Here is a 230,686-nt window from a genome sequence, read left to right as displayed (position 1 = left end):
GAGTACGCCAAGGGAGCCCTTTACGGCAAACAGGGCAAGACCCTGTTCCTGAACTTCATTACCCAGGTGTCGCCTGCCTGCGACTGCTACGGCCACGCCGACGCCCCCATCGTTAACGACATCGGCATCTGCGCCTCGGCCGACCCGGTGGCGCTGGACCAGGCCTGCGCCGACCTGGTCAACAACGCCCGCGGCAACCAGGACACCGCGCTCGCCAGCGGCCACGAGCCCGGCGGCGACAAATTCCGCGGCGTCCACCCCGAAATCGACTGGGAAGTGCAGTTGGAGCACGCCGAGAAAATCGGCATCGGCACCAGGGCATACGAACTGGTGAGAATCTAGGGACACGAAGAAGCCCCGGCAGATGACTCTGCCGGGGCTTTTTGTTTCGCGTACTCGATTGCGGCGGGTTCCTACTTGAGGAAGCCGAATTTCTTCATACGGTAGCGGAACGCATCGATGCCGAGGTTCAGCTTCTTGGCCGCCTTGGACTGGTTCCAGTCGGTAATTTCCAGGGACTGCTTGATCAGCTCGCGCTCCACCTCCTCAATATCGATCCCCTCGGGAGGGAGCTTGAAGGTGGTGAGCGGTACGGTAACCTGCGAGGCCTTGGCGACGATCTCCAGCGGCAGGTTCTCCAGGAGCAGGTTCTCGTCGTTGCCCAGGATGATGGCGCGTTCGATGACGTTCTTCAGCTCGCGGATGTTGCCGGGCCAGTTGTACTCGACCAGAAGCTTCTCAGCCATGCTGGAGATCCCTTTGGTCGGCTTGCCGAACTCCTTGGAAAAGAGTTCGATGAAGTGGTTGGCCAGCACCAGGATGTCCTCTTTACGCTCACGCAGGGCGGGTAGGAAGATAGGGATCACCTGGAGCCGGTAGTACAGGTCGTTCCTGAAGGTCTTCTCCTCGATTGCCTTTAACAGGTCCTTGTTGGTCGCGGAGATGATCCTCACGTCGACGGGGGTCACCTTCGCGCTGCCGATGCGACGGAGGGTGCGGTCCTCGAGGAAACGCAGCAGCTTGGCCTGCATGCCGATCTCCATATCCCCGATCTCGTCCAGGAACACGGTGCCTCCGTCGGCCAGTTCGAAGAGTCCCTTCTTGGAGGTCTTGGCATCGGTGAAGGCGCCCTTCTCGTGACCGAAGAGTTCGCTCTCCAGGAGGGTCGAGGGGACGGCGGCGCAGTTTATGGCGACGAAAGGCTTGTCGGCGCGGGCCGATTCGTAGTGGATGTATTTTGCCACCAGCTCCTTGCCGGTACCCGACTCTCCCTGCACCAGTACGGTAGTGGCATCACTCTTGGCCACCTTGGCCATCATCTCCAGCACGTTTTTCATGTGCTTGGAACTGCCCAAGATCTTGGGCGGCCCCTGCTTCTTATGCTCGCTGCGAAGCTGCACCACCTCGCGGCGTAGCTCGGAGGTCTCCAGGGCCTTCCTGACCACCAACGCCATCTCGTCCAGGTTGAAGGGCTTGTTGATGTAGTCGTAGGCCCCGTGGCGCATGGTGTTCACTGCGGTCTCCAGGCCTCCCTGGGCGGTCACCATGATCACCAGGATCTCTTCGTCGATCTCCTTCAGCCGCTGCAGCACCTCCAGGCCGTTTATGCCGGGGAGATGGTAGTCCAGCAGCACCAACTCCGGCTGCTCGTCCCGGGCGATCCTGAGCGCGTCCTCGCCAGTCCCTGCGGTGCAGACCTCGTAGCCTTGCTTCTTGAGGTTCTGCTCCAGTGACCAGCGGATCAGGTGCTCGTCGTCGACGACCATTATTTTCGCTCTGCGCATGGCGGCTCCTTAGGATGTGGTGTTGGGCCCGCTGGCGCGGGGTGGTCGGGGTCTGCCGTACTGCATGGTGCAGCGATGGTTTAACCGATGATGCTGCTACTCAACTGTTCCTTCTCCATCTCTTCCTGGGTCGGGCAGTAGGCCGGTAGTTCAACCGAGAAGGTGGTGCCGACGCCATCCTGGCTGACGCAGGAAAGACGTCCGCCGTGCTGCTCGATGAGACGATGGCTGATGGCCAGGCCAAGGCCGGTACCCTGGGCCTTGGTGGTGAAGAACGGGGTGAAGATCTTTTCCAGGATCTGCGGCGGGATGCCCGGTCCGGTGTCGTTCACCTGCACCCGCACCATGTCCATGCCATCCACGTTGGCCAGCGAGCTGGACACGGTGAGGACCCCGCCCGACTGCATCGCCTGCACCGCGTTCAGGAATAGGTTCAGGAACACCTGCTGGATCTGCTTGGGATCGACGTAGACCGGGGGCAGATCCTCGGCGAGCTCCAGCTTCTTCTCGATATTCTTGCCGCCGCGATGCTGCGACGCGAAGATCAGGATCTTCTTCAGGGCACTGTTGATGTCGGTGCAGGTCGGCTCCGCAACGGTCGGCTTGCCGAAGAAGAGCAGGTCGTTGACCGTCTTGTCCAGCCGGGAAATCTGCTCCAGCACCTCGCCGATGATCAGGGTGCGGCCATCCTCGGGGGCGAAGTCATCCTTCAATACCGTTATGGCGGCGGCGATCCCGGTGAGCGGGTTCTTGATCTCGTGAGCAATGCCTGCCGCCATCTCCCCGACCGAGGCCAGCCGATCGGCGCGCTCCATCTGCTGGAAGTGGTAGGTCTCCAGCTCCTTCTTGGCCCGGTCCAACCGGTCCACCATGGAGTCGAAGGAGACAATCAGACGCCCGATCTCGTCCTTGCCTTCCGGGGTCATGCGCACGGAGAGGTCGCCCGCCTCGACGCGGGCCATGTTCTTGGCCAGCTGGTGCAGCGGTTTCTTGACGAACTTCAGCATCACCAGCGAGATGGCCAGCGACAGGAACCCGATGATGGCGACGGTGGACATGACGAAGAGCTTAGTCAGCTCGACGATGCGCCGCCTGGTCTCCACCAACGAGTAGTCCACGTTCAACAGGCCGATGATGCGGCTCTTGGCACCGTGGCACAGGTTGCACTGGCGGTTGTTGTAAATGGGCTTCACCATGCCGAGCACTTCGCCTTGCCCCTCCAGGGTGAACACCCCCTCGCGCTTGTTATCCAGGAAAAGTTTGAAGTCGTGCTGGTCAACGATGCGCCCAATCTCGGAGGCCTGGGAGGACTTCAGGATGACGCCGTGGGGATGGAAGATGCGCACGCCCACCAGGTTCTCGCTTTGCCCCACCATCTCTAGGATCACTTTCACGTCCTCGGTGTTGCCGTGGCGCATGGAGTTGTACAGGGAGCGTTCGATGGTGTCGAGCAGAAGCTCGCTGGATTCACGGGCGGAGTTGACAAGCTGCATCTGCTCGCGCCGCAGCGTCAGGAAGGCGAAGGTCCCGATGCCGAACACGAGCAGGCAGATGGAAAGCACGATAACCCGCGATGTGAGACTCTTGAAAATCAGGGTGCCTCCGGTTTCGGGTGCTGCTCCCCCTCCGCGAGGGGGCCATCTGCAGCCTGGGGATGGTGATTTCCTCTGTTGAACCGAGACCTTCTGGCCCCGGATGTATCTTCCGAACTGTCCGAGGAGCCCGACGTGGTCGAGCTACTCAAGCTACCGGGGGGCACCCTGAGTGCCTGCCGGCAGCGGGTTCGGGCTGCTGTTCGTCTTTAGCCCCTGTATCGCCCCACCGGTCCTGGAATCTGGCGGTAGATGGTTATAAACGAATTCCCACTCGCTGTACTTTTTCTTCTTTTCAAAATCGGCAGGAGGAAGGTCGAAAGGGAAGTTCCCCTGCTTGACCGGAGCCAACTCGCTTTTGGACTTGACGCCGATAATTTTCCCTTTGTCCCTGATTTCGTCCCATTCCTTGCCGGTAATCGGATCGACCAGGCAATAAGGTCTCAGGTAGCGCAGTTTTCCCGGCGTATTTGGATCCTGAAGCAACGACTTGAGTTCAGGAGGACCCGCCCCCTGCCCTTCGGCGACAGCGGCTGGGGCAGTGCCGGTCACAGTCTGGCTCGACACCAGCTTGCCGTCCACGACCTTGACCTTGTACCACTTGCGCAGGGCGTCCCGGATCTGGGTGCCGCGGGAGAGCAGTTCATCCTCCCGCTCGCGCTTCATGGCGGTACTCCAGACCACGGCGGCGCGGCTGGCCATGATGCCGACGATGATGGCCATGACCAGCGCGCCTATGTAGGTGAAGCCTCCGTTTGACCGGAGCACCCTTGGCATTATTTCTTCCTCGAAACGATCTCCCTGGCCTCTTCGATGAGGGTTTCGGCATTGAGCCCGAAATACTTGAGCAGCTCGTCGGATTTGCCGGAGGTGCCGAAGCGGTCGTAGACCCCCACCCTTTTCATCAGGGTCGGGCAGGTCTCGGCCAGGAACTCGGCAACCGCGCCGCCTAGGCCGCCCACGACGGAATGCTCCTCGGCGGTGACGATGGCGCCGGTCTCCTCGGCTGCCTGGAGCACCACCTCCTTGTCCAGCGGCTTGATGGTGCCGATGTGCAGCACGCGCGCAGAGATCCCTTCAGCCTTCAGCTTCTCGGCGGCGGTGACCGCTGCCGCGGTCATGAGCCCCGTGGTAATGAAGGTGAGGTCGGTACCCGGTACCACGACCACGCCCTTGCCGATCTCGAACTTGTGCCCGGCCGGGAACACGCTGGGCACTTTGTTGCGGCCCAGGCGAACGTATACCGGTCCCTTGTAAGCGGCGGCGGCGCGGATGGCCCCCTTGGTCTCCTCGCCGTCGGCGGGGACGATGACGGTCATGTTGGGGATGGCGCGCATGATGGCGACGTCCTCGACCGACTGATGCGAGCCACCGTCCTCACCAACGGTGACCCCGCCGTGGGTGGCTACGATCTTCACGTTGGCTTTGGGGTAGGCGACCGATTGGCGGATCTGCTCCCAGCCGCGACCGGCAGCGAAGATGGCGAAGGTGGAGAGGAACGGAACCTTCCCTACCGCGGCAAGCCCTGCTGCGGTGCCCACCATGTTGGCCTCGGCAATACCCATGTTGAAGAAGCGGTTCGGGAATTTCTTGGCGAACACGCCGGTCTTGGTGGACCCGGAGAGGTCCGCGTCAAGCACCACTATCTTATCGTTCTCGCCCCCCAGCTCGGCCAGCGCCTCGCCGTAAGCGTCCCTCGTTGCGATCATAGTCATATCCTTTCGTTAAGGCGCCCGGTGACAGGTCGGTTCCCGGTTTGTACCAGTCCCAGCCCCCAGTCCCTGGCCCCTGATTATTAGTCGCAGCACCCCAGGCACCTGAGCGCCTCGGGAAGCTCGTCGTCGTTGGGGGTGACGCCATGGTAGGAGGCCTTGTTCTCGAACAGGTGCACCCCTTTGCCCTTGACGGTCTTGGCGACGATGGCGGTCGGAGCCCCCTTGTGCGCCTCGGCCTGGTCCAGGGCGTCCACGATCTGGCGCATGTCATGCCCGTCGATCTCGATCACGTTCCAGCCAAAGGCCTTGAACTTGTCGGAGATGGAGGAGACGTTCATGACCTTGGAGACGTCGCCGTCGATCTGCAGGCCGTTGGAGTCGATCAGGGCGCACAGGTTGTCGCTCTTGTAGTGAGCGGCGGCCATGGCGGCCTCCCAGATCTGCCCTTCCTGCAGCTCGCCGTCGCCGAGCACCGCGTAGACCCGGTTCTCCTTGCCGTCCAGCTTGAGGCCGAGCGCCATGCCGTTGGCCATGGAAAGCCCCTGCCCGAGGCTGCCGGTGCAGACGTCCACGCCCGGGGTCCCCTTGCTGTCCGGGTGCCCCTGCAGGTGGCTACCCAGGCGACGCAGCATCATCAGGTCCTCCGCCGGGAAGTAGCCGCACTCGGCCAGGGTCACGTAGAGCGCCGGCGCCGCGTGGCCCTTACTGAGCACGAAGCGGTCCCTGCCGTCCCAGGCGGGGTCGGCGGGGTTGTGGCGCATCTTGTGGAAGTACAGCGCGCACACCATGTCGATGGCGGAGAGCGAGCCGCCGGTGTGGCCCGACTGCGACTTGTGCAGCGTCTTCACGATGGCGACGCGCAGGCGCCTCGCCTTTTCTTCCAGATCTGCAATCTTTTCTTTCACGAAGGTTCCTTTCAGGCTGGCTTTATTTGTCCTCGCCCGTGATCAGGTAATCGAGGATCACCTCATCCAGGCTACGATGGGTTGGAGATGCCGGGGGCACGGCAGGGGCAGGCGGTGCCGGAGGAGGCTGCTGCGGAGGACGCACCGGAGCTGATGCCACCGGGGCTTCCTGCGGAGCGGGGGATGCGGCGGCTGGTGCGGCAGCGGTGTTTTCCTTTTCAGGAGCGGGACGTTGCTCCTCGGCCGCGACTGCCGGGGCGCCATCGGGAAAGATGCGAGCATCGAACTCCCCGTTTTTAAGGCGGCGCATCATGTCCTTGTGCTGCTCTTTCATGATCGACTCGACCACCAGTTCCAGCTGCTGCACCTTGATGATGTCGGCATAGCTGGTCTTGGCGGACGCGAGGATGACCCCCCCGCGATAAAGCAGGGTGATAATGTGGGGATTGGCGACTCCGCTGTCCTCGGTCTGGACGTGGAAGAGTTCCCCTTTGTACCTGATGTTGTGGTTGAAACCTAGAACCATGCTACCCTCTACGCCAAATGGCGGACCCGTGGCAAGTTAGCACAGCGGGAGCGGCGTTGCAAGCGATATTGCGGACCCGTCCGGCTCCCGTTCACGCAAAAAAAGCGTTTATTTTGCCAGCAGTTCCTTGATGCGGGCCACCGCCTCCATGGCGTCCTTGGCGTACAGGTCGGCACCGATCTCGTCGGCGTACTGCTGGGTGACTACCGCCCCCCCCACCATGGTAAAGCTCTTCACCCCTTCAGACTTCAAGAGGGTCACCACCTTGTCCATCTGGGCCATGGTGGTGGTCATGAGCGCCGAGAGTCCCACCGCGTCCACCTGGTGGCTGCGTGCCGCTTCCAGGATCTTCGCGGCCGGCACGTTCTTGCCCAGGTCGATCACCTCGAAGCCGTTGTTTTCCAGGAGCGTCACCAGGATGTTCTTGCCGATGTCGTGGATGTCCCCCTCGACAGTCGCCATCAGGATCTTGCCGATGCTCTGCAGCCCGCCGCTGGAAAGTTCCTGCTTCAACCGGGCGAAGGCGGCCTTCATGGTGTCGGCGGAAACCATCACCTGTGGCAGGAAGAAGGAGCCGTTACCGAAGCGGCGGCCGACCTCGTCCAGGCCGACCAGGAGCGCCTCGGAGCTGATCTGCATCGGCGTAAGCCCCTCGGCAAGCGCCTCCTCCACCAGCGGCACCACGGCCTCGAGCTCGCCGGTGATGACTGCCTTGGCCAGGCGCCCGCGGATCCCTTCCGGCTCGGAGGCCTCGGCAACGGGCGCCGCTGCACCGGCGGCAGCAGCGGGCTGCACGGTGGCGCCCACGGACTGGCCCCGGTAGGCGTCGATGTAACCCGCAGCGTTGACGTCCTTGCCCAGGAGCACCATGGCGCTTCTCCAGGCGGACATCATCGGCGCCTCTTTCACGTTGACGATGGCGGAGGTGAGACCAGCCGCCATGACCATCGAGAAGAAGGTGGACGAGATCAGCGGGCGGCAGGGAAGGCCGAAAGAGATGTTGGATACGCCCAGGGTACTGTTGAGCCCCAGCTCGCTCACCCGGCGCACCGCCTCCAGGGCGACCAGCGCGCCCTTAGGCTCGGCGCTCACGGTGAGGGTGAGGCAGTCGACCACGAGGTCACTGCGCTTGATGCCGACGGACTGGGCGCGCTCGGCGATTTTCTGCGCCACGGCCACCCTCCCCTCGGCCTCGGCCGGGATGCCGGCGTCGTCCAGGGTGAGGCAAACCAGCGCCGCGCCATACTTCTTCGCCAGCGGCAGCACCGCTGCGAGGCTCTTCTCCTCGCCGTTCACCGAGTTGATCAGCACCTTGCCGTCGGCGGACTTGAGTCCCGCCTCCAGCGCCTCGGGGGAGGAGGAGTCGAGCACCAGCGGGGTCTGGACAGCGCCGGTGATACAGAAGACGGCGCGCTCCATGGCGGCCGGCTCATCGATACCGGGGGTACCCACGTTGACGTCGAGCAGCGTCGCGCCCAGTTCGGTCTGCTCCAGCGCCTCGCGGCGAATGTAGCTCACCTTCCCCTCGCGCAGTTCCTGGGAGTAAAGCTTCTTGCCGGTCGGGTTGATGCGCTCGCCGATCAGGGCCACCGGGTGCTTCTTGCCCATGGCGGCGAAGGAGCCGCGGCTGGAGACCCAGGTGGTGCCGTCGTCTTCCTTAGGTGTGAACGGAACCTGATTCCCGGCCAGCGCGTCCTTGATGGCAGCGATGTGGGCCGGGGTGGTGCCGCAGCAGCCGCCGATGACACGTACGCCTAGCCCGATCATACGGTCATGGTAGGCGGTCATCTCGTCGGGGGTGCCGGGGAAAACGGTAACGCCGTCCTTGAGGATGGGGAGCCCCGCGTTGGCCTGGGAGATGAGCGGCAGGGAGGTCACCTTCCTCATGGCGCACAGGATGTCGTAGATGCCGTCAACGCCCAGGCCGCAGTTGGAGCCGATGATCGAGGCGCCGGCAGCTTCCAGCGTGATGGCGGCCGCCTCCGGCGGCGAGCCCAGTACACTTCTCCCCTTCTCCTCGAAGGTAAGCATGGCGATCACCGGGATGTCGGCGGAGAGTTCGCGGATGGCGATGAGCGCCGCGCGGATCTCCTTGATGTCGAGGAAGGTCTCGAGGGAGATTGCGTCGCAGCCGGCGTCGATGAGTGCCTTGGCCTGCTCGGTGAAGAGCGCATGGGCCTCGTCGAAGCTCATGTCGCCCACCGGCTCCACGAAGCGACCGGTCGGTCCGATGGAGCCCGCCACGTAGGCGCTCTCGCCGGCCACCTCGCGGGCGATGCGCACCGCCTCCGCGTTGATCCGGGCCACCTGGTCGCCAAGACCGTAGTGGTCGAGCTTGGCCTTGGTGCCGCCGAAGGTGTTGGTAACGATGATGTCTGCGCCGGCATCGACGTAGGCTTTGTGTACCCCCGCCACCACCTCCGGCGCGGTCAGGTTCATTTCCTCGGGCGACTGTCCCGCCTTCAGCCCGCGTTCCTGCAGCATGGTCCCCATGGCGCCATCCAAAACCAGCACCCGCTCTCTAACCGCCTGCATAAACGGCATCTTCATCAGTCACCCCTAAATTTAGAGTCAAAAAAGCATCAACCACAGAGAACACGGAGGATCGCGGAGGAGCCCCAGAAAAGGATCACCCCTCCACGGTCCACATCCCCTCTCCCTCAGGGAGAGGGCTAGGGCGAGGGAGTTCCGCAGCCGGCAGAGCCCTCACCCGCCCTTCGGGCACCCTCTCCCAGGGGGAGAGGGTATTGGCGCAAGCTCTTCCTGATACTCTGTGGACCTCGGTGTCCTCTGTGTTCCGCTTTCGGTTTACTGTTTTTCCGGCGCCGCAGGCGCCTCCTTCTTCTCCAGCGTAAAATCCGCCGGGATGGGGGCGGAGAGGTCCAGGTGCCCCTTGAGCTCCTTGACCGGCACACCGTCCACCAGGAAGCGCACGGCTTTCACCTGCGGGAAGTTGGCCACCACGGTGTCGACCACGGAGTAGACCGCGGTCATCTCGGCGGAACTCCCCTCGGGCAGGCTATCCACTAGCTCCTTGGAGAAATTCACCTGCGCTACGTCCCCATCCAGGCGCGCCCCGATCACCTTCGCGTTGTGCGGCAGGGTCGGTGCCAGGTCCCCCAGCGGCCCCACCACCAGCTCGTCCACCACGCTGGCGATCATGTCGTCGGTGGTATCCTCGACCGCGATCTCGCGCCCTTCGCGCGCCAGCGACGATCCGTCCTGGTTGGAGAAGAACAGGGTCACCACGCGGGTGTCAACCTGCTCTGCCGGGGCGGCCGGCGGCGTCACCTTGGTCGCGGTCTGGTACTTTCTGAACACCAGCAGGCTGACCACCACGGCAAACACCAGGAAGGCGATCAGCAGGACGCCTTTGGCCCTGTTAGTACGTCTCTTCACCTTCCCCTCCTTCCTGCTCCTGCTCCAGGCTCACCTGGTACACGTCTCCGAGCTCGCCGCCGAGGAAACGATTACCGACCCTGATGAAACCGGCCGGGATGTCGGTGACGTAGTAGTGGTGATTGCCCCGCTCGTTCTCCGGCCGCAACAGGCCCTGCTCGGTGAGGATCTGCGCCACGGTGCGCGCGGTTTCCGCCGCGGAATCCACCAGGGTCACCTCCGGTCCCATAACCTGGGCGATAACGTCCTTGAGGATGGGGTAATGGGTGCAACCGAGCACCAGGGTGTCCACTCCCTGCGCCTTCAGGTCTTCCAGGTAGATGTGCGCAGTCATCCTGGTCACCTCGTTTTCCACCCACCCCTCCTCGGCCAGCGGGACGAACAACGGGCAGGCGCGATTTACCACCTCGATGTCGGGGTTGATCCTCTTGATCGCCTTGGTGTACGCGGAGGAAGCCACGGTGGCGGCGGTACCAATGACACCGACCTTGCCGGTCCTGGTGGCGGCGGCTGCGGCGCGGGCGCCGGGCTCGATAACCCCGACGATCGGGATGTCGAACTCCTGCTGCAGCGCGGAGAGCGCCACCGCCGAAGCGGTATTGCAGGCCACGACCAGGAGCTTGATGTCACGGTTCAGGAGGTAGCGCGCGATCTGGCGCGAGTAGCGAACGACGGTTTCAGGCGACTTGGTGCCGTAAGGAACGCGGGCGGTATCCCCGAGGTAGATGGTGTCCTCCTGGGGGAGCGTCTGCACAATTTCTTTAAGGACGGTCAACCCGCCCACGCCGGAATCGAATATCCCGATTGCTTTCCAGGCCAAAATCTTTTCTCCAATTACTTTTCCAGCTTGGCGATGATCTTTCTCGTCCCCTCTCCCTGTGGGAGAGGGTGCCCGCAGGGCGGGTGAGGGAGGGGACTCGCGCCAATCCTCTCACCCAGTCCCTCCACTCAGCCCAAAAAGCGAAGCTAAAGTGGAGCCTGCCCACCGAAGCCCGCAGGGCAAGGTGAGAAACGGGCCTGCCCACCGAAGCGCAAAGCGCGAAGGTGGGCGAAGTACTGCATGTTATTAAATTATTAGAGGGAATGTCAAGGTTTACGACACGAAGAGCATCACCAGGGGAGGTGCCAGGAACACGGCGGGGAGCAGGTTGCCCACCGGGACCCGCTTGACCCCGAGCATGTCGAGCCCGATAGCGAGGATCAAAAGCCCCCCCACCGCGTTCATTTCCTGCACCACCACCGGGGTCAGAATCTGCTGGGCCAGGGTGGCCGAGAGGGTGATGGCACCCTGGTAGAGGAAGAGGGGCAGCGCCGAGAAGAGCACGCCCGCGCCGAGGGTCGAGGCGAGCGCCACCGAGGCGATGCCGTCCAGCGCCGCCTTGGCGTAGAGGATGTCCGGGCGGGAGCCGAGCCCGTCCTGGAGCGCCCCCATGATGGCCATGGCCCCCACGCAGTAGAGCAGGCTCGCGGTCACGAACCCTTCGGATATCCGGCCGCTCCCCTTGAAGCGGTCGCCGATCCAGTTGCCGAACGCCTCCAGGCGCGCCTCGATGCCGAGCAGCTCGCCGATGATCCCCCCACCGATGAGCGAACCGATAATAATCATCGGTTGCTGACTCTTGAAGGCGAGCTGGATGCCGATAAGTAGTACGGCAAGCCCGAGCCCGGCCATGACGGTGCCCCGCACCTTGCTGGAGATGAGGTGACCCGCCTTCAAGCCGAGGGCACTGCCGATAACGATTGCCGCCGCGTTTACCGCCGTTCCTTGCATGATCATCTGGCAAAGATAGGAAGTTCTGGACGCCAAGGCAAGCAAAACCTTATCCCCGTGGTAGTCTATTCTGGTTTGGCGAAAGTATACAAAAATATAACATGATTCCATGATTGACATTCGAAAGGGAATCTGCTTTTATATGCCTCCCTTTGAATACACAATTAAACCCTCAGAAATTAAAGGGAAATTGGTTTTACCAATGTGGCGATGGCTGTTTTAAAACGGCAATAAAATTTCCATCATTTGTTTTAGTCTCGGTAAAAAAATACCCCCACTAAAGGAGAGGAAATGGAAGCACGGAAATTCAGGAAGGTGATGGCAGCTAACCGCGGGGAGATCGCAATCAGGATCTTCCGCGCCTGCACCGAACTCGGCATCAGCACGGTTGCCATCTATTCGGAAGAGGACAAGCTCTCGCTGCACCGCTACAAGGCTGATGAAGCGTACCAGGTCGGCAAGGGGAAAGCCCCCATCGACGCCTACCTCGGCATCGACGAGATCATCGCTCTGGCCAAGAAGCGCGAAGTCGACGCCATCCATCCCGGTTACGGCTTCCTGGCCGAGAACGCCGAGTTCGCCGAGAAGTGCGAGCAAAACGGCATCGCCTTCATTGGACCGACGGCAGAGATGCAACGCGCTCTGGGCGACAAGGTGGCCGCGAGGAAGGTGGCCAAGGCCGCCGGCGTCGCCACCGTTCCCGGCACCGAGGAACCCATCGTTCACGAGGAAGAAGCCCTCATCTTCGCCAAGAACTACGGCTATCCGATCATCATCAAGGCGGCGGCCGGCGGTGGCGGGCGCGGCATGCGTGTCGCCACCAACCAGAAAGAGCTCCTGGAGGGGCTGCAGTCCGCCTCCTCCGAGGCCAAGGCTTCCTTCGGCGATCCCTCTGTGTTCCTGGAGCGCTACCTGAAAAACCCCAAGCACATCGAGGTGCAGGTGTTAGGCGACGGCTACGGCAGCCTGGTGCACTTCTACGAGCGTGACTGCTCGATCCAGCGCCGCCACCAGAAGGTGGTCGAGTTCGCCCCATCACTGGCTCTTCCCGGTGACACCCGCCTCGCCCTGTGCACCGACGCCCTGAAGATCGCCAAGCAGGTGGGGTACCGTAACGCCGGCACCGTCGAGTTCCTTCTCGACGAGGAAGGACGCTACTACTTCATCGAAATGAATCCCCGTATCCAGGTCGAGCACACGGTCACCGAGATGATCACCGGCCGCAACCTGGTGCAGGCGCAGATCCTGATCGCGGAAGGCAAGCGCCTTTCCGACCCGGAGATCAACATCCCCAACCAGGGGTCCATCGAGATGCGCGGCTTCGCCATCCAGTGCCGCATCACTACGGAAGACCCGACCAACAACTTCGCGCCCGACTTCGGGACGCTCACCACCTACCGCAGCTCCGCCGGTTGCGGCGTCCGCCTCGACGCGGGCAACGCCTTCACCGGCGCACAGATCACGCCGCACTACGACTCGCTGCTGGTCAAAGTCAGCGCCTGGGGGCTCACCTTCACCGAGGCCGCCCACATCATGGACCGAAGCCTCCAGGAATTCCGTGTGCGCGGCGTGAAGACCAACATCGGTTTCCTGGAGAACGTGATCACCCACCCGGTGTTCCTGGCCGGCGAGTGCAACACCTCCTTCATCGACCAGCACCCGGAGCTTTTGGTGATCCCGGAGAAGAAGGACCGCGCCAACAAGGTGCTCAACTTCCTGGGCGACGTCATCGTCAACGGCTCGGCCGGCGTGGCCAAGCCGCTGCGCTCCGTAGAGCTCATCGAGGCGGCCGTGCCCGAGTACGACCCCTTCGGCCAGAAACCCAAGGGGACCAAGGACATCCTGCGCGAGAAGGGTGCCGAGGGGCTCGCCAAGTGGGTACTGGAGCAGAAGAAACTGCTGCTCACCGACACCACCATGCGCGACGCGCACCAGTCGCTTTTGGCCACCCGCGTCAGGACCTATGACCTGTTGAAGGTCGCCGACGCCACCTCGCACCTGGCCAGCGACCTCTTCTCCCTGGAGTGTTGGGGGGGCGCCACCTTCGACGTCTCCATGCGCTTTTTGAAGGAGGATCCCTGGCAGAGGCTGCACGCGCTCACCGAGGCGATCCCCAACGTCCTGTTCCAGATGCTCCTGCGCGGCTCCAACGCGGTTGGCTACACCAACTATCCTGACAACGTGGTGCAGCGCTTCGTGGCGCAGGCGGCCGAATCCGGCGTCGACGTCTTCCGCGTCTTCGACTCGCTCAACTGGACCCGTGGCATGCAGGTGGCGATGGAGGCGGTGCAGAAGTCGGGCAAGATCTGCGAGGCCGCCATCTGCTACACCGGTGACATCTCCGATCCCACCCGCACCAAGTACCCGCTCTCCTACTACGTCTCGATGGCAAAAGAACTGGAGAAGATGGGCGCGCACATCCTCGCCATCAAGGACATGGCGGGCCTGTTGAAGCCCTACGCCGGCTACCAGCTGGTCAAGGCGCTCAAGGAGGAAATCGGTATCCCGGTGCACCTGCACACCCACGACACCTCCGGCAACGGCGGTTCGCTGCTGCTCATGGCGGCGCAGGCGGGCGTGGATATCGTCGACGCGGCGCTGTCCTCCATCTCCGGCCTCACGTCGCAGCCTAACCTGAACGCGCTGGTGGCGACCCTGAAGGGGACCGAGTTCGACCCGCAGGTGAACGAGCGCGGCCTGCAGCAGCTCGCCAACTACTGGGAGACGGTACGCGACTACTACGCCCCCTTCGAGTCCGGGCTGAAAAGCGGCACCGCCGAGGTGTACCACCACGAGATTCCGGGCGGCCAGTACTCCAACTACAAGCCGCAGGTCGCAGGTCTGGGCCTCATCGAGCGTTGGGAAGAGTGCAAGGAGATGTACCACAAGGTGAACCTCCTCTTCGGCGACGTGGTCAAGGTCACCCCCTCCTCCAAGGTGGTGGGCGACATGGCCATGTTCCTGGTGAAGAACAACCTCGAACCCGAAGACGTCTTCGCCCCCGGCGCCGACCTTGCGTTCCCCGAATCCGTGGTCGGTTTCTTCAAGGGGATGATCGGCCAGCCCTACCAGGGTTTCCCCAAGGAACTGCAGAAGATCATCCTCAAGGGGCAGGAGCCCATTACCTGCCGCCCGGGCGAGCTGCTGGAGCCGGCCGACTTCGAGAAGGAGCGCGTCACGGCCGAGGCCAAGGTGGGACACCCCGTCAACGACGAGGAACTCATGTCCTACATGATGTATCCGAGCGTCTACGTGGAGTACGCCAAGCACCGCCAGGAGTTCTCCGACGTCTCGGTGATCCCGACCCCGATCTTCTTCTACGGCCTTGAGCCGGGCCAGGAAACCTCCATCGAGCTGCAGCCGGGCAAGACCCTGATCGTGAAGCTCAACGCCATCGGCAAGACCCAGCCCGACGGCACCAAGAAGATCTACTTCGAGCTCAACGGCAACGCGAGGAGCGTCACCGTGCGCGACCAGTCAGTGCAAAGCGACGAGGCCGGCCACGAGAAGGCAGACAAGGGCAACCCCAAGCACGTCGGTGCGCCCATGCCGGGCAAGGTCATCAAGCTTAACGTCAAGGTCGGTGACGCCGTCAAGGCGGGAGACATCCTCGCCGTGACCGAGGCCATGAAGATGGAGACCAACATCAAGGCCAAGGAAGACGGCATCGTCGCCGAGGTGAAGTGCAAGGAAGGGGGCAAAGTCGAAAAAGAGGAGCTCCTTTTCGTAATGGCATAGTCAAATTTGTTACTGTCACAAGGGGGGCTTTGCCCCCCTTTTTTTGTGTTCCAAACCCGGCCGCCAAATCGTTGGCGGCGCCAGTAATCTCGCCGCTTTTCGCTGCCTAAAATTGGTGCAATCTGCTGGAGACCTCCCCATTACGCCATTTTCATGCTGCTACCCCCGGGTTCTCCACATAGTTCTCCACAGCTAACGTGGATAGAAGAACTACTGCTAGCCGCAATCTACACCGTAAACGCCGCTAAGACCTTGATAGTTGTCCACTTTGGCGCCAGCGGGGTCGAAATCGACAGTAAATTGACGCCGCGGCCCTAAGCGTCCATTCTACAATCGCCCGTCCCAGCCGATCCTGACGTGGAGAAGTGCTTCAATACCAACCACATACAAGACACCTCTCTCATAAAAATTAACTAAATCTATCAGAGAAGTTGGCTTTTCCAGAAAAAGCCGCTAAAGTATTGGTAAAAACAAATACTAAAAGAGGATATTCACGTTGTGATTCAGCCAGGAGCGTTTATAAGAATTGGATGACAGAGGCTGCGTCTTCAAGCAGCGGTGCCGACCATAGACCGTGACCAAAACGGATCGGGAAGCAGCAGCCACCGGAGCCATTGTGGTTTTCACCAGCATTAAAACGAAGATGACCTTGGCCGTATTCCTCCTGGTCGCGGTCCTGATGGCGTTTTCCGCCGTCGGGTCTTTTTTGTTTTTTGAGAAGACCTTCAAAGAGAGCATCTCGCAGCAGCAAGCCGTCTTGCTGGACTCGCTGGCGACCCAGATCGACGACCGAATCTTCGACTTCACTAACATGCTGCACAACCTCTCCGGCCGCCTCAGCGCCGACGCAGTAGCCCACCCCGACAACGCCCAGCGCCTGCTCGATGCCGAGCAGAAACAACATGCCTTTTTCGACAACTCGCTGTTCCTCTTCTCCTCCTCCGGTAAACTCGTTGCCGCCACCCCCCGGGACCTGAACTTCATCGGCATGGACTTCTCTTTCCGCGACTACTACAAGGAGACCGTGAAACGCGGCACCACTTACATCTCCCCGCCGTTCGCCTCGATGCAGAAGCATAGCCACCCCATCATCATGTTCACCGTCCCCATCTTCAATGACAAGCGCGAGCTTGCCGGCATTCTCGGCGGCAGCATCGACCTGCGCCAGCAACACTTCCTGCGTTCACTGGCCGACCTGAAACTGGGCAAAAAGGGGTTTTTGTCCCTCTACGACAACCGGCGCAACGTCCTCATGCACCCGGACAAACGCAGAGTGCTGCGCCAGGACCTGCCGGGGGCCAACGAAATGCTGGAGCGCGCCCTGCAGGGCTTCCAGGGGACCTCCGAGACCATGACTCAAACCGGTATCCCGGTGCTGCGCTCGGTGAAGAGGCTGCGCTCGACCGGTTGGGTCCTGGCGGTTAGCTACCCGATCGACGAGGCCTATGCCCCGGTGTACGCGGCCAGGAACTATTTCATCGCCGGATCGCTGCTGGCCGCACTCCTCTCGCTATGCCTGGTCTGGCCCTTCATGCAGTACCTCACCAGGCCACTGGTCTCCTTCACCAGGCACCTGGAGCGGCTCCCGGCCATGGGCGACCTCGCCCACAAACTCGCCCCGGTAACCTCCGACGACGAGATCGGCCAGATGGCCCGCACCTTCAACACCATGCTTCTGGAACTGGAACGCTCCGCGGATTTCTACCTGACCCTGTTCGAGAACTTCCCGGCAATGATCTGGCGGGCGGGGACCGACGGCAAGGTCAACTACTTCAACAGGACCTGGCTCGACTTCACTGGAAGACCGCTGGAGGAGGAACTGGGCGACGGCTGGGCCAACGGCATACACTGCGACGACCAGGAATATTGCCTGAGAACGTACCGCGATGCCTTCGCGCAGCGGGCACCGTTCCAGATGCAGTACCGGCTCGGCCACGCCGCGGGCAGCTACCGCTGGATCATCGACATGGGGAGACCTTTCAACGGTCTGGATGGCAACTTCGCCGGGTACATAGGCACCTGTTACGACGTCACCGACCGGCTGCAGGCCGAAGAAGAGAGACGGGCCCTGGAGCACCAGCTGACCCAGTCCCAGAAGATGGAGGCGATCGGCACCCTTACCGGCGGTATCGCTCACGATTTCAACAACATCCTCACCGCGATCATCGGCTACAGCACGATGATGCAGGTGCAGCTGGAGCAGGATCATCCCCTGCAAGGGAAGGTGAGCGAGATCCTGCGGGCCTCCGAGCGGGCCGCGAACCTGACCCGGAGCCTGTTGGCCTACAGCAGGAAACAGGTGACCAACCCCGTCCCGGTCGGGCTGAACACGATCCTGGTAAACCTGGAGGTCATGCTGCGACGCCTGATACCGGAGCACATCGAGGTCAGGATGCAGGTGGGGGGAGAAGAACTTTCGGTACTGGCGGATTCGGGACAGATAGAGCAGGTGATCATGAACTTGGCCGTCAACGCCCGGGACGCCATGGTCAAGGGGGGCATACTGAGCATCTCGACCGATCGCATCATCCTGGACCAGGAGTTCGTATCGGCGCACGGCTACGGCGTCCCCGGGAGCTATGCGCTGATCACGGTGGCCGATACCGGTGTCGGCATGGACGAGAAAACCAGGGACAGGATCTTCGAACCGTTTTTCACCACCAAGGAGCCGGGCAAGGGGACCGGCCTTGGCTTGGCCATGGTGTACGGCATCGTGAAGCAGCATTCGGGCTTCATCAACTGCTACAGCGAACTGGGACACGGCACCGTGTTCAGGCTGTACCTACCCCTGATCGACGTCCCCACCCCCAGCCAGAGCATCGAGGTCGACGACACCGTGCACGGCGGTGAGGAGACCCTGCTCCTGGTCGAGGACGACGCGGTGATACGGGACATGGTGCGGGAGCTTTTGCAGGATTTCGGGTACCGGGTTATCACGGCGGTGGACGGGGTCGATGCCGTGGAGAAGTTCCAGGCGGCTGCGGGGAGCGTGGCGCTGATCATCATGGACGTGATCATGCCGCGCATGAACGGCAGGGATGCCTACCAGGCGATTGCCGCGATATCCCCAGGGGCGAAGGTGATCTTTATGAGCGGCTACACGGCCGACATCATCACCGACACCCTTACCATGGGCGACCCCCGCCATTTCGTTTCTAAGCCCATCAAGATCAACGAACTACTGGCGAGGGTGCGGGAGCTGCTGGACGAGTGAAGGGTGGAAAATCCAACGATCCCTGCAAGCAAATCGCCCTGTCCCCCCTTCGCAAAGGGGGGAACTTTAGGGCACGCGTATCGCTAGGGCAGCAATCATCACCACACGACACATTGAATGGGGTTTAAATCTTTTTGACCGCCGCCAGCAGCTCGGTCAGGTTGAGCCCCTGCTGCACCGGCTCGGCGAAGGGGCCGGCTCCGGCACGGTACAGGTCGAAACGGGGGGTGCGCCCGGCCTGGTCAGAAACCAGACGGGAGGCCACGATGCCCGCCTGCGCGAGCTGCGGTTGGGCACAGCAGTTGGGGCAGCCGGAGATCGCCCAGTTAAGCTTGAGCGCCTCTTCCCCGAGTTCCGCCACCACGGCCGCCGCCACGTCGCGGGTCGCGGCCAGCCCCATGATGCACTCGTGGTTGCCTGGGCAGACCCGGAACACGACACGCTCCGCCGCACTTTGATGCGCGAAACCCGCCAGTGCCAGCGCCTCGAGTGCCTCTGCCCGCTCGCTCCCCTGGACCAGGTGCATAACCACGGTCTGGTTTCCGGTCACCATGAGGATCCCGCCGCAGAACTTCCCTGAGACATCCGCCAGCGCAGCCAGCCCGTCGGCACTCAGCTCACCGGCGAAGACGTGCGCCTCCAGCCGGTCCTCTGTCGCTGCGGGTACCGGCACCAGGCTCCCGGTCAGGGTCGGCGCCGGCAGCGGCAGCTCTTCCAGCTCCTCCCCCAGCACCCTGCGCCGGAAATCCTCCTGCCCAATCTGACCCACGAGAAACTTCAGACGCTTGGGCGGCGGCGTGTTGGTCTCATACTCCACGAGCACCCGCTCGATCAGCGGTATCAGGGCCTCCTCGGCTACCCCTTGCACCAGCAAAAATCCCGGCTGGGGTTCGCGCCCGAGACCGCCGCCGGCGTAGACGTCGTAGCGCGCCCTGCCGTCGTCGCTAGGTGCCGGAACGAAGGCCAGGTCCTGGATCAGGTGCCTCTTGCTCGTCGTGTCCGCCTCGACGCCGATCTTGAACTTCTTGGGGAGCTTCTCGAAACGGGGATTGCCAGTAAAATGCCGATGAATCTTACGCACCAGCGCCTCCAGCGCCGGCGCTCCCGCCGCCGACAGGCTGCCGCAGATGACGCCGCGCACAGCGCCGCCGCAGGCACCGCGATTGTACAGTCCCACCTGGGCCAGTTGTGCCGCTACCACCGGCAGGTCCGCCTCGGTGAGCCAGTGCAGCTCGATGCTCCCCCTGGTGGTCAGGTGCACCACCCCGCGCGCGTACCGCTTGGCGAGTTGCGCCACCTTGAGCGCCTGGTCGGCCGAGATGATGCCGGCGGGAAGCTTGACGCGCTGCATGAAAAATTCCTTCTGGCGCTGGGGGTAGATCCCCTCGAGGCGCAGGTTCTTGTCCGTCATGATAATGCTCTCCTGGTACGTCTGGTCTGCCGGGAGCCGGCGTGGCCTCCGATACTACCTTTTTTGACCGGCTCCGTCATCTGGAAAAGCTGGTTGCGGAAAAACCCTTCAGAAGCATCCCGGCTGCGCCGATGAGGTAGAGGTGCCTCCGGCCAGGTCGGCTGAGCCGGTGCGGGCGCCTCAACGAAGCCGCGCGGAACAAGCATCATGAACGAATTTCCCGACCAACCAGAAATACTTGTCGTCGACGACAGCACCGCTGTCCGCCAATACGTGGGTTCTCTGCTCGCGACGGCGGGGTACCGCGTCCGCGAGGCCGTCGATGGGGCCGGCGCTCTCGCCGCCCTGCAAACGGCGCAGCCGGACGTGGTGCTCCTCGACGTGGAAATGCCCGGTCTTTCCGGCCTGGACCTCCTGCGTACCCCGACCCTGCACGACCGCATCTACTCGGTCATCCTATTCACCACCCAATCAACCCATGATCAGGTCGCGGCGGGGCTCGATCTCGGCGCGGACGACTACGTCATCAAGCCCTTTCAGTCGGTCGACCTCCTGGCCAGGATCCGCGCCGCCGTGCGCAGCACCCGCCAGAAGTCGGCCCTGGCCCGCGCCCGCCAGGAAATGGAGCAGACCCTCGCCAAGCTGCAAAAGACCCAGAGAAAACTGGTCGAGCAGGAAAAGGTGGGCGCCGTGGCGCGTCTTGCCGCCGGCGCCGCACATTACATCAACAACCCGCTCGGCTTCGTGATGAGCAACCTCACCACGCTGGAGCGGTACTCCCTCGCCCTGCAACAACACGCAACTGCCCTCACCGAGCTGCTGCGCGCCGCCGACCCCGGAAGCGAGGAGCGCATTGCCGAGCTGGAAAAGAAGCACCGCTTGCGCCAGATCAACCTGGACCTCCCCGCACTGTTGCAGGAGACCCGGGAGGGTGGCGGGCGCATCGCGCTGATCGTGCAACAGATGGCACAGCTCGAGCTGGGGCTGGCCAACCAGGGCGTGCAGCGGCTGGAACTGGTCACGGTGATGAAGCCGCTGGTGGACATGATCACGGTGCTCGCCCCGCCGGAGACCGAGGTGCACTGGTCCCAACCCGACCACGACATCACGGTGGAAGGATCGCTGACCCTGCTCAACACGGCATTGATCGCACTCCTTAAAAATGCCTGCGAAGCTCTGGGGACCACCCCCGGTTGCATCAACGTCTCCATCTCTTCCCAGCAGGAGCTTGCCGAGATAACCATATCCGACAGCGGTCCCGGCATACCGCAGGACCAGATCCCCTCGCTCTTCGACCCCTTCTTCACCACCAAGTCCCCCGACAGCCACGTCGGCCTTGGCCTCACCATCGCCCAACGTTTCATTGCCGGACACGGCGGCCGCATCCTCATTTCCAGCGACGCCTCCGGCACCTGCGTCCGGGTCGAGCTCCCCCTGGCGCCGTCCGAGACGCCCACCAGATTAACACAGACTAATCCAGGAAATTCGACCACTTAGAGGATATTTCGCTCAAGCGGGGGGCATTTTCTCCGATAGGTGAAGCAACGCCGCCTGGTGCCAAGCACACTGCAGGACAACGGTCCCTACCCGCGTTGATCACCCAACTTTTAGACCGGCATTGACATGAGGATCAAGACCAAGATATCCGGCCCGGTATTCCTGCTGGTGGCCCTCCTGATGGGGGTGCTCGCCTTGGCGGGATACCAGTACCTCGCCCATGCTCTGAAGCTGAGTGTGGCCCGGCAGCATGCGGCCATGCTCCGCATGGCCAGCAGGTACATCGACGACGAGCTGCTGCACTCCAGGCAGATGCTGAAGTTGCTCGCCAAGGGGGTCGACCCCGACCAGATACGCGACCGTCACGCGATGCAGCGTACGCTACAGCAGATGCAGATCGCCCGCACCTACTTCAACGGAGGGCTGGAGATCTTCGATGACCAGCGGCGCAGCGTCGCCACGAGCTTCGCCGCGCAGGGCAGCCCCACCGGCCATGGCAACGGCTACGTGGCGATGGCGCTGGCAACCGGCAAATCCTCGGTCTCTCCCCCCTACCTCGCCGAGACCGCCCCGCATCGTCCCACCATCAGCCTGTTGATGCCGATCCTGCGGCCCGACGGTAGCGTTGCCGGCCTTTTGGCCGGGCACCACGACCTCACCCAGGACAACGAGACCGACCGGGCGTTGCACACCGTGGGGCAGCGCGGCCGCCTGCTCGTCATGGAGCGCAACCGCACCATCATCTGGCATCCCGACCCTTCCCGCGTCATGGCACACCTCGCCCCCGGCGAAGACCCCGGCATCGATGACGCCCTGCAACGCAACCGGCTGTCCGAGGGAGAGGTCCGCGATGTCAAGGGGGAGACCTGGGTCACCACCGCTACCCCCCTGACCAACGCTAACTGGATCGTGGCGATCCAACACCCGGAGTCGGAGTCGTTCCAGCCACTTACCGACGCCCGCCTCTTCTTCGTCGGGGCCCTTGTTGCCCTCCTGCTGTTCACCCAGATCACCCTCCGGCGCCTGATCCGGCACGTCACGCAGCCGTTGGCCCTCCTGGTGGACCACATCCGCTTCCTTCCGGAGAAGAACGGCGCAGAGCGCTGGCTCACCCTCAACACGGGGGACGAACTGGAGCACCTGGCCTCGACGGTGAACACCATGGTGGAGGAGATGGACAAGCGCCAGGAAGCCCTGACGGAGAACCAGGAGCTGTACCGCATCATCGCCGAGTTCACCTCCGAAATCGCCATCGTCTGCAACCCGGACGGGTCGCTGCGCTACATCTCCTCCAACTGCCGGGGGGTCACCGGCTACACCGATCGCGAGTTTCTCGATGCCCCGGAGCTGCTATCCAACATCATCTCCCCCGAAGACCGGGACCTGTGGCAGCAACGAAACGTCTGCGCCAGGGAAGGGAAACCGGCCGCACCGGTTGACCTGCGCCTCATCACGCGCCAGGGTGAAACGCGCTGGTTCAAGTACACCTGCCGGGACGTGAACGGGGCAGACGGTGAGTACCTCGGGTTGCGCGGCAGCTTCAGAGACATCACTCAGGACCGGGTGCTGGAAGGGATGCTGGAAACGGAGCGCCGCTTCGCGGAAAACCTGCTGGAGAACACCTCGACACCGCTGTTCGTCATCGACGCGGACCACCGGATCATCGTCTGGAACCGCGCCATTGCGGAGATGACCGGCATGCCCGCCAGCGAGATGCTCGGTACCCAGCGTCAGTGGCAGCCGTTTTACCCGGAAAAGCGCCCCACCCTGTGCGACGTCGTCCTCTCCGGCGACGTCGAACGGATTGGGGAGTTCTACCCCACCTACAGCAGCGACGTGGTCATGAAGGGGATCATCAGGGCGGAAGGGTGGTACCGGAACCTCAACGGTCGGGACCGCTACCTCTGCTTCGACGCCGCGCCGGTAACCAGGGACGGCAAGGTCGTGGCTGTAGTCGAGACGCTGTACGACATCACCGACCGCGCGCGCGCCGAGGACTCGCTACGCCTGTTCTCGCAGGGGGTCGAGCAAAGCGCCAGTTCCATCGTCATCACGGACGCCGACGGCGTGATCCAGTACGTGAACCGGAAATTCTGCGAGGTGAGTGGCTACAGCAAGGAAGAGGCCCTGGGCAGGAAGCCGAGCATACTGAAGTCGGGCCGGCTGCCGGAGCAGAGCTATCGGGAACTGTGGGAGACCATCACCGCCGGCAGGGAGTGGCACGGCGAATTCTACAACAAGCGCAAGGACGGCACCTTCTTCTGGGAAAGCGCCCTCATCTCCCCCATCTGCGATCAGTACGACAAGGTGACCCACTACCTGAGCGTCAAGGAGGAGATCACCGCCCGCAAAGACGCCGAGCGCCAGCTGATCAAGAACCAGGCGGAACTGGTGCTCAAGCACGAGCAGCTCTCCGAGCTGTTCCGCCAGGTCGAGAAGGGGAAACGCGAGTGGGAGCAGACCATGGATTGCGTGGACGACTTGGTGGCCATGGTCGATGACCAGGGCAAGGTCAGGCGCTGCAACCGCGCCTTCAAGCTCCTGACCGGCACCTCCTACTCCAGACTGGTATCGGTCAACTGGCGCGAGCTTTTGAGCGGGGCGGGCATGGACCTGGAGCCGCTGGAGGCCGGCCACAACGAGCTCTACCACGAGACGAGCGGACGCTGGCTCACCCTGACGACCTACCCGTATGGCGACCAGGGATGGCAGGTGATCATGCTGCACGACCTGACCGAGATCAAGCAGGTCTCGGAGGAACTGGTCGCCGCCTACCAGGAGCTCAAGGCAACCCACTCGCAGCTGTTGCAGCAGGAGAAGATGGCCTCCATCGGCCAGCTTGCCGCCGGCGTGGCCCACGAGATCAACAACCCGATGGGGTTCATATCCAGCAACCTGGGTACCATGGTGAAGTACCTGGACCGGCTCGAAGGATTCCTGGAGGTCCAGTCGAACAGCCTCGCCGAGGTTGCGCCGGAACCGGTGCGCCAGGAGGTCGAACAGGCCCGCAAGAAGTTCAAGGTGGACTACATCCTCGGCGATGCCAAGAGTCTTCTGGCCGAATCCCAGGACGGTGCGGAGCGGGTGCGGACCATCGTGCAGAATCTGAAGAGCTTCTCCCGCATCGACGACGCCCAGGCAACCTACGTCGACTTGAACGAATGCCTGGAAAGCACGGTCACCATCGCCTGGAACGAGCTCAAGTACAAGACGACCCTGGTGCGCGACTACGGCGAACTGCCGCAGGTGAAATGCCTGCCACAGCAGTTGAACCAGGTATTCCTGAACCTCTTGGTGAACGCGGCCCACGCCATCGAGAAGCAGGGGGAGATCACCATCCGGACCCGGCGGACAGGGGACGAGGTGCAGATCGCCTTCTCCGACACGGGCAGCGGCATCCCCGACGAGATCAAGAGCCGCATCTTCGAGCCCTTCTTCACCACCAAGGAAGTGGGCCAGGGAACTGGGCTCGGGCTTTCTATCAGCTACGACATCATCAAGAAACATAACGGGAGCATCGAGGTGGAGAGCAGCGTCGGCACCGGCACTACCTTCACCATCCGGCTCCCGATCACAGGGGTGACCTCAGATGAATGACCAGACTCGGATACTGTGCGTCGACGACGAACGCAACGTGCTACGCGCCCTGGAGCGGATCTTCCTGGACGAAGAGTACGAAATCCTCACCGCGGCCTCAGGCGAGGAGGGGCTGCTGCTGCTCGAGGAATCCCCCCAAGTCCAGGTGGTCATCTCCGACTTCCGCATGCCCGGGATGAACGGCGTGGAGTTTCTCAAGGATGTGTGCACGCGGCACCCCGAGACCATCAGGATCGTCCTCTCCGGCTACGCCGATACCGCCGCGGTGGTGGCGGCCATCAACGAGGGGAAGATCTACAAGTTCATCCCCAAGCCCTGGAACGACGACGAGCTGAGGATGACGGTGGCGAAGGCGCTGGAACACTTCGAGATGCAGCGCCGCAACGAGCAGTTGGCCGAGGAGTTGCGACGCAAGAACGAGGAACTGCGCGAGCTGAACGCCGACCTGCGGCTACGGGCGAGGGCGTGCAGCTGCGGCTTCATGCAGGAGTACGGCTCGCTCTTGCACGCTGCAGTCGCCCTGGACTACCTCCCCCTGGGGGTGCTGACCCTGGACGGCGACGGCACCGTGCTGCAGATGAACCGGGAGGCAGCACACCTGCTCCAGGTGGGGTGCCACGAGCTGGTCGGGAAACGGCTCGCCGAGGCCCTGCCGCCGCAGTTGGCGCAACTAGCCGCAGAGTTCGGCCGGCTGCCCCCCGGGGGCGGGACCCTGCAGGCCGGGGGGGCGCAGCTCAAACTGGAGGCGGTCCCGCTCAACCAGGAAGAGGGAGAACTCCTCATCACCATTGTGCCGGGGCCCTGAAGGACCGCCGACCCCACGAGATTGCCATAAAGGACGAAGGACATGGACAAACTGTCGCAAAGCGAACCCCACAAAGTGCTCCTGGTCGACGACGAGGAGAATATCACCCGCTCTATTGCGCGGCTCCTCCTGGAACAGGAGCTGGAACTGGAGGTGCTGCGTGCGGTATCGGGGGCTGAAGGACTGGAGCAGCTTACCGCCCACCCGGACGTGGCCCTCATCCTGTCGGACCAGCGCATGCCCGGCATGACTGGCGCCCAGTTCCTGGAACAGGCGAAGACCCTGGCGCCCGATGCGGTGCGCATGGTGCTCACCGGCTACGCCGACATGGCGGCCACCGTGGACGCCATCAACAAGGGGGGGGCGTCGCGCTACCTCTTGAAGCCCTGGGACGACGAGGTACTGGTGCGCACTATCCGCGAGGGGGTCGAGCAGTACCACCTGGTCCAGGAGAACAGACGCCTCACCGCGCTGGTGGAGCAGCAGAACAGGGAACTCTCCGCCTGGAACGACAACCTGAAGAGCCGGGTTCTGGACCAGACGGCGACCATCAGGCGCCAGAATGAGGAGCTCAAGGAGCGCAACCGCCGCGTGACCCACTCCTTCCGCGAGACCATCCTCGCCTTCTCGCGCCTCATCGAACTCCACTCCAGCCGGCTGCAGGAGCACACCAGGAACGTCACCGAGCTCTGCGTCAGGATCGCCCGCGATCTCAAACTCCCCGACCACGAGATCGAGACCGTGCGTACGGCCGCGCTTCTGCACGACGTCGGGGTGATCGGCATCAGCCAGGACATCCTGCAAAAGCGGATGTCCGCCATGAACCGGGAGGAGCTGGGCATCTTCCTGCAGCACGCGGTGCGCGGCCAGGCCACTCTGGACGCGGTCGAGGAACTGCGCGAAGCCGGGGTCCTGATCCGGCACCACCACGAGCGCTACGACGGCAGCGGCTTCCCCGATGCGCTGGCGGGGGACGAGATCCCGCTCGGCGCACGGATCATCGCCATGGCCGACTTCGTGGACCGCGAGCTGACCGAGCAGGGCGGGGACGACCCGCTCGCCGCGCTCTTGGCGCGCATGGAGAAGGAGCTGGGGCGCGGGCTCGACCCCGAGATCTTCCCGGTCGTTGAGCGGCACGTGCGAGACCTGTACCTCCCCACCTACTCGCGCCGCGCCGAGGTTGCCGAGAAGGAACTGCGCCCCAAGCAGCTCCTGGAGGGGATGACGGTGACCCGGGATCTGCACACCGCGTCGGGGGCCCTGGTCCTGGAGCGCGGCACGGTGCTCGATGCCGGGCACATCATGGCGGTCGGTCGGGCCTACCAGGTGGACCCACCCGCGGGAGGGATCTTCGTCAGCTGGGCCCCCTCCGGGGGGAGCGGGGGGAGCGAGGGGAGTGCGGCCCGGTTTACGGCCAGCGTCCCGGTAGCCGAACAGGAAGTTGCACCCGACCGGCTTGCGGAGGGGATGAAGCTCACCCGCAACCTCTACAGCGGCACGGGGCTGTTGCTCCTGACCGAAGGAACGGTGCTGAACAGCGGCACTATCGACGCGGTTCTGCGCTACTACCGGATCGACCCGCCCTCCTGCGGGGTATGGGTGGTCGAAGAGCGGCGCAAATGATGGAGTACAGCACAAGGGGCGCATGGTGCCGAAGCTGGTCTGCTGAGGCCCTGCTCCCCCGGGCGAGCAGATAAAAAATACGGGGCCGCGGCGACAACGCCGGGCCCGCTGCGAGGTGAATCATGTCTACGCCGGGAGAAGGCGAACACAGCATATTGATCGTAGATGACGAGCCGCACGTGATCTCGGCCCTGATGCGGGGGCTGGACGAGGAGCCCTACCTGATCCAGGGGGCCCCGGGTGCGAAAGAGGCGCTCGAGCTGATGACGCGGCGCCGTTTCAAGGTGGTGATCTCGGACGAGAAGATGCCGGGGATGGACGGTGCGGAGTTCCTGGGGATCGTGAAGGAGCTGTACCCGGAGACGGTGCGCATCATGCTGACCGGCCATGCCAGCATCGAGGCCACCATGCGGGCGGTGAACAGCGGCGAGATCTACCGTTTCTTCACCAAGCCATGGAACGACACGGAACTGAAGTTGGCGCTGAAGAGCGCGCTGGAGAAATACTACCTGGAAGAGGAAAACCGGCGACTGTTGAAGACGGTGAAACACCAGTCGCAGGAGCTCAAGTACCTGGAGAAGAACTACCCCGGTATCTCGCAATTGCGCCGGGAGGTCGACGGCGCCATCAGGATCGACGAGATTTCCCAGGAGGAGATCGACGGTATCATCGCCCAGTGCAACCAGCAGCGTTAGACCACGCGGAGTCGGCCGGTGCCCGCCACCGGCTCCGTCCCTTCCGCCCCCCCTGCACCGTCACCGTTACACCGCGCCCGCGCCCTGCTGTTCTCCACCTTCGGGATGCCCCACGGGCAGCATGATCTTGAACGTTGTGCCCAGGCCGGGGGTGCTTTCCACGGTGATCTCGCCGTTGTGTTTCCGGATGATGTCGTAACTGATCGACAGCCCCAGTCCGGTCCCCTTCCCCACCTCCTTGGTGGTGAAGAACGGCTCGAAGATCCGGTTGATGACCTCCGGTGCGATCCCCTGGCCGGTATCGCTCACGGAGACGAAGACGTTCCCAGCTTCGCTCCAGGTGCGCACCACGATCTCCCCGGCATGTTCGATGGCCTGGGAGGCGTTGACCAGCAGGTTGAGAAATACCTGGTTCAACTGCTGCGGGTAGCAGCTGACGAGGGGGAGCACCCCGAACTCCCGTCTCAGGGTGGCGACGTACTTGATCTCGTTCCAGGCGATGCTGATGGTGGTCTCGAGGCATTCGTTCAGGTCGACCAGCGAGTATTGGAGCTGGTCCACACGGGAAAAGTTCTTCAGGTTCTGAACGATATGCTGCACACGCACGCCCCCATCCAGGGATTCGGCGATCAGTTGCTTGCCGTCGGCGAGGATGTGGTCGATCTTCAGCTGCCTGCGTGTCTGCGCCAGGGACTCTGAGGCCGCTTCACCCCCTCCCTCCCTGAGCGCCTCTTCCTGCGCCGCAATGAACTCCTGCAGGCGCCGCAGGTACTTTTCGAGGGTGGAGAGATTGCTGGTGATAAAGCCCATCGGGTTGTTGATTTCGTGGGCGACGCCGGCAGCGAGCTGCCCGATGGAGGCCATCTTCTCCTGCTGGGTCAGGTAATTGTCCTTCTCCCGGTTCTTCGCAACCTCTTCCTGCACCCGCGACTCGAGGGTCAGGTTCAGGTTTTCGAGTTCGGCTGCGCGTTGCTGCAGCGCCTCCTTGGCCGCGGTCAGTTCCCGCACCCGCTCCGAGATGGCCCGGGACATCGTGTTGAACGCAGCCCCCAGCCGTCCCACGTCATCATGCCCCTCCCGCACCGGCGCCGGCGTCAGGTTCCCTTGAGCGACCTCCAGGCTTGCCCTGGTCAGCGAGGCCAGGTGCCTGGTAAGCCAGTATCCCAGCAAGGTCAGAATTACCGTGGAGAGGATCACTTCCAGCGTGGCGATGGTGCCCCCCTGCAGCAGCAACAGGTGCCGCGCGGCGACGATCTGCGAAAGGTCCAGGCCGAACTGGAGGGTGCCCAGAGGCTGCCCCGTCTGTACGATGGGGACGCGCACGTCGTAGCGCGGGTCCCTGCCACCCTGGAACAGCTGGAAGCTCGTGCTGGGCTGGGGAAGCGCCTGGTTGCTCCCCCAGCCGCTGGAGGCGACCCTGGTCCCGGCGCTGTCCAGGATGGCGATGTATTTCACCCCGCCGGCCCGTCGGCTCTCGTCGATGACCGCCTGGACGGTGGCGAAATCCTGCTGCGCGAGCGGCGCAGTGAGGGCGGCGATCAGAACCGGCGAGATCTGCTCCGCCTGCCACCGGGCCTGCCTGGTCATGGCGCCGTGCAGCAGCCGCAAGCTGTTGAACACCATCACGCACAGCATCAGCGCCTCGATGCCGATCGCGAGCATCAAAAGACGCCCCCGCACCGTGGACCAGGGAGCGAGCACCCTCATTTTTCTGCTTTTTTCAGCAGCCTTTTGACCTCGGCCGCATATCGGTCCATACCTTCCAGCTCCCCGTTGTGGAGCCTTCGATATCCACCGAGCTTGTTGCTTTCGAAATACCGTTTCCCCTCCGCCGTCTCCGCGAAGCTCCACAACGCTGCATTGATGGCCTTTTCACGGGTCGCCCAGCGCTGGTTCAGCAGGTATACCCTGCCGGCAAGAGGGGCGCTTTCGGCGAGGATGCGCAACTGGCCTTGCAGTTCCGGCCGCAGTTTCTGGAAATTGGCCAGGGAGGTGAATCCGGCGGCCGCCTCACCTGCCACGAGAAGTTGCGCCACACTGTCTGAGGCGCTGACGTATTTGACGGGGATGTCGACGTGGTTTTGGGCCAGCCAGTGCTCCCCCCACAGGGTTACCAGCGAGGCCGCGCTCAGGCCGAGCACCTTCTGCCCCTTCAGGTCGGCCGCCCTGATGACGCGGCTGTTTCGGGGTACTATGGCGACCGCCTTGAAATCGGCTTGGTAGGTGAGTTGCGGCAGGTATTTGGCGTCGTTCTGGAGCAGCCGCGCCTGGTGCCCGGTGGTAACGGCGAGGTCGTACTTCTGTGCCAGGGCGCGCCTGGCAAACTCGTCGAAGTCCGGCGCCGTGACGACCTCTACCGGCATGTTCAGGCTCCTGCTCAGGTAGAGTCTCAGCGGCTGGTACATTTCGAGAATGACCCGGGCGCTGGTATGGGGAGCGATTCCGATCACGAACGCTCCCTGGGCGGATGCGGACCAGGGCGAAAACAGCAAAAGAAAGGCAAAAGCAAAGAAACGGACCGCGTTCTTCATCATTCCTCCTTGCGCACTTTCCCCGGGAACTTCGAGCGTGGGGATAGCGAAACGGGTATGTACCGTTTCGGTGCCGGGAGGAAAAACTTGAAGAATAACGTCGTGGAAGAGACTGGGGGCAACAGGGGCGGAGAGATGGGGACGAGGAGATGCATAGGCCGGAGCAAGCGGCAAGGGCGAGGCTAGATCACCCGATCGCGCCCGCCGCTCTTGGCCTGGTAGAGGTTCAGGTCGGCGCGCTTCAACACCTGGAGCAGGTCGTCGTCGCTGTGCTGCACGTTGGCCACGCCGGCGCTGGCGGTAAGCTGCAGGGTGTGGCCGTCGACCAGGAAGGGCTCCTCGCGGATCAGCGACCAGATCTTGTGCGCCACGTCGAGCGCCTGCTCGCGGCCGGAACCGGGCAGTACCACCAGGAACTCCTCTCCTCCAAAGCGCCCGACGGAGTCGTAGCTGCGTAACGAGGCGGTCACCCTTTCGGCGAACTGCTGCAGCAGGTGATCGCCGGCGAGATGGCCATAGCGGTCGTTGACCTGCTTGAACCGGTCGATGTCGATCATGATGAAACCGACCTCCGCGTCCGCAAATCCCTTCTCCCTGCGACGCTGGGCGCGGGCGAACTCCCTGCGTCCGATCAGCTCAATCTGCATCTTGTTGAAGGTCCCGGTAAGCCCGTCGATCAGCGTCTGCTTCCTGAGAATCTCCTGGGCCTCCTTCAGCTCGTTGGTGCCGCGCCTGATCAGCACGAAGGAGATGGCGAAGACCCCCATCAGGATGCCGCACAACGCCCCCAAGGACAGGAGTGCCGCTTTCGTCGTCTGCTGGTGGTACTTGGTGACGTCGATATAGACCTCGAAGCTCCCGATGACCTTGCCGCGGGCCCGGATGGGGATGTAGGTCTCCACTACGTCCACGTTGAACTTCAGTTCGTCGGCAAGGTCCTTCACCTCTTCCTTGCGCTCGAGTTTGGAATCGAATGCGCCGGCCAGGGCGCGGGCAAGCCGCTTGTTGCCTCGGTCCACCTCGCCGATGAGCTTGGCCTCGGTGCTGTACACGATGCGGTAATCGGACGAGTAAATCTTGATCTTAACGATGTCAAAGGGGGCGAGGAACGTCCGGAGATCCCGGTCGAGGATGAAGAAGTTTTGCGGAGACACTTCGACAACGACGCTGCCGTCGCTCTTGACCATGGTGAAGCGTGCCCTTTCGTCATCGGAAAGGGCGGTGCTGACCTTAACCGCGTCGTCTTCCGCGCTGTCAACCAGGTTCTTTTGCAGCACCTGGTAAAAGGCGTAGCCGGCGAGCGAGGTGATCACGATGATGGAGACCAGGGCGACTGAGACGAACAAGCGCAGAAGGGAGTCGGGATCCTGCTTGGCATCGGCATGAAAAATGGTGCGGAAATACTTCACGGTCAGTCCTTGTCCGGGAGCCCCGGGGCGTATGGTCAGGCCCAGCGCCAGAGCGACAGGATCAGCACGATCAAAAATACTATGGTCAAGTTCATGTACGCCATGAAGAAGAACACCCGCTCGTGCAACGGGGCCTTGCGCTGGGTCACGTCGGCCAGGCTCCCCACCTCGGGCATGAGCAGAACCTTCTCGGATCCGTGCGGTGCCAGCTTGAGTGCCTCGCTCAGGTCCTCACCGGCATGGTGCCGCCCCATGTGCACCCCCTGTTTCCAGAGGCGGCTGGCGCTCGCGTCGTAAAGCTTACCTTCGTAGGCGAAGTAGGCGGGACGCCCCTCGTTGCCGTCGAAGGAAGCGAGCTCGTCCAGCGTCAGCTCTTTGCCTGCAGGAAGCGCAACCGGCTCGCGCCGCTTCCCCTTCAGCTTGGGTCCGATAACCAGCACCACGTAGGCGGCGGAGAAAACCATCACCAGGTAGAGGGATATCTTGACCAGCAACAGCACCCCGAAACGGGTGTGCAGCAGCATATCGAGGGAAGTCACCCGGAAGTGGGTCAGGATGGCGCCGGTGATCCCCATGACGCCCATTGATAGCACACCCACCTTGACCTCGCCGCGGGGGAGTCCCCCCGCTGCATAGGCGGGCTTGAGGACCAGGTGCACGTAAAGAATGGTGCCGAACCACAAAATGGCGATCAGCATGTGCAGGTAGCCCGCCAGGAAGCGCACCACCTTGCCGGCCGCGGAGACCTGCGGGGCCTCGCTTTTCACGGCGCGCGCGGCGGCGAACTGCTTTCCGGCCGCGGTCAGTTCCCCGCCCCCCGCCGGATCGACATGGCAGGCGTCGCAGCTCTTGCCGGTCTGCTGCGCGTAGATCTCCGTGGCACTGGCGGGAAGTACCGGAGCGGCAAGAGAAGCGAAAACCAGGAAAAGTAGCGAGAAGAGCAGACGTTTCATGCCGACTGTATAGCCTTATTCTCCAGTAAAGTCAACAAATTGGGGGTGCTTGCCACTCCGGCAGCGACATCCCCGGAAACGCGTTGTTGCGGGCGCCTGCCCAAGCATGCGGCATCATTCATCAAATCTATCTCTCTACTCACGGTAGGCATTGAAAACACCTGTAGCTCCCGATACAATGAGACCTTTGGCCGCAGCTATCATAAACTCAGAGAAGGGGAACACCATGTCACAGTGCCAGCACCAGACCATCCACCAAAAGGACTACAAGGTTCCCGATTACCTGGTCGATACAGTGGAGCTTTGCTTCGACCTTTCCCCGGAAGATACCCGGGTGCTATCCCGTCTCGCCATCCACAGCAACCACGACCGCAGCAGCGGAGTAAGACCGCTGGTCCTGGACGGAGAAGAACTGACCCTGGTGTCGCTCAAGCTGGACGGGGTCGTCCTGGAACAAGGGGCCTATCGGGTCGAGGAGCACTGCCTGGTGCTCCCCGAGCCTCCCGAGCGCTTCGTCCTCGAGGTGGAAACCAGGATCAATCCCAAGGAGAACAGCGCCCTCTCCGGCCTCTACGCCTCGGGCCCCATGCTCTGCACCCAATGCGAAGCCGAGGGGTTCCGGCGCATCACCTACTTCACCGACCGTCCCGACGTCATGGCGGTCTACACGGTTACCCTGCGCGCGGACAAGGCGACCTGCCCGGTGCTCTTGGCCAACGGCAACCTGGTCGAGAAGGGCGATCTCCCCGACGGGCGTCACTTCGCCGTCTGGCACGACCCCTTCAAGAAGCCCAGCTACCTCTTCGCCGTCGTTGCCGGAGACCTGGTCCACATCGCCGACCGCTTCACCACCATGAGCGGCCGACAGGTGCAACTGGAGATCTACGTCGAGGAGCGCAACAAGGACAAGTGCGAGCACGCCCTCAGGTCCCTGATGCACGCCATGCGCTGGGACGAAGAGCAGTTCGGCCGCGAGTACGACCTGGACACCTACATGGTTGTGGCCGTGGACGACTTCAACATGGGGGCGATGGAAAACAAGGGGCTGAACGTCTTCAACTCGCGCTACGTGCTGGCGAGCCCGGCAAGCGCCACCGACGACGACTACGAGGCGATCGAGGAGGTGATCGGCCACGAATACTTCCACAACTGGACCGGCAACAGGATCACCTGCCGCGACTGGTTCCAGCTTTCCCTGAAGGAAGGGCTCACCATCTTCCGCGACCAGGAGTTCTCCGCCGACATGCAGTCGCGTCCGGTGAAGAGGATCGCGGATGTGAAGAGCCTGCGTAGCGCCCAGTTCGCCGAGGATGCCAGCCCGCTGGCCCACCCGGTGCGCCCCGAGTCGTACGTGGAGATCAACAACTTCTACAGCATGACCGTGTACCACAAGGGGGGCGAGGTGATCCGGATGCTGCAGACCCTCCTGGGGCGCGAGGCATTCCGGGCCGGGATGGATCTCTACTTCGAGCGCCACGACGGGCAGGCGGTGCGGGTGGACGAGTTCGTGCAGGCGATGGCGGATGCCGGCAAGCGCGACCTGTCCCAGTTCATGCTCTGGTACGACCAGGCCGGCACCCCCGTCTTGACCGTTAGCGACGACTACCATCCCGAAAACGGTAGCTACACCCTGACCGTCACCCAGAGCTGCCCGGCCACGCCGGGCCAGCCGGAGAAGAAGCCCTTCCATATCCCGTTCGCCATGGGGCTTTTGGACGGGGACGGCAACGAGTTACCGCTCCAGCTTATGGGGGAGACGGCGGCCGGCGGGACTTCCCGGGTCCTCGAGCTTAGGAAGGAGACGGAAAGTTTCACCTTCGTGGGGCTCAAGGGACGTCCGGTGCCGTCGCTTTTGCGCAACTTCTGCGCGCCGGTCAAGCTCCAGTACCCATACCGTGACGAGGACCTGAACCTCCTGATGACGCGCGACAGCGATCCGTTCGTGCGCTGGGAAGCGGGACAGGTCCAGGCGGTGAAGCTGATCATAGGGCTCATCGCCGACATCCAGGCCGGCCGGGAGGCGCAGGTACCAGAGAGCTTCATCGGCTCCTTTAGAAGGCTTCTTGCCGATGAGCGCCAGGACCGGGCCTTCCTGGCCGAGACGCTCACCCTCCCCGCCGAGAGCTACCTCGCCGAGCAGATGTCGGTCATCGACCCCGATGCTATCCACCAGGCGCGCGAGCTGGTGCGGGCCACGGTAGGCCGGAGGCTGGCTGCGGAGCTCTTTGCCGCGCGGGCAGCCTGTGCCCCCAAGGCTCCCTACCGTCCCGACGACGGGCTTGACGGCTGCCGCCGTCTCAAAAACCTCTGCCTTGCCTACCTGATGGCGGCGGGGACGCAGGAAGCGATCGACGCCTGCATGGCCCAGTACAAAAGCGCGGACAACATGACCGACAGCTTGGGCGCGCTCGCCCCGCTGGCCAGCTGCGCCTGCTCGGAACGCGAAGAAGCACTTGCGTCCTTTTACGAGTGCTGGCGTGGCGACCGCGGCGTCATCGACAAGTGGTTCACCCACCAGGCGCTGTCGCGTCTACCCGACACCATGGATCGGGTGCTGGCACTTTTGGCGCACCCGGACTTCGATATGCGCAACCCGAACCGGGTCCGCTCGCTGGTGGGTGCCTTCAGCCAGGGGAACCAGGTCCGCTTCCACGATGCCGGCGGCAGGGGGTACCGTTTCCTCGCCGATCAGATCCTGCTTTTGAACGGGATCAACCCGCAGATAGCCGCGCGCATGCTCACACCCTTCAGCCGCTGGCGGCGCTACGACGCGCACCGCCAAGAGCTCATGAAGAAACAGCTGGAGCGCATCCTGGCCGAGCCGGGCCTGGCACGGGACGTTTACGAACTGGCGGCCAAGAGCCTGTAGTGATTGATCCAGCGACGGGTGGAAGAGAATTTCGGCAACATGAGTAGGTTGCCAGTAGAAACCGTGACAGAGAGTTCCCCCCTTTTGCGAAAGGGGGGACAGGATCTTTACTGCCACCCTAATAGCACGAGACCCCGCGTCCTCCCCTTCGCAAAAGGGAGGACGCGGGGTCTCGTGCTGAGCTTCGTGAACAGCAGGTATGTGGATCAGCGTCGCCGGGGCCAGCCCGGCTTTTTCGAGCGCTGCTTTATCGATGTCATAGGCCGGCGAGCCTGATGATGCGGTCCCACTCTTCCTTGCGCACCGGCTGGATCGACAGACGGCTGCGATTCAGCAGGGCCATCTCGCCCAGTTCCGGGATGGTCTTCAATTCGGAGAGGGTCACCGGCCGCGGCAGCTCGCGCACGAAACGCACGTCGACCATGTACCAGGTCGGCTTGTCGGGTGTGCTCTTGGGGTCGAAGTACTTGCTGGTGGGATCGAAGGCGGTGAAGTCGGGGTAGCCGGCTCGCACCACCTCGGCGATGCCAACCACGCCCGGTTCGGCGACATTGCTGTGGTAGAAGAGCACCTGGTCGCCAACCTGGACCTGGTCGCGCAGGAAGTTGCGCGCCTGGAAGTTGCGCACGCCGTCCCAATGCTCGGTGGCGTCGGGACGGCTCTTGAGATCGTCGAGTGAGAAGCTGGATGGTTCACTCTTGAAGAGCCAGTAGTTGGGCATGTCATTTCCTTTCGTCGTGTGTTCGAGAGCACTCCTCCCCCCGGAGGGGGAGGTGTTCACCAATATCTATTCCCGGTGTCCGTGTTTCTTCCGTTTCAGCACCTTCAAAAGCTCATCCGCCGTCAGCGTGTTCAACACGTCCTCCCGTTCCAGCCAACCGCGCTGGGCCACGGAGATCCCCCAATGAAGGGTTTCGAACTGGCTCTTGACGTGGGAGTCGGTGTTGATGGCAATCTTGACGCCCAGCTCCTTGGCCCGGCGCACGTAGCGGTCTTCCAGGTCCAGCCGCAGCGGGTACGAGTTTATCTCAAGCGCCGTGCCCGTTTCCCTGGCCACCTGGAGCACCTCTTCCATGTCCAGCTGATACCCTTCCCGCTCGCCAATGATGCGCCCGGTGGGATGGGCGATGATGTGCACGTACGGATTTCTCATGGCCGCCACGATGCGTGCGGTCATCACCTCTTTGGAGTTGTTAAAACCGGAGTGGATCGACGCCACCACCACGTCGAGCTCCTTGAGGACCTCGTCGGGGAAATCCAGCGTGCCGTCCCCGTGGATGTCCATCTCGGTGCCATGCAGCACCCGGAACCCCTTCAGCTCACGGTTCAACTCGCGGACCTCTGCCTGCTGCTCTTTGAGGCGCTCAACGGTCAGGCCACGCGCCACCCCGAGTCCCTGGGAATGATCGGTGATCGCGATGTACAAAAGCCCCCGCAGGCGCGCCACCTCCGCCAGCTCGGCGATGCCGTGGGCGCCGTCGCTCCAGCGGGAATGGACGTGCAGGTCACCCAGGATCTCCTCCCCGGTCACCAGCTGCGGTAGTTTCCCCGCCTGCGCCGCCTCGATCTCCCCGCGGTCTTCGCGCAGGACCGGCGGCACGAAGGGAAGGTCGAGCAGCCGGTACACGTCCTCCTCGTTGCCGCCTCCCAAACGCACGTTGTCCTCTTCACGGAAGATGCCGTACTCGTTGATCTTCAGCCCCCGCTTCTGCGCCATCTCCCGAAGCTGGACGTTGTGAGCCTGGCTGCCGGTCAAATAGGCGAGCGCGGCGCCGTAAGAAGCAGGCTCCACCACGCGCAGGTCCACCTGCACCCCTTCCCGAATGGTGACACTGGCCCTGGTCGGGCCGCGCATAATGACGTCATGCACCTGGGGCAGGTTCAGGAACGCCTCCATGACACTGGCCGGGTCGGGGGAGGTAGCCACAATGTCGATGTCCTTGATGCTATCGCGGCGGCGCCTGATGCTTCCCGCCACCTCGACGCGCTCCAGGGACGCCTTCTGCTTGAGGGCCGCCACCAGTTCTTCCGCCGCCGGCAGCATACGCCCCAGCGGCTGCCGCTCCCGCCCCCGCTTGACGGCCTGGATCCCTTTCAGGATGTTCTCCTCGGTCTTCTCCTTGATCCCCTTGATGCCGACCAGGCGGTGTTCCCGAGCAGCTTGTTCCAGCTCTTCGAGGCTCGTGATCTGCAGCGCCTCGTAGATCGCCTTCGCCGTCTTCGGCCCGAGGTCAGGCACGGCCAGCATGGTGAAGACGCCGGCGGGCACCTCCTTTTTCAGCTGCTCGTAGTAGGCCGTGGTGCCGGTCTGCAGGTACTCCTCGATGCGCGCGGCCAGGTCCGTTCCCACACCTGGGATCTCCAGGAGTTCCTTGTGAGACATCTGGGCCAGGTCCCGGTTCACCCCTTCCAGATTGAGCGCCGCCCGGCGGTAGGCCCTGATCTTGAAGACGTTGTCCTGCCGGATCTCCATGATGTCGGCGATCTCATCGAACATCCTGGCTATCTCTCGGTTCTTCATGGCATCCCCCGGCACTCCGCGAGTTCCATGTTCTACGTTATGCTCTGCCTTCTACCTCAAAACCTTTCGTAGAGGCGCCGCTCTCACTTTCCGGCTTTGTCGCCCCAGAGTTCCTTCAGCCTGTGGTCCCGTCCGCAGCTCAAGCGGTAGTAAGAATACCGCAGCGGGTTCTTCTTGTAATAGTGCTGGTGATACTCTTCCGCCGGATAGAATTCGGTGGCGGCAACGATCTCGGTCTGGATAGGCGACTTCAGCTGTTTGTTCTTCTCGAGAGCCTGCTTGGACTGCAGGGCCAGCCGGCGCTGCTCTTCGTTATGATAGAAAATCGCGCTCCGGTATTGGTGTCCGACGTCGCAGAACTGGCGGTCCTTCACAGTGGGGTCGATGTTGTGCCAATAACGGTTGAGCAGCTTGTCGTAACCGATCTTGGTGGGGTCGTAGAGTATCTGCACCGATTCCGCGTGGCCGGTGCCGCCCGCGGAAACCTCCTCGTAGGTCGGGTTCTTGGTGTGGCCGCCGGTATAGCCCGACGTCACCGACACCACCCCCGGCAGCTCATCGAAGGGATGTTCCATGCACCAGAAGCAGCCCCCGGCAAAGGTTGCCTTCTGCAACTGCGCGGCCGGCGAGGAACCTGCCACCGCGAGGATGAGCAGCAAGGCGGCCGTTACTATTGCCCGTGTTTTCATTGTGCCTCCCTACCCCCCTGTTATTTACGCAAAGCTGCGGAGCCAAGAGAAGCTCAAGACCTTTCCAGTTTTGTGAGTTGCTGTTCTTTGCGCCTTTGCGGCTTTGCGTTAAATATCGGGTTTGTTACCTTCGTCGTCCCCCCCTACTTCGTCGCCACGAACTGCAGTGCCGCGGAATTCATGCAGTAGCGCAGCCCGGTCGGTTTGGGGCCGTCGTTGAACACATGGCCCAGGTGACCGCCGCAACGCCGGCAAAGGACCTCGGTCCGTGTACTGAAGAAGCTGCGATCCGTTTCGGTCTTGACGTTATCCTTGGCTATCGGTTGGGTGAAGCTCGGCCACCCGGTTCCGGACTCGAACTTGTCTTCGGACTTGAACAGGTCCAGTCCGCAACCGGCACAACGGTAGATGCCGTGGTCATGGGTTGTGGCGTATTTACCCGTGAAAGCCCGCTCGGTCCCTTTTTCCCGAAGGATGTGATACTGTTCCGGCGTGAGTATCTTCTTCCATTCCGCGTTTGTCTTCACTACCTCGTCAGACATGATGTAGTTCCCCTTTTCAGCTGAATAGACCTTGATACGGGAAGCGGCGTCAGCTTCGATACCTACTGCCGTCGCTAGAAAGAACAAAATGGCCAGAATAAACCTTCCATACTTCATGGCTCGATCTCCTGTAGGTACTGAAACATTTCCTCATACACAGCCCCTAGGATAGCATAGGCAGCAGAATATTGCATGACGGGCAGCTAGTTAAGAAACCGGCAGACCTGCCGAAAAGTATCTTCACCTTTTTGGCTTGAAGCTGGGGGGGTTATCCTGAATAATAGGTGACGTTGCCTGCATTGCTTTGGAGGAAAAATGAAGAGTCTTCTGGTAGTTCTGGTGATTTTTGTAACTGCAACGGCCGCCTGGGCCGAGATCTACACCTGGAAAGACACCACCGGGACCAGGTTCTACACCAACAGCCTGCACGAGATCCCGGCGCGCTACCTGAAAAAGGCGCGGGTCCTCGACGTGGCCACCGGCAAACTGGGAGGGTTGGCGACCGCACAGCCCGCAGCACCTGCCGCGGCACCTCGAAGCGCGGGCACCGCCTCAGCCGCTCAGCCGCTCGTGGTGCAGGCCCCGCCGGGACAGCCTGGAGCAGCGCCGGAGTTGCCGCAGCGGGCACAAGCGGCAGCACCTCCAGCCGCGAGCGCGCCTGCTGCAGCCGCAGTATCCCCGGCCACGCCGGTGGTAGAACGCGCGGCCGCCGCCCCAAATTCCACACGCCCTGCGGGGCGGCTCTCGCGCAGGGAGCTCAGAGCGCTGGGCAGGCGCACCCACACGGCCGAGGAATAGCTCGCCGAAAAACGGAGGCGGTTATGAAAGCAGCATTGCTCTTGCTGGCATCCCTTCTTCTGCTGACTGTGGCCGGTACGACCTGCGCCGAAGAGCTCATCTGCCGGGGCAACATCATCAGTACCCAAGGAGAAGGGATCGTGGCGCACAAGCACCGCTTCGAGGTCTCCGGCGTGACCGGAGGAGATATCCAGGCGGTGCTGGAGCAGTGCCGGAAGATCGCGCTGGAGCGACAAGCCCGCGCCGCCCGCAAGAATCCCGGCGGCAACTTCACCCCGTTCTCAGACGTCGAACTGCAGTGCAGCAAAGGCGAGGAAAAGATCGAGATACGCCGCAGAGTCCAGGCCAGGTAGCGTACACACATAGCCAACGTAAAGATGACAAGAGAAGTCCCCATGGGCTTCTCTTTTTTTTAATTGTTGATAGTATTTATTTTTAATTTGAATTTCCAGCAACGTTGTACCGATAAGAGTACGGGACGCGTCACCGGTCGCTCCGCCATACCCCAACGATTCCGATCGCTTACCTTCTTAGAGCAGGCTGCACCAGGTTAAATCCAAAGCGGCACCATAGGAGAACAGGATGAACATTCATGAGTATCAGGCCAAGGAGATACTGAATTCGTTCGGCATCCCCGTCCCCCGTGGTCGTGTTGCGCTTACTGCCGACCAGGTTGAGCGGGCAGCCAAGGAGATGGGAGGCCGCTGCGTGGTCAAGGCGCAGATCTATGCCGGCGGACGCGGCAAGGCGGGCGGCGTCAAGCTCGTGCACCATCCGGAACAGGCCCAGGAGTATGCCAAGGAACTGTTCGGCAAAACCCTGGTGACGCCTCAAACCGGCCCGGAAGGGCTCCGGGTGCGACGCATCCTGGTGGAGGAGGCGGTCGAGATCGCCCGCGAGTTCTACCTCTCCATCACCCTGGACAGAAGCGCTTCCCGCTACGTCCTGATCGCCTCCGCCGAAGGTGGCATGGAGATCGAAGAAGTCGCATCGAAGACGCCGGAGAAGATTCACACTCTGACCATCGACCCGTTCCTCGGGCTCAGATCGTACCAGGCGCGGCAAATCGCCCTGCAACTCGGGCTGTCCGGGAGCGTCTGCGAGGACTGCGTTAACCTTATCCTGAACCTGTACAAGGTCTGCCTTGAGAAGGATTGCGCGCTGGTTGAGATCAATCCCCTCGTGGTAACAAGGGCTGGCTGGCTCATGGCCATGGACGCCAAGATCACCTTCGACGACAACGCCATCTTCAGGCACCGCGAGTACCCTGACATGATGGACTACTCCCAGCTCGACCCGCTGGAGATCAATGCCGGCAAATACGACTTGGCTTACATCAAACTTTCCGGCTCGATCGGCTGCTTGGTCAACGGCGCTGGCCTCGCCATGGCGACCCTCGACGTGCTCAAGGAGTACGGCGGCGAACCGGCCAACTTCCTCGACGTCGGGGGCGGCGCCACCCGCGAGAAAGTGGCCGAAGCATTCAAGATCATCCTGCAGGACGCGGATGTGAAAGGGATCTTCGTCAACATCTTCGGCGGCATCATGCGCTGCGACGTCATCGCGCACGGCATCATCGAGGCGGCCAGCGAGGTGAACTGCATCCTCCCCATCGTGGTGCGCATGGATGGCAGCCAGGTCGAGGAGGGCAAGCGCCTCCTCACCGAGAGCGGCCTGAACGTCCAGTGCAGCGACAACCTCGGAGACGCAGCTTCCAAGATTGTTGGAATGCTGGGGTAAACGTCGAGATCATTTTCGGGAGATAAGCCTATGTCCATACTGATAAACAACTCGTCGAGAATAGTGGTCCAAGGGATCACCGGCCGCAGCGGCCTGTTTCACACCCAGCAGTGCCGGGAGTACGGCAGTAACATCGTCGCCGGCGTCACCCCAGGCAAAGGCGGCATCCACATCGAGGGAATTCCCGTCTTCAATACCGTCGCCGAGGCGGTGAAATACACCAACGCCAACGTCTCCATGATCTTCGTGCCGCCGCCGGGAGCGGCCGACGCCATTCTCGAGTCAGCTGCGGCCGGCCTCGAGCTGGCCGTCTGCATCACCGAGGGTATTCCGGTGCGCGACATGGTCCCGGTAAAGGCGGTACTCAAGCAGAGCAAGATGCGGCTGGTGGGCCCCAACTGCCCCGGCGTGATCACACCGGGCGAGTGCAAGATCGGCATCATGCCGGGCCACATCCACAAACCTGGCAAGATCGGCGTCGTTTCGCGCTCCGGCACACTCACCTACGAGGCGGTCAAACAACTCACCGACGTGGGGCTCGGTCAGTCGACCTGCGTCGGTATCGGGGGGGACCCGATCATCGGCATGAACTTCATCGACGTGCTGAAGCTTTTCAACGAGGACCCGGGCACGGAAGGGGTGTTCATGATCGGCGAAATCGGCGGCTCAGCCGAGGAGGACGCCGCGCACTGGATCGAGGAGCACATGAAAAAGCCGGTGGCTGCGTTCATCGCCGGGGTCACCGCACCTCCGGGCAAGAGGATGGGGCATGCCGGCGCTATCATCACCGGGGGCAAGGGCAAGGCGGAAGACAAGATCCGCACCCTCACCGAGTGCGGCGTGACCGTTGCTTCCAGTCCCACCAAGATGGGGGAAGCCATGCAGACAGCAATCGCCGCAAAGGGAAACGGCAAAAAGAAGTGACCACGACGGTCTGACTTGAAACGTAAAAAGGGGCACCTCCCTCACCGGGGGGTGCCCCTTTCCTTTTCCTGTAATAGCACCACGCACTTCCGCATCCCCTCTCCCCCCGGGAGAGGGTCAGGGTGAGGGCGATTCCCCCTCTGGCGGCTTCACGGCCAATGGCGAGACCTTGCCGGCCGGGATCCTTCCCTCGCAGGGCACCTTGGTCTGGCACAGGCCACAGCCGGTGCTGGTGACGCCATACTCGGCCCCGACAGCCTCGGGGACCGCTCCATAAACGTAGCCGCGGCAGATCGCCTTGTCGTGTCCCTCTTTTGAGAGTGCACCGACGGGGCAGCGCCCGATGCATGCGCCGCAGCTCCCCTCCCGGTACCACAGGCAGTTGGACCGGTGATCGCGCCATGGTCGCGCACTGGGTTCGATGGCAAGATCGGTGACAACGCTCCCCAGGCGATGGGCGATACCGCGCGGCGTGATCAGAGCATCGTTGAGGCTGAACGTCCCCAGCCCGGCGGCATAGGCGGCATGGCGCTCGGACCAGGAGGAGGCGATCCCCACCGGAGAGTCCGGGTACTCCCGCCAGGCTGGGTGCAACTGCGGTGCGAAGGCCTGGTAACCGGCATCTACCAGGAACTGCACCACCTGGCGGCGCAACGCGCTATTGAACGCCTCCCCGTGCTGCCTGGTCAGCGCCCAGGCGCGGGAGGGATAGATGGTTTCGGTGCGGTTACTGCGGCGGGTCTCCTCGGAGATGGGAAGGGCCCAGCAGATCACCGTGGCGGGCTGCCAAGGTGGAGTTTCGTGCTGCGCGAGCTCGGTCGGCGTAAGATGAAAAGGACCAATCACCGTCTGGTACTGGGTGAACAAAGGATCATCGGCAGCCGCGAAGCCAATCAACGGCTCAGTGAAGTACGGTCCCCCCTCTCCTGGGAACCGGTTACCGGGCTCCTCCCGCACGAGCCGCTCAATCATCTGGCAAAGGGCTTCTCTCATCCGTGGCACCTCCTGGCAGACTTACAGAAACCGCGAGACACCATATCACGATCTACAAAGGCAGCCATCATTTTCTTTCTGACGGAAGGAGTATAAAGGTCGCTGCCGTCATAACAGCACCCAGTATTAAATTATTTTTTATTAACTTAGCTTTTTTTGTTTACAGCGTGTCTCAAGTACAGACAGCATCTCCCGATAAGTGACCTGCACCAATGACACATTTCGCCAGCGGCAGCACGACCCGGCAGTATCGGCAAGGAGAAGGAAATGAAGGAAATCTTGAACGTTTACCTCAACCTCACCATCAAAGTCAGGCTCAGCCTGCTGTGCGTCTGCTACAGCCTCTGCCTGATCGCCACCGCAGTTGCCGCCCAAGCCGATTCATCCTTGATCAAGTACGGCTCGCTCGCCCTCTTCATCGGTCTTGGCGGAGTCTTCGGCGCGATCAACATCTGGTCCATCAGGACCCCGTTGGCGCGCACCATGCGCTACCTCGAGATCATGGCGCAGGGGGACCTGAGTGAAGAAATCGTCGTGAACCGCCGCAACGAGATCAGCCAGATGCTCAGAGCCCTGCAGAAACTGCAGGCGTCCATGCGTGGGATGATCCAGGGGATCCAGCAGACCGCCGACGAACTCGCCAATGCCTCCAGCCAGCTCAGTAACACCTCCCTCAGGATGGCCCAGGGTACCGAGCATGCTTCACAGCAGTCGTCTTCAGTCTCCAACGCCGTGGGCGAGATGGCGGGGGTCAGCAGTGACATCGCGCTCAGTTGCCAGAAGATGGCCGACCGGGCCGGGAGTACCAGCACGGCAACCAGCAGGGGGGAAGAGACCATCACCCGCATGACGTCGGTGATGGGTGAGATCGAGCAGATGGTTGCGGGGACGGTCGACGCGGTCAAGGCCCTCGGCGCCAACTCGGACAAGATAGGTGACATCGTTGTCGCCATTGAGGACATCGCGGATCAGACCAATCTGCTGGCGCTCAACGCCGCCATCGAGGCGGCACGGGCCGGCGAACAGGGGCGCGGCTTCGCGGTCGTCGCCGATGAAGTGAGGCGACTGGCGGAGCGGACCACCTCGTCCACCCGCGAGGTGCAGTCGATCATCAGCTCGCTGCAGGGGGACGTGAAGAACGTCATTTCCCAGATGGAACGCAGCGCCACCAGTGTCAGGAGCGGCACCGATGACGTGCAGCACTCAAGCCATGCCATCGGGACCATCAAGGAGCAGATCACTCCGCTTTTGGAGTACGTGTCCCAAGTCGCCATCGCGGCGGAAGAGCAGTCCGCCACTACCTCCAGCATCTCCGAAAGCATGCGGCAGATTATCGACGTGGTGCAGGAAACGGCGGGGGGAGCGCAGGAGTCGGCCCTCGCCGCAGAGGGTCTCGCCAACTCGGCGCGGGCGCTGCAGGACATGGTGAGTCGTTTCAAGGTGGCGGCGTAAAAACCAAAAGTCGTTTAACAGAAATAAAGGGGATAAAAGGGATAAATGCCTGTCCGATTGGCTATCCCTTTATCCCCTTATCTGTTTGAATCAAACGTGGAATTTGCGGGCGAGGTCGTTGTCGATGACGTAGACGCAGATCTCCTTGGCGCACTGCTTTGTGTACTTGAACTTCTCTGAGCTCAGGTTGTTGATCAGGAAGGTGACGTCGTCCCTGATGCGCTTGTCGTAGGTCTTGAAGGCCTCGGTATCGAAGTCCTTGATGGCGCGGCGGAAGTTGGCGTTCTCGAGGAACGGTTCCAGCACCTTCTCCTTCAGGTTGAACACGTAGCGGTCGTGCAGCGACTGGTACAGCGCCGTGTCCTGCGCCCGCTTCCCTTCAACCATGATTTCCTGCGTCAAGGTCCGGCCGGTGTACTCGCGCTGGGTCTCCTGCCGGAAGGCGAGACGCGCATCGTCCTCCACCTTGGCCCCCAAGAGACGCCGCTCGATCCCCGCCAGGAACTCCTCGGTTATTTCCAGCTTCTCTCCCGTGAACCGGCACACCTCGACCGCACCCGGCTCGAAGTTGACCGCGAACATGTAGTGCAGGATGTCACGCTCGATCTGCGCCTCGTTGTAGTAGTAGAGCGCCTCCTTCACCTCCTGGAGCACCAGGTAATCATAGTTGTGCACCAGCGACTCCATGAATCCGTCCGGGATCGACTCCTTCAACTCCTTGTGCCAGCGCGTGAAGAACGTGGACAGGTTGTTCATAGTGATCATCTTGTCCTTCCTGGCGTAGGCGGAGTAGAAGTCCGAGAAGATCTTGATGGACTCGCGCCCAGAGAAGCCGTGGTCCCCTTCGTGCTCGCTTTCGGCGATGATTTTCTTTCTCCGTTTCGCGTTGAGCCGCTTCCGGTCCTCTTCTGAGAGCCACTCCGGGATGTGCCCTGTGTAGATCTCCATCTTGAGAATCTGCAGGTTCTCGTCGCAGTAGAGCCGGTACTTCTCGGGATCGCCGATCCACTCCAAGAGCGCGTCCGACTTCACGTTCATCCTGGTCGAGATGATGACCCGGGCGAAGTTGTGCAGCACCCGCGGCAGGAAGCTGGATTCGATGTGTTTGCCGAAGATGTTGCGGTAGATCTCCACCTCGGTGTTGAGATCCATGACGTAGGGGATGTTGATGAACTCGATGCGGTCCGAGAAGGACTGCACCCCTTCGATGCTCCGCTCGTCCTCAGGGTTCATCAGGGCAATGAACAGGCTGCGCACGTTCTCTTCGATGTCCTCGACTTTGTGAATCCCTTCGCTGATGATGTTGTGCAACTCCAGGAGCCGCTCAGCGTTGTGGGACTTCACGTCCATCAGGGCATAGATGCCGTTATTGGTCTTGGCAAAGTTGGAGAAGAGGTACTTTACCTCGTTGCTGTCGCCCAACAGCAGGTCGATCTTCCGCTGCAGCATGTCGTTGGTGAGGATGTTCATCTTCATCGACTTGTCGCCCGGGTTGAAGACTGTGATCCCCTCGCCCAGCCTGCGGTTGAAACGATAGGGGCGCACCTTGATCATCCGGAAAATGTCGGCAGGGTCGTCGAGTCGCGCCGCGAGCGCCTGGAAGATGGACGTGCAAATGGTGCAGGGGGAGTCCCGGAAGACCCAGTCGTACTCCTTCTCGGTAAAGAGCTTCCACTTGAAGGAATCGTTCTGGAACACGTCGTCGAAGAAGGCGCGCCGCTGGGCCTTGTCGATCATGAGCAGCGGACTGTCATGGGACGGACAGGGGACCTCGACCACGTCGCCACCGCGCAACAGGGCCCGGGTGTCGAGGTGGTCGTGGGTTTCCAGTTCGTACTCGTCGAGGAGGTGGGAAAGCTTCTCCACAAAAGCGCTGACCTGGTGCTCCTTGAAGCTCCCCAGGACGCGGCGGTCCAGGTGCCAGACCACCTCGTAGGTCTTCCCCTCGTCGGTGCTGGCGTATTCCTCGAATTTCATCAGCACGTTGTTCAGGAAGGTACTCTTGCCGGAGCCGGGGGGGCCCTCGAAGATGTAGATCTTGTTCTGGCGGGCCCCGCTCTTCATGTCGGCGACGTGGCTCATGAAGCGGTTGGCAAACAGGCGGTCGGCGAAGAACGGACGGTCCGAGTTCTGCACGAAGAGCTTGGTGGTATCGTACGGGACGAAATTGATCGACTCCGGATCCTCGAGGTACTCGTCGGCTCCGGCGTTGACGTAGCTACTCACCATGTCGTGGAAGAGCTGGAAGATGTTGCGCATCATCCGTTCCGGCTTCTCCGTGACGAGCTGCATGAACTCCTCGAACGACATGTGCGTGGCGTTCTTGTGCTCAACGATGGTGCGGCTCAACTGCTTTATGACTGTCTCTAGATCTGGCATAGCTTATCCGCCTGTCACAGTATCTGCCGGCTGAGGACCTTTTCTTTCATGGTGTAGACCACGCGCTGCCACGTGATCTCCGGCTCTTCCACGCCTTCGCGCCCGGAGCTGCCGCGCTGCTGCTCGATCACCGCCTCGCTGGTCTCCAGTTGCACCGGCGCCCCCCAGAGGTATTCGATGCCCACCAGGGTGTTGGCGATGTACTCCGAAACCAGCTGTTTCCCCTCGAAGTGGTGTACCAGGTAGAGCATCCCCTCTTCGCCCCGCTCCGGCGCGATCTCGATGTGTGGCGGATGGTACAAAGAGGCGAGCACCATGTCGCGGTAGTCGTTGGCGTCCCGGCTCTTGACGTAGTACTGCCAGACCATGCGCTGCGGGTCGAGGCGCTTTCCGGTGACGAAGAGGTCGTAGCGATTGGTGAAGTCCTGGTCAATGAAGTCCTTGATGAACAGGTAATCGCAGTAGTTGCTCCTGATTTTGAACAGGTACTCGTCGCCTTTGCCGGCAGCTGCGTCGAAATGCTTTCTCTGCTCCCGGTCCGAGAGGCGGTTGAATTCGTAGCCCGTCTTGCCTTTGTCGCCGTTCTCCTTGAGCTGGTACATGAGCCGCATGCCCAATGCATAGGGGTTCATGCCGACGCGCGGCATGGAGGTAACGCCGGCATGGACGCGGGCGAAATCGACCTCGTGGCCCTTGATGCGGTCGTCCACCAGGAAGAGCTTCTCGTGCCAGTAGCTGGCCCACCCCTCGTTCATGATCTTGGTGCGAATCTGGGGCTGGAAGAAGATGGAAGTCTTGCGCACCACCTCGAGCACCGAGCGCATCCACTGGTTTTCGTCGCGTGCCAGGAATTCCGAATTCTCGACCAGGAACTTCATCAGGTCGCGCCGCTCCACCCGTTTCACGTTCTGGCTTTTGGTGAAATGCGCTTCCATCTCCGGGTACTTCGCGGTCACCTCGGCGAAGAAGATCCGCTCACCTTCTTCCCTGTTCTGGGCGATGGCCCCGTTGTAGCGTGCCACTTCCTTAAGGTATTCCCCGACCGGAAGCTTCTTCTCGACCTGCAGGAAGACGTCGAAGTAGTAGTCCAGCCGGCTTGATGTGGCAGTCTCCGGCGCCATAAACAGGGGGGAGAGCTCATCGTGGTAGGCGACCAGATTGTCGATGGAGCGGGCGAACTCGAGGATGTAGTCCACCCAGCGCCCCTTCTCCGCGCGGAGCTTGGCGATGACGCGCTTGTCCGAGAGCGCCTGCCCGGTGAAGTCGTATTCCCAGGTGTGGCGGAAGTAGAGGTTGTTCTGGAAGAAATCGATGTGGCCCAGCACGTGGTAGAAGATCATCACGTTGAGCCAGTCGGGGTTGTTGTCGTTGTAGAACGAGATGGGCGGCCGGGTGTTGATGACCGTCTCGTAGGGGTTGTGCGGATAGAGCTCGTACTCCCCTTTGCCGCGCAGCACCTCGACGTCATGCACCCAGTAATCGTACAGGGTCGGGATCATGACCTTCGGCGACAGTTCGATCAGGTCGCGGTTGGTGACGATATATTCCAGGCTCTCGTCGGTGAAGGTGAGTCCGGCGGCGCGCGCCCGCTCCTTGCATCCTTCCATGATCGCCTTGGTATGTTGGTTGATCAGTTCCATAACGGCCTCTTACGAAATCAGCCTCTTGATCCCCTCGATTACCCGGGCCTCCTCGGCATCCTCGTGCATGATGTCCATGCGCAGCAGGTCAGGCTTGTCCCGCAACAGCCCCGAGTTCTCCAGGTAACGCGCCACCTCGGTCCACTGGGTCCCCGCGTGTTCCGCGATGGTGACCCCCATGCGGCTCACGTAGCTGAGAATCTTCACCAGTTCCGGAATGGACTTGTCACCGCCGGTATCCCAGTCATCGCCGTCGGTGCCGTGGAAGACGTAAATGTTGTAGTCCGCCGCGAGGTTCTCCTTCTCGACGATCTCGTTCACCAGCTTGTAGGCGCTGGCCACCTCGGTCCCGCCGGCAACCCGGGAGTTGTAGTAGGTGTCGAAATCCGGCACTTCCTTCGCCTCGGTGTCGTGCAGGATGAAGCGAGATTCCACCTGCCCGGCGTACTGGTACAGGAGCCAGCTGTAGATCATGACGTGCTGGGTCGCCACCAGTTCGGTCACCTTGCCCGCCATGGAACCGGAGTAGTCGCGCAGGAAGAACACCATCGCCTGCGGCTCGTAATCCTTCTCCTGCGAGAAAATGCGGTAGACCTTGTCCCGCGGCGAGATCAGGAACCGGGTCGGGTCCATGTCGGCCGGATCGGGAAGATTGCCCAGCGAGATGTTGGTTTCCACGATCTTCCGGAGCGTCGCCTTCTTGTCCAGCACCTGGCCGGAGCCGCGGTTCCTGTCGGTGAGGTCGTAGATGTAGCGGGTGAAGGAGCGCTTCTTCCCTTTTTCCTTGAGGTTCGGAAGCTGGAACTGCTCGGTGAGGACCCGCCCGAGTTCGTAGGCGGAAGCGCCCATTTCGTGGGCTTCGCCCTCGCCCTGTCCCGGCCCCTGCCCCGGTTCCTCGCCGGTCTCACGCACCTTCTGCTCGCCGATGACCTCGCCTTCCTCGCCCTTGCCGCTACCGCCGGTCGAGCCTCCCTCACCCGGAGGACGGATGGTCGGATCATGAATGAGCTTCTCCTCTTCCGTGGAGGGAACCACCACGATCTTCCCCTTGCCCCCTTTGCCCGGCTTGATCAGTCTCCCCACCCGGATCTTACGGGGGAAACCGTCCTTCTCGCGCTGCCGGTCCCGCTCCAGGAGCTCGTCCAGCGCCTTCATGTGCAGCTGGTACGGGTTCGGGACCCGCTCCTGGTCCTGCAACACCGCAAGATCATGCCAGGCGTACAGGCTGCGGGAGAAGTCCGGGAAGGGGCCGCGGCGGTCGGCGGTGGAAATCTGCCACCTGCCGGCCAATTCCTCGCGGAAGCGCGCCTCGCGCTCGGGGGCCAACCCCTTGGCTTTTAGTTCTTCGAGATATCTTTCCGGGTTTGTCATGGCATCGTCGGCCTTATTAAGGCGGGCGAATGATTCGCCCCTACGTTGGCTTTATCCCCTCGCCCTTTGGGAGAGGGGCGGGGGTGAGGGCTTCGTATCCAGCAACATCTCGCTGTGGCAACGCCCTCACCCGGCCTTCGGCCACCCTCTCCCGGCGGGAGAGGGTAATCGAAAAAGTGGCGGCCTTGCCTCTGTCAGCTCTCATCCTCCTGCGTGCAGAAGTACTCGATGGTCTTCTGGGCGCAGGTGCGGCAGTAGCCGAGTTTCCCCAACATGGTCACGATCATCCGGTCGTAGAGCTTCTGGTTTTCCTCGTTGGTACGGTTGGCGAGGGCGCCGATCAGGCTCCCGGCACCGGCGATGTCGGATTTCAGCCGAACGTCGGTGACCGCTTTGACCAACTCCAGGTTATCCATGAAGTCGTAGCTCGGGTCGACAGAGATCTTCTGGCCATAGATCTTCCGGATCGAGGTCCGGAAGGAGGCGCGCTGCTCCTCGGTCTTCAGGCCGATGCGCTCCTCTACGCTCTTCACATAGCGCTCGTCGATCTTGAGCGCCTTCAGCTCGCCAGTCTGCGGATCTTTGTACTTCCACATCCGGTCGGGGCCGAGGTTCTCGGCGTCGATGCCGATGATCATGTTCACGTAGTTCTGCACGTCCTTCTTGATGGCGAAAGGCTCGTCCATGTAGGCGTTGAACATCTCGGTCATGATCCGCTCGCGGTAAAGCTTCTTGCCGGTCTTCAGGTCCTCGAGGTATTTGGCGCGCTCGTTGGGCTCCACCACGTAGTCAAGCACGACCCGCTCCAGGCTGCGGAAGACGTCGTAGGCCACCATGCAGCGCCCCTCGTTGGTCTCGGAGCTTTCCTTGAGGATCTGGATGCTGCGGCCGAGGCTCCTGTGCCCGAGGCCGCGCTGCCCGAAGCGCTTTGTGATGTCCGGCTCCTGCCCGAGAGTATCGATGACTTCGGCCAGCGCCTTGATGCTCTTCTCGCCCGCCACCTCGCCTGCGGCAAGCTTCATGGTCTCGATCGGAGTCAGCTTTTCGGACCTCGGCAGCCTGGTGAGCACCACGCCTACCGAGGCAGCGTAGTTCAGGTTCGGATCCTGGTGCAGCACTTCCTTGGTCAGGGTGGTCTTCGATTCGCCGCCGATGGCGTAGGCGGTCAGCCCCTCCTGCATCCGGTAGTTGGTGTTGTGCGAGACGTAGCAGATCCTGCAGCGGTCGACGATCGGCGCCTCCTCCTTTTCGGCCAGGAAGCGGTTGAACTCGGAGTTGTTGCTGGTGGCGATGATCATGGAGTCGATCGGCCACTTGTACCCGTCGATCTCGATGGCGCGGTTTTGGATCACGCCCAGGTACACCTGCACCAGGTCCTTCTTGTTCTTAAAGATCTCGTCGGAGAAGTGGATGCCGCCGCCGGCCACGCGGGCCAGCGCGCCGCGGCGCAGGTCGAAGCGGTACGGGTTGTTGGTATCCGACAGGTGCAACAGCCGCTGGATCGACTCCTCGCCGAGGAGGTCCACTGCCGACGAGGTGATCTTGTCCTTGGCGGGGTATTTGCCGGTGAGTGTCCCGAGGCTCTCGCTCATTGGCACAGGCAGAATAGCGATGCTCTCCAGGACCTTTTCAACGTCGTTGTCATGATACTGCCGGATTTCGTTGAGGATATAACCGGTGCTCGCACCTAGCGGGCGGTAGTTGCGGTACAGGGTCTCGATCTCCGCATCGGAGAACCCCTGCTCCCCGATGAAGCGGCGGCTTTCCTCCGGATCGTCGAAAAGGTTCATGGCGAGGATCATCGGGTCCTCGTAGGTCTCCGAGTCGATCTCGCGGATCCGCCCGTAGTTGCCCAACTGCTCCATATTGAGGAACCGGAAGCTGTACTTGCGGTTGCGCCCCTGCAGGAAATTGCGGTACTTGCCGCAGAGGAACTCCACGAAGAAGGTCTTGCCGTTGCCCGGTTCACCGACCAAGACGAAGGCCATCTCCTTACTGGAGCCACCCTCGGCCGCGTCCTTCACGAAGGAGACGAAGCTGTTGATCTCATCGTACATGCCGATGGTGTGCTTGCGTCCGGTCCGGAAGATGTTGAAGTCATAGGTCGTTTTGCCGTTGACGACGACCTTCTCGAAACCCGGCTCCAGGATCATCCGAATGATCCCCTGGAAGGCGTTCTCAAAAACCCTCTCTCCCGCCTTGACGGCGGCCAGGTGCTGACGGAGCGTTTCGTTCTTGGCAGTCATGGTTTCCCTCCGCGTGTTATTAAGCTGCGGTGTTCGTTTTAATTGATTTTGACATCCAAAAAAATTATACCCCCCCTCCCTTTACTTTTGCAAAGTCTTTACGGGAAAGGGCCCGCGGGCGGTGCCGGCATGGTGATGCCCTGCCGGGCAGCCGTTAAGCTCGTTACTGTGGCGAATACATTAGAAAATTAGCAAATGAATTGTACCCACAGCTTTTATTTCTGCAACCAAGGGAAACAGGATTGCGGTGGCAATCGACGCAATCGATGACGATGCCCGCTCTGACATTTGCTTTAAATTTGCCTGTCGTCTGGTACCATTTGCTGGTCCCGCTCAAGGCAGTTTTCATTGGGAGAAGGAAAAGGAGGCCTACATGAAGAAGAGATTTTTGTGGCTGGTACTGGCGGCGGTGCTAGTGGCGCTGGCGGGATGCGGCGGCAATGACCGTCCCCTCGTTCAAACCACGATTCCCAGCGATCCGGCAGTGGATGGTGATATTGTCGATGTGGCAGGGGTGCGAACCATATCCCTGGTGACCAGGGATGCGCTACCGGGCGTGCTGGCGGGGGTGGATCCGGTAAATGACGACGTCTATCGCGCTTTCCTGAGCTTCCCGTTGGATAGGATTCCTGTGAACCATGTCATCAGTTCCGCAACCCTCAGTATCGTCATCCGCAGCGTCACCGTCTCCCCGCCAACGGCGACCATACCGCTTCGCATCGAACTGGTGTCGTTCACCCCCCCACTGATTGGAACGGACTTTGACCAAAGCATCCTGCTCCCGCTGAAAACCACGTTCGTATTGCCGCCAATCTCATCGGCTGACGTCAACCGTGAGGTGAACATCGACGTGACTTCGCTGATGGCCGAGGCGCAGTTCCAGAGACTGCCGGACTTCCAGGTGAGGATTATGCAGGACAACGATTTGCTCACCACGGTTCCCGGTCTTGTCGAGATCGACGAGGCAACCGTGGCCAACGAACCGCTACTGACCGTGGTTCACTTCTAGAAGTACCTGCTCACGTCGAGGTCGTAGAGGTAGGGATCCAAAATAGCGGTAATGGTCTGGGGGGAGCCGGGTGAGCCAAGGGGAATCACCTCTCCCCCCTCCGTTTCGCGCCCCTCACGGTCGGCGATGATGCGCACCAGGGGATTGTCCCACTGGGCCGGGTCCTCGCTGTTTCCCACCACCACCGCGATGTCCTTGTCATCCAGAAGCAGCAACGAACCCACCGGATGGATGCCTACGCAACTGACGAAAACCTTCAGGAGCGCCTGGTCATAAGACTTGCCGCTTTGCGACAGCATGACTCTGAGCGCCTTGTGGGGCGGATAGGCGGTGCGGCCGCTGACCCGCGACGAGGTCAGCCCGTCATAGCTGTCAGCGATGCTGATGATCCGCCCCAAAAGTCCCAGTTTCCGGTAACCCAGGCGCGGGTAGCCCGAGAAGTCCGCCATCAGGTGATGCTCGAAAATACCGGTGATGATACGCGCAGTAAGGTCGTCCAACCCCTTCAGCTTCATCACCCTGCGCACCCCGTACAGCGGGTGCTTTTCCATCAACTCCCGCTCCTCGGCCGACAGTTCTCCCACCTTGTCCAAGATCTCCGCCGGCACGTCGCAGTTCCCTATGTCGTGGAAGAGAGCAGCGAGCCCCAGCTCGCAGAGGTGGAACTTGTTCATCCCGAGCCGCTTCCCCACCACTAATGATAGGATGCATACATTCGCGGCGTGATGCTGCGAGGAGCTGTCATGGGAGCGCATGGTGCTGAGCCCCAGCAGGTCTGCCTCGTGGCTGTAGAGCAGATCTACGATCTGCTGCACCACGCGCTTGGATTCGCGCAGGCGCAGCCTGCGCCCCGAAGCCACCTCGGCTGCCACCTCGTCCATGGTGGTGAGGAGCTTGCGGTACAGTGGCCGCACCTTGTCTCCCGCCGACCTGAGCCGCCTAAACTGCGGTGTTATGTTGAGCACCTCGTCCTCGCGCAGCAGGTCGAGCTCCAGGTTGGCGATGCACCGCTGCTGCACCGCTTCCACTAACCTTTGGAAACGATCCGCCTCGTCCTCCTGCGGCTCCTGAAGCAGGTACACGAAACGCTGCAGATCGGTGCCAGTGATGCCCGGCCCGAAGGAGATGCTCCCCAGGTGATGGCGCCGCATCAGTTCGATGATGTAGCGCGGCCCCTCGAAACTGGCGATGTCCGGCCTGAGCCGGAACTCTCCCAGGTAGAGGTGCCCTGCCTTAAGGATCAGCGTGGCATCCTCATGTTGCCCGGTGATCGCCCGCAACACCTCAAGGAGGTTGCCCACCCGGTGCGCGATGGCCGCATGGCCGGCACCGTAATTGACGGAACTCTTGAGCAGGACGAAGAAATGCGAGACCAGGGTCTTGCCCAGCCTTGCCAGCTCTTCTCCCGCAGGTTCCCGATCCACCTCAAGTACCATGCCCGACCTCACCTCGTCCCACCACGGTTTCTTTCCCTGCCGGTATGAGAGGCAATGGCCTGATCCAGCATGGACCGGACCTCGCCTCCCTTTTTCTGTCCGCGCGCCTCTTCTAAAAGCTCCAGGGCAGCCTTGTTGCGTATCCGTCCCAGTGCCAGGACCGCCAACTGTACCGATTCCTTCTCATTTCCCTTCTGGAACCAGTAGCGCTTCAGGAGCTGCTCGCGCAGCATGGGAAGCACACTCTCCCGGCCCAACTCTCCCAGCGCCAGGAAAATCTCCTTCTTCTCTTCCGGCGGGCGCTCCTGGAAATCGTCGGCGCCGGCCAACGCCATAATGGGCTTCAGCGCAAAGGGAAGCCGCTCCCGGGTCAAGACCTGCAGGGCCTTGATACGCAGGGGGCTCGACTCGTCGCGCAGGTACTTGAGGAGGTAGGTCTTCGCTTTGGCGTCGCTGGTACGCTCCAAAAAGCCCAGCACTTCGCGCCGGATGCGCGGCTCCCGGTGCGTGATCAGCCCCAGGATCATTTTCAGCGCTGCCGGGGTCCCGATCAGGGAAAGGATCAGCACCACGTTGCGCACCAGGTACCAGCGCGGGTCGGAGAGAAAAGGCTCGAATACGGCCGGCTTCTCCTGCCCCAGTTCCACCAGTACCTCCACGATCAATTTGCGCACCTTGAGTTTTTCCACCCGCCCCAGGAGTTCGCAGATCGCCCGCAGGGAAGGTATACCCAGGATCAACAGCAGTTCCTTCAACTGGACGTAGTCGATACTCGCCTCGGCGCTGTCCAGCGCCACCCTGAGCACCTCGACGGTGGCATCGGAAAGCACCGCGGCCAGCGCCGCCGCCAACAGCTGCCGCTGCTCCGGCTCAGTTGTCGGCAGTTTTTGCAGGCGGTCCAGAAACCGCGCCAATTTGAGGGCGTGAGAGATGTCGCCAGCGAGCACGAGGTTGACGGTGAGATTGCCGAGGATGGCGGTGAAGTCAGCGAAAAGCTCCAGTTCCTGAACCTCGCTGACGATACCGGCCAGGATGCCGATCACGTCGTCGAGACCGTTGCAGCGCCCCTCGACGTCGACAGCCTTGCGCAACCAGGCCTCTTCTTCGGCCGTGAGCATGAGGAGGTGCTTGGGGATCATCCGCGGTGCCGGGGGAGGCTGGTGCACCAGCGCCTCCCGGATACGGTCAAGCGCTTCCTGCTGCTGGTCGGCATCCCCAGCCTCTCGCAACAGGTAAGGATCGCTGAAGTCGTCCTCGGTAAGGTAGCCGATATGCTGGAGGTTGCGCTCCCAAAGCTGCGTCACCACGTCGTCGTCGCTGCTGGGTCGCTCGAAGCCGACCACCCCGAGGAAAGCCACTATTTCCGCAGGCTCCACTCCCTGGTCGAAGAACATGGTCCTGATGCCGTCGGCATGGAGTCGGCTCGCCATGCTCTCCTTGGGGTCCTTGTTTTCATAAACCTGCGCTCCTTGGTAACGTAGCGTGAACGGCTCCACGTCCAGGGTGAGCTCACCGTAACGGGCCAGGTGAAGGGTCATCCTGGTGCCGAGGTCCGCAATGAATCCGATCAGCACGGGGTTGTTGGGCAGGTAGATCCTGAGCGCCTTCGACGTCTTGATCATAGCCAGAATGATCTGCGTCACCGAAGCAAGCTCTTCCTTACCGACCTCTTGCTGCTCAACACCCTGTTGCATCACGTTCCCTCGCCTGCGCAAGTAGTTCCGATTATCCCGACGCCCTAGCCCTTTCCTCTTGCTTCATGAGCCCTCAGCATCTTCCATACCGGCGTAAGCATACGCTTTCGTTTATATTAAGTAAAGAGAGCGCCAATTGGGAGAACCGGCGCTGCACCGCTTAATAAAAACAGCAGCATAAAAAAAGGGAGCCGGCTCGGCCGACTCCCTTTTGGTTGCTGCTTTGGACTACCGGGCTTACATCATGCCGCCCATGCCGCCCATGCCGCCCATACCGCCCATGCCACCCGGCATTGCCGGCATGCCGCCATCTTCTTTCGGCTTGTCAGCGATCATCGCCTCGGTGGTCATCATGAGACCAGCCACGGAAGCCGCGTTCTGCAGTGCGCTCCTGGAAACCTTGGTCGGGTCGATGATGCCGGCCTGGATCATGTCGACGTAGACGTCTTCGGCCGCGTTGTAGCCAAAGGCCTCCTGGCCGCCTTTCACCTTGTCGACCACGATGGAACCGTCGACACCTGCGTTCTGGGCGATCTGACGGATCGGCTCCTCGAGGGCGCGCTTGATCACGTTGACGCCGAACTGCTGCTCCGGTGCGAGCTGGAGGTTGTCCAGCACCTTGAGAGCGCGCAGGTAAGCCACGCCGCCGCCAGGGACGATGCCCTCGTCGACCGCAGCGCGGGTTGCGTGCAGTGCGTCCTCGACGCGTGCCTTCTTCTCTTTCATTTCGATCTCGGTGGCTGCACCGACCTTGATCACGGCGACGCCGCCGACCAGTTTCGCCAGGCGCTCCTGGAGCTTCTCGCGGTCGTAGTCGGAGGTGGTCTCCTCGATCTGGGCGCGGATCATCTTAACGCGGCCCTGGATGTCGGCTTCGCTGCCGTAGCCGTCGATGATGGTGGTGTTGTCCTTGTCGACGGTGATCTTCTTGGCGTTACCGAGCATGTCGATGGTGGTGTTCTCGAGTTTGAAGCCGACTTCCTCGGAGATCACCTTGCCGCCGGTCAGGATGGCGATGTCTTCCAGCATTGCCTTGCGGCGGTCGCCGAAGCCCGGGGCCTTGACGGCGCAGACGTTGAGCACGCCGCGCAGCTTGTTGACCACCAGGGTGGCCAGGGCCTCGCCCTCGATGTCCTCGGCGATGATCAGGAGCGGACGGCCGGACTTGGCGGTCTGCTCGAGAACCGGGAGGAGGTCCTTCATGTTGGAGATCTTCTTGTCGTGGATCAGGATGGCGACGTTGTCCATGGCCGCTTCCATGCGCTCCGGATCGGTCACGAAGTACGGGGAGAGGTAGCCGCGATCGAACTGCATACCCTCGACGGTCTCAAGGGTGGTTTCCATCGCCTTGGCTTCCTCGACGGTGATGACCCCTTCCTTGCCGACCTTCTCCATGGCCTGGGCGATGATGTCGCCGATAGTCTTGTCGTTGTTGGCGGAGATGGTGCCGACCTGCGCGATTTCCTTGTGGTCCTTGATCGGCTTGGAGATGTTCTTCAGCTCGGCGACCAGCGCCTCGACGGCCTGATCCAGACCGCGCTTGATCTCCATCGGGTTGTGGCCGGCGGCGACCAGCTTGGCGCCCTGGCGGTAGATGGCCTGCGCGAGAACGGTTGCGGTGGTGGTACCGTCACCGGCGACGTCGGAGGTTTTGGAAGCTACTTCCTTGACCAGCTGCGCGCCCATGTTCTCGAATTTGTCGTCCAGCTCGATCTCTTTGGCGACGGTAACGCCGTCCTTGGTGATGAGCGGCGCGCCGTAGGATTTCTCGATGACGACGTTGCGCCCTTTGGGGCCCAGGGTCACTTTCACTGCGTCTGCAAGGGTGTTGACACCTTTAAGGATGCAGTTGCGTGCGTCCTGGTCGAATTTGATGATCTTTGCTGCCATATCAAATATCCTCCTTGAAATTGATTGAATTCGGGGTTACTTCTCGAGAACGCCGAGGATGTCATCCTCGCGCATGATCAGGTAGTCCTCACCTTCGAGCTTCACTTCGCTACCTGCGTATTTGCCGAACAGCACCTTGTCGCCCACCTTCAGATCGATCGGGTATACCTTGCCGTCCTCGCCCCTCTTCCCGTTGCCAACTGCTACTACTTCGCCCTGCTGCGGCTTTTCCTTGGCGGTTTCCGGGATGTACAGTCCGCCGGCGGTCATGGTAGCTTCCTCAACCCTCTTCACGATGATACGGTCCTGCAGCGGTCTAAGATTCATGCTTTCCTCTCCTTTCCTTGAGATGCATCGATCTCTTGATTATTGAAAAAAATATTAGCACTCAAAACTGCTGAGTGCTAAATGCCTGCTAAATATAAACAGCATGCCCCCAAAAATCAAGGGCGGTCTGCAAAATAATTTCCTGACTGCTATCCCCCTGTTACCACTTCCTTTTTGCCAGCTCCTCCGCGTGAAACTTCTGGTACAGGATCTCCCATTCGCGGCTGCCGGGAACCTTGGCCTGGCTGTAGGAGGCGAGCTTGGCGCGCACGGCCTGGTCCACCTGCTCCATGATGGAGAAGAACCCCTCGATGGAGTCCTTGATGGAGTCAAGGGCACGGCGCTCATCCGGGAAATCGGCGAGGTCGTCGTTGTAGAGCTTGTCGTAGATCTTGTGGGCTATATGGGAAATGCGGTCTTCCGAGATGTGCATGGTCTCTCCTTAGATGACGTACCGGTCTGGTGGCCCGGCGAGGCGGTCAGTCACAGAACAATCTTTCTTTCTTTTGCCAGTTTGTCCTTGATCATCTTGAGCATCTTGTGCCGGTCGATCCCCTGACCTCCGACGGCCTTGAGCGTCTGCTCCAGCAGCGCCTCGGCGTCGCGCTCCAAGTCTTCCTCCTGCTTGACATCCTTGGCGATGGCGGCCTTGATTCCCGTCAGCACGGCGCCGCGTCCCTGTTTCTGCTGCACCAGCTGAGCACGCTCCAGGTCCCCCAGCACCTTTTCCGCCAGGCGCGCGATCTGTTCATCCTTAAGACGCATCTTACCTCCCGTTTATTAAAGGGTTTCAGTTCGGCGCATTGTACGTCAACCGGTCAAAATTGCAACAGTTTTAGGGACTGAATGAGCGACATTGTCATTAAAGAAAACAAGGTTGATTTCTCATAAGCACAGATCTACAATACAGCCACTACACGCTCTCTCTGCCGTGCCCGTGAGGTTATTAACGCCCCTGCGGAATAATTTATTGTACGGGAGCCTGTTTCGATCGTGGTGTGCTGCCCCATTGCGCGGGAATTGCCTAAAGCGATCTACAGGAGCCCACCTGAATGGGAACTCGCTGTGAGGCCCCCACAACCAAACGACAGGGCGGAGAGAGCTGCATTAAGAAATTAGGGGATCCGGCGACGGTCCCCTTTTTTTCGTCTTGCGCTGCTGTGGCTATGGATATATAGCAATAATGGCTCGCCACTCCCTGCTCCACGGCTCCGGAGGCACGCATGACTCCCCACTTCCTCCCCACCCTGGTCAACCCTCCCTTCGGAGACCCCGGCGTCTACGTCGACTTCCAGTTTGCCCGGAGGGCGATCCTCTTCGACCTGGGGGAGATCCACCGCCTCGGTCCGCGCAAGATCCTGCGCCTGAGCGACGTTTGCATCTCCCACACCCACATCGACCACTTCATCGGCTTTGACCTCATGTTGCGCATCATGCTGGGGCGCGACATGGCACTGCGCCTGTTCGGCCCTCCCGGCATCCTGAGCCAGGTCGAGCACCGCCTCGCCTCCTACAGCTGGAACCTGATCCAGAGCTACCCCACCGAGTTCGTCATCACCGTCACGGAACTACACCCGGATGGCAGCGGGGTGCGTGCCCGCTTCAGCTCACGCCGGGTTTTCGCCCGGGAGGACGAGGAGCGGCTGACATTCACGGACGGCGTGGTCCTGGAGGAGGAGAACCTGCGGCTACGGGCAACCTTCCTGGAGCACAGCATCCCCTGCCTCGCCTACGCATTCGAGGAAAAGCTGCACGTGAACTTCATGAAGAATCACCTCGCGGAATTGGGACTCCCGGTGGGACCGTGGCTGTCAGAAGTGAAGCGCGCCGTACTGCGCGGCGCGCCGGACGACCTGGTGGTTACGGTGGCGCTGCCTGGCCAGGCCGAAGGACGACGACTCACTCTCGCCGAGTTGAAAGAGAAGGTGCTGCAGGTGGTGCCGGGTGAGAAAATCGCTTACGTCACCGACACCGCATTTACCCCCGACAACCGCAGCCGCATCGTGGAGCTTGCCCGCGGCGCCGACTACTTATTTATCGAGGCAGTGTTCCTGGACGTGGATGCCGATCGTGCCAGGGAGCGCGCCCACCTGACCGCGCGTCAGGCCGGCCAACTGGCGCGTGAGGCCGGTGCCGCGCGCGTGATTCCGTTTCACTTTTCCCCGAGGCACCTGGGCGCCGAGGAAGAGCTACGCCGCGAGGTAGCCGAGGCGTTCGCCGGGGCATGAGGCCCGCGTGGAAGGCTCCCCTCGCCCTCCGGGAGAGGGGCAGGGGTGAGGGCAGAATCGCCGGCACTAGACGTAAAAAGGGAGACCCGTAGCCCGGGTCCCCCTTTCTCATTCAGTTTATGCAGCTGCGCCTAGTCGATCCTGAGCGCCACGAACAGCGAGGCCTCGCCCCTTCTGAGCAGCATCTTCAAGTAACCGCCCTTCTTCACTCCCGCGATCGCCTTGCTGTACTCCTTGACGCTGGCGATGCGCACCCCGTTGATCTCCCGGATCAGGTCGCCACCGACGATGCCCGCCTTCTCGGCAAGACTGTCGGCCTGCACGTCAGTGACCACGACACCTTTCTCTCCCTGCAGCCTCATGTGCTGGGCGCGCTCGGGGGTCAGGTCGGTAACTTTCAGCCCGAGGCGGTCTCCGGTGACAGCGGCGACCTCGTCCTCTGCGCCTTCCTTCAGTTTCTCGACAGTCACCTGGAGCGGCACCTGCTTACCGTCGCGCAGCACCACGAGCTTCACCTTCTTCCCTACCGGGGTCGCCGCTACGCGGCGCGGCAACTCGGCCATGTCCTTGATGGTGTGCCCGTCGTACTCGAGGATGATGTCGCCACCCTTGACGCCTGCCTTTTCAGCCGGGCTGTCCTTCATCACCTCGGCCACCAGCGCGCCCTGCTCGGTCTCCATCCCGAACGATTTGGCCAGATCCTGGGTCACCATCTGCACAGAAACGCCCAGCCAGCCCCGGGTGACCTTGCCGCTTTCTTTGAGCTGCGGCAGGATCTCCTTGGCCATATTGATCGGGATGGCAAACCCGATCCCCTGACCACCTGCCACGATGGCGGTGTTGATGCCGATCACCTCGCCATCGGTGTTGAAGAGCGGACCGCCGGAGTTACCCGGGTTAATGGAGGCATCAGTCTGGATGAAGTCATCATACGGACCACTGCCGATCACCCGCCCCTCGGCACTGATGATGCCGGCGGTGACGGTCTGGCTCAGGCCGAAGGGGTTACCGATGGCCATGACCCAGTCACCGACCTCCATCTTGTCACTGTCGCCGAGGGGTGCCACTGGCAAGTGGTCCTTCGCCTCGATCTTGACCAGGGCGAGGTCGAGTTTATCGTCGCGCCCCTTGATCTCCCCCTTGAACTCGCGGCCGTCGGAGAGCTTAACCTTGATGTCGTCTGCGTCCTTGATGACGTGGTTGTTGGTAATGATGTAGCCGTCATCGCTGATGATGAAGCCCGACCCCATGCTCTGCTGCTTGCGGGGTTGCTGGTGCGGCGCCTCGAAGAACTTCTCGAAGTACTCCTGGAAGGGGTCGCCGCCCGGGTGCTGCCTCTTCTTCATGGCTATGGTTTTGGATGTGCTGATGTTGACTACCGCGGGCTTGAGCTTTTTGGCGAGCTTCGCGAAGTCGGGGGTGAGCGTCGCGGCGCCCGCGACGGTGGAGAATACGGAGGAGAGAAATAAGCTAAACACCAGAAATCTTGCGACGATCGCTGCCTGCATGGCTACCTCCTGGGATTTGAGTAACGGTAAAACTAATACTGCCCCGGTGCTTTGTCAAGCCTGGCTGCCGTAAACAAAAAAACGGACCTCACCCCGGCTGTTACAGCCGGGAGAGGCCCGTTCGCCAGACAAGGGGATGTGCAGACTACTCTTCTTCTTTGAGGATGTAGCCCACGCCCCTGACGGTGTGGATCAGTTTCTTGTCAGCTTCGCGATCGATCTTCTTACGGAGGTAGTTCACGTAGACGTCGATGATGTTGGTGAAGCTGTCGAAGGTGTAATCCCAGACGTGCTCAGCGATCATGGTCCTGGTGAGCACCTGGTGCGGGTTGCGCATGAAGTACTCGAGCAGACCGTACTCCTTGGCGGTAAGATCGATCTCCTTGTCCTTGCGCCATACCTTGTGAGTAACCGGGTCGAGACGGAGGTCGGCAAAGCGGATCTCGGCGCCGCGGTCGAGCTCGCTCCTTCTCATCAGCGCACGGACGCGGGCCAGCAGCTCGGCGAAGGCGAACGGCTTGGTCAGGTAATCGTCCGAACCGGAGTCCAGGCCAGCCACGATATCTTCTACGGAGTCCTTCGCGGTCAGCATCAGGATCGGGGTGACATTCTTACGCTCCCTGAGTTCCTTGAGCACGGAAAGGCCGTCTTTTTTCGGAAGCATCCAGTCGAGCACGATCAGATCGAACGGCTTCTCCAGCGCAAGCTTCAGTCCCTCTTCACCGTCTGCGGCCGTATGGACTTCATACTGCTCCTCCTCGAGCCCGCGCTTAATGAAGCTGGCAACCTTTTTCTCATCTTCAACCACCAAGATTCTCATGTTGATTCCCTCTCTTTTAAATTAAGTCGACCTCTAATCGTGCCTGATATCACCATGAAGCCTGCTCAGAATCTCGGCGGCAGACTCCTCAACCGATTTGTTGGTTACGTCGATAACCAGCCAGGCGGGGTGGGCTCGGTAAAAGCGCCGACAGTAGGCGAGTTCCTCTTCGACCTGCCTGTAGTCGGCGTAGCTGCCGCGCGGGCTCTGCCGGAGGTTTCTGAGCCGCGCGCTGCGGATATCGACAAGTCGCTGCGTGTCGATAATGAGGCCTACCACCCGCTCCGGTTCCACCTCCTCCAACTCTGGGGGAGGATCGATTCCCTGGATGATGGGCACGTTCGCCACCTTGTACCCCTTGTGCGCGAGGTACATGGAGAGCGGAGTCTTCGACGAGCGGGACACACCGATCAGTACGATGTCCGCCTTGTGCAGGTTGCGCGGCTCCTGGCCGTCGTCCTGCTTTACCGTAAAATCAACCGCCTCCATGCGGCGGTAATACTCGGAGTTCATCTCGTACTGGAGGCCGGGGAGTTTCTGCGGCCTCATTTCCAGGAACTCGGCCAGCTTGAACAGCAGCGGGGTAATCAGGTCCACCGCGTCCAACTGCCTCGCCTCGCACTCGTTCCTGACGAACTGCGCCAGCTCCGTGTTCACCAGCGTGTAAAAGATGATGCCGGGGAAGCGATCGACCTCGTCTAAGGCCCTGATGATGTCTTCGCGGTTCCTGATCTGGCCGACCCGGCGCAGGCGAACATCCACGTCCTTGAACTGGGTCAGCGCGGCCCGTGCCACCCGCTCGACGGTCTCGCCCGTCGCATCAGAAAGTAAGTAAACGTGGTACATCCGTTGTCACCCGAAAACTGCCGCCCTACCAAGGCCTTATCGTCATTCCCATCAAACTCATTAGATATATACCATGTTTTTTCATTTTAGGCAAAACTAAAATTTAATGGGAAAAGCTTCTGTAAATTCTTATCGGCAGAGGCGGGAAAAATTTTAATTATAATTACGCCCCACTTTTTTTGGATGTCAAGGTTTTCATTGCCATTCCCTTTATTTCTCTGGTAGTTTAATCCGGCAATTCGCACCCCCCAAAGGAGACACAAACTCATTATGATTACAGACTGGGCGGAAATCGCCTGTGACGTCCCGGCCGAGATGGTCGACACATTAGCAGACTTCTTAGTGGAACTGACCGGCAACGGCGTCGGCGTTGACAACCTGCACCTGGACACCTTTTCCCTGGATACCCTCGAAGACACCAGCATCAAGACGGTGAAGGGGTACCTTCCCCTGGACGATTCCCTCGAGGATATGCGCATCAAGGTCGAGCAGTTCCTGGCCCAGCACGGCCCGGACTTCCCCGGCTTCGTCTATACCCCGCCCGTGGTCACCATCATCAAGAACGAAGACTGGGCCAACAACTGGAAGGTTCACTTCAAGCCGGTCCGTATCGGCAAGCGACTGGTCATCAAGCCGACCTGGGAAGAGTACCAGCCGGTCGAGGGGGACCTGGTGATCCAGATCGACCCCGGCATGGCCTTCGGCACCGGCGCCCACCCCACCACCAAGATGTGCCTGGAATCCCTGGAGCGGATTGCTGTTGCCACTGACGGCAGGAAGCTTCCCAACCCTGTCCTCGACGTCGGCACCGGCTCCGGCGTGCTCAGCATCGCCGCTGCGCTTCTCGGCGCGACCGAGATTACCGCGGTCGACATCGACCCCGAGGCGGTCCGGGTGACGCAGGAGAACCTGGAACTGAACGGCGTCGACAGCGTGGTCAAAGCCTCCACCACCGACCTGTCCCAGCTTCCCGGCGGCTATGCCGTCGTCGTGGCCAACATCCTCGCAGAAGAACTGGTGCGCCTCTCCGACCAGCTCACCTCGCGCGTAGCACCCGGCGGCTGGCTGATCCTCTCCGGCATCCTCACCGAGAAGGAGGAGTTTGTTCGCGCCGGGTTCCCCGCACTGGAGTTGGTGGAAAACCCGCGTGAGCTGGAGTGGTCCTGCCTCACCCTGAGGAAACCGCTCTAACCATGCGCAGCTTCTTCCTGGGCGACAACCCCGTCAGCGACGGGGAAGCCACCGTCACCGGCGAACTGTACCGGCACATGGCGCGCGTGCTGCGACTGAAACAGGGGACGGAGGTGGAGCTTGTCGACAATGACGGCAGGCGCCACAGCGGCGTCATCGAGGAAGTCGGGGCCAAGAGCCTCACCGTCCGCATCGCCGTTACCTCCGCCGCTCCCGCCCCCGAAACGGGTCTGCGCATTACCCTGTACCAGGGGCTCCCCAAGGGGGACAAGCTCGACCTGATCCTGCAAAAGTGCACGGAGCTTGGTATTGCGGAAGTGGTTACCTTTGACGGGGCGCGCTCAGTGGTCAAGCTGCGCGGCGAGAAGACGGCTGTCAAGCAGGCCCGTTTCGAGAAGATCGTGCAGGAGGCTGCACGCCAGTGCGGGCGCAACTCCGCACCGCAGGTGGCCATCGGAGGTAGTTTAAAGGAGGTGCTCCGCGACGCGCCGCAGACGGTGAAGCTGCTTTTGTGGGAAGGGGAAGAGAAGACAACCTTGCGGCAGTGCATGGAACGTTACAAGGCTCCGGAAAGCGTGGCCGTGGTGGTCGGGCCGGAGGGTGGGTTGAGCCCGGAAGAGGTGGCAGCCGCCTTAGCCTGCGGCTTTACGCCGGTGACACTGGGGAAGCGGATTCTGCGCACAGAGACAGCGGGATTGGCCCTGGTCTCGATACTGCAGTTCCATTGGGGAGACCTGGGGTGACGGCGAAAGCCGCACCCCTTTTTCCTACCTGAGCGCGATCACCAGTGCCACTATCGAGACCAGCAGCGACACTCCCGCCACCCCCATAAGCAGCTTCTCCCGCGTCAGTACTACCTTGAGTGTCTTGATGGTGAGCTGCAGGTGCCCCGAGGTCTCCAGAAGCGCCCGCTCCAGTTTGCGGTTCTCCTCTTCCAACTGGTGCAGCCTGGCCTCCATACTGCTGGGGGACCCCGCTCCCATGAGTTTTCCCTTGGCGCGGTTGGCCATGTCCATCACCATCGGGATGTTCTCCACCAACCTGCCCCAGGGGATCCTGGTTGCCGCGATCTTGGCTACGCTCCAGATGCTCATGGTGCCTCCTTTATAAATTCCCTAGCTGAAAAACCTAAAGCCCCCCCGCCCCCCCTTTCGCAAAGGGGAGAGCCTCAGGCCCAGGCCATCGAATTAATTCGAAACAAGCTCGACAAACCTGCGCGCGAAGAGTGGCCCTTTCGCCTCATCCTCGTGCTTGAAGAAGACGAAGGCTTCGCTCCACCCCCTGCCGCGCACCAGCTCCGCCCACTTCCTCAGTTCCTCCACCTGGTAATCGGGTCGCCTCAACCTGAGGTACCCCCAGGTGGCGGTCGCCACGGCCGGAATCTCCAGCTCTCCCTCGATGTCGGCAATGCAGAGCGCGGCATCATTGCGATGCAAGAGCGCGAACACCTCGTCATCAAGCCAGGAGCGATGGCGAAACTGCAGCGCTACGCGGCGCCCAGGCGGGATCAACGCCAACAAGTCATGCAGCAGGGGGAGATCCTTCTTGAGGCTGGGGGGAAGCTGGAACAGCACGGCGCCCAGGCGCCGCCCAAGGACCCCGGCCACATCGAAGAGGTAGGAGACTTGGTCGCTGACGTCACGCAGCCGGTTGATGTGGGTGATACGCTGCGGCGCCTTGAGCACGAACCTGAAGGTCTCCGGGACTTGGTCACGCCACCCCGCCAGCATGGAATCGCTGGGCATGCGGTGGAAGGTGTTATTGATTTCCACGCTGTTAAACTGCCCGCCGTAGTAGCGCAGCATATCCCGGGACGGCAGGCCGGCGGGGTAGAAGCTCCCTTTCCACTCGGTGTAGGAATAACCGCTGGTGCCTATGTACAGGATCATGGCGTGCCTCCGATCCGTCTCGACCACAGCATCATGTTATACAACAGGGGGCGTCCTGCACAAGGCATTCTAATGGAAATGCCGCCGGCTCGAAGCTCATAGGACGAAAAAAGGCGGGCTCCTCATAAGGAACCCGCCTATCGTACCGCTATGTGCCTCTATCAGGAGATCAGCGAAGCCAACTCGTCGCCGAACGCCTCGCGCTGCCAGCGCTTCAAGAGCGCGTCCTGCGAGGAACCCGGCTCGGCGAGCGCCTCCAGGAGCGTGTTGTTGGCGACCAGCCCCACGCCAAGACCGAGCTGGGCCGACTTTGCCTCGCGCCAGACCTTGAGCCGTTTCACCTTCTCGTCCTGGAGCCGGTCCAGCACCGGACGGCGGTTTTGCTGCGCCTGCGGCAGCTTGTCCTGCGGCAGGGCCAGACCGTTGGCGATCGCCTGCAGCAGCCCGCGTCCGAGCCGCTCAATCAGCTTCGACGACATGGTGTGGATGCCCACCAGCTCGAAGTTGCTCCTCGGCTGTTTCTCGGCGAGCTCACGCAACAGGTCGTTACTGAGGATCCGGAAGGGGGGGACATCGGCGATACGGGCCTTCTCGTCGCGGAACTTCAACAGTTCCTCGAGGACAGCCAACTCGCGCGGCTTCATCTTGTTGGCTCCCTTGAAGCGCAGACACATCAGCTCGCCTTCACGCGACGGCGATCTCACCCCCGCCACCAGCTCGGACTCCTCCTCAACCCAGGCCAGACGCCCTTTGGCCACCAGCTCCGCCTCAAGCTGACGGTACAGGTCGATCAGCAGGGAAGTGTCCTTCATTGCGTATTCCAGCATCTCCTGAGAGAAGGGACGCTTGCTCCAATCTGCCTTCTGGTAGCGCTTGTCCAGTTCCACGCCGAAACGCTTCTTCAAAAGAGCGGCGAGGCCGAACTCGCTCTCGCCCAAAAACTGACTGGCGATCATGGTGTCGAAAAGGTTGACCACCTCGATGCCGAAGTCGCGGTACAGCGAACGCATGTCGTAGTCCGCGCCGTGAAAGATCTTCTTGATGGCCGGATTGGCGAAGATCGGCGCCAAGGCACGGACGTCGATCGGGGCCAGCGGATCGATCAGGCGGGTCTCCGACAGGGAGGAAACCTGGATCAGGCAGACTTTCTCGGTGTAGTGGTGCAGCGAGTCGGCCTCCAGGTCGAAGGCAAGCACCGACTCCTTCGAGAGCCGCTCTACGAGTTCATCCAGGGTCTTTTGGTCAGTGACGAGGTGTGCCGCTGCGGGATTTGTTGCTTTGTTCTTGTTCTGCAAATGGTTCCGTCCGTTTCTGCATCTATATATGCTTGCGAGATTTTTGGCCTTTGGCGACCGGCTCTGGTCACGGCGACTGTGCCAGCCGGAAAGATTACAACTTTTTCACTTCCTGTACAAGTCCAGGATGCGCTATTCCGGGAAAAATTGTCGTTTACCGTCCTGGGCCGATCTCGATCAGCGCCTGGATCGTGCGCTCCATCTCCTCTTTGGTGCCGATAGTGATGCGCAGGCCGTGACTCAGCTTGGGGTCGGTGAAGTGGCGCACCAGGATCTTGCGGTCGTACAGCCCCTGGTAGATCCGGGTGCCGTCACGGTCCGGCGGGCTGGCAAAGACGTAGTTGCCACTGGAAGGGATGACATGGTAGCCGATCTTCTGCAGCTCGTCGGTGAACCAGGCGCGGGTTTCCTTGATCTTGGCGACGCAGTCGAGGAAATAGGCCTGGTCATGGAGTGCGGCGGTGGCGGCTGCCTGCGCCAGGCGATCCAGGTTGTAGTGGTCGCGGATCTTGTTCAGGGCAGCGATCACTTCCGGGCGCGCGATGGCGAGGCCGAGCCTCATACCAGCCAGGGAGTAGCTTTTGGAGAAGGTGCGGGTGACCACGACGTTGTCGAGGGAACGCACCAGTTCCAGCGAATTCTCTTCCGCGAAGTCCACGTAGGCTTCGTCCACCACCAGCATGCCGGTAATGCGGCCGGCCAGGTCAGCGATGTAGTTCTGGCTGTAGGTGAACCCCAGCGGGGCGTTCGGGTTGGTGAGAAAGAAGAGCTTGCCGTCGTAGCGCTCCGGAATCCCCTCCGGCTCGAAGGCCTCGGTGAGGCCGAAGGTGCGCACCTTGGCCCCCTGCACTTCGGCCAGCGTGCCGTAGTAGGAGTACGAGGGATGGATATAGGCGATCTCCTCGCCCTCGCCGGCAAAGGCGCGGATCAGATTGTTGAGCACCTCGTCCGAGCCGTTGGCCATGATGATCCAGGAGGGGTCGAAGCCATATAGCTTGCCGGCCTCCTCGCGCGCCAGGCGGCTGGCGGCGTCGGGATAGCGGCGCAGTCCCTCGCCGACTTCCTTGGCGATGGCGTCGATCACCTGCGGGGAAGGCGGGTACGGATTCTCGTTGGTGTTCAGCTTGATGTAAGAGGCTACGTCGAGAGGCTGGAAGCCCGGGACGTAGCCAGCCATCTGTGCGATGTTTTGCCGTAAGGCAATCATGGCAACTCCTTTGCTGGCAGATTGGATCTGTGACTATAACCGCAATTCAATGAGAAAGTCAAAGCCCGAGGCTCTAATACCGCTCCAGTTCCCTGTAGAGAGTAGTACGGCGGACCGGAGTGAAGCCGGCACCCTTAATGAGGTCGATCATCTGCTGCTGCGACATGCGGAAGCGGCACCCCGCCGCGGCCACCACGTTTTCTTCCAGCATCGTGCCGCCGACATCGTTGGCGCCGAAGAAGAGTGCGACCTGGGCCATCTTCGCCCCTTGGGTCACCCAACTCGCCTGGATGTTGGGGATGTTCCTGAGTACGATGCGGGACAGGGCCAGGACCTTGAGGTATTCCACTCCGCTGGCGGTCTCGCCGCCAAGTTCGGTGTTGCCGGGCTGGTAGGTCCAGGGGATGAAGGCGGTGAAACTGCCTCCCTGCGCCTGCAGCTCGCGCACACGGAACAGGTGCTCGACCACATCCTCGACACGCTCCTTGCTGCCGAACATCATGGTCGCGGTGGTGGGCATGCCGAGCTTCGCCGCCTCGCGCATGACCTCCGCCCATCCTTGCCAGCCGATCTTCTTCGGGGAGATCTCGGCGCGCACACTATCCACCAGGATCTCCGCCCCGCCGCCCGGGACCGAATCTAGCCCCGCCTCCTTGAGTCGTTTCAAGGTCTCCGGAATGGAGAGGCCCGAGAGCTTGGCGGTATGGGTGATCTCGGCCGGAGACAGGGAATGGTTCTGGACGCCGGGGAAGCGTCGCTTGATCTCGCGGAACAAGGTCTCGAAGTAGGTGATATCGAGCGAGGGGTGCAGCCCTCCCTGCATCAGGAGCTGCGTCCCTCCCTGGTCCACCAGCTCCTGGATCTTGGCCATGATGGTCTCGGAGTCCAGGAGGTAGGCGTCCTCGGCCCCGGGGTTGCGGTAGAACGCGCAGAACTTGCACTGGGACTCGCAGACGTTGGTGTAGTTGACGTTGCGATCCACCACGAAGCTGACGCAGTTGTCGGGGTGCATGCTGCGGCGAATGGAGTCGGCGATGCGCCCTATGGCGAGGAGGTCCCCCTCGTTGAGGCACCAGAGGGCCTCTTCGAAGGTTATGTCTGCGCCGGCGGCGACTTTATCGGTGATGGTGTTGAGCATGGTGGTCGAACCTGCAGCTTTCTTTGGCTAAAGAGCAACGGGGTGTGGACCCGGTAAACGGGCAGAATTTAATATGCGCGGAGCTCGCGGTAGAGGGTGTCACGCTCGACCGGGATGCGACCTGCTTTGCGGATCATGGCGACGATGCCGTCACGGCTCATGGCCTGCGGCGTGTCGGCGCCGGCCTCGTGACCGATACGCTCCTCCACGACGGTACCGTCGAGGTCGTTGACACCGAAACAGAGCGAGACCTGGGCGATCTTCTCGCCCAACATTACCCAGTACGCCTTCACGTTGGCGAAGTTGTCCAGGTAGATGCGGCCGACGGCCAGGGTGCGCAGGTCGTCGACGCCGCTTGTTCCGCTGCCGCCGATCTTCAACTGGGAATGCTCGGGCTGGAAGGCGAGCGGGATGAAGACCTGGAAGCCGCCGGTCCTGTCCTGCAACTCGCGTAACTGGCGCATGTGGTCGACCCGGTCCTCGACGCTCTCCAGGTGGCCGTAGAGCATGGTGGCGTTGGACTTCAACCCGGCGCCGTGCACCTGCTCCATGATGGCGAGCCACTGCGCGCCGCTGATCTTCTCGGGGCAGAGCTGGTTGCGGATCTCCGGCGCGAAGATTTCGGCACCTCCGCCCGGTAGCGAGCCAAGCCCTGCTTCCTTGAGCTTCTCCAGGGTCTCCGGGATGGAGAGCTTGGCGAGATCGGCCAGGTAGGCGATCTCAACAGCGGTAAAGGCCTTAACGTGCAGCTCCGGAGAAACCAACTTGATGGTGCCCAGCAATTCCAGGTAGAACTCGAAGGGGAGATCGGGGTGCAGGCCGCCGACCACGTGGATCTCCGTGGCGCCCTGCTGCAGCGCCTCCTCGGCGCGGGCACGCACCTCGTCCAGCGACATCAGGTAAGCGCCGTCCTCGCCGGCCCTGCGGAAAAAGGCGCAGAAGCGGCAGCGGTTGACGCAGATGTTGGTGTGGTTGATATGGCGGTTGACGTTGAAGAAGACCTTGCGGCCGTTGCGCCGCTCGTTCACCGCTTGGGCCAGTTCGCCCAACTCGAGGAGGTTCGGGTGCCGAAACAGCAGGAGCGCCTCGGCTTCGTCGATGCGGGCACCGCTGTGAACTTTCTCCGCTATTGTTGCAAAAGTCATTACTGCTTCTTTCCTTTCTTGTCGGACGTCTGACCAGTCGGACTGGTCGGACCGGTCGGAATGGTCTGACTGTCGATGGACCGGCGGGTTTTACTCGCCGCCCCAGCGGCGGAACAGGGAGTGCTCCACCTGCACACTGTCCAGCACCTTACCGACCACGAAGTCCACCAGGTCCTCCATGCTCTGCGGCTGGTGGTAGAAACCGGGCATGGCCGGCACCATCCGCACTCCCAGCCGGGACAGCTTCAGCATGTGCTCCAGGTGGATGGCGTTGAGCGGTGTCTCGCGCGGCACCAGCACCAAGGTGCGCGCCTCCTTGAGCATCACGTCCGCGGCCCGCTCCAGGAGGTTGCCGGCATTGCCGCAACTGATGCGGGACAGGGTCCCCATGGAACAGGGCACCACCAGCATGGCATCGGGTGCCGACGACCCGCTGGCGATGGGAGCGAAAAGATCGTCACAGGCGTAATAACGAAGGTCACCGCTACCTACCTTCTGTTGCAACTGCTCCTGCACCACCTGCGCCGCGCCACCCCACTCCAGGCCGCACTCTTCACGAAGCACCGCAAAACCGGCATCGCTGATCAGCACGCTGACCCGCGCTCCCGAGCGCAGCAGTTCCTCAATCACCCGCAGACCGTAGATGCTGCCGGAGGCCCCGGTTATGGCGACGACGAAATGGCGCTGCTTCACATCGCCCCCGCTGTCAGGGTATCCAGCAGCGTGGCGAAGAAGAGGGTCACGCTGATGTAACCGTTCATGTTGAAGAAGGCGGCATCAAGGGCATCGAGATTGCCGCCACGCAGCAAGTGGTGCTCGTAAAGCAGCATTGCGCAGGTGGCAACCAAGCCGGCCAGGAAGAAGGTGCCAAGCCCCAGGTAAAGATAGAGGGCCAGCAGGAACAGGCAGGAAACGAGGTGAAAGATACGCGAGGTCCAGAGTGAACCATTCAGGCCAAGCCTGGCGGGTATCGAGTGCAGCCCGCTCTGCCGATCAAACTCCATGTCCTGCAGGGCGTAGAGGATGTCGAAGCCGGCCACCCAGAACAACACTGCAAAGGCCAGCAGGAAAGCGGGAAGGTCGGCGGTGCCACGGATGGCGATCCACGCCCCCAGCGGAGCCCCGGCGAGACAAATCCCGAGCACCACGTGCGCCAGCGCGGTAAAGCGCTTACAGTAGGAATAAAGGAGGATGAAGCCGAGCGCCACCGGGGACAGGTAGAGGCACAACGGGTTCAGCATCTGCGCGGCAAAGAGCATGAGCAGCACGGACAGCACGATGAAAACGATCACCGAACCGCGCCCGAGCAGCCCAGCCGGGATCGCGCGCCCCGCGGTGCGCGGATTACGTCCGTCGATGTCGGCGTCGATGACGCGGTTCAGCCCCATGGCCGCTGTACGCGCCCCCACCATGGCGAGCACGATCCACCCGGCCTGCGCCAGCGTGGGGAGCCCCTTGGCTGCCAACAACGCGCCGGTGAAGGCGAAGGGAAGCGCAAAAATCGTGTGGCTGAACTTTATCATCTCCAGGAATACCTTGATCCTGGCGTACATTGACATTTCGACTCCAGCGTGACTGCTCATGAGTTCCTTTCTATCCTTGCTCAGAGAAAGCCGTACTCCCGCCATCTCCGCTTAACCTGGGCACTAACCGATGTATCCGGTTGTAAAAATTGCTTCCGCTCCCCACCTTCTTCCGGGAGTTTCCCTGTGGCATCGACCCCGAGGCAGCCATCCGGCGTCACAACCAAGTCGGCGGGGAAACGGACCGCGTTCAGCGCCTGCCACCCCCCCTGCGCCAGAGTCAGTTCTTCCCCGGTGCTATCCACGACCACCAGCAGCTTGCCCCGTTTCAGCCATCCGCCGCTACGCAAGCACTCCAACACCCGCCGCCCCTGCCCCGGCGTCTGCTTCGCGATGGAAATGATAGCGCACCCGTGAAAGATCCCCTCCAGCGGCATGACCAGGTCGACGATCTCCGGGCATTGCCGGCGCAGCAGTGGCAGCAGCAGCCGCTCGGCCGCCTTGGCCATGTAGCAGTCTTCCATGGGCGGAGGTCCAACCACGGTCGCCTGGCAGATGGGATCTTTCCTGCGGGTGAAGCAGGTGACCCGCAAAAGCGGCACCTCTTCACCCGCTTCGTAGCTCCCGGTGTGGTTACCGAAAGCCCCCTCGCTGCGCGTGGCACCAGGCTCGATCACCCCTTCGATAACCAGTTCCGCATCGGCCGGAACCAGCAGCTCCGATTCAAGCGCGGATGCCATGGCGATCGGCGCACCGTGCAGGTAACCGGCGAAGGCAACCTCGTCCACCGACTCCGGCAAGGGGAGCATGGCTGCCAGCGTCAACGTAGGTGCAGCGCCGACGGCGATCGCCACCGGCATCGGCAGGTCTGCCGCCAGGTATTTCTCGTGATGCTTGAAACCGCCGCTGCCGGGCTTCCAGCGAATCCCTACACAGCCGTCGTCGAAGATCCGGACCCGGTACATGCCGCAGTTGCCGAGACCGGTCTCCGGATCACGGGTGAACACCAAGGGGAGCGTGATGAAGCGCCCGCCGTCACCCGGCCAGCTCTTCAGGAAAGGGTATCGTCCCAGGTCCGGAAGCCGCTCGATCACCTCCTGGCAGGCTGCCTGGCGCACCAAGGTCGGCGGCGGCGCACTCGCAGGCGCAGCGAGCAGCTGTTCCATCTTGCCCGTCAGCAGGGAAAGGTGTTCAACCTGTAGCGCAAGCGCCATGCGGGAAGGGGAGCCGAAGAGGTTGGTTGCCACAGGGTAGGAACTTCCCTTGACGTGTTGGAAGAGAAGGGCCTTGCCACCACCGGGGAGCTTGCTGTGCCGGTCGGTGATGCAGGCGATTTCCAGTTCGGAATCAACCTCGGCATCCACCCGATGCAGCTCACCTGCGGCGTCCAGCACGGCGAGAAAGTCTCGTAAGTCCCTGATGGCCATGCACACTCCGCAAATAACCTGAAGTGAAAGTTTTTAACACTTCCACCAGGCGATGACAACGTTTTTCTTCCCCTCCTGACTTCCCCTGACCAGGACGTTAGCCCCCTCACTGTACGTCACGACCACTCATGAAAGAGGAGCCGTATTGATCGTGGCGGCCGCCAGTTCAGGTTAAGCACAGCAAAGGTTAAAAGTGTGCAAACCCTGAACAGCAAATTCTTGAAAATCCCCTGCGAAATTCCTGCAGTAGAGATGAATTTGTGCCGATAAGTGAACTACATACGGTTAATTTTCACATTAACTTTTTCTGGCACCTTCCATGAAACAGAGGTTGTAACCAAGAAAAAAAGGGGGCTTCCATGAACAGCACGACACCAATAAAGAACAACAAGGGAAATGGCTCCCGCCCCCCCCTGATAGCTACGGCGGCACTTGGCTTGGCACTCCTCCTACTCGCGGCGTGCGGTGGGGGTGGCGGCGGGACCAACCCGACCGGCATCAACGCCAGCAATGCCCCCGTGGCCAGCAATTCCTACACGGTGACCAGCGACCAATACGGTTTGGAAAAGGCAACCTACCTATCCTCGAGCGTTTCCAATCTCGGTATCGTCTTCCGGGCTGCCATCGCCACGAGCCTCAACGATCCTGACTACAAGACCATTGCGAGGATCGACCTCGCGCCGGGAGCCTCCATCTCGACCCAGGCCACCTATTCCCTCGGCAATGCCAGCGGCACCCCCTTCCCGGGCAGCCTGTACTTCCTGAACGGGCACCCGTCGTCCTTGTTGCGCATCGTCGGTGGAACCATCAGCTTCACGCGCTACGGCGGCAGTTCCGGCGACCGCATCAGCGGTTCCTACAGCGCCATCGTTGAAGACGACAATGACCCCGCCAAACCTACGTACACCGTCTCAGCCGGCTTCGATTTCGTGGTCGGTAGTTACGGCGCCGTTCTCCCCGCACCGGGATCGCTGGCCCTGGCGGCACAACCCGTCTACCAGACACAGTGTGCCTCCTGCCACTCCCTGGGCAGCTTCGACACCACTGCCGCCGGAGCTCCTGACCTCGCCCTGAAGGGGGGTGAGGTTCCGGCGAAGTACTCAGCGGGGCAACCGGGCCACCAGGGCATCACTGTCAGCGCCGCCGAAATCTCTGCGCTCCAGGTGCTCTGCAACACCCACTGAACCGCATTACCCTGGACAGCCGGCGCTGAACGATCGCCGGCTGTCCGCACCCTCTCCCCCGCTCGCCCTCTCTTCATTAGCAGCCCCGCCCTTCTTCTGTCCGCCGCCGTTCCCGCCTTAAGCCTTGCCAGGAGCCCCTCCGCGTTTATGGTCCCGTCAAGGTAAGGATGCTTTGGGTCGTTGCACGCGGCCGCGTTCTCATTGGAAAAAAAACTTTATATTTTTCACGCAATTTGGTATTGTTGCGCCGTTTTGTAGGACATAAGCTGGCAGCAGTGTAAGCGCTGCTGTCAAGATCTCGGAATCATTAACTAACAGCCCCAAACAGGAGCCCTATGATGCACTGACCCTGAACCGTCCATACCTACTCCGATAACGGCAAACCCGGAGCAATCCGGCGACGCAAAGCCACGGGTCCCTCCAACAAGGGGACAGCCGGGTTACCGAAGAGCATCTGGAGTCAGGGCCGGGGGAGGACCAATGCGTCCTCGCTGCGGCAAGATAATGCCCGTCTCCTTGTACATGCAGACGGGCATTTTTGTATCCATACATCTAAACCGCCTAAGTAGGCGTATCAGCTGGTCTTATAGTGTCAACACAACAGTTTTAGTCTTGTAACCAACCGCGCACCAGCAGCGCAACAAGGAGAAAAAGATGAAGAGAAACAAGAGTTTAATTGCAGCAACCATTGCCCTCGCCGTGGCAGCCATGCCGCTTGCCGCCTGGGCACAGCCCAAGGTCTCCATTTCGATCAAGGCTGAGAAAGAGGTGAATGTCACCGCCAAAGGAAAGCAGGTGAAGAAGCGGATCGCCGCCAAAGGTGTGCAGCCTGGCGACGAGATCATCTACACCTTGAACTACATGAACTCCGGGACCGAAGCCGCCAAAGACGTCGTCATCAGCGATCCGATACCCGCCGGCACCGCCTATATCCCCGGCAGCGCCAGTGACACCGCCGACTTGACCTTCTCCATCGACAAAGGGAAGAGCTTCAAGAAGCCGACCCTGCTGACCTACGAACTGAAAGGGAGCACCGGAAAGATGGAGAAGAAGGTGGCGGCTCCCGAGGAATACACCGATATACGCTGGACCATCCCGCAGGTGCCGGCCGGCGGCAAAGGCTCGGTCAGCTTCAAGGTAAAGGTGAAATAGCCAGTACATACACGAAGACAACTTACAAGATGAAAAAACAAGGAGCGCTTATGACCCAAAATTAAGAAGGAACCTTACCGACAGTATCAGCAGCACATGTAGAAGCAGTACAGGCAGGACCGGAAACACCATTGCTATTTTTTATTTGAATTGATGCATCACAAAAAAGGAGATCCTATGAAGCGCAACCTCTTCGCCGCCCTGGCCGTCGCTGCCATGGCGGCCGCCGGCGTGCCGGCAACAGCCAGCGCCAGCACCACCGCCGGCACCACCATCCTCAACGTTGTTACAGTGGACTACAAAGACGCCAGCAACACCACCTCGTTTAGCGCGGCCTTCTCCACCACGGTCACCGTAAACCTGGTCAAGGCGGGCCTGAACGTCTCCACCCCGCCCAGCAGCGCTAACTACACCCCTGCGTTCGCCTGCGCGGCCCTCGGCAGCTATGCCTCCGGTGGCACCTTCAGCGCTCTCTATGCCCTGACTGCGACTGCCAACGGCCAGGACACCTACAAGGTGTCCATCTCCAACGCCCCGCACAACGCAAGCACCAGCAGCGCAACCTACACCGTCCTGAAAGCTGACGGCACCGTCCAGGCATCCGCCACCTCAGCGGCAAGCGACCTCATGTTGAACAGCGCCATCGTTGTCGGCACCTCGGGCACCGACACCCTGCTCTTCCCGGGCGGCTCGCTGAAAGCCGCGGCGGACGGGGGCTTCGTCGCCGGCGACATCGTGGTCGTCGACTACGGCACGACCAAGACTGCTTACCTGGTGAAGGCAGTAACCCTCGGCCATGCCGCGGGATACTCCGTGAACGGTCCCGTCGCCAGCACCACGACCGGCAACAAGACCGACGAGCTGCGCGACCAGATCCAGGTCGAGGCATACACCAACGTGAACGGCATCGGTGACGGCGGCGCTGCTCCCGCCTTCAACACCGCCGCTCCCGCCGTCGGTACCGTGGTCGGCGAAATGGCCATCGTAAAAATTGACGTCAGCGCCATCTCCAGCGTCAAGGACAGCGACGCCACCGTCGACTACAAGCTCACCGTAACCGACAGCTCCGGTAACAACGCCCAGTACGTCGGCAGCGCCGGCGCAAGCTGCACCGCAGGCAACTTCCTCGCCACCAAACTGGAAATCCTGAAGCAGGTGAGGAACTTCACCGACAATGGCAGCTTCAGTGCCACCGCCACCAGCGACCCGGGCAAGGTGCTCGAGTACCAGGTCATGGTCACCAACAACGGCGGGCAGGCTACCGCCGCAGCGGTGCTCGACAGCATCCCCTCCTACACCAAGCTCGTGGTCTACAAGGACGGCTACGGCGTTGGCGACGACACTGTGACTACCGGCTACTTCGCCCAGATCTCCGACGGTGTCAACACCGTCAACCTGACCACCGACGGTACCGGTGAAACCCAGCCGTCAACACCGGCACCGAGCGTCGGCTTTGGCAAGGCGGCCGGCGTCACCGCTGGGCTTCCGCTCAACTTCTACCTCGGTCAAGGCTCCAACGCCTCGGCAGGCGGCACAGTGCCTTCGTGCAGCGACAGCACGAAGAACACTCAGGCCCTCTGCGTGGCACCGCTGACCTGGAACCGCACCTACACCATTAAGTACCGCGTGAAGGTGGACTAAACCCGCATCGGCTCTCCGGCGTCGAAGCGGTGCCGGAGAGCCGACCTAGGAGGTAGATGTGTTGAGAACTGCAACAAAATCGCTGCTAGCGCTTGCGCTGGCGGCTCCGGCGGTGTTGTGCGCCCAGGTTTCCTTTGCCAGCACGGCCGCCAATACCGCCATCGTGAACCGCGCCGTGCTTTCCTACAACGGCGGCCTCACCGCCGAAAGCTCGGTCACGGTCAAGGTTGACTTGGTGCCGGCGCTCCCCAACGTGACCATCACCAGGGGCGACGCCGCTTACCAGGGACCGGATACCCCCGGCATCGCCGATACCGTCACCATAACCTCATCCGCCAACGGCCCGGCCACCTACACGGTGACCCCGTCGGTGACCGCTGCCAGCAACAGCACCGGCGCCAGCGTGACCGGCGGCACCAGCGTCGTGCTTGGCGCCACCATCACCGCCGGCACCGGCAGCACCACCTCGATCGTGGTACCGGCGCCCATCGGCGGCGGTGTTAGCGCCGACTCGGAGGTGAACGGCATCGCGGTGAACGACATCATCGTCTTCACGGTGAACAGCCACACCTACACCCCCAAGGTCACCTCGACCCAGTACAGCGCGAGCACCAACACCTTCACCATTTACTGGGCCAACTCCGAGGCGATCCAGGCCGGCGACATTCTCGGCGCCGGTGTCCAGGTCGGCGAGCGCCAGCAGGTGAACCTGACCGCCAAGCCGGGCACCATCACCACCCTCGGCATGGATCTCACCACCACGGTCAAGGTCGACGTTACCGCGCCGAACTTCCCGGCCGGCACCGCCACCACCGCACCGGCCAACAAGTGGACGTCCACCCCGCCCACTATCACCTTCCAGAAGTACTCCAGGAACGTGACCGTCCCGGTGGCGGGAACCGGGACAGCCCACTACAACACCTCCGTCGAGGGCAACACCGGCGCGGGCTCCCTCCCCTATTACACGGGAGGGGTGACCGGCAAGCCGGGCGACACCATCGAGTACGTCGTCGAGGCATCGAACAGTGGCGCCAGCGCCTTCGACCTCACCGCGTGCGCGGTTTCGGACTACGTGCCGACCAGCTACGTCACCGATCCGATCCCTGCCTACACCGGCTCCAGGCCGGTCTTCTACATCGACACCAACGGCGTCACCTCGACCATCGCGGCCGGGGCTGTCGGCGCCAACCAGGCAAGCTACGTGGCGGGGAACTCTCCGAACCTCGTGGTCAACGTCGGTGTCAACGCCAACGCCACCACCCCCGGCACCATCCCGATCGGCAAGGGTGTAACCATCGCCTACCAGGTGAAGATCAAGTAGGGAGAAACACGGCAGCGTGATGAAGAACCGGATCTACAACATCCTAAGCAGCCTCTCCGGCCTCCGGGCCGGGGAGCTTGCCGGCGCCCGCGGCGACCGGCGGGGCCGCGGCACGCCTGTGCCGCGGGCTGCCGCGGAGTTGCGTCCGGTGCACTGCCGCGTCGTATCCCTGTTCACCTCCCTTTTCCTTACCCTCAGTCTGCTGCTGTCCGGGCAGACAGCAATGGCTGCGGCAAACGGGGACCTGATCCTGAACCGGGCCACGTTCAGCTGCCGGGAACTGCCAACCCTGACCAGCCAGGTCACCGTCACCGTGGTGGTCCGCACCACATCGACGGCAGAGTTCCTGAAATATGCTCCCGCCGTCGCCGGCGCCAGCAGCGTGACCGTCCCCGCCACCTCCTTCTATGATGGCAACGGCACGCTGGAGCCGCTGTCGGCCCCCGTTGCCACCGGCAGCCAGGGCACCATCGACCTGTCCAAGCCGGTGCAGCTTACCTCTTCCAACACCTACCACGCCGGCGAGCCGCTGTTCGTGCGGGTCACCGATCCGGACCAGAACCTGGACCGCGAGGCGGCCGAAACGGTGCAGGTGACCATCACCGACCCCAGCACCGGTGACACCGAGGTGCTTCAGCTCACGGAGACTGGCCCTGACACCGGTGTTTTCGTGGGATACATCCAGACGACCTCTGAACCCAGCGCCGCTAAAAACGGCGTACTGAGCGTCTCCGAATCTTCGGAGATCAAGGTACGGTACGTCGACAAGGTTGATGGCAGCGACAGCAGCGCCGCGGCCGCCGTCGTCGACCCCTTCGGTATCGTTTTCGACTCGGTCACCGGAAAACCGGTCGACGGCGTGACGGTCGAGCTGATCGACGCCGACACCGGGTTGGGCGCCACGGTGCTGGGCGATAACGGCCTGCCCGCCAACACCTATCCGAGCAAGGTGGTAACCGGCGGCGTGGCCAAGGACAGCGAGGGGAGGATCTACGCATTCAGCCCGGGGGGATACCGCTTCCCGTATGTCACCCCGGGTAACTACCGGTTGAAAATAACGTCGCCCGACACCTACACCGCGCCCTCCACCGTGACCACGGCGCGGCTGCAGTCCCTGCCCGGCGCCCCCTTCAACATCCTGGAGCCCGGGTCGCGCGGCGAGGTGTTCGTGGTATCGGCCGGCCCCGCCATCCGCGTCGACATTCCGATCGACCCGAAGATCGGCACTCTCTGGCTGAGAAAGAGCGCGTCCAAGAGCGTGGTTTCCGCAGGTGACTACCTGAGCTACGACGTCACCCTGCAGAACTCCGATGCGGTGGGCACCGTCTTCAACATCGTGGTGACGGACCAGCTCCCGGCCGGGTTCCGCTATCAGAAGGGTTCGGCGCGGCTGAACGGTGCGCCCGTTGCAGACCCGGCCATATCGGCCGACGGCACTACCCTCACCTTCAACGCCGGCACCCTGGCGCCCAAAAGCTCGACCCTGATCCGTTACGTGGTCGTGGTCGGAGCGGGGGCCAAGCCCGGCACCGCCGTCAATACGGCCGCGGCCAGCACCACCCCCCCGGTCAGCTCAGTACCGGCCACCGCGGCGGTGACGGTGCAGGAGCCGTTCCTGCAGAGCCGCAACATCATCATGGGACGCGTCTTCGTGGGGGCGTGCGGCGAGAATCCCGAGGACAACAAGAAGGGAATGGAGGGGATCGGCATCTACCTCGAGGACGGCACCTTCGTCGTGAGCGACAAGCGCGGCATGTTCCATTTCGAGGGAGTCGCATCAGGAACGCACGTGGTCCAGCTTGACATCGACTCGGTCCCGGACGGCTACCAGGTGCAGCAGTGCGAGAAGAACAGCCGCTTTGCCGGTCGCGCCTACTCGCAGTTTGCGGAGCTGCAGGGGGGGACCATGTGGCGTACCGACTTCTACCTGGGCAGGGTAGGCGAGCAGGCGACCGGCCCACGTGAGACGGTACCCGACGCATCCACACCGGCAGGCACCTCCGCAAATCCGGTTTCGGTCACTGCGTCCACTACATCCGGCTCGACCGGCTCGGCCGAGGCGGCCCCTGCGGCCGGCGCCGCAGGCGCGGACGCCTCCGTTCACCAGCCAGGTGCAGCCGCAGCTTCGGCTGGGGCTGCACCGGCTGCGCCGCAGGCGACGGACCCGCGCTACCAGGGCGAGGTGAGCCTCGAGATGATCAGCAGCCAAAACGGTGACGTCATCGAGTACCGAATCCCGATGCAGACGGCAGGGATCCCGCTTGATAACCTCCTCCTGACCGTGACCCTGCCCAAAGGGGTGAACTACCGCAAAGGGAGCAGCAACGTTGACAATGCGCCGTACGCCGACCCCGAGATCAGCGGTGACCGGCTCAGCTACCGCCTCGGAGCCGCAGGCCCTGCCTGGGTGCGAGAGCTGCGCTTCAAGACAGGCCTGGACGGCGCGACCCAAGGGGGAGCGCTGCAAACGAAGGCCAGCCTCAGCTTCGACACCTCCGCCGCAAAAGGAGTTGTTGCTCCCGAGGTGGACAACATCCTGTCACTGGTGACTGAGCAGAGCAGGGTGTCGCTGCCGCCAATGGTGCTGCGGCCGCATTTCCCTACCTTCGGCGCCGAGTTGGGCGACCAAGACAAGAAAGACCTGGCCGCGCTGGCACAATTGCTGAGCCGGTTCAACCTGGAGCGCATCGAGGTGACGGGACATACCGACAATGTTCGCATCGCGCCGCGCAGCCGGAACGTCTACCAGGACAACAACGCCCTTTCCTTCGCCCGCGCCAAAAACGTCGGACGCTTCCTGACTGCGGCCCTGCACCTGCCCCCCGAGGCCCTGTACCTGAACGGCCGTGGAGAGCGGGAGCCGATGGCCAGCAACAGGAGCGACGCCGGCCGCGCCCTGAACCGTCGCGTGGAAGTCAAGGTGTCACTGTCCCGGAACGTGCAGTCCACGCGAGTGGCCATGATCAAGGACAGAAGCGGCGTCAAGAAGCAGCAGGTCAGCGTGCCCGTCGCTCCGGCAGTAACAGCGGCACCGACTCCGACGACTCCGACGACTCCGACGACTCCGACGACTCCGACGACTCCGACGACTCCGACGACTGTGACGGCTCCGGCAGCAGTAACGGCCCCGGCGGCGACGGTTCCAGTGGCGCCCGCCCCAGCCGGCGCGCAGGCCGCAAAACCCGCGCAGGAGCGCGTGGAGCTGTACTCTGCGCTCAACGATGGCGTGGTGCACCATCGCATAAAGTTGGTCAGCGGACAGGCCCTTACCCCCTCCCATCTCCCTGAGGGCGAGGGGAGATACGTCACCGTGAAGCTGGCACTACCAAAGAGCCTGCTCTACATGAACGGCACTTCCCGCCTCGGCGGCACCGACACGGCCGATCCCGTGGTAACCGACGCAGACCTCGTCTACCGCTTCGAGAAGCTCCCTAAGGACGGCAAGCTCGACCTGCGCCTGCAATCTCTGCTGGACCCTGAGGTCAAGGAGGAAGACTCGAACTGCAACGTCACGGTGCAGCTCTGCGATAGCAAAGGTGTTCCCCTCAAGACCTTCAGCGCAACGGCCGAACTATCTGACAGCATGGACGAGATCGAGCGGCCCGACGTGACGCCGCTGCCGGCTTCCTCCCAAGTCCAGGCAAAGCCGGCCGGGGACGCCGTCAGCAGCAGCGACTTCGAGGAGAAGACCGCCAAGGGCAAGACCCAGGTTGCCGATCCCAACGCCGACCTCCACGTCAAGGAAAAGGAAGGCATCCTCTCCCCGGCGGACGGCACCGTGCTGGCCTCGCAGGTCAACGCGGTTCAGGTCGTGCTGAATTCGGCGCTTACGCCGGTGCTCGTCCTTGACGGCCAGGTGATCCCGTCTGAAAAGATCGGCTTCAAGATGAAGGACAAGGAGAGCGAAAAGAGCCTGTACACCTTCATCGGCATCGACTTCGGCAGCAAGGGGGAACATCTGCTCCAGTTGAAGGGGATGGATGGCTTCGGCGTGGCCCGCTACCAGCAAAACGCCAAGTTGACCAGGACCGGTGAGATTGCCGCCATCAGACTGGTGAGCGCCGAGGGCAACGTCGCCGACGGCCGCACGCCGGTGCTCGTGCGCATAGAGCTCTTGGACCAGGACGGCAAACCGGTGCCGGCCAACGCGGAGCTGGCGCTCAAGGGCGGCGAACTGCGCCCCTACCTCGAACCAGGCACCCTCGCGGTCAGCGCCGGCAGCGGTCTCATCGCCGTTGACGCCCAGGGGTGGATGAAGTTCCAGCCGGTCACCGCGAGCGGTGTCTACCGGGCCCAGATCGCCTACAACAAGGCGACCCTGGACGTTGAGACCTACGTCAAACCGAAGATGCGCGACTGGATCCTCGTTGGCCTCGCGGAAGGGACCGTCGGCTACAACACCGTCACCGGCCACATGCAGAACCTGAAGGACGCCGGGACGCAGGAGCATATCTACGATGACGAACGCCTGGCCTTCTACGCCAAGGGGAGCGTCAAGGGGGAATGGCTGCTCACCATGTCCTACGACAGCGCCAAGAAGAGCACCGGCGTTTCCGGTAACTCGCTGTTCCAGAACATCGACCCTAACGCCTTCTACACCCTCTACGGCGACGCCACGGCCCAGGCCTACGATGCCTCCAGCCAGAGAAAAATCTTCCTCAAGGTGGAGCGGGACCAGTTCAGCGCCATGCTGGGCGATTTCGATACCGGCCTTTCGGTCACCGAGCTGTCCCGTTACAGCCGCAGGCTCAACGGCGTCAAGACCGAATTCCGCTCTAAGGATTACGAGGCCACGGCCTTCGGTAGCGAAACCGGGCAGTCCTTCGTGAAGGACGAACTGCGCGGCGACGGCACCTCGGGGCTCTACCGCCTGAGCCGCAGGGGGCTGGTTGCCAACTCAGAGAACATCACCATCGAGTCGCGCGACCGCTTCCATAGCGAGAGGGTATTGGACAGTCGCGCTTTGAGCCGCTTCATCGACTACAGCATCGACTACGAGGCGGGCACCATCTTCTTCAAGAGCCCGGTGTTCAGCAAGGACGACCAGCTCAACCCGATCTACATCGTTGTGGATTACGAGGTCACCGACGCCGGCGGCGAGGCGCTGACCTATGGCGGCCGGGCCGGCGTCAAGCTGCTGGACGGAAAGCTGAAGATGGGCGGCAGCTACATCCACGAGGGCCACGTGAGCGGCGACAGCAACCTGTACGGCGCCGACGCCACAGCAACCCTCGCCCCCGGGACCAAGGCACGGGCGGAGATCGCCACGACGCAACGCAACATGCCTGGCGACAAGGCTTCCGGCAACGCGTACCTGGCCGAGATCACCCACCTGGACCAGAAGCTGGAAGGAAAAGCGTACTTCCGCGAACAGGGTGAAAACTTCGGTCTCGGGCAGCAGAAAGGGAGCGAGGCAGGTACGCGCAAGTTCGGCGCCGAAGGGACCTACCGCGTCAACGACCAGGTGTCGCTGGGGAGCCAGGTTTACCGTCAGTACAACCTGATCGACAACAACGTGCGGGACTTCGCCGAAGCCCAAGTGGGCTACACCGACAAGACGTTCACCGGCAAGGCAGGGCTGCGCTACGCCAACGACAGTCTCGCCGATGGCAGAGATGCCACGTCCATCCTGGGCACGGTAGGCGGCAGTTGGAAGACATTGGACCAGCGCCTGACGCTGCGGGCCGACCACGAACAGGCGCTGTTCAGCAAGAACCAGAACGCGGACTATCCCACGAGGACCATACTCGGGGCCGACTTCCAGGTGATCCCGTCGTTGCTCCTCTTCGCCCAGCAGGAGTTTACCCAGGCCGATGATGCAGACAGCAACACCACCAGGATCGGCATGAAGGCCACCCCTTGGAGCGGCGGCACCTTCTCGACCTCCATGGCCAACGACCGGAAAGAGAACGACGAGAGGACCTTCGCCAACGTCGGCCTCGCCCAGAAATGGCAGGTAAACAGCTTCTGGTCCGTCGACGGCGGCTTCGACCGCAGCCAGACCATCCGCAAAAGCACCGGTTACCAGTTCGACACCAAAGTTCCGAGCGCCTCGGAAGGCGAGGACTACAGCGCAGTTTCACTCGGCACCACCTACCAGGAGAAGAAGCTCCTGTGGTCCAACCGGGTGGAGTACCGCGACGGCGAAACCCAGGACAAGTGGGGCCTGATCACCGGGCTCACCAACGAGCAGGGACTGTACTGGGGCTGGACCGGCAAACTGCAGGTGCTGCACACCCGCTCGACCGACGGCGCCCGTAGCACGGATGCCGACCTGAGGCTAGGGCTCGCCTACCGTCCGCCGGTCACGAAATGGATCGTCCTGGACCGGCTCGACCTGGTACTGAAGGATGAAAAGGGGAATGACACTTCCACCCAGGGGAGAAGAATCGTCAATAACCTGAACGCCAACTTCCGCCCGGACAAGCGCAACCAGCTCTCCCTGCAGTACGGCGTCAAATACGTGCTGGAGCAGCTTGACGACCAGGATTTCAGCGGCGTGACCGATTTGATCGGCGCGGAGGGGCGTCACGACCTGAGCGATACCTGGGACATCGGGCTGCGCGGATCGCTCCTGCACAGCTGGCAGGCGCACCAGGTGAACTACAGCCTCGGGGCCTCGATCGGCTGCAACGTGATGCAAAATGCCTGGCTCAGTCTGGGCTACAACCTGCTCGGCTTCCGCGACCGCGACTTCTCGGCGGCCAACTACACTGCGCAGGGGCCGTTCGTCCAGTTCCGTTTCAAATTCGATCAGAACTCCGTCAAGGAAGGATTGGCCGCCCTGAACCGCGGCGAATAGCGCAGTAATGACACAATGAGCCGAAGGCCTGCGGGTAAGGTTTCAGCGACGGCCTCAGGAGAAGCAGATGCAGAAGGGCAACCTCAGGACATCATCGATCGTGAAGAAAGCGCACCGGCATGGGCTCGGGATGGCGACGGCAGCACTTCTTGCCCTGCTCGCCGTTCCGTCCCCTTCGCCGGCGCTCACCACCAACGCCTGGCAGGACCAAACCTGTGTAGGGTACCGCACCGGCGGTCTTAACTGTACGGCGGGTGAATTCACCATAGCGCCGGTGTTTACCGCTCAAGCCGGCACCGCCCCCTTTTGCATCATGGGGAGTGACTTCCGTTTCAAGGTTGAACTCGGCCTCTCTGGCACCAACACCGACCGTTACGACGTCGGCTTCTTCGTTGGGCAGCAGGGGAATGACCCGCGTGACACCACGCCAGGCAACATTTGCTCCGTCGCCACCTTTCCTACCAGTCCCAGTCCATGGCTCAACTTGGACGGTGATGGCTGCGGCGACTTCAAGGGCGGGGCGAACTTCACCACCACCGTCGACGAAATAAAGGTCCTCTGCAGCGGCGACAGCACCGGCGCCCTCAAGATACCCTACGTCGTCACCTACTGGCAAAACCCCGGGAACGTCTGTTCCGGTCCGGGCGATGTCAGTAACGGCTCCCCCTCCAAGTGCAACGCCGGCATTGCCACCGTCGCTGGAAATGTCAGCGTCCTAACCGGCGCCTTCGTCGACGTGACCAAGCAGACGCTCCCTGACGGGAATACCCAGCCATTCACCTTCACGGCTACGGGGCCCGCCGGCTCCAAGGTCGTTGTACTCACCGGCGCCACCCTGACCGCAACCTCCGCCACGGGTGGCACCTACACCCCGGCCTCCATCGCCGTGGCAGGAAACAGTGTCAGTTTTACCCTCAGGGACAACGAAACTGCCCGGGTGTTCATAAACGCCGTGGCCGCCGACCAGACCCTGACCATCACCGAAACAGCCGCCGGGGGAGACTGGGACCCGACCGCAGCTATCAGTTGCCTCCCCGTGACCGGTTCCCCCGCCCTCAGCACCGCTCCGGCGCAGCGCAGCATGAGCGCCACGCTCAATACCAGTAACTCCGCCGCGGCCTGCACCATCACCAACACCAAGCGGCCACGGGTGACCTTGGTGAAAAACCTGCCGGTGAGGATTAATGCCGGGGACCAGTTCACGGTTAGCGCAAGCGGCACCATATTCGGCACCGCCTCCGCCACCACTTCCGGTACTCAAAGTTCGGCCAGTACGGTCTTTAACTGCGCCCCTAACCAGCCCCTGACTCTTACCGACATCATGAGCGCCGGGAGCACGCCGGCCACGAAGTACGCTGGAAACCTCACCTGCAGCAACGCCTATGCGGGTCCCGGAGCTACGACGGGCGCACTCCTTCCCAACGCGCTGCGGGCATCAAGCTACACACTCGCGCCTGCCGCAGGAGACGAGCTGACCTGCACCTTTACCAATCTGCCGCGCCCGACCCTCAGCAAGAGTTACGGCATCGGCAACATAGCCGTCGGCGGCAGCAGCACCTTGAACTTCAGCATCGTCAACGAACCGATCACGAAGCCCGCCCAGTCGGGACTTGCCTTCACCGACACCTTCCCTGGCGGACTTACCGTCACGGGTGTCGGTCCCGTCTCCGGCACCGGCTGCATCGGCACCACCTCGTACACCGCATCGAGTGTTTCGCTCGCCTCCGGCACCATCACGTCGGGGAGCGCCGGCTGCAGCTTCAGCGCCACCGTCAGGGGCGACGCAGCAGCTTCCTATCTTAACGACGCCACCAGGTTCAGCGCCCAGGGCGGCGGGCTGGACACCAGCAGCGCCACCGCAACCCTGAACGTCTTCACCCCTCCTACAGCGGCCAAGTCATTCGGCGCTGCCACCGTTGCTGTGGGCGCACCGGTAAACCTTTCGCTGATCCTCGCCAATCCCGCTGCCAACGTCGCGCCCCTGACCGGAGTCAGCGTCATCGACAGCTTCCCAGCCGGGATGGTGCTGCGCAATACGAGCTTCAATTTCTCCCCGGCCGGCTGCGGCAACGTGACCCAAACCTCCGGTGCAGCCTCCGCCGCCGGCGACAGCGCCGTCCGCTTCACGGCAGCCTCCATTGCCCCGGGGTCAAGCTGCCAGGTCAGCCTCAACGTAACCAGTTCCGCTTACGGAACCCTGACCAACACCACCGCGTTCCCCCTGGCCACTGGCCCCGCCAGCCTGACCGGCACCAGTGCCAGTGCGAGCGTAACCGTGGGTGCCATGCCGCTCATCTCGATCCTAAAATCCGCCAGCCGCAGCAGCGCTGATCCCGGTCAGGACGTGGTCTATACCGTGGAACTGGTCAATACCGGCGGGGGGCCCGGAAGCAACATCGTGCTCACCGACGACATGGGCCCCTACTCCTCCTTCTTCCTCGGTGGAGGCGCACCATTCTCCTTCACCGACAGTGCCCCCGCCTCCGGTCTCGCTCTCGGCACCCCGCAGTATTCGAACGATAAGGGCGCCAGCTGGAGCTATGTTCCGGCATCCGGTGCAGGCGGTGCGCCTGCAGGCTACGACGGTAACATCACCAACTGGCGCATTCCCATGGCCGGCAACATCCGGTCTGGCGGCAGTTTCAGACTCGATTACCGGGTGAAAATTAAATAGGGGTATCTTCATTCGCCAGGTACAATTGCCCGGGACATAGATAGCGGAAGATGGAATTTTAGGTCCCAGCTATTCTTAGTGCTTGACAAGTTGCGTCCAATACTGTTATATCTCTCCTCCTGATTGACCCGTCAGAGTTTCAAAGCCGGAATGTAGCGCAGCCTGGTAGCGCACCTGCTTCGGGAGCAGGGGGTCGGAGGTTCGAATCCTCTCATTCCGACCATTAATTGAAAAGGCCCTTGGAGAAATCCAAGGGCCTTTTTCGTTTCAGTTCCGGTCCTCTTCCGGTCCGCGAAGAATTCTCCTTGCACCTATTAGAGAGTTTCGCCTGCCTCCGGACCGCTCTCCTCGACACCACAGCTCCCTACCCCGTCGTCTCGCAGCCGGGGCACACGAGGAGGCACCTAACCCCATCCCAGACGAAGGTTTACCCCACTACCCAGCTGTGCCCGGCCAATCCACCAGGCTCACCCCATGTAGACACTTGGCTCGACCTCCCAGGACTGGGCGATTTCCGTCAGCATCGTTAGGACTAGCCCCGCCTTGTCCACCCGAGCACAGGAAGATCCTGGACGATCCCCTTGTTCGTCCTCGCTCCCCATCAATCATCTAGATTTTTTTGTACCCGTTTTAACTCCCGACTGCGGTAAGACATCGATATCCACCGTCCTGCTAGTCGATTCCGACTACTTATCCCATTCATCCCTGTGAACTGCTGGGCCTTTAATTGTGACTCCTCCCCCCATAGTGCTTGATGCTATTTAGTTTCAGTGAATAAAGCTGTGATCGTTTTGGATAACTCCATACACTGTGTCGTCAGTCTGACAGCAAGAGGTATTGTATTCGCGGGACTAAGACTTATCCACTTTCTTATGGCTTCAATCAGCTCACCTACAACGGATCCAGGAGCCATTAAATATGGGCCATCTGCTATCCTTGCACAATTTCTATAATTTACGCCAACCTTATTGAATTCTTCAATTGATCTTTCAAACATTGCTTCAGTATCAATCGTAGTATTGTATTTTTTTTCGATTAGTTTTTCATAGGCTTTTACTTTATTAGCTATGGTAATGTTTGACACTTCAGACCAAACTTGTTTCCTACAATGGACAGGGAGTTCATGCAGATGACGACCCATCACATGAATAAACAAAAACAAAATTCTCATTTCAAAATTAATAATATTTGCATCGAGAATTCTCGATTCTACTTTGTCATCTTTTAGATTCTCTTCTGAAATGGATCAATGCGCTAAGTCGAAAATAAAATCAGATATGGTTTGTATAGTTACTTCTGGTGGGTTACTACCACCAAACAACTTGCTCAGCAAGCCCATAAACTCTCCCTTAAAATATCACTGCCGAAACATTGATTTGCACTGCAACCACTGCAGCCTAGTAGCGAGTAGATAAGGACAAATATTAAGAAACATCTTAGTCCATTCCAGGATGTATAGTTACAAAACGGAAAAAATTATTGAATGGTAAGGTTCAGGGGGTGATGAAACTTTCCACCCGCGTGCTGCCGCCCATTCAGTCAATTTCTTCCAATCTACAGTTGTAATTGCAAGACTGTTAAGGTTATCTATATTAGGGATGGCCAATGATACACAATTATAAAAAAACAGCTATATCAGAATTGTTTTCGGTGAACTGTTTTTTTATTTCTGCTTCAAGAAGATTTTTATTTTCTTCATTGCCCGGCATGCAGCCTCCTGACGCCCGATACAATCAGTTGTATACTATAAGCGTGATTCTAATTTGATAAGATCTGCTTTTACTGTCCGAAATAACGGCCAATGACTTGCTACCGTTTCGATAACAAGCTTTTGGTCCTGAATAGACCCAACTGTGTTGTTAAAAGATAATTCTTCAAATGTTTTCACCATAACCATCTTACAAAGCAAGTAAAATGCTCTGCGTTTAAAATTTTCATTTACCTCTTGTTCTTCAGGTTCTTCGCCAAAAATTCTTTTATACCTTCTTTCTAGAAATATGGGCAAAGTGTAATCTTCATAACAGTAAGACAGACCAATATTTGCTTTAATTAGCTCTTGATACACACCATTTATCAAACTCTTAGCGGTGGATTTTATGGTCATATTTTTCAAAAAACCCATTTAGCACCTCTTGCGTTTGACAACAATTGCAGTTACCTTACTTGTTTCTCCAGTTCAGAAATTATCCTATTTGCTCCCAAGTAACCCAATTTTATTGCATCCTTAGCTAAAGCAAGCGCCATTTTGTAATTCTGAGTAACTCCTGCGCCATTCATGTAAAGCAAAGCGAGTCTATAGGTGGCCTCGGGATGCTGCTGGTATGAAGCATACTGGTAATAATGTGCGGCTTGAATGCAGTTGCCTTCGTGGAATTCTTTGCTATAGCCCTTTTTGAAATTTTTTTCAGCTTGAGACGGAAACAGCCCAGACAAAAATCCCATAGTCCCTCCTCACAGGATAAGCACAGTTCACCAGACACACTACATAAACCATGCCCAATTAACCAGAACTATACTAACTCCCCTGAGCAGCCGTCAATCTTTCAATTAACAGAGTAGTCTTTTGCAAAACTTTATTCACCCCAACGAGCCGTGGATCGGGAGCGAGTTCCGCAAAGCACTGGCCAGCGAAGAAGAGGGAAGCGCATTAAAGCTTCCTCCCGAGGATGCAGGTGCTGACGGTGCCGTTTTTTCATAAAAGAACGCAGTCATTTAAAAGGGCAATATATGCTTGCTTTCACTCCCTGGTAAGGTGACCAACTTCCACCAGATAACTAAAACAGCGATTCCTCCGAAGAGAAGAATATTACTCAGGGTACTTCTGCCCTTCTTTTGTGCATCTTGTTGTGCAACCACAACAAGATAAGCACCGAACGCAAATAGTAAGATACCGAGAACCATAGTTACACCTCAGTCTTGAGTATGTCACGAGTTCCCCGACAGCGAGGATAATTTGAGCATCCCCAGAACTGCACGTATCGCCCAGTCCTGCGCATCATCTTCCGCTCACATTTAGGACAGACCGGTTCTAAACCATCCGACATTGATTGCGACTCCAAAGAGGAAGTTCTGACGGTTTCTAATAATTCGGCAGAAGGTGCAACTGGGGTGCATTGGGTGGCCTTTGTAGGCGACGCAGGTGGGACAGGCGGTGATGACACAGATTTTATTTTATATATTGCATCTCCAAGTTTGATCAGCAGAAAAAAAGGCCAGAACAAATAATGAGCCTTAAACTCTTTAAAATCAAAACGGCCATTTCTATGAGGCACAGTGATAAAGGCTGAAATTGCACCTAGCATCAGATATGCTTTAAGTAGTTTGAAAAATAGCACGTAAGTATATACCAATTAGCAAACACTATACTGCCCCTCTGTGCAACAGTCAATCATTCTATACAGCTCAGGTAAACTCTATCCAGGAGATCGTAGAAACCACAGCCCCTCTACCTTCATACCTAATGCTTCCCTTTTCCAGAGGAGAACCCTGCACCCATATACGCGATTTTCACGATGCCCCCGGCCTAACTTTTCCAAGACGGCTTTACTCTTCGCGTTAAGGTGTACGGTGCGGGAACCGCTGTTCTTCTCTCGTCCAGCAGGACGGTCGCGCCGTCTTCTGCTACGACCTCCGTGTCACTGGGTCCCGCCTCGGCCACCACGTGCCCCCCCCACTCTTCGCGTCCTCTAGCATCTTTCGATCGTAAACATACGGCATATTCGCCCTCCTCCTTTCGATTGATTTTTTATTGCTCTCGCAGGAAAGCCCCCGGCCCGTTTCCGGGGCCGGGGGAAATCTCATGCTACCGCTTGGTCCAGCAGTGCGGAGACGCTTTCGGTCGCCTTCTTGAGCCCCGCGTCCGACAAATGCGCATAGCGCTGGTTAGCTTGCAGCCGACAGTTTTTAGCAGCTTTCGCTCAATCGCATTACGGATAGTTTGAGCAATGGTCAATTCCTTCACTCGAGTTATGGCATCCGGTTCATTTATTATGCAGACGTCGATTTTAACGCTGCTATTGTAGTTGTCTGCTGCAAGCCGGATTTCTGATGTAGCGATATTTGAACGGCTCGATGTCCGCCGCTTTCGAAAGCCACTCGGAATATTTTTTTAGCCGTCACTCATTGCGCTTCTCCGATTAATACTTTATTTGAAAGGGGTGGGGAAAGATTCCACCACCCCTTTTCTGTTATTGTACTCGTCGATGAATATTAAAGAGTGCCCGGAAGCACCTACCGGTGGCCGTGGGTGAATCACAAAGATCGCAGTAGACCCGGTAGACGCGCTTGTGGTTCCATCTGTGACCTGTACGGCGCAGGGCCTTGAACAACTTCCAGAAGCGGGTTCACCTCTTTCAAGTTTGGATTAGACAAAAAAACCCCAGTGGCTGGATGGCCAAAGGGGCTTGAGTGGTAAATCTATTATTTACAAAAATACTTTACAGATACTAATTGTGAAGTTAATAAGTCGTATTTATTGATTTAATTATACATTTATTTTAATTATGATAAAACGTTATATTTCAATATGCATCTAAGAGCGGAAAAACCATCCTTCCAGCCAATTTTCTTTCCTTCTTTGTAAGTCCTGCCCGAGTATGAAATCCCAATTTCGTAAATCCTCAAATCCAATTTTGAAATCTTCGCCGTTATCTCGGGTTCGAAACCAAAACGGTTTTCCTCAATAGTAATCTTATCCAATACTTCTCTTCTAAAAACTTTATAACAGGTTTCCATATCTGTTAAATTTAGGTTGGTAAACATATTGGAAACAAGTGTCAAAAACGAGTTCCCGACCATATGCCAAAAGTAAAGGACTCTGCGGTAATCGCCTGACACAAAACGAGAACCATAAACGACATCGGCCTTACCATCCAGAATTGGCTGAATTAATTTCGGGTATTGGCTAGGGTCATACTCAAGATCGGCATCTTGAACAATTACCATATCACCTGTTGCGTGTTGAAAGCCCGTTCTCAAAGCGGCTCCTTTTCCCATATTTTTATCATGCATGACAACTTTAGTTGCATCATCAACAAAACTAGAAAGTATCTCACGAGTTCCATCAGTTGAATAGTCGTCCACCAATATTATTTCCTTGTCGATCTCTACGGCTTTAACGCACTCATAAATTTCCTTGATAGTGGATTTTTCGTTATAAATTGGGATAACAACAGATAATTTCATTAATTTAATTCCTTCTGAGCTAAAATATATTATTTTGGACGTATTGATATAGTCAGCAACTCGTAATAGCTAAATTTATTTAACAGTATAAATCAGTAGTTGAATATGCCAATGTGGTAAACAATGTAATTTATGTGTATAATTACAAATATGAATATCGAGCCAAAAAATATGGCTATATATTTATTGTCTAAGAATTTTCGTAAACTCATGATGCCAAAGCTCAGGAAAATAGCATACGCAGGCAAAGCATTAAGAATATAGGATGACTTTATGCTACTGTAGAAGGGCCTTTTCACTGTGAAAGCGACTATGAGAGCAATATTGAACAGTGCCAACATAATAAATAGAGGTGTTTTATACCATTCTGATAGAGATTGCTCATTTTTTTTTGTATAGCTGTAAAAGCTGTTCTTCACAGCAATAAAGAAACCGAGGACCGTAAAACATAATGGCATCAGTCCCAAAGTCACAAGTACCGCCCCCATGTTACTTGCATAATGAGGTACTATCAGTCTGGGGTCAGGAAAAGCAACATATCCTTTAAGCCAGTCGTAATAAGGCTCCCAGAGAGATTCTTTGTTGTCGAAAAAACGAATGAACATTGCATCGATATCATACCATGTACTGCTGTATATAAGCGTCCAGAATGAGCCCAATTTACCAGGCGCCAGAAATGGATTCTGAATACTGAGCCAAGGCTTGAAAGTAAAGAAATTAACACCTCCTGGGTCCTGAGGTTGTTTTAAAATACTTGCAGCGGCAACATTGTCCGGAAGAAACGTCCCGTACGTATTGTAATTGTATAAAGAGTAGCCACAGAGAAGCAATGCGGGCAATCCGTATGATAAAAGAGCAAAGCTTATCAATTTTTTTCTGGGAAACTCTTTTGACTTCAGAAGAAGTAAAGATAATACTGCAAAGGCAGGCAGCAATATATAGCAGGTGTATTTGATAAAAACAGCAACGATTACCGCTACGCTCAGCATCACTTGATATTTGTATTTTAAATTGGTTTCTAGCAGGAGCAACATCAGATATACACACAAGGAAACGAAAAGATAACTGATGGCGTCATTTGAGTTCATTGCCGACATATATATGTGCCGCGGCAGAAAACAGACAGTTCCAAATGCGATGGCCCGTGAAAAATCCGAAATGTTCATCTTCGACAGGATCAGATATATTACGTACAACGTCAAGATCCCGTATAAACAACAAGAAAACTGGATCAGTTTCATAACATATCTTACGTCCAACCCAGTCCCAAGGACAATTTTCCCGATTACTGCAGAGACCAGGTAAAATACCGGCGGATGATAACATTGTGGGCATGCATCTTTTGCCGCAATTTCACCTGTCTCCATGATAATGGATATTGGGGTGTAATGGTTGTCGAACGCATTGCCGGTCGGGCTTGAGCTGCACAGAAGGATGCGAAGCAGTGAGCCCACAACAAATAACACTATAATAATATTTTTTTTTTCAAATCTCAATTGATTGCCTGCTTCCGTATCTTAAGTAGTATCAACTATACAAACTGTGCAATATATTAGTTTCCAAATGAGCCATCACCGTGAAATCGTTGTTTTGAGTCGAATAGTATCACTCTCAACACTCCATTATATTCCTTCCAACTTACAAAGGGATGGTTTTGGGTTAGTATATTGGATATATTTACACTTAAATCATGAACTTCTGCGAACTCAACAAGCCATACACGATCTAACTCCGAAATACTTTTCAAATTGAATGCATCATTAAATAATATGTCTGTTTGAAGCATTTTGGGTCTTTGGGGTAAGCGATCGAAATAATATTCAAAAGTGAGTCCGCTCCAAGACTGGTTATAAATTATGCCATCCCCGGATAAAGTTGCCATTGAGACCTCGGTAGCCGCCTTTTTCCAATCAGCGTTACCTGCTGGATAAGGTAATTTGTTTAGCAAGTGTATTTCATATATGTCAATTGATAAAATAAGCATAAGAATTAAAATGATTGAGGCAGTACAAATTTTCGAAGTTTGATTCAAAATCATTCCAAATACAAAGCCCACTGCCAAGGCCAACCCCGGTACCGTAAATAAGACATATCTTTCTATGAGAATCGGCTGTTTTAATGAAACAAGAGCCATCGTTGTAAGAGGTAGGATTGTCCATAATAGCACTAGTAGGACCGGCAAATAATCTTTTTTATTTGATTTTATGAGAATGATTGCAAGATATAAAATGACAAAAGAAAATATGCCCAACAGCCACTTAGACCCCCCAGCAAGAAATACAGCAAGTTCGAAGACTCTACTGATGCTTATTGGGGCAATCCATAACAAGGTTGATTTTGGTTCACGAATCATAAAAAATATTACAGGCAGAGCCAGAAGCACAATGGCTGAAGTTGCCAACATTAAACCCTTGCGTTTTTTTAATTCTGTAAGTCCTAAGGATAGGATTGCAATAAGTTGAACCTCAAAAATTAGTCCAGCAAAGAAATGTGAATAAAATGAAGAGGCTGTGAATATTATCCAGGCAATCATGTCACCACGACTTCCTCCATCAATGACCCTTGCCAGATAAAACGATGAAAGCAAGATTAAAAAGATAGCAAGACTATAGCTTCGTGCTTCTTGCGCGTACCTGATTGAGGCTGGATGAAAGGCTAGAATTAATGCCGCAATAAGCCCAGCTTTAGCGCCAAAAAGTTGCTTTCCTAACAGAAATATAATAACTATTCCGGCTACTGAAACCATAGCAGAAAAACCTCGGAAGGCTATTTCTGTATCTCCCAAAAAGTAGTGCCATGGCTTCAGCAGGAAATAATAAAGCATCTGATTGTTCAAGCAAATATCACATGCATGACGCAGATGATCCATCAGAGGGAGCCGCACAACCCCTATGGTTACCCCTTCATCAAACCAGATGCTCCTCCGAGAAATTCCATAGAACCGAACAATTACCGCTAGTATGCTGATCGTCAAGAGAGCATAGCGAGCTGGTGCCTCGTTCTTTAACCTGTAAATTATATTATTGAAAAGTGTAGCAAACACAATCACTGCCTCCCCGCAACTTTTGCTTTTGGTATCAGCAAGACGGCGTCTTCTCTAAGATCCGTTATCGGTATATAATTCTGAATTATCCATCTGTATACCTTCCTGCCATACGTCACTCCATACCTTGCATCACCAAAATGCGGCATGTAAGAGTCATAGAACAAGATAAGTTCGGGCGGTGACATTTTGTAGCGCACCAAGACCGCTTCATCTGTGAAGCCCCCGTAGTAGTCCATAGGTAGATGACTGAACATCCCGTCGACACCCTGGCGTTCGACCAGAAAATTTATCGCAGATGCCTCAGGTATTATTAGTAACTTTGTGTCACGTGGGAAGGTTTTTATCTTCTCCATCAATGGGATGAACATTTCAGCAACAGTTGGAGTTAGCCACATCTCTCCTCTAGGTGACGTGAGGGCCACCGTTTTTTTGGCCATACGTTCGAGTGAAACCAAGTAGGTACCTATCATCGTTCCTGAAAGGAGTGCTGTTCCAATAGCAACCATCGCCCCGTACCCCCACAGATCCTTGAACAGACGTGGCATGTAGCTATAGAGAAAAATTCCAAGCCCCAAAATTGCCGGTGGCAGCATGTAGTATCCATAGAATTGCGGGGTGACCTGAAAAATTATTCTCGGAATACTGGCCAGTGCAAAAATCCAAACTAGAATATCTGGGAGAACTTTACTGCGCTCAGCAGATTGCCTGATATATTTATAAAATAAAAACAACAAAACGGCTACTGAAATTACTGGAGTTGTTTGATATAATAAGTCAGGTTCACTCAGAACAAAATTAGGAACTGCAGCGACCAAGATAAAAACCAGCATGATGCACACTGACTTAAGATAAGGATTAATATTATCACGTTTAACTATTGTTGCAGTTCCAACACCTAGCACAATAGCCGATGCAAGATAACAAATACCATATAGTAAGTAAAGCAGGTTCCCGTAACTATCCTGAAATCCCATCATAAACTTGATAAAGTAATCAGAGCCGGGGTTCGCTACACCTGCAAGATTGTCTCGCCAAAGGGGAAATCCAACACGGATGGAGAAGAATCCATATACTGCTGCAACTAACATGAAAAAACAAAAAGCCACTGGGACTGCTCTTCGGCGTGAAATAGAATCCGTAGCCAATATCCACACGCCATAGGCAACCAAGGCCGGGAAAAAAGCTTCAACCTTGCAAAGTGCTGACAAGCCGACAAAAAAAACGGCAACCACCTGATCTGTATATTTCCCATCCTGAGCATGTCGAACCAGAAAATATAGAGAGAGCAAGGCGGCGAGCATGCCATAGGTTGCAGCAAAAGTATGTGGAAGGACCCAATTGAATATTCCGCGCTGTAAATAATGGGAAAACGCACAAAGATAGAAAAAGGAAAGAACAACGATTGTTGCACCAAGTCTGGAAATAAAGCGCCGGCCTAAGGCATACAAAGTGAACCCAGCAATCAGAGCCGATGTGGCGCCGGCACCGGCAAGAACCTCAAGTTTAACACCGAATAGCCGGTACAAAAGTGCATTGAAATAGGGGCTGAAGGGGCCATAGTTGAACCGCAGGTCCGAATATAGGCTCTCACCTTGTAATATCCGTCTTGGCCATTCCAATTCCCGGCCGGTATCGACAATCAAATCACCCCAGCGCCCCCACCCTGTGTAGATGCATTGCGTAGCAGCAAGAAGGATTATGATTATGGGCCATGAACGTGATAATATTAACTGTAAATTGTTAGCATTTTTAGGGGTTTTGATTATTCCATTTTGTACTGTCATGAATATCCTCACGTTAATACAATAACGATACCAGCCTGCTAGAATAGCTTGGATAAGCTATGTGTAACTATAAAACAGGGGCCTGTTAAGTATTTGTGTAAATGATTTTGAATTCAGATGTTCTGTAGCCTTACTTTAAACATGATATTGAATTGCCTGAAGTGTCGATTTTCAATCCTTGATTGACATGGTTCATTTCTTCAAGATGCTCATCAAAGCTATGTAGAGCTGTTTGGCCATGGCCTCGTCATTGTTAAACCACCCCAGTTTTTGGTAACCTTCCGCATTGGAAGGTTTAATTGCATGATTACTGCTTTGATGACAATCATTGTCTATGACCATGAGCTCAAGCCAAGGATGTGGAGATGACTGACCGGTCCGGCAGAGGCAGTTGAGACTGGTTCTTTGGGTAGGGTCTCTACAAGTGGCATGTCAAAGAGGCTGTCAGGCGGTATTATATACACATTTCTAATAGTTTTGTCGAGTGGTAGACTACGCTACAGTCACGGGATAGGATACGTGCCATCCGGGTTGGTGCTTTATCTGGTCCCCATTAGTTCCCCCTCCGTTCCCTGCCCCGTCTTTCAACTTGAAACAAAACTGACCGCAAGTGCTAAAAAATAATTTCTTCGGAATGTAGCGCACCTGCTTCGGGAGCAGGGGGGCGGAGGTTCGAATCCTCTCATTCCGACCATTTATTGAAAAGACCCTTGGAGAAATCCAAGGGCCTTTTTCGTTTGCCGCTCTCCTCTCTTGCGGTCCCTGGGGGAAGTAACCGCCCCATCCGGCATCCGGACAGGACGATCAGTGACAACGGGTCCTGTCGCGGGTTCGCCTTCGGCGGGAGCTTAAATGAAAGCAGCAGGTTGCAACGCGGGAAACAATTTTGTTGGGAATTTATAATGCGATATAGTCAAATATAAATAAAAATATACTTTACTGAAGCAATGCAACATGCTACATTCCCGTCACTTTTTTCTGAGACAGTTCAACGGCAAGCTGAGAGCAAGCCGGAAGCCCAGCCACTGACTGAGCTTCACACACAGCCTCACGTAAAATAGATAGACGATAATACTAAACCATCCGCGAGGATGGGGCGGAAAGCCTATAGGGTCTCACCGAGACAGCCGGGTTGCCGAAATATCTCACGATATCGAAGCAACCCGGCTTTTTTTGTGCGCACACCCGGAGTTGTTCACGGTAAGCGGGATGTCCCCGCTCATCCAAAGGAGTCCCGGAGGCGTCTGCCGCCGGGAAGGACAACCAAGCTTTTCGCAAAAAGGAGGTTTCATGAAACAAACCCGCCTGGTATTCATCGTCGTACTCTGTTGCCTCGCCTTTTCCGGGCTCATGTCGCAGGCCTTCGGGGCCAGCGCCGCCATTCTCGGCTGGAACAACCTGGGCATGCACTGCATGGACAGCGATTACTCCGTCTTTTCCATCCTCCCCCCCTACAACACCATCGAGGCACAGCTCCTCGTGGGTGGCAAGCTGGTACAGAGCGGCTCAGGCTACACGGTTAGCTACGAGGCCGTCGCCGACCCCGACGGCTCGATCAACTCCACCTCCATCAGCAAGGGGAACTGGGGGCTGTTTGCCAACGCCCTCTACGGCCTGCCGGCCTCGGCCAGCGCCGACACCGGGCTGGTCGGCTGGAACATGCCCGGCGCCGCCAACGTCCCACAGCAGATGAGATTCGAAACCTACAACGCCCCCGCTCCCGGGGTCTCAACCCCGGTCAACTGGTTCCGCGCCGAGGGGATCCCGCTGACGCCGATCGACGACAAGGGGAACAAGAACTCCTACCCGCTCATGCGCCTTGTGGCGCGCGACGCAAGCAACACGGTGATCGCCAAGAGCGACATCGTCCTTCCGGTGTCCGACGAGATGGATTGCAGCACCTGCCACAGCTCCGGAACCATGGCGGCGGCCCAACCCGCTGCCGGCTGGGTCTTTGCCACCACCAAGGACCGGGATTACCGCCTGAACATCATCCGTCTGCACGACGAGCAGCAGTTCGCCCAAAACGGTGCCCTTTACAAGGACGCCCTCGCCGCCAAGGGGCTCAACCCCAATGGACTCTATGCCACCGTAGCCGCCGGCAGACCGATCCTGTGCGCTGCCTGCCATTCCTCCGAAGCCCTCGGGACAGCCAGCTTCACCAGCGCCAACGGCAGCGTGCCGCCGCTCACCACATCGATGCACACCAAGCACGCCACCGTGCAGGACCCGGTGCTTAACGTCACCCTGAACGACGCCACCAACCGTAACGCATGCTACCGCTGTCACCCCGGTTCGGCCACGCGCTGCCTGCGCGGCGCAATGGGGAGCGCCATCGCCGCCGACGGGTCCATGGCCATGCAGTGCCAGAGCTGCCACGGCAGCATGTCGCAGGTCGGCTCGAGCTCGAGGGTCGGCTGGTTCATGGAACCCAACTGCCAGAGCTGCCATACCGGCACCGCCGTCAAGAACAGCGGACAGATCCGCTATACCAGCGCCTTGGACAGCAACGGTTTGCCCCGCATCCCCGCCGACCAGACCTTTGCCACCACTGCTGACACCCCGGCGCCGGGACTTTCGCTGTACCGCTTCTCCGTCGGCCACGGCGGCCTGCAGTGCTCGGCCTGCCACGGCTCCACCCATGCCGAATTCCCCACGTCCCAGCGCAACGACAACATCAGAAACGTCCAGCTCCAGGGACACGCAGGGACCACCGTCGAGTGCACCGCCTGCCACGCCACGACGCCCACCACCGCCAACGGCGGACCGCACGGCATGCACCCGGTTGGCCAGAGCTGGGTAAGCGGGCACCACGACATGATCAGCAGCGTAGGGGTCGCCTCCTGCAAGGCCTGCCACGGCACCGACTATCGGGGCACCGTCCTCTCCAGGATGCAGGCGAACCGCACCCTCAATCTGGGCGACTTCGGCACCCAGACCTTTTTCCGCGGCGCCACCATTGGCTGCTACACCTGCCACCAGGGTCCGTCCAACTCCTCGTTCAACAGCGCCACTGCCCCCACCGTCGGTAACGTGACCGGGTCCGGAGTGGCAGGGATTCCGGTTACCATGACCATTCCGGTAACCGGGACCAACGCAGTGCTGCGCATCGTGAGCCAGCCGGCCAACGGCAGCGTCGGCCTTGCCAACGGCGTCGCCACCTACTTCCCCGGTGAAGGTTTCACCGGAACCGACACCTTCACCTTTGCCGCCTACGACGGCGCCAAGAACTCTAACCTCGGCACCGGCACCGTTACCATCGCCCCGGGCGCCCCTATCATCACCCAGAATCCGGCCAGCGTCACCGTAAACGCGGGCTCTGCTGCGAGCTTTACCGTCGCGGCCTCCGGTAGCGCCCCCCTCAGCTACCAGTGGTTCAAAAACGGCACCGCCATTGCCGGCGCAACCACATCCGTTCTCTCCATCGCCTCTGCCAGTTCCGCCAATGCCGGTTCGTACTACGCGGTGGTGAGCAACAACGCGGGTTCGGCTACCAGCACCGTTGCGGTCCTCACCGTGGTCTACCCCGCACCTTCAATCAGCGGCTTCACTCCCGCCTCCGGCCCCGCCGGGACCGTAGTCACCATCAACGGTGCCAACCTGGTTGGGGTAAGCCAGGTCAAGTTCAACGGCACCAGCGCGAGCTTTAGCGAGGTGTCCGCGGCCCAACTGAGCGCCATCGTGCCGCAAGGCGCCACCACCGGCCCCGTCAGCGTCACCACCGCCAACGGCACTGCCACCAGCACGAGCTCCTTCAGCGTGACCAGCACTCCGGTCGTCTCCAGTCCGGTCATCTCCAGCTTTACCCCGGGTTACGGTGGCGTCGGGACTGCGGTCACCGTCACCGGCGCCAACTTCACCGGCGCCACCAGCGTCAAGTTCAACGGCGTCAGCGCTCCCTTCACGGTGATCTCGGCGACCACCTTGGTCACCGGCGTTCCCGCCGGGGCGACCAGCGGCCGGATCACGGTGACCACCGCCGCCGGCACCGCGACCAGCAGCTCCAGCTTTTCGGTCTCCTCGAAGAGCGTCGCGCCGCGCATCAAGAGCTTCTCGCCCAGCTCCGGTAAAGTGGGAACTGCCATCACCGTGACCGGCAGCAACCTGGGAGGCATCACCTCGGCACGGATCGGCGGGGTGAACGCATCGTTCACCGTCCGCTCGGCCGGAACGGTCGTGGTGACGGTTCCGACCGGTGCCAAGTCTGGCAGGATCTCGGTCACCACCGCCGGCGGCACTGGCACATCCAGTTCCAGCTTCACCGTGTTGCCCTAGCAAGACAACCCCACCGGGATACCCCGGCCCGCAGCAGCGAAAAGAGCCCCCGGCGTCAGCCGGGGGCTCTTTTCGTTCCGCACATCCCTTGGCAGCCTCAGAGGTCGGTGAGTGCCTTCATGAACTGTATGAGGGCCATCCCTTCCTGCTGAGTAAGGCCGAGATTGCCGAGATCGGTACGGTTGACGTTATCCGCCACCTCCGCGGCCGGGAAACAGGTCGCGCCACCCATGGCATCCTTGGGAGGATTGGGAGAATCGCACAGCGGGAGCACGTCCCGCAGGTTGTAGAAGTGAACGATCTCCTGCAGGCTCTTGAAGTAGCCGTTGTGCCCGTAGGCCTTCACAAAATCGGGCGAGGGACGCTTGTCCACGTTACGCAGGGTAGGTGTCCTGTGCTTGCCGGTGTTGGCGGCAGCGAAACTCCGGTAATCGCGGTCGGTACCGTCGCCGGACGTCATTCCCTGCGTCTTGGCAAGGAACGCCCCGAGCCCCTGGTCAACCCATTGGTCCCCCTTCGGGTTCCATTGGCGCGGCATCTCGTAGAAGGGGTTGAGCGGGTTCATGGGCATGCCGAGGTTATGGTACTTGAAATCGGTGAAGAGCGGGTATGGGCTCCCGTTCATCGGCTGCAGCATGTGACAGGTGGAACATTTCCCCTTGGTGTTGAAGATCATGAGGCCCTTGAGTTCCATGTCGTCGAGGCCGCGCCCCTTGAACCTGGTCCAGTTCATCATGTTGATCATCGGGACCGGCGGCATCTTGCCCGCGCTGTTATTCCAGAAAGTATCGAACTTGGAACTGAAAGCGGTTACCTCGCCGGAGCGCTCATACGCGGCGATGGAGCGCGCGATGCGCTCGTAGGTGCCGTCGACATCCTTCACGCAGTCGAGCGACCCCGCCCCCCAGACCTTCTCGAACTCCACTGCCGTATCCGTGCGCATGACGCTGAGACAGACGTGCTTGGCGTTGGGATTGGCCTGCTCCAGCGGGTTGAGGAAGGGGCCCATCGCCTGCTCCGCGAGCGGGTCGCCAAGGCTCCACCCCGAGGCGCGCCCGTCCCAGAAGAGCCCACCGACGATGGTGTCCGGCGTCATGTTGCCCATGCCCGGCCCCATCCCCCCCGGCCCCATCCCCCCCGGCCCCATACCGCTGCCCATACCGCTACCCGGTCCCATGCCACCACCTCCCATCCCGCCGCCGGTCCCCATGCCGCCGGTCATGTCCCCGGGACGGTGCATCAAGGGGGTGTAGCCTGCGTATGCCACGGTGGGGGGCTTGCGGTTGCCGAACCTGGTGTGGATTACCCCGTGCAGCACCCCGCCGCCGGCGTTTGCATTCGCATCGGGGGACGTCCAACCGGTTGCGGGGTCATGACAGGACGCACAGGACTGGCCCGGAGGATTGGACAGGGAAGGGTCGAAGAAAAGGGCTTTCCCCAGGCTTTCCAGCGGGGAGAGTTCGACTGCGGCAGAAGGCGCGGCAGACCACAGCAAGGGAAGGACGGCGAGGAAATGCTTTGCTTTCATGATTTACCTCCGGTGGTACGCGGTTTGGATTCACGTTGTTGTCGACGGGCATTAGTGCAGGTGCCGTGCCAGCGCCAGGGCCCGGAAATAACCGTAAAAACGGCGTCTTGGTGTCGGGTTGAGTGACAACAGGTGCAAAAAATATCCAGCGGCTTACACGGGAGGTCGCGCTAAAGGCACACTGGGCGCGGGACAATGCCACATAAAAAATGCGACTCACTGTCGCAAATTCATACAACCTTTTTTGCGTGAATACCCGAAAGGAATTGTTCCATCGAATCAACATAAATTCGATGCAGCTTGAGACCTGAACAAACACTGTCGACCGAACAATGTCGGCCCGGGTCGTTGCACGTCCCCGAGCCGGACGCGAATGTACCCCAGGAAGCATCACCGTACGTCCTCGCACCGGTTTATCAACAATGCCCACCGGCTGCCTTGAAAACTGAATGATCCCCTGCGTTTTTCCTGACGCACTTGCCATTGACAATTCATGAGGCTCGCGCTCTAATAAGAGCTAAAGGGTCTTCTTTAACCCATACAGAAGGAGAACGATCTCAAGGGAATACAACCTTGATCATGGGCTTTCAGCTACTTGATCCTTCGGAATCTCAATGGTCCTCTTTGGGCTTTGCTTGATTTTCAGTAGTGGAGGGTATGGCCATGAAAAAAACAACCAACAGCAGGTCCGTGGCCAAGTCGAAGCCGTCCTTCGTGGTCGGCCTCGGGGCGTCTGCCGGCGGACTGGCAGCTTTGGAAAAATTCTTCGACACCATGCCGGTAAACAGCGGCATGGCCTTCGTCGTGATCCAACATCTTTCTCCCGACTTCAAGAGCCTGATGGACGATCTTTTGGCCCGCCACACCAAGATGTCCATCCACCGCGTCACCAACGGCATCGCCCTGCGCAGCAACTCCATCTACCTGATACCCTCCAAAACGCACATGACCGTCTCCAAGGGCAAGCTCTACCTCACCGAGCTTCTGCCGTCGCAGCACTCCGAACTCCCCATCGACGTGTTCCTGCGCTCGCTGGCCGACGACGCGGGACCACAGGCCATCGCGGTGATCCTTTCCGGCACCGGCACGGATGGCTCGCGCGGCGTCCGCGACATCCATGATGCCGGCGGTCTCGTGCTGGTGCAGACGGTTGACTCGGCGCAGTTCGACGGCATGCCCCGCAGCGCCATCGCCACCGGTTTTTGCGACCTGATGCTCGATCCCGAGGAGATGCCCGCGGCCATCGTGCGCTACGCCCGCACCCCGCCGGAGGAACGGCGTCAGGCGTTGTACGGCTACCTGGCCGACGACCAGTACCACGGCGAGTACCAGCAGATCTTCGCCTTGTTGAAAAGCCAGTACAGCATCGACTTCTCCAAGTACAAACCGCCGACCATCACGCGCCGAATCCAGAGGCGCATGGAGTTCTGCCACCTCGGGGAATCGACCGCGTACGCTGCCCTGCTGGCCCGGGACCCGGAGGAGCTCGATGCGTTGTACCGCGACCTGCTCATCGGCGTCACCGAGTTCTTCCGGGATCCCAAGGCGTTCAAGGTGCTGGAGGACATCGTCATCCCCGAGATCCTGCGCGGTCGCAAAGAGCACGACGAGGTAAGGATCTGGTCGGCGGGGTGCGCCACCGGGGAGGAAGCCTACACGCTCGCCATCCTGTTCACGGAAAAAGCGCGAGAACTGGGCTTCGCCGGCAAGATCACCATCTTCGCCACTGACGCGCACAGGAAATCGATCGAGACCGCCTCGCACGGCAAATACGAGCCGCAGCGCCTGAGGAACATGTCCAAGGAGCGCCTGCTCCACTTCTGCCACCACGAGGGTGGGCACTACTACATGAGCCCCGCGCTGCGCAAGATGATCGTCTTCGCCACCCACAACCTGATCAGCGATCCCCCCTTCACCAGGATGGACCTGATCTGCTGCCGCAACCTCCTCATTTACCTCGAGCCGGCCACGCAGGAGAAGGTGCTGGCGCTGTTCAGCTTCGCGCTGCGCAGCAAGGGGTTCCTGTTCCTGGGCAGCAGCGAGGGGATCGGCAAGCGCGCGGGCGAGTTCGAGACCTTGGACAGCCCGTCCAAGATGTACCGCAAGAGCCGCGACCTCAAGTTTGCCGCCGACCTCGACATCGCCAACGTCCCTACCCGGTCGGCCCTGCCCGCCCTGCAGCGCGTCGAGCGCCCCTCCGTGAGCATGGACCGGCAACTCTTGAACGACTACGACCTCCTGCTGGGCCAGTACATGCCCTGCGGCGTGCTGGTCAACGAGAAGCGCCAGATCCTGCATCACTTCGGGGACGCATCCTCGTTCCTGAAACCGCCAACCGGGCGCTACGAGAACGACATCTTGGGGCTCGTCGACGACGCGCTCCGGATACCGCTGAGCACCGCGTTCCATCGCGCGGAAAAGGCAAAGACCGACATCATCATGAAGAAGATCATCATGCAGGTAGGCGATGAGAAGAAGCGCTTCGACCTGCTGGTGCGCCCCCTTCCGGACCGCAAAGCGCAGGTGACGCACTTCTTCATCTCCTTTACCCCCTCTTCCCCGGTTCCCGTGGCCGTCACGGGCGAGGACCTGGAAACCGGCACCGCCGAGCTTGCCTCGGAGCATGTGAGGCAGCGCATGCTCGAACTCGAAGGGGAACTGCAAGCGGTCAAGGAGAGCCTCAGCACCACCATCGAGGAGTTGCAGACCTCCAACGAGGAACTCCAGGCGACCAACGAAGAGCTTTTGGCCAGCAACGAGGAGCTGCAAAGCACCAACGAGGAACTGCACTCGGTCAACGAAGAGCTCTATACGGTCAACTCCGAGTTCGAACTGAAGAACAAGGAGCTGCTGCAGTTGAACCGGGATCACGACAACCTGCTCTCCAGCCTGGAGGTGGGACTGGTCTTCCTGGACCAGAACCTGCGCATCCGCAAGTACAACTCGTCCCTGCAGCGGATCTTCAAGCTGCTGCCGCAGGATATCGGGCGCCCCATCGATCACATCGCCTACCATCTCACCAATCTGCAGTCGATGCTCGAAGACGCCAAGACGGTACTGAAAACAGGGCAGCACATGGAAAAAGAAGACTGCACCAGCGACGGGCTCTGGTTCTTGAACCGGATCTTCCCGTTCCGGACCGAGTCGGGGTCGGTGGACGGGGTGGTGCTCACCTTCACCGACATTACCGCCTTGAAGCGCGCCGAGCAGGCGGCCCACATCTCCAACCGGGAGCTGGAGCGCAAGGTGGACGAGCGCACCCAGGAGCTCAGGCTGGCCAAGGAGGCGGCGGACAAAGCCAACGTCGCCAAGAGCCTCTTCCTGGCCAACATGAGTCACGAGATCCGCACGCCGATCAACGGCATCATGGGCGTGGTGCAGCTGCTCGAGATGACCACCCTCACCCCCGAGCAGCACGATTTTCTCAAAACCATGCAGCAGGCGACCGGCAACCTGCTGGCCATCATCGACGACATCCTCGATTTCTCCAAGATCGAGGCGGGGAAAATCGGCATCAACAAAGAGCGCTTCGTGCTGAGCGAGGTCATGGACGAGACGCTGCGCGTGCACACGCCGCGACTGCTGGCCAAGGGCCTGAAACTGGACTGCACGCCGCTGGACGCGCTGCAGCTTGGGCTTATCGGTGACCCGTTGCGCCTGAAACAGGTGCTCTCCAACCTTTTGTCCAACGCCATCAAGTTCACGGAACAGGGGGTCATCTCCCTGCAGGTGGAGACGTCCCCGGCAGGCCTTGGGCAATTGCGGCTCCACTTCATCATCGCCGACACCGGAATAGGCCTGGAACCATCGATGGCCCAGCACCTGTTCGAGCCCTTCACCCAGGCGGACGATTCCATCACTCGCAAATTCGGCGGCACCGGCTTGGGGCTCGCCATCTGCAAGCAGCTGGTGGAATTGATGGGAGGAAACATCTGGCTGGCCAGCAAGCCGGAGCGGGGCGCGGTATTCCACTTCACCGTGGTGTGCCAGCTGGCCGAAGGAGCAACCCTTGAGGAGACGGGGCACAAAGGGAGGGATGCCACAGCGCACCCGCGGGACAACGCACTGAAGATCCTGCTGGCCGAGGACGACGCGGTGAGCAGGGAACTCTTGACGCAGATGCTGAAGCGGTCAGGGCACCATCCCACGGTGGTGGCCAACGGGCGGCAGGCCCTTTCCCGGGTGGCCGAGGAAGAGTTCGACGTCATCCTGATGGATATCTCCATGCCCGACATCGATGGCCTCAGCGCCACCCAGGCCATCCGGCAACTGCCGCAGGACAACCCCAACCGCGAGGTCCCGGTCTTCGCCCTGACCGCTCACGTCATGGGTGAAGCCCAAGAGCGCTTCCTGGCTGGCGGCGTGACCCAGGTGATCACCAAGCCGGTGGACTTCAAGGCGTTGCGGGAAGTGCTGGAGCACTACAGCACCGAGTCGGAATCGGAATCGGCCGGGGCATGATCCGGCCGTAGCGGCAAAACAGAAAGAGCGGCTCGATCACGATCGAGCCGCTCTTTTCATGTCGTTGTTCCCGAAAGGCAAAGAAGTCGCGTCCGGACTTCCAAAGTTACTACTGCCCCCCTTCGCGTGCCTGCCCGGCAAAGACTCAGTACGCGGCCACGCTGGCCACGAGATCCTGCTGATCCATATTCGCGATACCGCTCCAGTAGATGGGCCAGTTGGTATCGGTGATTGGGTTGACGTGCGTATCGGTAATGGATTGTGGCGTGTTGTGACCGGAATAGTAGTAACCCCGGTAAAGCGCCTGACTGGCACTGTTGGTAACCAGCGCAGGGGTGAGGCGGGATAATGACCCATCAAGGTTGCCGGTTAGAGAATAGGCAGCGGTGAAGGTGTAATAACGAGAGAAGCTCGCAGGAGCAGCGGCAAGATCGTAGTTCATGGAACTGTAATCGACCGGCTTCAGAGTCCGGTCTGAAATGGTGAAGACCTTGAACGCCGGGTTGTTGCCAAAGTACGGGGCTATGGCAGGGGTTATCTCGACCGTGTCCAAAGAGGGGAGAATGCGGTACTCGTCCATGTGGGTATGACCGGCCAGGGTCAGGGAGATTACTCCCGGATAGTTGGCGACTAGCTGCAGGAACCGCGTCTGGTACTTTGCCACCCACATCATGGTGGCGGTGGAGATGTGGCCGTTAACGTCGATGTTGGCAGGCTGCGCGGTCGTCCCGATGTCCGCGCCCGGAGGAGCGTGCATCAGGAGCCATACCTTTTTGCCGGCAACGGTCGCGGCGGCAAGTCGTGCATCCAGCCAGTCCAGTTGCGCGGCGACCGCATCGTCGTTGGCGCCGGGCGTCGGGGCGACCAGCGGCGAAAAAATAATGGTGTTCATGCCTATCACCATCAGATTGGTTCCAGCAGGCTCCACCGAGTAGTAGCCGCCACTGGTGAACGTCTCCAGGAATGCCTGGCGCGCGCCCAGTCCGTTCAAAAAGGTCGTGTAGTACGATTCCGCAGTGTTGGCAAGGAACGCGCCGTCCGGGCCGTATCCGGTGTACGAGTCACCGTTGCCGAGGGCGAAAAAGACGGGGACAGTGCCGACCGCCGCCCTCACCTTGGCCATGAAAAAGGTGACCGCCTTGTCGGTGAACGCCCGCATTGCCGCTGTATCCGCAGCATCCCGAGGGTTCGTGGTACCGTTCAGGTGGTAATAAAACATCTGCGGCAGACCATGCCCGAGGATATCCCCGGTGAATATCACGAAGGGGCTCGTGCCGAGTCCCGTCTTTATGCTTGCCAGTGCCAGTTGGAGCAACGGGTAATTGCTGTCCTGACCCCAGGCCGAAGGGGACGTAATGGCCGATGTCCTGAAAACCGCGTCCCAGCCGCTCGCGTCCGCTGCCACCAGCGCCTGGAAAAGGGTGCCGTCGTACAGGGGGTTGAAATGAACATCCGAGAACACGACTACCGGAAAGTCGCTGCGGGCTGAGCTGCCGCAGGCGGTGGTCAATGCCCCGAGGTACAGGCACGCGACGGTGCCCGCCGAATATTTCACGAAATCCCGCCTGCTTATGCCGAATGTCTCCACGCCGTTGTCTGAATTGTCGACCATGCCCTTCTCCCAGGTGCAGTTGATTGGAAACCCGTTTTCTCCATGCCGGCATGACAGCCACCGGCACGCACTTCCTGTCCGCCGCTACTTGAGAGCCACGGTATAGCGGCCCAGCAGTTCCTTGCGGTTGCGGCGCAGGTCCTTTCCGGTCGGGCCCGCAGGATAGGGGCGGTCCCCCATCAGCCCCTTCCACAGGATCCGGTTGTACTTGGCGAAATTGAACTTGTCTTCGGTGGAGAAATCCATCCCCTTGGTGGCCTGCGCCCAGTACTTGGCGTCATGCGTCGGCTTAGGCGCCTGCACCTTCTTGCTGAGGGGCGGCAGACCGACAAACGGCGGCAGAGTCGTCCCATAGAGGATCGGGGCGGGCTTGGCGGTAAAGCTCCAAGGGGCCGGGGCCGTGGTGAAAATGTCGGTCATCGGCCGGGCCAGGGCGTCGTTGAGATTCATCGGCTGGAGCCCCAGGACCTCCTCGATGGTGCGCAGGAAGTTCACCGTGTTGTAGTGGGAAGAGACAACGGCCCCCTGCTTGACGTAGGCGCCGGCGACAAACGCGATGCTGCGGTGCGAGTCGACGTGGTCGCCGCCATCCTGGGAATCGTCTTCGATGACGAAAACGAGCGTGTTGTTCTTGTACCTGGGGCTCTTCGATATCTTCTCCAGGAGCAGGCCGAACGCGTAGTCGTTATCGGCCTGCTGTATTTCCGGCGTGTTGACACCGTCGATCGCGGTGCCGAAATCACCGGTGTGGTCGTGCATGAGCCGCACGAGGCTGAGCGACGGGAGGTTCCCGTTCGTCTCGTAGGCATCGAATTCCCTCTCCCATTCCTTGAACCGGTAATAATCTGGGAACGCATTGTCGAAACCGCGATAGTAGATGTCGGTGCAGGGGGCAAGTGCGGCGCTGGCCGGATAGGCGACCTGGACGCCGACGGCGGCCGGGTCCTTAATCAGGCCAATACCGCCGGCGGCCAGCGGAATTTTGTAGCGGGTCGTGTCGAGGAAAAACCCGTAGTTTCTGACCGAGAGCCCCCGGCGCTGGGCCGCGTCCCAGAGATACCCCTTGTTCACTTCGTTACCCGGGCCATCTGGTGCCGCCACGTCGGTCTGTCCGGGCAACAGGTCGTCGTCGTCCGGGGTCAGGGCGTTGGCGGCCTTGCGTTCGGCGAGGGTGCTGTAGGCGACGTTCACGCTGCGGTTGGTCCCCTCGGTATCGAGACTCAGTCCGCGCCCCGCGTAAGCGACCGCATACTGGCGTTCGACAACGTCCGGGGCGCGGCCCGACGTGGTCCATGCCCAGCCGTCGTTACTGACCTCGGCCGTGTCGTAGAAGTTGTCCAGGGTGACAAAGGTGCGCGCCATGGCGTGCTGGTTCGGTGTATAGCGCTCGCCGAATTCCGTGAGTGAGGGATCCCCGTTGCCCACTTCCAGGTCTCCCAGGATCTGATCGTAGGTGCGGTTTTCCTTGATGATGAAGATGACATGCTTCACGTTGGCCTGGAGAACGCTCATGACCTCCTGGTCCCGGGCGCCGTCGGCATAGGAGAAGCGATTGTTGGAGATCACCTGCGTGGTCAGCGTCTGCAGTTGGGTCGCGGCGGGTAGCGGGAAGCTCTGCAGCCCGGCCTTGGTCAACTGCGGGTTGTAATGGTTGGTCAGAAAGCCGGTCGGACGCGAGGGGGGGCCGTAGCTGTAGCGGAAATCCGGATTGGGACCGGTCGCCGATTTCCCGTTGACCACGTACAACCAGCCGCCGTCGGCACTGATGCTGACCGAGTTCGGATACCAGCCGGTAGGGATGAGGCCGACCACCTCACCGCTTACGTGCGTATCGTTCAGTTCCACCACGGCCACGCTGTTCAGGTTGCCGTTGGTCACAAACAGCCGTTTCTCGTCCGGCGAAATCGTCACGCTGTTCGGGTTTGCCCCCCGGAGCCCGGTGAGCGAAGCGGGAACCAGCGACGCCGGCGCGATGACGGGTATGGTCCCGACTATGCTGTTGTCCGCGGTGCGAATGACGTCGACGGAATCAGACTGGTCTTCCACCACGTAAAGAAGGGATTGATCCTTGTTCAGTGCCATCTTGTTCGGCTGCCCGACGACCTTGATTCTGGTGGTCACGGCCGGAGCGCCGTTCAGCCTGACGACGACGATCTCGCGGTCACGGATGCTGGACACGTAGGCAGTCGCAGTCCCATCGGCCTCGTTCCCCTTGATCGCCACCCAGAAGGGATACTCGCCGCCGGGCACCCCCGCGGTCCCCCCGCTCTTGCCCGGGCGCAGGTCCAGTTCAGCGGTTCGCACCCAGTTGTTGAGACCTCCCCTGAAGATGGAAACGGAATCGTTGTAGTAGTTGGCCACCACCAGCGTCTTGCCGTCGCTGGAAATGGCGAGCCCCGCGGCACACGGCTGTACCCCGATCTGGAGGTTTATGGAACCGTTGCCGAAGTTGGCGCTCAAAGGAAGACCGTTGCCGGTGTTGTTGTGCCCCAGGGACAGCGGCGCGTCGACCTCTCCCCAGGCCCCGTCGGCGATACGGGTAAAGACATGGACGTTGTCACTCCCCCCACCGCTTACGTAGAAGGCCTTGCCGGACGGATCGAAGACGATCCCGTTGTAGCTGTTGGGGATCTGCACCACCTGCTTTTTCACCGGGGTGCCGGTGGAAATGTCGTACACGAAGACATATTCGTTGGAGTCGGGCGTGTACCACGGGTAGGGTGAACTGGGGGTAGGAGTATAGACCCGGTTGTAGCCGCTGGTCAGCACCAGCAGGGTTTTGCCGTCAGGGCTTTTCACGCTGGTTACCGCTTGTCCCGCCAACCAGTCGGGCTTGTCCAACAAGCCGGGGTTCAAAGGTTCGAAGCCTGAACCCGAGGGAGCCAGCGGCGTGATGTACTGGTTCATATTGGGCAGGAACTGAGCACTGCCGGTACCATTGCTGCCGCCGTTGCATCCCACGATGAATGATAATGCCGCAGCCAGTGTAAGAGCACGCCACATTCCCCACCTCATAGAACCTCCCCCCTTGTCATAGAACCCTGCTATACAGGCTCGTCGAACTGTATACGCAGTGTCTTTCACAGTCGGTTATCGTGTCTAATTTCTTTAGAATATTTTTTATTAAATGGTCCGTTGTGTACTAAAGACGACAAACAGCGGCATGGCTCTTCTCAGCCCGGCGTGATAGTATTTGGCCTCTTCAAAAGCCAACCACCAGAGGCGTACATGCAACCGTTATCTATCCTTTCCCCCATGATCACCGGCTTCGGTCTAGGAGCAAGCCTCATCGTCGCTATCGGCAGCCAAAATGCCTTCGTGCTTCGACAGGGGCTCAAGCGCCAGTACGTTTTCGCCGTCTGCTCGATCTGCTTTCTGTGCGATTCGCTGCTCATCGCCCTCGGCGCCGGAGGGTTCAGTTCGTTGGTCGCCGCCTCGCCGCGGCTGATGCAGGCGACCCTCTGGGGCGGCGTGGCCTTCCTTTTCTGTTACGGGCTGCGCGCCTTCAAGTCGGCGCTGACTCCTGGTGTCATCGATCCGGACAGGGAAAACGAGGTAGCCAGCGGTCTTGCCAAGGTCGCGCTCACCACCGTGATGCTCAGCCTCGTCAACCCGCACGCCTTCCTCGACACCGTTGTTCTGCTCGGCAGCCTGGCGGGGCGCTATTCGGGAGAAGCACGCCTGCTCTTCGCCGTGGGCGCGATGTCCGCCTCCTGCGTCTGGTTCTACGGCATCGGCTACGGTGCCCGGATGCTGGCCCCTCTGTTCCGTCGGCCGATGGCGTGGCGCGTGCTTGACATCCTGGTCGGCTGCACCATGTGGACCATTGCCGGCAGCCTCGCCTTCTCCCGGTAACGCCACGACTGCCGCGTCGCCGTACACCATTCCCTCCAGTCACAGCAGTCGGTCGAGGCCCAGCGAGCCTACTTTGATCGTGGTCAACGGCGCCGTGGGAAGCCTCACCTGCCACGCCCCGCTCAACCCGGCCAAGGGGCACAGATCAAAAGCGACAACAACAGCGCGCTCGACAAGCAGCATACGCACCGCCCGGTCGACAAAACGAAAGCCCCTTGGCCAAGCCAGGGGGCTTTCGTCGCTTCGATGCCACCGGCAACACCGGCACCGTTAATGTCATGATGGCGCGCCCCTCCAGCAGGCAGACCGCCATGGTCGTACCGCGCCCCGATAAGCTAGCCGTTGGCGGCTCTATAGCTTCTCCCCGCACCCTCGTTGTCGGCGCAACTATCCTGCACGAGCCCCGCACGACCAATCGAAGAACTGGTGAGCTTGCCGCTGCTGCGCAACCCCACTGCACGCGGTGACGGAGCGGCCTTACCCGCTGACCTGAAATAGGCGATGCTAGCCTGCAGCGCTTCCGCTTCCGCACTCAGCTCCGCCGCCGTCGCGGCCATTCCCGCACTGGCGGAGGCGTTCTTCTCGATGATCTCGTTCAACTGCTGCACCGCGCCGTTGATCTGGCGGGTCCCGGCTTCCTGTTCTTTGCAGGAGGCGGAAATCTCCTGCACCAGCTCCGCCGTTTTCTCGATGTTCGGCACCATCTCCACCAGCATCTGCCCCGCCTTTTCGGCGACCTCGACGCTGGTGAAGGAAAGCCCGCTGATCTGAACCGCCGCGGCCTGGCTCCTCTCCGCCAGCTTACGCACCTCGGCGGCGACGACGGCGAATCCCTTGCCGTGCTCGCCTGCGCGCGCGGCCTCGATGGCGGCGTTGAGCGCCAGCAGGTTGGTCTGGCGCGCGATCTCCTCTATCACGCTGATCTTGCCCGTGATCTCGCGCATGGCCTCCACGGTGCGCTGCACGGCGGCCCCGCTTTCTTGCGCCTCGACCGCATTTTTCACCGCGATTTTCTCGGTTTCAGCAGCATTTGCGGCGTTGCTGCTGATGTTCATGTCCATCTGCTTCAGGTTGCTGGACAGTTCGTCGGCGGCAGCAGCCTGCATAGCGGTACCCGCGCTCATCTCTTCGGAACCCTGGGCGAGGGTCTGGCTCCCCACAACCACGTGGTCTGAGGTGGAGCGTACCCCCGCCACTACGTGCCCCAGCCGCCCGACCATCTCGTTGAGAGCATGGATCAGTTGTCCCACTTCGTCGCTTTGGCGCAGCTCCAGGCTTTGGGTCAGGTCCCCGGCCGATACCGCCTGGGCGAAATCGACCCCTTTGCGCAACGGAGCGCTGATCAGGCCGGCGATGATCAGGCCCAGGCCAACGGCAAGGACGATTCCGACAACACCTGCCGCCGCCATCATGTTGGTGGCCGAATCGGCGATCCGTGTGTTTTCGTCCGACGCAAGCTGGGCCTGCTTCAACTTCGCCTGCACCAACCGGTCGATCACCTCCTGGTAGTGCAGGGCCGCCCTTTTGCCGGGGCCGTTTAATACCGCGCGGGCCTCGTCATCCTTATTGGCCTCGGCCAGCGCGACCGCTTTCTCGATCTGCTGCCCGTATTCCACCCTGACCATCTTGTACTCGTCGAGAAGATCGCGCTCTTTCTGCGTCTCAATGGTCTTCTCCACAGCTTTCACGTTGTCGCCTATTTCTGCCCGGATACTCTTGATCGACGCTATGATCTTCTTCTTTTCCGCCGGATCCGTGGTCTCCACCAGTTCACGCAGTCCTATCCGCACCCGCTGGAAACCTACCGCCATCTCGCCGATGTCACCAAGGGGAACCGTCATCTTCTGGTACAGCCACCTGTCGACCGTACCGATGCCGCGAATCTTGCTGATGCCGATCCAGCTGATGCCGCCGGCGATCATGGCGAGGATCAAAAAGCCTCCCACAAGTTTGAACCTGATCTGCAGATCGAGAAACCACCGCATGGACTCCCCCTTAGTGACATAGGTCTCTGTCCAATAGATACAGAGACAGCGTGTGACTTTGGTTATCGGTCGTAGCGCGGGTCAGCTTGAGCGAGGTACAGTCAGAAAATTCGCAATGTCAATAACCGAGAGTGCTGTTTTGGTGGAACCCGCTGTGTAAGCGCCACTCTCGGTCGCTTTGTGAACAACGGCGCCGCACACCGGGACAGGGGCGTCGCCGGCCTTTGCACCTCCTTGACAAGGAGATCGATTTTCATTAGGGTACCGGCCAAGGCAGCCTCGGGGCAGGTTGCCGGACGGACCTCCCCCATCCTCCCATTCGTCGCACGAGAAAAGCCCTCAGGCACCGCCGAGGGCTTTCTTTTCGCTCCACCGTACGCCAGACAAAGGAACGTAGATACGCATGATGCACGAGCAACACTTTACCTATCGCCCCATCGGCCTGTTGCGCTCCCCCTATTCCCGCCGCATCGACGCCCCCCATCAAAGCACCGTGGTCGCAGGTACCCAAACCGGCGACGTCGCCACCGCGACTCTGGAACTTCAGGACTGGCTCGACGAAAAGGCGATCCAGGACCTCGGGGGCTTCCAGAGGCTGTGGCTCATCTTCGCCTTCCACCTGAGCGAGGGGTGGAAAAGTAACGTGAAGCCTCCGCGCGGGGGACCAAAGCGCGGCGTCCTGGCAACCAGGTCGCCGCATCGTCCCAACTCCATCGGGCTTTCCGCAGTGGAACTGGTCAGGGTGGAAGGAAAGACGCTGCACCTGCGCGGGGTGGACCTCCTGGACGGGACTCCCATCCTGGATATCAAGCCCTACGTCCCGTACGCAGACGCCTTTCCGGAATCAAAGGCGGGTTGGATAGACGAGATGGATGCCAAGGTAGGTCGCTACTTCGCTCCCGGACCGCGCAAACCCAGATGACCGGCGGCGGTTGCGCCGGCCTCGTCCAAGACCTCGCGCAAGGCCTCGGATACCGCGTTCATGCAGGTGTCCTTCCCGTAATTGCAGCCGATCCCACCCAGTGCCTTCACCGCCTCGCGCGGGTCGAGGCCGGACCTCAAGCCGTAGGAGAGGATCCTGGTCAGGCCGTCGAAGACCGCGGCACCGCAATGACCGGCCTTGCCGAAGCGGACGAAGATTTCGAACGGTTTCCCCTGGTGATCCATGGTGACGGTGACGTAGATTCTGCCGCAGTGGGTCTCTTTCTGGAAGGTGACGCTGGGAACGCAACCGGGACGTGCCTTCTTCTTCATAGAACCTCCCTCTCTGTCAGCACCGGACTGGAGTTCGAGACGCTCATAGTATAGCCACCCCGCCCGCCGACACAACGCTTTGTCCCTCTGGTACCCACCGTGTCCCTTATACGGACACCAGCATCGCACCTGTTGCCCCGCATATTACTGAAAAACCATCGCTTACTGCAATGGCACACCCTCTGCTATTCCACGATGGAAAGCTGCCGACTGCCCCTTTGCGGGACGGCGGCAACATCGTAGCTAGAGGAGGAAGCCCATGTTCTCGGACAAATTACTGGCAACCATCGGCACCAGCGGACCGGTCCTTGAAAAGTCGCTGATCCAGGAGGTACGAAAGATCTTCTCCACCATGATGGGGATGGACCATCTGCTGCATCTGCCACTGGCGGTAAACCCTGCATCCAACTTCACTGATTGCATCAGCGCCCTGGTGGGATTGGCCGGTGATTACAACGGCCTGGTCGGGCTGCACGTGTCCACCCACTTGGCCCAGCGCCTGGCAGGGCAGCTCCTCGATACCGATAGCCCGACGGAGGATGAGGTCGAGGACGCGCTGGGAGAGCTGGCCAACGTCCTGGCGGGGGATTTCAAACGCCACCTCTCGCCGGAGTCTTTGGCTATCCGGCTCTCCACCCCGTCCATCGTTTCCGGTAAACAGTACGCGATCCACGTGTCGAAGAAGCCCGAGGTGATGACACTGCTCTTCGACTCGGAGGAGGACTGGTTCATGGTTGCACTGGCCGTGGAGCAATAACCGCAGTCGGTTGCACCGGGCGACGCAGCAGAAGCCGTTTACCGATTTTTGACCTACATCAAGGAATTCCTCCCGGGCATATGGTTTACATGTGCCCTGTTTTTTTATTTACCGAGGGGAGGACATTGCATGATTCATGGTTTGAAGAAACTGGGGGGAGCGCTGGCGCTGGTGCTGATGCTGGCGGGGGCGGCTTTCGCCGGGAAGAGTAACTGTATCACCTGTCACGAGAAGGTGACACCGAACATCGTCAAGGATTTCTTGTCCGGTGAGATGGGCAAGAGCGGCAGCGTCGACTGCTCCAGCTGTCACGGCACCGCCCACCAGAGCGCCAAAGACGTCGCCAAGGTGACCATGCCGACCGAGAAGACCTGCAAGGAATGCCACACCAAGCAGCATGACCAGTACGCCTCCGGCAAGCACGCCGCCGCCTGGGTGGCCATGGACGCCATGCCGACCAACAAGATCCAGCCCCACGCCTACATCCAGGGGATGAAGGGTTGCGGCGGCTGCCACAAGGTCGGCATCCGCGACGAGAAGTCGCGCGCCGACGGGCAGTACGGCTCCCCGTGCAACTCCTGCCACACCCGCCATAAGTTCAGCAAGGCCGAGGCCAAGAAACCGGAAGCCTGCCGCACTTGCCACATGGGCTTCGATCACCCGCAGTGGGAGATGTGGTCCAACTCCAAGCACGGCTCCATCTACCAGATGGAAGGTGACACCGGCCGCGCCCCCACCTGCCAAACCTGCCACATGGGCGACGGCGACCACAACGTGATGACCTCCTGGGGCTTCCTCGCCCTGCGTCTGCCGGAAGAAGACGCCGAGTGGATGGGCTACCGCGTCACCATCCTGAAAGGTCTCGGGGTCCTCGACCCGGCAGGCAAGCCGACCGGCCGCCTCGAGCTGGTCAAGGCCGGCAAGGTGGCACGTCTCACCAAGGAAGAGTGGCAGGCGTCCCGCGACAAAATGGTCAACATCTGCAGCAAGTGCCACAGCGCGACCTACGCCAAGACCCAGCTCGGCAATGCCGACCAGATGATCAAGGAAGCAGACAAGCTGATGGCGGAGGCGATCACCATCGTCGCCGGCCTCTACGAAAAAGGGATCATCAAGCCGCAGCAGGGGCAGCCGGCCTACCCGGACCTGCTCACCTTCTACGACACCAGGACCCCGATCGAGCAGACCCTCTACGTGATGTTCCTGGAGCACCGCATGCGTGCCTTCCAGGGGGCGTTCCACATGAACCCCGACTACGTCACCTGGTACGGCCTGGCCGAGCTGCAGAAGGACCTGGTTGAGATCAGGACCGAGGCGGCAGCCATGACCCGCGAATCCGGGCACAAGAAGTAATCGGAAAACAGGTCAAGTGAGAGGGCGGGGCGTCGCGAGGCGCCCCGCCTTTTTTGTTGCAGGCGGCATGGGAGTTATTATAAACGCGACGTCTAAAACACCCGAGTTGCCCACCGTTATAACCGCGTTAAACTCGAAGAGTCCCGAGACTCCTTGGGAAGCGCCCAACCTATAAACGGAGGTGACTTATGCTGAAAAAACTCGCTTTGACAGTGATGATGCTTTCCATGATCACCGCCTGTGCGTCCACCCGCACGAAACAAGATGCCAACCCCGCCTATGCCTCCCATCAATTCAGCAATCATGAAGTTGCCATCGCGTGGAAGGCACAGGAAACAGCCCAAGGGGTCAGGATCGACGGCACGGTGCAAAACGTCCGCCAGGATCTCCCCTACACCTCGCTGCAACTCACCGCGAAGCTGCTGGACTCCAAAGGCAAGGTCATGGCCAAAGAAACAAAGGCCTTCAGCGGACGCTTCGCCGGCACCGAACCCTTTACCATCGAGATCCCGGTGGCCAACAAGGAATGCCTCGACGAGTTGGACTTTTCATACTCGTTCGGGCACGATGAGGACTTCTACAAAGGTGGCTTCCGTAGCGTCCCGTAAACCCGCTGCGACCCTTTCCCAAAGCAAAAGGCCCTGGCTCAATCGAGCCCAGGGCCTTTTTTTATCCTCTGCAATCATGCGCTTTGTCTAGTGCTGGCCGTGGTGCCTCCACCCTTTCCAGTGGCCCCAGTGGGCATGCTCCCCGTTGCGGAAGGCCTTGATCGAACCTGCCACCACTTCGATAGGAATCAGCACCAGCCAGACGGTAAGGATGATCGCTACGATCGCCAGGAATATCAGCAGTAGCGTTTTCATAAATCTCCTCCTTTTCCCTCCTTAATGACACGATAGCACAGGAACTTACACATGAACAAGGGTACGGAGCGCCGTTTGCAGAACAGGATTATCGGGTATCATTCATCTCTGTGCCCCCACCGCACGGGGACAGGCAAGGAGGAGTCGTCATGCCCGACGCCGACGCGGCCATACCGGAAAAACTGCAGCGCGACCTCGATTACCTGATGGATTGCCTGGCCGAGATGTTCAACGGGCTGGGCGAGTCACAGCTCGCCGCCTGCCTCCCCAAGACCGGATCGATGGCCCCCTCGGAGGACTGCAAGTTCGTGCGGGCCTGGTCCATCGCTTTCCAGCTGCTCAGCATGGCCGAGGAAAACTTCGCCGTGCAGACGCGGCGGGCGGTTGAGACGAGCCAGGGGCTGGTGGCGGAGCCCGGCCTTTGGGGGCGCGTGCTGGAGAAGCTGAACAAAAGCGGGGTGCCGCAGGACCAGGTCGCGGAACTGCTCGGACAGATCAGGGTGGAACCGGTGCTCACCGCCCACCCCACCGAGGCGAAACGGGCCTCTGTGCTGCGGCACCTGCGCGAGCTCTACCTCCTGCTGGTCAAGCGTGAGAACACGGTCTGGACCCCTCTGGAGCGGGACGACATCCGGGAGGAGATCGTGACCATGCTGGAACGGCTCTGGCGCACCGGCGAAATCCACCTGGAGAAGCCGCAGGTCCTGAACGAGCTGGCGGCCATCATCTACCACCTGCGCGAGATATTCCCCCAGGTGATCCCGATCCTGGACAAGAGGATCTGCCGCGCCTGGCGCGAAGCGGGACTGCCCCGGCCTCTCTCTCCACTCACCGACCGCCTGCCCCGGGTCTCCTTCAGCACCTGGGTGGGGGGCGACCGGGACGGCCACCCCCTGGTGACTGCCGACGTCACCCAAGCCACGCTCAGGGAGTTGAGGCTGAACGCGCTCATGTTGATCCACGGGCAGCTCACCACCCTGGGCAGCCGGCTCAGCATCTCGCGGCTGCTGCTCCCCCCTCCCCCCGAACTGACCAGGCGCCTGGAGACGCTGGCTGCACCGACGGGGACATTGGGCGTCGAGGCGCTCAAGCGCAACCCCGAGGAGCCCTGGCGCCAACTGGTCAACCTGATGAAGGCGAAACTCCCGGTCGACGTCTCGGGCGGGGAGGAGATGCTCTGCGGCGACGCCGGTTCCCGCTACTGCCACTCCCGGGAACTCGAGGACGACCTGCGCCTGCTCAGGGACACCCTGGTTGCCAGCGGTGCCACGCGGCTCGCCCTCGCCGACGTGGTACCGGTTTTGCGCAGCGTGGAGGTGTTCGGCTTCCACCTGGCATCCCTGGACATCCGGCAGAACAGCGCCTTTCATGACAAGGCGGTGGAGCAGTTGCTGGCGGCGGCCGGGCTGGTGGAACGGGGCTTCTCACAGTGGCAGGAGCCCGAGCGCCTCGCCTTCCTCGATCGTGAACTCGCCTCCCCCCGCCCCTTCCTGCTCCCCGGCGCCAAGCCCGGCAAGGAAGCCGAAAGCGTAATCAGCTGCTACCGCGTGCTGGCGGCCCAGATCCGCGACTACGGCCCCGACTCGCTGGGTGCCCTCATCGTCAGCATGACCCGTTCCCTTTCCGACCTGCTGGTGGTCTACCTGCTGGCGCGTGAAGCGGGGCTCGTGGTGAGCACGGGCGAGGGACTCGCCTCCCTCCTGCCCGTGGTCCCCCTCTTCGAGACCATCAAGGACCTGGAAGGGAGCGCCGCCATCCTGGAACAGTTCCTGGCGCATCCCATGACCCGGCGCACCCTGGCCCAGCTTGGCGGTGAACAACCGGTGCAGCAGGTCATGGTCGGCTACAGCGACAGCAACAAGGACGGCGGCATCATGGCGAGTCTATGGGGGCTGTACCGCGCCCAGGAGGCGATGCTGGCCGCCGCGCGACGCCAGGGGGTGAGCCTGCGCTTCTTCCACGGCAGGGGGGGCACCATCAGCCGCGGCGCCGGCCCTACCAGCCGTTTCCTGCGCGGTCTCCCCGATGGATCGGCGGCAGGCGACCTGCGCCTCACCGAGCAGGGTGAGGTGATCTCCCAGAAGTACTCCAACCCGCTTAACGCCGCCTACCACCTGGAGCTGCTGCTCGCCGGCACCGCCGGCGTCAGCATCCCGCAGCGCGACAGGCCGGGACCGGGACACCCGCTAGAGCCGGTCATGGACCGTCTCGCCCAGCGTAGCCGCCTGGCCTATCAGCAGTTGCTGGAGAGCGACGGCTTCGTCACCTTCTTCCGCGAGGCCACCCCCATCGACGTCATCGAATCGAGCAGCATCGGTTCCCGCCCGGCGCGCCGTACCGCCCAAGCAAGCCTCGCCGACCTGCGCGCCATCCCCTGGGTCTTCAGCTGGAGCCAGGCCCGCTACTTCCTCTCCGGCTGGTACGGCATCGGCTTCGCCCTGGAAGAGCTCATGAACCATGACCCAGCCCTGTTCGGCAAGCTGGTGCGCAACTGCCAAAGCTGGACGGTACTGCACTACATCGTCAGCAACGCCGCCACCAGCGTTGCCAGCGCCAACCTCGGCATCATGAGCAACTACGCCGAACTGGTGCGCGACGCGGCGATCCGGGAGCCGATTTTCGTCACCATCGCCGATGAGTACCGGCGCACGATGCGCATGCTCGAGGAGATCTACGGCGGGTCGCTGGCCGAGCGGCGCGCCGCAGTGCACAGCTCGCTGGCCCGGCGCGAAGATGCCCTCAAGGTGCTGCACGAGCGCCAGATCGCCCTCTTGCGCCAGTGGCGCCAGGACGCCGTGCGCAGGGACAGCGCCATGTCGGGAGGGCTCTTGTTCCGGCTCCTGGAGACGGTCAACGCCATCGCAGCCGGGCTGGGCACCACCGGCTGAGCTCCCTTATCTCGCCCTCCGTCGGGACAATCCGCACCACCTCCGCCGTTTATTCCCTCATGAGTTTCCCCCCCCTCCAGCCTTAAGAAATCCGGCCTCCTGCCGAAAAGTCGTATAAGTTGCGCGACAATTCCGGAGCCAAAACCGAGGGATTATCGCGCGCTGAAGGAGCTTTCCCATGACCATCAAATCGAAGTTGATCCTCAACGCCGGCATCGTCCTGCTGGCGGTCGCCGCAGTCTCCGTCGCAAGCTTCTTCAGCATGAACTCCATCAGGGGAAAACTCTCCTATCTCACGGAAAAAAGCACGCCGTTCCAACTGCGCACCATGGAGTTCCAGCGAGCGCTGCAAGGGTCCACGGCCGACCTGGTCAAGGTAGCCGCCGCCCGCAACGAGGCAGAGTTCGCCGCGGCGAGGAAAGAGGCGGAGAAATCGCTGGCCGAGGTACAAGGTGCGCAGCAGAAATTGGAAGCCGTCTCCGGGGAAAAGCTGGAAGCGTCGACGGAATTCGGCAGCATCGCCCAGGAACTCTACGCCACCATGACCGCGCGATTGGCTTCGGAAAGGGAATCAGCCCAAGCCCATACCCTGATCCTGCAAAAAGGCCAGGAGGCAAGCGCACGCCTTCAGGAGCTGGAGGGCAAGGTCAGGGTGCTGCAGCGTTCCAGTTCATCCTCCTACGCCGCCGCCAACGACGAGGCCGACAAGACCTCCAAGAACATCGCCAGCATCGAGACGCTCAAGGTCTCCCTCAAGGAGTTGAGGTTCCTGCTCTACGACATGCAGCGGGCCCCCGAGAAAAAGCAGATCTTCAGCCAGTACGCAGGCGCGCTGAAAAAGGTACAGCAAAACAGCAACATCCGGTACAACAAGCGGATCGGCGCCCAGTTCGCCACCTTTACCGCCAAGGCCGAGCTGCTGGCCAAGACGCTGGCGGAAGGAGGCGACCCGCGCCGGGGGGAAGCGCAACTCAAGGAGGCGCTCGAGGCACTGAGCGAGGTGGACGACGAGATCGAGGACGAGGTGGACAAGGCGCAACTCCAGGTCGGGAAACTATCGGGCAAACTCCCAGGCTACCTGTCGCGCGCGAACGCCGCGGTTGACGTCCTGTCCATAAACACCGAACTGGTCTCCCTGGGCAAGTCACTCGAGGGACTGGCCGGGCGTTTTTTCTTCGCCAACACACCTGCTGAACTGGACGCAGTTGCCGCGGAGTTCGACGGGCGCTACGCGCGTCTGGGGCAGGTCGAGAAAGCGGTCGCGACCCAGCTGAAGGCGGCGGGGGCCCAAAACGAAGTGCGCATTCTGAGCGGCGTGACCGCCTCCCTGGCCGCCATACGCACCACGGTGTTCGCACAGGACGGTATCCTGGTCAAGCTGCGCCAGAAGATGCAGCTCGAGCAGCAAGCGGAACGGGGATCAGCCCGGTTGCGCGAGGTGGTGGCGAAGCAGGCGGAAAAGGGGAAAAAGACGGTGTCGACCGCACAGGAGGGGCAGGAGCAGGCGATCGGAACCGTGAACCGGACCATACGCTTCAGCATGACCCTGATCCTGGTCATCGCCGCCTGCACCGGAGTCCTGGGAAACGTGGTGGGGGTGTGGATCTTCCGGAGCATCACCCGCCCCATCCAGCAGTTGACTGCGCTGGCGGAACAGGCGGCGGAAGGGAACCTGGCCATCAGCATTGATGGGGACCGCAAGGACGAGATCGGGCGCGTTCAACTTGCCATGTCGCGCATGCTGGCCAGTCTCAGGAACGTGGTGGGGAGGATCGGCGACGCCACCTGCACCCTCGCCAGCAGTTCCGAACAGATGACCGCCACGGCCGGGGTGCTCGAGGACGGAGCGGCACGCCAGGCGCACCGGGTGGAGGAGTCGGCGCTCTCCATGGCACAGATGACAGCCACCACCGTCGAGATGGCCCAGAGCGCCTCGACCACCGCCGGCGCTGCCGATACCATGATGGAAATCGCTGTTGCCGGGAAACAGGCCATGCAGCAGACCACCGAACAGTTGCAACGCTTTGCGCAGACCTTTTCCGAAACGGCGGGGATGGTGGAACAGTTGAGCGGGCAGTCGGCGCAGATCTGCGAGATCGGGGTCCTGATCCGGGACATCGCCGACCAGACCAATCTGCTGGCGCTCAACGCCGCCATCGAGGCGGCACGTGCCGGTGAGCAGGGGAGAGGTTTCGCGGTGGTCGCGGACAACGTCAGGGAGCTTGCCGAACGGACCGCAGCGGCCACCGCCGAAATCGACCACACCGTGAAAGCCATGCAGGACAGCGTGAACCGGTCGGTGCGCAAGATGAGCGAGGAGCGCACCTCGGTCGACACCATCATGAGCCGGGTCCAGGGGACCGAGGAAGCCATAGACCACATCGCCACTTACGTGGAGCAGGTGCACGAGATGGTGCGTCGCATCGCGGTTGCCACCGAGGAGCAATCGGCAACCAGCACCGAGGTTGGCCACAACGTGGACGAGATCGCGGGGCTCACCAGGGAGTTGCGTACGGCCTGCAGTGGTATCCGGGAATCCTCCGCCGGACTTTCCTGCCTGGCCGGAGAACTGAAAGGTATGGTGGAGTGGTTCCGGGTCTGACCCCGGAGTACATAGCGGACAAAGCGAAGGCCCCTTGCATCTGCCAGGGGCCTTTTGCATTGCTGCTGGTTGGGGAAAAAATCCCCGGGGAGGAGGACCAGCACCTCCTCCCCAGGCAAGGACGGCTGATGCTACGGGTTGGTGGTGATGGGGAACGGAGTAGCGTTCACCCATCCGGAGGAAACGATAGCGCCGTTATTGGACCTGATCCGGTACCAGTACTTGGTGTTGCGGGCAAGCCCGGTCTGGGTCAGGGTGGTCACCCCGGCATTGAGGTTGACACTGTTCAGGTTCTTGGTGAAGGCCGAGTCGGTGGCTCTCTGGATGGTGAAGCCGGTTTCGTTGCTGGAAAGATCCTGCCAATTAAGGACCACGCTCCTGCTGTTGCCGCTGTTAGCGCCGTTGGTGGCAGTGAAGTTCCCCGGTGCGGCCGGCTGTGCCGGGAGCAGGATGGTCGGGGAAACGGCGTACCCGGAGAGGCCGGCGACGTTCACGGCGGCGACGCGGTAGACGTAGGTGGCGTCGGCTGCCGAGAGGGTCAGGTTGTCGGTGTAGGTCACGCTGCCGGTCCCGGTGCGGGCCGGAAGCTTGGCCAGCAGGGTGAAGGCACCGCCGTTCACGGAGCGCTCAAGTACGAAGCCGGTTTCGGTGGTCGCGTTGTCGGTGAAGGTGATAGTCACCTTCGGGCCGGCTGCCAGAACCGCGGTCATGTTGGTCGGTGCGACCGGGGCGCTACCGGTGAAGAGCGGTGCCGAGGCCGACTGCACGGTCATGCTCGGCATCTGGCCGCCGTAGCCGACGGTGTTCAGTGCCAGTACTTGGTACTCGGTGACCACGCTCGGGCTGTAGACCGCCGGATCCTGCAGGGTCTTGATACCGGTGGTGTTGGCCTGGTCCAGCGGAGAGGCGATGGTCCCCACGGTGGTCCAGGTTGTGCCGTCGGTAGTTTTGCGGACCACGTAGGAGGTCTCGCTGATGGAGTTGTCGTTCCAGTTCAAGGTGAGCCGCGCCTTGTTGCCGTTGCCGGATGTGGTGAAGGCCAAGCCGTCAGCCTGCTTCGGCGGCAGGGCCAGGGAGACCGGACGCATCATGTCCATCTCTTCGTGGCTCAGGATGTGGCAATGCCATACGTATTCCCACCCGAAGTTGACCAGCTGGTTGATGATGGCGTTGGTCGGGTTGCCGGAGACGTCGGTGGGCTCGAACATCGCGGTGGAGCCGGCCGGCATCATCGGGTTGAGCATCCTGATGCTGTTCGGGATCTCGAACGGCAGCGTCGGAACGATCGGCCTCAGGGCGACGATGGTGTCTTCCAGCGGGCTGACGCGCACGGTGTCTTTCCAGCCGAGCTCGTTGGCATCCGGCGGGATGATGATGTTGTCCCAGGTCACGCGGTTGATTACCTGCACGTCGTAGAGGTGGAAGTGGATCGGGTGGGTGTCCACGCCGTTATGGGTGATTTTCCAGATCTGGGTGCCATCCTGGGTCGTGATCGGGGTGATGTTCAGGTCCCCCTTGGGCAGGTTGGTGCCGTCGATCAGCTCGGTGGCCGGGTTGACGTACGGGTAGAGCACTACGTTCTGTGCGCCCGGGGCCGCCGGAACGGCCTCGACGCCGATGTTGGCGGTCATCCTGCCGAATTCGTCGAAGGCAACTGCGTTCATCTCGTCGTGCAGCGCTTTGGGCTGCAGCGGGATCTGGAACTTCGTGGTCGGCGCGGCCAGGGTGTTGAAACCGAACAGGTCGCCGCCCTGGTCCGAGATGCGAGCGAAACCGTCGCAAGACTGCTTGGCGCTCCCCGGAGCGTTGCACCAGCTGGCTGCCGGGAAGTTGGTGCCGTAGGCCGAGTTGTAGGCTGCCTGGCCGACGATGATCGGGTGCTGGCCGGATTCGAAGACGCCGGAGCCGTCGGCCTGGTGCGCGAACGCTGCCTGCAGCGAGGTGAGGTCGAAGGCGGCCGGGGTCACGGTCGGATCCGGCAGCGGGTTAACCCGGATCTGCATCACGGTCCTGGTGTTGGGGCCGTAGCCCGGGATTACGCCAGGTGCACCGACCGGAGAGAGGTCGGGGGCGCCGGTGTAGTAGTCGTAGCTTGCCACGCGTGCCGGGTAGGCAGCCGGGGCGTCGTTGTAGAGGATCAGCGTCTTGCCAGCGTACTTGGAGAAGTCGACGATCACGTCGGCCCTTTCAGCCGGTGCCAGCGCCAGGGAGTGCTGGTCCACGTTACCCACGTCGAAGCGGGTGGGATCGGTGATCCAGGTGATGGGCTGCGGCGGGATCACGGCCGGTGCCGGGAGGAAGCCGCCCTCGCTGCCGATCTGGATCCAGTCCGGGCCCTTCGGGGAGAGGTTGGTGTCCGGAGTCGGGAACACGTTCGGGTCGAGCTGTGCTGCGGCGAGTTCGGCCACCTTGAAGGCCACCTCGGTACCGCCGATCGGGTTGCCGTCGGCATTCACGGAGGCGCTGGCGGTGTTGACGTCGGCTTCGTACATCTGCAGGTTGAAGAAGCGGTCGTTGGCGGCGTTCAGGATGCGCAGACGGTACGCCTTGGGATCGACCGTGGTGTACGGGTAGACGGTGCCGTTGACGACCGGCGTGTCGTTGAACTGCTCCATCCCCACCGAAATGTTCGGGGTACCAGGAATCATCTCAGGCTCGCAGAACGGGTCGGTCTGGTATTGCCAGGTGGTGGAGTCATTCAGGTCGCACGGTTTGGCGAGTGGCGTGGTGAAGGCGGTCGCCGGATCCATGTTGAAGCGCGGGTTCTTGATCGGCGGGTACACCGGCTTGGCCGGGGGCCAGAACCAGGGGCCGTACATCCAGCGGCCGAAAGCGCTCATGCCGCTCGGGTCGCTCGGGTTTTGCGCGGGCATGTAGACGTGGTGGTACCAGAGGTTGCCGAAGCCACCCCAGCGGTCGGCATCCCAAGTCGGGTCTTGGTCATAGAGCTGGCCCGTGCGGGCAACCTTGTCGCCCTGCGGTACGAAGGTGCGGTCCTGAATGATGAGCGGAATGGTGCTGTTGCCGTCGGGGATGAGCCCCTTGGTGATCAGTGCCTGCTCGGTCTCGTCCTGGATCACGTAGCCGGCAGCCTCACCCGCGTAGACGTTGAGACGGGTGATGCCCCAGGCGTGGTCATGATAGAACATGAGACGTGCGCTCTGCTGGTTGGTGTAGAAGAAGGTGATGGCGCCGGGGCCCGGATCGGGCATGTCCGGAACGTTCTTCACGCTCACGCCGGCCGGCCAGGGCGTCATTTCGTCTTTGGGGGTGGTCCACTGGTGCGGGGTACCGTCGCTGATCCAGGGGGTCACGCCGCCGTGGAGGTGCAGGGTCGCCCTGTTGTCCTTGAAGCACATGTCGGATTTGGGGTTGGCGGTGCACATCGGGTTGCGCACGTCGTCGGTTACCGTACCGGCGTCCATCGGAGTCATCATCGACATCGGTCCCATGCCCGAACCCATCATGGTGGAGTCGACGGGGAGGAACAGGTCGCCACCTGCGCCATTGGGGAGCAGGTTGCGGAACAGGATCCTTACCGGACGGTCCTTCTGGGCCACGATGACCGGTCCGAGGTAATTAGGGGGAGTCACGCCGGTGTAGCCGGCGACGGACACGGTGGTGCCGTCAACCATGGCGTTGGTGAGGGCAACCTGGTTGCCGGGGACGACCGTCGTGGAAAGTTGAACGTAGCCACGCAGCAGGGTCGGCGGCAGGTCGGAGTGCATCTTCTGGCGGTACTGCACCACGCCGATCTCGTAGTAGTCCGATCCCGGGTAGGTCGTGGTGTCCGCGACGGCAACCGGGAGGTACTGACCGAGGTCGTTCGCGTTGCTCTCGCCCAGGCCGGGCAGCTTGTTCACGAACTTTTTGATGCCGCCGGAGACTGCACCGGTAAACGGGTCGACCGTCGGCAGCGGGCTCAGCGCCCAGTTGGGAGCCGGTCCGAAATAATGGGGTACTTTCGTTTCGTCGATAGCCTGTGCTGGTGGAGGAGCCAGTCCCCATAGCGTGATCACCAGCGTTGCCAGGCACGCCACCAATGTTGTTCTCAGCCTGTCCATAACTTCCTCCTTTTACATATCAAGGTCGTTTCTTTGCTGGTTTACTTCTTCATTGCCTGTTGTCTCTTGGCGTGTCCTTTCTTTTCCAAGTCCTGCATCTTCTTGCTTCGTTCCATCTTCGCTTGCGCAACCTTCTTGGCATTCTGGATGCCCTTCGCTGTCTTGGGAGCCGCTCCCTTCCCGGCCGGGGCAGCGTTCGCGGCTACCGCCAACGCCAGGGTCAGTATCAGCCCCGCTGTCATTGTCATTAATCGCCTCATAACCGTATCCTCCTTTACGCCCAGTAGTTGTCACATCACCGTTTTCGATTACAGGTCTAGTCCATTCTGGTGGAACCAATGCCCAAGTAATTACAGGGACCGTGCCACAAGTCATAAAAAAAATTTTCGACTAATATTCCGATAGTTACGACTGGAGGAGACGGAAGCTGGGCCAGTGACGGCTGTCGCGAGTTGGAGGCTCTTTATAAGGTTAAGTAAACGCGAAGCCGCTCCAGTCATGGATTTGCTGGCGCGGTATACGTTTGGATACAAGTTGATGCTTTTTTGCACCCCTTCACATTGCAGCGGATCGGTCTTGTGCCACGGATCACCACGAGCGGCACCGGGACGGTTCAGTGGTTCGTTTGACTTGTCCAGGAAATGTTGTATCTGAACAACTTGCGCCGGACCCGGCGCCGGATAACCGCTGCCTAACCACTCGAGAGGGTGAGGAACGTGAGGAGGTACCGATGAGCTACATCACCGTGGGGAAGGAGAATTCCTGCAACATCGACCTTTATTACGAGGATTTGGGAGACGGGCAGCCGGTGGTGCTGATCCACGGCTGGCCGCTCAGCGGCAGGTCGTGGGAGCGGCAGGTGCCCGCGCTGCTGGGGGCGGGATATCGGGTGGTGACCTACGACCGGCGCGGCTTTGGGCAGTCGGGGCGGCCGTCGACCGGCTACGACTACGACACACTGGCGGCCGACCTGAACGCCCTTTTGAATGCACTGGACCTGCGCGACGCGGTGTTGGTGGGATTCTCGATGGGAGGCGGCGAGGTGGCGCGCTACCTGGGACGCTATGGTTCCGAGCGCATCCAGAAGGCGGTGTTTATGGCGGCGGTGACGCCGTTCCTGCTGAAGCGGCCGGACAATCCGGCGGGGCTGGACAGCGACATCTTCCAGGGGATCCGGCAGGGAATAAGGAGCGACCGGCTCTCTTTTTTGACCAGCTTTCTCGGTAACTTCTACAACGTGCATGCGTTTGGGGGGAAGAAGGTGAGCGAAGAGGTGCTTAGGCTTAGCTGGAGCATCGCGGCCATGGCCTCGCCCATCGCGACGCTCTCGTGCGTGCATTCCTGGCTCACCGATTTCCGGGAGGACCTGTTGAGCATCAAGATCCCGACCCTGGTCATGCACGGCGACGATGACCGGATCCTCCCCTTCGCCGCCACCGGGAGCCGGACCCACGAAGCGATCGAGGGAAGCCGTCTCATCGTCGTCGCCGGCGCCCCGCACGGCCTCAACTGGACCCACGCAGAGGAGGTCAACGATGGGCTGATCGATTTCCTGCAGGAAGCACTTTAAGCCAAACCATTACCAAGGGGGACTTCTGAGGACTTCTGAGAAACCAAAGGCAGGAGAAAGACGATTTTTTTGCACCCCTTCTTTGACGTTCTCAGATTTCCTCCTTGTGAATGGTTTTTTGGTTGTCAACTTTTGAAGTCCCGGAACCGCTGCACCGCCTCGGGGATGACTTCCTCCTTGATGTTCCCGAAGGCCAGCCTCAGGTACCCCTCCAACCCCGGCCCGAACACCTCGCCGGGAAGAAGCAGCATCCCCGACTCCTCAACCAGCCGCTTTGCCACCTCCCGTCCCGTCCGCCCCGCACAAGGATGCGCCACCCACCCAAAGAAGGGACCGCTCGCCACTAGCCGGAACGGGTTGCCGGGCTTGGTCATCTCGCCCCGGAACACCTCGTGGCGCCGCTCCATCATGACCCGGTTTTGTGCCACCCACTCGGAAAGATGGTCCAGACCGTACTGCACCGCGTGCTGGGTGACCCGGGGCTGGCAGACCGCCATGGTGTCCTGCGCCTTGAGGGCATGCTCGATGAACGTGCTTGATGCGGCCAACATCCCGGCGCGGTAGCCGGTGAGCGCGAAGGTCTTGCCAAAGGAGGCGATGTGAACGAAGTGGTCGCCCCAACAAGGATCCCGAAACAGGTCGTGGGGACGGACGCCGCCGGTGATGAAACTGTTGTAGGTCTCGTCCAGCACCAGCGCCACGTTGTGGCGCCGGGCCAACTGGTGGAGTTCGTTGATGGTCTCGGGCGGGATAACGGCGCCGGTGGGGTTACTGGGGGTAACCAGGAGGATGGCGCGCGTCTTGTCCGTGATCAGCCCGGCGATGGCCGCGACGTCGGGCAAGCCTCCGGTCGATTCGTCGAAGGGTGCGAACACGCAGCGGATGCCGAGGACGGCGAGCGCCATAGGGTGGTCAAAGTAGGCGGGGAGCTGCACGATGACTTCGTCGCCGGCTCGGCAGAGGGTCACCATGGCGAGCCAGAGCGCCTGGCTGGCCCCGATAGTGAGGCAGATCTGGGATGGGTCGATGCAGGCGTCGTAGAGCCGTCGGTAGCCGCGGCAGACCGCCTCGCGCACCTCGGGGAGCCCCTCGTCGATGCTGTAGCGTGAGGTGAGCGGGTCGCGCATCACCTGTTCAAGGTGGTCGATCAGTTCGGGCGGGGGCGGGTAATCCGGGATCGCCTGGCACAGGTCGATCAGTGCAAGCTTCGGGTTGGCGGCCGCCAGCCATCCCTTCACCTCCGAGATCGGCGGCGGGTGGACCCTCTCTATCAGTTCCGAAACGGGAAACTTCATCCACTCCCCCCTCATGAGCATGGCGGCTCTGCCGCACGCCCCTTAATACAACTCTTCACTCGTGGCGGCAACAGTTTTTACGGAACCCCAAAACCATTTGCCTCGATGTGTAAACAAAATAATGTTAAATCCCGATCAGGAAGGTAAAGTTCGCGGCGAAGCTGGCGATAAGGCCACCACGCCGGTAACTTACCGAGTTATCGCGGAAAATTGCCCCGGAGGTTCATTGATGCTAGGCAACCTGAAGATAGGCACCCGCCTTTTCATTCTGTTCAACACAGTGCTTTTGTTCATCGTGCTCATTGGTGTTGCGAGCTACTGGGGCATGGGCAGAATGCAGTCCCACCTGAACGACCTTGTCGGTAACCGCGGCACACTTCAGGACAACTCGCAGATGGCCCTGGCCCGCGTCAACATGATGCGGCGCTACGAGAAGGACTTCTTCCTGAACATGGGCGACCCCGCCAAGATGGCCGGGTACCGGAAGAAATGGGACGCCACGCTGGAACAACTGAACCAGCTGGTGGATTCCTCTCTGAAGCTCGTCTCCACCCCCGGCTACCCCAACGCCGCGCGGGACCGCGAATGCCTCACAGCCATTCGAAGCGAGATCGATGCCTACGTGGCAGGGTTCCGGGCCGTCGCCGGACGCGTGGAAAAGGGAGCAATCACCACGCCTCAGGATGCCAACAAGGCGATCGAAGAGTACAAAGCCGCGACGCACCACTCGGAGGAACAGATCGGCCGCTTCGTCGAAAACATGGAAAAGGAGATGACCGCGACAACGGAGCAGGCGGTCGCGACCAGCCACCGGCTGAAGGTAAGCGTCCTGGTGCTGGCGTTAATTGCCGCCGCGGTGGCCTGGCTGCTGGGTTTTGTGGCGGCGCGCTCTATCACGAAGCCGCTGGAAAAGCTGGTGTCGGTGGCTCAAAGCATCGCCAATGGCGACCTTGGCTGTGAGGTGTCGGTGACCTCGCGGGACGAGACCGGCGAGTTGACTGCCGCCGTGCAGACCATGGCGCAGAACCTGCGCCGCATCATCGGAGAGGTCGCCGACCATGCAGCACAGGTGGCCGCCGCAGCCGCCCAGCTGCACCATACCGCCGAAGGCATCGCTGGAGGCGCCGAGCGCGTGGCCGCTCAAACCGGTGCTGTCGCCAGCGCCGGCGAGGAGATGTCGGCCACCTCAGGCGAGATCGCCTCCAACTCGCAGCTAGCAGCGGAAGGGGCTCACAACGCCGCGGTGGCGGCTCAGACCGGGGCAGCCGTAGTTGAAAAGACAGTGACCGTGATGGCGCAGATCGCTGCCAAGGTGCAGGAGAGTGCGCGTACCGTGGAGAGCCTCGGGCAGCGCTCGGACCAGATCGGGGCCATCATCGGAACCATCGAGGACATCGCCGACCAGACCAACCTCCTGGCGCTCAATGCCGCTATCGAGGCGGCGCGCGCCGGTGACCAGGGGCGCGGCTTCGCGGTCGTGGCGGACGAGGTGCGGGCCCTGGCCGAGCGGACCACCAAGGCGACCCACGAGACCGGCGATTTGATAAAGGCGATCCAGCGGGAGACCAGGGAGGCGGTCGAGGCGATGGAGCAGGGGGTGCGGCAGGTGGAGGCGGGTACCGTGGAGGCGTCGGGATCGGGGGGGGCGCTGCGCGCGATCCTGGAGCAGGTGAGTTCAGTGGCGCTACAGGTGCAGCAGATCGCCGTCGCGGCCGAGGAGCAGAGCGCGACCAACGAGGAGATCGCCGACAGCATGCAGCAGATCACCCTGGTGGTGCAGGAAACGTCGCGGGGAGCGCAGGATTCGGTGAACGCGGCAGAGCAGTTGAACCGCAACGCGGAGCAGCTGCAGCAGCTGGTGCGCCAGTTCCGGCTTTAAAATTCAGAAACCAGAAACAAAAGCCACGCTTGCGGACCCAAGCGTGGCCAATGATTTTCGCTTTTTGCTTCTTAATGCTCCTGCGGTGGCGCGGTGAGGTACTGCTCGAACTGCCGCTTGTCCTGGCAGCAGCGGTAGGCCTCCTCGGGGGACACCTTCTTGGTCTTTAACAGATCCAGGATGTGCTGATCCATGAGCTGCATGCCGTCCTTTCTGCCGGTCTGCATGATGGACGGGATCTGGAAGGTCTTGGCCTCGCGGATCAGGTTGCCGATGGCCGGGTTCCAGACCATGATCTCCTGCGCCGCCGCACGCCCCTTGCCGTCGGCCGTCTTCAGAAGCTGCTGGCACACCACTCCTCTCAGGGATTCAGAAAGGATGGCCCGCACCTGCTCCTGCGCGTCCTTGGGAAAGACGTCGATGATGCGATCCACGGTCTTCGCGGCGGAACTCGTGTGCAGGGTACCGAAGACCAGGTGACCGGTCTCGGCGGCGCTCATGGCGAGGCTGATGGTCTCCAGGTCGCGCATCTCGCCTACCAGGATGACGTCCGGGTCCTCCCTGAGTGCCGCTCTGAGCGCACTGGCGAAGCTCTCGGAATGCTCGCCGATTTGGCGCTGGTTGAACAGCGACATCTTGTTCTCGTGGATGAATTCCAGCGGATCCTCGAGGGTCAGGATGTGCTCTCGCCGCGTGCTGTTGATCAGGTCGATCATGGCGGCCAGCGTGGTCGACTTGCCGCTCCCGGTGGGGCCGGTGACCAGCACCATCCCCTTCCTGAGCTTGGTCATGTTGCGGATCCCCTCGGGGAGACCGAGGTCGTCGGCGGACAGGATCTTGCTCGGGATGATACGAAACACGGCTGCGATGCCGCGATGCTGCATCATGTAGTTGCCGCGGAAGCGCGCCAGCCCCGGCACCGAGTAGGCGAAGTCGAGGTCGTGCTTCTCCTCGAAGTGCTCGCGCTGCTTGGGGGTCAGTATCTCGTAGAGGATCGCCTTCAGCTCCTCGTGCGTCAGAGTCTTGAAGTTCTGGCGCTCCATCTCGCCGCGCAAACGGAAGATCGGCGGGGAGCCCGCAGAGAGGTGTAAATCGGAAGCTCCGGCGTCGTTTAGCAGCTTGAACAGCGCATCAATCCTTGCCATATCTTCTCTCCATCACAGTATTATTGAGGCAACGTACTCGCCCGGGGCGATCTCGCCCCGCTCCAGCAGTTCCGCCCCCTCCTCCGCGATGCCCCTAAAGCCATTCTCCCTCAGGTAGCGCACCAGCTCGTCGCTGTCGCGGATCATCTCCAACGCCTCCAGGAGATCCTTGTCGAACCGGATCACGTCCAGAAGGTATTTCTTGCCGCTGTACCCGGTCTGATCGCAGGCGGGGCAACCGGCCGGGCGGTAATAGGCGCGCTCGCCGGGGACCAGCCTGAGTGCCGCCAGCTCCTCGGGCGCCGGTGTGTAGCGCTCCTTGCAGTCGGGGCACAACAGCAGCACGCAACGGCTGGAAACCACTCCCTTCACGTGGGTGGGAATGAGGTAGTTCTTCTGGATCAGGTAGATGAGCTGCTTGAGCACCTCGCCCTTGTTCGCGTGCGACATCCCCGCTACCACCAGTTTGCCGCGCATAACGGCCTTGCTCGCCGCGACGAAGGTGGAGAGGTCGGTCACGTCTTCGATCACCAGGATGTCCGGGTCGTGCTCCATGGCCGCACCGATGACGGTGGCGTTGTCCTCGCAACTGCAACGGACGCTGGCAAGACGTGGGAAACGGCTCTTGCCGCGGCCCAGCCGCTCGCCGATCAGCAGCACGTTACGGTCGGCATGGTCGCAGGAATCGAGAAACAGGTCGATGAGCCGGCTGCGCTCCTCGGCGGAGCGCCCGGCGAAGAGGATCAGGCCGTCCCTTGCGGCGGCGAGGCTGACTAGGTCGTCGCGCTGGCGCGTGGTGAGCCCCAAGTCCTCCATGGTATTCAACTGGGGCGCCACGGTGTGCAGCCTGAGTGTCACGTACTCGCCGCCGTCACCTGCCATGAGAAACGCCTGGAAGGGGATCTTCTTACCCTGCAAGAGGAACTTCATCACACCGCTAGCTGCCCCCTCTCCGTCGGTCGGGAGCCCCGACAGTCGTCGGATACGCTCAGTGAGGCGGGGGTAGTGGGTCATGGCGATCCTGCCCAGCTCGATGCTCTTGTGACCGCTGCGCACCACGACGCGCACCTGGTCTCCCAAGGGCTGCAGGGCGATCCCGGAGAACTTCTTCTGCACCACGCGCAACAGCAGGTGGTTCAGGAGCATGGCGCCAGTCAGGTCGGCGTTGACCGCAGCGAGCACGTTGGCGCTGAACTGTCCGGAGATGAAGCCCAGCTCCGGCTGGGTGACGTCCGGCCCGTACAGGATCTCGTGCATCTCCCTGATCTCGCGGATCAGGCCCACCGAGATGTTGATGTTGCAGCCGGAGACGCGGGAGAGTTCCTCGATGGCCTCCTTGTTGAGCGGGTCGGCCATGGCCACCGACAGCTCGCTGCCGATGAGGACCACCGGACACAGGCTGTGGCGCCGGGCCAGTTGCCCCGGGACCTTCTCCACCGCAGCTGGGTCGATGTTTTCCTTCTTGAGTCGTACGTAGGGAATGTTCAGCTGGTTGGCGAGTGCCCAGTCGATGTCCTCCTGGGTGACCACCCCCATCCGGACCAGCGCCTCGCCGACCCGGCATCCCGAGACCTTCTGCGCCTCGAGGGCGGCCCTCAACTCGTGCTCGGTGATAATCTGGGATTTGAAGAGTACCTCACCGATGGACCCTTCCTTGACAAGCCCGTTCATTGCATAACCTCCGGGATACTGCAGATGGCCGTGCCAGGGGAAATGTACCTGAAAACGCCCCGATTGACAATTGACAATGGAGCAGACGAATCAATTGGCAATCGACGGTCGACCAGACAAATCGATTGACAATTGACGGTGGACTAATTGACAATGCGATGGGCAGCAGGCCCAGTGGCAATAGCCGGCTCTGCCAAAGGCAACGAAGCCCCGGATGCGAAACCTCGACGTAAGCAGAACCTCAACGCAGATCCCTTCCCGCTTATCTGTCAGTCGCGTTGCAAGTCACTGCCATCAGTACAGAAAACGACCATACATTGTCAATTGCCAATTACCAGTTGTCAATTGAATAAGGAGTTTGCATGCAAAGAAAAGCCATCGCCCTGCTCTCGGGCGGACTCGATTCCACCCTCGCCGTCAAGGTGCTCCTCGAACAGGGGATCGCCGTAGAGGCGCTCAACTTCACCTCCCCCTTCTGCACCTGCACCGGCAAGAACGCGGGCTGCAAGTCGGAGGCGGTGCGGGTGGCGGAGGAATTCAAGATCCCCATCAAGGTAATGCACAAGGGGGCCGACTACCTGGAGATCATCAGGAACCCCAAGCACGGCCACGGCAAGGGGATGAACCCCTGCATCGACTGCCGCATCTACCTTTTGAAGAAGGCCAAGGAGTACATGGAGGAGTCAGGGGCCGATTTCGTGATCACGGGTGAGGTGCTGGGACAGCGCCCGATGAGCCAGCGCCGCGACACCCTGCGCATAATCGAGCGGGAGAGCGGCCTGGAAGGGCTGCTGCTGCGCCCCCTTTCCGCCAAACACTTCAACCCCACCATCCCGGAACAGGAAGGGTGGGTGGACCGCGAGAAGCTCCTTTCCATCTCGGGTCGCTCCCGCAAGGAGCAGTTCGAACTGGCAGAGGAACTGGACGTGAAGAACTATCCCTGCCCGGCCGGGGGGTGCCTGCTGACCGAACTCTCCTTCGTGGGCAAGATCCGCGACGTCTTCGACCATTCGGACCAGCTGAACCTCAGGGACTTCCGGATGTTGAAGCTCGGCAGGCACTTCAGGATCGGGCGCCGCACCAAGGTGGTCATGGGGAGAAACGAGGCCGAGAACGAACTGCTGGAACGGGCCATCCAGGCCGGCGAGGCCGCCCTGCGCTGGAAGGAGGGCAAGAGCCCCCTGGCGGCGGTCATGGGCGAGAGTTCGCCGGAGCTTTTGGAGCGCGCCGCGCAGATCCTTCTGCGCTACACCAAGGCCGAGCCCGGTGCCGCGGCGACCATCGCGGTGACCTGCGACGGCGGCGAGAGCGAGTTCAGCACCACCAACGCCCTGGACGAAGCAGCCGTCGAGGCCCTCAGGCTGTAACCCCTTCCTGTACGCCGCTTCCCTCCCCCTGCACCGGGGGAGTGAAGCGGTAGACGTTCTTTCCTTCCTGCTTGGCGCGATACATCGCGCCGTCCGCCGCGCGCACCATCCCGTCCAGGTCGTCGCCACAGTCCGGGTAGATGCAGACCCCGATGCTCACCCCGACGGTCGCCTCATCCCCTTCCGCCAGGAAGGGACGTGCGAACGCCTGGATGATCCTCCCCGCCACCACCGACGCGTCCTGGGGCTCCGCCATCTTGGTCAGGATGATGGTGAATTCGTCCCCTCCCATGCGCGCCACCATGTCGCAGGCGCGCACGCAGTCCTTAAGCCGCTGCCCCGCCTCCAGGAGCACGGCGTCCCCGGCCGCATGTCCGAACCGGTCGTTGATCTCCTTGAAAAAGTCCAGGTCGAGGTACATGAGGGCCATCGGGTGCTGGTACCGCTTTGCCTCGAAAAGCGCGTGCTTCAGGCGATCGAAGAACAGCACCCGGTTCGGGAGCGAGGTGAGCGAGTCGTAGTGGGCCAGGGTCTCCAGCCGCGCCTTGGCCAGCTTGCGCTCCGTGATGTCCCGGAAAATCACCTGCAGCGCCCGCTCGCCCCGGTAGACGAAGGGTCCCACCCCCAGCTCTACCTCGATGCTGGTCCGGTCGTTGCGCAACAGCCGCTCTTCGATCCAGGGCGCGCTGCTGTCTCCCTGCTCCGCGTAGCCTACCTGCTCCAGGAACAACTGCGCCGACTCCCGTTCGATGAACTCCAGCATCTCCCGCCCCATGAGCTGGTCCGGGGACTGGCACCCCAGCAATTCGCTGCCGGCGGGGTTGATGAAGACGAAGCGGCGCCCGACCAAAATGGCGATACCATCCAGCGACAGTTCCACCAAACGCCGGAAACGCTCCTCGCTTTCACCGATAGCCTCAACCATCTTGGTCAGCCGTTCCTCGGTGTTGGCCTTGACCGTCACGTCCTGCAGGGTCTCGATGGCGGCCACCACGTTCCCCTCGCTGTCCCTGAGCGGTGCGGCGTCGAAGCAGAGGTAGCGCTGTTTCCCCTTGAGCCGGTACCACCCCTCGGCGCGCAGCCCTTCCGGGATCAATTCGGAGTCGGCATAGCAGTCGTACAGATCCGCCATATCCTGCAGCGCGCCGTCCATCACGACATCGGCCAGCATCCGGCGCTTCTCTTCGTAGAAGGCGCGCCACGCCTCCGTTTTTCCCACCTGGTCACCGGCGCCGATGCCGGTCAGCTCCTCCAGGGCCTTGTTCCAGATGATGACCCGGTGCTCGGCGTCGATGACGAAACAGGGGACTGCGCTGTGCTGCAAAAGCTGCACGGCGAAACTCTTTTCCCGCTCCAGCAGGCGCCTCTGGCTAGTCAACTCCAGCATCATGGCGTTGAAAGCCGACACCAGCTCGCCGATCTCGTCCCGGCTTGGCAGCGGCATCGGTTCGAAGGAGGTTCCCTCCCCCATGCTGCGCACCCGGGCGGCAAAGGCCAGCAAGGGAGCGGTCAGGCGCCCGACGAAGAGCCAGACGAAGATCAAGGCCACGGGCAGCAGCGCAGCAAGGCTGTACAGCACCAGCGCGCGGGCACGGTAGATCGGCTCGTACGCCTCCGACAGCGGACGTTCCGCCGCCAGGATCCACCGGGTGGATTGCAGCCTCTTGAAGGAATAGATACCGGCGACGCCGGAGGGGCCGATCATTTCGCCGCTCCCCTCGTAGCCGGCGATGACCCGGTCCAGGAGTTCCTGCCGCCCCGGCGGCGGCAGCGGCAACGGGATCCGGTCCCGGTTCGGGTGCACGATCATGCGCCGCTGGTCGTTGAACAGGAAGAAGTTGCCGCCGTCGCCGACCCGCAACTGGCCCAACCGGCTCAGGAAGTTTTCTTCGGCAAGCTCCACCCGCCCTCCCAGTACACCAATCAGGGAGCCGTTCTCGCCCAGCACCGGGGCGGTGAAGATGACCAGGAGGTTGCCCCGCGCCGAGATGAGCGGTTCGGATATGTACGGCTTTCCGGAGCCGACCGTGCGGATGAAGTATTCGCGGCTGGAGAAATCCTGGTTGAGAAAAAGGGTTTGCCCCGGCGCCGAGGCGAGCAGGATCCCCTTGGGAGAGTAGAAGCCGGTGCCGTCGCTGAAGACCTGGTGCAGGTCGAGGCGGGAATCGAGGAAGCGCTGCAGGCGCTGCGGATCGGATGCCATGGAAGACGGGATGCTCATCGCCACCGCTACCAGTTCCCGCTGCGCCGACGCGATGCGGTCATCCATATTCGCGGCCATGGCGGTGACCACGGAATACTGGCGGCTGGCCATGCTGGCCTTGAACTCCTTGATGAAGAACATCAGGCCGAGCCCGGCGACACCCGTGCTCACGGTGCCGATCAGGAGCAAGACCACCAGCGCCAGCTTTATTTTCAGGCTGAACCTGACCATTGCTCTGAAGTATTAATCGTTGTGGGTGGCGAAGATGGTGGCGAAATCGGCAGCAGCCGCGTCGAACGCCTGCAGCACCTGGGGATCGAAGTGGTTGGGCATGGTCCTGCCATCCCCCTTGGTGATGATCTCCACGGTCTTTTCATGGTCCAGCGCAGGTTTGTAGACGCGCTTGCTTCTCAAGGCGTCGTACTGGTCCACCAGCATGACGATGCGCCCCTCCATGGGGGTGGCGTCTCCCACCAGGCCGCGCGGATAGCCGGTGCCGTCCCAGCGTTCATGGTGGGTGTTGGCGATGGAGGCGGCCATCTGAAGCACCAGGTGGTTGGACCCGGCCAGGATCTTGCCGCCGATGGAGGTGTGGCTCTTCATGATGCCGAACTCTTCGTTGGTGAGCGGACCCGCCTTCAGCAGGATGGCGTCAGGGATCCCGATCTTGCCGACATCGTGCATGGGCGAGGCCATGGCGATGCCGTCGACGAACTCGCGCGGCATCGCCAGCTGCTCGGCCAGGCGCTTGGCGTACAGGCCGATGCGGGCGATGTGCTTGCCGGTGTCCTCATCCCTCAATTCGGCCGCCGCCGTCAGCCTCTCGATGGTTTCGCGGCTCATGCTGCGCATCTGCACCAGCGCCTCGCCCAGTTCCCGGGTCCGGTCCAGCACCTGGCGCTCCAGCTCCGCCTTGTAGTTCTTCTCCACCAGCAGCAGTCTCTGGTAGTTGATCCCCTTTTCGACGGCGTAGATCAGGTAGGGCGTCTTGAAAGGCTTGATGATGAAGTCGAAGGCCCCCTTCTTGATCGCCGACACCGCCATCTCCAGTTCCGCGTAGGCGGTCATCAGGATCACGGGGATGTCCTTGTCGAGTTCGTGGATCTGCTCCAGGAGCTCGATGCCGGACATCTGCGGCATGTTCACGTCGGTGAGTACCACGTCGGGAGGTGACTGGCGTAACAACTCCAGGGCATCCATGCCGTTTGAGCACGGATGCACCTCGAAGCCGCTCACAGAGAGGAGCAACGCTACGCTTTCCAAGACATAAGGGTCGTCGTCTACGAGGATGACGCGGCCTGATATAGCTGTTTCCATCACACTTCTCCAGTAGCTTGGGACGCTGATTGGTCTACTTCATAGTTTTCGGCAGATTTAATGGGAACTTGAGGGGGAGAATTCTAAGATAAGTCTAAGCGGGATGGGACGAAAGGCTGTGATGGCGCAATGGGGGCGGCGATTCCCCCTCGCCCTCAGGGAGAGGGGTAGGGGTGAGGGCATTGCTTTGACGAAGTTCAGCACCCTTTGCGTTGTGATTGCAGCGCCCTCACCCCGGCCCTCTCCCGGAGGAGAGGGAGGGGCGACAGAGGTGCGCTGCTACTGCTTTGCCAGCTACTGTTTGTCTTGCGCCGGGGTCCCTTCCTTGGCGGGGGCGGCGCCTTCCTGCGGCTTCTCCGGGGCGGGTTCCCCGGCGCCAGGATGCTGCTCGGCCGGTGCTCCTGCGGCGGGCGCGGCGGGGCCCTGCTCCGGTGGGGACGTGAGCCCCTGCGGCACGGTGGCGCTGGTATGGTTGGCCATGACCTCGACCTGCTTGATGCTCTCGTCGACCTTTTTCTGCATCCGGCCGATGTTGGGCATCTCGGCCAGCGCTGCCTGGTATTCGCCGGAGGAGAGCACACCCTTGTTGGCCAACAGACGCAGGATCATATTGGAGCGCTTGAGCACCTTGTCCAGGTTCTTGTACGGGTTGTAGGCGACCCGCGGCCCCGGCAGCATGGCCGCCAGGAAGGCGCACTCGCGCGGGGTCAGCGCGGCCGGCGACTTACCGAAGTAGTAACGCGCGCCGTGACCGATGCCGTGCACCATGGGCCCCAGTTCGATCACGTTCAGGTAGAGTTCGATGATGCGCCCCTTGGTGATCTCCTGCTCCATGCGCTTGGCCAGATAGAGCTCTTTCGCCTTCCGGGTCAGTGTCTTCTCCCGGGACAGGAACAGGTTCTTCGCCACCTGCTGCGTGATGGTGGAGGCGCCGCGGGCGAAGCTCTGCTTCTCCAGGTCGTACTTGATGGCCTCCTTGATCGCCTTCACGTCGATCCCCTCGTGCTTGTAGAAGGAAGCGTCCTCGGCGAGGATGACGGCCCATTTCATCTCGGAAGGGATCTGCGACAGCGGGGCCCAGTAACGGTTCTTGGGGCCGACCACCAACGGGTGGTAGTTCCCCTGCCAGTCCTTGACCTGGATGGTCATGTTCATCTTCTTGTCCTTGAGCACCGTGACCGGGGGAACGAACAAGAGAGAGATGGCGACGTAGGCCGCGTAGACGGCGCAAAGACCGGCGCCCCAGAGGAGGTATTTCTTCAATTTCATAGCAGCGATTCCTTTACGGATATTCCCCCTCACCCGCCCTCCGGGCACCCTCTCCCGAAGGGAGAGGGAACTGGGATGAGGGAGGTGGTTTTATCGCGGACGCGCCATCTGCGCGGCCATGACCAGCGCGGCCTTCATGCTGGCGGGGCTCGCCTTGCCGGTTCCGGCCAGGTCGTAGGCAGTGCCGTGGTCGACCGAGGTGCGAATGATGGGGAGGCCGAGGGTGACGTTGACCCCATCATCGAAATGCAACAGCTTGAGCGGGATGAGCCCCTGGTCGTGATACATGCAGACCACGGCGTCGTACCCCCCCTGCGCGGCGAAGTGGAACAGGGTGTCGGCGGAAAGCGGCCCCACCGCTTCGATCCCCTCTTCCCGCGCCGCGGCCACCGCCGGAGCGATGATGCGGCTCTCCTCGTTGCCGAACATCCCCCCCTCGCCGCAGTGCGGGTTGAGCGCCAAAACGGCCAGGCGTGGCTTATTGCAGAACCAGCGTGAGAGCGAGTCGTTGGTGATCCGGATGGTGGAGAGGACGCGGTCGAAGGTAACCAGTTCCGGCACTTGGGCCAGCGCCTCGTGGATGGTGACCAAGGTGACCCTGAGCCGGTCGCCCGCCAGCATCATCACCACCTCGTGCCCGCCGGTCAGCTCCGCCAGGAGTTCGGTGTGCCCGGGGAAATGGTGCCCGGCGCTGTTCAGCGACTCCTTGTTGATGGGGGCGGTGGCCATGGCCGCAACGGTACCGTCCATGCACAGTTTGGCAGCCGCGCAGATGTAGCGATAGCAGGCATCGCCCCCCGCCGGGCTGGGGCGACCATAGACCATGTCAGCGGGTTCGAGGGCAGAGAGTTCGCGCAGGTAGAGGGTTGCCGGAGCGGGTTCCGCGGGGGGGAGCAGGTCCGGGGCGGAGAGGATGGCGAGCTTGGCACCGGCAACGGCGATGCCTCGCTCGATGGCGGCACGGTCGCCGAGGATCAGCGGCCGGCACAGTGCCGTGACGGCTGGGTCCGCCAGCGCGGCCGCGATGATCTCCGGCCCGATGCCGGAGGGGTCACCCATGGTGACGGCTATGATCGGTTTTTGCAAAGGTGTTCTCCTTTCACGGCGGCTGGGTAGCAGGAGCAACGCCCTCACCCGGTCGCCCACAAACGAATAGGGGCCCTTAAGCCCCTATTCCACTTCAGCCTGCGGCCACTACGCGCGTCTACTTGCGCACGTTGAGCGGCAGGATCAGCTTCTGCACCTGGCCGGATTCCTTCTCGCTCCACTGCAGCCTCAGTTCCTTGGCACTGGGCGCCTCGCCCGGGAAGAAGATGAACCCGTTGGAGAGACTGTCAGCCGGAATGAGCCGCCCTTCCAGCCCCTTGCTCCTCAGGTCGTCCGAGATGCGGTTCTCGCGGTCGTTGGAGGTCCCTTCCTGGGTCCCGCCGATGATGGCGCCGCCGGCTGCACCGATGGCGGCACCCTTGCCCAGCGACCCGGCCACGCTCTTACCAGAGACGATGCCGAGCGCCGTCCCGAGAATGGTGCCCGCCGCGGCTCCGAGCAGGGCCCCCTTGCCGGCACCCTTGCCGAAGAAGGAGGCAAACTGGGTCGAGCTTTCCAGCCGGTCGAAGGCCACCTTGTTGGTGACCAGCGGCCAGTAGTTGCCCCCCTCGTCCACCAGGAAGGTCTGGCCGCCCATTATCTCAAGGGTCTTCCCGCTCTTGTTGTCCATGACCAGCATGACCGGCAACAGGCCCGCCCCCTTGATGTCAAAGCCGAAAGCCTGCTCGGCCGCGTCCGAGGTCGCATATGCCTCGCCGCCCAACGAGACCCCGGACTGCTCCAGGTGGTTCTGGTACGCCTCGGGGGGGCGGAAGGAAACGTATTGGCTCTTGTAATGGGTGCAACCGGAGAACAGCATCATCGCTATCATGAAGACGGCTAGTTTTCTCATGGGGAAGCCTCCTTGATATTTTCATTAGCAACACACGGTAAATATATACCGCTTTTCAGGCTCGCTCAAGCCCGGCGAAGCGCACCAGGAGCTTCTTCGGGCCGCCCAGCGAGTTGAACCAGACGATCACCTTCTGGTTGTCCCCTTCCCCTTCAATCTTCCTGATGGTGCCCGGCCCGAATTGGGCGTGGCGCACCTTCATGCCGACCCAGATGCCATCGTCCTCGTCGTCGGGGACCATGCGCACCTCGTTGTCCTCGAACTCCGGTTCGATCTCTTCATCGAAGAGGGAGGCCAGGTTGTGGCCGGTCGAGAAGTCGCGGGAGGGCTCGGGGCGCTGCCAGAGGTCGCCGCTGTCCAAAAGTTCCCTGGGGATGTCGGCGATGAAGCGGGCGGGGGCGTTCATCTGCTCCTGCCCGAAGATGTGGCGCCGGCGCACGTTCAAAAGGAACAGGCGCTTCTTGGCGCGGGTCATCCCCACGTAGCAGAGCCTTCTTTCCTCTTCCATCTGGTCCGGGTTCTCCAGGGCGCGCACGTGGGGGAACAGCTTCTCCTCCATGCCGATCATGAAGACCAGCTGGAATTCGAGTCCCTTGGCCGAATGCAGGGTCATCAGCGTTGCGGACGCCTTCTTCCCCTCTCCCTCGTGCTCGAGGTCGGACACCAGTGCGACCCGCTCCAGGAAGTCGGCCAACCCGTGCTCGCCCGGCATGCTTTCGTAGGTCTGCATGGCGGTCACCAACTCCTGGAGGTTGTCGATCCGTTCCTGGGCCTCGTCGGTTCGCTGCAGCTTGAGGCGAGCATAGTAGCCGGAATCGTTGATGACGGCGGCGGTGAGTTCGGACAGGGGAAGCTTCTCGCTCAGGGTCTTGTATCCCTCCAGTTCGTTGACGAAGGCGGCCACCTTGCCGCGCGCGGCGGCGGGGAGCAGCGGGCCATAGGCCCCTTCCAGCATGGCGTCGTAGAACGGGAGCCCCTTTTCATTGGCGAAATCGGCGATCTTCTGGACCGTGGTGTTGCCGATACCGCGCGGCGGGGTATTGATGATCCGCTTCACCGCCACGTCGTCGGACGGGTTGTCCAGCACCTTGAGGTAGGCAAGGATGTCCTTTATCTCGAGCCGAGCGTAGAAGCGGACGCCGCCGACCATGTGGTGCGCGATCTGGGCACCCACGAGCGCCTCCTCGATGACGCGGGACTGGGCGTTGGTGCGGTAGAAGACGGCCACCTCGGAGAGGTCACCCCCTTCGGCGAGGAAGCGTTCGATCTCGCGGCAGACGGTGCGTCCCTCCTCCCATTCGTTGGGGAGGGTGCGGTACACGATGCGCTCGCCCTCGGGGTTGTCGGTCCAGAGACGCTTGGGCTTCCTCCCCTTGTTCTTCTGCACCACGTGCCAGGCGCCGTCCAGGATGGTCTTGGTGGAGCGGTAGTTCTGCTCCAGCTTCACCACCTTGACTCCGGGGAAGTCTTTCTCGAATTCCAGGATGTTGCGGATATCTGCGCCGCGCCAGCCGTAGATGGACTGATCGTCGTCGCCCACCACGCAGAGGTTCTGGCGCGCGCCGGCCAAAAGCTGCACCAGGCGGTACTGCACGGGGTTGGTGTCCTGGTACTCGTCCACCAGGAGCCAGCGCCAACGCTGCAGGTACTTGTCCAGCACCTCCTTGTGCTCCTCGAAAAGCTGCACGGTCAACAGGAGCAGGTCCCCGAAATCGACCGCGTTACAGCGCTTCAGGCGCTCCTGGTAGCAGCGGTAGACCCGGGCCAGGGTCGCTTGGTACGGGGAGTCGGCCGGGACGTCGAAGGGGCTCATCCCCTGGTTCTTGAACTCGTCGATGGCGCTCCCGAGCATCTTCACCGGGTAGCGTTTCTCGTCCAGGTTCATCTCGGTGGCGCAATCCTTCAGCAGGCGCTCGCAGTCCTTGTCGTCGTAGATGGCGAAGTTGGAATCGTAGCCCAGGCTCCTGATGTCGCTTCTCAGGATACGTGCGCAGGTGGAGTGGAAGGTGGAGACGAGGGGAGTTTCCCCCTCCCCCAGCATGTGCTGGATGCGCTCGCGCATCTCGCCGGCGGCCTTGTTGGTGAAGGTGACGGCCAGGATCTGCCAGGGTGGGACGCCGCGCTCGTGAATGAGGTGGGCGATGCGGTGCACGATGACGCGGGTCTTGCCGGAGCCGGCGCCGGCCAGGACCAGGAGCGGTCCCTCGCCGTGCAGCACGGCCTCCTGCTGGGGAGGGTTCAGTTTGTGGAGCAGTTTCATGATTTTCCTTAAGGCCTGCCGGGGCTTAGGCGCCGCGGAGTGCCGAGCGCCTATTTATATCACTTAGCCCCAGTCAGGTCAAAAGGGAATCTGTCTCACAGCTTTTCCAGGGCGTGGGCCAGGGCGGAGCGCAGGGGCTTGGGAAGCAGGGCGAACTTGACGCCGATCCCCTTGGGTCGGGTCTTGCCGCTTGCGTCGCTCCAGACCACCCGGCAGGCCGTCTCAACCACGGTGCCTTCTGGGAGAGTGAAGGAGAGTTGCAGCACGTTGCCGTTTCGCGCCGGGACGTCGGTGACCACGTAAGCACCCTCGACGCCGAGGTCGAAAAGCGAGCAGGGGACGGAGGCGCCGTTAAGCTGCATGGTGGCTGACAAGCTACACAGGAGGCGTCTTTCGCGGCGATCGATGCCGGGGATAAATTCGCGGGCGATCTCGAGGAAACGGTCGCGCCCGGCGGGCTTGCTGAGGAAATAGTTGCAACCGGCGGCGAAGCTGTCTTCACGGTCTTTTTCGACGGAGCTGGACGAGACCAGGACCACGGGCGTGTCGGCGTGTTTAGGAAGGGAGCGGATCGCCTTGCAGCAACTGGCGCCATCCATGTTGGGCATCTGCAGGTCCATGAAAACCAGGACCGGCTTGTGGTGCTGCACCGCTTCCAAGGCCTCGACGCCGTCGCGCGCCGTCACCACCTTCACGTCGGTATGCTTGAAAAAATCCTTCTCGATCTCCAGAAACATCTGCAGGTCGTCTACGAGCAAAATCGTCGGCTGCAAGTGTCCTCCCTTAAGAATCTTCCAGATTCTTTAATATGCAACTTCCGGCATAAAATACCCGTAGCTACCTCTCAAGTCAAGGTCACAGGTGTACCCCTTTTCGGCAGGCGTGAATCAAAACTAAAATGGCCGCCATCAATTGATGTGCGGCCATACGGTAGATCTTTGAAGATCGGCGTCCGCCCCCCTCCCTGTGGCGGGAGGGACAGGGTGGGGGAAGATGCCATTGAGGTACCGGCCCTGCTACTGCCCTTTGCCCCGCAGCGCAAGCAGGCGCTGTTTGATGCCGTGCACCTCCCGGAGGGCCTCCGGGCTCAGCCGGTCCGGGGGGAGGTTGTCACGGTCCGCACGGCGCACCCCTTCGCAGAAGCTGATTGTCCCCAACAGGCGCTCGGCCGGGACCGCCTCCTCGATGAGGCTGCGGTCTTCCGCGTCACGGACCTTGCTGCCGACAACGAAGACCTCCTCGATGCCGACGTCGCCAGCGAGCCGCATAATCTGCTGGGCCGTCTGCAGACTGCGCTGCCCCGGTTCCACGACTACCACTAGGGCGTCGACCGATTCGGCTGTGCGGCGCCCCAGGTGCTCGAGCCCCGCCTCCATGTCCATGACCACCACCTCGTCCCGCTCCAGGAGCAGGTGCCCCATCAGGCGCTTGACCAGAGTGCTTTCCGGGCAGGCGCAGCCGCTCCCCCCCTGTTCTAGGGTTCCCATCCAGAGAAAGCGGACCCCGTCGTGTTCCAGGCAGAACTTCTCCGGCAGGTCGTTCACCTTCGGGTTCAGCTTGAAGAAGGAGCCGTAGCCGCCGCTTGCGCCGGTGCGCTCCTCGGCGAGCTCCTTCATGCGCGCCACCGGCTGGAGTTTCGCCGCTCGCTGCGCCGGGATGCCCAGCGCCGCCGCGAAGTTAGCGTCCGGGTCGGCGTCGACCGCGAGCACCCTGGCGCCGTCGTCGGCGAAAGCGCGGCAAAGAAGGCTCGCGAAGGTGGTCTTGCCCACCCCTCCCTTGCCGGTGATGGCGATCTTCAGCCCCGGCCCGCGCTGCGGAACGGCGTGGAGATGGGGGTGATGATCGTGGTCGTGGCCATGGTGGTGGCCATGGTGGTGGCCATGGTGGTGGCCATGGTGGTGGCCATGGTGGTGGCCATGGTGGTGGCCATGGTGGTGGTCATGATCGTGGTCGTGATCGTGGTCGTGATGATGGTGGTCATGCGCGTGATTGTGGTTGTCGCACATAGTTTCTTGCTCCTTTGTTGCTTCGGTTCAAGCTCCTGCCGGGGCACGCCCCTCACCCCGTCCCTCTCCCGGAGGGAGAGGGAGTACGGACTCTTTGAGACGGGCCCCAGGCGGCCTCCGGCCACCCTCGCCCTCCGGGAGAGGGTGGCCGGAGGCCGGGTGAGGGCCAGCACCCTTGCCATCTAGATCCCCAGTCCTTTCCTGCGCTCCTCGATCACCTCCAGGAGCTTGTCGGCAGCGAGGTTCGGGTCGAGCTCCACCAGGAAGTAGCCGCCCAGCAGATCCTTGGCGGTCTGGGTCAGGAGCTCGGTTACCTTGGCCGAGCCGGTCACCTGCGGCATGGTGCCCAGGTGGGTCGGGATGCCCAGCGCGACGCTCCAGGTGCCGATGGCAACCGCCTTCTCCGACATCGCCTCCGGCGCGGACGCCACCAGCGGGAGCTGGTCGAGATCGACGCCGAGCTTGTCGGCCACCGCCACGGCCACCTGCACGGCGCGGCTGTTGTCCACGCAGGAGCCCATGTGCAGCACCAGGGGAAGCGGGCCGTTCAGGCCGGCCGAGGTGCCGATGGCGGTCATGACTGCCTTGAGCGAATCACCAGCGTACTCAAGCGTCGCCTCCTGGGTCATCAGGCCGTGCTTGGCGAAGGAACCTGCGCCGCAGCCGGTGGCGAGCATGAGCACGTTGTTGGCGGCGAGCTTCTTGGCCATGGTGACGAAGCTGCTGTCCTGCGCCACCTGGGTCGAGTTGCAGCCGGCGAAGAGGGCGATGCCGCGGATGTTGCCGTTGGCGATGTTCTCGATCAGCGGCTGGAGCGGATCCTCCGCGTTCAGGGTAGCCAGCGCGCCCACCACGGACTCGACGCCGAAACCGACGATGGCGGTCTGCTTGAAGTCCGGGATGTTGACCCGGCGCGGGTCGCGCCGCTTGTACGCTTCGATCGCGGTGGCGACGATGCGGCGTGCGTTCTCCAGGGCGGTCTCCTCCTTGAAGTCCACATGCGTCGCGCCCGGAATCTTGTTCTCGGCCATGGTGGTGATGACGGCGGTGTGGAAGCAGGCGCCGATCTCGCTCACCGAGGGCATGATGCACTGTACGTCGACCACCATGGCGTCCACCGCGCCGGTGACCAGCGCCAGCTCCTGAGAGAGGTAGTTCGCGGCCAGAGGGATGCCGTGACGCACCATGACCTCGTTGCCGGTGCAGCAGATGCCGACGATGTTGATGCCGTCCTTGGCCCCGGCCTTCCGGGCCTCCTCGTCCATCTGCCCGGCTACCTCGCAGACCACTTCGCTCAAAAGCGGGTTGTGGCCGTGTACGGCGATGTTGACCGCGTCCGGCTTGATGACGCCAAGGTTAGCGGCGGTGATCACCGGGCTTGGGGTTCCGAACAGGGCGTCGGAGAGCTCGATGGCGAGGCACATGCCGTCGAAGTCGGCCAGCGCGCCCTTGATACCGCCGAGAATCAGGTTGACCGGATCGGCATCACAGCCGACCAGGGTGCGCCCCATGATCTGGGTGATGACGGCGTCGATGTTGTGCGGCAGGACGTGCAGGGCCTGCAGGCGCTCCAGGCGCTTCTTGGTGAGGGTGGCCTCGATCCAGTTGCAGGGGGCGTCGTGATCCTGGTTCTGGAAGTCCTCCAGGGTCGCCTTGGCCACCGCGGCTGCGATGGCCGGGATGTCCTGCCCCTCTGTGCAGATGTCGAGTTTCGCCGCGACCGCGCGCAGCTTGACCTCGTCGCGGATCTGGTAAGCGGGGAGCCTCCCTTCAGCCACGCCCTGCAGGGCGAGCGCCACGTGGCGGCCGTGCTCGGAGTGCCCGGCGGCGCCGGCCGCGATCATGCGGATGACGTTACGAGCCACGATGGTGTCGGCGTCGGCGCCGCAGATGCCGCGCTGGGGACCATCGCCGAACGGATCGATGCGGCAGGGCCCTTTCCAGCAGATGCGGCAGCAAACTCCCAACTGGCCGAAGCCGCACTGGGGCTGCATGGCGCGGTGACGGTCCCAGACGGTGGAGATGCCTTCTTTTTTCGCGATGGGCAACAGGGTCGCCGCGGACGGATCGGTGCTGAGCTTCATGGTCATATCCTTGCCTTCCTTGATTTGAGATGTTGGAGCGATTGGGCCAGTTCGGCGGCCCGCGCCTCGATAAGGGTCTGACGGTACTCTTCCAGGTCCACGAGGGTCAGCGCCTTGGTCGGGCAGGCCTCGACACAGGCGGGGACATCGCGACCGGTGCCGGCGCAGAGGTCGCACTTGCGGGCGATGCCGCCGTTGGTGCGGCAGTTCTCGGGATCGGTCCCCTCATGCTTCACACTGATGGCGCCGAAGGGGCAAACCATGACGCAGACCTTGCACCCGACGCAGTTCTTCTCGCGCACCCCGACCTGCCCGCTCTCCTGGAGCATGGCCCCCGTTGGGCAGGCCGCGGCGCAGGGCGCGTCCTCGCACTGGCGGCACTGCACCGGCATCATCACGCCGCCCGCCGCCACCACGCGGTTGCGCGGCCTCAGGGTCAGCCCCGCGAGCGCCGCCTGGTGCAGACCGGTCCCGGAATGGGCCACGGCACAGGCCATCTCGCAGCCGTGGCAGCCGAGACAGCACTCGGGGTCGGCAAATACGATGGCATTTTCACGTTGTCGCTTCATTGTGGTCTCCTTTGCAAATCCATCATTAGGCATCCTCTCCTGCTCTACTGCGTGCTGCGTCCACATCCCCTCTCCCTCTAGGAGAGGGCCAGGAGGAGGGAATTCGTTGCCGATGCATCCCCTCCCCCGGAGGGGGAGGGTTAGGGAGGGGGCTTGCATGCTTCCCCCCTCTCAGCCTCCCCCCTCCGGGGGGAGGAGCGCTTGCACGTCGGGCGTCCGCGCATCGCTACCAGGACTTCATGGTTCCTTCCAGGCTCTCCAGATACAGTTCCCTGCCGCCGGTCGGCTCGACATCACCCGACGCGCAGACAGGGCAGCTAAAGCTGAAATTCACGATCCTGAAACGCTCCCCGCAGCCGCGGCAGCGCCCGGTGAGCGGCACTTCCACTATCTCGAGCTGCGCCCCTTCTGCCACGGTCCCCTCCGCCACCACCTCGAAGCAGGCCGCCAGCGTCATTGGCTCCACCGCCGCCAGCTCTCCCACCTTGAGGCGCACCTTGGAGATGGATTCGATCCCCTGGGCCGCCACCTGCTCGTTGATGATCTCGAAAAGCCCCGTCACCAGGGTGATCTCGTGCATGGCGTCTCCTAGCGGTCTGTGCAGGCGATGCAGGGGTCGATGCTGTTCACGATGAGCGGGATGTTGGCCACCGGCTCGCCTTTCAGCATCAACTTGAGGGCGTCCCAGTTCATGTAGGAGGGAACGCGCCACTTGAGGCGCACCGGGAAATCCGAGCCGTCGGTGCGCAGGTAGTACATGAGCTCGCCGCGTGGCGCCTCAGACTTAGCGATCGCCTCCCCCGCTGGAATCTCGGGCAACGTGTCGGCGCAAAGCGGCCCGGCTGGGAGCTGTGCCAGGCACTGCTCGATGAGCGATACCGACTGGCGCGCCTCGGCAAGCCGCACCAAGTTGCGCGCCCGGACGTCCCCCGTCGTTTGCAGCGCCACCTTGAAGTCGAGACGGTCGTAGGCGCCGTAGGGACTTTTCTTGCGCACGTCGTAGTCGATGCCGCAGGCGCGCGCCACCGGCCCCACTACCGCGCACTCGACCGCCGCCTCGCGCGGCAGCACCCCCACCCAGGCCATGCGGGCCATGAGCACCGGGTTGTTGCCGAACTGCAGGTAGAGTTGGTCCAGCGGCTTTTTCATCTGCTCCATCGCCTGGGCCAGGTAGCTTGCCGCCTCCGGGGTCAGGTCGTAGCGCACCCCGCCGATCACGTTGGCGGCCAGATCCATCCGGTTGCCGTAGATGGCCTCCTTGGCACGCTGCATAATCTCGCGGATCTCCATGATCCTGCGAAAGAGCGGGACTTCGCCGATGGCGTTGGCCTGGACCGCGCAGCAGAAGAGGTGCGAGGCAATGCGCTTGATCTCGTCCGCAACGGCGCGCAGGTACTCGGCGCGCTCCGGGATGGCGATCCCGGCCACGTCCTCGACCGCCGCGCAGAAGGTGCTGGGATGGCTGTTGGAGCAGAGCGAGCAGAGGCGCTCCAGGAGGGTGATGTTCTGGTACAGGTTGCGGCGCATCACCAGGTGCTCCATGCCGCGGTGCACCTGGCCCGGCAGGACGTCCAGGTCGGCCACCCGGTCACCTTCCAATTGCACCCGAAAGTACATCGGCTCCTCGAGAGCCAACTGGTGCGGCCCCAGTTCGATGATCTTGGTGGTCATGCGTCCTCCCGTTCGCCGGCCAGGACCTTGTCCCAGAGGACCTTGCTGGTGGCCGCGTTGGTGAAGGTGGAATATGGCACCAGGCGCTCGAAGGGGGCGTGGGGGAGCGAGTGATCGAGGAACAGGCGCCTCGGGTCGGGATGCCCCACCACCTGCACGTCGTACAGCTCCATCAGCTCACGCTCCTGCCAATCGCAGTTGCGGAAGATGGGAGTGAGCGATGGTACTCGCGCCCACTCCAGCGGGAGGATTACCGTGAGGGTCAGCGTGGCGCCGTCCAGGTCGAAGTGGTAGGCGATTTCGCGCTCGCCCTTCTCCTGGGCTCGTTCCGGCAGGTACGGGGTCACCATCGCCAGGCGGCCGCCGAGTTCGGCCACGGCGCGGGCCGCCGGGAGCAGTGCCTCCCCGGAAGGGAGCCGGCACCAGCCGGTCAAAACGCCCTTGCTGTCCCGGCGCCACGTCACTTCAGTTTCCTCGCCAGCGGCACAAGCCAAGGCGGCGGCAACGCAACCTTCAACACCATCCCTCACCCGCCCTTCGGGCACCCTCTCCCGGAGGGAAAGGGGATCTGCCGAGGGGGTTGATCTTCCACCACAGGCGTCCACAATCCCCTCTCCCTCAACCAACCTCTCCTTTTCACCTGTAAGGTTGATGCAATCGCTCATCGTCTGGGCACTCCTATGCTCATCTGCTGACGGCAGGCCGGGCAGAGGTTCTTCAGTTTCTCAATCTCGGGGTTGGGGCGGCGGAAGGCGGCGTGCAGGAGTTGCGGCGCAGCCGGGATGATGGCCTCGCCGCAGCCGGCGCAGGGCTCGTAGAGAACCTCACCGCGGTCGACCTGGCGGAAGGCATCCGCGGCGCGGTGGTCGAGGCGCCAGTCCCCGGTGACGGAGAGGGCGCCGGTGGGGCAGTAGTGACTGCACAGGCCGCAGAAGACGCAGCTGTTGTGCCAGAGGGTGAGGCGAACGCCTTGCTTGCCCGCCTCAAAGCGGATCGCTCCAGCGGCGCAGACGTGGCGGCACATGCGGCAGTCCACGCAGGCGGCGGCGTCGAAACTGAGCCTGCCCCGGGCGGGGAAGTTGTCGGCGTGAGATGGCTTCCGATCACCCGGCTCATGAATCGGCTCCACTCCCTCGCGGCGGGCCTTGCGGATCTCCAGTGCTGTGCGGATTCCCTCCAGCAATGCCTGGGGACGCGGCGGGCAGCCGGTGACGTTCACGTCGACCGGTAGGTGGCGATCGAGCGGGCCGTCCACCGCGTAGCTGTCGCGGAAGACGCCACCGGAGACCGGGCAGACGCCCACCGCGACGGTGAGCCTGTCGCGTGGTGTCTCTGCGTAAAGCCGCAGCACCTCGTCGCGCGCTTTCACGGTAAGTGGACCGGTGACAAGCAGCACGTCAGCCTCGCGAGCCGATTCCGTGTAGCGGCAACCGAGCTGTTCCACGTCGAACTCGGCCACCGCGGACGTCACAGCCAGCTCGACGTCGCAGCCGTTACAGGATCCTGTGTTGATGCGAAACAGCCGTACCGGCTCGGCTGCCGTTTCTTGTTCCTGGATAGCCATCGCATTCTCCCCATTGCAGACACGTTGCAGCATGGGCGGCAATGTAGGGGAAAAAGCGCGCGCGGTCTGTCGGCGAGCCGACAGTTCGGTTTTTTTCTTACTCGTGGATGTGGGAGTCGCTGTTGCGGTTCAAGTGGAGAGATGCCTTGGATATCAGGTTCCCCCCTATGCGAAGGGGGGTCAGGGGGGATTTGCCTTTAGACAGTACACGTTGTGAGAGTGTGAGGGGACAGGCACCTGCGGAGCAGTCCCCTCACCATGCGTTCAGACAATTTCCTTCATTTCCTTGAAAGCGTCGAGGTCCTTGATGAGCAGGGCCTTACGATCGATCTTCACCAGTAGGTCTGCCTTGATGAAATCGTTGATGATCTGCGAGATGGTCTGGCGCGTGGTGCCGATCAGGAGGGCGATGTCCTCGGTTCCGAGCCCCAGTTGCACCACGGTTCCGTTGGCGGTCACCTGTCCGCGGTCGGCCGCTGCGCCAAACAGGAAGTCGACCAGGCGCAGCCGCACGTCCTTGAAGGCGAGCCCCTCGATTGTCTGGATGGAGTTCTGTAGCAGTTCCCCGAGCACCTTGACCATGGTTAGCGAAAGTTCCGGGCGGCGGGCGAGCGCCTGCCCAAAGGTGGCGGTACTGCACACCAGGATCTCTGTCCCCTCCAGCGCCTGCACGAAGGCGGGAGTATGGGTGCTGAAGACGTCCCCCTTTTCCAGCAGGGCAAGGGTAAACTCCTTGTCCTCGTAACTGAGGTAGATGCGTAACCGGCCGCTCCGCACCACGAATACCAGGTTCTTCTCCTCAAAGGGGGAATAAACCAGGGTCTTGCGGGCGTAGTGGCGCGGCGTGAAGTTGGCTTGGAAATCGGGATCGGCGTGGAAGAGAGAAAGGAGGTCTGCGTCGGAAAGCTTCATCTTGGTCGGCATCTATAGCCCCTCCAGAAGAGTTACCGGTGCATTATGAAGCAGGCGAGGTGCAAAAGGCAAGGCGGGCCGCGCTGACGACGCGTATACATCCACTCCCACTTTATCTTGCCGCGACAGGCTTTTTTGTTAGTATCTCCCAATGTGTCTTTTGGCCGGGAGTAATTCATGGGAATGGGACGCGACATACTGATCGTCGATGACAACGAGGTGGTTACCGGGGTGCTGGTTGACCTGTTCCGCAGAGAAGGGTACCACAGCGCGGGCGTCGCCAGTGGCGAGGAGTGCCTGGAAGAACTCAGGCAGACCGGGTGGAAGCTGGTGATGCTGGACGTACGCCTCCCCGGCATCAGCGGCATCGAGGTCCTGCGGGCCATCGGAGATGACTATGCCAAGACCGACGTGATCATTATGACCAGCCACGTGCCGCTGGAAACCGCCGTCCAAGCCCTGCGACTGGGCGCCCAGGACTACCTGTTCAAACCCTTCGACGACCTGGAGATGGTAGTAGCGACGGTGAACCGGGCCATGGAACGGCGCCGCCTGATGGAAACGCATGACCACCTGGTGCGTACCCTGGTCGACTTGGCCGTAGAAAATACACGAATCATGGCGGAACTCCGCACCGCAAACAGCGACCTGGAGGAAAAGGTCGCGCAGCGAACGGCGGAGATCAGCAAGGCCAACCTGCAGCAAAAGGCGATCATCGCCGAACTGAAGCAGGCCAAGGAAGCCGCCGAGGCCGCCAACCGGGCCAAATCCCAGTTTCTCGCCAACATGAGCCACGAGATCCGCACGCCGATGAACGGAGTGCTGGGGATGGCGGAACTGTTGCTGCACACTGACCTGAACCAGAAACAGCGCGGCTACGTCGAGATGCTGCACCAGTCCGGCGATTCGCTTTTGGGCATCATCAACGACATCCTCAACATATCCAAGATCGAGGCGGGCAAGCTAGAGATCGAGAAGGTCTCCTTCGACCTGCACGAGACGGTGCGGGGAGTGGTGGACCTCTACCGCGAGGTGGGGCAGCGCAAGCGGGTGACGCTCGAGCTGCAGATCGGTCCCGATCTTCCCCGGCGCGCGCTGGGTGACCCGAACCGCCTGCGCCAGGTGTTGATCAACATCGTCAACAACGCCTTGAAGTTCACCGACCAGGGTTCAGTCAAGGTATCGGCCTGCCTGGTAGAGAGAAGCGGCAACGGCCACTATGTCGGGTTCGAGGTGAAGGACACCGGCATCGGCATTCCTGCGGAGGCGGTCGGCAGCATTTTCGAGTTATTCACCCAGGTGGACGGGTCTGCGACCCGCAGGTACGGCGGGACCGGTCTCGGGCTGGCCATCGCCAAGCAACTGGTGGAACTGATGGGCGGGGAAATCGGCGTAGAGAGCGAACCGGGGCGAGGCTCCACCTTCACCTTCATCGTCTACCTCAACGCCGCGCCGGATGCGGCGTCGGACGAGGAAGACGGCCCGATTGAACTGGAGAACGAATGGGAAGAGCCCGCCCAACCTGCCCTGTGTCACGCGCGCGTGCTCCTGGCGGAGGACAACCCGGTCAACTGCGAAGTGGCCCACGCGATGTTGACCACCCTGGGGTGCCAGGTGGACGTGGCGCAGAACGGGACGCAGGCGGTATCGGCGCTGGCGCGCAAGAGCTACGACCTGGTCTTCATGGACTGCCAGATGCCGGAGTTGGACGGTTACGAAGCAACCCGCGCCATCAGGGATCAGGAGCGCGACTCCGGCAGACACACCCCCATCATCGCCCTCACCGCCCACGCCATGGCAGGGTCGCGAGAAAGCTGCCTGGGCGCGGGGATGGACGATTTCCTCAGTAAGCCCTTCAAGCTGGGGCAGCTCCAGGAGCTGATCCAGAAGTGGACCTCGCCCTGAGCTGAAAGCGGCACCGCAACTATTAACCTAATGCTACGGAAATGGCCGCTGGGGTGTTCTCCAGCGGCCACTCGTGCCTCAGCTGTTCCAAGTTCCATTGCCCCGACTGCAGCATCAAGGTTTCGCCTGGTCGGCAAACCTCCCTTCATATTTCGCCGCCCCGAGGCAACGCTCGAAGACGAACTGGCAGATGCGGGTACCGGGATAGAGCGCCAGCGTCTTGTGCCCCAGGTTCACGATTTCCAGCACCTGCTGGTTGGAGATTCCTGGCTGCATGAAACCGGCGGTGACATGGACCGCCAAGCCGAAGCGGGCGAAGCGGCTGCGCCCTTCCAGCCAGCCGGCCATGGTCCCGGCCAGCGTGATCCGTTCCCTGGTGATGCCCAGTATCATTTCGCAGGGAGCGATGGTGATAAAGTCGCCATCCGCCACCGAAACTGCTTCCGTGACGTCGGCAAAGTCGGACTCGTTGTGCACGTGGCAGACCCCGGTTTCTTTTTTAAAGATCCTGAATTCATTCCCCAGGGTCAGGTCGACAGATCCCGGGCCTATCTGTGACTCTTCCAGCGGCTCGATGGATATTTCACCGCAAGCGATCGCGTCTTTTATTTCACGCCCTATCAAAACAGACATAAGTCACCTCGCCACTGCTCAGTATCGGGGATGTTGTAGCGTTTCAATAGTGTACCCGTTAACGTGCCGGAAGCATTAACCAGCAGATAAAACATTCCACAAACGACAAAGCGCCGGCCACGATATTCGCAGCCGGCGCTTCTTTTGTGGTGTCCCCATGAAATAAAGTTGTAACCTGGTAATCTTCAAAATTTCAAGCGGTTACCCCGCACACCAAATTTCTCCCCGAAAATAAAATTATATACTCCACCCTAGACGACTGAAAAGCTAGTCGGAAATAAAGTTGTATACCGAAACTCAAGTGGCGCCATCGATGGCTCTTCTCTCGGAGTCATTCGGGAATTTTGCCACGAGCGTTTGAGTCGCATCAGTTATCGAGAGGAGAAGTCGAGCGAGACAAGCATCTGCGCGAGGTCGATCTGTTCCTTGTGACAGAACTTCTTGAGTCCTCCCATACCTGCCAGGCCGAAGCAACAAAATGCCGAGCTGTGGCGGGCCTCATCGTCACAGCCGAAGCTCCGCTTGGAACTCGCTGGCGCCACCATAGGACGGGTGCCTCACATGGATGTGTGCGATTCCGACTCTCTTCATGGCTCGTTCTGCTTTTCTGCCCACAGCAATGAAGCGCGCCTCAGGAAAGGTCTCCGCAGAATGAAGAGTGCCGGGGCACCCAGTTCGATTTCTGCGGCATTCGGGGTCCGGTTGTCCCAAACGTCATCAAGTGGATGTGGGTGCAGGCAGACCGCATTCCAAAGTATTACCTAGTAGCTTCTGCCAGCATGGCGAAATATTAGCCGTGTCCTTCACTAAGCCAAGAACGTAGAGTGCGCTCGGTAACAGTACAAATGCTTTGAACAGGCACTCCCTTGACCCTGGCGATCCTTCGTAGCTCTTGGGCGAGGTAGCTTTTGATGCACCCCTCAACGGCAGCACAGTCAAGCACACCGACCCGATCCAGAACTGCGTCAAGTGGCATCTGCTCGGCACAATGTCTCGCCACTTGTGCCCCCACGCTCGCGTCCCCCGTCGTTTCTCCTACCCGCAGCCTCCCTAGCGCATCCTCCACAGCCTGTTCCAAGGGTGTTTTCCCCTCCGGATCGCAGATTGCAGCCAAAATGTGGTAGGCGACCAAGTAGAGGCTTCGGATATTACCCGGAAGGTACTCGTCCCGGAGCCGGCGAACCAGACGGGTGTGTACAGAATCACTGATTCGCGCGCTTGCTACGGCATCGGCCCTAACCGCTGCGGTGTGGTAGACCTGACGCCAGATCCAGTCCAGGTCCTCGGGGATCTCGCGCAGTGGCGGATATCTGAGGACAAAGGAGCTGATTCTGTCCATAAAATCAGGATGGAGTCGCTCTGTTATTTTGTGCCACGGCAGGTTGGTCGCCGTCACCAAGCGGAAGTTGCTCTTGACCAGGTTCTTGCCGCCCAGCGGCAGGTACTCCTTTTCCTCTAGGGCCTTAAGAAGCAGCCGCTGCACCTCAGGGGAAATATCTCCCACCTCATCCAGAAAGAGCGTGTCGTTATGGGCGGCAGAAAGAAGTCCTTCATTGGCTTCGGATGCATCGGTAAAAGCTCCCTTTTGGTGCCCGAACAGCTCCGAACGCATGGTCTGCGGTGAAAAATGCCCGCAGGGGACCGAGATCATCTTCTTCTGCACCCCATGCCGGAAGGCGCTGTGTTCCCTGATCCAGCTCGCCAAGGTGGTTTTACCGGTTCCCCGCTCGCCCACTATGAGAACGGGAACGTTGAGGCGTGCAAAGCGAGCCGCTTCATCATAGAGATGGATCAGCAGGGAGGAGCGAAAACGGGCCCGGTCCCAGAAAATGGAGCCCTCTACGGAGTGAACCTTGGGGAGGTTAGCGGAATATGCCTTGTAAAAACTTTCGATACCTATGGAAATGGGAGCGACGATAGCCCCGTCCTGGCGTTCACCTTGCCGGTAGCTTTTAACCACAATGCACGGGCTCTGAATGAAGCCCGTTTCCGCCATCAATACCCATACCGTCTGCATTGAAGGGGTGCCTGGGCTTACGTGTACAATCAGCTCTCGCCCCTCGAAGCGGCGCCGGAGCTGCTGGATCTTTGGCTTAAGAAAGGTGAAGATAGCCTGATGGTCGGTGGGATCCCCCCCCCCCCATTCTTCAGCGGTGATCTTGATGCTGCCGTCGCGTTTCGCGATCTCTTGGCAGGTCGCCCTCCCGTCATCCGAGGGGCGGAAGAACAGCACCGCATCCTTAAATTTCCCCACGTAGGGAGAAGCCGGATCAAAAAGCAGGGACAGCGTGGGTCCGGCCCGCAACCCTCCCGCTATCTCCCTGAAGGTCCCTGTGCGCATGTCGCGCTCGTACGGATCGTTGTTGCGATCCACCCATGAAACGAGGACCAGTGATTTCTCGTTCTTCATGCACTCCTCCTGTCCCATCGTCACCCATACCGGGCGCACCCTTTTATAACCGGCGCCAAAACATCTTAACAGGAAGTATCTGTCCGGTAAACGGAAATATTTTTCCGAATTTGCCTTCCAGCAAAACCCTCGCAAATAAAATATCGTTATTAAATTCAGTGCCTTATATCGTCGCACCATTTGATGGCACGGATACTGCTAGTAGAAGTACATTCTATACCTTTTGGAGGCTACCATGAAACAACTCTCCCCCTCTGCTCCCACACCTAACCTCTCCAGCACGATCACCGCAGGAAGCGGCTGCGGCGTTGTTTGCTGGTAATCACCGCTGCCTGCCTCTTTGAGGAGGCAGGCGCACGTCTGCTACCGTTACTAACGAGAGGACCTTATGAAAACCTACGCGACCGCCTCCGGAAGTGCCGCACTGACGATATCCTGCGATGGACTGCTGCTACTTCTTTCCGTGGTGCGCCAGACAGCAGGGGAAAGAACCGGGATCCGCGCAACCCTGCCCGATCACGCTACTCTGGTGCAGAGCGACGAGGGAGGAACGACCCGGATCGATATTGATGCCGCACGCCGGCGGGTGCTCGGGAGCGCGGGCGAATGCGTTCTTGAAGTTGCCACGGCTGCGCCTCTCGCGGAACTCCGCGTCAGCGCGTCGCACGCCCGGATCGTGCTCAGTGGTGGTCAGGCAGATTCATTTTCTCTCAACCTTGCTCGCGGCTCGGTGAAAGCGGCTGGAGCCTTCCGGTTCCGAACCGGGGCTATCAACTCTGCCCTGGCCGACGTGTCATTCACCGCGCCTACAAATTTTGATCGTCTTTCTGTCGACATCGCAGCCGGCTTCATCCAGGTCCGGCTGCCCGAGTCCGGCCAGACCCTACTGCGGCGCAACGGCCACCAGTCCCGGTATGGTGATCCGGCGGCGGCAACGGTGCGGCTCGCCGCCATCAATACGCTTGCCGCGCACAGCAAGGTGACAACCTACCGTGACCAGACCGGCCAAGGAGGATGTGATGAGTCGTTTTAGCTTGAATCCTTTCACCACGGTGGCACGCAGGGGTGAAGTCTTCGTTCTCGCCTTTTGGGGGGCCTGCAACGGCCCGGCGTTAATCGAGGTGTCCGATCCCGAGCATCCGCTGTTCCGGTTACTGGGGAACAGCACCACGGATTTTGACGCATTTGCGGCACCGTTTGAGGACGATTTCGCCTCGCTGGTGAGCCAGGAGATCATCGTTCCCCAGGGGTGGAGCCGGAGTGCCGCCATGGAGCGTTACCGGCGGATGGCCAAAGACAGTTCGACGCTGCACTTGGTATTACTGCCAGCAGGTACCGCCTGCAACTGCGACTGCATCTATTGTGGTCAGGAGCACGACGGTCCTGGTATGTCCTGGGAATCAGACGGCGAGCCGCTTCTGAGGCAGCTGCACATCCGTAAGTTGCAGACGCTCCACCTTGAGTACTTCGGCGGTGAGCCCTTACTGAACCAGCCGTTCATACACCGGTTCAATACCGCAATCAGGATGTGGGCCAGAGCAAGCGGCACAAAAGTGACGGGAAGCATGACTACAAATGCTACACTGCTCACCCCGGAGTTGTGTGGCCGGCTGGTCCGGGAAGGGGTGACCCACTTTCAGATAACTGTCGACGGCGGGGAGGAGGACCATAACCGCCAACGGCCGATGCGCTGCGGCGGCAATGGGTATCAGCAGATTCTTGCTAACATCCGCGGGATCACCACCCTTCCTGAGGACTTTCGAATCGATCTTAGGATGAACTTCGACCGCGTTTCGGGAGAGCAGGACAAGGTATCCCGAGCCTTCGCAGCGCTGGCCGAGGCAACGGGCGGCGATTCCCGCTTCTTCCTGAGGACGAGAGCCGCTGGAGACTGGGGCGGCGGTATCGACACCAGCACCTTGTGCAGCAAATTTAATGCGGTGCAGAAAAATGCGCTTTTCAGCAGGCTAGCCCTCAAGTACGGTTTCCCCCTAGCCGATTTAAGAACCTGGGAAGTCGGCGGGCAGGGATGCTATGCGGGCCGGATCAACAGTCTTGTTATCGAGCCGGGTCTACGCGTGAAAAAATGCACTGTTTGCCAGGCCCCCCTAAACGATGTGGGGCAAATCGACAAAGCCGGACTATTGCATCTCAATGGTAACCTTTCGGCATGGACCGGCGAGTGCGGTGCCGCAATCACTAAGCGGTGCGCCCAGTGCCCGATCTTTCCAGTTTGCCTGGGGATCGGCTGCCCGCTGAAAAGCCTGGACGGGGCCGAGCCGGGAGGATGCATCCTTTCCCTGTACCACCCCCGGGAAATGGTCCAGCTCTTTTACGACTCGTTCAAGGCGCACAATCACTGAGATGCAGGCTAAAACGAGGCCCGACCTCCCATTTAAGGATAAAAAAATGACCAACGACATGAACTATATTGAACTTGAACCCTCCGACCTACCCGTGTTTTCGCACCTGGCCACGTGGGCCGAGGAGCAGATCCGTCTGTTCGAGGCGGATCTGACACAGTGCACGGAGGGGGCAAAGGAAGACGTTTATGCCTCCCTGTCGGTATTCCACCTGCTGCTGGGAGATATCGCAGCCGCAGAAGAGCACTACCAGAAAGCGCTCAACCTTGACCCTAACCGGGAGCGCCCTCTGAAAAGCTTCGAGGACGCCGTCGAGCAGGATCTTACCCCGCTGCTGCGGCAGCTGGCCTCGGAAGGCGACCCGCAGGAAATGCTGCAGGCGGCAGCATTCTCTGCCGTACTACTTCTTTTGCTGCTTCCGGACAACATTCCAGCCGCGGATGATCCTGACATCAGCTTCTTCTTCGATCGTTATCTCGAATTGTTGGACTCGGGGGCAGTTCCGGAGTTGGACCGGACGCTGGGGAGGATCAGGGGTTTTGACACCTACAGCGACGACCTGGTGAGCTTCTTCGAGTTGGCGCTGACTGTCTATCGGCAGAACAAATCGGGAGAGTTCACTTACGAAGGATACGAGGCGGCGGTGTATCTAGAGCGGATCTTTGAGGTCACCCTGGCCCTGAGCGAGGAGATCCTCTACCATTTGCCTCACCTGACCGGCAGCGACCGCGCCAAAAAGGAAATGCAGGACGGATGGACCAGACGCATCGAGGAGCAACAGCGGCAGATCGAGCTGGAGAAGGCGGTAATCGAAGCCAGGGACATCGTCATCCAGAACCTCTGCCACTCGATAAAAAACATTGTTCGCAACGCGATAAGCCCCCTGGAAACAGCAAAGAGCTACATCCTGACGGGAAACCTGAGCCGGGTCGGCAGCGCCATAGACACCGCGAAAATCGGCATCAACATCATACGCGAGATGACCAGCGCTGCCACCCTCTCCTTCCATGGTACTGAGCAGGATTTCTACAGCGACGCCAGCACCAGGCCGACCGAATGGTCCCTCTATTCAATCATTTTATGTGGCATGACCGCCGCGATCGGGAACGTCCTGAATGGCGACATTTTCTATGACGCCATCCGTTCCGGGTACTTCAAAGACTCAGATACCCTCTTTCAATGCAGAGGTGAGTTCCTGGATCTGGCCACCAAGGAGGGAGAAACCCAGGAGGCCGCACTGGCGGCGTTTGCCGAGAAGTACCTCTTCGGCCTCGATCTGCGGATCAACGATGCCAAGGGGCTCTTCCTGTCAACGGAGCGGGACAACAAGGGGGCGTACATCAAATTTCACACCATTTTGGGAGAAATCCTTCTCAATGCAGTGAAATACGCGAGCTCGGTTACCCGGAAATCCAGGAAGATACGTGTCCGACTCGCTAAGCAGGGAAACAACCTGGTTTTCGAGGTGGATAACAGCTTCTCCCCCAACGTCCCGATGACCTCTACCGGCTTGGGCAACGTCATCATCGACAATATAGCTCGCGTCATGGGCGCTCCGCCGCCGGAGCGGACACACAACAACAGGCGCTATGTGGTCAATCTGAAATTTTCCAACTTCTGGGAGGGTGAAAAGTGAAAAAGATCTTTTATCTGGAGGACGAGCTCAGCGTCGACACGATGATCAGGCTTTTCGGTTTCATCAGCCCTGAAATCGTGGAAGAGCTCGAATCAATTGACCGCAACTCGCCCAACATCGGCGAAAGGATCGTTGATGCCTTCAAATCGAACCCGCTTATCCGTGTAGAAAACACCTTTGTGGGGGCCATTAAGGAGCTGGGGAAGAATGGATGCGATTACGACCTGTTCATCATTGACAGAAACCTTTCCAAAACTGGATACCGCTACAATTATGTAGGGAAACTACTTGCCCAACAGAAGATGGGGAAGGAGGGAGAGAAGCTGTTCCAGCCGCAACGAGAGGGAGATGCCATAGTTAATCTGCTTTTCGCCCGGCACTTGGACTTTAACGGCAGCGTCGATGACTTCGTAAAAAGCCTCATATTCCTCACCGCCAACCCGGACCTGGGAGATGGAATCCACGTCCCGATGATACTGAAGGGCGACAAGGGGAAGCAGTGCATCGTGTGCAAGGACGAGGATTGCTATGATGTAATACGACATAGAATGCTCCATCCTGCCCTGCGCCAGATTCTCCTCGATAACTACGAAACCTTCGGCATTGTCAGCCGTCATTTCGAAAACCCTACCCTTCGCGTGTTGCGCGAGCACCTCCTCCTTTGTTACCGATACCTGCAGTCCTCCCCCGAACACATTGCCGGAGGACTTGTCCAGGAGCCAAATCCCCGGCTTTTTATTGAAAAAATAGTAAATAAGGTCGCACCCCATATCAAAGAGAAGTCCGAGGATCGGTGGAAGTTGATAGAAGATTTTTTGTCCCCGAAATTAAGGAACGACGAAAAGCACATTCTGCCCTTGATGCGGTACATCCATCTGTACCTAAATAAGAAAATTCACGGGGAGATGCCTAATTACAACCTGACCACCCCAATTCATGGTTGCCTTGACGTCCTCAAATGGTTCGACAACTACGCAAAACGTCATCTAGTGTCCCGTCATGGAAGTTCTTTCCAGTAATTCTGGGCTATATTTACATGAGCGGTATGCGTAACTAGCTGTTTTTAATGTCAGTTGACCTGTCTACATTTTCGGAATTAATTTACCAAACGGGGGGAAAAGTAGTATTCTCTTAGGAACTTTTTTGCAGATTGCTACGTTTTTCGTAACATTTTGCAAAAAAGTTCCTAAGAAAATTACAATCCGCTTACCTTGGTGTCAGAGCCTCCGCTCCCCACAATTCATTTCCCAATGCGAACCTGGCCCCTCAATCTCATGCCCTTTTTACAATGCCACCATAGACAAGCCATCGCTTTCCAGCCTCCAAATAATGGATGTTGACATCCGCATCTGATGTACCGCGCAGTCCGAAACTGATCTCGAGCGAGGCATTTCCCTCCGTTGACACTACAGCCGTGGAACTCACTTCGTCACTGCCTAGAGACTTTGCGTTCAGGCAAAAATCGCCCCTCAGGGACTTACCAGTCAATAGTTTAGCTGCCACCGTTCCCTGGTTGACTCCCACCTCCAAGGATGGGACATCATCATAATATAATGCTGGATCGATCACGACCTCGTTCTTGCCAGTCCGTCCTTGCCTTGACCTGAAACCCGTAATTCCCGCTGCCTCCATCAGGTAGCAAAGCGTGCCGAAGTCCTGCTCGTTTCTACAGATGAGGGTAATAGGAAGGTCCGCTAGGCTCAGTTCTTCCTGAACCAAGAACTCTTGTTGCGACGCCGCCAGGAATTTCGAAACAGAAACCTCTCCGTGGTTGGCGTAGACATTTGCGTGGTCAAAATGGTCAAGGAATTCAGGGTGGTTACCGAAACGGCTGGATTGAGAGGCCATGTTGCCGTTGCTGACGGCGCACCTGCTACCTGCTGCCGCGAGCACCTCCCGAAGCGGCAGCCGGATGAATATAGGCACTGGGCAAAGGGCCCGAATGTCGCCGTAACTGCGGCCCAGGCACTGGTTGTGCCACTGTGTCGGGGTCAGGGGCCGAAAGTAGAAGCGTGCGAACCCCTTGACGGTCTCTGAGGTGTGGGCTATCAGGCTCCCTCCGGCGGAATCACAAAAGGAGTTGCTTCGACTACGGGATTTTATCGCCTGCTGTTTCAGGATCTTAACCAGGTTCTCCACGTGAGTGAAATGGTAGATGAACCCGCTCCAGCGCGACTTCTGTTTCGCCAGGTCGGCGATCAGCCTCTCGGCGAAATCTCGCGTCACCCCGGATTCCTGGGTCGCACAGAAACGGTTCTCGCGGCATTTTTCGCGCAGTTCTGGCAGAAAACGGGCCGGCTCGCACAGATACATTTCCACAGCAGGCTTCGGTGGCGCGGTCTCTTTCGGCGCGACAACGGGAGACTCCGCCGGGGTTGCCGCCGGCTCAGGAACAGGCGCGGGGAGAACTGATACGTCAAATCCCTGCCGGGCCAGCCAATCCTTGCCATCAGCCTCAGACAGCCGCAGCAAAAGATCGATTCCCTGCGAGCACTTAGGATTCTCAAGCCTCCGGGCCAACTCCTGGGCCACAGCGTAAATAACCTTTACATCCTTCTCGTTTCCCATGAAATAGAGCTTGTTCGTCCCGCTCACGACGCAGCTCAACTTAGAGCCTTCTTTTGTTCTGGATGTGTCTGCCTGGCGGAGGACGTAACTTCGCACCCGAAAGCATTCCAGCGACTCAAGGGAGGAAATCTTCCTCAGATCATCAACCGCCTGCAGCGAGGCCTGCTGACCTGCGGCCACCATGGCAAGCATATGTCGCCTGTTGTGGATGATTTGGGTCAGTTCCGGACTTGCAGACTCATCACAGGTGACCACCTCGATCTCGGCAGCACTCACGGGTCGGACACCCAAACCTGTAAGCAGCCGATATGCCTCGTTGGAGGCCAGTTCTCCGATAAAAGGACGTTCCTCGCGGTCGAACAACAGCAGCTCATCCGAATCCTCGGCGACGTTAAGCGCAGTGGGGTGGCAAAAGGTGCCGGCCTCAGACAGGAGGGCAGCGTCAGTCCCCCAGTCACCGACCGCCTGCAGATCCAGCCCGGACGGGCCAGTACGGATGGCCTCGAGGCGCCTGTATATTCTGTCGATCCTTTCTTTTGTCGCAGCAGTGATGTCACTGCTCTCTGCTATCTTGCCGAGTAACCACAGACACTGCCTCGTGTCGAGAACGCGTTTGCATCCATAGTCAGCCAAAACTTTCGGGCTGACATCGTAATCTTCCGCGTCTATGAAGGGGATATCGTCACCGACCAAAATCCTGTTCTCGGGGCTTTCGACGATGAGCTCAGAAGCGAGATGGCACTTTTTATCGCTGCCGGGCCACACCCTGCGTTTCTTCAGCAGATACCGGATTGTAGAAGGGACAAAGTAATAATATTTGTCGGCAATGTATTTACCCTGCAATTCAGACTCTGAGGAAAGGGCTTTTTTTACGAAGTGGCGCCCCAACAGATAACCGCACTGGTCATCTTTGAAGGCATCGAGGTGGACGTTGGGCCAGCACAGGCTTTGTACCAGATGCTTTAATGGCCTCTCCCTGTCGGCCTTAGGTATGATCACTTCTGCATCGAGAAATGCAAGGTAGTTCGGAAAACGCTCACTGAGCTGCTTACGATTCAAATCACCGAGAGCTCTGAACCGGATGCCGTCTGAAACACCTATCTTCCGAAAAAACGCCTCCCACTCCTCGGCAGAGCCCCCCAACCGGAGGTATCCGGCTGCTACGAAATGAAAGTCCGCCCGACTACCGAGCAGGTTTTCCCAATCAATCCCGCTAGCGTAGGGTGCACCGAGCCAGCAATCCCTGGCCGGCTTCTTTTCTCCCGTTTTAGTTTCCAGCGGCAGCGCCCCCAGAAAGGCGTAGTCGTCCGGGTTAAGGCGCTTCTCACAGTGCAACTTGTAGGCGGCGAACGTCCAGAATTCTCTGCGGGTCTCTGGTATCTGCGTACCGAGTTTCATCGCCCCGATTAACTGCTCCTTTAGGTACTTCGGGATTACAGAAACCTGAATGGCCGTAAAGAACCCAAGCCAACTCTCAGGAGTCCCGCCGGACACGTATTCCCCAGCCACTAAATCAAAGAAAGACGGTGCCGCGGCCAACGTGTCCCATTCTGTGTCGGCAAAGTACGGAAGTCCCAGGCAACATTCCCGCGCACGTTTGTGCCCACCGTTTCTGGTGGCAACCGGGAGCGCACCGAGTAGGCGGAACTCCTCTTCCGTCAGCGGCTTCGTCAGCAAGTTCTGGTGGGTCTTGTGATCCTGGTAGGCCTGGAAAGCCACCCGCAACCATGAACGCGACCGACTTTCGGAAAGAGTGCCCTCCTTGAGCAGAGGCAGGAGATAGTTCCTCACTATCGCGGCAGGCTCTATTGATGCGACTCCAGCGGTCTGCATCAGCCAGGTTTTAAGTGCCGGACTGCCTGCGCTCTCCTTGACAAAGAGGGGATGAACCTGTGGCAGTTCCTCAGGTAGTGCCTCGGCCACCTCAGGGTCCTCCGGCGGCCAAAAGAGCTGTCCGGGTCGCAGAAGCCTGCCGTCCGACGAAAGCAGCCACGGGGTATTTTTCACCGTTTCGGTGCCTTGGCCGTAGCGCTGCAGTTGCTGTGCGAAAGCGAAGTTGGTCGCCGCGACCGTCAAAATGTCCCTGAACTGGGTTACTATCCTCGGCAGGTCAACTATGGTGACTTTCCTCAGTCCAAACCGCTCAAGCCGGTCCGCGCCGCGCAGGGAAGGGTGGATCCGGTGCCGGGCCGTGCCATCGGCCGTCACAAACGTGTCGGCATCTATGGCACAAAGAAGGCCTGCCGAGTCGTTGAAACCTGTAGCGGCAAGTATGCATCGGGTCCCCGAAGCGTCTGGGACGCATGCGGTGGCTGCAAAGGCCTTCTGCAGGGCGGCGTCAAAATCCCTGGCCAAGCTGGGCGACGAACCGGGGGCCCCGGGAATGATAAGGAGCATATCCGGGCGGCGGCCCGGATTCAGCGCCATCTCTGCCAACCACTCAGTAACGCAGGCCGCAATTTCGCAAACAATGAACTTGTTGAGTGTGTGCTCGGAAGACAGGGTCTCACGCGATGCGGTCGTGTGGAAGAGGCTGTTGACCAGCAGTGGCAGGCCGATTCGCTCCTTCGTCGGGAAATAGGAGAAGAGCGGCTGTTTTTCCTCCACCGGCCTGCCATCGGCGCTTATCGGTAAGGCAAGCGAGATGGGGACGATGTCGATTTCCTTCATCTTTGGCGGGATATTTCCATCCTCTTTTAAGGCGAGCCGCACCTCGGGTGACACTTTTCGGTGGTACTCACGGATGAGATAGCGGCACAAAGTCTTGCCGTCAACCTGGATTTCCAGCAGCTCGTCCACCCGATGCTTAGAGATGGTTCTGTCAATCCCCCCGGTTTCTATCCTGAAGCTCTTAAGTGCAGTCAGAAAGAGGACGAACTCCGGATTTTCAGCCATCTTCAGCAGGTGCCCTGTGACATCGACTCCCTTGTGAAGGCGCAGAACTATCGTCGTAATGCCACTGCCCGTCGAGGGGATGGTAACTGAGTCGGGATCAGTCCAAATCGGGGCAATTTGCCAGGGGACCAGTTTGTCCTCCCAAAATTCGCGATCAAATCGGAAGGAATATTTCCCGGACTGGATGGCAACGCAGCCTGATTGCCCGAAGACGGATTTAAACCCGATACCCTTGTATCCAATTTGCTGAACCCGTTGGCCCTTGGTACTTTCGGCGACTCCACAAAGAGAGTCCACGTTCTCTTTGGAGAACGGCACACCGTCATGGCAAAAGGAGAGCACTCCCTCCTCATCCAAGGAAACCGTGACGGTCACCCCTTCTGTAGTTGCGGCATCGCATGCGTTTTGCAACAACTCGTAAATAAAGCGGTCCGTGTCTGCATATATGGCGCTCGAAAGGGTTTCAAGGGAATGGTGCAGAAGTACGCCCTTCCTGTCAATTTCCCCCATTACCTTCATAATGCTTTCAACGTGTTCCTTCTCAGTCATCAATACACTCCATTGCATTTCAAAATGTCAGAGGTTGCTGAACTGCATCGGGAACCTTGAGTGCTGGATTCCGTGCAAAGGAGAAGAGTTTCTCGACGGTTTTCAAACCGATGCCGCTGACGGTGGCAACTCGGTTGAGTTGGCAGATGGCAGGGTTCTGCAAAGCATCAAGGACCTTCTCGGCCTGGTCGGTATGAAGCCCAACCGCCTCCCTAATCTCCGCCGCAGTCCTGCCTGCCAGAGCATCTTTGACGCCCAAGAAAAGATCGTCAGGTGCGTTCGGATCATAGCGGTATATTTCTACCGGAATGATGCATTCCCGCAGGTACGATTCCATTATCTGCCGCGAAATGTCCTGGTCTAGCCCCCCGTTTTGGGCTCCGAGCAACGGAAACGCGACGGATTCAATCCCCTTCTGTTCGTAGGTGCCCATGAACTTCTGAAGCCCAAGGTGCAAATACTCTTCTTTCGAGGGGTCTTTCCAGTGATTTTTGGTGGGAAAGTTAAGGATCCATCTATCGGAAGCTCTGTACAACCATAGAAGTCCAATCTTCATTTGCTTCTTCTGGCAGAGTCCCACATAGGCCTGAAACATCTGCGGCCAGCGGAAACGGCACTCAAGTGCAATCCCCGCCCCCATGATGCCGGAGCAGTTGACGGTATTCACAATGGTTTGGCAGTGAGACGTGAAAATATTTCCTTGTATTATCTTTAAAGCCATGTGGATACCTTTGCTTCGAGAATTAACCAATCTCTACAGAATTCCTTCAGAATTCAGCTGTGGGCGGCTCAAAGAAACCTCAACCTACGCAGGGCTTGATCCCGCTGCCTCTGCATGTCTGAATACGTCTCCCATCCACGCATCAAGCGCTGATCGGTCTTTCTGTTCAACTCGCAACGGGATCATACCCGTCCAGCCTTCCGTATCTCCGAGCCTGCAGTAGCGAGATAGAAAAGGCGCAACGGCCCACGAGCGCAAGGGCCTTCTGAGTACTGGTACACCTGCAACAACAATTCGGTCGACCCCCTGTAAGCGGTTGCGGTATCTCCCCTTTGCCGCAATGGCCTCTTGGCCGGTCGAAAGTGTCGCATCGAGCGTAAAGGCGTCGCGCCCCCCGTTATGTTCGCAGACCAGCAGAAAATCCGGGGTCAGCTCTTCCTGTTTTTCTACGCAGTTCCAGCCTGTCAAGTGGGCAGTTCGCGTTGAAATTCGGGGTTCGATCCAGAGCAGCACCTTCTTTTCTCCCCTCCGGATCTCCAAAGGCCCTCCCAAAAATAACGCCCCTCTGATCTCTCCGGAAGGTTCCCACCCGAGCCTTTCACAGGAGCGGAGCAACTGCAACCCGCACCAACGCTGGTAAAGGAAAGGGGCATCAGCCTGTGGCACAGGTGCCGACAGAAGTTCATTGAGCCAGGGCGTCATCGCCTTGCCTTTCCGGGACAGAGAATCGGACAGCCGCCTGAAATCGAGCCAGGAATGGGAACGGGGGAAGGGAGAAGGGGGGTACTGACTTGGGCTAAGCTTCTTGCCGTAGCGCCGCTGCAACAGCTTCAGAGAACGCTGTACTTGGACCTCGCCACGATATACTTCGCTGAGCATGTGCTCAAGTTGGTGGCGGTCGAGGACTGCATAGACAGAGTCACCGTCACGGACTAAACGTGCCACCTCAACCTGCTTCCGTAAGCGGCCTGCATGCAATTGAAGGTCATCATGAAGTAATTGGATCACATGCATGATCCAGCGCAGCGGTGCGGCAGGGAGGACCTGTTCTTGCTCCGGACGCAGCCAACGATACGGGATCGTCTGGCCTCCGTAGAGCGCGTAGTCGCACGGTCGAGTAGAGAGTGATGCGTGCCGGGGCACCATTGCGGGTACCATTTCCGCCAAAGCCCCCTGTTCTTCTGTCTCGAGCTCGTTCAGAAGGCGAGGTACAAGGTTGTGTACCTTCTCTACCACGCGGAGGGTCTGTTGTAAGGGGGATCCGATAAGATCGGATTTGTTGCTCCCCATTGTCAATCCCCTCTCGAGGAGTTCCGCCGCGAACTCCCGTAACTCTAGCACAATCAGATCTATCCATGCTGTAGAACTCATGCTTGGAAGACATCCCGCCCCTGGCGTCTCGCCTCATCCCAGGCAGTGATGCGCTCCGAGCACAGCACCAGAGGTGCGCATGCAGGTCGGGCAATCCACTCCTGTAGTCGATGAAGCAGCAACTCATCACCCGGGTCCCCAGCGTGAAGCCTAAGTTTGGAGAGTACTCCTTGCACCAATACATGATCCAAGGCATCCATGGGGTCCATACCCTGCAGATGTCGCACTACCATCGAAAGTGAACAGGCGGTACGAACCGAGAAAGCGACCCCGTGCGATTCTATGCGATAGTTGAGATCCTCCACGATGTCCCCAATCTGGTTAATGTCATCGATGCCGGCGCGCTTCATGGCATCCTTCCCTGAAGCCGAAACCTCTATAAGTGCAGATCGATCAAGGATCCTCGCCGAAAGCGGACGAACGGTGTGGTCGTTGTTTATAGTTGCGACGAACTTCAGGTTTGGCGGGAGGTAGAGAGAGGAGCTGGACATTGAGTTGTTCAGACCATACATGAAGGAGGCCCCTAAATCGATGGTCCTGTCGTTGTGGTCATCTGGGTCATACTCGAGCCTCACCAGGAAGTCAGAGAGCCAATGTTCAGGCTGGCTCAAATTGAACTCCTCAAAGATGGCAAGGTACAAACGGGTGTCACCGGAACGCCAAGCATCCTCGGCGCGCTTAACAAAAAGGGTAAAAGACGTCGGGACAAATCCTTGTGTCACCGGATTCACATATCCCAAGAGATCCTCGCGTCCACGCCAAGTTGAGGAGACAGGAACTACGATAGAACGTTCACGGTTCCCGTCGTCGATCAGGCGTCCCGCCAGTCGGCTCTTGCCCACACCGGGAGGTCCGGTCAAGATCAGTAGCGGTTTTGAGATCGAGGCCACTCGGAGGGCTTTCACGATACTCTCTCCGTACTCCTGGGCGATATTTTCAGCTTCAGAGTCTTCCGGCATAAAAGAATTGGCTACGTTGAATCTACAAGCCGTCGAAAGCAGATCATGTTCTGGAGATGCCGAATCCGATGGCTGATCGTAAGAGGCATCAACATCAGGGGATGTAACTGCCACGGCGCCGGATATTGACTCTTCAAACTCTGCGCTGGTGGCGGGTAGTGCCCTATCGGAAACGGGCACAGACACCTCTTGTGTGGGAAATTTCACTCCCTTTAATTTTGCAGCAAACGGCGATCCGAATCCTTCGTTACCAAAGTGGTAAGTTTTCGGAGGTTCTGTTTCCGGCTGATAGGGAGTCAGGCTTTGGAGTTGCTTCTCCGCAATTGCCAGCCAGTGTTCAATTTGATCCGAGAAGCGGAGCACCCTCAATTTTAAATGCTCCGTCCAGGCGGTGTCGGCTCGGGCGACCTTTTCGGCTTCCCTTACTGCGTCAAGGATGGCAGATATTCCCATGGGCTTAAAGTAGTTAATCCCTGGGATGGTGCCGCCAAACCAGGGTCTTTTAACTTGGTTGGGCGGGAAAATGGCCCAGTCCTCCGGGTAAGGCTCGATTACGGCTTGTCTCCAGGAGTTTTCACCTTCAATGTAGCATCTCTGGATTCGGTATCCGCCATAGATGACCTCGTCAGAAGGGCCTGAAAGTATCCCGGAAGTGAGATTAAACTTGGGGCCGAAGAAGATGAGAAGTTGATCGTCGAGAAGTTCGGGGCGCTGCGATACAAGCTTTGTCACCGAAGCGTCTGGAGTGATGAACCGCGGCGACACAGCATCGAAAATCCGCATATGGCTGCATCTGGAGATGCCACGATCGCAGAAGTTTTCATGAAAGCTGGAGGAAGAGTTTCCGCAATTCCAGTTTATTGGGTTTGAACAAATCTCTCCATTCCAAAGATGCCGATGCGCATTGATTCTGCAGGCGAATAGGTTTCCAGGCTCTATCAAAACATCTGCCTCCGAATAAGAATTTACTCTTTGAAGCCTTCTTGTCTCCCATCGTGACTCTATCACCAAAGCATCGGGGGGCCTGCTACTTAATTTCCACTATCACAATTGCAGGACTTTGGCCAACCCCTATTAAATTTCGTTAAAATAGGCTAGTATTTCCATCCTGTCAAGCATCTAAGGATGATCGGCGAAAGCCTTGTAACAAGTATCAGCACACGAACAGCGCGAGCAGGATGCAATATTGGTCGGAACTTCTGTCTCAGTGTACTTTACATAAAGGGCAAATATGTGACTTTTTGGCTGAGTAAATGGTGCTGTCGCATCTGCAGCGGAAAGATTTCACCGCTAGTGTTAAATGTTGCACTGCATGGCGTAGGACAAACGCCGCCTGTCCTCCCTCCAGTTTCTAATCAAAATGGGGCAGCAGTTCGCATTCGTGAATGGATTTGCTTCCCATCGAAACTCGGACTGCATATGTACTAAGTGAGTAGAAGAGGAGGTCACAGGCTGAGCTGCCCGCCTTGACGGCTTTTTCCATGTCTTAGGTTATGATCTGTACTTCGATAAAAACTCTTCAACCACGGCGTACTCCCGTGCATCTAAATATTCGTGACCTTTTAGCTTCAGAATGGCAAGCGCGAGCTCCCTCCCCGGCGTATCCGCTATGCAAACTGGACCTGGGGCTCTGTGCGAGTAGTATTCTTCATCCTCAACTGCTGTGACCGCAATAGCTACCATCGTTTGGGGGAACACGGGATGAGCGTTGTCCCGCTTAATGATGGTGCACTTTGTTTGCTGTCCGGCAACCTTACGGTCCAGTTTTTGTAGTAACGTTAGCAGGTTGCGCCGCGACAGGTAAACTCTGCATCTGACTTTCTTGTTTTCGATCGTGTCCATATCACCCCCTAATTTTCCAAATCGATCCATAGCTCCGCTCCCACTGCATAAGCCAGAAGCAAGGTGTTTGGCTGCCAGGCCAAAGATAGCAGCAGGACAACAGTTCACTCATAACTTCTTGGGACGTTGACGATCAGTCCTGCCCGCAAAGCGATTCGGATATGTCCATTTATTCTTTTAAGCCAGGTCAAAAGGCACGGTGATAATTTCGTTCACTGCAGGGTTGCCATATACAGCTTTCCCAGTTTTAACCAACAAATTGGGCAAGATCCTAGCTTCGCCAGGGCTATGGGAGTGCCCGCAAAGAACCAGCATCTGCGCCTCCACCCCTACCATAGCTTTTCGTAAGACCTCTCCAACAGCCTTGCAACTGAAGTGAGGAAGGTAATCGTCATTTGATATTTCGCCTTCGTGCCAGCAGGCTTCTCGGAAGGGTGGCACATGGGTTAAAACGATCACCTGCTTATATTTCTGTACCGCCCTAGGAAGAAGTTTCATGAAATGCTCTGCAGCCTCATCTCCTAAATAATGCAATTTCTCAAGCCGTTCTGCTGAGGTTAGTCCTTTCAACTCCTCGATCAATCTGTAGTCATTAAGCATCACTTTGGAGCCAAGAAAATTGCCAAATCGCCCATCCGCCCAGCCGTCATGTCCTATGAGACATGCATCCGGCGTTATCTGAATCAGTCCGGCCTGCGGCAACCAGATGAGCCTCTTGGATTCGGCACATACGCGTGCAGCTCTAGACCTGACATCTGCTATGGAGCCTCTGTAATAATCATGATTTCCCAAAACAAAGTACACTGGAGGTTCCACATTTTCCATCAGAGTCCTTAGGTAAGACTCAATGCCAACGGCTTCACCAATGTCTCCGCTTATTAAGAGAGCATCAACCTTTAGATTGTTTATGCTTGAACAAAATTCTTTACGGGTGTCTATATCTAAAAAGTTCAAATGCGGATCGGTCATCCATGCTAGCCTTAGCATTGTCGATACCCACCTTTCTTTCAACGAAATCACCACCTAAACTTAGCTTGGCGCTCCTGCTCTGCCTGCAATCTCTCTTCCGGGGTCATCCAACCGGCCAGTTGCTCCAATGCTCTCACAGATCCGACAAGTTCCCTTGCCTTTCCTAGCCGCTCGAGAAGCTGCTCTCTATTTTCATCTCCAGATCTTACAATCTCCGATTCCGCTTCTTCAAAAAAAGCTTCGATCCGTTTCACTTCGCCCCAGGCCTTGATGATTTGTAGAAGTTCACTATGGCTTTGCTCTATCGCTTGGAGTCGCTGCCTTTCAGCCTCCCTCCGTTGAGATTCCAACCGCTCGGCTTGCCATTTTTGTCTTTCAATTTCAGCCTTTCGTTCTCCCTCTTTGAAGAGTTCCACGATGGTTTTAACTTCGGTCTCTAGATCTTTAACTACGCCCACGAGCTTTCGTGGGAAATCCCCAGGTTTTGCCTCACGCCACTGCCGCAACCAAGCCACCCTCTGGTAGGGCGAGTACACCTGTAAGCACAACCGACCGCTAGTCAGATCCTGCTCAGTTCGCCAAGAATGCGATGAGGTGTACCTTGAGCGCTTCTTTGCTGGGAGTTCTGTGATGCGAAAATACTTGCCATCTTTGTATTCTGCCTCCACCCTCTCTGTCGTCTCGAAAAGTGTGAGACCAAAAGCCACGTCCCCGATGAAAACTAAAGTCGCACGAGACGGCCGCCATACATCTGAATATTCGTACTGTCCTCTCCGCCCACCTTCTCGCTCCTCCACTGTGTGATGTTTAAAATTCTGCCCGTATGGTTCCATGACTACCCGATGCCCACGCTTTTCAAGGAATAAATAAAGAGCATTGGCGACATCTAGAGCCCTGTCTAAGGTGGCTTTGGAAGAGATGATGTCAGGTAAGATGCGCTTTCGCGGGCTCAAAAGCCCGGAACATGTCTCGTTGGCCTCAACAATTATTTCTTTGGCCCCCATTAGTATCGGGTGCCTATCTGGCAACTGCTTCCCCCTTAATCTTTTTGCGACATTCACCTGCGCTACCGTCGGTGGGGGGAATTGTGCGACTCGCGTTTGACCATACCCAGATCGCCACTCAAGCTCATCACCTGGCTTTGCTTCTGGTAAAGGAACCGGTTTCATTTTTTTGCCAGCAGCAAGCATCGCCCAGTACCCTCTAGCGGGACGTGGGACCCTAAGGCGAGTACAGATCCTGGCTAGGAAGCTTCCGGAGACGTCGTACCTTTCCGCTACCTTCGTCATAGGCTCAGCCCAGACTTCCTCATGCAGCTTTTCTCTTGTAATGGTGCCATTAACTTTTCTTGACCCCACGGCTACCACCCCCAAAGCACGATGATTGAGCTACTCGGTATCTGCCTTATTGCTCCTCAGGTGCTCTTGCAGGGCCACTTCGAGTTCGTCACTCACGTCTGTCCACTTCAGGTCCGGGGATGCCATGTTTTGCCAAACCCATTCTGCATCTGGATCACGCCCCGGCGGCCCCACCAATTGGTAAATTCGACCCGAGCGAGTGGTTACTCGTGCCGTACTTGCATCAAAGTTTTGAATTGCCGTAGAGACCCGACCTTCATGATCTGAGATGTTGTAGCCAACAAGATACCGAGAACCGCGCTCTGTTTGCCTGACACTCCATCGAATCAATTGCAGACTTGGTTGCTGAGAGACAGAGGGGACTCCCCATATGCCAGCGGTAATTTCGACTTTGCCATCCGATATTTTCACCGTCATTGTCTCTCCTTTCATGGTTTGATATGCAAGCCTCAGGTTGCACAATGTGCGCGTCGGGAACGCGAGGATGTGCCTAACTTACCTGATCTCTTTCGTGGCTACGGTTGAGTTCACTATGAGCTATTCCTAAACTCTACTGCAGTTATGCAAGAAGCTTCTAGGTCCTGCAGTTCCGGGATCCCCCTCAACCAGTCGGAACCCTTTTCCAACCAGCCATTCCAGTTTCGCCAAGTCATCCCCCGCAGGTTCAAGGTCTCCTGGTCGAGTCAACTGGGCTCTCCACTTAGCCACACGATTATAGCCATAACCTACATGGTCCTTATTTCCTGGGCTTGCGGTTGTCCGGGGGAGTCAAAAACGATCTAATCATTTTTTGCATATCGCGCCGCTTGCCATATGGTTTAACGGCATGAGACTCGACAGCCACATCATCAAAGCCTGCAGTACAGGTATCAATTGCATCGAGCCTGTGGCCCATGATTGTTTTTGTGAAACAGTCTATTTCAACAGTGAAGCTATACCGCTTTCCGTTATTCATGAATATCATGTTCCTCTGCTCGGTTGCCGATCCATAGTTGAGCTCTTTTCCCTTTTTGCCACCATTTTTGTTCATATTCTCTCCCGATGTAATTGCCCTATCCTGAAGTGGTTTTTTGGTGCTCAACCGGATGATTAGTCTCGCCATTCGTTACCCGAGCCCTTGGGAGGCAGCACATGTGTTTCCACCAAGGCTTCGCCCTTCCACAGCCCCGGCTACGATCGGTCGGAACATGTTGCCGATGTCTTCTTGTAAAAGTCGCGTTATTAGAATATGCCGCAGCGGATTTATCTCTTTTCTGCTGTCCTTTAGGAACCCAACAATCCAATTTGACCGAGGTGCTATGTGTAGACTCTCCGGCAGTTGCGCGAGAAGGCTATCGCTGAAACACCTATTGAAGGCTTTTGCCACTTTTTTATGGCAGAGGAGCGACTTCAGTGCCCCGTTATCTTTGACTTGTTCAGGTACAAGGATATGAGCGAAGCCCATTTCAACCTTCTTGGCTTCATAGTTTAGATTTATCAACTCATCAGAGTTGTCGGGTAGTGGGTTGTTCAAAAGCCAGTGAACTGATGATGCAATAAATTTCAAATGCTCTGCCTCTTTCGGCGTAGGCTGGTACGAAGGCTCTACTCGGGGAGGATCTTCGTTCAAGAGGTACAGGTCCTTCTTATTCCCGGTGGATGTCAACGGCAACCCACTGTCGATCAAGAGCGTCCTATGCCTGTAACAAAATTGAACCCCTGGGAGTTGATGGTCGCGATGCCAGTACGCTTCCCCAAACTTCTCCCGATCTGCGGCAACGCATCTTTTGCAGTATTTAAAATTTCCGCCGATAAAGCTGTTGAACCTGATAAAACCTCTCTGGGTTCGTCGTTGCTCACCTCTATTTGACCCCTTCACGTACCTCAGCGCTTCGCCTCTTCGGCCACTCGACAGGAACGGTCTGTAGAGTGGGAAAAAAGTGTGATTTTCGACGAGCATATCAGCGTTGATAAGGGAATCCTCGTGCAACTGGCTGCACAGGTGTTCTAAGTTGCTTGGATACAGTGTTAGCGCAGCAGTAGTTGCGGAACCTAGCAGTTCCTGGCAAGTGTGCCGATATGCTAGATTGCCAGCGCGATAATGATACCGAGCAAAAATGCTGTATAAGAATTCGTGTGGATAAGGTCTGGGAAAAAAGGGCAGCATTTGTCCTCTTATGATTCGTAGGTGCTCTTCAATATTAAGCGGTCTATCTCCCGTTGCACGACATCGGTGACCTCAGTCCCCATACCGGCTATACGACAGATGCGCCACGCTGTCAGAGGTTGCCCTTGCCTCTTGAGTTCTTCCACTGCTCGCCGGACCCGTCTCAAGGCAAACCCGTCTTTCGATTCACACACCTTTTGGAGTTGACGTCCGGTAAGGGGCAACTTGTGTAACTTGTGCTGCAGGATGAACAGCCCCCCAATGTACTTGCCTAAAGCGCTCACAGTCACTCTCGTTGGTTTTCCCAACCTGGCGCGAATTATCCTCTGAGCTTTTTGGATAGCAGCGGCCACTTCCCAGTCGCGCCTAGGCCAGTTGACACGTAGGTCGCGGTTCTTTGAATAGGGCAGTGGTGGGGGCATATTCGCTTTCAGCCAGTCACGGTCGTGTCTGTACAACCAGACATAATCAGCTTGAGCTAGACTTCTCAAGAGCTTCCGACCCGCGCTGGGGAAGGACGACCGCAGCTTAATCCACCTTGCCCGTCGAATATCGACTTCATTTGAAGTGGTTGCAGGACTTTGTAGCGGCCTTACTTGAAGATAAGAGATGTGCCTCGTCACCGTCTTAGATGTGACGCCGAGGTGTCTTGCTATAGCCCTTAACCCGATTCCTTTTTGCCACCATCTGAGCAACTCACTCTCCCAGACCGGCCCATACTGGATAATTCTTCCAATCCTGTACCTGTCCTCTCTGCCGCCATCAGGTCCCGTACGTGCGTAACAAAAACCACATGGGCAGATGAAGTTCCCAACAGGCTTCCCGCTCTCAGAATTCCTTGTGATTAGGCAATGAGTAACGACAGATTTCTTGTAGTGAGGCGCGACTGGATTCAAACAAGGCCAGGGGCCACGACCAAAAGGAGAGTGCCCGACCATACCTCCGCTGAAAAATTCATTCACATCTACTCCTAGAAACCCCATGAGGAGGATGTGCTTTAGGGGGTGAGAAGCTGTGCGAGGTTTGCGAACAAGCCTGCTCAGCCAGCTATCCCCACCCTCCGGCTGTACCTGGCAACCAACTCTTTGGAGAAACTGCTCTCCGTAGTACGCATTAAATTCCCGGATAAGCTGCTCTTGATAAACCCGCCCAGAAAGTGTTGCCAAATCACGAATCCGCAAGAAATCCAGATAGCGCCTCCTTATCCACTTAAGACCTGGCCATTCGTCATCGTTCGCATGCAATAGCCAAGCAACGTTTGAAGCGATCAACAATTCTGCCGTACTTGATGCTTCAACCGCCTCCTGCTCCACCGCTCCACCTGCCAAGTTCGGCAGCGGATAGAACAAGTGCTTGTTTAATTGCACCTTCACCGGGAATTCGGTGGCAAATAGAGACACTCCGTGCTTGTGACATACATGGACGCCGGGGACATGGTGACAACGATGCCAAAATGCCTCACCGAACCTTTCTTCATCCGCTTTGAGACACTCAATGCAGAACTGTAGGTATCGCGGGTGGTGGACGGTGCTCGCCGTCGCCCCAATGGCCACATGGATGCTACCTCCGCGCGTTGACTCCAGCATCCATTTCGTTATTCTCGCGAGGCGTGCTTTCGGCAAAAAAGGCCGGTACAGAGGCAGCATTGTGTTTTCGCTAAGCAACCTGTTCGGAGTGATCAACGTTCCTTTTGAGAGCTGGTTACAGAGATATTGAAGCCGGTTAGGCAGGTCGACGGTCGCACAGGCAGTGGACGACCCGAATAGTTCCAGCATGGAGGCTTTCGGACTTGCATTGCAACTACGCAGATGGTACCTGGCGCATACGCTGTAAAGTAGTTCATCTGGGTATGGCGCAGGAAAAAATGAAAGCATACCGCCCTCAACACACTTCAAGGAATTCGTCTGCGGGCTTGATAACGCCTGCCTGCTTAAATGCTTCGTAAGGCTCCATAGCTTTTGGCCTCTTGTTAAAGATCTCCCGGAGATCCCCGCTAATGGAAACCACTTTTTTCTGAGGCCGCACACCGGAGGGTTTCGCCCCTGTTACTTCTATTTTTTGATCGGCCTCGTGCTCTGCAGCAATTCGAAAGGCTTCGGCTGTGGCTAGCTTGATGTTGCCTTCCTCCACGAATCTCGCGACAGCCTCACCAGCACATTTGACAGCCAGGAGTTGGCTATAACCAGCCTGTACAAGCAGCTTAGCAATCTTATCCTCAGGAGGATCGACGTAGTCTTCATCAGTGTTCAGATCATGATGTGATTGGTTTTTTAGTGTATCTAGGGTCCCACTTAGTATGATCCGGTGCTCAGCCCTCGCACGACATCGATCCAATAAGCTCTGGGGCAAGTATAAATCAGGAATATGACTAAGTGCTTCTGTATCCCCTCGTCGTAAGGCATCTAACATTGGACGTGCAGAGTGCAGATTTGCTCGTGCTACATCCGAGACTAGGTCAGGGGTTATCCGTTCATCCTGAGATCCTATGACCTGTATCTGTGCGAGCATGTAAAGCTTAATGCAGATATCTGCTATCCCTTGAGACTCTGCGTAAAAAGCCTTCCTCAGCGCAGGGGTCAGGGGTGTCACTACATTTGTAAACTGGTATTGCCAAATACTCTCCAGAAAATAATCCCAGATCCGGTCAGGACGCATGTTACTCATGACCATCTCACCTTGCTTGCCGGAACTTCTTCGGGCACTCGCAAAATCCTTTGTAAAAAGATTTGCAGCTTCAAACGTCCCGATAAGGACAACTGGAACGCCCAAATTGTTTGTGAGTTGAACAAAAAACTTCAACATGCGGTCTGCACCACCGCTTGCAGCCCGGTTTAGCCGCTGGATCTCATCCACAACTAATACCCCTAGTCCCATACTTGATGCTCTCATCGCCATCAGTGGGAGGAGGTATTCCGCAGTCATCCCCGAATAAATCTTTGGATCACTCTGCTTCCCTAATACGGAGTCAGAGACCACAAAAAAACTTTGGCATAACGCTTTCAAAGAACCGTCAGAGGGACACTCCAACTTTAACCACACTAGTTGCTTTTGATCAAAAGCCTGCCCTTGGTAACTTGTGTGTACTATGACTTGCGGCAGCAGGGACAGTGCGCTCTCAACTGTGGTTGTTTTTCCAACACCGCTGGGCCCTGTACAGTTAATTCCACTACCGTTCTTTCTGATATATGGATTATAACCGGAATACAGTCCGACCCAGTCAAGGTGAGGAAATCCTCTACGTACCTGCTTTATCCACTCGGACGAAAGGGGATTACGGGCTAGATATCCATCAGTGATCATTCGCTGGAACTTCTTAAATATCAGTATATGATCAGGCAATGGAACCATGCAGTTCGTAACTCTTTGAGCAAATGTAACTCTATCTAATGCGGTGTGTTGCCTCTCCTTCTCGTCATAGTACGGCATCCGTCTCAAGAGACTAGCGACTTTTTCATCATTGATTGGCGGTGGCAATGCCTCAATATAGGGGTTGCAGGCATAGGTTTTATCTGCATGTTCAACGTATGTTGCAGTGACAACGTCCCCCCTGAAGAATGAAGTGTCAATCCTCTCTTTTGACATCAGCTATCACCTTTCTCGCTTTCCTTAATTGTCGCTAGCAAATCCATTTGTTGCTCCGCAGCAGTCCTTACTTTGGCTTGGTCCTTTATTTCACCTGCAAACGCGAGAACCTTTGCGGGCTCCATGTTCTGTTTAGTAGGTTTCAGATCAAAAGCCTCTTTTTCTCGAGCCTGCTGCTTTGCAACCAATCGATTTTCCTTAATCTCCTTAACTCGCCTTGAATTGCTCACCTCAGGGCGCGATCGATCTTTACTTCTTGCTCTAGCGTCTGAGAGTTCAGCCTCAAGCATAGCGTGCAAGCGAGCACTGCTTTGTATAGCCTCGGTTTCATGAACCTTAGACTTTATATCCTGTATCTCGAAGAAATCTTGAACCTCCTCAACACTAGCACCTTTAAAACGAGCATCGGCATCAACCAAACAACAGGTTTCAAATGTTTTATCCTTCTTGATGAGATAAATTATGTCTGCTTTTCGAATATCATAGGAAACCTCAACGTTCCATCTCCCCTTCATTCGGGCCTCAACGTACCACTGTTCCCGCAATGCTAAGTCACATGTGTAATACATCTTTCTGAAATAAATTCCTTTTTCTGTCACACTAGCAGTGTCTCGAGGCATTAGTGCAAGCTTTATCACGTCCTGTGTTTTCTCACGTAAATGTCCCGACCTGTTTAGTATCCCCCAATTCCACAGCTTAAGTGGTATCGGGTCTACCTTGTCGGCAATCATTGCTCGATCGAGACGATAGTCGTTCAGCCATTGGCATTGGTTATGTTCTAGCACCATGACTATGATGAGCTTTGTAAATTGATGAATGTTTAAAGTTGCATCCAGTCGATGATCTCTTTCACCGGGTCCTATGTCGTGAACTGCGCCTGGCAACCAGTCAATCACTTTTTCATTTGTGATACCAAATTGACGTTCCACTATAGCTTTAAGGTCTCCACGATATGGAGCGCAATTAGCTACCCCGATGTTTAACCTATCTACTAAAGCATCCGAATTAATTGAAAGAAGCTCTCCACCATCTCCCACAAACTTCTCGCATAGATAGCGACAAGGCCATTCATGTTCACTAATTTCAATCCCATACTCAGCACAGAAGGCGACTTTATCAGCTGCTGTATTAGCAATAGCCATCATTGCTGCTGTCCAAGAAGGGCTTTCAAGCCCTACATAGAGCCCTACTACCATCCTGGAGAATACATCTTTCACAAAATATACTACTGGACGCCCTATTATCCTTGTCGGATCCAGTAAACTCACTAAATAGACATCTGCTATTGTTGCATCTATTTGGTATAGTGACCCTGGACCATTGGCCATCTTAGTGGAATCTCCAAGAATGGCCCTAGCAACCAAATTGTATTTTTTTTCACCCAATCGTTTCCGCTGAGTTTCAGCATAATCTTGAAGTTTATTGAACCAGTAACGAAACTGCCCGTAGGTGGGAACTGTGTGGCTGGGCGGCATTACATTTACAACCACACCTCTTTCAAATCTTTTCCCAATACTGTAAAAATGGACTTTCATTTTTTGATAAACCGCCGTAAGCGGCCTGTTGCCTTGCTTGCTATAGTAAAGTTTTATAGCAATATTAAATATTTTCTTATCTTCTTCGGTAACATTTACTCCTTCAAAATCCGGATTTAATTTCTTTTTTTTGCTTGGACGCCCCCTCTTAGCAACTCCATTCTTTAAATCGCCACTGGCATCCTCTGTACTAATAACTCTATCTTTGCCTGGCGCACCACATCGATCATAGCACGGCAGCAAAGCATTTTTTGTGTTTCCTCCAACCCAGTATCTATAAAGAAACTTGTATATTTCAGATTTTGTCACCTTATGTTTTTCAACTACTGATTTTACTAGTTGTCCTCTTTTCTCAGAAAAGTATATATTTGGTTCATCCTCAACAATTTCCTGGATTAATTCGAACGCTCTATCCCGGCTATGTCGATGTTTATCAATATAATTTTCATCAGCACAAATTTGTTTTGTATTAGGGTGTATCGTCCTTTGGATTGCCTTGCCACTATTTAATGCAGAAATTATTTCTTTTTTTTCACGTATGTATGGAAGCTTGACGTCACCGTTTAGCTGAATTACAAAACATTGATCATCCATAGCATATAGTACACATTCCAACAGATCTTTAGGTGAATCGACCATTGGTTTAACTACATAGCTTTCAGCTGATTCGGTAATCCACTGTAAAATCGACCCCTTTATTATTTTAGGCATCTACAGCCTCTAGCCGAAACACTGCTCTTTCCACAACTTTTAGCGGTAAGTCCGGGGTCAGCTTCTGCTTCATATCCACACTCCATGTCTGGGTGGCGATCAAATGCCTCACTATCCACAGACAAGTCCCCCCGGGGAGACCGAACCTTTCATCAAGGGCAAGTGCAACATGTGACAGTGGCGTAGTGTTGTGCACTGCCATCTGCTGATACAACGCCTCTTCTGCCTGTCGTATTATCTTTTCCGTTAACCTACAGGGGGCATCGTCAGAATAATACGCCTTGTGAACCCACCCGACATTGCTTGCGAGGTTCTTCGGGAAATCTCGATCAGGGGTGATGATCCCCCAGTCGATCTTACGATCGCGCCAGTATGTCCGCTCTATTTCTAGCTTTTCAATTACTCTGAAGTCGTTAAGATCTTGCGACAGCTTCACTGCTCTCGCAACCATCACAATCCTCCCCTCCACTAAAACATCTAAGATGAAGTCAGTTGTCATTACAGTAAGGTCCTCTGTTCCAGGGACTCTTGGGTGGGTTATCCCAAGGCGATCCGCGATCTCAATGGTATCCTCCTGCCGCAGTGGAAACTGCTCCCTGATATCGGTAATTCGTTGACACCATTCAAAGACCATGAAGCAGTCATCTTCTCCATTTGCAAGGCAATGATGTATCCGACCTGTCTTCCAACCAGGTTCCCGATGGCGTAACCCTTTTGAAGGCACCTCACGAACCGTCAGGAATGGCGTGTACTCTTGACCATGGCGCAAGCCACGCCCCTGCTTGAGTTTTGAAGCATCACTAGCTTTTGTTCTACGAGGCATCGCTATTCCTTACTGGACTAGTTTTGATCTCACACGAACCTTACAAACAAATGCAAAATAATCAAGAAAAAAAATGATTAAAAACCATTTGTACAATTATATTTATACAAAAAATACCCGAATTTTACTGTCACATACAATACGCGCATTGTTCGTATTCAATTTTTTTTAGTTTTGTAATATCAAATAGTTGTGAATGTAAGTTTTTCGAACGTTCATTTAGCTAACCGTTAGCTAAATGAACGTTTTTGTGCCAAAAAAATTGTAAAAATTTTTTGCCTGAGAGGGGTGCGGACAGGGTAGGACTGCCAGGCTGCAGACGGAAAGGTCCCATAACATCCATTTATGTAAAGTTGGTTTGGGGGCTTGAGGGGGGAGGCTGGAAGAGAATTAGTGAGGGGCCAGGTAGCCAGAGTGAAGGCTTGTGCCATAGATTAAGATTTATGGCACAAGCCCCTACCTTCCTGATTCCAAGTAGTTGGCCGCATCAAAAATCAGGGTCAGAATTGGGGTATGATAAGTAGGTTACGCCAGGGTATCAACCGAAGACCAGAACCCGGACCTGCAACTGGCCGCCCTGCGCCAGGCAGGATGCGAGAAGATCTTCACTGACAAGGCAACCGGCGCAAACACGCAGCGCCCGCAAATGGCAAGGTGTCTCAAGAGCCTCGAAGAGGGGGACTCCTCACGATGTGGAAGCTCGACCGATTGGGGCGCTCCCTACACGACCTGATCGTGATGCTCGACGACCTCAAGGCCAGGGGCATCGCCTTCCACTCCGTGACGGAGGCGGTGGACACCCAGACGCCGACGGGGCGCGCGATGTGGCAGATGATCGGGATATCCGAAAAGCTGAAGACCAATTATGACAACAACAAATAATCCAAACTTCGAATGACAGGGGAATGCTTCGTCGGAGTTTCTGACTCAGGGGATATTCCCTATTTGACGTCCTAGTTTTTTTCGTGTATATTTTGGCGGCTTTTAATTTTAATGAATTTATGAAGTGGAATTGGGAGGCGGCATGGGGGAACAGCTGTTCCTGGAACGTTTTGTCTGGTTTGACAATGAGACCAGGCTCGAACGCTACCCCAACGCCTTTAAACTCGCGGCACAGTTTGAAATCAGCACAAAAACCGCCCAACGCTCCATCGACTATTTCCGCGACCGTTTGCAGGCACCGCTGGCCTACCTACTCACCCGTAAAGGATATGTCTATACCGACACCTCCTATCAGTTACCAGTAACGCGCATCGCCGAAGTAGAACTCCTGGCGCTGCTCATCTCACGAAAATTGATCGCCGAAGCGTCAGCCGGCCCATTGGCAGAGGACCTGGAACACATCTCTCAACGGCTAGGCTCCCTTCTTACGGCCAACCTCCCAGGACGCGCCAAACCTGAAGACGCCTTCTCCTTTCGCTGGAAGGAGATTAGCCCCGCTGACCCACTCACCTTTAAGGTCGTTACTTCTGCCTTACTGCAGGGAAGACTCCTTACCTTCTGCTACTACTCGCCGACAGCTAGTAACTGCACCATGCGCACGGTGGAACCTCATCACATGGTAAATTACATGGGTAATTGGCACCTGATCGCCTACTGTCATTTGCGAGGTGCCTGGCGCGACTTCATGCTGGGCCGGATGACTCTCACGCAGGCAGATGGTCCAGCGTTTCAGTTCCGCCCGGATGAGGAGTGGCGACCCTACCTTGCCAACACCTTCGGCATATTCCAGAACCGGGACACCTTCAAGGTGGTGCTCCGCTTCTCCCCCGAGCGTTCGCGATGGGTGAAGGGTGAACTCTGGCACGAGCACCAGGTAGCCGAGGTCCAAGCTGATGGCTCGCTGATGTTGACCATCCCGGTTTCCCACCAGGCGGAAATAATGATGGAGATCCTAAAGCACGGCTCGCAGGTAGAGGTCCTTGAGCCGGGGTGGATGCGAGAAAAGGTGATGAACGAAATTGCAGGCGCCCTGAGAAAATATCGACAGTAGGACGCTGCTTGGGGGAGGTGTTGTGCTAGGTTCCTTGCACGCTACCGCTATTAGGCCTAACAGCGATTTCTTTATTGACTGAGAGCAGGCGGAAAGCCCCACTGTATTCCCAAATAGAATCCTGAGCCCAAGTATAATCCATGGCAGTATGACGATTTTGGAGGACTTTTTAATGAGGCCTGGGCTACTGGAACGCGAATCAGCATGGAAAAAGGAAATAAAAGAATCGTCGTACCTGGGGGAGATATCCCTTTCCCTGCCGGAGCTCGACCAATTATGCAAAACACTGGGCACAGGTGCCCTGAACCATCCCGTGGCACTAACCGTACTGGCAATCAATTGTTGCTATTATTGCCTAGACAATGACGGCTTCTGGCCACATTTCTGCTCGAGGCTGGGCCTGTCCTACACCGTAAGCAACACAGCAAAGCTCGGTAGCCGGATTGAGGACTATCTGGGCTCGGTCTATAAGAACTTGAGGCAAAGGTCTGGCACGTACCGTTACGTTGGGGCCATTCTAGAGCAATGCGGGATAACACGTAAACAGCTACCCCGCTTCGCCGACTTCCTCAGGGAGATGGAAAGAAAACACGGTTGGGACGGGATACTTGGACTCAACTATCCACGGTACAGGGAGCAGGTGCCCGAGACTGGCTCAAAGTACCTTCTTGGTTTCTTGGACGATGAAATCGGCTGGAAATTCGTCAGGAGCGTTGCGAGCAACCTGTCCCAGCGTGACCGTGGAATCATCGACAATGCTGAGCTCGAACGGCTGGGAGGTTACCACACTTCATTCTGGCGCGAAATCAACCAGTATCTCGAGTTCCCCCCACCCAAGAGCAGGCCAAGGAGCGTTCCTCTCCCCGTGCTGGCACTCGACCCCACTACCCGGTCCCTTCAAATCCGCCTGGATCTTGATTACACGAATAAGTCGCGGTACCGGCTGGACGGGGAGATCGTCAGGTCTAGCACCATTTCACTACGCCGCAACAAGGAGGAAGATTTCAAAGAATCCTACGCGTTCGAGGTGCTCACGGACGCTGAATGGATGCCCATTTTCCTTACGGGCTGGGTGCCCAGAAGCTCGGAATTCGCGTTCTTCCACGAGGTCAGGGGGTACATCCGGGACGTCAACAAGCTAAAACCCGGCGCCTACTGGTTGCTAGCGGGCAAAGACGTGGCCGTGCCCGAGGAAATAATCCTTTCGAACCAAGGGACCTTGTCACTTTTCAGCGGTTACTACGCCGTGTTCGAAATCAAGATCGCCCAAAATTCGGACCTGTCCGTATTCGGTGCAAGCGCTGTCCTAAACAAGGTGCCATACCTGTCATACCCCGAGTGCTGCAAGCGACTCGAAAGCGCCGCCGATACCCGGGTGGTCTTCACGGGCGGGCTCCCCACGATACAGGTGAACAATTTCGGTCCAGAGGCAAGCTCCGGCTATGCCCTCGTGGCTGAACTGGAAGGGCACCAGAAGCGCGTAAGCAAACAGTTCATCGACGGATTAACCGTCGACCTCGTAGGGCTCGGGTTCAAGTACCCGGGAAAGGGGTCATTGTGGATCGAGGCTACCAGCCGCATGGTTGCCCACGCGGGGGAGCAGGTCGTCGACAGGCTCGACTTCGCGGCCATCATGCCATGCAGGATCGAAGGCCCGAACTACCTCGTATCCAGCGACGAAAGCGTCGAAATCTCGTTCGCAGGACCAGGTAACTACTCGCTAGAGCTTGCCGAGGGCACAAAGGTTGCCGACGATGGCACACGCTGGATGGTCGGCCCGGAGGTGCGACTGGTAGAAGGCACGTTGCTGGCAGGCGATCTTCCCCTGAGGGTAACCCACAGGCTATACCGCGCCAACATGGTACTCGGTGACGATACCGACACGATCCTTACCGGGGATCTCGACTCCGGCCTCGCCGTCTTCGCCGAAGGGGTGCCTGGAACCTCGCCCGGCCTCTACCTGGCGGATTCCAAGAAGCGCGGGAAGATTTGCTCGATGGGAAGCTTCAACAAGGCTGGCCGCATCGAGCTCAGCACGTTCTCGTTCAGGGACGCGATACTAGCAAGGAAACCGAGACCGATCGCAGGTAGGTTCGAGATAGGCAGACCGGGCGGGACGGTAAAAACGCCGGTATTTTACCTCGACGTCGATCAAGCGTGCGACAGCATCTGCCTAGCAGACAACGAAAATTACAAGGCCGCGTGGCAAGATTACCTGTCCCCCAGCCTCGGGCAGGTCTTCAATACCCTATACGACCTCGCGGTAAAGGCAAACGTCGAGTCGTGCGCGGATTTAAAGATGCTCCCCCTCCCCCCCCGTGTCAGATCCCTCTGGAATACGTTCACCGCGTGCTCAAGGGTTCTCGACGGCACAGGCATCGCTGCAACCGGCGCCGAAGGACTCGACAAGGCAACCAGCGATGCCTTGGCCTGGTACTCAGAGGCGTCCGCGGCCCTGGAAGGAACTATAGCCCCTTACAGATTGCTGCCCCTGGCCGAAGCCTACCCGGGGTGTGCCGGGATTCCCCTAGCACGCTGGAAGCACGCACTGGAACTGAAGTTATCCGAGATCAAGGAACAGGCAAACCCCGGTGAAAACCTTCGCGAGGCCATAGCCGAGTGGGCAGGCGAGGTAAGGGGCCATCCCAAGAATACGTACTCGGGGCGCATCGCGGAGCTTTGTTCCGGCAAGGAGCTCGTAGATTGCTGGCGGCTATACTTCAAGCACGGCAAAGCCGTGCAAGCGTACCAGGGGGCAGCCAAGCTCGCGTGCAAAACCGACGGGATAGTCCGGGACCTGGCGAAGCTACTGGGGATGCTCACGCTGGTTAAACTCGGGTGCGCCGAGGAGGCAGCCATTTCCTTCACCGGCGGTTGCAACCCGCTCCTGTTGCCGCTATTCGAAACCTTGGCGACGGCCGCCAGCGAGAGTGATGGTTGCAAGGTCGACATTTTCCCCATACTCGAAGAAGACTTCGAAATATTCAGTAAGCATGCGGCATGCTTAGAAGGAGACCAGCTTGGGACAGCAAGAACAAGAAAATAACGCAGTAACCAGCCCTGAAGAGGGGACGGACAAAGAAACCTGCGTGCCACCCTTGCATGACGCAAGCCCCGATGAAAAGGCGACGGCAGAGCTCGCTGCCAAGCTGATGGACGGCCGCTGTTTCGAGTTCAGCTTGACCCGCGGGTACAGCGCGGAAGCCATCGTGAACGCGGTTTCCTCCAACTGGGAGCACTGGGGGAGCGATTCACGGATGAGAGCCTCCGGGCTGCTAATAAACGCTTACAAGCAGAAAATCGGCACCCCAAAGGGAACGGTCATCACCGAGTTACGGGAAGGGATCGCAGCCAGGATCAAGGGGCTGGACCCAAGCAACGCCTTGCGCATCCTGGTTAGCATCGGGACACACGGGCCCAAGCAACTCAAACAAGGCGAGATAAGCCCCCAGCTTTGCAAGTCCATCCAGTCCCACATGCTGCAAGGTGAAGGGGCGCGTTACGAGGGGCTCTTCGTGAAGCAGAGGGCCGAGGAAACCAGGGTTTTTGCCCAGCACCTCGTGGCGGCCACCGGTCCATACGGCGGCACGAGAGACCCAGCACTTCCCGCGAAACAGCTCGAGCTCGCGAGGTCTTTCCTCAAGCACGATATATTCCCTCTGCTAGACAAGCAGTCGATCTACATGATCGCCGACTGCGTAAAAACCTGGACCATCTCGATGCTGCCCGACCTGGTGGAAATATGCGGGCTCTTTTCCAGCCTGTACCCCGATGCAGAAAATCCTTTCAAGGCTGCTTCCCAGCTCGCGCGGGTCGAACGCAGCGAGCCGCCGCCCTGCAAGGAAACCACGGTCTGCCCCCAGCCCGGACCGAACGATATCATGACCATGCTGGGCGAGTGCTTCAATAATCTCGAATCGGAACTGGCTTCGAAGACCACGGAAATTGACTCGCTGAGAAAGCGCATCATCCAGTTGAATTCTGACAGGCTCCAGCTCGACGAAGGAAAGGAAAACAAGAAAAAGGTCATAGACGAATTGAGGGAAAAGGTCAGCGACCTGCGAGAAGAAAAGCACGCGTTAACCTCCACTATCAGGTCCAAAGATGACGCGATAGCCGCCTTGCAAAAAGACATTGAAAGCCTTGGCCAGGAAATCAAGTCGTACGAGGCCAAGTTATCGGCATTGTCGGATGCCCGCGACCAAGACGTCGAAAGCCTAGTGAGCAAAATAGACAGCGTCTCCGAGCACAAGGTCAGCGAACTGAAAAGGAGCATCGAAATGGACCTCCGGCCTCAATTCGTTGAACTCTCGCACCTTCCAAAGGACGAGATTTTTGACTTCCACGTTCACGTCCTAAACGCGATATTCAGGAAGCTCCGCGACAAGGGGATCGAGATCCAGGAGGCACGGCAATGAACGTATTCGGCATCGACTTCGGAACCACCAACAGCGCAGCGGTTGCATTGATTGGGGGGTTACCAGTTAAAATTGGCCACGGCGACAGGCCCTTTCCCTCGATAGTCGCGATACACAAGGTAACGGGGAGGGTCGTCGCCAGGGGATTCGAAGCCTGGCAGCAAAGAGAATCGCTTCGCGAGACCTGCGAGGTGATCACCTCCCCTAAAAGCTACCTGGGCTCGAACCACGTGTGGAAAATAGGGGGGCACGATTGGCTTCCGCTCGACATAGCTGCCGAGGTCTTCAAGGGCCTCGCTGATAAAATCGAGCCCGTTGCCGGAACGGTGACGGAAGCAACTGTTTCCATCCCCGTAGGCTTTGCACCCGCGAAGCGCCGAGAACTGCGCCGAGCAGCAATGAAGGCCGGCATCAAGATTTCAAGCTTCGTGTCGGAGCCCACCGCCGCCCTGCTGAAAAACCACGACAAGGTGAAAATGTGGACCAAGATCGCAGTCCTCGACTGGGGCGGGGGCACGCTGGACATCTCGGTCGTTGAGCTAATGGGCAAGGAGGTCCGGGAGCTCTCCGCCGTCGGCATACCGCTCGGTGGCGACAACCTGGATGCCAAAATCGCGGAGTGGGCCCACAACCACCACCTCAAGACGGCGCAGGCCGGCGTGCCATTCCACGAGATCGACGTGAAGTCACGAGACAGGCTCCTGGCAAAGGCAGAAGATGCAAAAAGGCAACTCGGAAACTGCGAGGTCACAGACATCATGCTCCCCTCTTACGGGGGAATGGGGAACCTAAAGGTCAAGCTAACCTTAGACACGATGAAGTCCTTGCTTTCGCCCGAAATCGAGACCGTGCTCGATGGCTTGAAACAAGCTGTTAACTCCGAAGCAAAGATGAGCTTCGACGAGCTCGGTTGCGTCCTCATGGTAGGTGGAAGCAGCAAGCTAGCCAGCCTGTACGAAAGGATCGTCGATCTCGTTTCATGCGAGGTGATCGCACCGTCCCCCGAGGCCGACTGGGAGGTTGCCCAGGGCGCCGCCATGCTCGACCACCTGCAAGGGGCCCACGTAAACAACGACAACATCGGCATCGAGCTCTGCGACGGCTCTTTTTTCCCGATCATCTCCAAGGGCACCGAGGTCGAGCACGTGAGTAACAGCCTGAATTTCGGCATCGTCGAGGATACCCAGAGTGCCTGCTTCAATTTCTACAAGGCCCCGGGAAACGCCCCCCTTGCATTTTCGGGATCGAGTCGCCGGCGGGTAGGCAGCCTCGTAATCCCTACCAACGGTTTCGTAAACGAGGCAATCAATGTCGAGTACACCATTGACCCTGACCTCTTTCTCAAGGTCTCCGCCAGGAGCGACCACAAGGGGCAGAGCGCTACGCGGTCATGGGAATACGACCAGCTGCTGTTCACTTACCACCTCCCCCTCGAAGGACACCAATAATGGAAAAATCAAACGTGTCGGTCAAGAGCAACGTCTACGTCCTAGACGGGGAATTCCCATTCGGCGAATCAAATTTCATCAAAAAGGTTAAGGACCTGAAGGCCCTCGCGATCCTAAAGGGTGCAAGATTCAGCAACGTGCACCTCCAGGATTGGCAGCTCAAGTTAATCGACCGCGGAATGCACTGCTCGGTTCACGACGAACGCGAACGCCCTTTTGGCCTCGTGGCCAGGGGTGACAAGCTATACTTCGAATGCAGGTGCTCGATAATACGGGAATGTCCTCACGCGTCGGAGGGAAGGTGCTGGGAAATTTACAGGGGGTAAGCATGCCTTTCGCTGGCGAAATCGACGCGATCGAGTTCAACCGGGACCTCAAGGATACCTACAAGCGGTACCTTTTCACCTCGAACATGATCTCGGACCAAGACCAAGACTTGAAGAATGCCTTCTTGTCAAAACTGGGCGACGAGTACGAGATCGTCCGCGGGCCCTACGTTCACGCAACACCATGCTACAGGCCAGCCCAGTCCGTGAGGCAACTGGTCGGCGGGCAGGACGACGTCAAGCTCGCGAAGGGAATGCTCGACCTTCCCCACGACGTATTCGACCCGGACAGGCCGCTGTACTCCCACCAGGTCGAGGGGATGAACCTCCTGGCCAAGGGCCGGAACCTGGTGGTTGCAACGGGAACCGGCAGCGGCAAAACGGAGAGCTACCTCCTCCCCATCCTGGACTCGATTCTGAAGGACCCGACCCCCGGCCTGAGGGCCATCATCGTCTACCCACTGAACGCGCTCGCGAACGACCAGCTTTTCCGCCTCCGGGACCTGCTACGGGAGATGCCCACGGTTACCTTCGGTCGCTACACGGGAGAAACCAAGGAACGGGCCGAGGCGGAGGGTGGCCTCCCCAACGAGCGTAGGAGCAGGAGTGAAATCCGCGAATCACCTCCGCACATACTGCTCACCAACTTCGCGATGCTCGAGTACCTCTTGCTCAGGCCAACCGACTCTGAGCTGTTCGTGCGAAACAAGCTGCGGTTCATAGTCCTCGACGAGGCCCACACCTACAGCGGGGCACAGGGTATCGAAATAGCGATGCTCATGAGGCGACTAAAGACCCACCTGGGTGACCGGGATGACGGGATCAGGTTCATCCTAACCAGTGCGACGATCGGTGACGGAGAAAATGCGAAGCCAGACGTTGCCAGGTTCGCCTCCGACCTCACAGGCAACCACTTTGAAGCACAGGACGTGCTATCCGGTGAAACCGTGAATTCGTTCGTCGACAACATGAAGGACGAACCTTCACTTGAAAGCCTCGTCCTAAAAATCGGCGGGACTAGCTTCGCCGAGTGGCAGGTTGCCCTCGGAGATGCCACAACCCTTTCGAAAAAGCTGGGCGAAATAGGATTTCCCACTGGCGACGTCGCTGCCCGGCCAGTGCCGAAAATCCTGTACGAGGCTTTTTGCGACTACTCCCCCCTGGCCAAGATCCATGACCAGTGCAGGAAAAAGCCAGTTAAGCTCGAGGAGCTCTGCGATATTCTGGGCCTCGAGCAGACAGGCGAAGCGACGGGGATCATCAGGTGGCTCGTGACGATGGGAGCACACGCCAAGAAATCGGCCGACTACGCGCCCCTGCTGCCAACGAGGTTACACTATTTCTGCAGGGGACTTGCCGGTGCTACCCTTTGCCTGAACGACGGATGCGGGGCAAAGGGGGCGCACGCACACACCGGGTGGAGCGATTTTTTCCTCGACGACAGGAATACCTGCCCAACCTGCGAGAAAAAGGTCCTGCCGATCCTTACCTGCACGCATTGCGGGTTACCGGTCGTGCGCGTTTACCTGGAAGACGGGAAGTGGAAGAAATCACAGGATCCCTCGGCTAGCCAGGTAACCAAGCTCCTGACCTGGGCGGATGACGCCGAGGAGGGATCGGACGAGGACAGCGAAACCGATGCCGAAGCCAAGAACATGACGCTGTGCCTTTCCTGCAACCAGGCCTCAGAAGGCAGCCAGATGCCCCCATGCTGCGAGTCCCCCGTTCACCGGACCCTCCAGCTTATCCCGACGGAGAACGACCTAGGGGCATTACCAACCTGTACCAGCTGCGGCGGAACGAGCGGCAGCAACTTCCCCTCAGTGCTCCGCGAATTCATGACCTCGGAAGATGCACCCACGGCGGTCCTGGCCGAAGCCATGGTTAGGAACCTGCCATACGACGCCCGGAGGCGAGACGCGACAGCAAACGGCAGGAAACTGCTCGTTTTCTCGGATTCCCGCCAGCGTGCGGCCTTTTTCGCCCCCTACCTCCTGCAAACCACGGCCGAAACCGCATTCCAAGGCCCCCTGGAAATGGCTATCAGGAATGCCGAGGAAGACAGGGAGGGCAAGCCGGTCTCGTTCAGGAAGGTTGCACTTGCGTACGAGGACGGCTTCGAAAGCATGGGGACGATAGTGTTCAAGGACAAGGAACGTGGCGTTACGTTCTACAGGCTGGTACCAGCGGCAACGGCCTCGGAAGACAACAGGGAAGAGGCCCGGTACGAGGCAGAGCGCGTCCTTTACCGCCATTTCTGCTCCTCCCAGAAGCAGAAAACGACCTTGACGGGGATGGGGATTGCAACGCTGGCCATCAGCCACACTCCCAACGGGAAATCAATACTCAGGGACAGGTTGCCCGAACTTTTCGGCATCGACGAGGAAAGGGGCTGGCAGGTGCTGCACGCGCTCATCGAGATAATGGTCCAGCGAATCGCGGTTGACTTCCCTTCCCACGTGAAGGCCAACCCGCATGTGGTACCCTTCGGCCCAGCGAGCTACACCTTCCACCTGAGCGACAATGGACGGCTCGACGTCAACACGAGCAACTGCAGGCAACTTTACCGGTGGAGCCCGTACCTCGGGCCCGCGAGGGGACGCAACCGGTCAGTGAAGGGGTCCAGGCAGCTGGGAATCCTGTGCAGGGCACTCGGCCTTGACAAGTTCTCCGACGAACAAACCCTGAAGCCGCTGCTGTTGAAAATCTGGGATGCCTTCATAGCCGGTGGGGTGCTCAGCGAGGTCGGGGTCACCTGCCCCGGGGAGTACAGGGTGAACCGCGACCGCCTGGCCATCTCAACCCGTGCCACTCTCTTCGCATGCGACACCTGCGGGAAGGTCACCACGCTTGGCAACCTTGGCTTTTGCACCAAGGTAGGCTGCAGCGGGGTGCCCCGGCAACTTTCACCGGACGAGATCGAGAGCAGGTTCGAGACGAACCACTACAGGAAAAGGTTCAAGCAACCGGCCCTGCCGCTCGAGGTCCGCGAACACACGGCCCAGCTTGCCAACGAGCTGGGCAAATTCTACCAGGAGCAATTCAACGAGGGGAAGGTGAACGTCCTGAGCAGCTCCACGACGTTCGAAATGGGCATCGACGTTGGGGACCTGAAGGCCGTCATGCTGCGCAATTTCCCCCCCAGCGCGAGCTCATACATCCAGAGAACGGGCCGGGCCGGGCGCAGGCAAGACGGCGTCTCCGTGGCCCTGACCTTTGCACGCAATGTCCCGCATGACCAGTATAACTTCCACGAGCCGACTCTTGCCATCTCGGGGAAAGTACACGTCCCCATAATAAACACCGCGAACGTGCCCCTCGCCCAGCGCCACTGTAATTCCCTGCTACTAGGATGCTTCCTACGCGGGATCGGGAACCCCAACGGCGTTAACCTCGACAAGCTGAGTCTTCAAGATTTCTTTGTGGAAAGGATAGCAGGAAGCACCCTCGTCGAAACCTACAAGGCATGGGTGCTTTCAGCCGAGAGGAGGAAAGCCCTCGAGACGGACCTTTCGAGCATCATCCCCGGGGATTCCACGCTACGACCCGGGGTGGCCCTCGAGACGTCGGTGGACTCGCTTGCAACGGGTGACAAGTCGGTCTGGGTATACCACGTTTCCGGGGAACTCAAGCAATTTGCAGAAAAGATCGAGGAACTGACGAAGGAGTCGATTCGGCTGATGGGTAACGGTGATATCGAGACTGGCCGCAAGCTCGCCACCAAGGCGTCCATAATGCAAAGGCTCCAGAGCCAGTTCCTGAAGCAAAGGCTCATCGACTTCCTGAGCAGCTGCTCCTGGTTGCCGGGCTACGCTTTCCCACAGGACATTGTGAAGCTCAAGGTGCTCGACTCGGATTATGCCAAGAAGATGAGGCTGGAACGAGACCGGGAGGTCGGGATTTCCGAGTATGCACCCGGGGCAGAGATAATTGCCGACGGCAAGCTCTTCACTTCCGCCGGGGTGGAATTCAAGGGGCAACCGGACCTGCGCTGGTGGATTAATTGCCGCGAGTGCAGGAGGATCGAAACGGGGCGGGTCACGGACGATCCACCCGACGCCTGCTCGAACTGCGGCACCTCGTTCCTCGGTGCAAGCGCCCCGCGGGATTACATACGCCCCGACGGCTTTACCACCAGCATGGAGGATCCCCCTGCCATGCCGAGGCTGAGCAGGCTCCGACCGCCGCGAACGTCGGAGGTATTCCTGCTCGAGGGGGCCGACTACGACTCCTTCGCCGAGAGCAAGGTAGGAGGCATCACTTACGGGATCAAGAAGGGCGGTAAACTGTTCAGGGCAAACAGTGGGAACAAGTTCAAGTCCTTCCTGATCTGTCCCACGTGTGGTAAATTCTTCACCTCCCCGCCTACGGCACCCGGGCACGACAAGCCATGGGGACCACGCTGCAACGGGAGGCCGAGGCCGCTGGACCTTGCCCACGAAATCGTCACGGACGTCCTGCAGCTACGGTTTCAGGGTTGCTGTCCCCAGCCCCCGAACCTCGTCGAGGGCGGTGCCTTCTGGCGATCCCTCTTTGCCGCGTTCATAAACGGGGCCACCGATTGCCTGGGGATTGCCCAGGGAGACATCGACGGGACGTACCACGGGTGGAGCGAGGAGAGCTACATTGGGGAAATCGTCGTCTACGACAGGATCCCCGGGGGAGCCGGGCACATCGACAGGATCGTCCAGAACATCGATGACGTGTTGCGCTCGGCCTACAGGAGAGTAAAAGACTGTTCCTGCATCGACTGGGACGCAAGTTGCTATGCCTGCTTGCGGAGCTATTCCAACCAGTTCTACTGGGACGACCTGCAGAGAAGGCCCGTGATCGAGTGGCTGTCGCAGGTACTGGGAATCGAGGAGTGAACAAATGGCAAGGATTTATCCCGACAGGCCTCTGGGCACGACTCCCAGCAACGCGGAAAGGAAAGTCTTTTACGCGCTAAAAGACTTGCTCCCGGACGAATACACCGTTCTCCACAGCGTGCCGGTATACCTGAAGGCGGACCACGGTAGCAAGATGCAGAACGGGGAGCTGGATTTCCTGGTGATCCACCCGGACAAGGGGATGCTCGTCATCGAGGTAAAGGGAGGGGGCATAACCCGGGATGCATCCAGCGGGAAGTGGTCATCGACCGACGCCAAGGACGGGGTACATCCCATCAAGGACCCCTACGAGCAGGGGAAGAAGTACGCGTACGCGATCAGCAACCTCGCCGAGAGAGAAAAAACAACCAGGAAATTCGATTACCCTTTCTTCCACGCGGTCTGGTTCCCGGACATCGATACCAGCGGGGCCGCCCTTGGCATCTCCGATAACCTCCACATGATAACCCTCGGGAAGCAGGACCTTGCCCAGACGGCATCCTCGGTGCCGAGGGTTTTCAGGAATTGCCTCGGCGGGGGTAACGACGTGCCGGGAGAGGGCGGCGTCGAGGCCCTGCGGTCATTCCTTTCACCGTCGTGGACTCTCTCGGTGAAACTCGGAAGCTCAATCGAGGACGAGAGGCACAACATAGTGGAGGCAACGAGGTCGCAATACCGGGTCCTGTCGCTACTCCAGCGATTCCAGCGGGCCCTGGTGAGCGGGCCCGCAGGCTCGGGAAAGACCTTCCTGGCCATAGAGAAAGCACGGAGGATATGCAGTGCTTCCCCCGAATCCCGCGTGCTCATAGCATGTTACAACAAGAGCCTCTCGGGCCTCATCAAGAGCCACGTGGTCCACGACAGCAGGATCGACGTCTTCACCTTCCACAAGCTCTGCACCTCGTTCTGCAAGGATGCATCTATCCCCATTCCCAGTGGACACGAATCGGGACTCGACGAATTCTACGACGCCGAGCTCCCGGACCTCTTGCTAGAAGCGCTCTGCAAGGTCGGGTCCCGGTACGACGCCATAATCGTGGACGAGGGGCAGGACTTCGACCCGTCGTGGTGGCCAATCCTCGAGCAATGCCTCAGGGATCCGGGCAAGGGACTCTTCTACATCTTCTACGACAACAACCAGGGAATCTATGAAAAAAGGCAAGATTTCCCGATAATGCAAGAGCCCTTCGTCCTGGAGGAAAACTGCAGGAATACCAGGAAAATACTGGAGCTGGTGAACGAATTTTACGAGGCAGAAACCCTGCCAGTCCCGCTGGGGCCCGAGGGTAGGAGCCCTGACCTGATCAAGGTCGAAGCGCCAGATTTGGAGGTCGATACCCTTCATCGAGTCCTCAAGAAACTGGTAAAAACCGAAAAGGTCAACTGTAACGATATCGTGATACTGACCCCTCATGCAGAAAGCAGGTCCGTACTAAAGTCTGGCATCGATGTAGGCGGCCTCAAGCTGTCGTGGGACCCACATTCACGAGGGGAAGGAATTGTCTTGTGTTCGACCATCCATTCATATAAAGGTCTTGAGTCCCCGGTCGTCATCGTAGCCGAGATATCGACCTTACCCCGGGGAAAATCACGGGCGTTGCTGTACGTAGCGTATTCAAGAGCAAACTCGCACCTTGTCGTTTTGTGCTAGTGTCCTGTCTAGTTAATTATCTCCAGTAATTTCGGGCCTTTTTTAACCTCTTATAGAATCATAACAAGTTGAAATTATTAGATTTATTGTTCTTCAATTTTCTGATATTTTAGGAAAGGACTAACCAAGCAGGACACTAGGAGATTCAAAAGTAAATGAAAAAGTTTAAATTCGTCGATTTGTTTGCAGGTTGCGGTGGCTTTTCCCTTGGTTTAACCGAAGCTGGATTCGAGCATGTTCTCGCTGTTGAACGATCCCCGATGGCTGCACAAACCTATTACCACAACATTGTAGCTAAAAAAGTGAATAGTCCTGTCCCTTGGGCCGACTACATCGAACTGGACAAGAACGCCATGGTAGAAGCCGGCCTGTACATCGGAGACATCGAAAAGATCCACTCGGACCAGCCTCTCCTAGGTGACCTCCGTCGCAGGGAAATCGATCTGGTGGCTGGTGGACCACCCTGCCAGGGGTTTTCAACCGTCGGCAAGCGTAACCCGGATGACATCCGGAATAGCTACCCATACAAGTTCTTCGAGATCGTAGAGGCTATCCTGCCAAAAGCGTTCGTCATGGAAAACGTAATTGGGATCAGCCTTAACTTCAGGAAATACAAGAAGGATACCCCGCTGGACACGGTGTGTGGCTTTTTCCAGGAGCATTACAGTATTACCCGCACTTGCCTAAACGCATACCATTACGGCGTGCCACAGGGAAGGCAGCGGATAGTGGTAATTGGGATAAGGAAAGACCTCGCCGACAAACTCTGCTTAAAGCACGTGGACAGTAAACACGAGGCCCAAATCTGGCGGTCAGACTTCCTGAACAAACTGGACAGGGATGCAATTCCCACCCTAGCCCCAATTCCCATCCACAGCGAACAGGCCGTGCGCTTGAAACGTGCCCTAATCGACATCGACGATCACGGGTACACTAAAAAGAGGAGCAGCTACTCACAGCTCATGAAGGGAAACCAGACCGTTATCCTGAACCATGAACGTCGAAGACACGGGGACGAGACGACCTTCAGATTCAAATTCCTGCACGAAATAAGGAAGATAGCCAGCGTCAACATAGCCAACAGCATTTCGACTCCCGAGAGCATCAGCTCGGTGGTGTCCATTTTAAGGAAGACCGGGAAGCCCATAGTGATGCCAGACGGTACCTATATCCCTAGCAAACCATCACTCGAACGTGCCATAAATCGAATCGCCACCAAGAAGCATAGCCAGATTCTCCTTGACGGTGACAAGGCCTCGCGAACGATGATGACAATACCCGACGATTACATCCACTACAAATTCCCAAGGGTGCTCACGGTGAGGGAAATGGCAAGAATCCAGTCATTTCCCGACAATTTTGAATTCATGGGCAAAGTAACAACCGGCGGGAAGCAAAGAAAGAACGAGGTCCCCCAATATTCCCAAGTCGGTAACGCGGTACCACCGCTGCTTGCAAAGGCAATCGGGACGCGACTAAGCGAGCTTCTTCAGGCTGCCGAGTCCAACAAGGGACGGCCGTAGGGTTTTTCCGACCAACTTTATCTCGAGGCATGCGCATGGAAATCAAGTACCCAGAGGGGCTACTGGCTTGGGGTGGCCACAGGGAAGGTGGAGTAAGCAAACTTTTCTCGGCCGAGTCAGGCAAGCCCACCGGAGAACTAATTAAAACCCGGCTAGTCCGCAAGCTAGAAAGTTGGACCCACGACCTCCTAGCAGGCAAGAAGGTCCCTCGAACGATACTTCTAGTGGGGGGGCCGGGGAACGGTAAAACAGAGGTCCTAGAACACGTGATCAGGAGTATCGACGCTGCTCTCGAGATCGATGGGGACCTCGTGAGGGAGGTGCAAAGGCTACTCCCCCTACCAACAGGCTTCAGCGCCCGGAAAGTAACCGTGAGCGCGTCAAGCCTGCCTCTGGGCAAGCTCCCACCTCCCTTCGAGTATTTTGATATCGTGCAGGATGCGACGTCTTCGGCACAGCCAGAGGGGCACCTAGTTCCACCGGAAGAGCTGTTTATCGAGGAACTGGCCGGCCTCGCCGGGCCAAGTTCCAGCAGGGTTTACATTGCGTGCGTGAACAGGGGAATACTTGCGCATGCCCTGTCCAAATCCTACGCGAACCTTCCCGGCAGCGAGCAAGTGATTCCCCTGCTAGAGAAGATAACCTCCGCTGTAACCATGAGCCCAAGGCAACCAAGTTGCTGGCCCCTGGAAGGATACCCCGATGTCGGCGTATGGCCCATGGACGTGGAAAGCCTGCTCGAGCCGACTCTCGACGAGGATAGCCACTCCCCTGCCCACGCCATCTTCATGTCAGCGCTTGCAGCCGAAAAGTGGGCAGATCATTCCAATTGCCCTGCGGCCAAGTACTGTCCCTTCAAGGCCAACCAGGAGTCACTCCGCGAGGAAAAACCTCTCGATCACCTGCTGGGAATCTTGAGGTGCTACGAGCTTGGCTCCGGGAAAAGATGGGCATTCAGGGACCTGTTTTCGCTCGTAGCAAACATTGTAGTTGGGCACGAAAGCGATTTCGCCGTGAACGGCGAATATGCCGGCCCATGCGAATGGGTGAGAGCACTGGCAAGGGATCTCGAGGACGACAGCAAACGGCTTAGGGCCGCACTCGAACTGACTTCGAGGCTGTACCAACACTCACTTTTCCCTGCCTGGCCGCGTTCAAAGGACCTATTCAAAGGCAAGCACGTCGGGCAAGTCTTGAAAGACACCGCAAACGTAGCGCACCCCCCGAAATCATTTTTTTCAATCTTCAACGATCCGACTTTCGCAGCACCCACCGACATAAGGAGAAGGATCCTCGGCGACATGATAGAGCTCCTCGACCCTGCCAAGGCATCGGGTAAACAAGAGGTAGCGATGGGCGGGTTGACCCTGGCCTCGCTGGAGGAAATCTTTAGCTTCTCGGTTGAAATGGGATTGAACAGGGTAAACAGCCTCCTGTCGCCGCAAGAAAACCTGCTACTCGAATGGCTGGCACGGTCTGAAAAATGCCTGGACGAGGAATGCGTCAAAAAGACACTGATCAACGAGGCAGCCGTCATCAAGGGCACGATGAGAGGATTCGCCTGCAGGCTGGCTAAGCGCAGCCTCGGCGTCAAAGCGGGGGCATGCGAGCGATCGGAAATGTTCAAAGAGTATATCGATGCCATCCATGACCGGGTCAAACTCGGGAAGGTCAGGGACGTCTTCAACAAGCTCCTAAACCCATCGGGGTTCAAGGTGTCGCTGAAGGTGACCTACGGGCAACCCGTGCCTCCCCCGGCCAAGGACATCAGCCTCGAAACGGACAACATCAATGTAAAGGTAGTGCCTGCCGTGCAGGATGCGTCAAAGCCAAGGACGTTCATCCCTTACCTATCGCTGGACGGCGGCAACTACAGCATCCCGATCACGTTCGGGATTTTCGAGGCCCTGTATTCCGTCAAAAACTGCCTTCACGAGGGCTGCTTGCCCAGCGAGGTGCTCGCCTTGCTCGAGGGAGCCCGCGCAAAGCTTGCCGGCCTCCTCGTGAACCAGGAGCTAGACAGCGCAAGGCTCGTGATAGGGAACACGGGCGTGGTGCTGAACGTCTCTTACGGTTTGCTGGAAAAGCTATAGGGGGGGAGATGTCCGTAAGCGAATTCAAAGACGAACCATTCAAGGACCGAGCGGAGTACCAGAGGACTCTGTTCCACCTGTACCCGGCACCCGAATTTGCAACGGGAGAAGTAATGACCGCGGCGCTGTACCGCGCCATCGGGTACAGGGCAAGCGAGAGCGACGTCACCGCTTGGGGAAAGGATTTCAAGGGCCGCCTGGAATCTGAAGCAATACCGTACAGCGGCAAGATAACTCCCAGCACCTGGAAGAGGATTATCAGCGTGGGGCTCGCGAGCCCTCGCCAACCTGGCCAGCAAAGGCAACTCCTTCCCTCCATTACCCCGCTGGTGCCCGAGGCCTGCCTTTACAGCAATACCGCCAGGCAACAAGGGAATCCCTGGAATCCCGGTAACCTCGTCTTGAGCATGCTAGAATGCGGCTCCCAAGGTAGCCATGAGAAGGTCTGCTGGGATTCACTATTTAGGGCCCTTAGCACCGGTGACAACCAGGACCCCTGGGCAAGATTCGTCTCCGAGTGCTTCAAAAACTGCGTGCACCCGGACGATAAATTGCCAGGGTGGGAGCAGAAACCATTTGTACCCATTATGCCCGGGATTCGATGGGCAGAATGGAGGATTTCCGGCAGCCCCTCTGAGGCACTCGTACGAGCACTTCCAGGGGTCCTGAGTCTCAAGCCGAAACTGACCCGAAGGCAGTGGATTAGCCTGTTCGAGGCCCTACTGCGCATATCCTGTGCATCGCACGTTGCATGGATTTGCAAGGCCAACCTCGAGCTGTGGGAATTTCTCGTCAACTGCTTCGAGGAACCGCCAAGCCAGCACTGGGACGGAAAGCAGCTGTTCAAGTCGAGTGACACCTACTGGCCATACGGGGAAAGAATCGACCCCCTGATCCACTCAATAACGCGTGATTACATAACAGGAAGGCTAGGTGTAAACCTCGTCCTCCACCACGTGAGCGAAACCCTTGGCATGGAGAACATCGACCTGAAGAGCCCCACGGGCATAAAAAACCTGGGACAGGCAATTTACGATGGGCGCGAAAAACTCGACCTCCGAATGGTAAGAGACGTGCACGACGAGGCGCTCGAACGTAACCCGAGACTTCTCGAGTGCACCCACGGCATCACGTCGAACGTTAAATATTTTTTCAGATACACCCTCGGGCAGAGGCAGTCAGTGGCAGAGGACGAACTGAATTACGATCAGGGCTACTGGGTAAAAAAAACCGGCCCCCAAAGAAACGCCTCGTGGGTCGTTTCAGGCGGGCCCGTGGCCCTCATGGCAATGGTGTCTTCATGTTGCAACACCCACAGGGCCTCGAGGACCGTTGAGGACTTCTGCCGATTCCTCAACCAGTTCGGCGTAACCACCCGGGCCAGTGACCTTGCATGGAACGGCCTCGGAAACAGCATGAGACGGCTTGGACTAGTCATCGACAGCCCGGACGCCGAAGGTGGCATGATATTAATTGATCCGTTTACGGCGTGAGGGGAATTGTGGACAAATTGGTTACCAGGCTAAAGGAAGCGGTGTTAAGAGAGCTGGAGGAGCTCCTGAGGGGAACACCGGGGGGATGCCGCCCCGCGTTCGTTGGTCCCCCTTACGAAATCATGGAGGCGCTACATCGCGAGTTGATGAAAAATGGAGGTGTTACCATCACCATCGCGGGGAATCCAGTGCGGGTTCCCGTTTACCTTGCGGTGGAAGGTCCCTGCGCAAACCCAGGGGAAGCCGGGGGCAAATGCAACGACTCCATGCTCGTCGACCTGCGCAACAAGAACGACCTCAAGTACCTCCTGACGCTTGTCCCGCCCCGGGCAAGCCTGAACCTCTCGCTAAATTCCTCGTCGACCACCTTCGGGGTAGACACCAAGGGGGGGGGCAACAGCGATTGGCAGGACTCGGCATTCATGCAGAGGTTGCTCGGGCCGATCATCGAGAGTATAGACCTCCCCAGCGGTGTTTCCAAGGACCTCTGCAACGAGTCTATCCGCCTGGCCGGGGCTATCCTCGATTCCTCCGGGGAAAGGACCCGGCCATGGCAAACAATACATTCCCTAGTCAACATCAACCTTTCAAGCCCCAGTAAAGACCTCCTGTTCCTTGCAGCATGCGGGATGCCAAACCCGGGCGGAAGTCCCCTAAACCGGAAAGAGTCCGGCGATACCCTGGCCAGGATCGCAACGGCTCTGGTAGAAAAGGGGAAAAAACGTTTCTTCACGGAATTGAGGGAACGGGCCAACGATCTAGACCTGATCGAGGAAAGATCGAGCGTCATGGCAGCGATCGAGGGATTTGAATGCCACCTCGAGAAAGCAGTCCGTAACTCGCCTGAGTTCAACGAGGCGCCCCGCTACTATTACTCGCCATTCAGGACCTGCAAGTCCCCCGAGAACCTGCCTCATTGGTGGGTTACCCTTGATTGCAGGACATGGGGCAAGCTGCTCGGACAACCCGACACTCCTCCCCCGCCAGAAAGCCGACCGACGAGAGTCGAGGTGGCGAACAGGTTGATTAATTCCGGCGAGGGCGAGGTACAAGTAGTCCTTAGCTCGCCCGAATTCCGGGTAACGCCGCCGGCCACAGACCCGGTTCCATTCGAGGTTACCTACGAGAAGAAAAATAGCAGCAATACCACCTTGGCCCATGCCGCGCCGTTTGCCTGGACCGACAATTCCGTGGCTAACCACACGTCGCCGGCCAGCTACTCCTTCAAAGCCGGGTCAGGCGGCGCATGTGCAGTCAAGATAATAAGCCTCGATAGGTACGCTGCCGGGGTCGTCTTGCAACTCGTCGGTTCTGCACACGTACTAACCTTCAAACAAAAGAAGGCCGGCAGGGCAGAGGATAAGGAATACGAGTGCATCATCCCGGGATTTTCGCAGGGAGCACGCTACGAGATAGCACTTTACCATTCGAGCCTAATTACTCCCCCAGTAAGTGGCCAGTTCATACCAGAATCAGGCACTGAATATTCGACCGTTAACTTCGAACCCCGGGCGAACTCGATACTAGCCGGCTTCGACGCAGTGGACGCTGGCACCCTGGTCACCCAGTTCCTCCTTCCCAGTGGGGGCAAGGCAAGCTATTCAATCATCCTCCAGATCAGGGAAGGTGAAACCAGGGGGGTCGCAAGCGAGTTCGAGAGGCTCATAGCCTTGAACCAGGCAAATTCAAACGTCTGCGTTGACGTGCGACCGCGGCTCGTCCACGAGTTCCAGTTCTGGGCACTGCGTTCGAGGGATTCCTACAACCCCGTCATCATGGGGTATGACGCGATCCAATCATGGGGAGAACCCAAATGGACCGAGTTACCGATCATGTCGGGGTACAACTCCCTAACGACCATACGCCCCAAGAAGCTTGATCCACCGGAAAGCCTTTTAGAGTACCGCGAAAAGATCCACTCCCTCCTGCTGGGTAACATGAATGGGTACATTGAAACAGCCCGCCTCGGGGAACTGGTCGAGCTCCCCATTTTCCGTGACCTGATAGTTAACTACCTGGCCGCCTACATCGAGTGGCTAGAAAGGGCCCCCTCCGAGGCAACCTGGTTCGACACGGTTCTCGTCGTCCCATGCGAAAGTGAAGCAGTCCTTTCCAAAAACCCAGACGCGATCCTGCTCCCCCCGTACCACCCCCTAAAGCTGGCGTGGATGGTGAATGCCCAGGAAGTCCTATGGGAAGCCATCTCCAGTTCAAACAGGTGTCCCGCGGCCGGGATGCTTAACCCCATGGCCGTGCCAGACATGCTGCTGCTCCAGTGCTCGGGTGTCGCAGGACCTGGATCAAGGATTCCCTTCCTGTCCGTTGCTTCCAACAACGATTACTGGTCGGTGCTGTGGAACGAGAGCCGACTGGCGGGACTAAACGCCGAGCACGTCAAGGACCTATTCAACGACGAATTCGGCATCTGCATAGAGGGCCTGTCATCTGGCTTTTCGGTGTCTCAAATCGAGAAATCCATGAAGGATCTCTCGCTCATGATGTCGGCCCGCTCGAAGTTCAAGGTTTCAATTAGCAGCGAGAACTTCGGCGACAGTTCATGTACCGCAGGTATGCTGGCGTGGAGCGAAGCGAACCTCGGCTCAGAGGACCCCTGGTTCGGGGCCGGGAAACGCGAACTGGAGGTGTTTGACCTCCGGGACGAGTCCCAGCACCCTTCCTCAGAGATACTCGCGAACCTGGCTGCAGAGGCCAGCGGAACGGTCAGGTGGCTGAAGGCCAAAGAGTGCGGCCCCGATGGCAAGATTGACCTCGGAATCATAAACCATCTGGGGGGCTCAAACTACGAGCTGGCCAAACACGGGATAAATGCCGGGACATCGAGGGGCAACCTGACCCGCCACCGGGTTAGGTTCCAAGTTCCCAGCCAGGTACCAGCTTGCTACCTAGCGGAGGCACGCAAGTCGTTGCCTAGCACGCTACAAAGCGCAACCCCCCTGGAAAGGCTGGTTTCCTCGGCAAGTTCCACTTTGGAAGGATGCCTTCCGGGCGACAGCCTCAATTTCGCGCCCAACACCTTCCGGCTGCAACAAACCCTCAAAAACGCATATTACTGCGCGGTCTCTTCCTCGTCCGTGGACCCTGCAACCTTTTTCGATTCTTCCGGTGACGCATATCTTTGGGACTACGATTTACCGGGATACTCTGCGCGCCCAGGAGGGGCGAGTGGATACTTCCTCCTTGCTTCTCCCACCCAGGCAATTATCGAGACGGTCAAGCTGGGACTTGCCTCTGTCAGCGGTGGAGCCCCACCGGGTGACGATGTAGTCAAGGGAATTCTTAAGGAGGTTTCGGGAAGGGGGATCTGTACTATCAAGCACCTTGCTACTGGAGGTACCACCGCACACGGGGAGATCGGGCTCCTGATCGCTGCGAGGCTGCTGGCTCCCCTTTCCGGCACAGGCATCATGTGCCCCGACGATGAAAGGATTAACCTCATCCTCCCAATCGACCCATTCCTGGAGCAGGTTGACGTCCTCAGGAACATCATGTCCAGCGAGAAAAGGCGGCCAGACCTGCTCGTCGCAAGCATTTACCTCGGAGAGGGGAGGAGCAGGGTCCGCCTGACCCCGGTCGAGGTTAAATTCAGGTCCCAGTTGATGTCTGACAAGGACATGAAGAGAGCTTTGCAGCAAGCCAGCAGCTTTTCCCTCTTCATGGAGGGCTTATTGCTATCTCCCGTGAACACCCTCTGGCAGGTGGCGGGATTAAACTTCGTGGCCGAGTTAATGGAATACGCCTTCAGGGTCCAGGGCCTATTTATCCCCGCCCAACAACGCGACGAGTGGGGCAAGAAACACTCGCGCGCAATATGCTCAGTACTGGCGGGAACCGCAGTTTTCGAAGTGGACCGCCGAGGCCGGCTAATAATCATCGATGAAACGGGAACCTCTGACTCAATGGATCTCGACGGCGACGGATTCCAGGAATCGCTTCGGATCTCAAAAGAAAACGCGCGGGAACTACTATTCACCCCAGAACCGCCATTCACCGGCAAGGTTCAAGGGGTACTCAACGGATGGGAGTTGCTCGTGGATCTGGGCCAGGGCACGACAGACAACCAGAGAGAGGCGGAGATGGAGAGCACGGGGCAGGCTAACCTTGAAACGTCCACCATACCGCCCGAAATTTTTCCGAGTGCCGTAAACGATGGAACCGAAACAGAGCCAAGCGGCCCGTGGAGCGATTCCGAGTGCTACCTCGCGGTGCTTGCCTACGACCTGATGGACAAGCAGGCTGGCGTGGTGAAGATGTACCTCTACAAGCTCGTGTCGAGGCTGACGGGGAGGTCACCCAAGGCGGTCGAGTACAAGCTGCAAAACGTTTCTGCCTGTGACATGAGGCCAAGAGAACTAAAGCCGATAAACGAAATGCACAAGTACCAACAGCAACTAAAAATCGTATTCGACTGGTTCAGCTCCTGTCACGACGAGGCCGAGGCAATTTTCGAATCGATATACGGATTTAACATGGAGAGCGCAATTACGCAACTACCCCACATCGACATCGCGGAGTGCCTAGGAAAATTGCAGCAAGCCATAGCAAAAGAGTTAGAAACAGCGAGGAAAACGACGGACCCCCAGCAATCTCTCCCTTTTGCAGGTGATCCGGCCCCAGCCCCCCCCACGGTGGCGACAGCCAACGGCGAGAAAAATGACCAGTTCCCTGACGGAGTAAAGTTCAGGGTTGGAAAGTCCACTGCGGCGTTCGGCGGACCGGACATGTTTTTCCACCCGAGCAACACTGACCTAACCCATCTGAACATAGGAATCGTGGGCGATCTGGGGACCGGCAAAACCCAGCTTATCCAGGGACTGATTTTCAATCTGGTGCGATCAGGTAAGCAGAACAGGGGGCACTCCCCAAGGTTCCTAATCTTCGATTACAAGGGGGACTATTCAAAGGAGAGCTTCGCAAGGGCCGTGGGAGCCAGGGTAGTTGAGCCGTACAGGATTCCCCTCAGCCTGTTCGATACCAGCTCGTCAAGCGTGCTGACCCCATGGATCAGCAAGGCCAAGTTTTTTATTGATATCTTGGACAAAATCTTTCCAGGAATGGGATACCCGCAAAAAGAGAAGGTTAAGCAGGCCATCAAGCGAAGTTACGAAGATGCCGCCTTGCTTAGGACCATCCCCACGATCAACCAGGTATTTCAAAACTACCAGGCACTTGTAACGGCAACCGATTCACCCTCCGCGATCCTAAGCGACATGTGTGACCAGGAACTGTTCGAATCTGACCCCTCGAAACTCCAGTCATTCGACGAATTTTTCACCGGGGTGACCGTCATTAGCCTTAACAAGCTCGGGGCTCAAAACGATACAAAGAATATGCTGGTCATAATATTCCTCAACATGTTTTTCGATTACATGCTCAAGATAGAAAAGCAGCCATTCATAGGGACTTCCCCGCAATTGAGATTTATCGACTCCTATCTACTCGTCGATGAAGCAGACAACATAATGAAATACAATTTTGACGTTCTTAACCAGATCCTGTTGCAAGACAGGGAATTCGGGGTAGGTGTCATGCTCGCTTCCCAGTACCTGTCTCATTTCAAGAAGCCTGGCGGAGTAAACTACGCGCAGCCCCTACTGACTTGGTTCGTACACAAGGTACCGAATATATCGCCCAACGAGCTTTCTGCCCTTGGCATGCCCGACATATCCGAGACCATGGTAAACAAGGTAAAGACGCTTCAAAAGCACGAGTGCCTGTACAAGTCGCTTAACGTCCCAAGCAAGTTCATACGTGCAGACCCGTTTTATGAACTGATCGAAGCTACAAGTGACGAGGAGTAAACATGTTTGCGGTGGGGAGGGAGTACCCGAGAAATGCACTGCTCTGCTTCGTGGGAAGCAAGCAAGGCCAATCAGGCATCATCTGGGGGGCGCTAGAACCCGGGTGTGTCATAGCGACGTCGGGAGGGAGGCACTCAGCACGTGCCGGATACCTAGATGAACGCCTTGCGGACGGCAGATGGGTTTATTTCGGGCAGGGTGAAAAGGGCGACCAAGACCCGGAAACATACGCCAATTCCCTACTGTCAGCTGGAGAGAGGACTGTCCTTTTGTTTAGTACACGGGAACCTACATCCTCTCAAGTCAAGCAACAAGGTAACCATTCAAAAAAATACCGCTTCGAGGGAATGTTCAATGTCCTATCTTGGGAATGGTTTATCCCAATGGAAGGCAAGAGAATCAGTAACAGGCTAATCAAATTCGAACTGGTACCAACGACTAGTGATTACCACGAGGAAACGTTAGACGTCAGCTCACCAGACTTCGTGCCCTCGCCCAGCTCCGATTTTAAAGCCTTGCGAGCAGAGTTGTCTGAGCCAAAAGCAAAATCGCCCAAGAATAGACCGAGCGCCCAGTACTTTGCAAGGTCCAAAAAGATCAAGGACTATGCTTTAGCCAGAGCAGCCGGTGTGTGCGAAGCTTGTTCCAGCCAAGCTCCCTTCACCACACCAAACGGACAGCCATTTCTCGAGGTGCATCATCTCGATCGTCTTGCCGATGATGGTCCGGACATACCCTTGAACGTAGCGGGTATTTGCCCCAATTGCCATCGAGAAGCACACTACGGCAAGAACCTCAATGTATTCAGAAAAAATCTCCATTTTGAAGTAGCCAAGAAGGAAGCGAACCTTGACACGATCAAATTCTCGGCCAATCAATTTACCAAGTAGTGGAAGAATTAAAGACTTTCAGCTGATAATTACCGGTTGGTATGAGCAAAATTCACGAGAATTTCCCTGGCGGAAGAAATCAAGTTCACTCTACCAGAAAATAATCTCAGAGGTTCTTTTACAGAGAACGAGGGCCGAAACCGTCGCTGCATTTTTCCCGGCATTTATATTTACGTTTCCAACCTGGAAAGCACTCGCAATGGCCTCCGAAAGTGAATTAGCTGTTTTCATTCGGCCGATTGGCCTTTGGCAGCGAAGGGCATCAATCCTTTCACAGCTCGGAAAGGAAATGGCTCGTCGGAATGGGAGGTTTCCTAGGACCAGACCCGAGATCGAAGCCCTTCCCGGGGTCGGCCAATACATTGCCAATGCTATTCAATTGTTCAGCGAAGGTAAGCCTATGCCATTACTTGACGTTAACATGGCGAGGGTTCTTGAAAGGTACTTTGGACCACGCACGCTCGCAGATATACGCCACGATCAATACTTACAACAACTGAGCTTGAAAATCGTGGACTGCGACAATCCACAAAAAATGAACTGGGCAATTCTCGATCTAGCGGCCCTTGTTTGCAGGACAGATCAGCCCAAACATTTTGCTTGCCCATTAAACCGTGGCTGTATTTTCTTGCGAAATATATCGAAGTCCAATGAATTATGATTATTTGTGTTTAGTTTTCTTGTACAAATTATCTTATCTCCAGATCGGTGTGTCGCCGAATGCGATATTTTAGCCCGGGATTCTGCATTGGAAATTTTACCTTGACGAGAAAAACCCCGTGTATAGGGGTGTCCCACAGATACTGCTACATGACAAAGCGTTGGAAATCCCGGAGGGGCCAAAGGACAACAGTTCGCCACTCCACCTTTCTAATGAAATCAATCTTCTGTCATACCACCACTTCTAATATCTACTTCTTGCACCTGTAGCCATTTGGATCCTCTTGTATCCTGTGGGATCCACTAATGGCCTTTACCCACTTCTTCTCTTGCCTTTAAAATCTAACAGCCTTTGACTTGCAACAAACTTACGATTTTTTGAAATAAAAAGGGGAGACAGCTTAAACCGTCTCCCCCAATCACCCATGCTCTTCACCACCGAAGGCCCTCGCCCAGAGGGTTGGCTGGTACACAACTTTATTTCGTGGTTTATAACTTTATTTTTCGGTACACGACTTTATTTTCCGGTTTATGACTTTATTTCTCTTCCACAGTGGAAGCATGTTCTTTTATCGAGTCTATTCGACGGTGACGCTCTTGGCCAAGTTCCTCGGCTGGTCGACGTCGGTACCTTTCAGCACGGCGACGTGGTAGGCCAAAAGCTGCATCGGGATGGAGATGATGATCGGCATCACTTCTTCGCCGTCTTCGGGGACCTCAAGCGCGACCTCGACCTTGTCGGCCACCTCGGCGTCACCCTTGGAGCAGACCGCGATGACGCGGCCACCACGGGCGATGACCTCTTCCATGTTGGAGAACACCTTGTCGTAATTAGCTCCCTTGGGCACCAGCACCACGACCGGCATATGCTCGTCGATAAGGGCGATGGGCCCGTGCTTCATCTCGCCGGCGGCGTACCCTTCGGCATGGATGTAGGAGATCTCCTTCAGCTTCAGCGCGCCTTCAAGTGCGATCGGGTAGTTCATACCGCGACCGAGGTAGAGGAAGTCGCGGGCGGCCAGGTAGTTGCGAGCCACCTTTTCCACCTGCTCGTTCAGCTTCAGGGCCTCTTCCATGAGGGCCGGGACGCGCACGATGGCGGAGATCAGCTTGCGACCCTGGTCTTGGTCCATGTTGCCGCGGGAGCGGCCGAGGCGGATGGTGAACAGGTACAGGGCAATCAGCTGGGTGACGAAGGCCTTGGTGGAGGCGACGCCGATTTCGGGGCCGGCGTGGGTGTAGATGACACCGTCGGCCTCGCGGGCGATGGAGGAGTCGACCACGTTGCAGATAGCGACGCACGTGCCGCCGCGACGCTTGGACTCGCGCATGGCGGCCAGGGTGTCGGCGGTCTCGCCGGACTGGGAGATCAGCATCACCAGGGTCTTATCATCGACCACCGGGTTACGGTAGCGGAACTCGGAGGCGATATCGACCTCCACCGGGACGCGGCAGTACTCTTCGATCAGGAACTTGCCCACCAGCGCCGCGTGCCACGAGGTGCCGCAGGCGATGATGCAGATGCGGTTGATCCCCTGCAGATCGGCATCGGTGAGGGCGAGGTCCTCGAGGTAGACGTCCCCCTGCTCCTCGCGCAGGCGCCCGGCGATGGTGTCGCGCACGGCGCGTGGCTGCTCGAAGATCTCCTTGAGCATGAAGTGCTTGTAACCACCCTTTTCGGCCATGTGCGGGGACCAGTCGATGTGGCGCGGGGACTTCTCCAGCTTGTCCCCTGCGACGTTGCTGAACTCGGCGCTCCCCCCCTTGAACACCACCATCTCCCCGTCCTCCATGAAGATCATGGAACGGGTATGGGAGAGGATGGCGGGGATGTCGGAGGCGACATAGAATTCACCGTCGCCGAGCCCAACCACCATGGGGGCGCCGTGCTTGGCCGCGATCAGCTTGTCCGGCTCGCTCTCGCTCACAATGCAGATGGCGTATGCCCCCTTCAGGATGTTCAACGCCTGGCGCACTGCGACCTCGAAGTTACCGCTTTCTTCCAGGCGCTGGTCGATCAGGTGCGAAATGACCTCGGTGTCGGTCTCGCTCTTAAAGATGTGCCCCTGTGCCTTCAACTCCTCGCGCAGCTGTAGGTAGTTCTCAATGATGCCGTTGTGCACCACGACGATAGGGCCAGCCTGGTGCGGGTGGGCATTGATTTCGGACGGGCGGCCGTGGGTCGCCCAGCGGGTGTGGCCGATGCCGACCGTGCCGCTCACCGGGTTGGTCGCCAGGAGCTTCTCCAGGTTGGAAAGCTTACCTTCGCTACGCCGGATGCTAGCCTTGCCGTCGCTCAGGGTGCAGATACCGGCGGAATCGTAGCCACGATATTCCAGTTTTCTCAGCCCTTCAATAATGATGGAGGTGGCTTCCTGCCGCCCGGTAAATCCAACGATACCGCACATGTATGACTCCGTTTCGTCAATTTGTTAATTAATAACTCGGCTATCCGCCAAGACGTTACAGGATACCATCTTGGCCTGATACGCGACAGTTATTTTTTCCTGAGGGTCCATCCTTCCTTGTTCACTTGCGGCGAGCGGGCAATGGCCAGGGAATCGGCGGGGACGTCCTTGGTGACGGTGGTCCCAGCGGCGATCAGGGAGTTCTTGCCGACGGTGACCGGGGCGACCAGCTGCACGTCGCTTCCGACGAAGACGCCGTCCTCGATGACGGTCTTGTGCTTCCTGACGCCGTCGTAGTTGCAGGTGATGGTACCGCAGCCGATGTTGACGTCGCGGCCAATGGTAGCGTCGCCCAAATAGGTGAGGTGCGAGGCCTTGGACCCCTCACCCATGAAGGCCTTCTTGGTCTCCACGAAGTTGCCGATCTTCACGTGGGCCGAGAGTACGGTGCCGGGGCGCAGGTGCGCCATCGGGCCGATGGCGGCCTCGGGGCCAACCTTGGAATCTTCGAGCACGCTCCCCGCTTTTACCACGACGTCATCGGCGATGTCGCAATCCTCGATCAGGGCGTTCTGGCCGATCTGGCAGCGCTCGCCGATCACGGTGTTCCCCTTGATGACCGCACCCGGGTAGACCACGCTGTCGCGCCCGATTTTCACGCCGGCTTCGATGTAGACCACCGAAGGGTCGATCATGGTGACGCCGGAGAGCATCAGTTCACGGTTAATGCGCCCGCGCAGCACCGCCGCCGCCTCGGCCATCTGGGCGCGGTCGTTGACGCCGGAGATTTCCTGCGGGTCGGCCACCGGGTAGCTGCGGCAGGCGAGCCCGCGGACGTTGGCCTGGCGCACCACGTCGGTCAGGTAGTACTCCTTCTGGGCGTTGTCGTTGTCGAGCTTCTCGACCGCCTCGGCGAGGAAGGCACGGTCGACACAGTAGACGCCGGCGTTCACCTCGCGGATCAACCGCTCGGCCTCCGTGGCATCCTTCTGCTCGGTAATGGCGACTACTTTGCCATCCGCGTCCTTGACGATGCGGCCATAACCGAAGGGGTTGTCAAAAGTCGCCGTCATCACCGTAACGCACGCCCCGCTCTGCTCATGGGTGTCGAGCATGCCGCGCAGGCTGTCGGCGGTAAGGAGCGGCGTGTCGCCGCAGAGGATGAGCACGGTCTGCGCAGCCGGGTCGATCTCGGGCATCGCGCAGCGCACCGCGTGGCCGGTACCCAGTTGCTCGGCCTGCAGCGCGAAGCCCACCTCGGCACGTCCGTCAAAGTATTTCCGCACCTTCTCCTGCTGGTGTCCCACGACCAGGACGCAACGCTCGACTCCCGCGGCGAACGCGGCGGCAACGGACCACTGTATCATCGGCGGGCCGGCCACCGGGTGCATCACCTTGACCAGGTCCGACTTCATCCTGGTCCCCATGCCGGCTGCCAGCACTATTGCAGCTATCTTCTTCATAAGTAGTCCCCCTTGCCGCTGAGCAAATTGCTCTTTTTTAACAATAATGCCTGGTGAGGTCAAGCTGTTTCACTTCCCTTTCACTTCCGGTTTCCACGCAGGTCGTGCGCTTTTTATCGTTTACTAAACCGTAACTTATCGCTATAATCCTGCTCTGGAGGTTTCATGGGCGTCGCCGAGGACATAGCCAAGCTCGAGCTTGACCTGCGCGAACTTGTCATCAAGTACGAGCAGTACTTCTTCGGGATCGAGAAGCGGGAACCGCTGCGCCTGCTCGATACGGTGGAGCGCGCCGTGAGACGCTACCAGAACGTGAGCATCCCGAACACCAGCCAGCGGTTCAAGTATGATTCCCTGGTCGCCACGCTGAGCGTGCACAAGCAGAAGTGGACCCGCACCAACCGCCTGATCGAGGAGGGGAAGTTTCAACGGGACCGCTTCCGCATGTCGCTGCACCAGGCCGAGAAGACCGAGAAAGGCACCAAGACCAAAACCCCGCCCGCTTCACAGGATTCCCAGATCGAGTCCGTCTTCCAGCAGTACGTCAACGCGCGCCTGGCCTGCAACCTGCCGGTAGAGAACGTCACGAAGGAGAAGGTGGCCGAGGCTATCAACCGGCAAAAGCCCGTCCTGATGCAGAAGTACGGTTGCCGCGACGTCGACTTCGTCGTTGTCATAGAGGGTGGCAAGCCCACCTTGAAGGCGCGCCCCAAGACTACATGAACATCACCCTCATCGCCACTCATCCCCACCCTTCCCCTCAAGCGGTGCCGTTGGCCTGCGCGTTTTTGCAGGAGGCGCTCCTTGCGGACCACGCGCTGCAAGGAACGATCACACCGCGGATCGCCGAGTTCTTCCTGCAGGACGAGCCCGCCCGCTGTGCCAGGGAAATCGCTCTGAGCTCCCCCGACCTGGTCGCCTTCTCGGTCTACGTTTGGAGCCGCGACCACGCCGTGGCTGTGGCCAGGGAGCTGCGCGCGTTGCTTCCGTCCGTAGTCCTGTGCGCCGGCGGCGCCGAGCCGACCGCCAACCCGGCGGGGTTGCTGGATGAAGGAGTGTTTGACTTCCTGGTCCGCGGCGAGGGTGAAGGGGCGCTGGTGCAGGCGGTCCGGGTGCTTTCTACCGGCGGGAAACCGGATGGCGTACCGGGCATCGTGCTGCCGGGCGAGCCGGCGGCTACCCTGCCCGCTCCGCTCGACCTCGACTCTATTCCGTCCCCATACCTGTCCGGGCGGCTCGACCCGACCGTGGCCGGCGGCGCCCTCTGGCAGCTCTCGCGCGGTTGCGACTTCGCCTGCTCATTCTGCTTCGATCACAAGGGAAGCGGCGGGGTGCGCCGCTTCTCTATGGAGCGTATCGAGGCGGAACTGCGCCTGTTCGCCCGGCTCAACGTACCCCAGGTCTTCGTGCTTGACTCCACCTTCAACAAGGACGTCAAGAGGGCGAAGGAGATCCTGCGCCTGATCCGGAAGGTGGCCCCGGGGATCCACTTCCATTTCGAGGTGCGCAGCGAGTTCATCGATGCCGAGATGGCGGATCTTTTCGCCTCCATCACCTGCTCGCTGCAGATCGGCTTGCAGAGCGCCGACGCCTCCGTGCTGCGCGGCGTTGGGCGCGGCTTCGACCGCGACGACTTCGTGCAGCGCGCCTTCCTCCTGAACCAATGCGGCGCCATCTTCGGCTTCGACCTGATCTACGGGCTCCCCGGCGACACGCCGGCGCTGTTCCGCGCCTCGCTCGACTTCGCCCTGTCGCTCTACCCAAACCACCTGGACATCTTCCCGCTGGCGGTACTTCCTGGGACGAGGCTTTTCGGGAAAGCCCAGGCGCTAGGGCTGCAGCACCTTGACGCACCACCCTACACCGTCCAGGCCACGCCCGGTTACACTGCAGAGCAGTTGGCTCAGGCCGGCAGGCTCGCCGCCGCCTGCGACGTCTTTTACAGCCGGGGCAAGGCGGTTGCCTGGTTCAATTCCGTAGCGGCCGCCGTCCGGCTCACCCCGAGCGAGTTCCTGGCCTCCTTCGCCGCCTTCCTGGGCGAGCGAGCCGAAGCGGATATCGCCGAGGAAGAGATCTGGGGACTGCAGAGAACTTTCCTGGAGAAGATCTTCAGGGAAAGGAAGAAGGCGAAGCTGCTGCCGCTAGCACTCGACTTGGCAGACTACCACCACCACTACGCCGCGGCGCTCATGGCTACCCCGCCGACGCCTCCCTCGCCCAAACAGCTGCGCAGTCTCGACCCTCTCAAGCAGCCGCTGTCCCTCGCCGGGAGCACCACGCTGGCGCGCTTCAACTACGAGGTGCTGGAGATCCTGGATGCCGGCGAACCGGATCTCACCGAATTCACCTCATGCTTTCGCCCCACGGGATCCTGCGCGATCATCTACCCCGCCCACGGCGAGGTCTGCACCGAATCCGTTTCCACCCCTTATTTCGAGCTGTTGCAGGCGCTGGACGGGATACAGGCTGCAAGACAGCTGTGCCGCCGCGTTGGACTTTCCGAGGAAGAAGCGCGAGAGTTCCTCGAGTTCGCCATTGCCGAAGGTATCGTGCAGGCGGCCATTCCAACTTAATGGGACCTTTTTACTCTTCTTTGCAACACTCGCCACCACACCCCTGACACAAATCTCGTATACACAATATTAATAGTCAATCGATACTCATTTAAATCACAACGATTGTTTTAATTTAATAAATAATTAAACACGTTTGCACCGTACGCCATATCGCTATCTATATAAAACAAGCCTTTGCCTTTGTTTTATTAGCTTATGTACACGCCTAGAGTCTCGACGCCCCTCCAGATAGTCATCGCAGCAAAACAGCGTTAGCAAAGTTGTATCCTGCTTATTAATTGGCGCTTTTTCAGTTGATTTATGAAGCCGCGCGTATTAAAGTAGGCGCCGTTGCGAGCGCCCCAATAGATTAAAGCGTTCTAAAACGATCCTAAATACAGGAGATTACAATGGTTCAAGTCTTCACACGCCTCATCCCGCTGCTACTGCTCCTAGCACTAGCCCGGCCCGGTTTTGCCGCTCAGGGCCTGGCCATCGACCCGGCAACCTGCCTGGGCTGCCACGGCAACAAGATTTCCGCCGAGGCGATGGCCAACTCCGTACACGGCAAAAACGGTTGCACCAGCTGCCACATCGAGATCGTCGAACTCGCCAAGCACATGAAGGGCGAGATCAAGGTGGGCAAAGTACAGTGCGTTCGCTGCCACAAAAAGGAAGCGGCCGAGCACGCCAAGAGTATCCACAGCGAGAAGGGCATCGGGTGCGCACAGTGCCACACCGACATGCACAGCCACACCTACTGGAACAAGGACAAGCGTAGGGTAATCGTCAAGTGCACCCAGTGCCACAAGGACGAGCGCGGCTTCAGCCAGTCGGTACACGGCAAGGGCGTTCTTGCCGGGAACCAGGATTCGGCGGCTTGCAACGACTGCCACAACCTGCACGAGATCAAGGCCCTGGGCGATCCGAACTCCAAGGAAAACCGCGAGTTCCACACCAAGGTCTGCCTCCGCTGCCACGCTGACCAGAAACTGGTCGAGCGCAACCACATCTCCGAAGTCGCCGTCAAGAGCTACATGGAGAGCTACCACGGCAAGAACTACCGCCTGGGCTACCCGGAGAAGGTAGCAGGCTGCGCTGACTGCCACACCGCACACGCCATCCTGCCGTCCAAGGATCCCAAGTCCTCGGTCAACCCGGCTAACCTGGTCCATACCTGCTCCAAGTGCCACGCTAAAGGGAGCATGCTGTTCACCAAGTTCTACGCTCACGGTGAGCACAACGACCGCGAGAAGTATCCCATCCTGTTCTACACCTTCATCGCGATGACCGGCCTGCTGGTCGGTACCTTCACCGTCTTCTGGATTCACACCCTGCTCTGGATGATCCGCGGCTTCGTGGAGAACCGTGAGAAGGCAGCCGCTCTCGAAGAAGGCATCATTCTGCACCACGTACCCGAAGGGCACAAGCAGTACCGCCGCTTCAGAAGGGTCCACGTGTTCATGCACCTGCTGGTCATCATCAGCTTCCTGGGTCTCTCCCTCACCGGTCTGCCGCTGAAGTTCAGCGACCAGGTCTGGGCTAAGTTCCTCATGGATCTCTACGGCGGGGCCCCGAACGCAGGCTTCATCCACAGGATCTGCGCCGGCATCACCTTCGTCTACTTCGCAATGGCACTCTTTATGAGCGTCCACTTCCTGTTCATCAGGAAGGACATCAAGGGCAACCCGCTGCAGAGGCTCTTCGGACCTGACTCCCTCTGCCCGAACCTGCGCGACATCAGCGACGTAATCGGCATGGTCCGCTGGTTCTTCTTCAAAGGGCCGAAGCCGGCCTTCGAGAGATGGACCTACTGGGAGAAATTTGACTTCATCGCGGTCTTCTGGGGTATGTTCGCCATCGGTGGCTCCGGCCTGATGCTCTGGTTCCCCGAGTTCTTCGGCATGTTCCTGCCGGGTTGGGCGTTCAACGTGGCCACCATCATCCACTCCGATGAGGCGCTCCTGGCGACGGGCTTCATCTTCTCGGTCCACTTCTTCAACACCCACGGACGTCCGGAGAAGTTCCCGATGGACTTCGTCATCTTCAACGGCCAGATGTCCAAGCACGAGTTCGTCGAAGAGCGTGGCGATCAGTGGGCACGTTACGAGAAAGAAGGCATCACCGAGAAGTTCGCTGCCAAGAAGTCTTCCGGCATCTTCTACGACTTCTGCCTGAAAGCCTTCGGCTTCACCGCGCTGTTCACCGGCATCACGCTGCTCTTGCTGATGATCTACGCCTTCATGCACCCGCACCACTAAGCGGCTGCTGAAATAGCAATAAAAAAGGGGCCTCCCATCCGGGAGGCCCCTTTTTTTGTCTTTACCGCAGGGAATAAAAAACCCCTCGCCCTCTGGGGGAGGGGAAAGGGTGAGGGCATTGCTAGCGGCGCCGTGGCCCCTTCGTGTCAGCCCCCTCACCCCGGCCCTCTCCCGAAGGGAGAGGGAGATTGCGAAGGAGCCTGGGCATAACGCCGAAGCTTACAGCATATCCACCGGATCGACGTCGATGGTGAGCCTGACCGTGGAGGGGTGGCTGAAGCCGCCCCGGAAGTGGAACAGGAGCCGGTGCAGGTCGGCGCGCTCCACCCCCTTCAAGAGAATCTGCCACCGGAAGCGCCCGCGCACCTTGCCCAGCGGGGCCGTGACCGGGCCGAGCACCTCCACCCGGAGCCGCGCCTCGCGCTTGATGCGGCGCAACAGCGCCGCGGCCTCGTCGGCGGCAACCTCCCCCTGCCCCGCAGCCACCGCCGAAAAAGTCAACGCCGCCAGGTGCGCGAAGGGAGGGTATCCCACCTCCTCGCGGAAGGCGATCTCCTCACGGTAGAACCCCAGGTAATCGTGTGCCACGGCGTGGGTGAGCGCGTAATGCTCCGGCGCCAATGTCTGCACCAGAACCCTGCCCGGCTTGTCGCCACGCCCGGCCCGCCCCATCACCTGGGTCACCAGTTGGAAGGTGCGCTCGGCGCTACGGAAGTCAGGGAGGTTCAAGGAGGCGTCAGCGGACAGGACACCGACCAGGGTGACGCCGGGGAAGTCATGCCCCTTGGCGATCATCTGGGTCCCGATCAGGATATCCACCGCCCCTTCCTCCAACTCCTTGAGGACCCGGGCGTGCCCTCCCTTGCCGCGAGTCGAGTCGCGGTCCATGCGGGAAACGCGGGCATCCGGCAGGAGCTTCTGCACCTGGTCCTCGACCCGCTCGGTGCCGCGCCCTAAAAGGGTGATGGCGCCGCTTTGGCAGTCGGGACAAGTGCTCGGGGGGAGCATGGCGAAGTCGCAGTAGTGGCAGACGTGCTTTCCCTTGATGCGGTGGTAGGTGAGGGTCACCGCGCAGTTGGGGCAGCGCAGTACGTGGCCGCAGGTCTCGCAGACGAGGTAGGTGGCGAAGCCACGCCGGTTCAGGAAGAGCAGCGTCTGCCCCCCGGCGTCCAGGTTTTCCCCCATTGCCTCGATAAGTTCGGGGAGGAAGATGTCCCCCTTGTGGTTGCGCGCGTCCAGCATCCTCGTTTCCGGCATGGGGAGGTCGCGCACCCGGTCCGGGAGGCTCAGGTAGCCGAGGCGCCCGGTCTGGGCGGCGTGGTAGCTGGTCACGAGCGGCGTCGCCGAACCCAAAAGCACCACGGCTTTGCCCAGCTTGCCGCGCACCAGCGCCAGGTCGCGCGCGTTGTAGCGCACTCCCTCGGACTGTTTGTAGCTTCCCTCGTGTTCTTCGTCGACCACGATAACGCCGACGCGCTCCAGCGGCGCGAACAGGGCGGAGCGGGCACCGATGACGATGGAGGCCTCGCCGCGCCTGATGCGGCGCCACTCGTCGAATCGCTCCCCGTCGGAGAGGCCGGAGTGCAGCACGGCGATGCCACAGTCGAAGCGACGCTTGAAGCGTCCCACCAGCTGCGGCGTCAGGGCGATCTCCGGGACCAGCACCAGCGCGCTCTTGCCCGCCGCCAGCGCGACCGCGATCGACTGAAGATACACCTCGGTCTTGCCGCTACCGGTGACCCCGTGCAGCAGGAAGGGTGAGAACTCGCCGGAGTCGAGCGCGGCGGAGACTTTAACCAGTGCCTCTGCCTGGGCCGGGTTGAGCGGGAGCGGACCATCGTGGCCGTACTCCTTGGCCTTGAAGGGATCACGGTACACCTCGCGCTGGGAAAGGCGCGCCACCCCTAACTCGACCAGGCGCCCGAGTTGCGCCGTGCAGGCGCCGAAACGCTCCCTGAGCTGCGGGCCGGAACACTCCCCAACCTCCATGAGGTATTCCAGGATCTCCAGACCCTTGCCGCGCGGGCGGACGCTGCAATCCGGTACCGCCGTGTAAACTCGCTCGGTGCGCACGCTCTTGCCGCCGGCCAGGTACTCCTTGAGTACCGGGGTGCCATCCTCGGCCTGCTCGCAACGGTAGCGGCTCACCAGGTTGATCCCGGCAGGAAGCGCCATCTTTATCACCTCGCCCAAAGGGTGCAGGTAATAGCCGGCGATCCAGCGGTAGAACTCCAGCTCGGCCAACGTGAAGAGGGGCTCTTCGTCGAGGATCTCCAGCACTTCCTTTAACTCACCCGCGCCGGGCGCGTCCGCGTCGCCGAGCAGGTAGCCGGTCACCTTGCGCCGGCCGAAGGGAACCAAGACGCGCTTGCCCGCCTGGGCAGCGGACGAAAGGCGCTCGGGCACCAGGTAGTGGAAGCTTCCCTCCAGGGGGAGGGGGATGGCGACCTCTACGATGTGCTGGCTGGTTGTCGGCATGTGTTGAGTGGTGTTGGCTCCTCCCCCCGGTAGGGGAAGGTTGGGAGAGGGGAAGATGGCTGGAGACGCCGCGAGAGCTGCGTGGCACCGCCCTCACCCGCCCTTCGGGCGCCCTCTCCCGGAGGGAGAGGGGCCAAAGGAAGCGAGAAAAGAGCTACTTCTTGAGGACCTCTTCGGCCACGGCGCGCCCCAGCGCCTCGCACTCGGCAAGGATCTCGGGCTTGGGCATGAAGGGGGAGCGGATCAGCGATGCCGGCAGCTTGAAGTTCATGCTCTTCAGCCGCTCCTCGGCCATGCGGCACGCCTCGCCGGACCAGCCGTAGCTGCCGAAGACCCCACCGATGTTCCCCTTGAGGCTCACGGTGGAGAGGTAGGCCAGCACGTCCCACATCGGTTTCGGGATGTCGCGGTTGATGGTCGGCGTACCGAATATGAGGCCGTCGCACTCTTCCATCAGGTCGCGGATATCGGCCACGGAGGCGTGGTTGATGTGGCACAGGGTGACGTGGACGCCGGCGTCGCCGGCCCCCTTGGCCACCGCCTCGGCCATCTGCTCGGTGTTGCCGTGCGGGGAGATGTAGAAGATGGCGACCCGGCGACCGGCGGCCTTGGGCTGGGACCACTTCTGGTACAGCTCGATGGCCTTCCTGGCGTCGCTGCGGTGGATCGGGCCGTGGCTCGGGCAGAGCATCTTCAGCTCGACGCCGTCAAGTTTCGCCACCGCTTGCAGGATGCGCTCCTTGAAAGGACGCATGATGCAGTCGAAATAAAAGCGGGTCTCGCCGGAGAAGTCCGGGCACTCGTCGGCGAAGAGCCCTTCCGGGGAGTAGTGCGAGCCGAATGCGTCGCAGGAGAACAGCACCTGGTCCTCCTCCAGCAGGGTGAACATGGTGTCCGGCCAGTGCAGGAAGGGAGCGGCGATGAAGCGCAGGGTGCGCCCACCCAGATCGATCTGGTCGTTGTCCTTGACGATACGGGACTCGAACGGGACGTGGATCTGGTTGCCCAGGAAGGTGCGCGCGGCCTGGCTGGAGACGACGGTCGCCTTCGGGCAGTGCTTCAGGAGCTGGGACAGCGAACCCGAGTGGTCGGGCTCGGAATGGTTCACCACGATGTAGTCGACGTTGGCCGGATCGGTGATGGAACGGATCTTTTCCAGGAACTCGTCGAAGCGCTTGGCCTTGACGGTGTCGATGATGGCGATGTGGGACTCGCCCTGAACCAGGTACGAGTTGTAGGTGGTTCCGTACTGGGTGGGAAAGAGATCGTCGAAGACGGTGAGGCTGGGATCCTTGACCCCGATCCAGTGGAGACCCTTCCCAAGTTCAACTGCTGCGGACATCTGCTACCCCCTTCGTATCTCTCATGGCTGCCGTAAGCCGGCGGCGCTCAGTCGCAAGCGGCCCCCGAGGCGTGACGCCTGGGGGCCGTGTATACACAGGTGCAAACGATACCAAAACCAACGAGTTAAATCAAGGAAAAGGCTAGTTTCCCGCGCCGCCCCTGCCGCGACGGTACTCGACCACCGGCTGCGCGTCGCGGCGGCCGGAAGCCTGTCCCGGACGCCCGGTCTGGCCGGGACGTCCCCCCTGGGAAGGACGGCCCTTGGGAGCGAACCCTTTCTTGCGCGGGTCGAAGCTGGGGCGACCCTTGCGGGCGCCGGGGGCGCCGTTGTTTCTTCTCAGCGGGCGGGTCGGCTCGAGCCCCTCGATAACGTGCTGGGGCAGCGGCTTGCCGGTCAGGCGCTCGATACGATCCAGGTAGGCGACCTCGTTCATGGAGCAGAACGAGATGGCGATGCCGGTGGCACCGGCGCGGCCGGTCCTGCCAATCCTGTGCACGTAGTCCTCGGCGAACTTGGGGAGGTCGAAGTTGATGACGTGACTGATGCCGGAGACGTCCAGGCCGCGAGCGGCGACGTCGGTGGCGACCAGCAGGCGCACCTTGCCACGACGCATGTTGGAGATGGTCTTGTTACGCGCCCCTTGCGACATGTCCCCGTGCAGTGCGGCGGCGGCGTGCCCCTGCGAGTAGAGCTCGAAAGCGAGCTGGTCGGCGTCCTTCTTGGTGGCCGAAAAGATGATCGCCTTGGTGACGCTGGCGTCGGCAACCAGGTGCTGCAGGATGCGGTTCTTGTGGCGCATGTCGTCGGTCACGTGCAGGCGCTGCTCGATGGAGAGGTTGGTCACCTGCTTCACGTCCACCGCGACACGAACCGGGTCCTTCAACAGGCGCTGGGCCAGTTTGGCCATGGCGTCGTCCATGGTGGCAGTGAAGAGCAGGGTCTGGCGCTCGGTCGGGGCCGCGGCGGCGATGCGGTCCACGTCCTCGGAGAAGCCCATGTCCAGCATGCGGTCCGCCTCGTCCAGCACCAGCATCTCCAGGCGCGAGAAGTTGATGGAACGGCGGTCCAGGTGATCGATCAGGCGCCCCGGCGTAGCCACGATAATGTCGA

At 59.3% G+C, this 230,686-nt stretch carries 157 protein-coding genes, 2 tRNA genes, 1 other RNA gene, 2 pseudogenes and 2 riboswitches (2 of these 164 only partly in view); of the genes and pseudogenes, 62 read left to right on the top strand and 100 right to left on the bottom strand.

What is annotated here, in order from left to right; translation table 11 throughout:
- Positions 1–342 carry the final stretch of a DUF362 domain-containing protein gene (locus K7R21_RS16345; RefSeq protein ID WP_224984340.1) on the top strand. It extends 765 nt beyond the left edge of the window, so the window shows 342 of its 1,107 coding nt (coding positions 766–1,107); the start codon falls outside the window, past its left edge; it ends in the stop codon at positions 340–342.
- 71 nt (positions 343–413) lie between these two features.
- Here the strand turns inward: K7R21_RS16345 and K7R21_RS16340 are convergent, their stop codons facing one another.
- From K7R21_RS16340 to K7R21_RS16295, 10 genes are all read right to left on the bottom strand, one after another.
- A complete protein-coding gene (locus K7R21_RS16340; RefSeq protein ID WP_224984339.1) occupies positions 414–1,784 on the bottom strand; it encodes a sigma-54-dependent transcriptional regulator in 1,371 nt (456 codons plus the stop codon).
- Between the two features lie 80 nt (positions 1,785–1,864).
- The gene (locus K7R21_RS16335) at positions 1,865–3,346 is read right to left on the bottom strand and encodes a two-component system sensor histidine kinase NtrB (protein WP_224984338.1); all 1,482 of its coding nucleotides are present in this window, start codon (positions 3,344–3,346) and stop codon (positions 1,865–1,867) included.
- Positions 3,347–3,529: 183 nt separating this feature from the next.
- On the bottom strand, positions 3,530–4,153 hold the full coding sequence (locus K7R21_RS16330) for a type II secretion system protein (RefSeq protein WP_224984337.1): 624 nt from the start codon (positions 4,151–4,153) through the stop codon (positions 3,530–3,532).
- Positions 4,153–5,085: a transketolase family protein gene (locus K7R21_RS16325; RefSeq protein WP_224984336.1), complete on the bottom strand. Its 933-nt coding sequence runs from the start codon at positions 5,083–5,085 to the stop codon at positions 4,153–4,155. The genes K7R21_RS16330 and K7R21_RS16325 overlap by 1 nt, the downstream gene beginning before the upstream one ends.
- A gap of 86 nt (positions 5,086–5,171) precedes the next feature.
- Positions 5,172–5,996: a transketolase gene (locus tag K7R21_RS16320; protein ID WP_224984335.1), complete on the bottom strand. Its 825-nt coding sequence runs from the start codon at positions 5,994–5,996 to the stop codon at positions 5,172–5,174.
- Between the two features lie 22 nt (positions 5,997–6,018).
- The gene (locus tag K7R21_RS16315) at positions 6,019–6,522 is read right to left on the bottom strand and encodes a hypothetical protein (protein ID WP_224984334.1); all 504 of its coding nucleotides are present in this window, start codon (positions 6,520–6,522) and stop codon (positions 6,019–6,021) included.
- A 108-nt stretch (positions 6,523–6,630) separates the two neighbouring features.
- Positions 6,631–9,072, bottom strand: coding sequence for a homocysteine S-methyltransferase family protein (locus tag K7R21_RS16310; protein WP_224984333.1), 2,442 nt, complete (start codon positions 9,070–9,072; stop codon positions 6,631–6,633).
- A gap of 258 nt (positions 9,073–9,330) precedes the next feature.
- Entirely contained in the window at positions 9,331–9,921 is a 591-nt protein-coding gene (locus K7R21_RS16305) for a GerMN domain-containing protein (RefSeq protein WP_224984332.1), read from the bottom strand.
- Entirely contained in the window at positions 9,905–10,741 is an 837-nt protein-coding gene (gene murI, locus K7R21_RS16300; RefSeq protein WP_224984331.1) for a glutamate racemase, read from the bottom strand. Before murI ends, K7R21_RS16305 begins: the two co-directional genes overlap by 17 nt.
- A gap of 273 nt (positions 10,742–11,014) precedes the next feature.
- Complete coding sequence (locus tag K7R21_RS16295; protein WP_224984330.1) at positions 11,015–11,692, bottom strand: DUF554 domain-containing protein; 678 nt, start codon at positions 11,690–11,692, stop codon at positions 11,015–11,017.
- Positions 11,693–11,983: 291 nt separating this feature from the next.
- Here K7R21_RS16295 and K7R21_RS16290 point away from each other — a divergent pair, with 291 nt between their 5' ends.
- Both K7R21_RS16290 and K7R21_RS16285 read left to right on the top strand, forming a co-directional pair.
- On the top strand, positions 11,984–15,430 hold the full coding sequence (locus tag K7R21_RS16290) for a pyruvate carboxylase (RefSeq protein ID WP_224984329.1): 3,447 nt from the start codon (positions 11,984–11,986) through the stop codon (positions 15,428–15,430).
- 616 nt (positions 15,431–16,046) lie between these two features.
- Positions 16,047–18,644: a cache domain-containing protein gene (locus tag K7R21_RS16285; protein WP_224984328.1), complete on the top strand. Its 2,598-nt coding sequence runs from the start codon at positions 16,047–16,049 to the stop codon at positions 18,642–18,644.
- A gap of 124 nt (positions 18,645–18,768) precedes the next feature.
- Here the strand turns inward: K7R21_RS16285 and K7R21_RS16280 are convergent, their stop codons facing one another.
- Positions 18,769–20,055: a nitrite/sulfite reductase gene (locus K7R21_RS16280; protein ID WP_263630720.1), complete on the bottom strand. Its 1,287-nt coding sequence runs from the start codon at positions 20,053–20,055 to the stop codon at positions 18,769–18,771.
- Between the two features lie 207 nt (positions 20,056–20,262).
- On the opposite strand from K7R21_RS16280, the gene K7R21_RS16275 reads away from it, so the two are divergent.
- From K7R21_RS16275 to K7R21_RS16255, 5 genes are all read left to right on the top strand, one after another.
- Complete coding sequence (locus K7R21_RS16275; RefSeq protein WP_224984327.1) at positions 20,263–21,552, top strand: sensor histidine kinase; 1,290 nt, start codon at positions 20,263–20,265, stop codon at positions 21,550–21,552.
- A 126-nt stretch (positions 21,553–21,678) separates the two neighbouring features.
- Positions 21,679–25,149 carry a PAS domain S-box protein gene (locus K7R21_RS16270; protein ID WP_224984326.1) on the top strand — a complete coding sequence of 1,157 codons (3,471 nt, stop codon included), beginning with the start codon at positions 21,679–21,681 and terminating at the stop codon, positions 25,147–25,149.
- Entirely contained in the window at positions 25,142–25,954 is an 813-nt protein-coding gene (locus K7R21_RS16265) for a response regulator (protein ID WP_224984325.1), read from the top strand. The genes K7R21_RS16270 and K7R21_RS16265 overlap by 8 nt, the downstream gene beginning before the upstream one ends.
- Before the next feature lie 42 nt (positions 25,955–25,996).
- Positions 25,997–27,577: an HD domain-containing phosphohydrolase gene (locus K7R21_RS16260; protein WP_224984324.1), complete on the top strand. Its 1,581-nt coding sequence runs from the start codon at positions 25,997–25,999 to the stop codon at positions 27,575–27,577.
- 122 nt (positions 27,578–27,699) lie between these two features.
- Entirely contained in the window at positions 27,700–28,272 is a 573-nt protein-coding gene (locus K7R21_RS16255; RefSeq protein WP_224984323.1) for a response regulator, read from the top strand.
- A 66-nt stretch (positions 28,273–28,338) separates the two neighbouring features.
- On the opposite strand, the gene K7R21_RS16250 is transcribed toward K7R21_RS16255, so the two are convergent.
- The 4 genes from K7R21_RS16250 to K7R21_RS16235 all read right to left on the bottom strand — a co-directional run bounded on the left by K7R21_RS16250 (position 28,339) and on the right by K7R21_RS16235 (position 33,165).
- Positions 28,339–29,979: an ATP-binding protein gene (locus tag K7R21_RS16250; protein ID WP_224984322.1), complete on the bottom strand. Its 1,641-nt coding sequence runs from the start codon at positions 29,977–29,979 to the stop codon at positions 28,339–28,341.
- Positions 29,976–30,803: a phosphate/phosphite/phosphonate ABC transporter substrate-binding protein gene (locus tag K7R21_RS16245; protein ID WP_224984321.1), complete on the bottom strand. Its 828-nt coding sequence runs from the start codon at positions 30,801–30,803 to the stop codon at positions 29,976–29,978. Before K7R21_RS16245 ends, K7R21_RS16250 begins: the two co-directional genes overlap by 4 nt.
- Positions 30,804–30,985: 182 nt before the next feature.
- Positions 30,986–32,212 carry a GGDEF domain-containing protein gene (locus K7R21_RS16240; protein WP_224984320.1) on the bottom strand — a complete coding sequence of 409 codons (1,227 nt, stop codon included), beginning with the start codon at positions 32,210–32,212 and terminating at the stop codon, positions 30,986–30,988.
- 35 nt (positions 32,213–32,247) lie between these two features.
- Positions 32,248–33,165, bottom strand: coding sequence for a CopD family protein (locus K7R21_RS16235; protein WP_224984319.1), 918 nt, complete (start codon positions 33,163–33,165; stop codon positions 32,248–32,250).
- A gap of 226 nt (positions 33,166–33,391) precedes the next feature.
- Between K7R21_RS16235 and pepN the strand changes: the two genes are divergently transcribed.
- The gene (gene pepN, locus K7R21_RS16230; RefSeq protein ID WP_224984318.1) at positions 33,392–36,034 is read left to right on the top strand and encodes an aminopeptidase N; all 2,643 of its coding nucleotides are present in this window, start codon (positions 33,392–33,394) and stop codon (positions 36,032–36,034) included.
- 256 nt (positions 36,035–36,290) lie between these two features.
- Here pepN and K7R21_RS16225 read toward each other — a convergent pair whose 3' ends face one another.
- The 4 genes from K7R21_RS16225 to msrB form a co-directional block, all read right to left on the bottom strand.
- A complete protein-coding gene (locus K7R21_RS16225) occupies positions 36,291–36,755 on the bottom strand; it encodes an EVE domain-containing protein (RefSeq protein WP_224984317.1) in 465 nt (154 codons plus the stop codon).
- A gap of 66 nt (positions 36,756–36,821) precedes the next feature.
- A complete protein-coding gene (gene polX / locus K7R21_RS16220) occupies positions 36,822–38,555 on the bottom strand; it encodes a DNA polymerase/3'-5' exonuclease PolX (protein ID WP_224984316.1) in 1,734 nt (577 codons plus the stop codon).
- A gap of 83 nt (positions 38,556–38,638) precedes the next feature.
- Positions 38,639–39,244, bottom strand: a complete 606-nt coding sequence (gene msrA, locus K7R21_RS16215; protein ID WP_224984315.1) for a peptide-methionine (S)-S-oxide reductase MsrA — start codon at positions 39,242–39,244, stop codon at positions 38,639–38,641.
- A gap of 143 nt (positions 39,245–39,387) precedes the next feature.
- Positions 39,388–39,903, bottom strand: coding sequence for a peptide-methionine (R)-S-oxide reductase MsrB (gene msrB, locus K7R21_RS16210; protein WP_224984314.1), 516 nt, complete (start codon positions 39,901–39,903; stop codon positions 39,388–39,390).
- A gap of 198 nt (positions 39,904–40,101) precedes the next feature.
- Between msrB and K7R21_RS16205 the strand changes: the two genes are divergently transcribed.
- The 4 genes from K7R21_RS16205 to sucD all read left to right on the top strand — a co-directional run bounded on the left by K7R21_RS16205 (position 40,102) and on the right by sucD (position 43,248).
- Positions 40,102–40,584, top strand: a complete 483-nt coding sequence (locus K7R21_RS16205) for a hypothetical protein (RefSeq protein WP_224984313.1) — start codon at positions 40,102–40,104, stop codon at positions 40,582–40,584.
- A 23-nt stretch (positions 40,585–40,607) separates the two neighbouring features.
- The gene (locus K7R21_RS16200; protein ID WP_224984312.1) at positions 40,608–40,937 is read left to right on the top strand and encodes a hypothetical protein; all 330 of its coding nucleotides are present in this window, start codon (positions 40,608–40,610) and stop codon (positions 40,935–40,937) included.
- A 229-nt stretch (positions 40,938–41,166) separates the two neighbouring features.
- A complete protein-coding gene (sucC, locus tag K7R21_RS16195) occupies positions 41,167–42,324 on the top strand; it encodes an ADP-forming succinate--CoA ligase subunit beta (RefSeq protein ID WP_224984311.1) in 1,158 nt (385 codons plus the stop codon).
- A 30-nt stretch (positions 42,325–42,354) separates the two neighbouring features.
- Complete coding sequence (sucD, locus tag K7R21_RS16190; protein ID WP_224984310.1) at positions 42,355–43,248, top strand: succinate--CoA ligase subunit alpha; 894 nt, start codon at positions 42,355–42,357, stop codon at positions 43,246–43,248.
- A 117-nt stretch (positions 43,249–43,365) separates the two neighbouring features.
- Here sucD and K7R21_RS16185 read toward each other — a convergent pair whose 3' ends face one another.
- Entirely contained in the window at positions 43,366–44,241 is an 876-nt protein-coding gene (locus K7R21_RS16185) for an epoxyqueuosine reductase (RefSeq protein WP_224984309.1), read from the bottom strand.
- Between the two features lie 267 nt (positions 44,242–44,508).
- Here K7R21_RS16185 and K7R21_RS16180 point away from each other — a divergent pair, with 267 nt between their 5' ends.
- Positions 44,509–45,693, top strand: coding sequence for a methyl-accepting chemotaxis protein (locus tag K7R21_RS16180; RefSeq protein ID WP_224984308.1), 1,185 nt, complete (start codon positions 44,509–44,511; stop codon positions 45,691–45,693).
- A gap of 90 nt (positions 45,694–45,783) precedes the next feature.
- Here K7R21_RS16180 and K7R21_RS16175 read toward each other — a convergent pair whose 3' ends face one another.
- The 4 genes from K7R21_RS16175 to K7R21_RS16160 all read right to left on the bottom strand — a co-directional run bounded on the left by K7R21_RS16175 (position 45,784) and on the right by K7R21_RS16160 (position 53,329).
- Positions 45,784–48,072, bottom strand: coding sequence for a serine protein kinase PrkA (locus K7R21_RS16175; protein WP_224984307.1), 2,289 nt, complete (start codon positions 48,070–48,072; stop codon positions 45,784–45,786).
- 14 nt (positions 48,073–48,086) lie between these two features.
- Entirely contained in the window at positions 48,087–49,712 is a 1,626-nt protein-coding gene (locus K7R21_RS16170) for a SpoVR family protein (RefSeq protein ID WP_224984306.1), read from the bottom strand.
- A gap of 9 nt (positions 49,713–49,721) precedes the next feature.
- Positions 49,722–51,083, bottom strand: a complete 1,362-nt coding sequence (locus tag K7R21_RS16165) for a DUF444 family protein (protein WP_224984305.1) — start codon at positions 51,081–51,083, stop codon at positions 49,722–49,724.
- A gap of 194 nt (positions 51,084–51,277) precedes the next feature.
- Positions 51,278–53,329, bottom strand: coding sequence for a serine protein kinase PrkA (locus tag K7R21_RS16160; RefSeq protein ID WP_224984304.1), 2,052 nt, complete (start codon positions 53,327–53,329; stop codon positions 51,278–51,280).
- 373 nt (positions 53,330–53,702) lie between these two features.
- Between K7R21_RS16160 and K7R21_RS16155 the strand changes: the two genes are divergently transcribed.
- Entirely contained in the window at positions 53,703–54,338 is a 636-nt protein-coding gene (locus tag K7R21_RS16155; RefSeq protein WP_224984303.1) for a hypothetical protein, read from the top strand.
- On the opposite strand, the gene K7R21_RS16150 is transcribed toward K7R21_RS16155, so the two are convergent.
- The 6 genes from K7R21_RS16150 to K7R21_RS20760 all read right to left on the bottom strand — a co-directional run bounded on the left by K7R21_RS16150 (position 54,335) and on the right by K7R21_RS20760 (position 60,450).
- Positions 54,335–55,774 carry an HD-GYP domain-containing protein gene (locus K7R21_RS16150; protein ID WP_224984302.1) on the bottom strand — a complete coding sequence of 480 codons (1,440 nt, stop codon included), beginning with the start codon at positions 55,772–55,774 and terminating at the stop codon, positions 54,335–54,337. The two genes, K7R21_RS16155 and K7R21_RS16150, sit on opposite strands and share 4 nt — an antisense overlap.
- Positions 55,775–55,782: 8 nt before the next feature.
- On the bottom strand, positions 55,783–57,468 hold the full coding sequence (locus tag K7R21_RS16145; protein ID WP_224984301.1) for a HEAT repeat domain-containing protein: 1,686 nt from the start codon (positions 57,466–57,468) through the stop codon (positions 55,783–55,785).
- 237 nt (positions 57,469–57,705) lie between these two features.
- On the bottom strand, positions 57,706–59,358 hold the full coding sequence (groL, locus tag K7R21_RS16140; RefSeq protein WP_224984300.1) for a chaperonin GroEL: 1,653 nt from the start codon (positions 59,356–59,358) through the stop codon (positions 57,706–57,708).
- Between the two features lie 36 nt (positions 59,359–59,394).
- The gene (gene groES / locus K7R21_RS16135) at positions 59,395–59,685 is read right to left on the bottom strand and encodes a co-chaperone GroES (protein WP_224984299.1); all 291 of its coding nucleotides are present in this window, start codon (positions 59,683–59,685) and stop codon (positions 59,395–59,397) included.
- Between the two features lie 160 nt (positions 59,686–59,845).
- Entirely contained in the window at positions 59,846–60,118 is a 273-nt protein-coding gene (locus tag K7R21_RS20765; RefSeq protein ID WP_263630719.1) for a DUF507 family protein, read from the bottom strand.
- Between the two features lie 50 nt (positions 60,119–60,168).
- Positions 60,169–60,450, bottom strand: a complete 282-nt coding sequence (locus tag K7R21_RS20760; RefSeq protein ID WP_263630718.1) for a DUF507 family protein — start codon at positions 60,448–60,450, stop codon at positions 60,169–60,171.
- A 155-nt stretch (positions 60,451–60,605) separates the two neighbouring features.
- On the opposite strand from K7R21_RS20760, the gene ssrS reads away from it, so the two are divergent.
- Together ssrS and K7R21_RS16120 are read left to right on the top strand one after the other, a co-directional pair.
- Positions 60,606–60,788: non-coding RNA, 6S RNA (ssrS, locus tag K7R21_RS16125), on the top strand.
- Between the two features lie 120 nt (positions 60,789–60,908).
- Positions 60,909–61,913: a ribonuclease Z gene (locus K7R21_RS16120; protein WP_224984298.1), complete on the top strand. Its 1,005-nt coding sequence runs from the start codon at positions 60,909–60,911 to the stop codon at positions 61,911–61,913.
- Between the two features lie 131 nt (positions 61,914–62,044).
- Here K7R21_RS16120 and K7R21_RS16115 read toward each other — a convergent pair whose 3' ends face one another.
- The 3 genes from K7R21_RS16115 to K7R21_RS16105 form a co-directional block, all read right to left on the bottom strand.
- Entirely contained in the window at positions 62,045–63,421 is a 1,377-nt protein-coding gene (locus K7R21_RS16115; protein WP_224984297.1) for a DegQ family serine endoprotease, read from the bottom strand.
- A gap of 145 nt (positions 63,422–63,566) precedes the next feature.
- On the bottom strand, positions 63,567–64,241 hold the full coding sequence (locus K7R21_RS16110) for a response regulator transcription factor (protein WP_183344735.1): 675 nt from the start codon (positions 64,239–64,241) through the stop codon (positions 63,567–63,569).
- 33 nt (positions 64,242–64,274) lie between these two features.
- The gene (locus K7R21_RS16105) at positions 64,275–65,087 is read right to left on the bottom strand and encodes a pyruvate, water dikinase regulatory protein (RefSeq protein WP_224984296.1); all 813 of its coding nucleotides are present in this window, start codon (positions 65,085–65,087) and stop codon (positions 64,275–64,277) included.
- A 270-nt stretch (positions 65,088–65,357) separates the two neighbouring features.
- Between K7R21_RS16105 and prmA the strand changes: the two genes are divergently transcribed.
- Positions 65,358–66,278 carry a 50S ribosomal protein L11 methyltransferase gene (prmA, locus tag K7R21_RS16100; RefSeq protein ID WP_224984295.1) on the top strand — a complete coding sequence of 307 codons (921 nt, stop codon included), beginning with the start codon at positions 65,358–65,360 and terminating at the stop codon, positions 66,276–66,278.
- Between the two features lie 2 nt (positions 66,279–66,280).
- On the top strand, positions 66,281–67,021 hold the full coding sequence (locus K7R21_RS16095) for a 16S rRNA (uracil(1498)-N(3))-methyltransferase (protein ID WP_224984294.1): 741 nt from the start codon (positions 66,281–66,283) through the stop codon (positions 67,019–67,021).
- A gap of 24 nt (positions 67,022–67,045) precedes the next feature.
- Here the strand turns inward: K7R21_RS16095 and K7R21_RS16090 are convergent, their stop codons facing one another.
- The 9 genes from K7R21_RS16090 to K7R21_RS16050 all read right to left on the bottom strand — a co-directional run bounded on the left by K7R21_RS16090 (position 67,046) and on the right by K7R21_RS16050 (position 75,902).
- Positions 67,046–67,372, bottom strand: a complete 327-nt coding sequence (locus K7R21_RS16090; RefSeq protein WP_224984293.1) for a hypothetical protein — start codon at positions 67,370–67,372, stop codon at positions 67,046–67,048.
- 93 nt (positions 67,373–67,465) lie between these two features.
- Positions 67,466–68,167: a DUF72 domain-containing protein gene (locus K7R21_RS16085; protein ID WP_224984292.1), complete on the bottom strand. Its 702-nt coding sequence runs from the start codon at positions 68,165–68,167 to the stop codon at positions 67,466–67,468.
- A gap of 161 nt (positions 68,168–68,328) precedes the next feature.
- Positions 68,329–69,462 carry a ribonuclease D gene (locus K7R21_RS16080; RefSeq protein WP_224984291.1) on the bottom strand — a complete coding sequence of 378 codons (1,134 nt, stop codon included), beginning with the start codon at positions 69,460–69,462 and terminating at the stop codon, positions 68,329–68,331.
- 154 nt (positions 69,463–69,616) lie between these two features.
- Positions 69,617–70,669, bottom strand: a complete 1,053-nt coding sequence (hisC, locus tag K7R21_RS16075; protein ID WP_224984290.1) for a histidinol-phosphate transaminase — start codon at positions 70,667–70,669, stop codon at positions 69,617–69,619.
- Between the two features lie 73 nt (positions 70,670–70,742).
- Positions 70,743–71,807 (bottom strand): cyclic dehypoxanthinyl futalosine synthase, encoded by a 1,065-nt coding sequence (gene mqnC / locus K7R21_RS16070; protein ID WP_224984289.1) that lies wholly within the window; start codon positions 71,805–71,807, stop codon positions 70,743–70,745.
- 68 nt (positions 71,808–71,875) lie between these two features.
- Positions 71,876–72,952 (bottom strand): aminofutalosine synthase MqnE, encoded by a 1,077-nt coding sequence (gene mqnE / locus K7R21_RS16065; protein WP_224984288.1) that lies wholly within the window; start codon positions 72,950–72,952, stop codon positions 71,876–71,878.
- A gap of 90 nt (positions 72,953–73,042) precedes the next feature.
- Positions 73,043–73,645 (bottom strand): UbiX family flavin prenyltransferase, encoded by a 603-nt coding sequence (locus tag K7R21_RS16060; RefSeq protein WP_224984287.1) that lies wholly within the window; start codon positions 73,643–73,645, stop codon positions 73,043–73,045.
- Entirely contained in the window at positions 73,642–74,511 is an 870-nt protein-coding gene (locus K7R21_RS16055; RefSeq protein WP_224984286.1) for a 4-hydroxybenzoate octaprenyltransferase, read from the bottom strand. The genes K7R21_RS16060 and K7R21_RS16055 overlap by 4 nt, the downstream gene beginning before the upstream one ends.
- 44 nt (positions 74,512–74,555) lie before the next feature.
- On the bottom strand, positions 74,556–75,902 hold the full coding sequence (locus tag K7R21_RS16050) for a UbiD family decarboxylase (protein WP_224984285.1): 1,347 nt from the start codon (positions 75,900–75,902) through the stop codon (positions 74,556–74,558).
- A gap of 359 nt (positions 75,903–76,261) precedes the next feature.
- Here K7R21_RS16050 and K7R21_RS16045 point away from each other — a divergent pair, with 359 nt between their 5' ends.
- From K7R21_RS16045 to K7R21_RS16015, 7 genes are all read left to right on the top strand, one after another.
- Positions 76,262–77,086, top strand: a complete 825-nt coding sequence (locus K7R21_RS16045; protein WP_224984284.1) for a hypothetical protein — start codon at positions 76,262–76,264, stop codon at positions 77,084–77,086.
- Positions 77,087–77,453: 367 nt separating this feature from the next.
- A riboswitch (cyclic di-GMP riboswitch) is annotated at positions 77,454–77,534 on the top strand.
- A gap of 206 nt (positions 77,535–77,740) precedes the next feature.
- Positions 77,741–78,238, top strand: a complete 498-nt coding sequence (locus K7R21_RS16040; RefSeq protein WP_224984283.1) for a DUF11 domain-containing protein — start codon at positions 77,741–77,743, stop codon at positions 78,236–78,238.
- A 177-nt stretch (positions 78,239–78,415) separates the two neighbouring features.
- Complete coding sequence (locus K7R21_RS16035) at positions 78,416–79,879, top strand: hypothetical protein (RefSeq protein ID WP_224984282.1); 1,464 nt, start codon at positions 78,416–78,418, stop codon at positions 79,877–79,879.
- A 61-nt stretch (positions 79,880–79,940) separates the two neighbouring features.
- On the top strand, positions 79,941–81,200 hold the full coding sequence (locus tag K7R21_RS16030; protein ID WP_224984281.1) for a hypothetical protein: 1,260 nt from the start codon (positions 79,941–79,943) through the stop codon (positions 81,198–81,200).
- Between the two features lie 19 nt (positions 81,201–81,219).
- On the top strand, positions 81,220–88,002 hold the full coding sequence (locus K7R21_RS16025) for an OmpA family protein (protein ID WP_224984280.1): 6,783 nt from the start codon (positions 81,220–81,222) through the stop codon (positions 88,000–88,002).
- A gap of 67 nt (positions 88,003–88,069) precedes the next feature.
- Positions 88,070–90,676, top strand: coding sequence for a DUF7933 domain-containing protein (locus K7R21_RS16020; protein ID WP_224984279.1), 2,607 nt, complete (start codon positions 88,070–88,072; stop codon positions 90,674–90,676).
- Positions 90,677–90,822: 146 nt separating this feature from the next.
- A tRNA-Pro gene (locus K7R21_RS16015) sits at positions 90,823–90,899 on the top strand.
- A 534-nt stretch (positions 90,900–91,433) separates the two neighbouring features.
- On the opposite strand, the gene K7R21_RS16010 is transcribed toward K7R21_RS16015, so the two are convergent.
- From K7R21_RS16010 to K7R21_RS15975, 8 genes are all read right to left on the bottom strand, one after another.
- Entirely contained in the window at positions 91,434–91,832 is a 399-nt protein-coding gene (locus tag K7R21_RS16010; RefSeq protein WP_224984278.1) for a hypothetical protein, read from the bottom strand.
- A 588-nt stretch (positions 91,833–92,420) separates the two neighbouring features.
- The gene (locus tag K7R21_RS16005; RefSeq protein ID WP_224984277.1) at positions 92,421–92,798 is read right to left on the bottom strand and encodes a hypothetical protein; all 378 of its coding nucleotides are present in this window, start codon (positions 92,796–92,798) and stop codon (positions 92,421–92,423) included.
- Between the two features lie 32 nt (positions 92,799–92,830).
- On the bottom strand, positions 92,831–93,118 hold the full coding sequence (locus K7R21_RS16000; RefSeq protein WP_224984276.1) for an SEL1-like repeat protein: 288 nt from the start codon (positions 93,116–93,118) through the stop codon (positions 92,831–92,833).
- Positions 93,119–93,579: 461 nt separating this feature from the next.
- Entirely contained in the window at positions 93,580–93,720 is a 141-nt protein-coding gene (locus K7R21_RS15995) for a topoisomerase DNA-binding C4 zinc finger domain-containing protein (protein WP_224984915.1), read from the bottom strand.
- Between the two features lie 1,456 nt (positions 93,721–95,176).
- Positions 95,177–95,860 (bottom strand): glycosyltransferase family 2 protein, encoded by a 684-nt coding sequence (locus tag K7R21_RS15990; RefSeq protein WP_224984275.1) that lies wholly within the window; start codon positions 95,858–95,860, stop codon positions 95,177–95,179.
- Between the two features lie 92 nt (positions 95,861–95,952).
- Entirely contained in the window at positions 95,953–97,356 is a 1,404-nt protein-coding gene (locus K7R21_RS15985; protein WP_224984274.1) for a hypothetical protein, read from the bottom strand.
- Between the two features lie 56 nt (positions 97,357–97,412).
- On the bottom strand, positions 97,413–98,696 hold the full coding sequence (locus K7R21_RS15980; RefSeq protein WP_224984273.1) for a glycosyltransferase family 39 protein: 1,284 nt from the start codon (positions 98,694–98,696) through the stop codon (positions 97,413–97,415).
- A 209-nt stretch (positions 98,697–98,905) separates the two neighbouring features.
- On the bottom strand, positions 98,906–100,690 hold the full coding sequence (locus K7R21_RS15975; RefSeq protein WP_224984272.1) for an ArnT family glycosyltransferase: 1,785 nt from the start codon (positions 100,688–100,690) through the stop codon (positions 98,906–98,908).
- A 630-nt stretch (positions 100,691–101,320) separates the two neighbouring features.
- Between K7R21_RS15975 and K7R21_RS15970 the strand changes: the two genes are divergently transcribed.
- Both K7R21_RS15970 and K7R21_RS15965 read left to right on the top strand, forming a co-directional pair.
- Positions 101,321–101,384: transfer RNA gene (locus K7R21_RS15970), tRNA-Pro, on the top strand.
- Positions 101,385–101,753: 369 nt separating this feature from the next.
- Positions 101,754–101,830, top strand: a riboswitch (cyclic di-GMP riboswitch).
- A gap of 150 nt (positions 101,831–101,980) precedes the next feature.
- A complete protein-coding gene (locus K7R21_RS15965; RefSeq protein ID WP_224984271.1) occupies positions 101,981–104,965 on the top strand; it encodes an IPT/TIG domain-containing protein in 2,985 nt (994 codons plus the stop codon).
- A 97-nt stretch (positions 104,966–105,062) separates the two neighbouring features.
- On the opposite strand, the gene K7R21_RS15960 is transcribed toward K7R21_RS15965, so the two are convergent.
- Positions 105,063–106,493, bottom strand: a complete 1,431-nt coding sequence (locus tag K7R21_RS15960) for a cytochrome-c peroxidase (RefSeq protein WP_224984270.1) — start codon at positions 106,491–106,493, stop codon at positions 105,063–105,065.
- Positions 106,494–107,156: 663 nt separating this feature from the next.
- Here K7R21_RS15960 and K7R21_RS15955 point away from each other — a divergent pair.
- Positions 107,157–110,954, top strand: coding sequence for a chemotaxis protein CheB (locus tag K7R21_RS15955; RefSeq protein ID WP_224984269.1), 3,798 nt, complete (start codon positions 107,157–107,159; stop codon positions 110,952–110,954).
- A 145-nt stretch (positions 110,955–111,099) separates the two neighbouring features.
- Here K7R21_RS15955 and K7R21_RS15950 read toward each other — a convergent pair whose 3' ends face one another.
- Positions 111,100–112,566 carry a metallophosphoesterase gene (locus K7R21_RS15950; protein ID WP_224984268.1) on the bottom strand — a complete coding sequence of 489 codons (1,467 nt, stop codon included), beginning with the start codon at positions 112,564–112,566 and terminating at the stop codon, positions 111,100–111,102.
- An 84-nt stretch (positions 112,567–112,650) separates the two neighbouring features.
- Complete coding sequence (locus K7R21_RS15945; RefSeq protein ID WP_224984267.1) at positions 112,651–115,569, bottom strand: bifunctional YncE family protein/alkaline phosphatase family protein; 2,919 nt, start codon at positions 115,567–115,569, stop codon at positions 112,651–112,653.
- A 225-nt stretch (positions 115,570–115,794) separates the two neighbouring features.
- Between K7R21_RS15945 and K7R21_RS15940 the strand changes: the two genes are divergently transcribed.
- Positions 115,795–116,421 carry a LysE/ArgO family amino acid transporter gene (locus K7R21_RS15940; protein ID WP_224984266.1) on the top strand — a complete coding sequence of 209 codons (627 nt, stop codon included), beginning with the start codon at positions 115,795–115,797 and terminating at the stop codon, positions 116,419–116,421.
- Positions 116,422–116,756: 335 nt separating this feature from the next.
- Here K7R21_RS15940 and K7R21_RS15935 read toward each other — a convergent pair whose 3' ends face one another.
- Entirely contained in the window at positions 116,757–118,406 is a 1,650-nt protein-coding gene (locus tag K7R21_RS15935) for a methyl-accepting chemotaxis protein (RefSeq protein WP_224984265.1), read from the bottom strand.
- A 403-nt stretch (positions 118,407–118,809) separates the two neighbouring features.
- On the opposite strand from K7R21_RS15935, the gene tsaA reads away from it, so the two are divergent.
- Complete coding sequence (gene tsaA / locus K7R21_RS15930; RefSeq protein WP_224984264.1) at positions 118,810–119,328, top strand: tRNA (N6-threonylcarbamoyladenosine(37)-N6)-methyltransferase TrmO; 519 nt, start codon at positions 118,810–118,812, stop codon at positions 119,326–119,328.
- Here tsaA and K7R21_RS15925 read toward each other — a convergent pair.
- A complete protein-coding gene (locus K7R21_RS15925) occupies positions 119,295–119,660 on the bottom strand; it encodes a TSCPD domain-containing protein (protein WP_224984263.1) in 366 nt (121 codons plus the stop codon). The genes tsaA and K7R21_RS15925 overlap by 34 nt on opposite strands.
- Positions 119,661–119,919: 259 nt before the next feature.
- Here K7R21_RS15925 and K7R21_RS15920 point away from each other — a divergent pair, with 259 nt between their 5' ends.
- The 3 genes from K7R21_RS15920 to K7R21_RS15910 all read left to right on the top strand — a co-directional run bounded on the left by K7R21_RS15920 (position 119,920) and on the right by K7R21_RS15910 (position 122,378).
- Positions 119,920–120,417, top strand: coding sequence for a chemotaxis protein CheX (locus K7R21_RS15920; RefSeq protein ID WP_224984262.1), 498 nt, complete (start codon positions 119,920–119,922; stop codon positions 120,415–120,417).
- 129 nt (positions 120,418–120,546) lie between these two features.
- A complete protein-coding gene (locus K7R21_RS15915) occupies positions 120,547–121,770 on the top strand; it encodes a multiheme c-type cytochrome (protein ID WP_224984261.1) in 1,224 nt (407 codons plus the stop codon).
- Positions 121,771–121,958: 188 nt separating this feature from the next.
- Positions 121,959–122,378 (top strand): hypothetical protein, encoded by a 420-nt coding sequence (locus K7R21_RS15910; RefSeq protein WP_224984260.1) that lies wholly within the window; start codon positions 121,959–121,961, stop codon positions 122,376–122,378.
- Between the two features lie 87 nt (positions 122,379–122,465).
- Here the strand turns inward: K7R21_RS15910 and K7R21_RS15905 are convergent, their stop codons facing one another.
- Positions 122,466–122,633, bottom strand: a complete 168-nt coding sequence (locus K7R21_RS15905) for a hypothetical protein (protein WP_224984259.1) — start codon at positions 122,631–122,633, stop codon at positions 122,466–122,468.
- Between the two features lie 149 nt (positions 122,634–122,782).
- Between K7R21_RS15905 and K7R21_RS15900 the strand changes: the two genes are divergently transcribed.
- Together K7R21_RS15900 and K7R21_RS15895 are read left to right on the top strand one after the other, a co-directional pair.
- Positions 122,783–125,521: a phosphoenolpyruvate carboxylase gene (locus K7R21_RS15900; RefSeq protein ID WP_224984258.1), complete on the top strand. Its 2,739-nt coding sequence runs from the start codon at positions 122,783–122,785 to the stop codon at positions 125,519–125,521.
- 178 nt (positions 125,522–125,699) lie between these two features.
- A complete protein-coding gene (locus K7R21_RS15895) occupies positions 125,700–128,123 on the top strand; it encodes a methyl-accepting chemotaxis protein (RefSeq protein ID WP_224984257.1) in 2,424 nt (807 codons plus the stop codon).
- Between the two features lie 131 nt (positions 128,124–128,254).
- On the opposite strand, the gene K7R21_RS15890 is transcribed toward K7R21_RS15895, so the two are convergent.
- On the bottom strand, positions 128,255–132,187 hold the full coding sequence (locus tag K7R21_RS15890; protein WP_224984256.1) for a multicopper oxidase domain-containing protein: 3,933 nt from the start codon (positions 132,185–132,187) through the stop codon (positions 128,255–128,257).
- Between the two features lie 41 nt (positions 132,188–132,228).
- Entirely contained in the window at positions 132,229–132,435 is a 207-nt protein-coding gene (locus K7R21_RS15885) for a hypothetical protein (protein ID WP_224984255.1), read from the bottom strand.
- 482 nt (positions 132,436–132,917) lie between these two features.
- On the opposite strand from K7R21_RS15885, the gene K7R21_RS15880 reads away from it, so the two are divergent.
- Positions 132,918–133,757 carry an alpha/beta fold hydrolase gene (locus tag K7R21_RS15880; RefSeq protein ID WP_224984254.1) on the top strand — a complete coding sequence of 280 codons (840 nt, stop codon included), beginning with the start codon at positions 132,918–132,920 and terminating at the stop codon, positions 133,755–133,757.
- A gap of 125 nt (positions 133,758–133,882) precedes the next feature.
- Here K7R21_RS15880 and K7R21_RS15875 read toward each other — a convergent pair whose 3' ends face one another.
- The gene (locus K7R21_RS15875) at positions 133,883–135,052 is read right to left on the bottom strand and encodes an aminotransferase (protein ID WP_224984253.1); all 1,170 of its coding nucleotides are present in this window, start codon (positions 135,050–135,052) and stop codon (positions 133,883–133,885) included.
- A 229-nt stretch (positions 135,053–135,281) separates the two neighbouring features.
- Here K7R21_RS15875 and K7R21_RS15870 point away from each other — a divergent pair, with 229 nt between their 5' ends.
- Entirely contained in the window at positions 135,282–136,931 is a 1,650-nt protein-coding gene (locus K7R21_RS15870) for a methyl-accepting chemotaxis protein (protein WP_224984252.1), read from the top strand.
- 71 nt (positions 136,932–137,002) lie between these two features.
- On the opposite strand, the gene K7R21_RS15865 is transcribed toward K7R21_RS15870, so the two are convergent.
- Both K7R21_RS15865 and K7R21_RS15860 read right to left on the bottom strand, forming a co-directional pair.
- A complete protein-coding gene (locus tag K7R21_RS15865; RefSeq protein ID WP_224984251.1) occupies positions 137,003–138,076 on the bottom strand; it encodes a type IV pilus twitching motility protein PilT in 1,074 nt (357 codons plus the stop codon).
- Between the two features lie 12 nt (positions 138,077–138,088).
- A complete protein-coding gene (locus K7R21_RS15860; RefSeq protein ID WP_224984250.1) occupies positions 138,089–139,747 on the bottom strand; it encodes a GspE/PulE family protein in 1,659 nt (552 codons plus the stop codon).
- 362 nt (positions 139,748–140,109) lie between these two features.
- Between K7R21_RS15860 and K7R21_RS15855 the strand changes: the two genes are divergently transcribed.
- Positions 140,110–141,114 carry a hypothetical protein gene (locus K7R21_RS15855; protein WP_224984249.1) on the top strand — a complete coding sequence of 335 codons (1,005 nt, stop codon included), beginning with the start codon at positions 140,110–140,112 and terminating at the stop codon, positions 141,112–141,114.
- Here the strand turns inward: K7R21_RS15855 and K7R21_RS15850 are convergent.
- The 16 genes from K7R21_RS15850 to K7R21_RS15775 all read right to left on the bottom strand — a co-directional run bounded on the left by K7R21_RS15850 (position 141,104) and on the right by K7R21_RS15775 (position 158,920).
- On the bottom strand, positions 141,104–143,548 hold the full coding sequence (locus K7R21_RS15850; protein WP_224984248.1) for a sensor domain-containing diguanylate cyclase: 2,445 nt from the start codon (positions 143,546–143,548) through the stop codon (positions 141,104–141,106). The genes K7R21_RS15855 and K7R21_RS15850 overlap by 11 nt on opposite strands.
- Before the next feature lie 12 nt (positions 143,549–143,560).
- The gene (locus K7R21_RS15845) at positions 143,561–144,634 is read right to left on the bottom strand and encodes a response regulator (protein WP_224984247.1); all 1,074 of its coding nucleotides are present in this window, start codon (positions 144,632–144,634) and stop codon (positions 143,561–143,563) included.
- A gap of 294 nt (positions 144,635–144,928) precedes the next feature.
- Positions 144,929–145,903 carry a transglycosylase domain-containing protein gene (locus K7R21_RS15840; RefSeq protein ID WP_224984246.1) on the bottom strand — a complete coding sequence of 325 codons (975 nt, stop codon included), beginning with the start codon at positions 145,901–145,903 and terminating at the stop codon, positions 144,929–144,931.
- A gap of 90 nt (positions 145,904–145,993) precedes the next feature.
- A complete protein-coding gene (gene pdxA / locus K7R21_RS15835) occupies positions 145,994–146,962 on the bottom strand; it encodes a 4-hydroxythreonine-4-phosphate dehydrogenase PdxA (RefSeq protein ID WP_224984914.1) in 969 nt (322 codons plus the stop codon).
- Positions 146,963–147,107: 145 nt separating this feature from the next.
- Positions 147,108–147,842, bottom strand: a complete 735-nt coding sequence (locus K7R21_RS15830) for a glycine zipper family protein (RefSeq protein ID WP_224984245.1) — start codon at positions 147,840–147,842, stop codon at positions 147,108–147,110.
- A 55-nt stretch (positions 147,843–147,897) separates the two neighbouring features.
- Positions 147,898–150,102, bottom strand: a complete 2,205-nt coding sequence (locus tag K7R21_RS15825; protein ID WP_224984244.1) for an ATP-dependent helicase — start codon at positions 150,100–150,102, stop codon at positions 147,898–147,900.
- Between the two features lie 95 nt (positions 150,103–150,197).
- Positions 150,198–150,875 (bottom strand): response regulator, encoded by a 678-nt coding sequence (locus tag K7R21_RS15820; protein WP_224984243.1) that lies wholly within the window; start codon positions 150,873–150,875, stop codon positions 150,198–150,200.
- Between the two features lie 243 nt (positions 150,876–151,118).
- Complete coding sequence (locus K7R21_RS15815) at positions 151,119–151,889, bottom strand: ATP-binding protein (protein ID WP_224984913.1); 771 nt, start codon at positions 151,887–151,889, stop codon at positions 151,119–151,121.
- 8 nt (positions 151,890–151,897) lie between these two features.
- Positions 151,898–152,290, bottom strand: coding sequence for a hypothetical protein (locus tag K7R21_RS15810; RefSeq protein WP_224984242.1), 393 nt, complete (start codon positions 152,288–152,290; stop codon positions 151,898–151,900).
- Positions 152,291–154,198 (bottom strand): anaerobic carbon-monoxide dehydrogenase catalytic subunit, encoded by a 1,908-nt coding sequence (gene cooS, locus K7R21_RS15805; RefSeq protein ID WP_224984241.1) that lies wholly within the window; start codon positions 154,196–154,198, stop codon positions 152,291–152,293.
- On the bottom strand, positions 154,195–154,761 hold the full coding sequence (locus tag K7R21_RS15800) for a 4Fe-4S dicluster domain-containing protein (protein ID WP_224984240.1): 567 nt from the start codon (positions 154,759–154,761) through the stop codon (positions 154,195–154,197). Before K7R21_RS15800 ends, cooS begins: the two co-directional genes overlap by 4 nt.
- A 226-nt stretch (positions 154,762–154,987) precedes the next feature.
- Complete coding sequence (gene hypA, locus K7R21_RS15795) at positions 154,988–155,341, bottom strand: hydrogenase maturation nickel metallochaperone HypA (protein ID WP_224984239.1); 354 nt, start codon at positions 155,339–155,341, stop codon at positions 154,988–154,990.
- An 8-nt stretch (positions 155,342–155,349) separates the two neighbouring features.
- Positions 155,350–156,432 carry a hydrogenase large subunit gene (locus K7R21_RS15790; protein WP_224984238.1) on the bottom strand — a complete coding sequence of 361 codons (1,083 nt, stop codon included), beginning with the start codon at positions 156,430–156,432 and terminating at the stop codon, positions 155,350–155,352.
- The gene (locus K7R21_RS15785) at positions 156,429–157,097 is read right to left on the bottom strand and encodes an NADH-quinone oxidoreductase subunit C (RefSeq protein WP_224984237.1); all 669 of its coding nucleotides are present in this window, start codon (positions 157,095–157,097) and stop codon (positions 156,429–156,431) included. The genes K7R21_RS15790 and K7R21_RS15785 overlap by 4 nt, the downstream gene beginning before the upstream one ends.
- On the bottom strand, positions 157,094–157,996 hold the full coding sequence (locus K7R21_RS21005; RefSeq protein ID WP_224984236.1) for an NADH-quinone oxidoreductase subunit B family protein: 903 nt from the start codon (positions 157,994–157,996) through the stop codon (positions 157,094–157,096). The genes K7R21_RS15785 and K7R21_RS21005 overlap by 4 nt, the downstream gene beginning before the upstream one ends.
- A gap of 264 nt (positions 157,997–158,260) precedes the next feature.
- A complete protein-coding gene (locus K7R21_RS15775) occupies positions 158,261–158,920 on the bottom strand; it encodes a Crp/Fnr family transcriptional regulator (protein ID WP_224984235.1) in 660 nt (219 codons plus the stop codon).
- 165 nt (positions 158,921–159,085) lie between these two features.
- Here K7R21_RS15775 and K7R21_RS15770 point away from each other — a divergent pair, with 165 nt between their 5' ends.
- Positions 159,086–160,813, top strand: coding sequence for a response regulator (locus K7R21_RS15770; RefSeq protein ID WP_224984234.1), 1,728 nt, complete (start codon positions 159,086–159,088; stop codon positions 160,811–160,813).
- A 114-nt stretch (positions 160,814–160,927) separates the two neighbouring features.
- Here K7R21_RS15770 and dcd read toward each other — a convergent pair whose 3' ends face one another.
- The 3 genes from dcd to K7R21_RS15755 form a co-directional block, all read right to left on the bottom strand.
- Positions 160,928–161,446 (bottom strand): dCTP deaminase, encoded by a 519-nt coding sequence (gene dcd, locus K7R21_RS15765; protein ID WP_224984233.1) that lies wholly within the window; start codon positions 161,444–161,446, stop codon positions 160,928–160,930.
- 371 nt (positions 161,447–161,817) lie between these two features.
- Positions 161,818–161,991 (bottom strand): hypothetical protein, encoded by a 174-nt coding sequence (locus K7R21_RS15760; protein WP_224984232.1) that lies wholly within the window; start codon positions 161,989–161,991, stop codon positions 161,818–161,820.
- Positions 161,992–162,236: 245 nt separating this feature from the next.
- A complete protein-coding gene (locus tag K7R21_RS15755) occupies positions 162,237–163,856 on the bottom strand; it encodes a sigma-54-dependent transcriptional regulator (RefSeq protein ID WP_224984231.1) in 1,620 nt (539 codons plus the stop codon).
- 388 nt (positions 163,857–164,244) lie between these two features.
- On the opposite strand from K7R21_RS15755, the gene K7R21_RS15750 reads away from it, so the two are divergent.
- From K7R21_RS15750 to K7R21_RS15735, 4 genes are read left to right on the top strand one after another with little or no spacing between them, the layout of a single operon-like run.
- Positions 164,245–164,889: a hypothetical protein gene (locus K7R21_RS15750; protein ID WP_224984230.1), complete on the top strand. Its 645-nt coding sequence runs from the start codon at positions 164,245–164,247 to the stop codon at positions 164,887–164,889.
- Positions 164,876–166,219, top strand: a complete 1,344-nt coding sequence (locus tag K7R21_RS15745; RefSeq protein ID WP_224984229.1) for a radical SAM protein — start codon at positions 164,876–164,878, stop codon at positions 166,217–166,219. The genes K7R21_RS15750 and K7R21_RS15745 overlap by 14 nt, the downstream gene beginning before the upstream one ends.
- 46 nt (positions 166,220–166,265) lie before the next feature.
- Positions 166,266–167,855: a hypothetical protein gene (locus K7R21_RS15740; RefSeq protein WP_224984228.1), complete on the top strand. Its 1,590-nt coding sequence runs from the start codon at positions 166,266–166,268 to the stop codon at positions 167,853–167,855.
- Positions 167,852–168,874 carry a hypothetical protein gene (locus K7R21_RS15735; protein ID WP_224984227.1) on the top strand — a complete coding sequence of 341 codons (1,023 nt, stop codon included), beginning with the start codon at positions 167,852–167,854 and terminating at the stop codon, positions 168,872–168,874. The genes K7R21_RS15740 and K7R21_RS15735 overlap by 4 nt, the downstream gene beginning before the upstream one ends.
- A gap of 253 nt (positions 168,875–169,127) precedes the next feature.
- Here K7R21_RS15735 and K7R21_RS15730 read toward each other — a convergent pair whose 3' ends face one another.
- The 15 genes and pseudogenes from K7R21_RS15730 to K7R21_RS15660 all read right to left on the bottom strand — a co-directional run bounded on the left by K7R21_RS15730 (position 169,128) and on the right by K7R21_RS15660 (position 189,695).
- Positions 169,128–173,867, bottom strand: coding sequence for a DarT ssDNA thymidine ADP-ribosyltransferase family protein (locus K7R21_RS15730; protein WP_224984226.1), 4,740 nt, complete (start codon positions 173,865–173,867; stop codon positions 169,128–169,130).
- A 19-nt stretch (positions 173,868–173,886) separates the two neighbouring features.
- Positions 173,887–174,588, bottom strand: a complete 702-nt coding sequence (locus tag K7R21_RS15725; RefSeq protein WP_224984225.1) for a macro domain-containing protein — start codon at positions 174,586–174,588, stop codon at positions 173,887–173,889.
- An 84-nt stretch (positions 174,589–174,672) separates the two neighbouring features.
- Positions 174,673–175,878 (bottom strand): hypothetical protein, encoded by a 1,206-nt coding sequence (locus K7R21_RS15720; RefSeq protein WP_224984224.1) that lies wholly within the window; start codon positions 175,876–175,878, stop codon positions 174,673–174,675.
- A 77-nt stretch (positions 175,879–175,955) separates the two neighbouring features.
- Positions 175,956–177,701, bottom strand: coding sequence for a hypothetical protein (locus tag K7R21_RS15715; RefSeq protein ID WP_224984223.1), 1,746 nt, complete (start codon positions 177,699–177,701; stop codon positions 175,956–175,958).
- A gap of 708 nt (positions 177,702–178,409) precedes the next feature.
- Entirely contained in the window at positions 178,410–178,760 is a 351-nt protein-coding gene (locus K7R21_RS15710; RefSeq protein ID WP_224984222.1) for a hypothetical protein, read from the bottom strand.
- A 177-nt stretch (positions 178,761–178,937) separates the two neighbouring features.
- A complete protein-coding gene (locus tag K7R21_RS15705) occupies positions 178,938–179,747 on the bottom strand; it encodes a metallophosphoesterase family protein (RefSeq protein WP_224984221.1) in 810 nt (269 codons plus the stop codon).
- A 29-nt stretch (positions 179,748–179,776) separates the two neighbouring features.
- The gene (locus tag K7R21_RS15700; protein WP_224984220.1) at positions 179,777–181,018 is read right to left on the bottom strand and encodes a hypothetical protein; all 1,242 of its coding nucleotides are present in this window, start codon (positions 181,016–181,018) and stop codon (positions 179,777–179,779) included.
- Between the two features lie 99 nt (positions 181,019–181,117).
- A complete protein-coding gene (locus K7R21_RS15695) occupies positions 181,118–181,504 on the bottom strand; it encodes a hypothetical protein (RefSeq protein WP_224984219.1) in 387 nt (128 codons plus the stop codon).
- Between the two features lie 319 nt (positions 181,505–181,823).
- Positions 181,824–182,189 carry a hypothetical protein gene (locus K7R21_RS15690; protein ID WP_224984218.1) on the bottom strand — a complete coding sequence of 122 codons (366 nt, stop codon included), beginning with the start codon at positions 182,187–182,189 and terminating at the stop codon, positions 181,824–181,826.
- A 3-nt stretch (positions 182,190–182,192) separates the two neighbouring features.
- Positions 182,193–182,633, bottom strand: coding sequence for a TnsD family Tn7-like transposition protein (locus tag K7R21_RS15685; RefSeq protein WP_224984912.1), 441 nt, complete (start codon positions 182,631–182,633; stop codon positions 182,193–182,195).
- A gap of 177 nt (positions 182,634–182,810) precedes the next feature.
- A pseudogene (locus K7R21_RS20975) lies at positions 182,811–183,233 on the bottom strand (TniQ family protein); the annotation flags it as partial.
- 8 nt (positions 183,234–183,241) lie between these two features.
- Positions 183,242–185,107, bottom strand: coding sequence for a TnsD family transposase (locus tag K7R21_RS20970; protein WP_224984217.1), 1,866 nt, complete (start codon positions 185,105–185,107; stop codon positions 183,242–183,244).
- Between the two features lie 7 nt (positions 185,108–185,114).
- Positions 185,115–186,815, bottom strand: a complete 1,701-nt coding sequence (locus K7R21_RS15670) for an ATP-binding protein (RefSeq protein WP_224984216.1) — start codon at positions 186,813–186,815, stop codon at positions 185,115–185,117.
- A complete protein-coding gene (locus K7R21_RS15665; RefSeq protein WP_224984215.1) occupies positions 186,815–189,061 on the bottom strand; it encodes a Mu transposase C-terminal domain-containing protein in 2,247 nt (748 codons plus the stop codon). The genes K7R21_RS15670 and K7R21_RS15665 overlap by 1 nt, the downstream gene beginning before the upstream one ends.
- Entirely contained in the window at positions 189,054–189,695 is a 642-nt protein-coding gene (locus K7R21_RS15660; protein WP_224984214.1) for a TnsA endonuclease N-terminal domain-containing protein, read from the bottom strand. The genes K7R21_RS15665 and K7R21_RS15660 overlap by 8 nt, the downstream gene beginning before the upstream one ends.
- Positions 189,696–190,416: 721 nt before the next feature.
- On the opposite strand from K7R21_RS15660, the pseudogene K7R21_RS20965 reads away from it, so the two are divergent.
- From K7R21_RS20965 to K7R21_RS15590, 15 genes and pseudogenes are all read left to right on the top strand, one after another.
- A pseudogene (locus K7R21_RS20965) lies at positions 190,417–190,617 on the top strand (recombinase family protein); the annotation flags it as partial.
- Complete coding sequence (locus K7R21_RS20750) at positions 190,575–190,766, top strand: recombinase family protein (RefSeq protein ID WP_404813659.1); 192 nt, start codon at positions 190,575–190,577, stop codon at positions 190,764–190,766. The pseudogene K7R21_RS20965 and the gene K7R21_RS20750, both read left to right, overlap by 43 nt.
- A gap of 142 nt (positions 190,767–190,908) precedes the next feature.
- The gene (locus tag K7R21_RS15650; RefSeq protein ID WP_224984213.1) at positions 190,909–191,877 is read left to right on the top strand and encodes a helix-turn-helix transcriptional regulator; all 969 of its coding nucleotides are present in this window, start codon (positions 190,909–190,911) and stop codon (positions 191,875–191,877) included.
- Between the two features lie 172 nt (positions 191,878–192,049).
- Positions 192,050–194,923 carry a hypothetical protein gene (locus tag K7R21_RS15645; RefSeq protein WP_224984212.1) on the top strand — a complete coding sequence of 958 codons (2,874 nt, stop codon included), beginning with the start codon at positions 192,050–192,052 and terminating at the stop codon, positions 194,921–194,923.
- Positions 194,898–196,295, top strand: a complete 1,398-nt coding sequence (locus K7R21_RS15640; RefSeq protein ID WP_224984211.1) for a hypothetical protein — start codon at positions 194,898–194,900, stop codon at positions 196,293–196,295. Before K7R21_RS15645 ends, K7R21_RS15640 begins: the two co-directional genes overlap by 26 nt.
- A complete protein-coding gene (locus tag K7R21_RS15635) occupies positions 196,292–197,743 on the top strand; it encodes an Hsp70 family protein (RefSeq protein ID WP_224984210.1) in 1,452 nt (483 codons plus the stop codon). The genes K7R21_RS15640 and K7R21_RS15635 overlap by 4 nt, the downstream gene beginning before the upstream one ends.
- Positions 197,743–198,069 (top strand): hypothetical protein, encoded by a 327-nt coding sequence (locus tag K7R21_RS15630; RefSeq protein WP_224984209.1) that lies wholly within the window; start codon positions 197,743–197,745, stop codon positions 198,067–198,069. The genes K7R21_RS15635 and K7R21_RS15630 overlap by 1 nt, the downstream gene beginning before the upstream one ends.
- A 2-nt stretch (positions 198,070–198,071) precedes the next feature.
- Positions 198,072–202,937 (top strand): DEAD/DEAH box helicase, encoded by a 4,866-nt coding sequence (locus K7R21_RS15625; protein ID WP_224984208.1) that lies wholly within the window; start codon positions 198,072–198,074, stop codon positions 202,935–202,937.
- Between the two features lie 4 nt (positions 202,938–202,941).
- On the top strand, positions 202,942–204,588 hold the full coding sequence (locus tag K7R21_RS15620; RefSeq protein WP_224984207.1) for a nuclease-related domain-containing DEAD/DEAH box helicase: 1,647 nt from the start codon (positions 202,942–202,944) through the stop codon (positions 204,586–204,588).
- A 155-nt stretch (positions 204,589–204,743) separates the two neighbouring features.
- Complete coding sequence (locus K7R21_RS15615; RefSeq protein ID WP_224984206.1) at positions 204,744–206,111, top strand: DNA cytosine methyltransferase; 1,368 nt, start codon at positions 204,744–204,746, stop codon at positions 206,109–206,111.
- A 35-nt stretch (positions 206,112–206,146) separates the two neighbouring features.
- A complete protein-coding gene (locus K7R21_RS15610) occupies positions 206,147–208,204 on the top strand; it encodes a zeta toxin family protein (RefSeq protein ID WP_224984205.1) in 2,058 nt (685 codons plus the stop codon).
- An 8-nt stretch (positions 208,205–208,212) separates the two neighbouring features.
- The gene (locus K7R21_RS15605) at positions 208,213–209,697 is read left to right on the top strand and encodes a hypothetical protein (protein WP_224984204.1); all 1,485 of its coding nucleotides are present in this window, start codon (positions 208,213–208,215) and stop codon (positions 209,695–209,697) included.
- An 8-nt stretch (positions 209,698–209,705) separates the two neighbouring features.
- Positions 209,706–215,516, top strand: coding sequence for an ATP-binding protein (locus K7R21_RS15600; protein WP_224984203.1), 5,811 nt, complete (start codon positions 209,706–209,708; stop codon positions 215,514–215,516).
- A 2-nt stretch (positions 215,517–215,518) separates the two neighbouring features.
- Positions 215,519–216,406 (top strand): HNH endonuclease, encoded by an 888-nt coding sequence (locus K7R21_RS15595; protein WP_224984202.1) that lies wholly within the window; start codon positions 215,519–215,521, stop codon positions 216,404–216,406.
- Positions 216,366–217,067, top strand: coding sequence for an HhH-GPD family protein (locus K7R21_RS15590; RefSeq protein ID WP_224984201.1), 702 nt, complete (start codon positions 216,366–216,368; stop codon positions 217,065–217,067). Before K7R21_RS15595 ends, K7R21_RS15590 begins: the two co-directional genes overlap by 41 nt.
- 577 nt (positions 217,068–217,644) lie before the next feature.
- Here K7R21_RS15590 and glmS read toward each other — a convergent pair.
- On the bottom strand, positions 217,645–219,474 hold the full coding sequence (gene glmS / locus K7R21_RS15585; protein WP_224984200.1) for a glutamine--fructose-6-phosphate transaminase (isomerizing): 1,830 nt from the start codon (positions 219,472–219,474) through the stop codon (positions 217,645–217,647).
- Between the two features lie 89 nt (positions 219,475–219,563).
- A complete protein-coding gene (gene glmU, locus K7R21_RS15580) occupies positions 219,564–220,937 on the bottom strand; it encodes a bifunctional UDP-N-acetylglucosamine diphosphorylase/glucosamine-1-phosphate N-acetyltransferase GlmU (protein ID WP_224984199.1) in 1,374 nt (457 codons plus the stop codon).
- A gap of 165 nt (positions 220,938–221,102) precedes the next feature.
- Between glmU and K7R21_RS15575 the strand changes: the two genes are divergently transcribed.
- The 3 genes from K7R21_RS15575 to K7R21_RS15565 all read left to right on the top strand — a co-directional run bounded on the left by K7R21_RS15575 (position 221,103) and on the right by K7R21_RS15565 (position 225,753).
- Complete coding sequence (locus K7R21_RS15575; RefSeq protein WP_224984198.1) at positions 221,103–221,660, top strand: MXAN_5187 C-terminal domain-containing protein; 558 nt, start codon at positions 221,103–221,105, stop codon at positions 221,658–221,660.
- The gene (locus K7R21_RS15570) at positions 221,657–223,510 is read left to right on the top strand and encodes a B12-binding domain-containing radical SAM protein (RefSeq protein ID WP_224984197.1); all 1,854 of its coding nucleotides are present in this window, start codon (positions 221,657–221,659) and stop codon (positions 223,508–223,510) included. The genes K7R21_RS15575 and K7R21_RS15570 overlap by 4 nt, the downstream gene beginning before the upstream one ends.
- Before the next feature lie 392 nt (positions 223,511–223,902).
- Complete coding sequence (locus K7R21_RS15565) at positions 223,903–225,753, top strand: cytochrome c3 family protein (protein WP_224984196.1); 1,851 nt, start codon at positions 223,903–223,905, stop codon at positions 225,751–225,753.
- A 219-nt stretch (positions 225,754–225,972) separates the two neighbouring features.
- Here K7R21_RS15565 and priA read toward each other — a convergent pair whose 3' ends face one another.
- From priA to K7R21_RS15550, 3 genes are all read right to left on the bottom strand, one after another.
- The gene (gene priA, locus K7R21_RS15560) at positions 225,973–228,231 is read right to left on the bottom strand and encodes a replication restart helicase PriA (protein ID WP_224984195.1); all 2,259 of its coding nucleotides are present in this window, start codon (positions 228,229–228,231) and stop codon (positions 225,973–225,975) included.
- A 154-nt stretch (positions 228,232–228,385) separates the two neighbouring features.
- On the bottom strand, positions 228,386–229,573 hold the full coding sequence (locus K7R21_RS15555) for an FprA family A-type flavoprotein (protein ID WP_224984194.1): 1,188 nt from the start codon (positions 229,571–229,573) through the stop codon (positions 228,386–228,388).
- Positions 229,574–229,715: 142 nt separating this feature from the next.
- On the bottom strand, positions 229,716–230,686 hold the 3' portion of the coding sequence (locus tag K7R21_RS15550; RefSeq protein ID WP_224984193.1) for a DEAD/DEAH box helicase. 370 nt of this gene lie beyond the right edge of the window; 971 of the gene's 1,341 nt are visible here — the last part of the coding sequence; the start codon falls outside the window, past its right edge; its stop codon occupies positions 229,716–229,718.

The organism is Geomonas agri (assembly GCF_020179605.1).
In the GTDB taxonomy this organism is placed as follows: Bacteria; Desulfobacterota; Desulfuromonadia; order Geobacterales; family Geobacteraceae; genus Geomonas; species Geomonas agri.
Note: the sequence above shows the minus strand (reverse complement) of the source record. Positions and strands in the feature narration are given on the sequence as shown.

Excerpts from the sequence above, each read along its gene's own strand:
- K7R21_RS16340 (WP_224984339.1), bottom strand. The coding sequence starts at position 1,784 with ATGCGCAGAGCGAAAATAATGGTCGTCGACGACGAGCACCTGATCCGC.
- K7R21_RS16330 (WP_224984337.1), bottom strand. The coding sequence starts at position 4,153 with ATGCCAAGGGTGCTCCGGTCAAACGGAGGCTTCACCTACATAGGCGCG.
- K7R21_RS16325 (WP_224984336.1), bottom strand. The coding sequence starts at position 5,085 with ATGATCGCAACGAGGGACGCTTACGGCGAGGCGCTGGCCGAGCTGGGG.
- K7R21_RS16315 (WP_224984334.1), bottom strand. The coding sequence starts at position 6,522 with ATGGTTCTAGGTTTCAACCACAACATCAGGTACAAAGGGGAACTCTTC.
- K7R21_RS16310 (WP_224984333.1), bottom strand. The coding sequence starts at position 9,072 with ATGAAGATGCCGTTTATGCAGGCGGTTAGAGAGCGGGTGCTGGTTTTG.
- K7R21_RS16295 (WP_224984330.1), bottom strand. The coding sequence starts at position 11,692 with ATGCAAGGAACGGCGGTAAACGCGGCGGCAATCGTTATCGGCAGTGCC.
- K7R21_RS16290 (WP_224984329.1), top strand. The coding sequence starts at position 11,984 with ATGGAAGCACGGAAATTCAGGAAGGTGATGGCAGCTAACCGCGGGGAG.
- K7R21_RS16280 (WP_263630720.1), bottom strand. The coding sequence starts at position 20,055 with ATGACGGACAAGAACCTGCGCCTCGAGGGGATCTACCCCCAGCGCCAG.
- K7R21_RS16275 (WP_224984327.1), top strand. The coding sequence starts at position 20,263 with ATGAACGAATTTCCCGACCAACCAGAAATACTTGTCGTCGACGACAGC.
- K7R21_RS16270 (WP_224984326.1), top strand. The coding sequence starts at position 21,679 with ATGAGGATCAAGACCAAGATATCCGGCCCGGTATTCCTGCTGGTGGCC.
- K7R21_RS16265 (WP_224984325.1), top strand. The coding sequence starts at position 25,142 with ATGAATGACCAGACTCGGATACTGTGCGTCGACGACGAACGCAACGTG.
- K7R21_RS16260 (WP_224984324.1), top strand. The coding sequence starts at position 25,997 with ATGGACAAACTGTCGCAAAGCGAACCCCACAAAGTGCTCCTGGTCGAC.
- K7R21_RS16255 (WP_224984323.1), top strand. The coding sequence starts at position 27,700 with ATGTCTACGCCGGGAGAAGGCGAACACAGCATATTGATCGTAGATGAC.
- K7R21_RS16250 (WP_224984322.1), bottom strand. The coding sequence starts at position 29,979 with ATGAGGGTGCTCGCTCCCTGGTCCACGGTGCGGGGGCGTCTTTTGATG.
- K7R21_RS16245 (WP_224984321.1), bottom strand. The coding sequence starts at position 30,803 with ATGAAGAACGCGGTCCGTTTCTTTGCTTTTGCCTTTCTTTTGCTGTTT.
- K7R21_RS16235 (WP_224984319.1), bottom strand. The coding sequence starts at position 33,165 with ATGAAACGTCTGCTCTTCTCGCTACTTTTCCTGGTTTTCGCTTCTCTT.
- pepN (WP_224984318.1), top strand. The coding sequence starts at position 33,392 with ATGTCACAGTGCCAGCACCAGACCATCCACCAAAAGGACTACAAGGTT.
- K7R21_RS16225 (WP_224984317.1), bottom strand. The coding sequence starts at position 36,755 with ATGCCCAACTACTGGCTCTTCAAGAGTGAACCATCCAGCTTCTCACTC.
- polX (WP_224984316.1), bottom strand. The coding sequence starts at position 38,555 with ATGAAGAACCGAGAGATAGCCAGGATGTTCGATGAGATCGCCGACATC.
- msrA (WP_224984315.1), bottom strand. The coding sequence starts at position 39,244 with ATGAAAACACGGGCAATAGTAACGGCCGCCTTGCTGCTCATCCTCGCG.
- msrB (WP_224984314.1), bottom strand. The coding sequence starts at position 39,903 with ATGAAGTATGGAAGGTTTATTCTGGCCATTTTGTTCTTTCTAGCGACG.
- K7R21_RS16205 (WP_224984313.1), top strand. The coding sequence starts at position 40,102 with ATGAAGAGTCTTCTGGTAGTTCTGGTGATTTTTGTAACTGCAACGGCC.
- K7R21_RS16200 (WP_224984312.1), top strand. The coding sequence starts at position 40,608 with ATGAAAGCAGCATTGCTCTTGCTGGCATCCCTTCTTCTGCTGACTGTG.
- sucC (WP_224984311.1), top strand. The coding sequence starts at position 41,167 with ATGAACATTCATGAGTATCAGGCCAAGGAGATACTGAATTCGTTCGGC.
- sucD (WP_224984310.1), top strand. The coding sequence starts at position 42,355 with ATGTCCATACTGATAAACAACTCGTCGAGAATAGTGGTCCAAGGGATC.
- K7R21_RS16185 (WP_224984309.1), bottom strand. The coding sequence starts at position 44,241 with ATGAGAGAAGCCCTTTGCCAGATGATTGAGCGGCTCGTGCGGGAGGAG.
- K7R21_RS16180 (WP_224984308.1), top strand. The coding sequence starts at position 44,509 with ATGAAGGAAATCTTGAACGTTTACCTCAACCTCACCATCAAAGTCAGG.
- K7R21_RS16175 (WP_224984307.1), bottom strand. The coding sequence starts at position 48,072 with ATGCCAGATCTAGAGACAGTCATAAAGCAGTTGAGCCGCACCATCGTT.
- K7R21_RS16170 (WP_224984306.1), bottom strand. The coding sequence starts at position 49,712 with ATGGAACTGATCAACCAACATACCAAGGCGATCATGGAAGGATGCAAG.
- K7R21_RS16165 (WP_224984305.1), bottom strand. The coding sequence starts at position 51,083 with ATGACAAACCCGGAAAGATATCTCGAAGAACTAAAAGCCAAGGGGTTG.
- K7R21_RS16160 (WP_224984304.1), bottom strand. The coding sequence starts at position 53,329 with ATGACTGCCAAGAACGAAACGCTCCGTCAGCACCTGGCCGCCGTCAAG.
- K7R21_RS16155 (WP_224984303.1), top strand. The coding sequence starts at position 53,703 with ATGAAGAAGAGATTTTTGTGGCTGGTACTGGCGGCGGTGCTAGTGGCG.
- K7R21_RS16150 (WP_224984302.1), bottom strand. The coding sequence starts at position 55,774 with ATGGTACTTGAGGTGGATCGGGAACCTGCGGGAGAAGAGCTGGCAAGG.
- K7R21_RS16145 (WP_224984301.1), bottom strand. The coding sequence starts at position 57,468 with ATGCAACAGGGTGTTGAGCAGCAAGAGGTCGGTAAGGAAGAGCTTGCT.
- groL (WP_224984300.1), bottom strand. The coding sequence starts at position 59,358 with ATGGCAGCAAAGATCATCAAATTCGACCAGGACGCACGCAACTGCATC.
- groES (WP_224984299.1), bottom strand. The coding sequence starts at position 59,685 with ATGAATCTTAGACCGCTGCAGGACCGTATCATCGTGAAGAGGGTTGAG.
- K7R21_RS20765 (WP_263630719.1), bottom strand. The coding sequence starts at position 60,118 with ATGCACATCTCGGAAGACCGCATTTCCCATATAGCCCACAAGATCTAC.
- K7R21_RS20760 (WP_263630718.1), bottom strand. The coding sequence starts at position 60,450 with ATGCGTCTTAAGGATGAACAGATCGCGCGCCTGGCGGAAAAGGTGCTG.
- K7R21_RS16120 (WP_224984298.1), top strand. The coding sequence starts at position 60,909 with ATGACTCCCCACTTCCTCCCCACCCTGGTCAACCCTCCCTTCGGAGAC.
- K7R21_RS16115 (WP_224984297.1), bottom strand. The coding sequence starts at position 63,421 with ATGCAGGCAGCGATCGTCGCAAGATTTCTGGTGTTTAGCTTATTTCTC.
- K7R21_RS16110 (WP_183344735.1), bottom strand. The coding sequence starts at position 64,241 with ATGAGAATCTTGGTGGTTGAAGATGAGAAAAAGGTTGCCAGCTTCATT.
- K7R21_RS16105 (WP_224984296.1), bottom strand. The coding sequence starts at position 65,087 with ATGTACCACGTTTACTTACTTTCTGATGCGACGGGCGAGACCGTCGAG.
- prmA (WP_224984295.1), top strand. The coding sequence starts at position 65,358 with ATGATTACAGACTGGGCGGAAATCGCCTGTGACGTCCCGGCCGAGATG.
- K7R21_RS16095 (WP_224984294.1), top strand. The coding sequence starts at position 66,281 with ATGCGCAGCTTCTTCCTGGGCGACAACCCCGTCAGCGACGGGGAAGCC.
- K7R21_RS16090 (WP_224984293.1), bottom strand. The coding sequence starts at position 67,372 with ATGAGCATCTGGAGCGTAGCCAAGATCGCGGCAACCAGGATCCCCTGG.
- K7R21_RS16085 (WP_224984292.1), bottom strand. The coding sequence starts at position 68,167 with ATGATCCTGTACATAGGCACCAGCGGTTATTCCTACACCGAGTGGAAA.
- hisC (WP_224984290.1), bottom strand. The coding sequence starts at position 70,669 with ATGATTGCCTTACGGCAAAACATCGCACAGATGGCTGGCTACGTCCCG.
- mqnC (WP_224984289.1), bottom strand. The coding sequence starts at position 71,807 with ATGCTCAACACCATCACCGATAAAGTCGCCGCCGGCGCAGACATAACC.
- mqnE (WP_224984288.1), bottom strand. The coding sequence starts at position 72,952 with ATGACTTTTGCAACAATAGCGGAGAAAGTTCACAGCGGTGCCCGCATC.
- K7R21_RS16055 (WP_224984286.1), bottom strand. The coding sequence starts at position 74,511 with ATGTCAATGTACGCCAGGATCAAGGTATTCCTGGAGATGATAAAGTTC.
- K7R21_RS16050 (WP_224984285.1), bottom strand. The coding sequence starts at position 75,902 with ATGGCCATCAGGGACTTACGAGACTTTCTCGCCGTGCTGGACGCCGCA.
- K7R21_RS16045 (WP_224984284.1), top strand. The coding sequence starts at position 76,262 with ATGAACAGCACGACACCAATAAAGAACAACAAGGGAAATGGCTCCCGC.
- K7R21_RS16040 (WP_224984283.1), top strand. The coding sequence starts at position 77,741 with ATGAAGAGAAACAAGAGTTTAATTGCAGCAACCATTGCCCTCGCCGTG.
- K7R21_RS16035 (WP_224984282.1), top strand. The coding sequence starts at position 78,416 with ATGAAGCGCAACCTCTTCGCCGCCCTGGCCGTCGCTGCCATGGCGGCC.
- K7R21_RS16025 (WP_224984280.1), top strand. The coding sequence starts at position 81,220 with ATGAAGAACCGGATCTACAACATCCTAAGCAGCCTCTCCGGCCTCCGG.
- K7R21_RS16020 (WP_224984279.1), top strand. The coding sequence starts at position 88,070 with ATGCAGAAGGGCAACCTCAGGACATCATCGATCGTGAAGAAAGCGCAC.
- K7R21_RS16005 (WP_224984277.1), bottom strand. The coding sequence starts at position 92,798 with ATGGGTTTTTTGAAAAATATGACCATAAAATCCACCGCTAAGAGTTTG.
- K7R21_RS16000 (WP_224984276.1), bottom strand. The coding sequence starts at position 93,118 with ATGGGATTTTTGTCTGGGCTGTTTCCGTCTCAAGCTGAAAAAAATTTC.
- K7R21_RS15995 (WP_224984915.1), bottom strand. The coding sequence starts at position 93,720 with ATGTCGGATGGTTTAGAACCGGTCTGTCCTAAATGTGAGCGGAAGATG.
- K7R21_RS15990 (WP_224984275.1), bottom strand. The coding sequence starts at position 95,860 with ATGAAATTATCTGTTGTTATCCCAATTTATAACGAAAAATCCACTATC.
- K7R21_RS15975 (WP_224984272.1), bottom strand. The coding sequence starts at position 100,690 with ATGACAGTACAAAATGGAATAATCAAAACCCCTAAAAATGCTAACAAT.
- K7R21_RS15965 (WP_224984271.1), top strand. The coding sequence starts at position 101,981 with ATGAAACAAACCCGCCTGGTATTCATCGTCGTACTCTGTTGCCTCGCC.
- K7R21_RS15960 (WP_224984270.1), bottom strand. The coding sequence starts at position 106,493 with ATGAAAGCAAAGCATTTCCTCGCCGTCCTTCCCTTGCTGTGGTCTGCC.
- K7R21_RS15955 (WP_224984269.1), top strand. The coding sequence starts at position 107,157 with ATGAAAAAAACAACCAACAGCAGGTCCGTGGCCAAGTCGAAGCCGTCC.
- K7R21_RS15950 (WP_224984268.1), bottom strand. The coding sequence starts at position 112,566 with ATGGTCGACAATTCAGACAACGGCGTGGAGACATTCGGCATAAGCAGG.
- K7R21_RS15945 (WP_224984267.1), bottom strand. The coding sequence starts at position 115,569 with ATGTGGCGTGCTCTTACACTGGCTGCGGCATTATCATTCATCGTGGGA.
- K7R21_RS15940 (WP_224984266.1), top strand. The coding sequence starts at position 115,795 with ATGCAACCGTTATCTATCCTTTCCCCCATGATCACCGGCTTCGGTCTA.
- K7R21_RS15935 (WP_224984265.1), bottom strand. The coding sequence starts at position 118,406 with ATGCGGTGGTTTCTCGATCTGCAGATCAGGTTCAAACTTGTGGGAGGC.
- tsaA (WP_224984264.1), top strand. The coding sequence starts at position 118,810 with ATGATGCACGAGCAACACTTTACCTATCGCCCCATCGGCCTGTTGCGC.
- K7R21_RS15925 (WP_224984263.1), bottom strand. The coding sequence starts at position 119,660 with ATGAAGAAGAAGGCACGTCCCGGTTGCGTTCCCAGCGTCACCTTCCAG.
- K7R21_RS15920 (WP_224984262.1), top strand. The coding sequence starts at position 119,920 with ATGTTCTCGGACAAATTACTGGCAACCATCGGCACCAGCGGACCGGTC.
- K7R21_RS15915 (WP_224984261.1), top strand. The coding sequence starts at position 120,547 with ATGATTCATGGTTTGAAGAAACTGGGGGGAGCGCTGGCGCTGGTGCTG.
- K7R21_RS15910 (WP_224984260.1), top strand. The coding sequence starts at position 121,959 with ATGCTGAAAAAACTCGCTTTGACAGTGATGATGCTTTCCATGATCACC.
- K7R21_RS15905 (WP_224984259.1), bottom strand. The coding sequence starts at position 122,633 with ATGAAAACGCTACTGCTGATATTCCTGGCGATCGTAGCGATCATCCTT.
- K7R21_RS15900 (WP_224984258.1), top strand. The coding sequence starts at position 122,783 with ATGCCCGACGCCGACGCGGCCATACCGGAAAAACTGCAGCGCGACCTC.
- K7R21_RS15895 (WP_224984257.1), top strand. The coding sequence starts at position 125,700 with ATGACCATCAAATCGAAGTTGATCCTCAACGCCGGCATCGTCCTGCTG.
- K7R21_RS15890 (WP_224984256.1), bottom strand. The coding sequence starts at position 132,187 with ATGGACAGGCTGAGAACAACATTGGTGGCGTGCCTGGCAACGCTGGTG.
- K7R21_RS15885 (WP_224984255.1), bottom strand. The coding sequence starts at position 132,435 with ATGACAATGACAGCGGGGCTGATACTGACCCTGGCGTTGGCGGTAGCC.
- K7R21_RS15880 (WP_224984254.1), top strand. The coding sequence starts at position 132,918 with ATGAGCTACATCACCGTGGGGAAGGAGAATTCCTGCAACATCGACCTT.
- K7R21_RS15875 (WP_224984253.1), bottom strand. The coding sequence starts at position 135,052 with ATGAAGTTTCCCGTTTCGGAACTGATAGAGAGGGTCCACCCGCCGCCG.
- K7R21_RS15870 (WP_224984252.1), top strand. The coding sequence starts at position 135,282 with ATGCTAGGCAACCTGAAGATAGGCACCCGCCTTTTCATTCTGTTCAAC.
- K7R21_RS15865 (WP_224984251.1), bottom strand. The coding sequence starts at position 138,076 with ATGGCAAGGATTGATGCGCTGTTCAAGCTGCTAAACGACGCCGGAGCT.
- K7R21_RS15860 (WP_224984250.1), bottom strand. The coding sequence starts at position 139,747 with ATGAACGGGCTTGTCAAGGAAGGGTCCATCGGTGAGGTACTCTTCAAA.
- K7R21_RS15855 (WP_224984249.1), top strand. The coding sequence starts at position 140,110 with ATGCAAAGAAAAGCCATCGCCCTGCTCTCGGGCGGACTCGATTCCACC.
- K7R21_RS15850 (WP_224984248.1), bottom strand. The coding sequence starts at position 143,548 with ATGGTCAGGTTCAGCCTGAAAATAAAGCTGGCGCTGGTGGTCTTGCTC.
- K7R21_RS15845 (WP_224984247.1), bottom strand. The coding sequence starts at position 144,634 with ATGGAAACAGCTATATCAGGCCGCGTCATCCTCGTAGACGACGACCCT.
- K7R21_RS15840 (WP_224984246.1), bottom strand. The coding sequence starts at position 145,903 with ATGAAATTGAAGAAATACCTCCTCTGGGGCGCCGGTCTTTGCGCCGTC.
- pdxA (WP_224984914.1), bottom strand. The coding sequence starts at position 146,962 with ATGGGTGACCCCTCCGGCATCGGGCCGGAGATCATCGCGGCCGCGCTG.
- K7R21_RS15830 (WP_224984245.1), bottom strand. The coding sequence starts at position 147,842 with ATGAGAAAACTAGCCGTCTTCATGATAGCGATGATGCTGTTCTCCGGT.
- K7R21_RS15825 (WP_224984244.1), bottom strand. The coding sequence starts at position 150,102 with ATGAAACTGCTCCACAAACTGAACCCTCCCCAGCAGGAGGCCGTGCTG.
- K7R21_RS15810 (WP_224984242.1), bottom strand. The coding sequence starts at position 152,290 with ATGGCAAGGGTGCTGGCCCTCACCCGGCCTCCGGCCACCCTCTCCCGG.
- cooS (WP_224984241.1), bottom strand. The coding sequence starts at position 154,198 with ATGACCATGAAGCTCAGCACCGATCCGTCCGCGGCGACCCTGTTGCCC.
- K7R21_RS15800 (WP_224984240.1), bottom strand. The coding sequence starts at position 154,761 with ATGAAGCGACAACGTGAAAATGCCATCGTATTTGCCGACCCCGAGTGC.
- hypA (WP_224984239.1), bottom strand. The coding sequence starts at position 155,341 with ATGCACGAGATCACCCTGGTGACGGGGCTTTTCGAGATCATCAACGAG.
- K7R21_RS15790 (WP_224984238.1), bottom strand. The coding sequence starts at position 156,432 with ATGACCACCAAGATCATCGAACTGGGGCCGCACCAGTTGGCTCTCGAG.
- K7R21_RS15785 (WP_224984237.1), bottom strand. The coding sequence starts at position 157,097 with ATGAGCGATTGCATCAACCTTACAGGTGAAAAGGAGAGGTTGGTTGAG.
- K7R21_RS21005 (WP_224984236.1), bottom strand. The coding sequence starts at position 157,996 with ATGGCTATCCAGGAACAAGAAACGGCAGCCGAGCCGGTACGGCTGTTT.
- K7R21_RS15775 (WP_224984235.1), bottom strand. The coding sequence starts at position 158,920 with ATGCCGACCAAGATGAAGCTTTCCGACGCAGACCTCCTTTCTCTCTTC.
- K7R21_RS15770 (WP_224984234.1), top strand. The coding sequence starts at position 159,086 with ATGGGAATGGGACGCGACATACTGATCGTCGATGACAACGAGGTGGTT.
- dcd (WP_224984233.1), bottom strand. The coding sequence starts at position 161,446 with ATGTCTGTTTTGATAGGGCGTGAAATAAAAGACGCGATCGCTTGCGGT.
- K7R21_RS15760 (WP_224984232.1), bottom strand. The coding sequence starts at position 161,991 with ATGGTGGCGCCAGCGAGTTCCAAGCGGAGCTTCGGCTGTGACGATGAG.
- K7R21_RS15755 (WP_224984231.1), bottom strand. The coding sequence starts at position 163,856 with ATGAAGAACGAGAAATCACTGGTCCTCGTTTCATGGGTGGATCGCAAC.
- K7R21_RS15750 (WP_224984230.1), top strand. The coding sequence starts at position 164,245 with ATGAAAACCTACGCGACCGCCTCCGGAAGTGCCGCACTGACGATATCC.
- K7R21_RS15745 (WP_224984229.1), top strand. The coding sequence starts at position 164,876 with ATGAGTCGTTTTAGCTTGAATCCTTTCACCACGGTGGCACGCAGGGGT.
- K7R21_RS15740 (WP_224984228.1), top strand. The coding sequence starts at position 166,266 with ATGACCAACGACATGAACTATATTGAACTTGAACCCTCCGACCTACCC.
- K7R21_RS15730 (WP_224984226.1), bottom strand. The coding sequence starts at position 173,867 with ATGACTGAGAAGGAACACGTTGAAAGCATTATGAAGGTAATGGGGGAA.
- K7R21_RS15725 (WP_224984225.1), bottom strand. The coding sequence starts at position 174,588 with ATGGCTTTAAAGATAATACAAGGAAATATTTTCACGTCTCACTGCCAA.
- K7R21_RS15720 (WP_224984224.1), bottom strand. The coding sequence starts at position 175,878 with ATGGGGAGCAACAAATCCGATCTTATCGGATCCCCCTTACAACAGACC.
- K7R21_RS15715 (WP_224984223.1), bottom strand. The coding sequence starts at position 177,701 with ATGCGGATTTTCGATGCTGTGTCGCCGCGGTTCATCACTCCAGACGCT.
- K7R21_RS15710 (WP_224984222.1), bottom strand. The coding sequence starts at position 178,760 with ATGGACACGATCGAAAACAAGAAAGTCAGATGCAGAGTTTACCTGTCG.
- K7R21_RS15705 (WP_224984221.1), bottom strand. The coding sequence starts at position 179,747 with ATGCTAAGGCTAGCATGGATGACCGATCCGCATTTGAACTTTTTAGAT.
- K7R21_RS15700 (WP_224984220.1), bottom strand. The coding sequence starts at position 181,018 with ATGACGAAGGTAGCGGAAAGGTACGACGTCTCCGGAAGCTTCCTAGCC.
- K7R21_RS15695 (WP_224984219.1), bottom strand. The coding sequence starts at position 181,504 with ATGACGGTGAAAATATCGGATGGCAAAGTCGAAATTACCGCTGGCATA.
- K7R21_RS15690 (WP_224984218.1), bottom strand. The coding sequence starts at position 182,189 with ATGGCGAGACTAATCATCCGGTTGAGCACCAAAAAACCACTTCAGGAT.
- K7R21_RS20970 (WP_224984217.1), bottom strand. The coding sequence starts at position 185,107 with ATGCTTTCATTTTTTCCTGCGCCATACCCAGATGAACTACTTTACAGC.
- K7R21_RS15670 (WP_224984216.1), bottom strand. The coding sequence starts at position 186,815 with ATGTCAAAAGAGAGGATTGACACTTCATTCTTCAGGGGGGACGTTGTC.
- K7R21_RS15665 (WP_224984215.1), bottom strand. The coding sequence starts at position 189,061 with ATGCCTAAAATAATAAAGGGGTCGATTTTACAGTGGATTACCGAATCA.
- K7R21_RS15660 (WP_224984214.1), bottom strand. The coding sequence starts at position 189,695 with ATGGTCTTTGAATGGTGTCAACGAATTACCGATATCAGGGAGCAGTTT.
- K7R21_RS20750 (WP_404813659.1), top strand. The coding sequence starts at position 190,575 with ATGTGGAAGCTCGACCGATTGGGGCGCTCCCTACACGACCTGATCGTG.
- K7R21_RS15650 (WP_224984213.1), top strand. The coding sequence starts at position 190,909 with ATGGGGGAACAGCTGTTCCTGGAACGTTTTGTCTGGTTTGACAATGAG.
- K7R21_RS15645 (WP_224984212.1), top strand. The coding sequence starts at position 192,050 with ATGAGGCCTGGGCTACTGGAACGCGAATCAGCATGGAAAAAGGAAATA.
- K7R21_RS15635 (WP_224984210.1), top strand. The coding sequence starts at position 196,292 with ATGAACGTATTCGGCATCGACTTCGGAACCACCAACAGCGCAGCGGTT.
- K7R21_RS15630 (WP_224984209.1), top strand. The coding sequence starts at position 197,743 with ATGGAAAAATCAAACGTGTCGGTCAAGAGCAACGTCTACGTCCTAGAC.
- K7R21_RS15625 (WP_224984208.1), top strand. The coding sequence starts at position 198,072 with ATGCCTTTCGCTGGCGAAATCGACGCGATCGAGTTCAACCGGGACCTC.
- K7R21_RS15620 (WP_224984207.1), top strand. The coding sequence starts at position 202,942 with ATGGCAAGGATTTATCCCGACAGGCCTCTGGGCACGACTCCCAGCAAC.
- K7R21_RS15615 (WP_224984206.1), top strand. The coding sequence starts at position 204,744 with ATGAAAAAGTTTAAATTCGTCGATTTGTTTGCAGGTTGCGGTGGCTTT.
- K7R21_RS15610 (WP_224984205.1), top strand. The coding sequence starts at position 206,147 with ATGGAAATCAAGTACCCAGAGGGGCTACTGGCTTGGGGTGGCCACAGG.
- K7R21_RS15605 (WP_224984204.1), top strand. The coding sequence starts at position 208,213 with ATGTCCGTAAGCGAATTCAAAGACGAACCATTCAAGGACCGAGCGGAG.
- K7R21_RS15595 (WP_224984202.1), top strand. The coding sequence starts at position 215,519 with ATGTTTGCGGTGGGGAGGGAGTACCCGAGAAATGCACTGCTCTGCTTC.
- glmS (WP_224984200.1), bottom strand. The coding sequence starts at position 219,474 with ATGTGCGGTATCGTTGGATTTACCGGGCGGCAGGAAGCCACCTCCATC.
- glmU (WP_224984199.1), bottom strand. The coding sequence starts at position 220,937 with ATGAAGAAGATAGCTGCAATAGTGCTGGCAGCCGGCATGGGGACCAGG.
- K7R21_RS15575 (WP_224984198.1), top strand. The coding sequence starts at position 221,103 with ATGGGCGTCGCCGAGGACATAGCCAAGCTCGAGCTTGACCTGCGCGAA.
- K7R21_RS15570 (WP_224984197.1), top strand. The coding sequence starts at position 221,657 with ATGAACATCACCCTCATCGCCACTCATCCCCACCCTTCCCCTCAAGCG.
- K7R21_RS15565 (WP_224984196.1), top strand. The coding sequence starts at position 223,903 with ATGGTTCAAGTCTTCACACGCCTCATCCCGCTGCTACTGCTCCTAGCA.
- priA (WP_224984195.1), bottom strand. The coding sequence starts at position 228,231 with ATGCCGACAACCAGCCAGCACATCGTAGAGGTCGCCATCCCCCTCCCC.
- K7R21_RS15555 (WP_224984194.1), bottom strand. The coding sequence starts at position 229,573 with ATGTCCGCAGCAGTTGAACTTGGGAAGGGTCTCCACTGGATCGGGGTC.